Here is a 230686-nt window from a genome sequence, read left to right as displayed (position 1 = left end):
CATAAGATATCATCAGCCCCAGCACCATTGGCACCAGAACGCCCGAGGCGATGTGGAAGAACCACCCCAACATCAACGCCAGCATGACGCCCAGCGTGATGTTCAAGAGGGCCGGTGGTGCGGTGGTCGGCGTGGGCTGTGTCATGACGATCCCGAAGCTCTGTTCCTCTCGGGTTAGAAGGAACCGAAGGCTGTGCCAAGCACGATCACGGCCACAAGGGCAACAAGCGCGCTGACAATAGCCGCCATGACGATGTCCAGATAGCTTTCGCGATGCGTGCAGCCACAGACCGCAAGCATCGTGACCACCGCACCGTTGTGCGGCAAGCTGTCCAGAGTGCCTGAGGCGATCACGGCTACCCGGTGCATCAGCGCAGGGTCGAGGCCGGTGTCTGACGCGATCTGCATGAAGGTGGGCCCAAGGGCCTGCAGCGCAATGGTCATCCCGCCCGAAGCCGATCCGGTCAGCGCGGCAAGGATGTTCGTCGCAACCGCCAGTGACACAAGCGGCCCGCCTCCGATGCCCAGAACCCAGTCCCGCACCATCTCGAACGCAGGCAGGGCCGCCACGACCGCGCCGAAGCCCACAAGGCTTGCCACGCTCATGATCGGAAGCACCGCCGCCGTCGCGCCCGAGTCGATGCTTTCGCGCAGATTGCGAAAGCGGCGCCGGTTCATGGCAACCAGCACAATGCAGGCGACCAGAAGCGCAAGCGCCACCGACCAGACCCCGCCGACAGCCGACAGGGTGGTTTCGCCCCATGCGGGCTGCGAGAGGAAATCGAAATCCATGCCGGGCAGCACGAACTGCGTCAGGATCAGGTTGACCACGACAACCAGAACCAGCGGCAGAATGGCCAGGCCGATCGGCGGCCGACCGCCCCAGGATCCGGCGCGGCTGATCTCGGCCGGGTCAAACTCGCGTGCGGTGCTGGCCAGCTCGCGCGAGACGGCGGTGCCTTTTTCGGCCGCGCCATAGCCTTCGCCCCGTGCCTTGGCCTGACGTTCGCGGAAGGAAAGCCAGCCCAGGCCGATGGCCGCCATGATGATGCTGGCAATGATGCCAAGCCCCGGTGCGGCAAAGGGGGTGGTGCCGAAGAACGGCATCGGAATCGCGTTCTGGATTGCGGGCGTTCCCGGCATGGCCGACATGGTGAAGGTCGAGGTTCCAAGCGCGAGCGCCGCCGGAAGCAGCCTGCGCGGCACGCTTCCCGCCTTGAACAGCGCCTGCCCCATTGGCGCCAGCACGAAGAACGCCACAAAGAGGCTGACCCCGCCATAGGTGACCATCGCGCCCGCAGCCACCACGGCAAGGATCGCCCGCGAGGGGCCGAGCCGGCGTGTCATGTAATCGGCAATCGCCGAAACCGATCCGCTGTCATCCATAAGCTTGCCAAACAATGCGCCCAGCAGGAAAAGCGGGAAGAACTGCGCCACAAACCCCGCCGCCGCCGGCATGAAGGTCTGCGTCCAGTGCGCCAGCATCGGCTGGCCGGAAAAGAGCGCCGCCACCGCAGCAGCCAAAGGCGCCAGCAGCAGGATTGTCCAGCTGCGGAACGCAAGCACCATGATCAGGGCAAGGCCCAGCAGAATACCCAGCAGACCCAGCATGTCAGAGCTCATCCGCCAGCGCGTCGATGTCAAAGGTGGATCGCACCCCGATGTCCTGAATATGGGTGCGGCCGAAATCCTCGGCGGCGCGGCGTCCTTCGTCGAAGAGCATCTTCAGGAAGTCCCACTCGGCATTCAGCTTCGAGGAATGTCCAAGGTCCACCATGATGTCCGAGGTGATGCGATGCAGGCGCATCTCTTTCCAGTACCGCGCCTCACCGTTGCCGGGGTCGATGACACGGCGCAGCAGCGCCATCATCCGCAACTCTTTCAGTAGCTGGGCGTTGAACGAGATCTCGTTCAGGCGGCTTGCGATCTCGCGCGCGGTGCGCGGCGTCTCGCGCCGCTCGACCGGGTTGATCTGCACCAGAACGGTATCGAGGCTTTCACATTCACGCACGAGCGGCGTCATCGTCGGGTTGCCCGCATAGCCGCCGTCCCAATAGGGAACGCCGTCGATCTCGATGGCCTGGAACATCGATGGCAGGCAGGCCGAGGCGAGCAGCACATCGGCCGTCACCTCATGCTTGCGGAACACCCTGCCTTGCCCGGTGTGCACATTGGTTGCCGTGATGAACAGCTTGACCGGCCCGGTCGCCAGCGCGTCGAAATCGACCAGGTCTGTCAGGATGTCGCGCAGCGGGTTCCCTGCCGCCCCACCCAGCAAATAGGGCGAGATCAGCCGCGCCATCAGATCCATGGCGATGAAGGCGGGCGAGTTGTCCAGCGTCCATTTGCCCGTCAGGACCTCCAGCGGCCCGCGCTTGAACGGGCTGAAGCGCGCGGCATCGGCCGTCCGGCGCCAGAAGGCGGTCAGCATCTCACGCGCGGTCTGCCGCCCGCCGGTGGCCATGCCGGCCGCCAGGATTGCCGCGTTCATGGCGCCGGCCGAGGTGCCGGAAATGCCATCGATCTCGAACCAGTCTTCCTCGAGGATGCGGTCCAGAACGCCCCAGGTAAACGCCCCATGCGAACCGCCCCCCTGCAAGGCGAGGTCGATGGGAAGGGTTTTTCGCGTCTGCGATTTCGGGTTGCTGGCCATTTCGGCGCCTTTCAGTCAATTCATTGCAAGAAAATGGCGCCCGAAGCCGGGCGCCCTAGGGGATCAGGCGGCGGGCACCGCTTGCCCGCGAAGCCTCCACGCCATCGCACCAAGGGCCGCGCCAATGGCGATGAGGTCGAGCCCCAGCATCAGCCCGATCAGCCACAGCGCAGTGACCGGCATCGCGGCAAAAAGCACAAGCGACAGCACGACCGAGAGCACCCCGCTGGCAAAAACCCAAAGCCAGTTGGGCAAGGGACGGATCGTCAATGCGAAGACAACCTTCGACATCCCCTCGATCATGAAGAAGATGATCAGCAGAAGCGACAGCAGCAGCATCCCCTGCGCGATGTTGCGCAAGAGCAGAATGCCCAGCAACACACCAAGTATGGCCGAGATGATCTGCAGCCAGAAGTTCGGCGCATGGCGTGCGCTGATCAGGCCGATGGCCTGAATGATGCCGCTGGCGATCAGCAGCCAGCCGAACACCACGACGGCAGCAGCCGAAGAAAAGGCCGGGAAGACGATGGCGACGATCCCCGCGACGACCAGCAGCGCCGCCTGTACCAGGTGGAAGGTCGAATGGCGGCGCACCGCATCGCGCGCGGCTTCGCGGTAGGTCTGTGCAGCGGCGGCAAGACTGATCGGCATGGCATTGACTTCCTTGTTCAACAGGGTGCTTCCCGCCGGGCAGCGGGTGTTGCCTTCCCCGACCCGCAGGGCCGGATATGGATCAAAAATGGCACAGGACCGTGAAGCCCATGCCAGACAATCAATTTTCATCGCCATGATGCAGGTGCAGCATCGCAATGTCCATAGCTGAACGGATAGGAAATTCAACCGCATGAGGCCAAGTATGGCACGAGTTTTGGGCCTCGAAACACGTTCGGCCAAGGAAGGTTGAGCGCTCGCTTGCCGCTCAATGGCAAGAGCTTGGGAGGCAGTATGCATTTGGGCCTGGCGCGCGCGCAGCTGCTTCCCCGCAGCGATGGATACCGCCGCTTCACTGGGTCACCAATTGACGCGCTGGTCTACCTCGTCGGGTTGAGCTGCCAGATCCCAATCCGGCTCGCCTTGCGCACCATCATCCACCGGCGCGTCGCAGCCCTCCCACAGCGGTGGCCCGCGTGCCGGGGTGATGTGCGGGGGGGCAGACTCCACCCCGATGTGGTTCAGGATGTGGCGGATTTCGGCGCTGTGGGTGATGAAGGCAATGATGCGCATCTGCCCACCGCACATGGGGCACAGCAGCGGAAATGCCTCGTAGATGCGGGCAATCAGCACCGCCCACAAGTAATGCGCCGCTCGCTTCGGGCGTGCTTCAGGTTCGGGTGTGGGTGTGGCCGCGTTGCCCGGCGCCGCCACCCCAGGTACGCCCGCGCCAGGTTGTGCAGTCTCCACCGTGGCTGGTTGCGACGCAGCAGGCTGAGCCAGCGCCGTTACCGCCGCTCTCAGCGGCGAGTTTGGTGCCAGCACACCAAAGTAGCGGTGCCGGTGGGTGCGTGGCGGTGGCACCAGCGCGGCGATGCGGTCGATCAGTTCCAGCGGTGTGAGGTGCAGCTCATCTGCCTTGGCACCACGCTTGTCACTGGTGGGCTCGCTGCGCTGTTTGGCACAGCGGTACACCAGTTTGCTTCCCTCTTTGCGTAGGCGCTCCATGGAAAACGGTGGACGCGCGCAATAGCGCAATAGCGCAGCAGCCGCTCCAGCGCAGCGCGGTCGTGGGCTTCGATGCAGACACCGGCGTCCACCGAGAAGCCGCTGTGTTTGTAGCCCAGCATGTCTTTGGCGTCACAGTTCTCCAGCAGGCCCCGAGCAACGAAGGCGCGCAGGATGCGTTTTTGCAGTGTGGTCTGCACTGGGGCCACGGTAGCCGCATCGATGCCGGTGGCCGCGTGAAAGATGACACCCGGCGATGAGATTCGAGGGGTCGCATCAGCATCGCCCTCGCCCTCCACTTCCTCAAACACCCCGTCCACCACACAAACGTGGAAGTGGACGTGTTCATTGAGGCTGGAGCCGAATCGGTGAATGAAGGCGATGGCACCGATGTGCAGGCCTGCCTTGTCCATATGGGCCGCACCGGGGCTGTGGGTCTGCAGAGTTTGTGCGATCACCCGCAGAAAGATGCGCAGCACCATGCTCAGCACCGCTCCGTCGCGTTGCATGAAGTACCGCAACCTCTTGGGCACGGAGAGCACCCACTGGCGCACCGGAAGGCGGGGGAAGGCGTGGTCGCTCAGGTGTGCCGCCGTCTCCACCATCCGCCGCGTGGTGCACGAGGGGCAGACTCCACGGCCTTTGCAGGAGAAGGCTACAAAGTAGTCGTGCCCACAGTCGCCGCAGCGAGCGCGGGCGAAGCCATGGGCAAAGATGCCGCACTCCAGATATGTGGCAAACGCTTTGCGTACGAAGGGCTTGGGGGTGTGGTGGTCGCCCTGGCCGTCGAACTGACCCGCGCTGGCCAACTCTAGCCAGGTCTCGTAGTGCTCGGCTACCGTTTGGTAGAGCAGCGTGCGTTCGGGGTGGCGTGGGTTGTAGAGTTTGGGCTTGGAAGTGGCTGACATGAATACTGTACAAATGCAAGGGGTATCTATTTAGCTCCAGCAGCCCCATTGATACTGTGATTTCATCCAGCAATGGTATCCGATTGGCTCTCCCCGGTGTTCTTGCTCACGACATCCCCATACGTCACTGGCGGCGTAACCACCGCTTGCTGCAGCAAGCGGTAAAACAGCATCCCGCGTGAGCTGGATGTGCGCCGGTTGAAACGGAACACGAATTCATCGAGATAGGCGTCCAGGTGGTCTGGCTGTACAGAGCCATGATGTGTTCCCAGCACCCAGCGCTGTACCAGTGAGGCGACCCGGTGCACTCCCGCCATGGAGACATGGGCAGGTACGCCTGAGCCGAGCATGACGGTGCGCTGGTGGGTGTAACCCAGTTCTCCCAGAGCGCGGTATGCCGCCGAACCATCCGTGCGTACCTGGGCTCCAGGCTCGACCACCTCCTGCACAAAGGGGATTACGTGGGTGGCGGCGTCTCGGTCAATGCGGCGTAACCGGATGCGCCCAAACCCCTTGGGCTCCACGATCTCCACCGCCATGACCATCAACACTTTGGTGGTGCTGCTCTTGCGCCCTGCAGGGGTGGCGGGATTCTTGCGATCCGTGATGGACAGGTACGTTTCATCCACCTCCACAAGCCCCTTGAGCTTGTCCCGGCCCGGGCGGACCATGGCACGTCGAAACCGGTGCAGCATGGTCCAGGCGGTCTGGTAGCTCCCCAAACCCAATACGCGCTGCAGCCCCAGGGCGCTCACGCCTTGTTTCTGATTGGTCAGGTACCAAGCTGCAGCCAGCCAGACACGCAGCGGTGTGCGCGTCTTGTCAAAGATGGTTCCAGATGTCACTGTGCCTTGGTACTGGCATGAGCGGCACATCAGGCGGGTGCGGCTGGCGCGGTACACATCGCCAGCGTTGCCGCAACGCGGGCAGACGAAGCCTTGGGGCCACCGAAGCTTCTCCAGGAACGCCTGGCAAGCCTCTTCGGTGGCAAACCAGTCAAGAAATTCGTTCCAGGTGCGGGGGTAGTCCCGTCCAGGAGTTGGCGTTAGCATCTGGGTTTCCATCCAGCTATTCTCACGTCACTGGAGCTAAATAGATACCCCTTAAATTCATACAGTGAACTTGCAATCCAAACTCGCCATCCTGGCCGACGCGGCAAAGTACGACGCATCCTGCGCATCGAGCGGCGCTGCGCCGCGCAACTCGGTGGGCGGGCGCGGCATGGGGTCCACCGAAGGCATGGGCATATGCCACAGCTACGCGCCGGACGGCCGCTGCATCTCGCTGCTCAAGATCCTGCTCACCAACTTCTGCCAGTACGACTGCCTGTACTGCGTGAACCGCGTGACCAGCAACGTGCCCCGGGCGCGCTTCACGGTCGATGAGGTGGTGCAGCTCACGCTGGACTTTTACCGCCGCAATTGCATCGAGGGGCTGTTCCTCTCCAGCGGCATCATCCAGAGCCCCGACTACACCATGGAGCAGGTGGTGGAGGTGGCCCGCGTGCTGCGCGAGGAGCACGACTTTCGCAGCTACATCCACCTCAAGACCATTCCCGATGCATCGCCCGAGCTGATGGAGCGCGCGGGCCGCTATGCCGATCGCCTGTCCATCAACATCGAGCTGCCCACGGCCGAGAGCCTCACTGCCCTGGCGCCGGAGAAAAACAGCGCTGCCATCGACCGGTCCATGGCCCGCATGGCGGTGCACATTGGCGAATCGCGCGCAGCGCGCAAGGAGCAAGCCGCGCAGGCCATCGTGTCGATGCCGCAATCGCGCACCACGCGCCGGGCCAGCGCGCCGCTGTTTGCGCCCGGCGGGCAAAGCACGCAGATGATCGTGGGGGCCGATGCGACGGACGACCGCACCATCCTCGCCACCAGCGCACGGCTGTACGGCACGCACCGGCTGCGGCGGGTGTACTACTCGGCCTTCAGCCCCATCCCCGACGCCGCGCGCGCCCTGCCGCTGACCGCGCCGCCCACGGTGCGCGAGCACCGGCTGTACCAGGCCGACTGGCTGATGCGCTTTTATGGCTTCACGCACGACGAGATCGTGCCGCCCAACCAAGGCAACCAGGTCGGCATGCTGGCGCTGGACATGGACCCCAAGCTGGCCTGGGCGCTGGCGCACCGCGAGCGCTTCCCCGTCAACCTCAACACCGCCCCGCGCGAGCTGCTGCTGCGCGTGCCAGGCTTTGGTGTGCAGACGGTAGACCGCCTGCTGGCCGCCCGCCGGGTGCGACGCCTGCGGCATGCCGACCTGGCGCGGCTGCATGTGCCGCTCAAGAAGGTGCTGCCGTTTGTGGAGGCGGCCGACTACCGCCCCGGCCGGGCTTTGGAGGCTGCTGATTTGGCTGCGCACCTGGCGCCGCCGCCGGTGCAACGCAGCCTGTTTTGAACCGGAGCGGAACACATGCAGCGCAACACCATCACGCTGGAGCACCCCACCGACTGGCAAGGCTTTCGCACCGCCGCACGCGCCCTGGTGCAAGCCAATGTGCCCCCGCAGGCCGTGGACTGGCGCTGCCAGGCCGATGCCGCTGAAGATCTGTTTGCTCCAGAGGCCGCCAGGCACAACGCCCTGCCACCGCCAGCCCCCGATGCGCCCACGCTGCGCGTTCCCCCCGACTTTTTGCACCTGTGCGAGCAGCTCATCCTGCACCGCGACCCCGCCCGCTTTGCGCTGATGTACCGCCTGCTGTGGCGCATGGCGCAAGGCGGCGATATGGCAAGAGCAGCGCGGCACGACCCGCTGGACGCAGACCGCATGCAGGCCCACCACATGGTCCGCGCCGTGCGGCGCGACATGCACAAAATGCACGCCTTTGTGCGCTTTCGGCCCGTGGTGGAGCCGGATGGCAACACCCTGCACATGGCCTGGTTCGAGCCCGACCACTACATCACCGAGGCCAATGCAGGCTTCTTCATCCGCCGCTTCACGCAAATGCGCTGGGCCATCCTCACGCCCGACGCCAGCGTGCGCTGGGACGGCCAGCATCTGCACACCGGCCCCGGCGCCCAGCGCAGTGACGCGCCGCCGCCCGATGCCGGCGAGGCGCTGTGGCTCACCTACTACCGCCACATCTTCAACCCCGCGCGGCTCAAGCTCACCATGATGAAAAAGGAAATGCCCACGCGCTACTGGCACAACCTGCCCGAGGCCGCGCTCATCACCGAGCTGGCGCAGACGGCGCACGAGCGCAGCGCGAAGATGGTGGAGGCCGAAGCCACCGTGCCGCGCAGGCGCATTGCGGGCAAAGAAACACGGGCGTAAAAAGAGCCACCCGGCTGGTGCCCAACAAAGGGGCAGAGCGGGGTGGCGATGCGCTGGGTTCGCGTCAGCGACTCAGCCAGAAAACCCTGGCATCAATGCTGGTGGCCGTGCGCGCCATGCACATGGCGGTGGGCAATTTCTTCAGCGGTGGCTGCCCGCACGGCGGTGACCTTGCAGCTGAACTTCAGCGCCTGGCCCGCCAGGGGGTGGTTGCCGTCCAGATGCACTTCAGGGCCCTTGATCTTGACCACGTTGAACACGGCAGGTTGTCCGTCGTTGCCCACGCCTTGCAGCTGGCCGCCCACCTTCACGCCGGGCGGAAACTCGCTCTTGGGAATGGTGCGCACCAGGCTTTCGTCACGCGCGCCAAAGGCGTCTTCCACCGCCAGGTCCAGCGTGGTGGCAAAGCCCACGGCCTGGCCTTCCAGCGCGGCTTCCACCTTGGGGAAGATGTTTTCGTAGCCACCGTGCAGGTAGGCCAGGTTGCCCGAATCCAGGGGCTTGCCCTGGGGCGTGGTCACCTTGTAGGTCAGGGTGACGGCGGAGTCTTTGGTAATGTTCATGCGCCCGATTTTCCTCCAACTGCGTCCACTGGGCTGGGCACCTCGTCCTCCGTCTGGCCGGGGTAGCGTGCAAAGCGGCGCGGCGCGGGGCCGTGCACCGGGTCGCTTTCGGGCCAGGGCCAGCCACCAAACTGGGTGCGGCGGTAGTCCTGCATGGCCTGCATGATTTCCTGCTGGGTGTTCATCACAAAGGGGCCATACTGCGCCACGGGCTCGCCGATGGGGCGGCCTTGCAGCAGCAGGCATTCCACGGCGGTGGTGCCGGTGTTGACCAGTTCCCAGTCTTGCGAGGCAACTACTTCCAGCGCCGCGTGGCCCCGGATGGCCTGCGGGCCCACCGCAAGGCCGTTGCCCACAAAGTAGTACAGCATGCGGCGCGTGCCCTGGCCGGTGGCAGCGGGCAGCGTCCAGCGGGCACCGGGCTCCAGGTGCAGCGTCCAGATGGCCACGTCGGCTTCGGGTTGCGACGCCCAGGACTCGGGCGGCGGGCTTAGCGGTGCGTCCGCGCCGGGCAGCGCACCGGCCACCACGGTCACGGTGGTCAGGCGGCCTTCTGCATCGCGGTGCTGCAGGCGCGGAATGCGCTCGTTCCAGAGCATGGTGAAGTGCGGCTCCACCATCTTGTTGCGGGCAGGCAGGTTCAGCCAGATCTGGAAGAGTTCGAGCGGGTTGGGCTCGGTGGCGTTGAGCAGCGGAAACATTTCCGAGTGCTGGATGCCCTTGCCCGCCGTGACCCACTGCACATCGCCCCCGCCAAAGCGGGCGGCTGCGCCGAGTGAGTCGGCATGGTCGATGAGCCCCTTGCGCACCAGCGTCACGGTTTCAAAACCCCGGTGCGGGTGGCCGGGGAAACCGGGCACCGTGTCGCCGTGGTACATGCTCCAGCCGTCCTTGCCGCTGAAGTCGCTGCCGATCTGGCGGTCTTCAATGGGCACGGCCGGGCCAAACGCGGCATTGCCTGCGGGGTAGGCATCGTCGTGGTGGGCGCAGAAAAGAAACGGGTCGAGCGTGGGCCACTGCGGGCCGAGCAGTTGGGCGCGCACGATGGGCACCAGGGCAGTGGTGGCAGCAGGTGTGGACGACGACATACGGGGGCTCCTCATGTTGTGCACCGCCGCGATCGGGCGGAGTGCCTGTGGAATATGGCGCCAATGGCGCTGGAACGGAAGGGCGGCCCGTGGAACAGTGCGGTGCAGCGGGCGGGACAGTGGAGGGCTTTGCCGTCCGTGCTTTGCCAGAAAAATTGCGTCAGATTCGGCTCTAGCGCTTATCTGCGAAGCGCTGGCAGCTCTTGTTTTTATAGCGTTCTATCTGCACTGTCCCTGATCACAAGCGTGGTGCATCGCAGCCGATGCTCCCCGGAACCGCGCAGTCTGCCAGTAGTCGGCAGGCGGCCAGCGCGATGCCAACCGCTGCTCACGCCTTCACCTCGACCACAGGTTCGAAGCCGCCAAAGATCATGCGTTTGCCGTCGAAGGGCATGGGTGGGTTGCCGGGTTGGGACGGGTCCATGCGCGGGTCTTCCATCATCTTCTTCATGCCCGCGTCGCGCGTCGCTTTGTCGGGCCATTCGACCCACGAAAATGCCACCGTCTCCTCGGCCGTGGCCTGGACCGCGCGGCGGAAATCGGTGACTTTGCCGTCGGGGACGTCGTCGCCCCAACCTTCGATCACACGGATTGCGCCCAGCTCGATGAACAACGCGTCGAAATGGCGCGCGTGCTCAATGAACTTCTGCTTATTGGCGGTGGGGACGGCGATCACGAAACCATCGATGTAGGACATATCTTGACTCCTGTCAGGTTGACCATGGGATGCGCCCGCCTGTGGGCGCCAGGTATTCGTTCGGCGGACGCGGACCGGGGCCCGCCCCCATCACTTGCGCCGGTACGTCGCCTGCATCATCTGGGACCAGCTGCCATCCGGCTGCAGACTGAACGATGTCAAGGTGCGTTCGTTTGCGCTCACCAGCGTGATCACGTCGCGGTAGCGGGCGATCTTGCCGTCGTCCTTGAAGCTGGGGCCTTCGGTCTCAAGGGTCAGCACCTTCTGGTCGGCATCGAGCGTGCCTTCGTACACGAACATGTGGGTCATCATCGAGCCCACCCAGGTGCCGCGAAACACGCTTTTCTCGGGGTCGTAGCCCAGCGTCATCAGCATGTGGGCTTCGCCCCCGCCGGGCATGGTGCCCGTGCCTTCGCACAGCACCCACAGGTCGCCCAGAGCGCGCACATGCTCGGAGCCAGTGGATTGCTCTTGCGCGGGCGCGCCGGATTCGCCGGATTCGCCGGGTGGAGCGTCGCAGTTGGCGTCGCTGGTCCAGTCGCCCACCAGCTGCTGCAGCCAGCGGTGCATGGCGTGGGGTTCAGGGTTCATCATGTCGGTCTCCTTGGGGTCAAGAGGGAGGTGCGTCACGAGCCCGCGTCACGCGGGCGCCACCACCATCCACGGCACGCCAAAGCGGTCGGCCACCATGCCGAAGGCTTTTGAAAAGAACGTTTTGGCCAGCGGCATGTGGACCTGTCCACCCTCGGCCAGGGCGCGGAAAAGCCGCTGAGCCTCGGCTTCATCCGCCGGGCTCAGCGCCAGCGAAATGCCCTCGAATCGGGTGGTGCCCGAGCCCATGCCGTCCGACGCCATCAACGTCGTCGCGCCCACGGTGAATTCGGCGTGCATGACCATGTCGGGCGCGGGGCCCGGGCTGCTGCCGTCGCTGCAACCGGGCGCCCCTGCGGGCTCGGGGTTGTCCTTGAAACGCATGAGCGTGGTGACCTGGGCGCCCAGCGCGCTGCGGTAGAAGTCGAGGGCCTCTTCACAGCGGCCTTCAAACATCAGATAGGACTCGACTTTCATGGGTGCTTTCCTTGGGGATGGGTGGAGGGGGAAAACCGGAAGCGGCATTCCATTGTGAACACCGTCCACAAAAGATAGCAGAGATAATGAACAGTGTCCACATTTCCGGGTCCATGACTGCAACCATCCGCAACACGTACCGCCACGGTGACCTGCGCCGCGCCCTGCTCGACGCTGGCATCGAACTGGCCCGCGCCGGGGGCCCCGATGCCGTGGTGCTGCGCGAGGCCACCCGCCGCGCGGGCGTGGCGCCCAACGCGGCGTACCGCCACTTCGCCAACCGCGACGACCTGCTGGGCGCCGTGCGCGCGGCGGCCGTGGCTGCGGCGGCGCGATTCATGGAGGCGGAGCTGGAGCGCGCGCCGCTGCAGGGGAGCGCCACAGAGCAGGCACGCGCCAAGGTGCGCGCCGTGGGCGCGGGTTACATGCGGTTTGCGCGGGACGAGACCGGCCTGTTTCGCACAGCGTTCGGGGGCCAGTTCAGCGTGCAGCAGCAGCCCGACCCGGCCATGGGGGGCGCCACGGGCCGCAACCCGTTTGAACACCTCAGCGCGGCGCTGGACGATCTGGTGGCGGCGGGCGCCCTGCCCGCAGAGCGCCGGCCCGGGGCGGAATACCTGGCCTGGTCCACCGTGCACGGCATGGCGCTGCTGAGCCTGGATGGGCCGCTGCGCGGCACACCGCCCGCCCTGCTGCAGGCGCTGGGCCAGCGCCTGCTCGACATGGTGGAACGCGGGCTGTAGCACGGCCCGCCCGAGGAGCGCCCTGGGGGCGCCCGGGCCCGAATCTCAGTTGCCCTGGCCTCGAAGAAGGGTTTGCCCTGGATGGCCTCCAGGCCCAGCGTGAAGGTTTTCAGCGGCTCCAGGGGCTTGTCCTGACCTTTTTTCAAGGGCCGTGGCACGTTGCCCCGCCTACACTGCGCGCACCACCCACGGCCTATCGCCGCAAGGAGCCCCATGCGCAAACGTTCACTGTGGATCGCCCTGAGCCTGATGGCCTGCCTCGGCCCCGGCGCCGCGCTCGCCCAGCCCGCCGACCGCGCGTGGCCCACCACCGCCACACCCGCAGAGCAGGCCCTGGATGCCACGGCCTTCCAGGGCGCGGGTGAGGTGCTGGCACAGCAGCTCACCGATGTGGAGAGCGCCGTCGTGGTGTTGCGCGGCCGGGTGGTGTTCAGCTACTACCGCGATGGCGATGCCGAAAGGCTGCGCGACACGCAGTCGGCCTCCAAAAGCGCCCTGTCGGCGCTGGCGGGCACGGCCATCGCGCAGGGCCGCATCGCCAGCGTGGACCAGCGCGTGACCGAACTGGTGCCGGAGTGGGCGCCCCTGAACCCCGACCCGCGCGCCGCCACCATCACGCTGCGGCATCTACTGACCCTGACGGCCGGGTTCTCGCTGGCCGACACGCCCCGCACCCGCGCGGGGACCGCGGCGCCGCTGCCCCCGCATGACGCCTGGGCGCGGCCGCTGGCGGCGGAGCCCGGGCAGGTGTTCGCGTATGACAACTCCGTCACGCCGCTGCTGGTGGCCGTGCTGGAGAAAGCCACCGGCATGCCGCTGGCCGACTATACGCGCCAGCAGCTCGTGGGCCCGATGGACTTTGCCGAGCCGCGCTACCAGGGCAGCATCGCGCACCTGCGCACGCTGGACATGGCTAAGCTGGGCCAGCTGTACCTGCAACGCGGCGAGTGGGATGGCAAACCGCTGGTACCCGCAACGTATGTGGATGCCTCCGTGCAGGCCCAGAGCGCGGGCGGCCCACCCGTGGGCTTGCCCTATGGCCAGCTGTGGTGGGTGGTGCCGGGCAAGGCGCCGCGCCCCACGTTCATGGCCAGCGGCTGGGGCGGGCAGCTCATCTGGGTGTATCCGCCGCTGGACCTGGTGGCGGCCACCACGTCCACCGTGTCGGCGGCAAGTGGTCAGCGCGGGCAGGCCCTGCAGTGGATCCGCCAGCAGGCCTTTGCAGCCGCCCAGCGCCGCGTGGCGGCAGAGCCGAACTAGGCGCAGGAGAGGCCCTGCGCCCCGGCGTCATCCCGGTGCCTTGCCCACAAACGCCACCGTCAACCCCTCGGCCGTGACGGTGATCGGCCCGGGCTGCAGGCCCAAGCCGTCCAGCACGGCCGTGTCCTGCGGGCGCAGCCGGTGCAGGGTGACTTCGCGCAGTGACTGCTCGGCCAGCGCCGGGGCGTAGGTGTTGAGCAGCTGCACCACCGCCGGCTTCAGCGTGGGGAAGTCCAGCCGGCCCAGCCGGATCTGGTGCGCCCGCAGCGTGCGGTCGCTGGCCTCGTAGCGCAACGCGAACTCCACATCGAACAGGCCCGCATGGCTGCGGCGCAGGGCCGGGCCCGCCGCGTCCACCACCATGGTCGCGCCCAGGCGGTTCACCTCGGGCAGCAGGCGCAGCGCGGGCGCCTGCAGGGTCAGATCGAGCAGGCCCTGCACCGGCACACTGCGCGGAAACCGCTGCGCCGCCATGTCCTGCAGTTGGGCCAGCGGTACGGTGTAGCGGGGCTGGGCCCGTGCGCCACGCGCCGCCAGCAGCCACCACCCGGCCCCGCCCAGGGCCAGCGCACGGATGGCAGTGTTCAGAAATCGTCTGCGGTGCAGCATGCGGCGGTCTCCTTGAAGGCCCGTGGGACCCGTGCGGGATGAAAACGTGCGGCGCGCGTCACCACGGGTTACAACAGAAACGGCCTGCGCAGGCTCTGCCGCTGAACGGTCGACGCCCTAGCGCCCCACCACCGACCAGCCCGCCTTCTGGTTGTTCTTGTCGTTTTCGTATTCCCACGCCGTGCCGCAGCGGTCACACACGTAGCGGGTGAAGGTGACGGAGCCGCCCGGGCGGTCTTCCTTGCGGTTGCCGCGCTGCACCAGTTCGGGGTGGCCCGGCGCCTTGCGCCAGTTGCGCTGGATGCCCTGGCAGGGCTCGCACAGCGACATGGGTTGTAGTTCACGTTGGCGGGCCAGGTCTTTGGTCATTTGAAGTATCTTGAAGAAATCGGTGTCTGGCGCTTACTGGGCAAGCGCAACCAGCTATCAAAATTGAAGCAATCGGCACCACAAAAGCACTGGCGCACAAGCGCGCGGCGGGGGGCGTGATTGTGCCTGAAGGCTGCCAAGCCATGCACCTGGGGTTTGGCCGGGCAGCTGCTTCACCGTGGCACACGACAAAAGCACCGCGGGCACGGGCTCAAGCGTGGGCGGTGCGCCCCAGAGCTTGCGCCAGCCGCTGGTGCGCTTCGCCCTGCCAGTGCGGCGGCAGCTGGTGCTTGGCCTGCAGGTAGTGGTGGGTGAAGACGTCCAGGTAGGTCTGCAGCACCTGCGCGGCCTGCGGCTCGCCGGCCAGGTCCATGCACAGGCCGGCCACTTCGGCGGTGCAGAAATGGTCGTCCCGGCGCGAGCGGCGCAGCTGGTAGCGGGAGATCTGCTCGGGCTGCAGGCTCAGCACCGGAAAGCGGTCGAGGTACGGGCTTTTGCGGAACATCTTGCGCGCCTCGGGCCAGGTGGCGTCGAGCAGGATGAACAGCGGGCGCTTGCCCGCAGATGCACCAGCCGCAGCCACCTCGGTCACCACCCGCTCGGGCGCCACGAATTCGCCGGGGAACACGACGTAAGGCTGCCACTGCGGGTCGGCCAGCAGTTCGAGCAGGGCCGGATCCACTTCGGTACGGGCCCAGCCGAAGGCGAAGGTGTCGGGCACCACGTCGGCAATCAGCCAGCCGGTGTTGCTGGGCTTGAGGGGTTCGATATCGGCCATCAGCAGGCACACGCCCGCGCGGGTGGGCACCACGGGGTGCAGGCTGCACACGCAGTGGCTGGGCACCAGGCGGCAGCCGGGGCAACGCTCGCCGCGCGGGCCGCCACGGGCCAGAAAGGGCTTGGCGCTGCGGGCCAGCCGCGCGGTGCGCAGGCGGGCCACGGCGTGAGGAGCGCGAGGTACCTGAGGTACTGCGTTTTCAGCCACCCACATGCTCCAGCGCAAACATGGGCACCTCGGCCTGGCGGCTGAGCCACACGCCGCCGCCCAGCTCCACAAAGCCTTCGCGCAGGCCGCGCCGGTACAGCTCGGCGCGGTGGCGAAAGACGCGGTTGTCCGTCAAATCCTCGTCGATGATGTCCTGCTCGTAGTCCTCGCGCGAAACGGCCTCCACATACAGCGCGCCTTTGGAGAGGCGGCCCAGGTTGTGCAGCGCGGCTTTCAAATCGGCCGGGTTCAGGTAGGGCAGCACGCCCTGGCAGATCACCCAGTCAAACGGCTCGCTGGCGGCGTAATCGACCACCGAACCCTGCTGCCAGCCAAAGCGCTCGCACAGGTAGGGGCTGAACTCCACGCCCTGGTAGCTGGCGCCGGGAAAGTGCCGCTCCACAATGCCCTTCCACAGGCCAATGCCGCAGCCCACGTCCAGCACGCGCCGCACCGGCACGCGCAGGTACTTGAGGTAGCTGCACACAAACATGCCCAGGCGCTCCATGTGCTCCGGGTCCACCACGCTGGTCTTCTTGTCAAAGTAAAAGCGCTGGTAGTAGGCCTCGTCGAACAGGGTGGCACTGGCGGATTGCATGCAGGGGGTCTTCCTCAAAGAAGGGGTTTTGAATGAAAAGAGCTTCCAGCGCTCGTGGTTTGAGCGCTGGAAGCTCTTAAAAATATAGCAAATGAGGCGTTGGCTCAGGGCAATCGCATCTAAACGGCGATGCCCAAGAGGAGTTCCAAATAACCCAGACTCCACCCCGCCCGCTTGCGCTTGGCCTGCAAGCCGATCTTCACCGAGGTGTCATTCTTGAGCACCTGCAGCGCCATGCGTCTGAGCACCGTTTGGTTGTGCGGACTTTGATCCTTGTATGACTGCGCCGCATCCTCGCGCATCGCTACGTCCAAACTCCAGTGCAACTGGTTCTCCACGCTCCAGTGCGCACGGATGCTGTGCGCCAGCACCTTCGCGGGCGTGTGCGCTGGCAAGCTGCTCAGGTAATAGCTGACTTCTTCGCTGGCCTCGCTTCCCGCTTGCTGGCGCCTGCGCACGACCTGCACCACGCAGGCCAGCCCCGGCCAGTGGGCTGCTGCTCGCTGTAACGCCTCAGGCACAGGGCTGAGCCGGTAGCTGCGTAGTTCCTGGCGCCCGTGCCCGCTGCAGCTCTCGGTATAGGTGTTCTCCTCGAACCGCTCCTGGCTATCCTGCACTTCAAAGTGCTTTTGCACCACTTGGTGCATGTGTCGCTGGTTGCCCTTGAGACTCAGCACATAGTCCGCGCCATGCTCGTGCAGTTGCCCGGCGATGCTTTTTTGGCAGCCGATGGCATCGATGGTGACGATGCAGCCTTTGAGGTGCAGCAAGCGCAGCAGCTCGGGAATGGCAGTGATCTCGTTGCTCTTGCCATCGACCTTGCACTGGCCCAGCAGCAGTCCCATGTCTGCCGCCCAGGCGCTGACCATGTGCAGTGGCCTGCGAGCATCTGCTTTGCTGCTGCCGCGCACGCTTTTACCGTCAATGGCCACCGTGCCGTGTACCCTGCCTGCTACCTGGGCGAGCCATTGTTGGCAGGCCCGCTCCAACTCTTTGGCATCGAGCAGGCGAAACACCCGTGCAAAGGTATCGTGCGAGGCAATGCCCGAGGGCAGCGGCACCAAGCGCTCAAACCAGTCTTGGTGTTGCTGACCGAACTCGGCCATCTCTACGCAGTTGTCTGCGCCTGCGATGGTGGCGCACAGAGCAACCACCAAGATCGATTGCAGTTCGTGTCGGCGTGTGCGCTGCACGCGGGGATCGGGGATGTTTTGCAGGTATTGCAGCAGGCTCATCTCAACAGCGTTTGGCAAGTGACTCAAGCGCTGCAGTTTCGCCGGGTTTAAGGCGTACTTTTAGATGCGATTGCCCTGGGCGTTGGCTCAGGCCGCAGGGCGGTGCAGCACGCACAGCTTGTTGCCATCGGGGTCGCGCAGGTAGGCCAGGTACAGCTTGCCGCCGGGGCCTTCGCGCCAGCCGGGGGGGTCTTCGCAGGTCACGCCGCCGTTGGCCACGCCCGCTGCGTGGCAGGCATCGGCCTGCTCGGGCGACTGGGCCAGAAAGCCGATGGTGCTGCCGTTGCCATGGGTGGCGGGCTCACCGTTGATGGGGGTGGTGATGCCGAAGGTGCCGGTGGGGCTGCGGTAGAAGTAGCGGTTCTTGTTGGCAACGCCTGCGGGCACGCCCAGGGCGCCCAGCACGGCGTCGTAAAACTTCTTTGAAACATCCAGGTTGTTCACACCCAGAATCACATGGCTAAACATAGATTGTGTGTCCGGTAAGTGCCCATCAGCAGGCAACGGCCGAGGATAGTACCGGCTGGCACAACACGTTTCCCGCCGCGCCAATACACTGCGGTGACGCTCACCTTTGCACCCACCTATGCACGCACCCGCCCACTTCACCCCCGTGCCGCTCGACAAGGCCTACCGGCTGCTTAACCACGGGCCCACCGTGCTGGTGTCGGCCGCGCACGCTGGCCAGCCCAACGTGATGGCCGCCGCCTGGGCCTGCGCGCTGGACTTCAGCCCGCCCAAGGTGACGGTGGTGCTCGACAAAGCCACCCGCACGCGCGAGCTGGTCGAGGCCAGCGGCCACTTCGCCCTGCAACTGCCCACCGTGCCCCAGGCCGCACTCACCGAAGCCCTGGGCACTGAAAGCGCACACACCCACCCCGACAAGCTGCAGCGCCACCATGTGGAGTTGTTCGATGCGCCCGGCCTGAGCGACGTGCCCGCAGAACACCGCCCACCGCTGGTGCCCGGCTGCGCCGCCTGGCTGGTGTGCCGCGTCATCCCCGAGCCGCACAACCAGCAGACCTACGACCTTTTCATTGGCGAAGTGGTGGGCGCCTGGGCGGACGACCGCGTGTTCCGTGACGGGCACTGGGAATTCGACACCGCCCCCGACCACCTGCGCACCCTGCACTACGTGGCGGGCGGGCAGTTCTATGCCACGGGCCAGTCCATCAAGGTATAAAACTTAGAACCAGATTGGCATCTGGCGCTTATTGCAAAAGCGCCACCAGCTATCTTTTCAATAGCAAACCACCCCATCCATCCACCCACCGCTGCAGCCCGTGCTGCGCAGCCCCACCACTCCACACCACCTCATCCATGTCCAGCGGCATTCTGTACGGCCTGTCGGCCTATGTTCTGTGGGGGATGTTCCCCCTGTTCTTCAAGCAACTGCAGGCCGCCAGCGCGATAGAGGTGGTGCTGCACCGCATGGTGTGGTCGCTGGTGTTCGTGCTCATCGTGCTGGCCGTGCTGCGCCGCTGGCACTGGCTGGGCGACGTTCGCCGCAGCCCCGCCCTGCTGGGCAAATTTGCGGTGTCGGCCCTGCTGCTGGCGGGCAACTGGCTCAGCTACGTCTGGGCGGTGAACAACGGCCATGTGCTCGATGCCAGCCTGGGCTACTTCATCCTGCCCCTCATCAATGTGGCGCTGGGCTTCATCTTTTTGCACGAACGCCCACGCAAGGCGCAGTGGGTCGCCTTTGCCCTGGCCGCCACCGGTGTGCTGTGGATGGCAGTGCAATCGGGCCATGTGCCCTGGCTGGCGCTGCTGATTGCGATGACGTTTGGCTTTTATGGCCTGATGCGCAAGACGGCCACGCTGGGCGCGCTGGAAGGCATGTCGCTAGAAACCATGCTCCTCGCCCCGCTGGCTGTGGTGGCCCTGCTATGGCCCGGCCCCAGCGGCCCCGGCAGCCAGTGGCCCGCGCACGATGCGCACACCTGGCTGTTCTTCCTGCTCAGCGGCCCCGTCACTGCCATCCCGCTGCTGCTGTTCGCCGCAGGCGCCCGGCGCGTGCCGCTGTCCACCATGGGCTTTTTGCAATACATCACGCCCTCCATCCTGGCGCTGATGGGCGTGTTCCTCTACGGCGAAACCTTCGCCGGCCCCCGCGCCGTAGGCTTTGTGTTCATCTGGGTGGCGCTGGCGCTGTACACCGCCGAAGGGCTGTGGGCGGGGCGGCGCGCGGCTGCGGCACGGGCAGCGGCGGCAGCGTAAAGCCACGGGCAACGGTAACGCGGCGGCCTGCTGGCGCTGTCATGTGGCGGGCAGCACCCAGCCCACGGAGGGTTGATAGCCCAATCGCCCTCTAGCGCTTATTCAGAAAGCGCCAGCAGCTATCAAAACAGAAGCAAGACCAGCCACCGGGCAGGCGCTCACCACCCATCACCTGCCCCCATGCGGGCCAGCATCACTCCAGATCCGAGATCTGCGCCTGCTTCAGCTCCGCAAACTTGGCCGCCATCGTCGGGTTGCCGCGGGTCAGCTTCTTGATGGTGAGGTCTTCGGCCTTGTCGTTGGCCAGGCGCAAATTGTTCGCTGACTTGTGCAGCGCTTCCTTGGTCTTCTCCAGGTCCTTGATGGCCTCGTCAATGCGCTTGACGGCCTCCTCGAACCCGTCTGACGCCAGGCGCCAGTTGCGACCAAACGCGCCCTTGAACTCTTCCAGCTGCGATTCGAACTTGGTGATGTCCAGGTTCTGCGCCTTCACCAGCGCCAGCTCTGACTTGTATTGCAGCGACTTCATCGCCGCGTTGCGCAGCAGCGTGATGATGGGAATGAAAAACTGCGGCCGCACCACGTACATCTTGGGGTAGCGGTAGAACACATCCACGATGCCGGTGTTGTACAGCTCGCTCTCGGGCTCCAGCAGCGACACCAGCACCGCGTACTCGCAGCCCTTTTCATTGCGGTCCTTGTCCAGCTCTTTCAGGAAGTCTTCGTTGCGCTTCTTGGTGGCCGTCTCGTCGCTCTCGTTCTTCATCTCGAACATGATTGAGACGATCTCGTTGCCCGCCTCGTCCACGTCGCGAAAAATGAAGTCACCCTTGCTGCCGCTGCGCGCGTCGTTGTCCTTCTCGAAATACGCACGCGGAAACGCCGTGGCGCGAATGCGGTTGAACTCCGTCTCGCAGTGCTGCTCCAGCGTCTCGCCCACCATCTTGGTCGAGAGGCGCGCCTTCATGTCCCTGAGGCGCGCAATCTCGCCGTCGCGGTCGCGCAGTTGCAGGGCGTATTGCTCTTTGATGGCGTTTTCTTCCAGCTGCTTTTTCACCACCACCAGGTTCAGGTCGTTCTTCAGTTCATCGCGCTCGCGGGCCACCACCGTCACCGCCTCGGTCACCGCCAGCCTGCGCGCCACCTCAGCCGCCTCCAGTTGTGATTTGAGCTGCTGAATCTCCGCATCCTTCTTCGCGGCCACGCCCTGCAGCTCTTGCGCCTGCCGCGCTTGCGCCAACTGCTCCGCCGCCTGCTGCGCCTGCCGCGCACGCTCCAGCTCATTCGCCAACGCATCGCGCTGCTTCTCTACCGCGCTCAGCGCCTGTGCCACCGCCAGGTCGCGCTCCACACCGCCAGCATCCAGCTGCGCCTTCAGGGCTTGAATCTCGGCATCTTTGGCCGCAGCCGCCTTCTGCAACTCATTGGCCACCTGGGCCTGCGCCAGCGCCACCGCATTGCGCTTGTCCTGCTCGGCCAGCTCCAGCCGCTCATGCAACTGCGCGGCGAAGTCTGCATCGCGCACCTGCTTGAGGATGTCGGCATAGCCGGATTCGTCCACCTTGAAGGCTTTGTGGCAGTGGGGGCAGATGATGTCGTGCATGGCGGTGATCGTGGTCTTGTTTCGTTGGGTGGGGAGCATAGCGGGCACCAAGCAAAGCAATGGGGTGCGCTGCACGCGCGCTAGGGATGTCCTGACATGGACGTCTCCAGAAGAGCAAGATTCGGCAGCGACAGTTGTGCGGCGAAAAGCACGTTTATTCACCGCATATTTTGCGGCGAATAACCCGCATAATCACCGCATGCGTCCCCACCGCCCCACCCGCACGCCCCGCTACCTCTGGCAATTGCCCGATTGGCCGAACCTGACTTTTGATGCCGCAGCCCTGGCCGCGCCGCTGGCGCAGGTGCACCGCGCACAGGGCATGCTGGCCGGGCGCATGGCAGCGCTGGGGCTGGCACAGCGGGACCAAGCCACCCTGCAGGTGCTGACGCAAGAAGTCATCACCACCAGCGCCATTGAAGGCGAGCGGCTGGACCTGGACGCCGTGCGCTCCTCCGTGGCCCGCAAGCTGGGGCTCGATATTGGAGCCCTGGCACCCAGCGACCGGCATGTGGACGGCGTGGTGGACGTGGTGCTGGACGCCACCCGCAACTTTGACCAACCCCTGACCCCCGAGCGCCTGTTTGGCTGGCATGCCGCGCTGTTCCCTACCGGCTACAGCGGGCGCACACGCATCACCGTGGCCGCATGGCGTACCGATGCCAGCGGCCCCATGCAAGTGGTGTCCGGCCCTGTGGGAAGGGAGAAAGTGCACTTTGAAGCCCCACCCGCCGCCACCCTGCCCGCGCAAACCCAGGCCTTTTTTGACTGGTTTGAAGCCGCCCCGGAGGGCGACGCCCTCATCAAAGCCGGGCTGGCCCACCTTTGGCTGGTCACCTTGCACCCGTTTGACGACGGTAACGGCCGGCTGAGCCGCGCCGTGGGCGACATGGCTCTGGCCCGGGCAGAAGGAACGCATCAACGCTTTTACAGCTTCAGCGCCCAAATTCAGCGCGAGCGCAAAGACTATTACGACCAGCTAGAGGCCACCCAAAAAGGCCCGCTGGACGTGACCCCGTGGCTGCACTGGTTTCTGGGCTGCCTGCTGCGCGCCGTGCAGGGCTCAGACGCCACACTGGCGGGCGTGCTGGACAAAGCCCAGTTCTGGCAACGCTGGGGGGGCACGCTCATGAATGCCCGCCAAACGCTGGTGCTGAATCGCGTGCTGGACGGAATGGAAGGCAAGCTGACCAATGCCAAGTGGGCGGCGATGGCCAAATGCTCACCCGACACGGCGCTGCGCGACATCAACGACCTGTTGGCCCGGGGCGTGCTGGCGCGGCTGGAAGGTGGTGGGCGGAATACCGCCTACATCTTGGTCAAATAGGCTGCTAGCGCTTTATCAATAAGCGCCAGCAGCTATCAAATCAGAAGCAATTCACGGCCTGGCGGCGCAACAAATCCCCACCCCCCTACCCCTGCGCATACCGAGCCAGCCGCTGCGCCAGCGTGCCGGTGTGCAACTCAAACAAGTGGTTGTCAAAGTCGTAAAAGTACAGCGACTGCCCCTCACCCTCCACCCGTGGGCGGGGCGGTTTCACATCCACCCCTAGCGCCCGTAGCCGCGCCTCGCAGGCGGGCAAATCCTCGTCAGCCACAGCAAAGGCGACATGGCGGTAGGTGCGCTGTGCCGGTGGCTCCCCCTCCATGAACGCCAGCCACAGCCCGCCCAGCAGCACAAACTTTTCGCGCGAGAGGGAGAAGTTGCTGCCCTGGCTGTCGTACACCTCTTGCCCGCCCAGGCCTTCGCAGAACAGGTGGGCGGTGCGGTCTACATCGCGCACGATGAAGGTGAGGTGGCTGAGGCCGAGGATGGGGGAGGTTGCCGACATTAATTCATATCCGGGATTCCAAAACCAGCAAAACCAGAATAATCAGGATATATTGTTGAATGATTATATCCAAAAATATTCTCCAACTTTCTCCTTATCTCCAGCTTTAACGTTGATTTAATTCGAAATGTATAAACCGGATTAACTGGAGGCGCTCCAACATTTGGATCAAACTTGTGAGGCCTCAAGGCTAATGATGAGAATTTACGCAACTCATCAATCTTCCAGTGGCCATCCTTACTTAAATTAGTGCCTTTAGGGACCTGAAAACTATTATTACCAATTTTCTTCGTTGCAGGAACTCCTCCCATTAAAAACCCACCATTCTGTGCAAAAATTCTTTGATCTACGCTTGACGGCTTCCATGCAAAATAAGAAGTTTCCCACAGGTGAAGTTGCTTCGCCTCTATTTTAGGATTATTAATTTTCCAAGGCCTATGCAAATCATCTTCCCACTCACGCAGTAAGTTATCCTCATTAATTAACTTATCTGTAATATCAACGAGAAAAATCCGTCCATCGGCGTTAGAAAATTGCTCAACCCCATTATAAATCATTTTCTCCACAGCAAAAAATACGCCGACCCATGCATTGAAAGATATATCAACCAACCTAGTTGGTGCACCATAATGCTGCAACATAGCCAGCTGATTCAAAATAGAGAGCCGACCTCTGCCCATAGGAGAGTGCAATCCCCAACGATGCAAGTTGGCTAGTATTTCACCCTCCTTCCTCTGCATTTCCATTTCATCGGGAGCCTTGGATTTACCTGCCAAGAATTTTCTATAAAGTGAACTGTGCAATGGCCAATCTGCATTTACCTGGCCTCGCCAAGCAAATCGTCTCCCCTTTTTTTCTGAAGTGATTGCCACTTTGTTAATTAATTCGACGAGCTCATCAAACCCATCAATTGAATGTTCAAAAGGCTCCCAAAATTTCTGTGCACTCATTAAACGTTCTCCCAATAAAACTATTTAAACGCCCAACACCAACCTCTGCGTAGCCCTGGTCGCCGCCACATACAACACCCGGGCCGCCTCCCTGCGCGCCAGCACCTCGGCCTCTGACAGCGCCAGCGCACCCTCTCCCGGCTCGGTGACCTCTGCTCCCATTCGCTCCAGCCGCTCCACCCCCGGTATCGCCACCACCGGGAATTCCAGGCCCTTGCTCACCTTCATGGTCATGACCTTCACGCTGTTGGCCAGCGGGTCGTAGTCGCCCGGCCCCAAGCGGTTTTGCACGGGCACGCCGCGTTTCGCGAGTGTGCTGGCGCACAGGTCGCGCGCTTTGGCGTCGCGGCACAGAACGGCCATGTCGCCCCAGGCAAAACCGTCGGCATGCGCACCTTGCAGCAGCTCTGCGATCTTGGCGGCCTGTTCGGGCAGGGTGGGCAGGTTGATGACGATGGGCTCGGGGCCGTCGCGGCCGCAGCTCACGGGTTTGACGAGGGGGATGCCGTCGTCGTCGCGGTCTTCGGCGGTGAGCAGGTCGCCCGCGATGGCGTTGGCGGTTTGCAGAATCTGCCGCGTGTTGCGGTAGTTGATCTTGAGGATGGTGGTGCGGCCCTGCGCCTGGATACCCACGCTTTTGAAGCTGAAGTTCTTTTTGCGGCCGCGCTCATAAATGCTTTGCGCGTCGTCGTACAGCACCAGCAGGCTGTTGGTGGTGGGGTCCACCATTTGGGTGACGAGCTTGAGCCATTCGGGCGCAAAGTCGTGGCCTTCGTCGATGAGCACGGCGAGGTATTGCCCGGTGGGGATGTGGCCCCGGTCCACGCCGGTGATGACGCGCTGGACCATGTCGGCAAAGAAGGCGTCTTGCGACTGGTTGTTAGCGGGCAAGGCCTGCCCATAGGCCACCAGTTGAGCCCTGGCCCATTTGTGGAAGTGGACGCAGTGCACGCGATCGCTCAGGCCCTTGGCGGCCATGGTGGCGGCGAGCTTGACGGCCAGCGGCTCGTTGTAGCAGAGCACCAGCACGGGTTTGCCTGCGGCGTGGGCGCGGGCCAGGTATTCGGCGCGGTAGCCCAGCACCATGGTTTTGCCGGAGCCCGCCACGCCGTGGATGACGCGGTGGCCGTCGCCCAGGCTGCGGGCCAGTTGCTCTTGCTGCAAGTCCATCACGCGCAGCATGTCGGGCACTTCGGCCTGCATGGCGGCTTCGTCGAACAGGCTGGCCTGCTCGGGGATGCGCACTTGCGGAAAGAGAATCCAGCGCACGCGGTCAATCTGCGGCAGGGTGAGCGTGTGGTAGCGCTCGTAGGGGAACATCTCCCACAGGCGGCTTTGGAAAGTCTCGGGCTCCACGCTGTCGGTCATCTCGTCGCTGCAGATGACGCGGTGGGCGGCAATGGCCTGGCCCAGCTGCGCTTCGGTGAACTGCTTGCGGGTGATGTTGGGCAGCACCACGCCGTAGCTCCACGCAAACACCACTTCGCCCTGGCGGCGGCCATCGGGGTGCACCAGGCGCTTGTCGGCGCGCAGGGCGTCGAGCACGGTGTGGGCGTAATGGCGGGCCTGGGCAAAGGGGGACTGGATGGCTTTGGGCTCACCGCTGGCGGCGTCCAGAATCGTCCAGTCTTCCTTGTCGGCCTGCACAATGGTGCTCAGGCGGAAGTCTTTGACCTCGAGAATCAACAGCCCCCGGCTGGGGTGCAGGACGATGAAGTCGGGGTGCAGTTGCTGCGGGCCGACAGGTACGTCGTACCAAAGCAGGTAGTCGTCGTCGAGTTTGTCTTCCAGCCTCTCGGCCAGGCGCTTTTCTCCAGGTGTCATGCGCCGCAAGCACGCACCCAGTGCCGGTATCAATATCGCCATGCTGCTGGCGCCTCCTTTGAACTTGTGTGTAATTGTTAACACACTGTAGTTGCAGAGGGCGAAACGCGCAACCTGAAAAGCGCAAGCAAGCCGCACAGAGCGTGGCGGCGCCGAGGGCAATTCTTTATGAACCGAATTGGCCTCTAGCGCTTATTCAGAAAGCGCCAGCAGCTACCAAAAACATAGCAACTAATGTAAACCAGTGCGCTTGCAAATGTCACACGCGGCGCAGCGGCTGCGCCACGGTGGGGCGGTGAAACCGGTCAGCCTTTGACCAGCCCGCAGTCCACGATGAGGTTTTGCCCCGTGACCGCCCGCGCCCAGGGGGAGAGGAAGAACAGCACGGCATCGGCAAACTCTTGCGGGGTGGTGACGCGGCGCAGGGGGGTCATGCTGGCGATGAGGTCGAACACGGCTTCGGGGGTGGCGCTGCTGGCATCGGTGGTGCGCAGCAGGCCGCCGGACACCATGTTCACCGTGATGCCGTGCTGGCCCAGGTCGTTGGCCGCTGTGCGGGTGAACGAGAGCAGCGCGGCCTTGGCGGCGGTGTAGTCGTGGTAGGGCACCACGGGGTTCTGGAACAGGTTGGTGCCCACATTGACGATGCGGCCGAAGCCTTGTTCGCGCATGGCGGGCAGGGCGGCCTGGGTGGTGTTGAGGGCGCCTTTGACGGCGCCTTCGAGCTGCTGGGCAAAGCGCTGCCAGGTGATGTCGCCAATCTGCGGGCGGGCGTCGCCATCAAAGCGGAACTGGGCCAGGGCGTTGTTGACCACGGCGCTGATGGGCTGGCCAGTGCGTTCGCGCGCCTGGGCAAACAGGCGTTGCACGGCGGCGGCATCGGTCACATCGGCCTGCAGGGCCAGGGCGCGGGGGCCCAGTTCTTCGGCCAGGGCCTGGGCAGCAGCGTCGCTGTGCAGGTAGTTGATGACGACCCCAGCGCCTTCGCGCGCCAGCGCGCGGGTGATGGACTGGCCCAGCCCCCGGGCGCCGCCGGTGACCAGAACCCATTGTTCAGACAGTTGCATGGTGATCCTTGGGGAAGGTGGTGTGCGAATGTGGCAAAGCTGCGGACGGGCGCCACTGTGCCATCAGGCCGGAGCCTTGGCGGCCTGTGTGGATTCTGCATAGCCCAGTTGCGCCACAAACGCGCTGGGCCGCTGGCGGTGGGCCAGCAGGGTGAGCTGCTGGCGCGCGCGGGTCATGCCGACGTAGAGGGTGTTCTTCTCTTGCGCAAAAGGTGCCTGCGGGTCGGGGAAGGCGCCTTGCTCCAGGTAGGGGATGAGCACATGCTCAAACTCCAGCCCCTTCACATGGCCGATGTGGGCCAGCACCAGGCTGGCGGTGCTGCGCAGTTCGCGCTGGCGCTGCTCGGCGGCGTTGAGGTGCAGGAAGTAGTCGCGCGCGCTGCCAAAGGCCTGGGCGGCGTGGCTCAGGCCCGCCAGGTTGGCCAGGGCATCGGCCCGGCGCTGGCGCGAGACGAACACCTCGCGCACCACGGCTTCGATCTGCAGGGCTTCGAACAGGCGGGCCAGGGTGTCAGGGCCGTGCGCTTCTTTCGCCACCTTCAGGGCGCGCTGCAGGCGCCGCTGCATGGCGGGCTCGACGTTGGGCACGATCTGGTTGGTGAAGAAGCTTTCTAAGAACAGCGGGTTGTCCGTCACGCTGCGGATGGCGTCGGCCAGCAGGTCGTGCTGCGATTCGTGCTCGCGCCCCTTCACGACGATGCGGGCGCCGCAGAAGAAGACCAGGGCGCGCATGAGCTTTTCTCGGGTGCGGGGCTCGGTCACGCTGTCGAAGTTGTCGGTGGCCACGGCCAGCAGGCCGCGCACCAGCAGCACCTCGGGGCGCAGCAGGTAGCTTTCAAAACCGCTCACGGTGTAGGGCACGCCATCGGCCAGCAGGCGGTTTTCGATGGCGATGGACTGGCCCGGGTGGCGCAGCAGCACGGCCAGCCCGGCCATCTTGCCGCGCGTAGCGGTGCGCCAGTGCTGCACCTGGTGGGCGATCAGGTCCACGCATTCGGCCTCGTCGTCGTAGCCCAGCAGTTGAACGGCGGTGTCGTGCACGGCCAGCGAGCCGTAGGGCTTGTCGGCCAGCCGCCCCGCTTTGGTGGCCAGCTTGCGGCCAAAGCGGTGGCTGGGCGTGAGGGGCAGGCGCGCCACCGGGCGGCCGGTGTGCACAGTGATGGCGTCGCCCATGAACACGGCATCGGCCCCGTGCGCGCCGTAGATGACCTGGTCGCGGTCGCCCACGCCGCAGAACTGGCACTGGGTCGAATCGAGCAACTCGCGCAGCACGCGGAACGATGCCGCGTTCATGTCGTGCATCTCGTCCACCAGCACCATCTGCAGGTTGTGCGGCCAGGGGCGCAGGCTGGCGGCGGTGTCGCCCTCCAGCAGGCGGCGGGCCAGGTCGTAGGTGGCATCGTAGGAACCGCGAAACAGCGGCTCGTCGGCCAGCTCGCGGCGGCGGATGCGTTCGTAGGCACGGAACACCTTGAGCTGGGTGTAGCCAATGCCCAGGTCGCCCGCATAGTCGGGCGTGGCCGGGCCGTCGTCGCGCTCTAGGTCGTCTTTCAACGTGCCTTTGAGCCACAGGGCCATGGCCAGAAAGTCTTCGATAAAGCCCGCATCGCCCGCGCTGGGCAGTTGCAGCTCTTCGGGCCAGCGCTCAGACTCGTTGGCCTCGATGCGCTGCACGGCCTCCCACACGTAGGGGCGCAGGGCTTCCTGGGTGTCGATCTGCTCCACGGGCGGGGCGTAGGGCTCTTGCAGCATGGCGGCGCAAAAGGCGTCAAAGCTGGCGATGCGAAAGCGCGCCACCACGGGCGCGGGCAGGCCAATCTTGCGCAGCGCGGCCTGCAGGGCCCGGCAGGCGGTATCGGTGTAGGTGAGGGCCAGGCAGCGCTCGGGCGGCATGCCGGTGGTCCACGCCTGTGCCATGCGCAGTGCCAGCGTGGTGGTTTTGGCGGCGCCTGCGTTGGCCTCGATGATGAGCGTGCGCTCGGCCGACATCTGCACGGCGATTTGCTCGTCGGTGGGGGTGATGTGCTTGGGTTGGTACGGGTGAACGGTCGCCAACGGGAATCCTCAGGAGTGCAGGGGCTGGAAAGCGCTGCGGGGTGCAGCGCAGGGGCCGCAGGGGCCGAGCCAAGCCGCGCGGGCTTAGAGCGGCTAACAAAACTCAGCGAAGCGGTTCTGGCTAGGCACTGTGTCGTAGGCAGTACGAGCAGTACGACAAGACACAGCAACGACGCCAGAAGAGTTTTGTTAGCCGCTCTTAGCGCCGCCGACCCACGCCCAGGTCAATCTCGCCATAGACGGTGACACCGCTGCTGCCACCGCCCACGTCCGTCACAGCGTTGCCTTGGGGGCCACTGCTACGTTTGTACAAAGGGCCAGAGGCATCGCCCCCGGCCGGGGCCGTGCCCGCGCAGCCTGCGAGCAGGCCCAGCGCTGCGCACAGCGCCCAGGCCCGTGCGCAGGCCAGCGGCGTCATGCGTCGCCGCCCAGGTGGTTGCCCAGAATGCCCGCCAGCTCGAACATGCCCGCGCTGTCTTTGCCAAACACGGCGCGCAGCTTGTCGTCGGCGACGATGGTGCGCTTGTCCTTGGGGTCTTGCAGGTTGTTTGCCTTGATGTATTCCCACATCTTCTTGACGGCCTCGGGGCGCGCCACGGGCTCGTTGCCGATCACGGCGGCCAGGGCGGCGCTGGGCGCTTTGCCTGCGGCGGCCTTGCGCGGCGCTTTGGCAGCGGTGGACTTGGCTGCGGCCTTTTTGGCAGGGGCTTTTTTGGCCGCTGCGCCCGTCTTACTTGCCTTGGCAGCTACTGTTTTTGCAGCAGCACCGGGGCGTGGGGGGAACTTGCTGGGCGCAAATTCAAAGTTGACCTTGCCCGCCTCCTTGTCCCACGCCAGGTGGGCCTTGAAGTTGCGGCGCGTGCGCATGCTCACAAACTTGTCGAGCAGGTCCGTCTTGCCGGTCTCCAGCAGCTTGGTCATCTGCTCGCGCTCCACGGGCTGCTGCAGGATGATCTTGCCGCTCTTGAATGTGCAGCTGGGTGTGGGCTGCGCGGCGGTGGGTACGGCCTTGCTGCACACGTAGTTGCTGCCGTGCTCGTGCACGTCCGATCCGCAGATGGGGCAGGCACCCAGCGATGCGTCTTCAAACTCCACCAGCTCGCCCGATTCTTCGGCATTCTTGTCATCGCCAAAGTCGAATTCGAGCTTGTAGTTGTGCGCCTCGTCGTCGTACTTGAGGACGATCTCGGACGTGAACGGCCAGCCCGCCTTGGAGCGGAAGCCCTCCAGTGGGCCGATCTTCTTGTCGCGCAGCAGCTGTTCGGCCTCGGCCGTTTCAAAGGTGCGGCCGGCGGGCGACTTGCCGAAGCTGAAGCCGCAGCCTTCACCGCCCGCCTTGCCCACGCAGGCGTAGCGCCGGTAGTTCTCCTTCACCACACCGCCGCAGTTGGGGCAGGGCGACTGCAGCGTGGCGTAGTCGCCAGGGATGGTGTCGCGGTCGTATTCCTTGGCCTTCTTCACCATGCGCTCGGTCATGGCGGCAATCTCGGCCATGAAGGCTTCGCGGCTGAGCTGGCCCTTTTCCATTTGCGAGAGTTTGTATTCCCACTCGCCCGTGAGTTCGGCACGGCAGAGTTCTTCCACCTCCAGCCCGCGCAGCAGCGTCATCAGCTGGAAGGCCTTGGCCGTGGGGATGATCTCGCGGCCTTCGCGCAGCATGTACTTTTCAGTCAGCAAGCCTTCGATGATGGCGGCGCGGGTGGCTGGCGTGCCCAGGCCTTTTTCCTGCATGGCGCTGCGCAGCTCTTCGTCGTCAATCTGCTTGCCCGCGCTTTCCATGGCGCCCAGCAGCGTCGCTTCAGAGTAGCGTGCGGGCGGCTTGGTCTTGAGGCCCTTGGGATCGACCTGCAGGGTGTTGACCATTTCGCCGGGCTTCACTGGCACCAGGTTCTGGCCCTTGTCACCGTCCTTGCCGCCTTCCACTTCGTCGGCCGCTTCCTTGCCATAGATGGCCAGCCAGCCCGGCTTGACCAGCACCTTGCCTTCGGTCTTGAAGCTGTGGGGCGCTACCGTCGAAATGCGGGTTGTCACCGTGTATTCAGCGCTCGGGAAGAACACCGCCATGAAGCGGCGCACGACCAGGTCGTACAGCTTCTGCTCGGCCTCGCTCAGGCCCGATGGCGCTTGCGTGGTGGGGATGATGGCAAAGTGATCGCTGACCTTGCTGTTGTCGAAGATGCGCTTGGACGGGCGGATGTAGTTGTTGTTCAGCGCGGTGAGGGCGTGCGGCGCCAGGTGGCGCATGCCGCTGTCGGCCAGCATTTCAAACGTTTGCTTGGCCACGGGCAGGTAGTCCTCGGGCAGCGCGCGCGAATCGGTACGCGGGTAGGTCAGGGCCTTGTGGCGCTCGTACAGGCTTTGCGCCAGGGCCAGCGTGGTCTTGGCGGAAAAGCCGAACTTGCCATTGGCCTCGCGCTGCAGGCTGGTCAGGTCAAACAGCAGGGGCGATGCCTGGGTGGTGGGCTTGCTCTCTTCGGTGACGGTGGCCTGCTTGCCGCGCACGGCGTTGGCAATGGCCTGCGCTTCGGCGGCAGACCATACGCGGTCGGCTTTGGCCTCCGCATCTTCGCCCTTTTTCCACTTCGGGTCGAACCACTTGGCGGGGTATTCACCCGCCTGGGCGCCAAAAGTGGCGTGGATTTCCCAGTAGTCGCGGCTCACGAACTTGCGGATTTTTTCCTCGCGCTCCACCACCAGCGACAGCGTGGGCGTCTGCACCCGGCCCACGGTGGTCAGGAAGAAGCCACCATCGCGCGAGTTGAAAGCCGTCATGGCGCGCGTGCCGTTGATGCCGACCAGCCAGTCGGCCTCAGACCGGCTGCGCGCGGCGCTGGCCAGGCCCGCCATCTGCTGCTCGGAGCGCAGTGCGTTGAAGCCATCGCGAATGGCCTGTGGCGTCATGGACTGCAGCCACAGGCGCTTGACGGGTTTGCCCAGCGGCTTACCGCCCCCGGCGTACTGCTCGATCAGGCGGAAGATCAGTTCCCCCTCGCGGCCCGCGTCACAGGCGTTGATGAGTTCGGTCACGTCTTTGCGCTTGGCCAGCTTGACCACCGCGTTCAGGCGGCTCTTGGTCTTGTCCACGGGCTTGAGGTCAAAGTACGGCGGGATCACGGGCAGGTGGGCAAAGCTCCACTTGCCGCGCTTCACGTCAAACTGCTCGGGGGCCTGGATCTCTACCAGGTGGCCTACGGCGCTAGTGACCACATAGCGGTCGTTCTCGAAGTGGTCTTCGTGCTTTTCAAACTTGCCCGCCACGGGCGTCAGCGCGCGCACGATGTCCTGCGCCACTGAGGGTTTTTCTGCAATTACCAGGGTCTTGGTCATTTTCGGTTTCTCGCCAGTCGTTCTGGTTGCCCGCACTGCGGGCGCTTCTACAATTCGGTTCTCGCGCGCATGCACACGCACACACGCGCACGCACACACATGTGTGCACCATCAAGTTAACAGAGTTTTAGCCATGGCCCGCAATGCAACGCCTGCCGACCCCAACGCCCACACCGGCCGCCGCATCCAGACCCGGCGCTCGGGCGTGCACGGCAGGGGAGTTTTTGCCCTGCAGGACATCGCCGCTGGCGAAGTGCTGGTGGAATACACCGGCGAAATCATCACCTGGCAGGAAGCGCAAGACCGCCACCCCCATGACCCCAGCCAGCCCAACCACACGTTCTACTTCCATGTGGACGAAGACCGCGTGATCGACGCCAACTACGGTGGCAACTCGGCCCGCTGGATCAACCACAGCTGCGACCCCAATTGCTTTGCCGATGAGCGGGACGGCCGCATTTTCATCACCGCGCTGCGCAATATCAAGGCGGGCGAAGAGCTGAACTACGACTACGGCCTGATCATTGAAGAGCGCTACACCCCCAAGCTGAAGGCCGAATACCCCTGCTGGTGCGGCGCCGCCACCTGCCGCGGCACGCTGCTGGCCCCCAAGCGCGGCTGGCGCCCACCCATGCCCGACCTGCCTGCGCCAGAGCCCCGCACGGCCAAAGCCAAGGCACCAAAAACCGGCAAGGCCACTGAAGCCAAGAAGGGCCGCAAGGCATGACCGCCCCCATCCGCTGGCCTGCCGAGGCCGTCTGGGAGGCCGTGGCCCCGCTGCTGCCGGGCTTCACGGTGGAAGTGCTGCCCAGCATCGATTCGACCAACACCGAGCTGATGCGCCGCGCCCGTGCCGGGCAGACCGAGCCCACCCTGCTGGTGGCCGAGCAGCAAACCGCCGGGCGCGGCCGCCTGGGCCGCGTGTGGCAGAGCGATGTGGGGGCTTCCCTCATGCTGTCGCTGGGCCTGCCCATGGCGCCCAGGGACTGGTCGGGCCTGTCGCTGGCCGTGGGGGTGAGCGTGGCCGAGAGCCTGCAGCCCACCCTGCCCCCGCTGGAGCCGGGCCAGCCTCCGCGCATTGGCCTGAAATGGCCCAATGACCTGTGGCTGAGCGGCGACCGCAAGCTGGGCGGCATTCTGGTGGAGACCGCCAGCTTTGTGGCACCCCAGGCTGCGCAGCCAGCCACAACCCATGGCACCGCTGCCCGCTACGTGGTGGTGGGCATTGGCATCAATGTGCTGCCCCGCAGCGGCGAGGGCATGAGCATGCCCCCCGGCTGCCTGCAGGACGTGGAGCCCGGCCTGGACGCCCCCACCGCCCTGCTGCGCATCGTGCCCCCGCTGGTGGCCATGTTGCAGGGCTTTGAAGCCTGCGGCTTTGCGCCCGTGCAGCCCCGCTTTGCCGCACGCGATGTGCTGCAGGGCCGCCCCGTGACGCTGAGCGACGGCCAGACCGGCACCGCCCACGGCGTGGGCGAAGACGGCGCGCTGCTGGTGCACACCGCCCAGGGCATGCAGGCCGTGACCAGCGCTGAAATCAGCGTGCGCCCCGCCGTGCTCTCCACCCTCTGACACCCCTTCTGAAAAAGCCCTGCCCATGCTGCGCCTTGCCGTCATCGCCCTGCTGCTGGCCAATGCCGGTTACTACGCCTACACCCAGGGCTGGCTGCGCAGCGCAGGCCTGGTCACCCCCGAGCAGGCCGAGCCGCAGCGCCTGCAGCAGCAGATTCGCCCCGAAACGCTGAAAGTGCTGCGCGCGCAGGGTGCCACCAACAACCCCACGCCGCCGCCCGCACCGGCTGCCGCCCCGGCGGCAGACACCGCCGCATCGACCCCTGCCCCCACGGCAGCCGCCCCGGCCGATGCGGGCGAATGCCTGCAAGCGGGCGTTTTTGACGACAAGCAGGCCGCCGCCCTGCGCACCGCTGCTGCCGCGCTGCCCCCCGGCAGCTGGAGCCTGGAGCCCACGCCCATCACCGGGCGCTGGATGATCTACATGGGCCGCTTTGACGACCAGGACACGCTGGACAAGAAACGCGCCGAATTGCGCGCCCGCAAGGTGGACTTTGACCGCGCAGGCGGCACGCTGGAGCCGGGCCTGTCGCTGGGCCGCTTCTCGACCGAAGAAGCCGCGCAGCGCGGCCTCACGGCCCTGAACGCACAGGGCGTGCGCACGGCACGGGTGATTCAGGAGCGCCAGGCCGCCACCGGTTTCATCCTCAAGCTACCCGCAGTGACCGACGCCCAGCGCCAGCGGTGGCTGGCCACCCTGCGCCCTGCCATGGCAGGCAAAACGCTGGGCAGCTGCAGCTGAGACCCTGCCCCCGGTTTGCACAAGTTGACCATTGGCTCCGCAGGCCCATGGCCGCTTGCGGCACACTGCCCCCACGCACACGGTGCCACGGCCTGAACCGGCCCGCAGCCCGTGCCGCGCAGCGGTGGGCCAACCCGCCTGCCTTTTCAACGGTTTCACAGGGAGCAGCACCATGGGTTTATTCGATTCAGTCGTCGGCGCAGTCTTGAACAACGCTGGCCAGGCAGGGGGCAACGCCGCAGGCGGTGGCTTGGGCGGGCTGCTGGGCATGGCCGCCCAAAACCCGCAGCTGGTGCAGGCCGTGCTGTCCCTGTTGAGCAACGATGGCGCGCACGGCGGGCTGGCGGGGCTGGTAGAGCGCTTTCAGCAAGCGGGGCTGGGCAACGTGCTGCAGTCGTGGATTGGCACGGGTGCCAACCTGCCGATCTCGGGCGAGCAACTGGCCAGCGTGCTGGGCCAGGGCACGCTGTCGCAATTGGGCAGCCAGGTGGGCGCCGCCCCGGCCGATGTGGCCCAGCAGCTCAGCCAACTGCTGCCCGGCCTGGTGGACCGCCTCACGCCCCAAGGCCAGATGCCCCAGGGCGGCCTGGGCAACAGCAGCGACCTGATGGGCGTGCTGGGACAGTTTTTTCGCGCTTAGAGCGGCTAACAAAACTCTTCTGGCGTCGTTGCCGCGTCTTGTCGTACTACGCGTACTGCCTGCGACGCGGTGCCTAGCCAGAACCGCTACGCTGAGTTTTTTAGCCGCTCTAAAAGCGTGCAGCCCCGGGCTGGCCAAGCTCAGCCCAAGATTCATCAAGCCTGCAGATGCGGCGGGGCCGCCAGCTGCTCGGGCGTGGTGAAGTAGGCGGTGTGGCTGCCCAGGCCCGTGCGCGCCTGGGCCAGCACCTGCCGGGCCACGGTGCGCAGGTGCACCTCATCCGGCCCATCCATCAGGCGCAAAGCGCGGCCCCAGGTCCAGAACGCGGCCAGGGGCGTGTCGGGCGAGAGGCCCATGGCGCCAAAGATCTGCATGGCCCGGTCCACCACGCGCTGCTGCAGCCGCGCAGCCACCACTTTGATCGCAGCCACCTGCGCGCGCACCTGCCGTGGCTCGGCCGCCCCCCCCTGGTCCAGCAGCCAGGCGGCGTGCAGCACCATCCAGCGCGCCTGGTCGATCTCGATGCGCGAGTCGGCCAGCCACTCTTGCACATTGGCTTGTTCAGACAGCGGCTTGCCGAAGGCGTGGCGCTCCAGCGCGCGCTCGGCGGCCAGTTGCAGGGCCAGCTCGCACTGGCCAATGGTGCGCATGCAGTGGTGCACCCGCCCCGGCCCCAGGCGCGCCTGCGCCATGGCAAAGCCCTGCCCCCAATCACCGAGCAACGCAGTGGCGGGCACGCGCACGTTGTGCAGGCGAATCTCGCAGTGCCCCTCGGGCGCGTGGTGGTGCAGCACGCGGATGTTGCGCACCACCTCCACCCCCGGCGTGCCCACGGGCACCAGCACCATGCTGTGGCGGTGGTGGCTGTCGGGATCGGCACTCTCATCGGCATCGGCATTCCGGCACAGCACGATGAGCAACTGGCACTGCGGGTGCGCCGCGCCGGTGATGAACCACTTGCGGCCGTTGAGCACCAGGGTGTCGCCCTCTCGCCGCACCGTGGTCTGCAGGTTGGTGGGGTCGGACGAGGCCACGTCCGGCTCGCTCATCGCGAAGGCCGACCGGCACTGGCCGTGCAGCAGCGGCTGCAGCCACTGGGCGCGCTGCGCTGGCGTGGCGAAGCGGTGCAGCAGCTCGATGTTGCCGGTGTCAGGGGCGCTGCAGTTGAACACCTCTGCCGCCCAGGGCAGGCGGCCCATGGCTTCGGCCAGCGGCGCATAGTCCAGGTTCGACAGGCGCGTGCCGGGCTCGTCGTCGCCCAGCGTGGGCAGGAACAGGTTCCACAGCCCTTCTTCGCGCGCCAGGGCCTTGAGGTCTTCGAGGAACGGCGGCGGGTAGTCGCCCGCCTGCGCGGCGGCATGCCAGGCGGCGTTGTAGGGCAGCACGTAGCGGTCGATGAAGGCGTTGAGCCGATCGCACATCTGCTGCGCCAGGGGAGAGGGGTTGAAGTCCATGCGGCCATTGTGAAAACCGCGCCCGCCCGTGTCAGAACGCAGGCGACACCCGGCTTGACGCAAGTCACCACGGGGCGCCGCCGTGCATTGCCAGCGCCCAAAATGCTAGCTTTTTTATAGCTTATGGCGCTTATTGCACAAGCGCTGGATGGCATTTTCGTGCATCACCTTTGCCGAACAAGGTACGATCCACCCATGACCACCCAGTACGAAACCCTGCGCCACGAAGACACCTACCGCGAGGCTTTTGGCGTGGAGCCCCCCGCAGCGCTGGGCGAGCGGCTGCTGTGGCCGCGCAAGCCTGGCTGCTTCATCGTGCACCAGGCCGTGGCCACGGCGCTGCTGTCGCCCGAGCCCTCTGCTCCTGCATCGTCTGCACCGGCACCAGCCGCCCCGCTGGCGGCAGAGCCCGCTGAAGGCAACGCGGCGGATGACACCACCACCCCACCGCCAGCCGACCGCACCCGCGTGCTGGTACCCGCGCAATGGGGGCTGGTGCCGCACTGGGTCAAGTCAGCGTCTGACGCCAAACTGCGCGCACCCAAGCTGGTCACGGCCAAGTCGGATTTGGCGTCCACTGGCACGGCGTTTCGCGAAGCGTGGCTGCAGGGCCAGCGCTGCATCGTGCCTATGCAGTCGTTTTACGCCGACGACTACCGCAGCGGCAAAGCCGTGCCCACGCGCATTGCCCGGGTGGACGGCAAGCCCATGGGCGTGGCGGGCCTGTGGGCGCGTTGGCGGGGTGCGGATGGCGAAGTCATCATCAGCTACGCCCTGCTGACGGTGAACGCCAACAACCACGCGCTGCTCAACCGCTACCAGCAGCCGGGCAGCGAAAAAAGCATGCCCGCCATCCTGAACGAAGGCGCCTACGACGCCTGGCTGACGGCCCGCCAGGAAAAGGCCAAAGAGTTTCTGCGCCAGTACGCGCCCCAGTACCTCACGGCCAACCCGGTCGAGAACAAGGCCGACAAGGTGCCCAAGAAGGACTGGCTGGGCTGAGAGCCTGGTCAAAGGACTTTCAACGCCCCACCCGCACGCAAAAAAACACCCAGGGCCTGCATTGCAACCCTGGGTGTTTTTCTTTGAACAAGGTGCCTTGCGGCACCCTCAGCGCTGCACCGGCAGGCGGTCAACGCGCCTTGAGCAGCGCTTCGACCTGCAGCAGCACCAGCTCGTTGTCGTCGGCCTTGTTCGGGTCGCGGCTGGAGCTGAAGGGCAGGTTGTTGTCGTTGCCGACCACGATGTGCTTGTCGTCCACCACGTCCACGTTTTCAATGGTGAAGAAAGGGAAGGCGAGCACGCCGTTCGTCAAAGGCTTCTTGGCCAGGCGCTGGGGGTCCTGGATGTTCATGAGGTCGATGTAGCCGATCTTGCGGATCTCGCCGCCCACATTGGCATCGCTCATCTCGATCTTGTACACGCGCTTGAACTTGGCCAGGTCGTGGAAGCAGTCGGTGCGTTTTTGGTCTGCGGGGCAGGCCTTGTCGGCCGTGCCTTCGCCGTTGTCGCGCTCGATGATCAAACCGGTCGTGTTGTCGATCATGTTGAAGTCGCCAATCGCGTGGTGGTTGGCCTCCAGCACGTACTTCCAGTGGCGGCCCGTCCACTGCTCGGTCTTCACGTCGAATTCGAGCACGCGCAGGTACTGCTTGCCGCCCACGTTTTCGTAGGCCTTGGCCGCCTCGTTCCACAGCGCGCCTTCAAGCAGGGCGTAGAGCTTGCTGCCGTCCTTGCTGGAGGCCATGCCTTCAAAACCCTTGGAGCGCTTCACGTCAAACGCCGTGGGCTTGGCGTCGGGGGCACCGGGCATGAGCACGCCGGGCGCGTCGGGCGAGCGCACGACCTTGCCGTCCACCTTGGTGTCGAACACGGCCAGCACCTTGCCGTTCAGATCGGCCTTGATGAGGTAGGGACCAAACTCTTCCGCAATCCACAGCACGCCACCGGCGAACTGGAAGCTCTCGGGGTCGAAGTCCGCGCCCGTCAGGTAGCGCTTGTCGGTGCCTTCTTGCGTGATGCGGAAGGGCACTTTCTTGTCGGGGTCGTGCAGGAAGACGGTCTTTTGGCGGCTGAACTGGCCGCTCTGGAAGTCCACGGTGTAGTGGCTCAGGTGCAGCATGAAGTCGGGCGAGTTGGCCTTGGAGCCAGCGCCGTTGTCCGTCAGCAGCCAGTAGCTGCCGTCGGCCATGCGCTTGATGCCGGAGTGGCCCTGCACCGGCTGGCCATCAAAAGGCAGGCTGATGCCCGTGGGGCGGCCGGCAGACAAACCCATCACCGAACCCAGCTTTTCCACGCGCTGGGCGGTGGTGAACTTGCCAGCGTGGCGCAGGTCGGCCGGGGCGTCTGCGGGCGCGGGAATCACGGTGAGTGCAGGCATCACGGCGTGACCCGCCAGCGTGGCGGGGAAGGCTTGCTGCGCGTGAGCGGTGAAGGCTGGCGACAGGGCAACGCAAACCAGCGCAACGCTGGCAGCCAGGCGATTCAGAGAGAAGAAAGCAGACATGGTGGCAAGAGTGCACAAAATGAAAGGCGCCACCTTGCCGGGGGGATGTGACGCGGGTGTGACGCAGGTGTCAGCGACTCCCCTCACCGCCGTGCCATCCACAGTGCAGCCCCCACCACCAGCGCCCCGCCCAGCCAGCCTTGCGGCCCCAGGCTTTCGCCCAGCCAGGCCACGGCAAACAGCGCGCCCCAGGCGGGCTCGGTGCCGGTGAGCAGGCCCACGCGGCTGGGGCTGGTGTGTTTGAGGGCCCAGTTTTGCGCCACCAGGGCAAACACGGTACAGCCCAGCACCAGGTAGGCGGTGGCCCACCAGAAGGCGCTGGCGGCGGCCCAAGTGGGAAGCGGGGGCAGGCCTTGCGGCAGCAGCGCCCAGCCCATGGCCAGGGTGCCCACGCCCACCACGGCCGACTGCACGGTGGTGAGCAGCAGCACGGGCACGGGGGCCGCGCCCGGGGCCGCGCTGGGCGAGACGTGGCGGGCCGCCCGCGCCGTGGCGCAGGCCATGAGGGCGCGCAGCACGGCGGCGGCCAGCATGAGGGCGTCGCCCCCGCTCCAGCCGCCCTGCCAGCCCCCGGCCAGCAACAGCGCGCCGCACAGCGACACGGCCACGCACATCCACACGGCGCGGCTGGGGCGCTGGCCCATCAGCGCCCATTCGGCCACGGGAGTGAACACCACACACAGGCTGATGAGGAAGGCGGCGCGGCTGGCGGGCGTGTGGGCCACGCCATAGGTTTCGCACACAAAGATGGACAGCAACAAGGCCCCCAGCGGCAGCCCCTTGCGCAGCGCGCCCCACCGCTGCGCGGCCGTGGTGCCACGCAGGGCCACCGGCGCAAGCAAGGCCGTGGTGAGCAAAAAGCGCACGGCCAAAAAGCCAAGCACCGGGTAAAACGCCAGCGCCCCCTTGGCCACACCGTAACTGGTGCCCCAGACCATGGCGACCAGCAGCAGGGCCAGGTCGGCCCCGCGCAACAGGGGGGATGGGGAGGCGGGCAGAGAAGAAGCGGGTGACACCGCGGCAGAAGAAGTCATGCCGTCGATCGTAGATTTGCGCTGCCACGCTGATAATCAGGCATCTCAGAACAACATTTGTTCCCCATGAGCACGAATAAAGCCCTGGCCCCAGTAGCCCACCTGGCCCACCTGGCGGACATGGCCGTGTTTGCCCGGGTGGTGGAAGCAGGCAGCTTCTCGGGCGCGGCGCGGGTGCTGGGCACCACGCCATCGGCGGTGAGCAAGCAGGTGGCGCGGCTGGAAGGCTTGCTGCGCGTGCGCTTGCTGGAGCGCACCACCCGCAAGCTGCGGCTGACCGAAGCAGGCCACGCCGCCCATGGCCATTGCCAGGCACTCGAGGCCGCGGCACGCGATGTGATGCAGCTGGCCGACCAGCACACGCATGTGCCGCAGGGCCTGGTGCGCATGAGCGCGCCCAAGGCCTATGGGCGCCAGCGCATTCACCCGCTGGTGGCGCCGTTTCTGGCGGCGCACCCGCAGGTGGATGTGCAGCTGGTGGTGACCGACCGGGTGGTGGATCTGTTTGCCGAAGATGTGGACCTGGCCATCCGCATCACCGACACGCCACCGCCCGGGCTGGCGGGGCGCCCGCTGGAGGCGGTGGAGCACATCGTGTGCGCCAGCCCCGCCTATCTGGCACGGCGCGGCACACCGCAGCACCCGAGCGAGCTGACGGAGCACGATTGCATTTACCTGGGAGAAGACCCGAGCGACCGGCGCTGGCGCTTTACGCAGCGCGGGCAGGCGGAGTCGGTCACAGTGGCAGTGCGCGGGCGCTACGTGGTCAACCACAGTGAAATGCGCCGCGAAGGCGCGATAGCAGGCCTGGGCATTGCCAGCCTGCCGGGCTTTGCCGCACAGGGCGCGCTGGAGCGTGGGGAGCTGGTGCGGGTGCTGCAGGCATGGCAGCACGACACGGCCTACTCAGGCACGGCGTGGCTGCTGTACCCGCCGAATCGTTTTTTGCCCAGCCGCCTGCGGGCGTGGGTGGATTACTTGGCCAGCGCGATACCGCAGGGCTGAGCCACAGGCAGCGCCCAGGCGCGGGCCGTGACAGACAAAACCGCCAGCACGGTGCAGTTGCTGGCATGGGCCACGTTGGCGGCCAGACCGGCGACCAGGGAGGGCGCGGCGGACGCAGAGGACACGGTAGAGACAGCAGTGGCAGCAGTGACAGCAGACATGGGAAGACTCAAAAGATAGTGCTTTGAAAGTGCCGCCAGTTTGCCCGCCAGCCGTGACGGCGGTGTGACAGTGCGGCGCCCGTGTCACATGACAGTGGCCCAGACTGTCACCCCTCTACCCCTGCCAGAGCCCCGCCGCATGCCCCCGGGTGAAGGCTTCCTCAAACACCGAGTAACCCGACCAGTCGCTGTGCGCAAAGGCTAGCCGTGCAGTGGCCGGGGTGGGAAGGGCGCGCTGACGCTCTCCATTCAATAGCAGCTTGCGCTTACCGGGCGTGCCCTGCAGGCCAATTTGGCTTAAAAATGTTGGAACGCCCGGCACGGGGATGGACATGGCGTGCCCGTAGCGGGTGACCTGCACGCGGGTGGCGCGCTGCAGCACATCGGGGTGCGGGCCAGCCAGCGCGGCCAGGGCGGCGCGGCCCCAATGCTCGGCGCCCTGCGTGGCCAGTTGCTGGCGCGCATCGGCCACATCGCCCAGGGCCTGGTAGTACGTGAGCACGGTGGGGCCGGGGCGCGGGTCTAGCTTCTGGTGCGACGCATCCACATAGCCCAGGCCGCCGGGGTTGCTGTCGCCGTAGATGACGTTGTCCCACGCGGGGGCGGCGCCGGGGCGGTCGGCCAGCGGCGCGTTCAGGTGGATGTTGGTCACGGCCCAGGGTGCCCATTGCAGGCGCTGGGCGGCTTGCGCCAAGAATGCAGGCGGGTTTTGCACCACGCGCGCCGCGACAAATACCGGCAGCGCAACGATGCAACGCGGCGCCTGCCAGCGCTCCACATTGCCGCTGTGGTGGTTGAAGGCATCCACCTCCACGCCCCGGCGGTTTTCGGCAATGCGCAGCACGCTAGTGCCGGTTTGCAACTGGCCCTGCGCCTTGAGCGGGGCGGCCAGTTGCTGGGTGAGCCAGCCATTGCCCTCGGGCCAGGTCAGCACGCCTTCGCGGTCTTCGGCCACGGCTTCGCCCGGTGCATGAAAGCCGTGGCGGCTGGCAAAGTAATGCAGCCCGGCCCAGGCCGACACGCGGGCAATGCCAGCGCCGTAGTCGTCGCGGCAGCAGTAGTCCAGGTACCAGCGCAGGTGCGCGTCGTCCAGGCCCTGCTGCTGCAGCCACGCTTCAAAAGTCATAGCATCTAGCGCTTGATGGGCGGGCGCCAGGCCTGTTTTTGCATCCAAAGCGGCAAACTGCGGCATGGTGAAGCGGGCAGCACGACTGGCAGCGGCCACGGCCTGCGAGAAGCGGCGGTATTGCTCCAGCGTGGCTTCGCCCACGCCTTGTACGGGCAGCAGGCCTTCCTGCCACTCGCGCTCAAAAAACAGACGCTCTTGCGGGCTGTGGCACAGGTGGCGTTCGTCGTACTGCCAGCGCCCGGCCACGCGCTGGCGCAGGCCCAGTTCTTCCAGCAGGTCTTGCACCTCGGGCGCGTGGTCGCCCGGCACGGGCAGGTAGTGCGCGCCCAGCGGGCAGGCCACGCCATTCACCGCACCGGCCCGGCTGTTGCCGCCGGGGGTGTCTTCCAGCTCCAGCAGGGCAAAGTCGTGCACCCCGGCCAGGCGCAGGCTGCGCGCCGCCGCCAGCCCGGCCACGCCGCCGCCCGCGATGATGACCTGGGCGCGCCGCACCAGCGTGGGCGCGGGCAGCGGCCCCTGGGCCAGCAGGTCGCGCAGCGCGTGGCCGCGCTCCAGGTCGATGCCCGCAAAGGCGAATTCCAGCGCCGGGGGTGGTGGCTGGCAGCCAGCCAGCAATGCGGCAGCAGCGCTGCCCAGAAAGTGGCGCCGCTGCATCGTCACTCGGCCCACCGCGCGCGAACCTCCAGCAACTGCGGCAGCAATGGGGCGAACAGCGCCACCAGGGCGGGGTCGAAGTGTTTGCCCGCCTGGGCGGCAATGTGGTTCATCGCCTCTTGCACCGGCCAGGGCTCCTTGTAGGGGCGGCGGGTGGTGAGGGCATCAAACACATCGGCAATCGCCACGATGCGCGCCGACACCGGGATGGCCTCGCCTGCCAGGCCGCGCGGGTAGCCGCTGCCATCCCACTTTTCGTGGTGGGCCAGGGCAATTTCACGGGCCAGCTGCAGCACGCCCGAGGGGTGCTCGCCAATGATCTCGGCGCCAATCTCGGGGTGGCGGCGCATGGTGTCCCACTCGGCGGCGTCCAGCGGGCCGGGCTTGCGCAGCACGGCGTCGGGGATGCCGATCTTGCCCACGTCGTGCATGGGCGCGGCGTTGAGCAGGTCTTCGGCCCAGGCTGGGCTGCAGCCTGCGGCCAGCGCCAGCAGCTGGGCAAAGTGGCTCATGCGGATCACATGCATGCCGGTTTCATTGTCCTTGTACTCGGCCGCGCGGCCCAGGCGCTGCACGATCTGCAGGCGGGTTTCGCGCAGCTCGTCCATGCGCACCAGCGACAGGTGGGTGCGCACCCGCGCGCGCACCACGGGCGGGCTGACGGGCTTGGTGAGGTAGTCCACCCCGCCCACGTCAAACCCGGCGGTTTCGTCCTGGCTGTCGTTCAGGGCGGTGACGAAGATGACCGGAATGCCCGCCGTGGCCGGGTCGGCCTTGAGGGCACGGCAGACGGCGTAGCCGTCCATGCCCGGCATCATGATGTCCAGCAGGATCAGCTGGGGCAGCTGCTCACGCGCCACTTGCAGCGCACGCGCACCGTCGGTGGCAAACAGCAGGCGGTAGTCTGCCTGCAGCACATGGCGCAGCACCTGCAGGTTGGTGGGTTCGTCGTCCACCAGCAACAGGCGGGGGCGCTGGTCTGGGGCCTGGGTCATGAGGGGTTCTCCGTGGGCGCATCGATCCACTGCGTGCGCAGCTGCTGCAGCTGCTGCAGGGCCTGGTCGAAGTCAAAGGTGTCAATCGCTTCCTGCAAAGGCTCCATGGCCGCGGCAGGCAGCAGTTGGGCCAGCAGGTCCAGCGGCGGCTGGGCCAGTTCGGCATTTTCCAGGGCCTGCTGCAGCGCCTGCGCGGCGCTGCGGGCCCGGGTGCCCTGGGCATCGCTCAGCGGCGCATGGAGGCTGCCTTCTGCTGCGGCCCCTGCGGGCTGGCGAGCGTCTTGCGCCAAGGCATGGTGCACAGCTGCCAGCGAGGTGGGCAGCTGGTTCAGCAACAGCGGCAGCGCCGTGGCGTCCATCGAGGCAGCGGCTTCCTCAATGCGCTGGGTCAGGGTTTGCAGCGGCTTCAAGGCCAGGTTGCCCGCTGCACCGCGCAGGCGGTGGGCCAGGGCGCGCACGCCCGCCAGGTCGCGCTGGGCGGCCAGGGTCTGCAAGGCGGCAGGCGTGCCTTCATGTTCTTGCAGCAGGCGCGCCAGGGCATCGCGCAGCAGTGGCATCTGCCCCCACAGTTGCAGGCCCCGTTCCCAGTCAATGGCCGGGGGCAGGCCTGCCCCTGCGGCCAGAGCCCCCAGGCCCGAGGGGCGTGTGTTGGTGACCAGCGTGCCCCAGTCCATGGCGTCGCCGGTGGCGTGCAGGCTCAGCACCCGGGCGATTTCACGGAACAGGCGTGCGGGCTCCAGCGGCTTGCTGGCAAAGCCATCCATGCCGGCAGCGCGGGCGTTGCGCCGGTCTTGCTCCAGCACGCTGGCCGAGAGGGCAATGATGGGCACGGCCTTGCGGCGCTGCGCCTGCTCGAAGGCACGGATGCGGCGCGTGGCCTCCAGCCCGTCCATGCCGGGCATCTGCAAATCCATCAGCACCACATCAAACCGGGCATTGCAGAACGCCTCGACGGCCTCTTGCCCATCGCGGGCAATGGTGGTCTGGTGCCGCCCTCGGTCGAGGTGGATTTGCAGCAGCTCGATGTTGGCGGGCACATCGTCCACCGCCAGGATGCGCAGCGGGGGCAGGGCCACACCAGGCAGGGCCGTGGGCTGGGCGGGCGCGGGCTGCCCCTCGGGCAGCGGCAGGCGTACGGTGAACGTGGTGCCCACGCCCACGGTGCTGCGCACGCTGATCGTGCCGCCCATCAATTCGGTCAGCTGGCGGGTGATGGTAGTGCCCAGGCCGGTGCCGCCAAAGCGGCGCGTGGTGGACGCATCGGCCTGCGCGAAGGGGTCAAAAATGCGGCCCAGGTGCTGGCTGGCAATGCCGATGCCGGTGTCTTCCACCTCCAGCAACAGCCATCCTGTGCCCGTGCGCTCGTAGTCAATGCGCAGCTGTACCCGCCCGGCCTCGGTGAACTTGAGCGCATTGCCCAGCAGGTTCAGCAAGATCTGCTGCAGGCGCAGCGCATCGCCGTGCAGGTAGGCGGGCACCGAGGGCGCGACTTGCAGTTGCAGATCCAGCCCCTTTTTGGTCGCCTGGATGCGCAGCGAGGCCAGGATCTGCTCGCAGACTTCCTGCACCGACAAGTCGGCCAGTTCCAGCTCCACGGCCCCTTTTTCGAGCTTGGCGGTGTCCAGGATGTCGTTGAGCAGGCGCAGCATGGATCGCGCTGCCTGGTGCACGGTGGCCAGGTGGCGGCGCTGCCCGGCGTCCAAGGGGGTGTCGAGCAGCGTCTCGGTGAAGCCGATGATGGCGTTCATCGGCGTGCGGATTTCGTGGCTCATGTTGGCCAGGAAGGTGCTGCGCGCCGTGGCGGCCTGCTCGGCCCGGTCTTTGGCGGCACGCAGTTCCTGCTCCATGGCACGGCGCTGGGTGATGTCGGTGGCGAACTTGACCACCTTCAAAGGCTGGCCCTGCGCATCAAAAATGGGGTTGTAGGTAGCCTGGATCCAGATGCGCCGCCCGTCCTTGCCCAGGCGCAGGTATTCGCCGCCGTCCAGTTGGCCAGATCGCAGCTGTTCCCAGAACTGCACATACGCCTCGGTTTGCACGTAAGCGGGCTCGCAGAACATGCAGTGGTGCTGGCCCACGATCTCCTGGAGGTCATAGCCCATCAGATTGAGGAAATTGTCATTGGCATGGAGCACATGGCCCTGCATGTCGAACTCCACCACCGCCAGCGCGCGGTTGATGGCGCGCACGATGCTTTCGAACTCTGCGTTGCGTTCCTTGAAGGCGGTCATGTCCATGATGACGCCGTCAATCCACAGCACCTGGCCGTCGTCGCCCACCACGGGGCGGCCGCTCTCCGACACCCAGCGCAGTCGCCCGTCGCGGTCCCGAAGGCCAAACTCCACGAGGTAAGGTCGGTGCTCCTGGATGGCCGTGGAGACTTCCGCCCAAAGGCGGTCCACCTCTTCGGGCAGCGTGAGCTGGGTGAAGTTGACACGGCCTTCCAGAAAGTCCTGCGGCAACCAGCCCGTGAGTGCGGTCACCGCATCGCTGATGAACAGCATGGTCCAGTCGCCGTCGCAGCGGCAGCGGAAGGTGACGCCCGGGATGTTGGCCATGAGCGAGCGCAGGCGCTGCTCGCTGGCCTTCAGCTCCTGCTCCATGGCGCGGCGCTGGGTGAGGTCGTTGATGAAGCCCACAAACACCGGATCGCCGTCCAGCGGCACGCGGCCAATGGAAATGCGGATGGGCACCGTGCTGCCATCGGGCCGCAGGGCCAGCACCTCGCGGCCGTTGCCGCCGATCAGGCCACCACCCTGGCCCTGCAGGTAGCGCTGCAGGTAGGTGTCATGGCGAGAGCGATCAGGCTCGGGCATGAGCATGGACACGTTCTGGCCCACCACATCCTCAGGGCGCCACCCCAGGATGCGTTCGGCCGCCGCATTGAAGGACTGCACCCGGCCCTGCGCATCAATCATCACCATGCCATCCACGGCCGTGTCGGCAATCGCGCGCAGGCGGGACTCGCTCTGGCGCATCTGCAGGAACATTTGCCGGTAGCGCAGGCCAGCGTTGATGGCGATGACCAGTACACCAATAACCAGGGCCACGGCAGCCACCGCCAGGGCCATGGGAGTGCCCTCTGCAGCAGCCAACAGCTCCAACTCGTTTGGCGCCTCGATAAAGCGCAACGCCGCCATCCCGGTGTAGTGCATGCCCGCAATGGCCAGCCCCATGACCACGCCCGCTGCCAGGTTCAGCCAGCGGGCCCGCCAGCGAACCACCCGCTCCAGTCCAAATCGCACCCACAGGGCCACAATGGCCAGCAGCACGGCCACCAAGACGGAGGCCGCAAAGCCCCAAGGATCAAAGCGCATGAATGGAGCCCACTGGGACGCCTCCATACCGATGTAATGCATGGCGCCAATGCCAGCGCCGACGAGCACGCCGCCGACGACCAGGGCTGCACGGCTGATTTCGCGGCGCATCAGCAGCCCCAGCGCAACCCACGACGCAGCCACGCTCGGAAGCATAGACAGCGCTGTCATCCAGGGATCAAAACGCCCGCGCCCCAGCACGGTGAACGCCAGCATGCCGATAAAGTGCATCGACCAGATGCCCCCACCCAACGCCATCGCCCCCGACCCCCGCGCCATCTGGCGCATGAAACGGGTGTCTGCACGCCGGGCCAGGCCCGCCATTTGTAGCGCTAGCACAGACGCCAGCACCGCCATCGCTACAGACAGCGCCACCAGCCAACGATCATGCTGGGCCCAGAGCAGCGGATAGGGCTGTGCGTTATTAAGGAAAAAAAGGTCCAGCATCAGGGGCGCCTACGGCGATGAAGTCTTGGCAGCTTTGTAGCCGATTGTGACGTCCGTTACACCGGGCAGAACCCCTGCAAATTGCTCGGCGAATGCTGGCGGGGCACGGACCAAGGGCGGCTCAATGCGCCACCACCCTGCCCCATTCGCGCTCGTAGCTGTGTACCAGCGCCTGGTTGGACAGGCGGTTCACATCGGCCGGCACCCGCGCCATGTCCAGCGGAAAGTCGAACAGCAGCGGCAGCGACGGGGGGCTCAAAAACCGCAGCCCCGGCGGCAAGGCATCGGGCAGGCGCCAGGGTCTGCGGCTGGCAATGACATAGCCCCATTCACCAAAGCTGGGCACATGGGCGTGGTACGGCGCTGTCGAGAGGCCCACGGATTCGATGGTCTGCACCACCGTCCAGAAGCTCTGGCGCGCCACCAGCGGCGAGGTGGTCTGCACCACGGCGTAGCCACTGGCGGCCAGCCGCTTGTCCAGCAGCGCATAAAAGCTGTTGGTGTAGAGCTTGCCGATGGAGAAATTGGTGGGATCAGGGAAGTCCACCACGATCACATCGAAAGTGTCCTGCCCGTGCTGAAGCCACTGGAAGGCATCGGTGTTGACGATGTGCAGCTTCGGGCTTTGCAGGGCAGCGCCATTCAGCCGCGCCAGCATGGGGTTGGCCGTGAAGGCCTGGGTCATGGCCGGATCCAGCTCCACCAGGGTGACCGATTCGACCGAGGGGTACTTGAGAATCTCGCGCACCGCCATGCCGTCGCCCCCGCCCAGCACGGCCACGCGCTTGGGCGCACCGTGCGCTGCCATGGCCGGGTGCACCAGGGCCTCGTGGTAGCGGTACTCGTCACGCTCGGCAAATTGCAGGTTGCCATTGAGAAACAGCCGGTGCCCCGCCTTGCCCTGGGTGACCACGATGCGCTGGTAGGGCGATGCGGTGCTGAACACGATGCGGTCCTGGTAGAACTTGTCTTCGGCCAGGGTGGTGATGTGGTCTGCCCCCACAAAGCCTGCCAGCAGCGTGCCGAGCACCAGCACGCAGGCCACGGCATGGGCGCGCAGGCGGCGCAGCTCACCGCGAAACAGCCACACCGCCCACAGCGCCACGGCTGCGTTCATCAGGCCAAACAGCAGCCCGGTACGGATCAGCCCCAGCTGCGGCACCAGGAGCAGCGGAAACGCCAGCGACACTGCCAACGCGCCCAGGTAGTCGAACGTGAGTACCTGCGAAACCAGGTCCTTGAGCACGGTGTTGCGCTTCAAGATGCGCATGACCAGCGGAATCTCCAGCCCCACCAGCGTGCCCACCATCAGCACCATGCCGTATAGCAAGAACCGGAACGCCCCCGGCACATAGGCATTGGCCAGAAACAATGTGGCTGGTAGCGCGCCACCGATCAGAGCTACCAGCAGCTCAATGCGCAAAAAGTGCGCGGGCAGTTGCCGCTCAAAGTAGCGCGACAGCCACGACCCCACGCCCATGGCAAACAGGTACGTGCCGATGATGGTGGAGAACTGCAGCACCGAGTCGCCCAGCACATACGACGCCAGCGCCCCCGCCGCCAGCTCGTACAGCAGCCCGCAGGCCGCGACCACGAAGACGCTGATGAGCAAGGCGATGTCGATGGGGCGCGGCCCTGCGCCCGAGGCAAGGGGCGCAAGGGCTGGAGGTGGGGTGCTTTCAGCGAGAGGCATGGAGAAGGCGCAGAGGTGCGGCGCTAGCGGGTGCGGGCGTCATCAGCACAGGCACCGAAGGTCGAGACGCAGACATGAAAAGCAGCCCGCCGCAGCGGGCTGGGCGGCACTACAGGCCCCAACGCTCAATGGATGGCCGCCGCCACGATGATGCTGATGCCCAGGCACATCGCAGCCACGACCATGCCCAGGGCCTTGTTCTGCTTTTCCACAATCTCGCGCCACAGGTCGTAGGGCGTGATCTTGTCGATGATGATGAAAGCGACCCAGAAGATGATGATGCCCATCAGGGCATAGAGCAAGGTGCCGCCGATGGACAGGGGGTGAAGCCATTCAAATTTGGTCATGCGGTTCTCCGGTGAAATTCGGGTTGTTTCGATGTCATTGCGATGTCATTTATGGCCGCCGCCCGAGGAGTAGCCGCCGTACGAGCCACCCGAGCTGCGGTAGCTGGAACTGGACGAGCAGTTTTCCACCCGCGGGTCGCAGCTGGAGCAGCGGCTGAGGATGATGAGCAGGATGATGATGACCACCGCAATCAGGATGATGGTGCCGCAACCCATGCCCGACTTGGCCACGAAGGGGCCGGGGTCGTCGCGCTGCAGCACGTCTTTCTTGTCATCGAGCTTGAAGGCCTTGGCCACCGTGTCGCTGGCGATCTTGTCGCCGGCGGACCAGGTGACCTCATTGCGGCTTTGCTCCAGCGAGAGCACGCCCTTGCTGCTGGCAAAGTCGCGGTTGCTGGTCTTCTGCCCCCGGCTCACCTGCCAGTAGAACTCGCCCAGCACGTAGGTGGTTTCTGCCTCGTAGCTGTATTTGAGCTCGTACTTGGTGCCCATGTACGTGGCGGTGCGGCCGTTGGACGAGAGCTGGGGCGCGCCAGTGGTGGGGCGCACCATGCTCCAGCCTTCTTCGGAATCGACCAGGAAGGCAAAGCCGCGCTTTTGGTTGTAGAGCAGGTATTCGCTCCAGCCAAAGTGCTCGTCGTCGCCAGGCTCCACGCCCATGCGGTGCTGGAAGCCCACCACCTGCCAGAGCACACCCTGCAACTGGCCTTTGCTGCCAAGCGGGATGAGGGGCTGCACGGGCTCGTCTTGCACAGCGGCGCGCAACTCGCCGCCCACGCCGCTGTTCAGATCAATCAGGCTGTTGCACGAACCACAGGTCAGGCTCTTGGTGGTGGACAGCTGCACCTGCACCGGTGCGCCGCAATGCGGGCAGTTGAACTGCCGGCCTTTTTCTTCCTTGGCCGATTCGTCTTTGAGGCCCTGCAGCTTGAGGTCTTCCAGCAGCACCGAGCGCCCCCGCTCCACGCGGGGCGGGGTGTGGCCGTAGTCGATGCTGAGCACCTCGCCATCGGCGCTGCGCAGTTCCACCATGTCAAACGGCTGGCCCAGCGGCGGCAGTTGGGGCAGTTCGCCCTGGGCCGACACCAGCTGTGCACTGCCGCTGTAGGCCACGCTATAGCTCTTGCCGTTGATGGCGGTGGTGGCCCCCAGGCGAAAGCGGCTGGCTTCGGGCAGCTCGCGGCCGGGGTCGATCTTGCGGGTAAAGACGTAGGCGCCGTTGTCTTCCCCCAGGCTGGCGGTGCTGCCGTCTTCCAGGAAGGCCACCCACTCCGTCCACACGCCTGCATCGCTTTTGAACTGCAGGCGGCCGATCAGGGTGAAGGGCTGCTCCTTGCCATCGAGGGTGATGCGCCCGCTGGCAAAAAGCTGCAGCGGGCTGTGGTCGTCGAACAGCTCGGCCATCTTGCCCAGGCGCGTGAGCACGTCGCCGCTGCGCACCACGGTGCTTTGGCAGTAGCCGCACACGGCATGGGTGGACTGGGCGCTTTTGAATTCCACCGGCGCGCCACAGCCGGGGCAAGGGGCGCGATAGGCGCGCTGGGTGGGGTCTGTGGCCATGGGAAGGCAGTGGACAAGAAGGCTTCACTTGCGAACAAGGGCTGAAGGCAAAATATGCCTCCAGCCCTTATGCATCAAGCGCTAGTAGCTATTGATTCAATAGCAATCAAGATCCGGTCAGACCAGCTTCTTCAGCAGCTCTGCCTTCTTGGTGTCGAACTCTTCCTGGGTGAGGATGCCCTTGGCCTTGAGGTCGGCCAGCTTCTCCAGCGTGGCCATGACTTCGTCGGGCCGCACGCCCACCGGGGCCGCTGCAGCGGGGGCCGCCTGGGCAGCGCCGCCCTGCAGGCCTTGCTGCAGGTTTTGCGCCAGCACCTGGCCCAGCGCCACGCCGGCACCCAAGCCCATGGCATCACCCGCCACACCGCCGCCATTGCCCGCGCCTTCGGCAAACTTGGGGATCGCCTGCGCCGTCTGGTACTGCATGAACTTGCCCATGTCGTTGCCGACCATGCCCATGCCGATCTTCTGGTCGAGGATCTTTTGCAGCTCTTCAGGCAGCGAGACGTTTTGCACCGTCATGGCTTCGAGCTGCAGCCCGATCTTGGCAAAGGCCGGTTGCAGTTCTTGCGCCAGTGCGTTGGCAAAGGCGATCTGGTTGGCGGCCAGGTCCAGGAACGGCAGGCCGCTGCTGGCAATGGCGTTGCTGATGTTTTGCAGCACCAGGCCACGCAGCTGCCCATCCAGCTCGGCCACGGTGTAGGACTCGCGGGTGCCGGAGATTTCGGTATGGAACAGCTTGGGGTCGGCAATGCGGAAGGCGTAGTTGCCGAAGGCGCGCAGGCGCACCGCCCCAAAGTCCTTGTCGCGGATGGTGATGGGCTGAGGGGTGCCCCACTTCTGGTCGATCTGCTGGCGCGTGCTGAAGAAGTACACGTCGCTCTTGAAGGGGGACTCGAAGAGCTTGTCCCAGTTCTTCAGATAGGTGAGCACCGGCAGCGTCTGGGTGGTGAGCTTGTAGGTGCCGGGGCCGAACACGTCGGCCACCTTGCCCTCGTTCACGAACACGGCCATTTGCGACTCGCGCACCACCAACGTGCCGCCGTTCTGGATTTCCATGCCCGCCATGGGGAAGCGCCAGGCAAGCGTGCCGTCGCTGTCTTCCGTCCACTGGATGACGTCAATGAACTGCTTCTTGATGAAGTCCATCAGGGCCATGTCTTCTCCCTTGCGTGATCGCTGTTGTAAGGCCGACCATCATAGCAACAGGGGTGTTGCCTCCCAAGGGGGAACAGGGGCACATGGCAGGCGCAGGCCCACACGGCCGGACGCCCCATGCATAGCCTCTATCTGCAGGTTAGAACTTTTTGATTGGCTATTGCTATTGAGAATGCCTACCATTTGAACCCAAGCCGCTCACCCGGCACCACCACCGATTGAGGAGCCCGCCATGTCCCACATCCGCCGCATCGCCCATCAGAACAAAACCATGCTCTTGAAGACGGCCAGCTACTACGTCATCCACATCTGCGTGGCTGCCATGGTGGCTTACGCCGTCACGGGCAATTTGCTCGCGTCGCTCACCCTGAGCTTGCTGGAGCCCACGGTGCAGGCGGTGGCCTTCTTCTTCCATGAGAAGGCTTGGGCACGCAAACAGAACGCGCCGGTGGCGCAAGCCGACCCGGCGGTTGCCTGACCACAGCGGAGTACCACCATGACACGCACCCACTGGAATGACTTTGCAGGCTGGCTCACGCAGCGGCTGGCCGAGCAGGCGCATTGCAGCGCCTGACTACGTCTCTGCCTTAACGCGCCGCCGCCAGCGCCTGCGCCACCCACCCGTCAAAGGTCTTTTGGTGGGCTTTGATCCAGCCATTCACATGGCGCTCAATGTCTTGGGGCTTGTTCTCGCCATCGCGCATGCGCAGGTTCTGCGCGTTGACATCCGCCACCGGCAGTTGCATGACCTCAAAGAGCTTGGCGGCCGCGGGGTTCTTCTGCGCAAACGCCTTGTTGGCCACAATGCGCTGGGTGTTGACCGTGAAGCCAAAGTCCTTGCCGTCTGGCAGCTGGGTGCTGAGCTTGGCCTGCTCGCCCGGCAGCGATGAGTGCGGCACCTGCAGCCAGACCACATCCTTGCCAGGCTGCAGCACGCCGCTGACCCAGTAGGGCGTCCAGGTGTAGTACAGGATGGGCTTGCCTTGCTTGTAGCGCGCGATGGTGTCGGCAATCAGCGCGGCATAGCTGCCCTGGTTGTGCGTGACGGTGCCGCGCAACTTGTAGGCCGTGAGTTGGTGCTCGATGACCAGCTCACAGCCCCAGCCCGGGTTGCAACCGGTCAAGTCCGCCTTGCCGTCGCCATTGGTGTCAAACAGCTTGGCCAGGGCCGGGTCGGACAGTTGCGAGATGTGGGTGATCTTGTATTGGTCTGCCGTCTTCTTGTCGATCAAGTAGCCCTGCAAGGAATTGCGCACATAAGTGCCCTGCCGCCACAGCTTGTCGTCCCCGCCCGCATTGCGATAGAAGTCGGCATGCAGTGGGTCCCAATGGGTGGCCATGAAGGTGGCATCACCATTGGCCAGCGCCAGATGGCCGGTGGCGTACTCGGTCTCCTGGGGCGCTTTGACGGTGTAGCCCAGCTTCTCCAACGCCTTGGAGACCAGAATGGTCTGAAACGCTTCTTCCGCGATCGAGCTTTGAATGGGCTGAACGGTGGTGCCCTTGCCGGGCAAGGTCGCATCGGCCTGTACGGCGCTGGCAGCCACGAACGACAACGCGCCGATTGCCAGCGCCTTGGCGATGTGCTGGCGCGCCCGCAGAGAAACGCCTGAAATCAAATTTGGGTTGTGCATGAATGTGCTCCTTCACAGTGGTTTGAATGCAATAGACCTGCGCGCCCGCCGCCACAGCGGGTTCGCAACGATCAAAAGATGAGCGCGGGGAACGCGCAGGTGGGCGCGCAGGCGAATGCGCTCGCGTCAGACGGTCGCGTGGGCCGCGGGCAGCGGGACGCCGCCTGCGGTGTCTGCTGGCGCGTGTGCCACACGCTCGGCAGGCGCTGCGCGAAAGCGCGCCAGCAGCCCAACCACCAGGCCCACCGGGCCGGCTTGCCACCAGTGGCGCGTGCCACGGCGCGGCTGGCCCATGGCCTGGGTGACGCGGTCGAGGGTGATGGCCAGCAACACAATGCCCAGGCCACCCACCGTGGCCAGCCCCATGTCCAGGCGCCCGATTCCCCGCAGCACCATCTGGCCCAGGCCACCCACCGCGATCATGGAAGCGATGACCACCATGGACAACGACAGCATCAGCGACTGGTTGATGCCCGCCATGATGGAAGGCATGGCCAGCGGCAGCTGCACCTTGACCAGCATTTGCCAGGGCGAAGCGCCATAGGCGCGGGCCGCTTCAATCAGGTCCGGGCGCACCTGGCGAATACCCAGGTTGGTCAGCCGCACCAGCGGAGGCAGCGCGAACACGATGGTGACCACCACACCCGGCACATTGCCGATGCCAAACAGCATCACGACAGGGACCAGATAGACAAAGGCGGGCGTGGTTTGCATGGCGTCCAGGAACGGGCGCATCCAGCGTTGGGCCCGGTCGCTGCGCGCCAGCAGGATGCCCAGCGGCAAGCCGATGGCCAGACAAAACGCCAGCGAGGTCAGCACCAGCGAAAGCGTGACCATGGCCTCGGACCAGATGCCCAGCATGGCCACCAGCAGCAAGGACACTGCGGCACCGATGGCCACACCACGGCCCGCGCACTGCCAGGCCAGCAAACTCAAAATGGCCACCATCCACAGCGGCGGCACGCTTTGCAGCAAGCCCTCCATCTGGGTGAGTACGCCATCGATGGGCCCTCGCACCGCTTGGAAGAAAGGACGGAAATTCGTCACCACCCAGTCCAGCCCCTGGTTGATCCAGGACTCCACCGGCAAGCTGCCGTCCCACAGCTGGTGCAGCGCAAACCCAGGGTCGGCGCCCTCCCGGCCCGTGGTCGCGTCCAGGGGCGCGGTGGGGGCCGCCCCCATCCAGTCGCCCCCGGCATCCGGGGTGGCGACGGTGTCGCCCCAAGGGTTGTCAGGCGCGGCCGTGCTGGCGGCATCGGGGGTGGCCCACGGGTTGTCTGCCGCCTGTGCCGCCTGGTCGGGTTGCGGCGGCGCGGCGTCTGCGGTCATGGGTGCTTGGGAGGATGGCGCTTCGTAAGGATTCTTTTCAACGGTCAGATCGGACATGGTTCAGGGTCTTTCAAATTCTGGAATGGCAGGGCGGCTTGGGGCAGATCAGTGCATCTGCGCTGATGCCAAAGCGGGCTGCGAAGGTGGCACCGGCGGGGTGTCCCGGTCCAGAAACTTGAGCAAGGTGGTCTTGCTGATGGCGCCACCAAAGCGGCCGTCCGGCTGCACCACGGGCATCGCGAAGGGCGCACTGGCGACGCGGCCAAACAGCTCGCTGACGGGTTCGTCCGCCACGATGGGCTGCACCGCTGGCAGGTAGGCATGCGCCAGACCCAAGGGCCCCTGGTGCCCTGCCAAAGCCGAGCGCAAGGACTCTGCCGACACCACCCCCAAAAACTGCTGCGCGGGGCTGACCACATACGCGTACTCGCGGTCTTGGTCCTGCAGCATCTTCAACGCCGCGCGCGAGCCCCGGTCGGCATGCTCGGCCACCACGGTGAGGGGCTTTCGGGCGATGTCCGAGGCCTTGAACACGGCGGCAGCGTCCACACCACGGATGAAACTGCGCACATAGTCGTTGGCGGGGTTGCGCAGAATGTCGTCGGGCGTGCCCACTTGCACCACCTGCCCGTCTTTCATGATGGCGATGCGGTCGCCAATGCGCATGGCCTCGTCCAGGTCGTGCGAGATGAAGACGATGGTGCGCCGCCGCACCTTTTGCAGGCGCAGCAGCTCCGACTGCATTTCGGTGCGGATGATGGGGTCCAGCGCTGAAAACGCTTCATCCATCAGCAGGATCGAGGGGTCCGACGCCAGCGCCCTGGCCAGCCCCACGCGCTGTTGCATCCCGCCGGAGAGTTCGTCCGGGTAGCTGTCGCCCCACCCGGCCAGACCCACCTGCTCCAGCGCCTGGGCTGCCTGCGCCTGGCGCTGGGCGCGATCCACGCCCGCCAGCTCCAGGCCCAGTGCCGTGTTGTCCAGCACCGTCATGTGGGGCATCAGGGCAAACGACTGGAACACCATGCTGATGTCTTTGCGACGCAGCGCTCGCAGTTGCGCGTCGGGCAGCTGCGCGATGTCCACCCCGTCCACCAGGATGCGACCGGCGCTGGGCTCAATCAGCAAATTCAGCAGCCGCACCAGGGTGGATTTGCCAGAGCCCGACAGGCCCATGACCACAAAAATCTCGCCCGCCTCGATCGACAGGTGGGCGTCAAACACCCCGATGGACTGCCCCGTGCGGGCCAGGACCTCCTGCTTGCTCAGGCCTTGGCGAACCAGCGCCAGGGCCTCTTGTGGATCGTCTCCAAAGACCTTGAACACGTGGTCAATCACAATTTGTTTTGCCATGGACTTCCTCCTCCCGGTTGAACGACACAAGCCGCCCCGCACGAGCGCAGGGTTCGAGAGGGGCGACAAGCCCACGCTTTGGCGATGCAGCAGCCTGGCAGCGCCATGCGGCGCGCCCAACGGCACGAAAAACGTGGGATTTACAGAGACCGACCCGGATGGCACGCGGCAGGCGTGCGCAAGGGTCGAGTAGCGGACGGGCCGCTGCGCGAGACCAGCTCGCTCGACATGGTTGGAGCGGACGCATGCCCGCTCCGGGTGCTGCCATTGCCAATGCGTTGGCAATACAGAGTCGCAAGCACGACTCCCGGCGGCACTTCACTCAAGGGTTGAACACCTGCGTGGCAGGTAGTGAAACACGGGGAAAGTCTACGAATTCTTACCATCAAAGTCAAAACACAGGGTTTTGCAAAAATGGTATTCGCGCGCAATAAACGAAAAAGCCGCCCGAAGGCGGCTAGATGCACGCGGTAGCAAGCATCAATGACCGGCAAAGTCCACCAACGTAAACAGCGGCAAGCCAGACTCTTTCAGCCGGGCCGAGCCCCCCAGCTCGGGCAGATCGACAATCGCCGCGCCCTCGGTGACGGTGGCGCCCAGCTTTTCCAGCAGGCGGCGCCCGGCCATCATGGTGCCGCCGGTGGCGATCAGGTCGTCAATCAGCAGCACGCGGTCGCCGGGTTTCACGGCATCGGTGTGCAGCTCCACGGTGGCGCTGCCGTATTCCAGCTCGTAGGTCTCTTCCACGGTGGTGAAGGGCAGCTTGCCCTTTTTGCGGATGGGCACAAAGCCCACGTTCAGCTCATAGGCCACCACGGCGCCCAGAATGAAGCCACGCGCATCCAGCCCGGCCACCACGTCGGGGCGCAGGGCCTTGTCCATGTAGCGGTGCACAAAGGCGTCGATCAGCACGCGGAACACCTTGGGGTCCTGCAGCAGGGGCGTGATGTCTCGGAACTGCACACCGGGCGCGGGCCAGTCGGGCACGGTGCGGATGTGTTGACGAAGGTATTGGTTGACGCTGAACGACTGCATGGCATGAGGCCGCGCGCCTGAAGCAAGCGCATTGCGGCAAAAAAAACACCCCAAAGGGGCGAAGCCCCCACAGGGGGAAAAGCCCTGGGGGCGCGAAAACACGGGTTCCCAGGCGGCGCTGCCCCGCGCACACTGCACAGTAGAACAACGCCAAGCCCGATATTGTTCCAAATTGTGTGCGCCTTGGGCGACTTCTCTGCACAATGGCAAGCGAGCCACTCTGGTTCGCCCCCGCACGCACAGAACTGCAATGAAGCCAACGTACTTGTACCCCGGGCCCTGTCCCTGGCCCCCTTCGGTAACGGCTGCGGCATGCGGCCGGGTACGGCTCTTGCAATTGGGCCAGTAACCTTGCATCGCCATGCCTATCTGCGTCCTTCTCATTGACAACAATGCCTGCCACGCGCAGGTGGTGGTGTCGGCCTTGGCCGACCCCTGGCTGGGCTGGCAGGTGGATGTGGCCACCAGCGTGCAGGCGGGGCTGCAGCGTGTGCGCCAGGGCGGCGTGGACATCGTGATCTGCCGTCACCAGCTTCAAGACGGCACCGCCTTTGATGTGCTGGAGGTGCTGCAGGGCATTCCCGCCCTGGTGCTGGTGCGGCCGGGGCTGGAAGGCCATGCGGCACATGCCATGCGCCATGGGTTTGCCGACTTTGCGGTGCAAGACCCCGATTCCAACTACCTGCTGGCGCTGCCTGCGCAGATTGAGGCCGTGCTGGAACGCAGTACCAGCGCCCGCGCGCGGCGGTCCGCCGAGGCCATGCTCACCCGCCAGCACCGCTTGCTACAGGCCATCTCGCGGGCGCAGGCGGTGTTCATTGCCAGTGCCAAGCCCGAAGCTGCTTTCGATGCCCTGCTCGACGAGCTGATGGAGCTGACCCGCAGCAGCTTTGGCATGGTGGGCCACGTACAGCACACGCCCGGTGGCTCGCCCACGCTGCACTTGCACGCCATGACGGACATCCGCCGGGATGAGGCCACGCGCATGCAGACCGTGCGCCGCCTTCAGGAGGCACGGGTTTTTGACAACACCACCCCACTGGTCGGGCAGGTGCTGAAACACGAACAGCCCTTGATTCTGAAAGACGCCGACGCCAGTTGCCAGCCGCTGCCCGCCGGACTGCCGCCGCTGGGGGCTTGCATGGCGCTGCCCATTCATGCCGCGCAGGAGCTGGTGGCGGTGGTGGTGCTGGCCAACAGCCACAGCGGCTACGGCAGTGCGGACATCCAGTTCCTGCAGCCGCTGCTCAGCACCGTGGGCCAGCTGGAAATGGCGCGCCGGGCTGAAGAAGACCGGCGCCAGGTGGACGCCCAGCTGGTGCGCACCAGCGCGCTGCTGGGTGAAAAAACCAACGCCCTGGAAGCCACGCTGGCCAGCGTCCCGCAGGGCATCGTGAAGGTGGATGCCGACGGCAAGATCCGCGTGTTCAACCAGCGCTACCTGGAACTGCTGGAGCTGCCCCGCGAGTTCATGGCCACCGAGCCCACGCATGAAGACATCGTGCGCTTTCAAACCGAGCGTGGCGACTTTGGCCAGGGCTTTGAGCTGATAGAAGCCGGCGCGCGGGCCTACGTGCAAGCCGAATACGCGGTGAAAGGGCGCGGCCAGACGGTGCCCGACACCTATGTGCGCCGCACGCGCAAGGGGCGGTCCCTGGAAGTGCGCACCCGCACCATGCCCGATGGCGGCCTGGTACGCACGTTCACCGACGTGACCGATTACGTGAGCACCCTGGAGGCCCTGCGCCAAAGTGAAGCGCGCTGGCGCAGCCTGACTCACCTGTCCTCCGACTGGTATTGGGAGCAGGACGAGCAACTGCGCTTTGTGCGGCTGGACGGGCGCTCCAGCAACCAGGTGGGCATCCAGGACGACTCCTTCTACGGCCGCACCCTCTGGGAGCTGGACAACACCTTTGTGGATGACAAGCTGTGGCGGGAACACCGTGCCCAGCTGCAGGCCCATGAGGTGTTCCACAACTTTGAGATCCAGCGCCGCAAGCCCTCGGGCGAGTGGATGTGGGTGTCCGTCAGCGGAGAGCCCATCTTTGACAAGCAAGGCCAGTTTGCGGGCTACCGGGGCATCGGGCGCGACATCACGGCGCAAAAGCAGGCCGAAGCCGAGATCCAACGCCTGGCGTTCTACGACGAGCTTACCGGGCTGCCCAACCGGCGCCTGCTGATGGATCGCCTGGAGCGCGCCGTCACCCAAAGTGCCCGCAAAGGCACTCACGGGGCCTTGCTGTTTCTGGACCTGGACAACTTCAAGGGCATCAACGACACCCTGGGTCACGAATGGGGTGACCGGCTGCTGACCCTGGTGGCCCAGCGCATCACCGCCAGTGTGCGGGCCAGCGACACGGTGGCCCGCCTGGGCGGCGACGAATTTGTGCTGGTTCTGCAAGGGCTGCAGCCGGGGCCCGCCGAAGCGGCGGTAGAAGCCGAACTGGTCGCGCAAAAAGTGCTGCAGGAGCTGAGCCGGCCCTACACGCTGGAGGACGCCGTGCTGTACAGCACGCCCAGCATCGGCATCACGCTGTTTCGCAACCAGGAGCAGTCGGTGCATGAGTTGCTCAAGCGCGCAGATCTGGCCATGTACCAGGCCAAGGCCCAAGGCCGCAACACCTTGTGCTTTTTTGACCCGGCCATGCAGGCGGCGGCATCGGCACGTTCGGCCCTGGAAGGCGATATCCGCCTGGGCATTGAGCGCGACGAGTTCCTGCTGCACTACCAGCCCGTGGTGAACGCTGCCGGCCACCGCATGGGCGTGGAAGCCCTGGTGCGCTGGAACCACCCCCAGCGCGGCATGGTGTCGCCGGGCGAATTCATTCCGCTGGCCGAACAAACGGGCCTGATCCTGCCGCTGGGCCAGCAGGTGCTGCGCATGGCCTGCACCCAGCTGGCGCAGTGGAGCCAGCAGCCGGACACTTGCGACTGGACAGTGGCCGTAAACGTCAGCGCGCAGGAGTTTCGCCACCCCGATTTCGTGAAGCGGGTGTGGGACGCGCTGCGGGAAAGCGGCGCCAACGCGCACCAGCTCAAGCTTGAGCTGACGGAAAGCCTGCTGCTGCAGGACGTGGAGGACGGCATTGCCAAGATGCGCGCCCTGCGCGAGCAGGGCGTGGGCTTCTCACTGGACGACTTCGGCACCGGCTACTCGTCGCTGAGCTACCTCAAGCGGCTGCCGCTCGATCAACTCAAGATCGACCAGAGCTTTGTGCGCGACGTGCTTACCGACCCCAACGACGCCGCCATCGCCTGCACCATCGTCACCCTGGCCCAGAGCCTGGGGCTGGATGTGGTGGCCGAAGGGGTGGAGACGGAAGGCCAGCGCGAGTTTTTGCTGCGCAACGGCTGCCACAAGTTCCAGGGCTACCTGTTTGGCAGGCCCGTGCCAGCAGATCAGCTTTAAATGCTACTGAAATCATAGCTGCTTGCGCTTACTGCATAAGCGCTACAGGCCAATTTCATCCAAATCTCCGCTCCCCGCTGGAAGGCAGAGCCGGGGCGGGCGAGCCGTGCTAGCCGCGCAGCAGCTTGTCTTCGGCCAACGCCAAGGCAGTCGGGTGGCCCGACAGCACCAGGGTGTCGCCCTCTTGCAGCACAGCGTCGTCTGCTGCCGAAGCTTGGTGACCATTGGCGCGCCGCAGGTTGACCACGCGCACCCCCACCGCGTTCAGGGCCAGATCGCCCAGCGGGCTGCCCAAGGCCTTGGCTCCCGGAGGCAGGCTCACGGTGCTCATGCGCTCCTGGTCGCGCTCGTTCGGGGTGTCGTCATCCGCGCCGTGGAAGTACCCGCGCAGCATGTTGTAGCGGGCATCGCGCTGGTCCTGCACCACGCGCAGCACACGCCGCATGGGCACACCCACCAGCGCCAGCGCGTGGCTGGCCAGCATCAGGGATCCTTCAATGGCCTCGGGCACCACTTCGGTGGCGCCAGCGTCCTGCAGTTTGTCGAGGTGGGCGTCATCCTGCGTGCGCACCACCACGGGCACTTGCGGCGCGTGCGAACGGGTGTTGGCCAGCACCTTGAGGGCGGCGGGCACGTCGATGTAGGTCACCACCACGGCACTGGCGCGCACCAAGCCGGCAGCCATCAGGGCTTGCAGGCGGGTGGCGTCGCCATACACCACCGAGTCGCCGGCGGCAGCGGCCTGGCGCACCCGGTCGGGGTCTAGGTCTAGCGCCATGTAGGGAATGCCTTCGCGCTCCAGCATGCGCGCCAGGTTCTGGCCGCAGCGGCCGTAACCGCAGATGATGACGTGCTTGCTGGTGTTGATGGTCTTGCGCGCAATGGTGGTCATCTGCAGCGACTGTTGCATCCAGTCGCTGGCCACCAGCTTCATCACGATGCGGTTGCTGTACATGATGAGGAAGGGCGTGGCCAGCATCGACAGCACCATGGCCGCGAGGATGGGGTTCATCAGCGCCGGCTGCACCAGCCCATGGTCCTGCGTGAGCGACAGCAGCACAAAGCCAAACTCGCCCGCCTGCGCCAGGAACAGACCCGAGCGCAGCGCCACCCCTGTGGTGGCCCCCATCAGCCGCGCCAGCACCAGAATGATGACCGCCTTGACCAGCAGCGGCACCGCCAGCAGCGCCAGCACCAGCGCCCAGCGATCCACCAGAATGTGCCAGTCCAGCATCATGCCAATGGTGATGAAGAACAGCCCCAGCAGCACATCGTGGAAGGGACGAATGTCCGTGCCCACCTGGTGGCGGTATTCGGTTTCTGACACCAGCACGCCAGCAATGAACGCGCCCAGCGCCAGGCTCAGGCCCGCCAGTTCGGTCAGCCAGGCCAGACCCAGGGTGATGAGCAGCAGGTTCAGCATGAACAGCTCTTCGCTCTTGCGGCGGGCCACCAGGGTCAGCCACCAGCGCATGAAGCGCTGCCCGCCCGTGAGCAACAGCCCCACCAGAACCACGGCCTTGATGAGCGCCCAGCCCAGTGCGGGCAGCAACTGCTCCGACGCAGAGCCCAGGGCAGGAATCAAGATCAGCAGCGGCACCACGGCCAAATCCTGGAACAGCAGAATCCCCATCACGCGGCGGCCGTGCTCGCTTTCCAGCTCAGCGCGCTCGGCCATCAGCTTGACCACGATGGCGGTACTGCTCATGGCCAGCACGCCTGACAGCGCCAGCGCCGTCTGCCAGCCCATGTCCCAGATGCCGCCCACCCAATGCGACAACGCCACGCCACCCACCGTCACCACTGCCATGGTCAGCAACACCTGCATCAGCCCCAGCCCAAACACCTGCTTGCGCATGGCCAGCAGCTTGGGCAGGCTGAATTCGAGCCCGATGGCAAACATCAAAAACACCACCCCAAACTCGCCCAGGTGGCGCACCCCCTCAGAGTTTTGCGCCAGCGCCATGGCGTGGGGGCCAATCAGCACGCCCGCGGCCAGATAGCCCAGCATGGGCGGCAATTTGAGACTGCGACAGGTAACCACGCCCAGCACTGCGGCCAGCAAATAAAGCAAAGTCAGAGCAAGTGAGGACATACAGCGATGCTATCCGAGCGTTACAAGTTTGCGCACCTGCCGCTGCAGCAAATGGGCGCTGGGCAGTGCAGATCGCACCGGCGCTGCCAGCAAGACGGCCGAAAGGCCCGGCAACAGGCCGCCAGCGGCCCCGGTCGATAGAATCCTGCCATGACTGTCAGCCCCTTCACGCCCCTTCCTTTTGACACGGCGCAAGCCTTGCGCCTGGCGCGCGAGACCTTTGAAATCGAAGCCGCTGCGCTCACGGGCCTGGCGGCCCGGGTGGACGAGCGCTTTGCCCAGGCCGTGCAGATGGTGCTGGCCACCACTGGCCGCCTGGTGGTGATGGGCATGGGCAAGAGCGGCCATGTGGGCCGCAAGATCGCCGCCACCCTGGCGTCCACCGGAACCCCCGCATTCTTTGTGCACCCCGCAGAGGCCAGCCACGGCGATCTGGGCATGGTCACTGGCGCCGATGTGGTGCTGGCCATCTCCAACAGTGGCGAGAGCGGTGAACTCACCGCCATCCTGCCCGTGCTCAAGCGCCTGGGCGCACCCCTGATCGCGCTGACCGGCGGTCTGCAGTCCACCCTGGCCAAGCATGCCGACCTGGTGCTGGACTGCAGCGTGGAGCGCGAAGCCTGCCCGCTGAATCTGGCCCCCACCGCCAGCACCACCGCCCAACTGGCGATGGGCGACGCCCTGGCCGTGGCCCTGCTAGACGCCCGGGGCTTCCGCCCCGAAGACTTTGCCCGCTCGCACCCCGGCGGCTCGCTGGGCCGCAAACTGCTCACCCATGTGAGCGACGTGATGCGCAGTGGCGATCAGGTGCCCCGCGTGAGCCCCGAAGCCAGCTTCAGCGACCTGATGCGCGAGATGAGCGCCAAGGGCCTGGGCTGCTCCGCCATCGTGGACGCTGCGGGCCACATTCAAGGCATCTTTACCGACGGCGACCTGCGCCGGCGCATCGAAGCCGGGGCAGACCTGCGCGCCGCCACGGCCGCCCAGGTCATGCACCCCTCGCCCCGCCGCATCGCCCCCGACGCACTGGCCGTAGATGCCGCCGAACTGATGGAAGCCCACGGCATCACCAGCGTGCTGGTGGCCGATGCCGCAGGCGTGCTGACTGGCGTGGTCCACATTGGCGACCTGATGCGGGCAAAAGTCATATGACCCCCCTGAGTCTCTGCGCGCCTTCCCCCCAAGGGTGGACGCACCCGGTGGCCCGGCAAAGCCGGCTCCACGGGTGCGCTGGCCTGGCCCGTGCCTGTATCTCCATTGCGCCCTGACATGACCCAGCCTGTTCTGAATTTCGACCCTGAACTGCTCCTGCGTGCGCAGCCCGTGCGCGTGGCCTTTTTCGACGTGGACGGCGTGCTGACGGATGGCGGCCTGCTGTTCAGTGAAAGTGGCGAAACGCTCAAGCGCTTTAACACGCTGGACGGCCACGGCATCAAGCTGCTGCAAAAGGCTGGCATCACGCCCGCCGTGATCACGGGGCGCGATTCGGCTCCGCTGCGCGTGCGCCTGAAGGCACTGGGCGTGGAACATGCCGTGTTCGGCACCGAAGACAAACGCCCCGCCGCAGAGCAGGTGCTGGCCACGCTGGGCCTGAACTGGAGCCAGGCCGCCGCCATGGGCGACGACTGGCCCGACCTGCCAGTGATGCGCCGCAGCGCCCTGGCGTGCGCCCCGCACAACGCCCACATCGAAGTGCGCCACTGCGCGCACTACACCACCCAGGCGCGCGGCGGTGAAGGCGCAGCGCGCGAATTCTGCGATTTGCTGCTGGTGGCCACCGGGGCCTATGCAGGCCTGCTTTCAGGGTACGCCGCATGATGCGCTGGGCTCAACAAGGTTGGGAACGCCTGTCGCTGTACCTGCCTGTGCTGCTGATGGGCCTGCTCGCGCTGGGAACCTGGTGGCTGGTGCGCAACGCCCCCGCGCCACTGGCCGCGTCGCAGTCTGCGGCTGCACCCGACCAGCCCGACTATTCGATGAAAAACTTTGCGGTGAAGAGTTTTGACGCCACGGGCCGCCTGCAAAGCGAGGTGATGGGCGAAACCGCCCGCCATTACCCCGGCAACGACACGCTGGAGATTGATCAGGCCCGCATGCGCTCGGTGGCGCCCAACGGCCGCCTCACCGTCGCCCGCGCTGACCGCGCCTTGAGCAACGGCGATGGCTCCGAGGTTCAGCTTTTCGGCAACGCCGTGGTCACGCGCGAGCCCACACCAGCGGGTGGCAGTGCGTCTGCCCAGCCCCGGCTGGAGTTCCGGGGCGAATTCCTGCACGCCTTCACCCAGGAAGAAAAGGTGCGGTCCAACCGCCCCGTGCAACTCACGCGAGGCAACGACCGCTTCACCGCAGACACCATGGAATACGACAACCTAGACCAGGTGCTGCAACTCAATGGGCGTGTGCGCGGCGTGCTGATGCCTACACCCGCCAAATAACTGCTGCGCCCGCGCCCAGCCTTTGCCGCCATGACCCAGCCCCTCGTCTTCATCACTGGCGCTTCCAGCGGAATCGGGCAGGCATTGGCCCTGCGCTTTCACCAGGCAGGTTACCGGCTGGCACTGGCGGCCCGGCGCACCTCTGAAGTCAAATCATGGGCTGACGCCCACCAGATAAGCGCCAGCAGCTACGAAATTTATAGTGCAGACGTGGCTGTGGTAGACAGCATCGTGGCGGCAGGCGCCGAATGCATCGCGCGCCAGGGCCTGCCCGATGTGGTGATTGCCAACGCAGGCATCAGCGTAGGCATGGACACCGCCGTGCGGGAAGACCTGGACGTCATGGCCCGCACCTTCGCCACCAACAACCTGGGGCTGGCAGCCACCTTTCACCCCTTCGCGCAAGGCATGACCGAGCGCCGCAGCGGCACCCTGGTGGGCATCGCCAGCGTGGCAGGCATTCGCGGGCTGCCCGGCCACGGCGCCTATTGCGCCAGCAAGGCTGCGGTGATCAGCTACTGCGAAAGCCTGCGCGGTGAAATGCGCCCATTCGGCGTGCGTGTGGTCACCCTCTCGCCGGGCTACATCGACACGCCGCTGACCCGGTCCAACCGGTACAGCATGCCCTTCCTGATGCAACCCGAGGACTTCGCCGAGCGCGCTTACCAGGCAATTGCCGCTGGTGTCAGCTACCGCGTCATCCCCTGGCAAATGGGAGTCGTCGCCAAATTGCTGCGTGCGCTGCCCAATGCCCTCTTCGACAAACTGCTGGCCGGCAGGCCCCGCAAACGCCGACAGACCGAAGCCGGGCAGTGAACGACGCCTTCATTTGAGGGCTTGCCACCAGCTGCGGGCGAGGGCTCACACAGGTTCAGACAACAAAAAAGCCCCCGAAGGGGCTTGTTGCTTCAGCGCAGAAGCGCCGGGCGAGGATCAGTAGCCACCGCCGTTGCCACCACCGTAACCGCCGCCGCCATTGCGACCGCCGTTGCGTGGGCCGGAGCCGTAGGGGCTGCGGAAGCCACCGTCACCACGGCCACCGCCGTAGCCGCCATCGCCACGGCCGCCGCCACCGCCGTAACCCCCACCGCCGCCTTCGCGGCCACCACCGTAGCCGCCACCTTCACCACGGCCACCGCCGTAACCGCCACCGCCGTAACCGCCACCGCCTTCACGGCCACCACCGTAGCCGCCGCCACCGCTGCGGCCACCGCCAAAACCACCACCGCCGCCGCCGAAGCCGCCAGTGCGTGGGGGACGGGGTTCCATGGGACGGGCTTCGTTCACGACGATGCTGCGGCCGCCCAGGGGCTGACCATTCATGCCGTTGATGGCAGCTTGCGCTTCGGCATCGCTGGCCATTTCCACAAAGCCGAAGCCTTTGGAACGGCCGGTGTCGCGCTCCATCATGACCTTGGCGCTGGTCACGGCACCGAACTGGCCAAAAGCCTGTTCCAGATCGTTGTCGCGCACCGAGTAAGGCAGGTTGCCGACGTACAGTTTGTTGCCCATCGAGGGACTCCTCAAAAACACATAAATAAAGCGATGGAGTCCCGAAAACGCAGCCAGCTAATCTCAATGACGCTCTCAGCGCGAAACTGACGGATCACCGCAAACCTTGGACGAGAAAAACCCGCGCTGGCATTATGCGCCACAAATTTCAAAAAAAAGCAAGGAACTTCCCCGGAAAAAGCAAGTGTGGCGGCAAAGTCTCAGACAACAAAAAAGGAGCCCTGAGGCTCCTTTGATTGTGCGAAGGCAGACACTGTCTGCCTTGCATGCGAGTGCTTAGTAACCGCCGCGGCCGCCGCCGTAGCCGCCACCACCGCCGCCGTAGCCGCCGCCACCGCTGCGACCACCGCCGCCGTAGCCGCCACCACCGTTGCCGCCGCCGAAGCCACCGCTACGGGGAGGACGTGGTTCCATAGGACGGGCTTCGTTCACGACCAGATCACGGCCGCCGAAGTTTTGACCATGCACGCCTTGGATGGCAGCTTGTGCTTCGGCATCGCTGCCCATTTCGACAAAACCGAAACCCTTGGAGCGGCCGGTATCACGCTCCATCATGACCTTGGCGCTGCCAACCGAGCCGAACTGGCTGAAAGTCTGCTCCAGGTCTTGGTCGCGGAAGGAATAGGGCAGGTTGCCCACGTAAAGTTTGTTGCCCATGAGGGACTCCTGAAAAAACATGAAAACGCGATGGAGCCCGACGCAATCAACAAACCTGTGACGACTTCAAAGACGCGAAACTGACCAATCACCGCTTACTTCGGTGCCTTCGCGCGTTGCAATGCTCGGCTTAAAGGCGAATCCATTATCAATCACTTTATGGTGATTGGTGGTTTTTTATTTCTCAACCGTGTTTTTTAAGCTAGGGGTAAATAGGCATTGCGTGCGTTAAAATGCCGGGGTCTTTGGGGAGTAGCCCGCCGGTAGTGCAATGCGCCGGGGCATGCGTCAACACACTTGGGTTTCTTGAAAACCTATGGCGTATGCGGCTTGAATGCTGGGCGAGACCATTGACTGCATGCCGATCCAATGGCCGGAGTCGGGGTGCAGTCAATGCGCGTCTCAACCAATCCGGCCGGATTGAAAAACCCCACCATGGAAGCCTTTTTTGTTTCAACCGCCATCGTCGCTTTGGCCGAGATGGGCGATAAAACCCAGCTGCTCGCATTGGTATTGGCAGCCCGTTTCCGCAAACCCTGGCCGATTGTTCTGGGCATTTTGGTGGCCACGCTGGTCAACCATGGCCTGGCTGGCGCGGTGGGCGCCTGGGTCACGACCTTCATCGGCCCGCAGATGTTGCGCTGGATTCTGGGCGCCTCGTTCATCGCCATGGCGGCGTGGATGCTGATCCCCGACAAGCTCGACGAAGGCGATGCCGATGGCAAGCCCCGCTGGGGCGTGTTCGGCACCACGCTGGTGGCGTTCTTCCTGGCAGAGATGGGCGACAAGACACAGATTGCCACCGTCATGCTGGCCGCACAGTACAACGCCTACCTGTGGGTGGTGGCCGGCACCACGCTGGGCATGATGATTGCCAATGCACCAGTGGTGTGGCTGGGCGACAAGATCACGCGCAAGGTGCCCATTCGCGCGGTGCATCTGATCTCGGCAGTGATCTTCCTGGTGCTGGGCCTGCTGGCCATTTTTGCGCCCGCAACTTGATCCAGTCGGGGTGATGGCAGGCACGCAGGCCAGTCAAACCGGCGCGCTTTTGGTATATTTGCCGAACGCGCCGATTTGCCACAGCTTGCGGGCGCTTTATAAATCCTGCTAAAGACCCGTCCGACATACCCGCCCGGCCTCGTTTTTAGCGATGTCGGGTTTTTTTATGTCGTTCATTGCCACGCCCCAGTCCATGCACTTTCCGGAGGCCCTCACGCTGCAAAGCGGAGCGTCCATCCGCGACTACCACCTGGCCTTCGAGACCTACGGCACGCTCAATGCCGACAAGTCCAACGCCGTGCTGGTGTGCCATGCCCTCAACGCCTCGCACCACGTTGCGGGTGTGTACGAGGGCCAGCCCAAGAGCGAGGGCTGGTGGGACAACATGATCGGCCCCGGCAAACCTGTGGACACGAACCGCTTTTTCGTCATCGGCGTGAATAACCTCGGCTCGTGCTTCGGCTCCACCGGCCCCATGCACACGCACCCTGACACAGGCGAAATCTACGGCGCAGACTTTCCGGTGGTGACGGTGGAAGACTGGGTCAACGCCCAGGCCCGCCTGCTTGACCGCCTGGGCATACAGCAGCTCGCCGCCGTGCTGGGTGGCAGCCTCGGCGGCATGCAGGCACTTTCGTGGACGCTGCAGTACCCCGAGCGCATGCGCCACGCCGTGGTGGTGGCCAGTGCGCCCAACCTCACGGCCGAGAACATTGCCTTCAACGAGGTAGCCCGCCGCGCCATCGTCACGGACCCGGACTTCCACGGCGGCCACTTCTACCGCCACGGCGTGATCCCCAAGCGCGGGCTGCGCATTGCGCGGATGATCGGGCACATCACGTACCTGAGCGACGACGTGATGAACGAGAAGTTTGGCCGCCAGCTGCGCGAGGGCATGGACCTGAAATACAGCACGCAGGACATTGAATTTCAGATTGAAAGCTACCTGCGCTACCAGGGCGACAAGTTCAGCGAATACTTCGACGCCAACACCTACCTGCTGATCACCCGAGCGCTCGACTACTTCGACCCCGCCCGCGCGCACGCCAACAACCTCACCCTGGCGCTGGCGCGTGCACAGGCCAAGTTCCTGCTCGTGAGCTTCACCACCGACTGGCGCTTCTCGCCCCAGCGCAGCCGCGAGATCGTCAAGGCCCTGCTCGACAACCGCCGCCGCGTGAGCTACGCCGAGATCGACGCCCCCCACGGGCATGATGCCTTTTTGCTCGATGACGCCCGTTACATGAGCGTGATGCGCTCTTATTTCGATAGCATTGCAAAGGAGTTTGCATGAGCGAACAATCCACCATGGAAGCCCTGGCGCGCCTGGTGCCCCACGGCTCGCGCGTGCTGGACCTGGGCTGCGGCAACGGGGCCATGCTGTCTTACCTGCAGCGCGAGCGCGGCTGCACCGGCTATGGCGTGGAGATTGACGACGCCAACGTGCTGGCCTGCGTGCAGCGCGGGGTCGATGTGATCCAGCTCAACCTGGACGAAGGCCTGGCCATGTTTGGCGACAACAGTTTTGACGTGGTGCTGCAGATCGATACGCTGCAACACCTGCGCAACGCCGAAGTGATGCTGCGCGAGACCGCCCGTGTGGGCCGCAGCGGCGTGGTGGCCTTCCCCAACTTTGCGCACTGGCCCAACCGGCTGTCCATCCTGCAAGGGCGCATGCCCGTCACGCGCCGCCTGCCCTACCAGTGGTACGACACGCCCAATATCCGCGTGGGCACGTACAAGGATTTTGAAGTGCTGGCACACAAGAACCGCCTGCGCATCCTCGACTCGTTCGGGCTGCAGGACGGGCGCGAAGTGCGCTGGCTGCCCAATGCACGGGCGGGCACGGCCGTGTTCCTGTTTGAAAACGCCTGACAGCGCATCGCGCCGCGGCTCCATGGAGCGGTCTGCCACACTCCCATGGCTCCCCCGGTGCCCTGTAGGTTGTTCGTGCAACAGTGTCAGGCGCTATAAAAACAGTAGCTATTAGCGCAACTTCTTATTGCCCTACACGCTGATTTCGTGCCAGCATGTCTACGCTGGAATGCCCGGACAAGCCCGCACGCAGCGGGCTTGTCCGGGGCACCCCACTCTCCAACGCACATTCATTGATCTGCCCCTTCCATGGCCTTGGCTTTCGCACACGTTCCCACGATGCTGGCGATGATCATCCTGTCGTCCCTGACGACAGCCGGTGGTATGGCCGTGGTGGGCGCAGAGCGGCGCCACGATGGGTTGCAATGGTGGGCGCTGGGGCTGCTGTTCAATGCGGTGGCGCATTTGCTGTTTGCATTGCGCGGCACCATCCCTGACATCTTCTCCATCGTCCTGGGCAACACCTTGCTGATGGGGGTGTACCTGTCCCTGCTGGCGGCCGTGTTGCAGTTCCAGGGGCGCAGACTGCCGCGCACCGCCGCAGTGGCACTGCCTTTGCTGATGGCGGGCTGCATGGCCTTGCTGGCAGACAGTTACGCCGCGCGCGTGGTGGTGGCCGGGCTGCTGCTGAGCGCCATGAACCTGTGGCTGCTGAGCTGCCTGATCACCCGCTGGAAGACCATGGGCGGGCGCGGCGCATGGCTGGTGGTGGGAGCGCTCGGCTTTCAGACGCTAGTGTTTGCGCTGCGCATAGGCCTGGTCGGGATCAGTTCCTGGGTGGGCGCGGAGTTGATGCAATCCAGCGCCGTGCAAACCCTCACCTTCATGAGCACCTTTGCGGTGGTGCTGGTCGCTTCCATGGGGTTTGTTTTCATGGCGCGGGACCGGGCAGATGAAGACAACCGCCGCTTGGCCGCCGTGGATTCACTCACCGGCGTGGCCAACCGGCGCGCGGTGATCGCGGCGCTGGACCGCGATGTCGCCCGCTCTATCCGCACCCATGAACCCATGGCCTTGATGATGGTGGACATCGACCACTTCAAGAACGTGAACGACCGCTACGGCCACCCGGCGGGCGACAAGGTGCTGTGCAGCGTGGTGGAGGTGCTGCGCGAACGGGTGCGGTCACAAGATCTGGTGGGCCGCTACGGCGGCGAGGAATTCATGGTGCTGCTGCCCGACACCACGGCCAAGGGCGGCTACCTGCTGGCACAGCAATTGTGCGAAGCCGTGCAGGCACTGCACCTGGAGCACGAAGGCCAGCCCATTCCCGTGACAGTGAGCATTGGCGTATACGGCGGGCGACTGCAGCCCGGCGACCATTGGGACATGCTGATCTCTGCCGCCGACCGGGCTTTGTACGAAGCCAAAGACCGGGGACGCAACCGCGTGGAAGTGGTGGAGGCGTTGCGCCGCCCCGCATCGCTGGTCACCGCCAACTCGGGCCCCGAAACCCAGCCAGCGCTTTTCTGAGAACTGGTTTGGAACGGGGTCTTATTGATCCGGCGGGGATTATTCATGAGGCCGCATAGGCGACATGCTTGTCACCAAAGTACTTCTTGACCCGCTCTGGTGTGTTCTCCAACATCGTCACGTGTTCAGTCGCCGCTGCGCGCAGCTTGGCCTTGGTTCGCACCGGAACCTTGCTGCCAATCGCATGCTTCAAATCTGCGTTCAGCCGCTCCTCTGGGTTGAGCTCAGGGCTGTAGCTGGGCAGGTAGAACAATTCAATGTCCTGTTTGTGCTGTGTCGCCCACTCCTTGACTGGCTTGCTGTGGTGCACCCTCAGGTTGTCCAGAATCAGGAATATCTTCTTGCCCTGCGACTCCTTGATCAAGGCCTGCATGAACTCGATCAGCCTGTCTGAATTGAACGCCTCGTCAATGATCATCCAGCGCGTTTTGCCCTGGTTGGTGACGGTGGCAATCATGGAGAGCTTTTGCCGCGTTCCGCCGACTGCGCGCGTCACTGGTGTTTGGCCCGCAGGTGCGTAACTTCTGCCACGCACATCCGTGTTGACCAGCGCTGTTTCGTCACCCCAATGAATTTCTGCGCCTTCACGCTTGGCTCTGGCCTCAATGGTGGGGTATTCATCTTCGAGCCAGGCCTGGACGGCCTCGGGCCGCTGCTCGTAGGCTTTCTTGATCGGCTTTTGCGGTGTAAAACCCCAGCGTGCCAGATAGTCGCCCACCGCCCGCACAGACAGCTTGATCCCCAGGTCGCGTTCAATGAGTTCGCGCACTGCGGGCCGACTCCAAAGCGCGAACTCCATCTTGATCTGCTCTGGGCGTTTGTCGATGATGGTCATTCGAATCACGCGCTCTTGCTCAGTGCTCAGGCTGCGTCCACTACCTGGTTTCTTTCCCCTGGCGTGGGGCTTGAGTGCGGCCGCACCGCCTTGCTCGAACAGGCGCAGTGCAGTGTTAACCCCAGACCAACTGAGCCCGGTTTGCTCAACGATCTGCATCACGCCAACACCTTTTCGATGCAAGCGAATGACCTGCTTGCGCCGTTCATGCAGCACTTCCCGCGACTGCTTGCGTGCATCTTCTTTTTCCATGAACGTTCGACTCACGCAATCTACAAAAGTTCATGAATAAATCATGCCGAGTTTATAGAACCCTCGGCGCCTTCACGCACCCAGCCGGTGTGCCCCAAGGCGCCGTCGGAATAGCGCCCGCGCCTTGGCGGCCTGGGCCGGCTTGTGTTGGAATGGCGTTTTTGCAATGCCCACCGACAGGAGCCCGCCATGAATGCCCGCGTACCCCCCATCGCCCTTGAACCCGCACTGGCACTTGATCGGGTAAGCCAGGCGTGGGACAGCGAGATCGTGCGCCAGCTCACCGACTACATCGCCATCCCCGCCAAGTCGCCCATGTTCGCGGCCGACTGGGCAGAGCAAGGCCTGCTGGACACCGTGGTGCGCAACGCCGCCGCCTGGGTCGAGTCACAAAAAGTGGCAGGTCTTACGCTGGAAGTCGTGCGCCTGCCGGGCCGCACGCCGGTGCTGTTCTTCGAGATCGAAGCCACCCAGGCCCACGCACCGCAAACGGTGCTGATGTATGGCCACCTGGACAAGCAACCTGAATTCAGCGGCTGGCGCAGCGACCTGGGCCCGTGGACGCCCAAGTACGAGGACGGCAAGCTCTACGGCCGGGGCGGCGCGGACGACGGCTACGCGGTGTACGCCAGCATCGCCGCCGTGCAGGAATTGAAGCGCCAGAATGTGCCCCACCCCCGCATCGTCGGCCTGATCGAGACCTGCGAAGAAAGCGGCTCGCGCGACCTGATGCCCTACATCGACGCCCTGCGCCCCCGCCTGGGCGACGTGGGCCTGGTGATCTGCCTGGACAGCGGTGCCGGCAACTACGACCAGCTGTGGCTCACCACCAGCCTGCGCGGCATGGCCAGCGGCACGCTCAAGGTCGAGATCCTGACCGAAGGCATCCACTCGGGCGACGCCTCGGGCCTGGTGCCCTCGTCCTTCCGCATCATGCGCCAGGTGCTAGACCGGCTGGAAGACAGCAAGACTGGCCGCCTGCTGCCCCAGAGCTTCCATTGCCAGGTGCCTGCCGACCGGCTGGCCCAGGCGCAAGCCACCGCCGCCATCCTGGGTGAAGAGGTGTACCGCCGCTTTCCGTGGGCGCACTACGACTGCGGTGGCTCCACCACCTTTGCGCTGCCCACCACCACCGACCCATTGCAGGCCCTGCTCAAGCGCACCTGGGAACCCACGCTGAGCGTGACCGGTGCCGAGGGCTTTCCCACGCTGCAAGACGCAGGCAACGTGCTGCGCCCCTACACCGCCTTCAAGCTCAGCCTGCGGCTGCCCCCGCTGGTGGATGCGGCCCAGGCCGTGCAAGAGCTCAAAGCCCTGCTCGAAGACAACGCGCCCTACCAGGCCAAGGTCACCTTCGAGAGCCTGAGCGGCGCCACGGGCTGGAACGCCCCGGCCGCCACGCCCTGGTTTGAGCAAGCGCTCAACGAAGCCTCGCAGGCGCACTTTGGCGCGCCCTGCGGCTACATCGGCCAGGGCGGCACCATTCCGCTGATGAACATGCTCAGCGAAGGCTTCCCCACCGCGCAGATGATGGTGTGCGGCGTGCTGGGCCCCAAGAGCAACGCCCACGGCCCCAACGAGTTCCTGCACGTGCCCTACGCCAAGCGCCTCACCGCCTCGGTGGCGCATGTGATGGCCGCCATGGCCCAGGCACAGGCCGCACAGCAAGGCGCTGCGCCTGCCGCAGCCCCCTGATCGTCGTAACCCTATAGCTTCCAGCGCCGGTATGCCCCAACAGTTCGCATCCCCCGCCCTCAGCCCCTTCACCGCTGCCGATGGGGAAAACCTGGCACTGCACGAATGGCCCGTGGCCGCCGACACCCCCCTGCGCGGCCTGGTGGTGCTGGTGCACGGCCTGGGCGAGCACGCTGGCCGCTACGGCGCGGTGGCCGAGCAGCTCAACACCTGGGGCTTTGCCGTGCGCGGCTACGACCACTACGGCCACGGCGAATCCGCCGGGCCGCGCGGCGGCCTGAGCAGCGACACGCGCCTGCTGGACGACCTGGCCGACATGATCGAATGCACCCGCGCCCGCCTGCCGCCCGGCCTGCCGCTGGTGCTGCTGGGCCACAGCATGGGCGGCCTGGTGGCTGCGCGGCTGGTATCGCTGAACCTGTGCCCGGTGGATGCGCTGGTGCTGTCATCGCCCGCGCTGGATGCGGGCCTGAACCCGGTGCAAAAGCTGCTGGTGTCCACGCTGCCCAGCATTGCGCCCAACCTGCGCGTGGGCAACGGGCTCAATGCCAACTACCTCTCGCACGACGCGCAGGTGGTGGCCGACTACCAGGTCGACCCGCGCTGCCACGACCGCATCAGCGCCCGCCTGGCCCGCTTCATTGCCACCGCAGGCCCCGCCACCGTGGCCGCTGCGCCCACCTGGACTGTGCCCACCTTGCTGATGTGGGCGGGGGCCGACCGGCTGGTGAGCCCCGCAGGCAGCCAGGCCTTTACGCAGGCAGCACCGCCGGCCGTGGTGCAGTCGCACTGCTTTGAAAACGCCTTCCACGAGCTGTTCAACGAAACGCCCGAGTACGCCACCCCGGTGTTCGACACGCTGCGCGACTGGCTGCTGGCGCGCTTTGCCGTGCGGTATTGACGCAGGCATTTGCAATCAAATCAGCCTCTGGCGCTTTATCAGCAAGCGCAGGCAGCTATATTTTTCATAGCATCTTGCCATGAACAGCCTAGGTCAACGGGCACGGCACGCCCCTTGACCGCGCGGCGCAGGCGGGCCAGCCAGACCCGCCCAGGTCAAATCCCGATTAAATTTGTCTGACATTGTGCGCACCGGTTGATGAAGATCAGCGGCTGCGCGCGCAGGGCTCACTATGGTGGCGGCCAATGCCTTGGCACCATGCCGGTGCTGGCGATGAAACGCTTGCCATGGAACCCTTGACCCCTGCTGCAAACACCCCCACCGCAGCCCCTGCCCCTGAACTGGTCTGCCCTGCCGGCAGCCTGCCCGCCCTGAAGGCCGCCATCGACCACGGTGCCGACTGCGTGTACCTGGGCCTGCGCGATGCCACCAACGCCCGCAACTTTGCCGGTCTGAACTTTGACGAAGCCGCCATTGCCAGCGGCATTGCCTACGCCCACCAGCGCGGGCGCAAGGTGTTCATGGCGCTCAACACCTACCCGCAGGCCGCCAACCCCGGCCCCTGGCGCAGCGCGGTGGACAAGGCCGTGGACATGGGGCTGGACGCCGTCATCCTGGCCGACCCCGGCCTCATGCAATACGCCGCCCAACACCACCCGCAGCTGCGGCTGCACCTGTCGGTGCAAGGCTCGGCCACCAATTACGAGGCCATCAACTTCTACCGCGAGCAGTTTGGCGTGGTGCGCGCCGTGCTGCCGCGCGTGCTGTCGATGGAGCAGGTGCGCCAGGTGATCGAACGCACGCCGGTCGAGATCGAAGTCTTCGGCTTTGGCAGCCTGTGCGTGATGGTGGAAGGCCGCTGCGCCCTGTCGTCGTACGTGACGGGCGAATCGCCCAACACCCACGGCGTGTGCTCACCCCCCAAAGCCGTGCGCTGGCAGGAAACCCCGCAGGGCCTGGAATCGCGCCTGAACGGCGTGCTGATTGACCGCTACGCCCCCGGCGAAAACGCGGGCTACCCCACGCTGTGCAAGGGCCGCTTTGACGTGGGCGATGAAGAGAACTACTACGCCATCGAAGAACCCACCAGCCTGAACACGCTGGAGCTGCTGCCCCAGCTCGCCAAGATCGGCGTGCGCGCCATCAAGATCGAAGGCCGCCAGCGCAGCCCCGCCTATGTGGCCGACGTGACGCGCGTGTGGCGCGAGGCCATCGACCACTGCATGGCCCAGCCCCACCGCTACGCCCCCAAAACCCACTGGATGGCCCAGCTCGACCAGGTGGCCGAGGGCCAGCAGCACACGCTGGGCGCCTACCACCGCCCCTGGAAGTGAAATGGTTAGGCGACAACCCCCTGAGCCGCTGCGCGGCTTCCCCCTTCTCTCTACGCGCTTCGCGCTAGGGGAAGGGGGACGGCGCCAGCGCACGCCAGCGAAGCGCCGCATACGCGGCGGGGCGGCCCTTGCGCGGCACCCCCTGGCCTGGATCGCGCCAGACCGCAGGTCGGTGCGCCGCTTTGAATCTGAAATACCCCGATGAAACACCGGAGTCCCCCACCATGAAAATCACCCTGGGCCCCCTGCAGTACTACTGGCCACGCAACAGCGTCTTTGCGTTCTACGAAGCCATGGCCGACACGGCCGTGGACGAGATCTACCTGGGCGAAACAGTCTGCTCGCGCCGCCACGAACTGCGCCTGTCTGACTGGCTGGGCCTGGCCCGGCACCTGCAAGGCAAGGGCAAGCAGGTCGTCATGTCCAGCCAGGTGCTGCTCGAATCGGGGTCGGACGTGGCCTGGCTGCACAAGCTGGCGGCCAATGGCGAATTCACCGTCGAAGCCAACGACATGGGCGCCGTGCACTGCCTGGCAGGCAAACAGCCCTTTGTGGCCGGGCCGCACCTGAACCTCTACAACCCCCAGTCCGTGCAATGGATGGCCCAGCTCGGCGCCAGCCGCTGGGTGATGCCGCTGGAGATGCGCCACCAGGACCTGGCCGTGGTGCAGGCCGCGCGCCCCGCAGGCCTGCAGACCGAGGTGTTCGCCTACGGGCGGCTGCCGCTGGCGTACTCGGCCCGCTGCTTCACCGCGCGGCACTACAACCTGCCCAAGGACGACTGCCGCTTCAGCTGCATGGAACACCCCGACGGCCTGCCCATGCGCACGCGCGAGAAGGAAGGTTTTCTGGTGCTCAACGGCACGCAAACGCAGTCGGCCCGCGTCTACAACCTGCTCGAAGAACTGCCCCAGATGCAGGCCATGGGCGTGGACCTGGTGCGCCTGAGCCCCCAGCCCCAGCACATGGCGCAAGTGATTGCCTTGTTCGACGAAGTGCGCCGCCAGAGTGCCAACGCCGCGCACGCCCAACACCGCATCCTGCCGCTGATGCCCGACTGGCCGTGCAACGGCTTCTGGCACGGCCGCCCCGGCCTGGAGCAAGGCCGCAGCAACCTGCACACGGCACAGCACCACACCGAACGCTCCGCCGCCTGACGGCGCAGCCGCCCCACCCCTCACGTCTGGATTGCCATGCACCCACCCGCCCATTCCCCCACCCCCCGCCACGCCACCCAGGGCAGCGCTGGCGCCACCGCACCGCGCCAATTGCCCGCACCCGTGGGCGCCCTGCTCTCGCGCCTGCCCGCCTACCCCGGCTCGGTGCTGCTGGTCACCGCGCTGAACCTGGCGCTGGCGCGCCACCTGCCCGCCGACGTGCTGGCCCTGCTGCTGCGCCGCAAGCTGCGCATTGAGGTGCGCGATGCCCGCGTGGCGTTTGACTTTGCCTGGAACGGCCAGCGCTTTGCGCCCTGCAGCCCGCCCGGCGTGGGCAGCGCATCCGGCTCGCTCACCCCCCAGGCGCCCGACCTCACCATCAGCGCCAGCGCCCACGATTTCATGCTGCTGGCCCAGCGCAAGCAAGACCCCGACACCCTGTTCTTCAGCCGCCGCCTGTCCATGCAGGGCGACACCGAACTGGGCCTGGTGGTGAAGAACGCCCTGGACGCACTGGAGCTGCCCGTGCTCGACCCCGCCCAATGGACGCCCCGCGCCGTGCTCGCCCGCCTGTTGCCCAAGCCTTGAGGAGCCCCGCCATGAACACCGAACCCGGCGACCTGCGCCCCCCCGCGGCGGCCACAGCGCCCACCCACTGCACCGCCCCCGCGCCCATCGTGTATTCGTGCTCCGGCTGCTCCAGCGCCGCGCAGCTGGCCAACCATGTCGCCCTGCGGCTGGACCGCTGCGGCGCGGCCGAAATGTCGTGCATTGCGGGCGTGGGCGGTGATGTGCCCCACCTCATGAAGACTGCGCGCGCGGGCCGCCCCATCATTGCGCTGGATGGCTGCCCGCTGGTGTGCGTGAAAAGCACCCTGGCCCGCCACGGCATTGAGCCCGCGCGCCACTACCAGCTGCAGCAATACGGCGTGAAAAAACGCGCCCATGAAGACTTCGACCCCGCCCAGGCCGCTCTGGTGCTGGAACGCGTGCTGGACGACCTGCGCTACGAGCCCCTGACGGGCGCGTCCACCCCTTCACAACCCCGCCGCGAGACTGCCCATGGCTGATGCCGAGGCCGCCCCCAGCAGCGCCGTGGCCCGCACCTTGAACCGCATCGTCGTCGGCATCTCGGGCGCCAGCGGCGCCACCTACGGCTTGCGGCTGCTGCAGGCCCTGCACGGCCAGCCCGGCATCGAAGCGCATGCAGTGGTGTCAGACGCAGGCTGGCGCACGCTGCAACACGAATGCGGTGTGGACAGCCCCGCCGCGCTGCAGGCCCTGGCCCCCGGCCACCAGCTGCACGATGTACGCAACGTGGGCGCCACGCTGGCCAGCGGGTCCTTTCGCAGCCACGCCATGGTGGTCGCGCCCTGCTCCATGCGCACCCTGGCGGCCATTGCCCACGGGCTGAGCGACAACCTGCTCACCCGCGCGGCGGACGTCATGCTCAAAGAGCGCCGCAAGCTGGTGCTGATGGTGCGCGAAACCCCGCTGCACCTCGTGCACCTGCGCAACATGCTCACCGTGACGGAGATGGGCGCCATCTGCTGCCCGCCCCTGCCCGCCTTCTACCAGCACCCGCGCAGCGTGCAAGACGTGGTGGACGCCAGCGTGGCCCGCGTGCTCGACCTCATCGACGTGCCCCACACCCTGGCCACGCGCTGGGCCGGGCTGCCCGCCCCACTGGCCGCCGCCTCTTAACTATCAATTTCATAGCTGCTAGCGCTTATCCATCAAGCGCTAGAGGCCTTTTTTCTTCAAACCCATGTCGTACCAAGACCTGCGCGACTTCATGGCCCAGCTCGAAGCCACGGGCGAGCTGCACCGCGTGCACGAGCCCGTATCACCCCACCTGGAGATGACCGCGCTGAGCGACCGCGTGCTGCGCGCCAGCGGCCCGGCGCTGCTGTTCACCCAGCCCACCGGCCACCACATGCCCGTGCTGACCAACCTGTTTGGCACGCCCGCCCGCGTGGCCCGCGCCATGGGCGTGCCCGACCTGCACGGCGTGCGCGCCCTGGGCACCTTGCTCGCCACCCTCAAAGAGCCCGAGGCCCCCAAAGGCTTCAAAGACATGCTGGGCATGGGCCAGTTGCTCAAGACCCTGTGGAACATGGCGCCCCACACCGTGGGCCGCAACGCGCCTTGCCAGCAAGAGGTGTGGGAAGGGCCGGATGTTGACTTGGCCCGCCTGCCCGTGCAGCACTGCTGGCCCGGCGACGTGGCCCCGCTCATCACCTGGGGCCTCACCATCACGCGCGGGCCGCGCAAGGCCCGGCAGAACCTGGGCATCTACCGCCAGCAGGTGCTCTCGCGCAACCAGGTCATCGTGCGCTGGCTGGCCCACCGCGGCGGTGCGCTGGACTTTGCCGACCACTGCGCCCAGCACCCCGGCCAGCCCTACCCCGTGGCCGTGGCGCTGGGGGCCGACCCCGCCACGCTGCTGGGCGCCGTCACGCCCGTGCCTGACAGCTTGAGCGAATACCAGTTCGCCGGCCTGCTGCGCGGAGCCCGCACCGAAGTGACTGCTGCTTTGGGCGTGCCGCTGCAAGTGCCCGCCACCGCCGAGATCGTGCTCGAAGGCCACATCCAGCCCGACGCCCACCACGCCAGCGGCTGGCAGCACGCGCTCGAAGGGCCGTATGGCGACCACACCGGCTACTACAACGAATGCGCCGAATTCCCCGTGCTCACCGTGGACCGCATCACCATGCGCCGGGACCCGATCTACCACAGCACCTACACCGGCAAACCGCCCGACGAACCCGCGGTGCTGGGCCTGGCGATGAACGAGCTGTTCATCCCGCTCCTGCAAAAGCAGTTCCCCGAAATCGTGGACTTCTACCTGCCACCCGAAGGCTGCAGTTACCGCATGGCCGTGATGAGCATCCGCAAGGCCTACGCAGGCCACGCGCGGCGCGTGATGATGGGCGTGTGGAGCCACCTGCGCCAGTTCATGTACACCAAGTTCATCGTGGTGGTGGACGATGACGTGGACGTGCGCGACTGGAAGGAAGTGATCTGGGCCATCACCACCCGCATGGACCCGGCGCGCGACACCATGATGGTGGAACACACACCCATCGACTACCTGGACTTCGCCTCGCCCGTGAGCGGCCTGGGCAGCAAGATGGGGATGGACGCGACGAACAAATGGCCGGGGGAGACGCAGCGCGAATGGGGTCGGCCCATGCACATGACGCCGGAAGTGAGCGCGCGGGCTGAGGCGCTGATGCGGGGGCTGGAGCTGTAGGGGTGTGGCTTGGTTGAGAGACCGGTTTGGGCCGAATGCTGCGTCACGGTTAGCAGAGACCACGGCCCCTCGGATGGGCTGATTTGCGCGGGCAATAAAAATCAAAGGCAAGTTTGCTCAATACGATAGGATGGATCGAACCCTCGGCAAAAGGCCATTTCCTCATATCCTTTTGAACCCGCACGATCCCGATGGATCGCACACCACTGAGGTGTTTGCCTTCTCCATCCCCTTCACTCGACCTCCATGCCCGCTCTTGAAGTCCGCCCCCTGCAAACCGACGACCTGCCTGCCCTGATGGCCGTGCAACGCGGCGCCTATGGCGATGGGTTCATGGAAAGCACCGAGGTCTTTGCCCGCCGGCTGGCCAGCCCGGTGAACTGCTCGCTGGCCTTGCTGCTGGACGGTGCGCTGTGCGCCTACCTGGCCGCCTACCACTCGGTGCTGGGCAAGGTGACGCCGCTGCATGGCGACTTTGAGCCACCCGTGGGCACTGCGCCCGACACGCTGTACCTGCACGACATGGCCGTGCTGCCCCACTTGGCCGGACAGGGGCTGCCGCAGCGCCTGCTGCAGCCCTTGTGGGAGCAGGCCACGGCGCAGGGCCTGCGGCAAAGTGCGCTGGTGTCGGTGCAGGGATCGGAAGGTTACTGGCAGCGGCATGGCTATGTGGCGCAGCCACTGCACCAGCCTGAACAGCAGCAGCGCCTGGCCAGCTATGGCGAAGGGGCGGTGTACATGGCCCGCACACTGCAGGCCATTTGATGCGCGCGGCGGTGTCAGCCCCGTGACACGCCCTGTGGTCATAATGCCCGCCATGCCAAACCGCTGGAAACCCAACGTCACCGTGGCCGCCCTCATCGAACGGGAGGGGCGCTTTTTGCTGGTGGAAGAAGAGACCTCGGACGGTCTCAAGCTCAACAACCCCGCAGGCCACCTGGAGCCCGGCGAATCGCCCGAACAGGCCTGCGCCCGCGAAGTGCTGGAAGAAACCGCGCACGACTTTGTGCCCACGGCGCTGGTGGGGGTGTACCTCAACCGCTTCGTCAAGACGCGCACGGGCGACGACCTGACCTACCTGCGCTTTGCCTTTGCCGGCACGCTGGGCACGCACCACAGCTGGCGCACGCTGGACGCAGGCATCTTGCGCACCGTGTGGATGACGCCCGACGAAATCCGCGCCTGCCCTGAGCGCCACCGCAGCCCGCTGCTGCTGGCGTGCCTGGAGGACTACCTGGCGGGCCAGCGGCACCCGCTCACGCTGGTGCACACCGACCCTTCGGTGATGCAGGCACAGGCCAACCAGCGGCAAGTGGCCACCGGCCAGGCGCATGGGGCGGCGCACCAGCCATCCCCCGCGCCCGCCCACCTCCTCAATCAGCGGTAATCTTCCGCTCCTTGATGGTGGCGGCCCACTGGGCCGATTCCTTCTTCATGAACGCCGTCAGCTCGGCCCGCGTGGTGGGCTGGGGGCTGAGGCCGTGCTTGTTCAGCGCTTCTTTCACGCCGGGGTCGTTCAGCACCTTGACGATTTCCTGGTTCCAGCGCTCCAGCAGCGGCGCGGGGGTCTTGCCGGGGGCCACAAAGGCGTACCAGTTCAGCGCCTCAAAGCCAGGAAAGCCGGACTCTGCCACTGTGGGGATATTGGGCAGGTAAGCAGGGCGTGTAAGGCCGGTGGTGGCCAGCGGGATCAGCTTGCCCGCTTCGACATGCGGCATGGCCGTGGGGGGCGCGGCAAAGTACGAGGTCACGCGCTCGCCCAGCAAGTCCTGCAGCGCAGGCGCGCCGCCCTTGTAGGGGATGTGGGTCATGTCGATGCCCGCGCGCTGGTTGAACAACTCACCCGCCAGGTGCGATGCGGAGCCCGCGCCGGTGGAAGCAAACTCCACGCTGCCCGGCTTCTTCTTGGACAGTTGCACAAACTCGGCCAGCGTCTTCACGCCCGCGCCCTTGTGCACCACCAGCACGTTCGGAAAGTTCACGCCGCCCGACACCGGGGCGAGGTCCTTGAACGGGTCGTAGGGCAGCTTCATCAGGTGCGGCGCAATGGTGAGCGGCCCCACCGAGCCGAACAGCAGCACGGTGCCATCGGCCGCCGCATTGGCCACAAACTAGTGCGCGATGTTGCCGCCCGCGCCGCCCTTGTTGTCCACCACCACCGACTGGCCAATGTTCTCGCCCAGCTTTTTGGCAATCAGCCGCGCCGCTGCGTCGGCCGCGCCACCCGCAGCAAAACCCACCACCAGCGTCACTGGCTTGTTGGGCGGAAAGTCTTGCGCCGCAGCGCCGAAAGCCAGGGGCAAGGCTGCCAGCGCCAGGGCGCATTGCAGCAGGGTTTGCTTGTGGTTCATGGGGTCTCCTTCTCGTGGGTTGTGTGGGGGATGGGGTTGTGATCAGTCCGCGCCCAGGCCAATGGGATTGGGCTGGCGCTTTTCCACCGCGTGGCGCAGCAGCGAAGCGGTGCGGAAGATGCCGTGCGCAAACTTGCCGTAGGGCAGCGTGGCAAACAGCGCCATCACCGCGCCCAGGTGCAGGCACAGCAGCAGCGGCAGGCCAGCGGTGCCGCGCGCCGCCCACAGGGCCAGGCCGCTGGTGGCGGTAAGGAACAGCAGGGCGATGAAGGCGCGGTCCATGGGCTTTTGTGCGGCATCGCCATGCAGCGGGTGGCGGCGCAGATTCAGCCGCCACAGGCCAGCCGTGCCAATCGCCAGGCTCACGCCGCCAATGCCGCCCAGCAGTTTGGGCAGGCTGGGCAGGTCGTACGGGGCGGGCAGTCCCAGCAGGTAGTGGTACAGCGTGGCCACGCTGGTGGCGGCAAAACACAGCGTGAAGCCGTAGAACGTGAAGTGGTGCATGCGCCTGCGCGACAGGGTGTATGCGTCGTCTTCGTTGTGACAGCCGTCGCCGTGGCCGCCGTCCAGGTATTTGAGGCGCAGCACGGCGTCGGTGGCCTCGGCCGTGGCGGGCGCGCTCAGCGGTGCGCCGCTGGTGGCGGGCGTCACGTCGCGCCAGAAGCGGCGCACGCCCAGGCCCAGCGCCAGCACGGCAAACAGGAACACGGGCGCAAACAGGCCCACCAGCAGGTTGTGCGGAAAGATGCCGTAGAAGCCGCCCACGGGGGCCTGCCACAGTGCGGCAATGCCCTGGCCGTGCAGCGCCACGGCCAGCAGCAGGAACAGCGTGAGCCCTGCGACCAGCGCCAGCGCGAGGGTCAGGCCGTTGCGCTGGTAGAGCTGGCCCAGCGCGGGCGGCCAGGCGTAGTCGGCATAGGTTTGGCCGCGCACCTGGGCCATGGCCTGGGGCACGTTCACTGCAAACTCGTGCGGCGGCGCGTACTGGCAGGCGTGCAGGCAGGCGCCGCAGTTGTGGCACAGGTTGGCGATGAAATGGATGTCGGCCTTGCCGAACTCCAGCCGCCGCGTCATGGCGGGGAAGACGGCGCAAAAGCCTTCGCAGTAGCGGCAGGCGTTGCAGATCTGGAGCTGGCGGGCCACTTCGGCCTCGGGGGCGGAGAGCACGATTTCGCCATTGGCCAGCGCCTTGGCGTCGCGCGTCAGGGCTTCAAGCGCTTGCATTCGTTACTCCTGTTTTTGTAGCTGCTGGCGCTTTATGGATAAGCGCTACAGGCTGTTTTGGTTCTAAAGCGGCTTTGGCGGCATTGGTGCCCGCAATGCGGCCAAACGCGGTGCCAATGCTCATGCCCACACCCGCGGTGTAGCCCTTGCCCAGCACGTTGCCAGCCATCATTTCGCCCGCCACAAACAGGTTGGGGCTGGGCTGGTTGTTGAAGCGCACGGCAGCCGTGTCGTCGGTATGCAGGCCCAGGTAGGTGAAGGTGACACCAGGCTTGAGCGCGTAGCCGTAGAACGGGCCGGTGTCGATGGGCCGGGCCCAGTGGGTTTTGGCGGGCGTGACGCCTTCGGTGTGGCAGTCGTCCAGCGCGGTGTGGTCGAACGTGCCCACGCGGCAGGCGGCGTTATAGGCATCGAGCGTGCGGGTGAAGGTGTCCACCGGCAGGCCCAGCTTTTGCGCTAGCTCTGGCAGCGTGTCGGCCTTGACGCCGGGGAACACGGGCGGCATGAAGCGGCCAATGGCCTTGCTGTCGATGATCGAATAACCAATCTGCCCCGGCTGCTGCGCCACCAGGCGGCCCCAGATGGCGTAGCGCTTGGGCCAGAAGTCCTCGCCCTCGTCGTAGAAACGCTCACCGTTGCGGTTGACCACCACACCCAGCGACACGCAATCGATGCGCGTGCAGATACCGCCGTCGTACAGCGGCGCACGCGCATCAATGGCCACCATGTGGGCTTGCGTAGGGTCGCCGATGCGGTCGGCGCCGTGGTCGTCCAGCAGGTGCTTGAGCAGCACGCCCTTGTTGTAGGCCGTGCCGCGGATCAGAAAGTTGTCCGCAGGCCACTCGCCGCGCTCGTTCTGGCCCCAGGCTTCGCGCAGCCATTCGCGGTTCGATTCAAAGCCGCCTGCGGCCAGCACGCAGCTCTTGGCGGCAATGCGCTCGCCGCTCGCCAGGTGCGCGGCGATGAAGCGGCGGCCGTCCATCTCGATGCGCTGCACGGGTGCCTCGTAGCGGATCTGCACGCCCAGCTGCACCGCGCTGCGGTAGTACGCATTGACCAGCGCCTTGCCGCCACCCATGAAGAATGCGTTGGTGCGCGCCACATGCAGCGTGCCCGCCAGCGCGGGCTGGAAGTGCACGCCGTGGCTGCGCATCCAGTCGCGGCAGGTGCTCGATTCACGAATCACCAGGCGCGCCAGGTGTTCGTTGGTCAGCCCGCCCGTCACCTTGAGCAGGTCTTGCCAGAATTCTTCTTCGGGGTAGGCATCCACCAGCACGTCTTGCGGTGCATCGTGCATGCAGCGCAGGTTGCGCGTGTGGGCCGAGTTGCCGCCACGCCAGTCGCGGGGGGCCGATTCAAGCAGCAGCACGCTGGCACCGGCTTCGCGGGCCATCAGGGCGGCGCACAGGGCGGCATTGCCGCCACCGATGACCAGCACATCGACCACAGCATTGCCGCTCATGGCCGGTGGCTCCAGGCGGTGCGTTGCGCGCGTGGGTATGAAGAAGGGGGTGTGGGGCCCATGGGGTGTCTCCTGGCGCGGTCGCCGTGTCGTTCATCGGGGTGATGGCGACTGTAGGGAGACACAGGCCCGCCGTGCAGCGGGTTCAGGTCATGGGGGCATCACGGATCGTGATGGCTGCGGGGTGGCCGCTCAGGCGCTGGTGTCTTGCCCGCCGATCCATGTTGTGCCAAACCACTGGCCGCTCGTTACCAATTCGCGAACGCAATCCGTCAGCACCACACGCGCGGCCAGCGCGGCGGGCGAGAGTTCTTCGTCGGGCAGGCTGCACAGCAGGTTGACGCGGCGTGCGGGCGCGTCGGTGAGCCGCGCGCCCTGAAAGCGCTCCGCCGCATCGGGGTAGCGGCCCATGGCAGCCCAGGGCTGCACGGTGGAGCCCAGGCCCGCGTCCACGGCGGCCATCACCATGGCGAGCGAGTCCACCTCCAGCACCACGTGCGGCGCCACGCGGTCGCGGGCAAAGGCGGTGTCCAGCGTGCTGCGCAGGCCGTGTGGGCCGGTGGGCAGGATCAGCGGCTCTTGCACCAGCTCGGCGACGGTGATGGTTTCCGGCAGCTGCCGGCCACGGGGGTGGCCGGGGCCCTCCCCTCGGTCACGGGCACAGATGAGGAACAGGTCCTCCTCCAGCAGCGGCGCCATGTCCCAGCGGCGCGCGCCGGTGGCCTGCTGCGCCTGGTGCAGGCGGGTGTCGAACAGCACGGCCAGGTCCAGTTCGCGCGCATGCAGCATGGCCGTGAGGTGGCCCGACATGCTCTCCACCAAGTGCAGCCGCACGTCGGGGTAGCGTGTGCGCATGGCCTGCATCAGTGGCAGGCCCAGCACGCCCGAGGTGGTGGGAGCCAGCCCCACGCTGACAGTGCCCGACAGCCGCGCCTGCTGCGCCGCGCGCACGGCCTGCTCGGCATGGCGCAGGGTGAGCTGCGCCTCGCGAAAGAACGCCAGCCCTGCTTCGGTGGGCGTCACACCGCGCGGCGTGCGCTGCAGCAGGCGCGTGGCCAGCTCACTCTCCAGCCGGGTGATCTGCTGGCTGAGCGCGGACTGCACCACGTCCAGGTCCAGCGCGGCGCGGCTCATGGAGCCTTGCTCCACCACGCGCACGAAATAGCGCAGTTGTCTCAGTTCCATAGCGCCCTTTTGGTCATGCGGCACTGTACTCCGGCGTGTCCGTTGCTTCTGGCAGCCCATGCACACGGTGTGCCGCCACTCTCACCTGACCCGTTGGCGACTGCGTGCGGCGCACGCAACGCGGCACTTGCAGCAGGCTGACGCCGTTACTTCGGGTAAACACCCAGTCCGGGCATTGTTGCCCCGTCAATTCCCTATGGCGGCTGGGGACTTGAAATTATTTGAAACATTCGGTGACACATTTTCCTGAACGGGTCAGGCGCTTTCCAGAAGAATCCGGCGGCGAGCCTGGCACGGCCTGACGCTGCGCCAGCAATTTTCACTTCAACCCTTTCCGAACGGAGACAGGCCATGATCTGGCAACAAATCTACAACCCGGCGGGCAATATGGTCGTGTCCACCGCGCTGGCCGCGATCCCGGTGATCATCATGCTGGCCGCCCTGGGGTTCTTTCACATCAAGGCCCACATCGCTGCCGGCATGGGGCTCATCGCAGCGCTGGTGGTGGCCATATTCGCTTATGGCATGCCCGCCGAGATGGCGGGTCGCGCTGCCTTGTATGGCGGTTTTGTGGGGCTGCTGCCAATCGGCTGGATCGTGCTGAACATCATTTTTCTGCACCAGTTGACCGAGCAGAACGGTAGCTTCAAGGTGCTGCAGGACTCGCTGTCCAACATCACGGAAGACCGCCGCATCCAGCTGCTGCTGATCGCATTTTGCTTTGGCGCATTCTTTGAAGGGGCCGCCGGTTTTGGCACGCCCGTGGCAGTCACTGCCGCGATCCTGATCGGGCTGGGGTTCTCGCCACTCGCTGCCTCGGGGCTGTCGCTGATCGCCAATACCGCCCCCGTGGCGTTTGGTGCACTGGGCACGCCAGTGATCACGCTGGCCAAGGTGCACGGCTACGACCTGATGGAGGTGACGGCCATGATCGGCCGCCAGTTGCCCTTCTTCTCGGTGCTGGTGCCGTTCTGGCTGATCTGGGCGTTTGCCGGGCGCAAGGCGATGTGGGAAATCTGGCCCGCCATTCTGGTCGCCGGTGTGTCGTTTGCCATTCCGCAGTTCCTGGTCTCCAACTACATCGGCCCTGAGCTGGTGGACATCATTGCGGCCATCGTCTCCATGGCGAGCCTGATCGCGTTCCTGCGCGTGTGGCAGCCCAAGAAGATCTGGACCTCGCCGTCCATGCGGGGCCACGACCCGAGCGCTGCCGAAGCCAAGCCTGCACAGCCGGTCGTTCGCTACTCGCGCGCCCAGCTGATCAACGCCTGGATGCCTTGGCTGATTCTGTCGGTGTGTGTGTTTGTCTGGGGGCTGCCATCGGTCAAGGCAGCGCTCAACGGCATCTTCGCCCCGGCTTTCCCGATGGACGGGCTGCACAACCTCATTGAGAAGATGCCTCCCGTGGTGCCCAAGCCCACCAAGGAAGGCGCGGTCTACACGCTGAACCTGCTGTCGTCCACCGGCACGGGCATCTTGCTGTCCGCACTGATCAGTGCCCTGCTGATGCGCTACAGCCCTGTGGCCATCGTCGGCACGTTCTTCCGCACCGTCTGGCTGGTGCGCTATTCGCTGCTGACCATCGTGCTCATGCTGGCACTGGGCACGCTCACCCGCTACTCGGGCACGGACACCACCCTGGGCCTGGCGTTTGCCAACACCGGCGTGTTGTATCCCTTCTTTGGCACCCTCATGGGTTGGCTGGGGGTGGCGCTGACGGGGTCGGACACGGCCTCCAACGTGCTGTTCGGTGGCATGCAAAAGGTGGCGGCTGAGCAACTGGGCCTTTCGCCAAACCTCATGGGCGCCGCCAACAGCTCGGGTGGCGTGATGGGCAAGATGATCGATGCGCAGTCGATCGTCGTGGCCTCCACCGCCACCCGCTGGTTCAACCATGAAGGGGACATCCTGCGCTTCGTCTTCTTCCACTCTATTGCGCTGGCCTGCCTGGTCGGGCTGCTGGTGAGCCTGCAGGCCTACGTGTGGCCCTTCACCTCGATGGTGGTGCGGTAGCGGGTAGGTTGCCCCACCCGCCACCCTTCGGCGGGTGTTTTTCGTGCCGCAGGGTGGCTTTGGGGCGCAAGCCTCTGCCAACCCTGTGCCCAGCGCCCGCTGCGTTGTCGCGTCGCACTCAGAACGTGTGCACCACACCGGCCGAGATGCCGGTGGCTGTGGCCTTGTTGGCCGCGCCCTGGAAGCCGTTGCGCCAGCGGGTGTTGTCGAGCTCGGCGTACACCTTGGTGCGGCGTGAGAGCTTGTATTCGGCAAACGCCACCAGGCGGCCGTAGCCGTCGTCGGCAGCGCCGGTGCGCGAGCGGTCCACCTTGTAGTAGGCCGCCATCAGGTCCACCCACGGCGTGGCAGCCCAGGTGCTGCCGGCGGACAACATGCGCTGCACGGTGAAGCGGCCTGCGGCTGTCTCGGCCTTGTTGCGTCCAGCATTGGCAGCCAGGCGCACACTGCCCCACTGGTACGCGGCGCCCAGGGTGGTGCCGTCGAGTGATCGCTTGTTAGTGTCGTTGAAGCTCTGGTAGGCGCCGGACACCACCACGCCGTCCACAGCCCACGCCAGGCCCACACCGCGCGACGACAGGGCTGAGGCCTGCGATACGACCTCGCCAACGCCCCACATGGCCCGTGCGGTGAAGCCGCCGAAGCGGCCCGTGTACTTCAGTGAATTGTCCAGCCGGTACGAGCCCGAGTTGGCGCCTGCGCTGCCGTACTCGATGCCCAGGCCATGCTGGCTCAGCGCCGTCACGCCGATGTTGGGGTTGAAGCTGGCAAAGCGCATGGCCAGTGGGTCCACGGGCGAGATGGCGTCGGCCAGCGTGGTGGTCTGACGGCCCAGTGCCAGGGTGCCCCAGCCGCCTTGCAGGCCCACCCAGGAGGCGCGGTCGAAGTATTTGGTGGCGTTGGCTGGCGCGCCGGTGTCGGCGTTGAGGCCGCTCTCCAGGTTGAACAGCGCCTTGGCGCCGCCGCCCAGGTCTTCGCTGCCCCGCAGGCCCCAGCGGCTGGTGGTGTGGATGCCGCTGCCCAGGCTGTGGCTGGAGCCGGCCGTGGGCGCTTTCGGGTACGAACAGCGTCCCTTCCAGAATCTTTCGGGCGGTGCGTACCAGCGCGGCCTGCACCAGCTTGAACTGGGCGTCCACCTCGCTGAGCCCCACCTCCACCTGGATCCGGCCTGCGGGGTGTTGCACCTCCACGCGGCGCAGTCCGGCGGCGGGTGCATGCCGTTCGTCGGTGGCCACCGTGCCCGGCAGGACCGAGGCCGCCGCCACACCGATGGCGCCTGTTACCACATGCGATCGGTGGCATTTGTGCGGCGTGAAGTAGCGCGATACCACGCTGCCCGGCATAGTGCCCGGCGACACGATCACCGGCTTGGGCAGCACGCTGTGGGTCACATCGCCCATGCCCATGCGCTGACCGGCCTCAAGGCGCAGGGCTTCCAGGCGGGCGAGCACAGCGGTATTGGCGTCCAGCTCGGCCGGCGTCTCGTCGCCGCGCAGGCCCAGGTCGGCGGCGCGCACCAGCACCATCACCTGCGCGGCGTCGATGCAGGTGACTTGCAGACCCTGGATGCTGTCGATGCGCTGGCCGGTGGGAAAGATCTGCCCGGTGACTGCACCCCAGGCGTCCAGAAAGTTCATCAGCACCGGGGCGGCCGTGCCCTGCACGCCGTCGATGCGCACATCGCCGTCGTAGTGGACCTGGCCGCACGCCGTGCACACCTGCACGTCGATGCGGGAGCGGGTGTTGACGTTGTAGACCCGCACGGTGGTGGTCTGGCCTTCGCGGTCTGCGGGGACCAGCCCCTGCTCGATGGCGAAGGGCCCCACACCGGCCAGCATGTTGCCGCAGTTGGGACGGGTGTCCACGCGGGCCTCGCGTACGCTGACCTGGGCAAACAGGTAGTCCACATCGCAGTCAGGCTGCGTGGAGCGCGAGACGATGGCGACCTTGCTGGTCAGCGAGTTGCTACCACCCAGGCCGTCGATCTGCAGCTCGTGCGGCGATCCCAGGGCTGCAATCAGCGTGCGGTCGCGCGCCTCAGGGTCGCGCGGCAGCCAGTCGGCCAGGAAGAACGGCCCCCGGGAAGTGCCGCCACGCATCAGAACGCAAGGAATGTTGGTGCTCATGGGTCGGCATGGTGCGACGCCTTCGCTGATCTGTGAATTGCATTGTTGGCAACGATTGATGCATGCTGTGCAATAGGTTGTAGTGGCTTTTACATGCTCCAATCACGGCCGTGAATTGCAATGTTCTGATCGTTTGGTGCACGGCTTGCAACGCTGACAACACCCCGAAGCGCACTGGAAGGACGCCCGATGAACAACAAAGTCGACCTTGCCGACATCCAGGCCTTTGCGGCGGTGGCCGAACTGCAGAGCTTTCGTGCGGCCGCTGAGGTCATCCATCTGTCGCAGCCCGCATTCAGCCGCCGCATCGACAAGCTTGAAGAGGCGCTGGGCGTGCGTCTGCTTGACCGCACTACGCGCCGTGTCACGCTCACGGCCGTGGGGCGCGACTTTGCGAGCAAGACCCGCGTGTGGCTGGACGACCTGGACGGCATGCTCATGGGCCTGGGCGATGTGGTCGCGCGGCGCATGGGCGAGGTGACGATTGCCTGCGTGCCGTCGGCCGTGTATTACTTTCTGCCGCAGGTGGTCAAGCGCTACCACGAGCGGTTTCCGAATATCCGCGTGAAGGTGCACGATGCCAGTGCCAACGAGGTGTTAGTGGCCGTCGCGCAGAGCGACGCGGACTTTGGCCTGAACTTCATCGGCAGCCAGGAGGCCGCCGAGATCGAGTTCAAGCCCGTGCTGGCCGAGCGATTTGTGGCTGCCTGCCGGCGCGACCATGTGCTGGCGCGGCGCAAGAAGGTGAGCTGGGCCGAGCTGGGCCAGCACGACTTCATGTCGGTGGGCAAGACGTCGGGCAACCGGCTGCTCATGGACCTGGCGCTTGCCAATGTGCCCGACCGGCCCCAGTGCCTGTATGAGGCCAAGCACGTGACCACGCTGCTGGGCCTGGTGGAGGCGGGCTTGGGGGTGGCGGCCGTGCCCAGCCTGGCCATGCCGGGCAAGGACCACCCCACACTGGTGAGCATTCCGCTGGTGGAGCCCATCGTCTCGCGGCAGATGGGGCTCATCAAACGCCGGGGCCAAACCCTGTCGCCCGCCGCGCAGCAGCTGTATGACCTGCTGGTGGCTACGCGTTCTGCGCGCCCGCGCAGTGCACCTGCGGCATCAAAAATACAATCGGGGCAATGACTTCCCCTACCAAACAGCGCGTTGTCGTCGGCCTCTCCGGCGGCGTGGACTCGGCCGTGACCGCCTACCTGCTCAAAAAGCAAGGCCATGAGGTGGTCGGCATCTTCATGAAAAACTGGGAGGACGATGACGACAGCGAGTACTGCTCGTCCAACATCGACTTCGTGGACGCCGCCGCCGTGGCCGATGTGATTGGCATCGAGATTGAGCATGTGAACTTCGCGGCCGATTACAAAGACCGGGTGTTTGCCGAGTTTCTGCGCGAATACCAAGCCGGCCGCACGCCCAACCCCGATGTGCTGTGCAACGCCGAGATCAAGTTCAAGGCCTTTCTCGACCACGCCATGCGCCTGGGGGCCGAGAAGATTGCCACGGGGCACTACGCCCGCGTGCGCCACAACCCGGCCACCGGCCTGCACGAACTGCTCAAGGGCCTGGACCCGAGCAAGGACCAGAGCTACTTTTTGCACCGCCTGAACCAGGCGCAGTTGTCCAAGACGATGTTCCCCGTGGGTGAGCTGCACAAGACCGAGGTGCGCCGCATTGCCGAAGAAATTGGCCTGCCCAATGCCAAGAAGAAGGATTCCACCGGCATCTGCTTCATTGGCGAGCGACCCTTCCGCGAATTTTTGAACCGCTACATCAGCCACGCACCCGGCCCCATCCTGGACGACCGGGGGCGCAAGCTGGGCCAGCACGTGGGCCTGAGCTTCTACACACTGGGCCAGCGCCAGGGCCTAGGCATTGGCGGTGTGAAGGAAAAAGGCGCCGGGGCGAAAGCACCGTCTGGCCAGCCGGTGCGCGGCGGCGGCGACCATGAGCCCTGGTACGCGGCCCGCAAAGACCTGGAGAAAAACACGCTGCGTGTGGTGCAAGGGCACGACCACCCCTGGCTGCTGTCGCACCGCCTGGTGGCGCAAGACGTGAGCTGGTGCGCAGGCCACGCGCCCACAACCGGCAACTATGCCGCCAAGACCCGCTACCGCCAGCAGGACGCCGCCTGCACGCTGGAAGCTGCGCCCGAGGGCTTTGCCCTCAACTTCCCCGAAGCGCAGTGGGCCGTGACACCCGGCCAAAGCGCGGTGCTGTATGACGGGGACGTGTGCCTGGGCGGCGGGGTGATTGCAGCGGTAGACAGCACGCCCACCGCCTGAGGCCTGGTGGGGCATTTGTAATGCCGCTCAATTTTTACTATCAAAAAGATAGCTGCTAGCGCTTGTTCATCAAGCGCTGCAAGCCATTTTCTTCAAAATTGGTGGTTTGCCCTCGGGCGTGCGTGTAGCCCGGCCGCCCAAGAAAAAAGCCCCGTAGCGCCATGGCTGCGGGGCTTTTTTTCACGGTTCTCAACAAGTGCCGCGATCGATAACCTCAGAACGGAATGTCGTCGTCCATGTCGTCAAAGCCCGACGCAGCGCGCGGAGGCTGTGCCACGGGCGCTGGCGCTGGGCGGGGTGCGGGCGCGGCCATGGGGCGCGGTGGGGGGGCTGCGCGGCGGGGGGCCTGCTGCTCGTAGCCGCCTCCGCCCTGGTCGCCGTAGCCGCCGTCGTCATAGCCACCTTGCTGGCCGCCACCTTGGCCGCCCATGCCTTGGCGGCCACCGAGCATCTGCATCTGATCGGCGCGAATTTCGGTGCTGTACTTTTCAACGCCGGACTGGTCCGTCCACTTGCGGGTGCGCAGGCTGCCTTCCACGTACACCTGCGAGCCCTTGCGCAGGTACTGGCCCACGATTTCGGCGAGGCGGCCGTTGAAGACCACGCGGTGCCATTCGGTGGCTTCGCGCATTTCGCCAGTTTGCTTGTCTTTCCACTTGTCGGTGGTGGCAATCGTCACGTTGGCCACTTGATCGCCGCTGGGAAACGTGCGCATTTCGGGGTCGCGGCCCAGGTTACCGACGATGATGACTTTGTTGATGGATGCCATAGCTGTACCTTGCAATGAAAAAGCGCCGGATTTGAAGAAATTTCCGTGCGCCAGATGGAAGAAAGCCGCCATTGTGCCGCAAGCGGCCCGCTGGCGGCAGGCCCAGCGCAGCGCCCAGATGCTGTGTGGGTAACGCGACCTCAGGCGGGTTTTCAGTGCCCCGCGCCAGCCTCATTGCGCCCCAGGGGGCGCAGCTTCCAGGACGCGGCCAGCCACAGGGCCATGAGCGCAGTGGTGGCGGCAAACAAGCCCACGGGGCCCGACCATTTCACCAGCGCGCCCCCCAGTGCTCCGCCAGCAAACAGGCCCAGCGACTGCAGCGTGTTGTAGCTGCCCAGCGCCGCGCCGCGCACCTGGGGCGGCGCCATGCGCGACACCAGGCTGGGCTGGCTGGCCTCCAGCGCGTTGAATCCGCAAAAGAACACAAACAGCAGCGGCCCCAGCACCCACAGCGATGGCACGGCACCGCTGGCAGACAACGCCCCCAGCCCGGCCTGCACCACCAGCACCAGGCCGATGGCGCCCAGCAGGGCGGCGCGCAGACGGCCCCGGCGCTCCAGCGCAAACAGGCCCCCCATGGCCACGAACGACAGCACCACGGCCGGCAGGTACACCTGCCAGTGCTGGTCCTTGCCCAGCCCGGCCTGCACCAGCATGGCCGGCACGGCCACCCACATCGACAGCTGCACCGTGTGCAGCACAAACACGCCCAGGTTCAGGCGCAGCAAATCAGGGTGCGCCCACACATCGGCCAGGCGGCCACGGGGCGCATTCTTCAGTTCCGCAGGTTCAGGCGGTACCCACCACAGCACCACGGCCACGCCCGCCAGGGCCAGCGCACAGGTCAGACCAAACAGGCCCGACAAGCCCAGCGCCGCCGTCAGCACCGGCGCGGCCACCAGGGCCACGGCAAACATCAGCCCAATGCTGCCGCCCACCAGCGCCATGGCCTTGGTGCGCACGGCATCGCGTGTCTGGTCGGCCAGCAGCGCCGTCACGGCGGCCGACACTGCGCCTGCACCCTGCAGCGCGCGGCCTACCAGCAGACCGGTGAGCGAATCCGCCAGCGCCGCCAGCAAGCTGCCTGCGGCAAACACCAGCAGGCCCAGCACAATCACGCGCTTGCGGCCAAAGCGGTCAGACGCCATGCCCAGCGGCAACTGCAGCACCGCCTGCGTGAGGCCATAAATGCCCATGGCCAGCCCTACCAGCGCAGGGTCATCCCCACCGGGGTATTTGCGGGCCTCCAGCGCAAAAACGGGCAGCACCAGAAACAAGCCCAGCATGCGCAAGGCAAAAATCAGCGCCAGGCTCACGCTGGAGCGGCGCTCCAGCGCGGTCATGCGCTCTGCGGGGGGTGCGGGGCGGGTTGCAGCCGCGTGGGGCAGGGAGGAAGAAGAATCCGGCACGGTGTGCACTGTGGCCTAGTGATGCAAAGCAGGATTTTCACCGATTGGCACTAGCAGCGCCGAAAGCCCGCCAGAGACACCGGCCGACCCGACCCGCCCCGCCCCCAAAAGGCCCTGGCAGACACCCCCGCAGGGAAAAAGCGGCTGGCCTATCATGGTGGGTTTTCTTGCCCTCCGCGACTTGCCGCCCGTGACCGACTCTTCTGCCCCCACATCGCCCGCTGACGGCACCTACCTCGCCCGCGCCCTGCGCGAGCAGCGCATCAGCATCCGTGGCGCGCGCACGCACAACCTCAAGAACATCGACCTCGACATTCCGCGCAACCAGCTGGTGGTGATCACGGGGCTGTCCGGCTCGGGCAAATCCAGCCTGGCGTTTGACACGCTGTATGCCGAGGGCCAGCGGCGGTATGTGGAGAGCCTGTCGGCCTATGCGCGGCAGTTTCTGGGGCGGCTCGATAAGCCCGATGTGGACCTGATCGAGGGCCTGTCGCCCGCCATCAGCATCGAGCAGAAGGCGACCAGCCACAACCCGCGCTCCACCGTGGGCACGGTGACGGAGATTCACGACTACCTGCGCCTGCTCTATGCCCGCGCAGGCACGCCGTTTTGCCCCGACCACGGCCTGCCGCTGGCAGCGCAAACGGTGAGCCAAATGGTGGACGCCGTGCTGGCGCTGCCCGAGGACACCAAGCTCATGATCCTCGCCCCGGTGGCGCGGGAAAAGAAGGGCGAGTTCACCGAGCTGTTTGCGCAGATGCAGGCGCTGGGCTACATCCGCTTTCGGGTGGATGGCCAGATTTACGAACACGAGAACCTGCCGCAGCTCAAGAAGACCGAGAAGCACGACATTGACGTGGTGATTGACCGCGTGAAGGTGCGTGCCGACCTGCAGCAGCGCCTGGCCGAGAGCATTGAAGCAGCGCTGCGGGTGGGCGGCCACGACGGCAATGGCCGCGTGCTGGCGCTGGAGATGGACACGGGGCAGGAGCACCTGTTCAGCAGCAAGTTTGCCTGCCCGGTGTGCAGCTACTCGCTGGCCGAACTGGAGCCGCGCCTGTTCTCGTTCAACTCGCCCATGGGTGCGTGCCCCGCGTGCGACGGTATCGGGCAACGCGAGGTGTTTGACCCGGTGCGCGTGGTGGCCTTCCCGTCGCTCAGTCTGGCCAGCGGTGCCATCAAGGGCTGGGACCGGCGCAACGGCTACTACTTTGCGATGCTGGAGAGCCTGGCCAAGCACTACGCCTTTGACATCGAGGCGCCGTTTGAATCGCTGCCTGCGCCGGTGCAGCACGCCATCCTGCATGGCTCGGGCGAGGAGGAAATTGCTTTCAGCTACATCCTCGACAGTGGCGCGCAGAAGGGCAAAACCGTCACCAAGAAGCACCCCTTCGAAGGCATCATCCCCAACATGGCCCGCCGCTATCGCGAGACGGATTCGGTGGTGGTGCGCGAAGACCTGGCGCGCTTTCGCAGCACCCAGCCCTGCCCCGAATGCCACGGCGTGCGCCTGCGCCGTGAGGCCCGCCATGTGAAAGTGGGCGAAGGCGAGCAAGCCCGCGCCATCTACGAAGTGAGCCACGCCACGCTGAGCGATGCGCACGCGTGGTTCCAGGCCCTGCGCCTGACGGGGGCCAAGGCCGAGATTGCCGACAAGGTGGTGCGCGAGATCGCCACGCGATTGCAGTTTTTGAACGATGTGGGCCTGAGCTACCTGAGCCTGGACCGCAGCGCCGAAACGCTGAGCGGCGGCGAGGCGCAGCGCATTCGCCTGGCTTCGCAAATCGGCTCGGGCCTGACGGGTGTGATGTATGTGCTGGACGAGCCCAGCATCGGCCTGCACCAGCGCGACAACGACCGGCTGATTGCCACGCTGCAGCACCTGCGCGACATTGGCAACAGCGTGATCGTGGTGGAGCACGACGAAGACATGATGCGCGCCGCCGACCATGTAATTGACATGGGCCCCGGCGCGGGCGTGCACGGCGGGCGGGTGATGGCGCAGGGCACGTATGACGAAGTGCGTGCCAATGCGCAGTCGCTCACGGGCCAGTACCTTTCAGGCACGCGCACGATTGCCGTGCCCAAGCGCCGCACGCCCTGGCTGCCGGTGCTGGACCAGCCTGCGCCCGTCGTCGAGACCAAAGCCAAATCACGCTTTCCGCAGACTGAGGCCAGCAAGCGCCGCGCAGAGCAAAAAGCCGAGCGATTGGCCGAGCACCACGCCCGCCAGGGCGCTGTGCAGGCCCTGCGCGTGGTGGGCGCCACGGGCAACAATTTGAAGGGCGTGACGGTGGACTTCCCGGTGGGGCTGCTCACCTGCGTGACGGGCGTCTCGGGCTCGGGCAAGAGCACGCTGGTCAACGACACGCTGTATGCCGCCGTGGCGCGGCAGATTCACCGCGCACACGAAGAGCCGGCCGAGCACGAAGAGATCGTGGGCATCGAATACTTCGACAAGGTCATCAACGTAGACCAAAGCCCCATTGGCCGCACGCCGCGCAGCAACCCTGCGACCTATACCGGCCTGTTCACGCCCATCCGCGAGCTGATGGCCGAGACCAACACCGCCAAGGAACGCGGCTACGGCCCGGGGCGCTTCAGTTTCAACGTATCGCAATCGTCGGGCGGGGGCCGCTGCGAGGCCTGCCAGGGCGACGGGGTGGTGAAGGTGGAGATGCACTTCTTGCCCGACGTGTACGTGCCCTGCGACATCTGCCACGGCCAGCGCTACAACCGCGAGACGCTGGAAGTGCTGTGGAAGGGCAAGAACATCGCCCAGATTCTGGAGCTGACGGTGGAGGACGCTGCGGCCTTCTTCCAGGACGTACCCACCATCGCCCGCAAGCTGCAGACGCTGCTGGATGTGGGCCTGTCGTACATCCGCCTGGGCCAGGCGGCCACCACCCTCTCAGGTGGCGAGGCGCAGCGAGTGAAGCTGGCGCAGGAGCTGAGCAAACGCGACACGGGCCGCACGCTCTACATCCTGGACGAACCCACCACCGGCCTGCACTTTGCCGACATCGACCTGCTGCTCAAGGTGCTGCACCAGCTGCGCGATGCGGGCAACACCATCGTCATCATTGAGCACAACCTCGACGTGATCAAAACGGCTGACTGGCTCATCGACATGGGCCCCGAGGGCGGCGCGGGCGGTGGCACCGTGGTGGGTGTGGGTACGCCTGAGGAACTGGCCGCCAACCCGGCCAGCCACACGGGGCGGTATTTGGCGCCGTATCTCCGGTCAAAATTTGAATAAAAACAGCCGCTAGCGCTTGATCCACGAGCGCCAGCAGCTATATTTTCAATAGCAAATGGATTATCGAAGTCGGCGCGCGACTTCAGGGTCCAGCGAGCCCATGAACGCCTCCACGGCACGGGTATAGTCGCTGTCCAGCCCCAGCTGCGCGTTGATCTCGCCATGGGTCAGGTCCTGCGGCACAACCTCGGCCCGGCTACCCCGGCTTTGCACATGCAGCGCCATGCTCTCGGCCTGCACGCAGGGTTGGTCGGCCCGCTCGGTAGAGCACACCATCTGCATCGGCGGCGCGCCCACCGTCCATTGGTGGTAGGGCGACAAGGCCACCCAGTACGCGGGGTCGGCGCCAAACGCTTCGTCGTACAGCGCTGCGTGCGGCGCGCGCATCACGGCGGGCACGTTCATCACCGCGCTGTCGAGCGATACCGTTCCCAGCCACGGCCAGGCGCCCTCGCGCAGCACCTGCGGTGCACGGGCGTTCATCAACGCCACCAGGTGGGCACCGGCAGAGTGGCCCATCACAATGAATCGGCTGGGGTCGCCGCCGTAGCCCGACACCCGCTGCTGCGCCGCCAGCAGCGCGGCCTGCACATCGCGCTCTTGCACCGCCACCGGCGTGTCCGGCAGCATGCGGTAGTTGATGGAGACAAAGATGAAGCCCTTGGGCACCCAGCGGGCCACCTTTTCCGTCACCACACGGCCCACGGCTTTGTCGCCAATGCGCCATGCGCCGCCGTGCACCATGAAGATCACCGGCGCCCCCACCGTGCTCGCCACCACGCTGCTGGTGCCGGTGGACGGGGTGGTGGGCACGTAAAAGTCCATGCGCTGTGCGGGGTCCTGGCCATAAGGCACATCGGCAATGCGCTGCACGCCGGTGGGCAATGCCGCCTCGGTGGCGGCGGCCTGCTTTTGCGCGATGAGGGCGCGCAGGCGGCCACCGTTTTGGGGATTGGTTTGGGGGATGGTCTGGGCTTGCACGCTAGCGGTGGCAAGCGTGAGCGCGGCGAGGGCAGTCACGGTGAAAAGTTGGCGCAGGGACATGGCAAAGCTCCTGGGATGGGGACGGTGTGGATCAGCGGCTAAATGCGGTGACTTCAAGGCCGCGTGGGGCAGGCCATGGCCGCGCCGCTGGCGTCGTAGCAAGTGGCGCTGCGGCTCAGTCCACCATCCTTGCTGTAGCTGCTTTGCGTATGCACGCTGTTGCCGGTGGCTGTATTGGTGGCCGTAGAGGTGCGGGCCTGCGTCACGGTGCCGTCGGCATTGCGGGTGGCCCCGCCGCTGCTTTGCAAGCTGGCCTGGGCGTTCTGGGCCGACAGGCTGCCACTGTGGCTGGCGCTGCCGTCTGCGCTGCGCGATGTGCTGCCCTGGCGCACCGCCATGCCGCCCTGCGCACCGACAGCGGCGCCACGGCTGGTGACACTCGCGTTGCCCTGCCCGTCGGCCGTGGCAGTGCGGCCCCGCACCACCGCCCCGTTGGCCCCCGCCCGCGCCACGCCCGTGTGCGCCGTGGTGCTTCCGTCGGCACCATGTTCCACCACATGGCGTGCGCGGGCATGCGCCGTGGTGGGTGCGGCGAGCGTGAGCACGGCGCTCAGGGCGATGGCGCCCAGTGCTGAAAGCACAAACACACCAGCGGCCAGCGCGGGGCGTTGCAGCAGGTCTATGGCGTCGGGGCGAGTAGGCAAGGGCATGGTGGTCAACTCCTGGGTTGCGTATCGGTTGGAGGGAATGGGTGCACTGTGCCCGGCAGATGTGAGCCAGCCATGGCAAAAAACCGCCGATGTATGACAAACCATGACAAACGCCACCCGCTGTGTCATGCCTTGTCATGGCTGCAAGGACATTCCCCTCTGCTGCTCCTACCATTGGGGTCATTGCGCATTGTTTGAACACCCCATGACCGACACCCTGGCCAAAATCCTGGTCGCCGATGACGAGCCCGACCTGCGCGCCCTGTTGCAGCGCTACCTGAGCGACCAGGGCTACACGGTGCGCACCGTGGAGGGCGCGGGGCCGCTCGATGTGCTGCTGGCGCGCGAGCGCTTTGACGTGCTGGTGCTCGACGTGATGATGCCGGGCGAGGACGGCCTGTCCATCTGCCGCCGCCTGCGCGCGCAGGGCGAGACCATTCCCATCCTGATGCTCACCGCCCGGGGCGACCCGGTGGACCGCATCGTGGGCCTGGAGATGGGCGCGGACGACTACCTGCCCAAGCCGTTCAACCCGCGCGAGCTGCTGGCCCGCATCCAGGCCATGGTGCGCCGACAGCGCATGCTGGGGGCGCACACCGGGCCGCAGGGTGTGCACGAGCGCATCGCGATTGGCGACTTTGTGCTGCTGCCCGCTGAGCGGCGGCTGGAGAAGGCGGGCACAGACATCGCCCTCACCACCGGTGAATTCGCGTTGCTGCTGGCCCTGGCGCAAAACCCGCAGCGCCCGCTGGGCCGCGACCGGCTCATGGCGCTGGCCTACGGCCCCGACCACACGGCCACCGACCGCAGCATTGACGTGCAGATCATGCGGCTGCGCAAACTCATCGAAGCCGACCCGGCCCAGCCGCGCCACATCCGTACCGTGTGGGGCGTGGGCTATGTGTTTGTGCCCGACGGCGCAGTGCCTGCCAGCGAGGGCAAGCCATGAACGAGCCCGCCTCCGCCCCCCATTCCACCACGCATGCTCCGCGTGGCCTGTTGCCCCGCAGCCTGTTGGGCCGCAACCTGCTGCTGATGGCATTGCTCATTGTGCTGGGCCAGCTGTGCGCGGCGGTGCTGGTGCGGCAGATGATCTTCAAGCCCCGCGTGGTGCAGGTGGCCGATGGAGTGGCGCGCAACGTGGCCGCCATCCGCGCCGGGCTGCAGGTGCTGCCACCGGAGCAGCGGCAGCCGTTTGTGCAGGCCTTCAACGAGCAGGCCGCACGAACGCAAACCCATCCACTGGCGGCCGCACCGGGCACCTGGCGCGCCGTGCTCTCGCCGCTGGAGCGGCAGTTTGTGCGGGCCGTTACCCAGCAGCTGGATGCAGCAAAAGGCACACCGGCCTCGTCCGCAGATCCTTTGTGGCGGCGCGACAGCAGCGGCGTGCTGTCGCTGCGCGTGGTGCATGAAGGCACTGAATACTGGCTCAACCTGCCCAGCGTCTTCCCCACGCGCGAATTCACCGGCGCCTGGCTCATGGCCACGCTGGCCAGCATGGTGCTGGCGCTGGTGGGTGCCTGGTGGCTGCAGCGCCACCTCAACCAGCCGCTGCAGCGCGTGGTGCAGGCCGCGCAGCGCCTGGCCCGGGGCCAGCCGCCCGGGCCGCTGGCGGAGGACGGCCCCACCGAAATCGCCACCGTGGCCCGCAGCTTCAACCACATGGCCCAGAGCCTGGCCCAGGCCGACCAGGAGCGGGCGCTGATGCTGGCCGGGGTGTCGCACGACCTGCGCACGCCCCTGACCAAGCTGCGCCTGGGGGTAGAGATTGCCGGGCCGCAAATCGAGCCCGATCTGTCCACGCGCATGGTGCGCAGCATGGACGAGATGGACGCCATCCTCGGCCAGTTCTTGCACTTTGCGCGCATGCAAGAGGCAGAGCCCCTGCAGCCCGCCGCGCTGGACGACCTGGCCCAGGCCATCGCCCAGGCGCAGGCCGACCATGGCCGCAGCGTGGCGCTGGAGCTGGGCACCCCGCCGCCCACCCCCGTGCAGGCCCAGGCCCTGCGCCGCGCGGTGGACAACCTGGTCGAGAACGCCTGGCGCCACGGCGCTGCGCCTGTGGTGCTGCGCACAGGCAGGGCAGACAACGCAGGCCCCCAGAGCGATGGCGTGTGGATTGAAGTGCAAGACCACGGCCCCGGCGTGCCCAGAGCCGAGCTGGACCGCATCCGCCAGCCCTTTGCCCGCGGCGAGGCCGCCCGCAGCGGCCGCCCCGGTGCGGGCTTGGGCCTGGCCATTGCCGACCGCGTGGCCCGTGCGCACGGTGGGCGGCTGGAACTGCACAGCGCACCCGGCCAGGGCCTGCGGGCGCGGCTGGTGCTGCCTGCTCATTGAAAATTTTGAGCCAAATTGGCCTGTAGCGCTTATTTATAAAACGCTACCAGCTATTAAATCAATAGCAAATCAAGGATGTGCTGCGTCCTGGCGGGCCGCCAGCTTGCGGTACAGCGTTTGCCGGCTGATGCCCAGCGTGCGCGCCGCCTGCGACATGTTGCCGCCCGCGGCCTGCACCGCCTGGTCGATGGCGGTGCGGGAGAGTTGCTGCAGATTGAGGGGCGATACGGCACTCGCGCCAGCCCCCCCGGCGGCATGCAGCACCGCCACACCGGGCAACGTGGTGACGGGGCGGGCTGCGGGCAGTTCTGACCGCGCAGCCTCTTGGTGCCCATGCCCTGCAGAAGGTGCGATGGGCGCGGTCTGCGCCGCGTGCAACGCGTGCTGCAAATCGTCGGGCAGGTGGCTCCAGGTGATGGTGTCTTCGCCCTCGGCCAGCAGGGCGCAGGCGGTGCGCAGGGCGCTGGCGTATTGGCGCAGGTTGCCGGGCCAGGGGTAGGCGGCCAGCGGGGCGATCAGCTCGGGGGCCAGTTGCGCGGGCTGGGGCAAGGCCTGCTCGGAGGTCAGGTCGGCCAGCAGGCGCTCCGTGAGGGGTAAAAAGTCGCTGCGCTCGCGCAGGGCGGGCAATTGCACTGTGAGGCCGTTCAAGCGGTAGTACAGGTCTTGCCGAAACCGGCCCTGCTCTGCCGCCTGCATGAGCTGGCAGTGCGTGGCGCTGACCAGGGCAAAGTCCACCGGTACGGCCTGGCTGCCGCCCACGGGAGTCACGCTGCGCTCTTGCAGCACGCGCAGCAGGCGGGTTTGCAGGGCCAGGGGCATGTCGCCGATTTCGTCCAGAAACAGCGTGCCGCCGTGCGCCTCGCGCAGGCGGCCCGGGCTGCCCTGCTTGCGCGCGCCGGTAAAGGCCCCGGGCACGTAGCCAAACAGCTCTGCCTCGATCAAATTCTCAGGAATGGCGGCGCAGTTGATGGCCACAAAGGGGCCGCCCTGGCGCGGGCTGCTGGCGTGCAGGGCCCGCGCAAACACTTCCTTGCCCACGCCCGATTCGCCCTGGATGAGCACGGCAATGGGTTTGCCCGCCACGCGCCGGGCCTTGTCGGCGGCGGCGCGCCAGCGGGCGTCGCCGGTGTCCAGCTGCGCCAGGGCGTCGGCGGGGGGGGCTGATGCATCGGCCATGGCCTGGGCGGGCAAGCGCAGGGCGCCCGCAGAGTCCGCAGAACGCGCCCCAGGCCACAGCGCCGCGTCCACTTGCACCAGGGCAAACAGCAGGCTGCCGCCGCGCTCGCGCACGGGCAGGGGCTGCTGGGGACGGCGGCGGTGGTGCGAGAGCAGGTCGTCCAGCCGCGCATCCAGCACCTGGGCCAGCGGGGTGGCCCCCACATCGTCTCTGCGCAGGCCCAGCTGCGCCAGGGCGGCGCGGTTGGCGCCGACGATCCAGCCATCGGGCGAGACGGCGAGCACGCCCTCGGCCACGCTGCCGATGCCTTCGGGCTCGCGGTGCAGGTGCAACCGGATGTGGCGCTTGCAGGTGGCCACCAGCAGGCGGTTTTCGATCATGCGGGCCGCAGTGCTGACCAGGCCCAGGGTGTGGGAGTGGCCGTTGCGGTGGTCACCCGAGATGTCGAGGATGCCCAGCAGCTCGCCCGTGGCCGAGAGGATGGGCGAGGCCGCGCAGGTGAGAAAGCTGTTGCGCTCCAGAAAATGCTCGCCGCCGTGCACTTCCACCGCCGTGCCTTCGGCCAGTGCCGTGCCGATGGCGTTGGTGCCCCGGTGGGATTCGTGCCACGAGGCGCCGCAGGTCAGCGCCACGCGCTCGGCCTTATCCACAAAGCCGGGGCTGCCCAGCGTGTGCATGAGCATGCCGGCCCGGTCGGCCAGCACCACCACGCTGTGGCTGTGGCGCACCTGGTCGAACAGGTATTCCATGATAGGGCGCGAATGCGTGAGCAGGCTGTGGTTGCAGGCCATGGCTTCGCGCAGCTCGCCGGGGCTGGGCAAATCGGCCGCTGCGCGCCCGGCAGGGGCCAGGCCTGCGGCCATGCTGCGCCTCCAGGAACGGGCCAGGCGCTCATCCACCAGGCCCGTGGGGCAATGGCCGTGTTCCAGCAAATGTCGCCGGGCCTGTTGCAAGGCCAGCAGGGGGGATGGGGTGGTGCGCACGCTGTCTCCTGAACGGGCGTCATGGCACCCGCTTCGAAGGGGCCAGTATGGCGGTGCCGGGGGGGCAGGGCAATAGCGTTTGCGCAGGGGAACTGTCCAACTGTTCCATTTCGTGACAGGTGTTCTGTGTTGGAACGTAACGCATGGCGCCAACGCTTCACATCACCTTACTCATCCCGCGCCAAAACCCAAACAAATCAGCCACTTAGCGCGGAAGCAGCCCTTGGCCAGCAGGCACTCAAGGGCTGGCATGGGTCTTGTATAGGTGCTATCATCTGCCGCCGCAACACGCGCAGCAGATATCCAAAACATCGATAGGAGACACCGCATGACCGTTTACGCAGCCCCCGGCGCCGCTGGCGCCAAGATCGCCTACAAGGCGCAGTACAACAACTTCATCGGCGGCAAGTTCGTCGCCCCGGTCAAGGGCCAGTACTTTGATGTGATCTCGCCCGTCAACGGCAAGGTCTACACCCAGGCCGCCCGCTCCACCGCAGAAGACATCGAACTGGCACTGGACGCCGCCCACGCCGCGGCCGATGCCTGGGGCAAGACCGATGCCGCCACACGCGCCAACATCCTGCTGAAAATTGCCGACCGCATCGAGCAAAACCTGGAACTGCTGGCCTATGCCGAGACGGTGGACAACGGCAAGGCCATCCGCGAGACGCTGAACGCCGACATTCCGCTCACCGTGGACCACTTCCGCTACTTTGCAGGCTGCGTGCGGGCGCAAGAGGGCGGCATCAGCGAGATCGACGAAAACACCGTGGCGTACCACATCCAGGAGCCGCTGGGCGTGGTGGGCCAGATCATTCCGTGGAACTTCCCCATCCTGATGGCCGCATGGAAGCTGGCCCCCGCCCTGGGCGCGGGCAACTGCGTGGTGCTCAAGCCCGCAGAGTCCACCCCCATCTCCATCCTCATCCTGGCCGAGCTGATTGCCGACCTGCTGCCGCCCGGCGTGCTCAACATCGTCAACGGCTTTGGCCGTGAAGCCGGCATGCCGCTGGCGACTTCCAAGCGCATTGCCAAGATCGCGTTCACCGGCTCCACCAGCACCGGCCGCGTGATTGCGCAGGCAGCCGCCAACAACCTCATCCCCGCCACGCTGGAGCTGGGCGGCAAGAGCCCCAACATCTTCTTTGCCGATGTGATGGACAAGGACGATGCCTTCCTCGACAAGGCCGTTGAAGGTCTGGTGCTGTTTGCATTCAACCAGGGCGAGGTCTGCACCTGCCCATCGCGTGCGCTGATCCAGGAAAGCATCTATGACAAGTTCATGGAGCGTGTCTTGAAGCGCGTGGCTGCCATCAAGCACCAGAACCCGCTGGACACCGACAGCATGATGGGCGCGCAGGCATCGAAAGAGCAGCTCACCAAAATCCTCTCGTACCTGGAGCTGGGCAAGCAGGAAGGCGCTGAAGTGCTGGCCGGAGGCGGTCAGGCTCATCTGGGTGGCGACCTGGAAGGCGGCTACTACGTGCAGCCCACGCTGTTCAAGGGCCACAACAAGATGCGCATCTTCCAGGAAGAAATTTTCGGCCCCGTGCTGGCCGTGACCACCTTCAAGGACGAAGCCGAAGCGCTGGCCATTGCCAACGACACGCTGTACGGCCTGGGCGCCGGCGTGTGGAGCCGCAACGGCAACGTGGCCTACCGCATGGGCCGCGCCATCAAGGCCGGCCGTGTGTGGACCAACTGCTATCACCACTATCCGGCGCATGCGGCCTTTGGCGGCTACAAGGAATCGGGCATCGGCCGTGAGAACCACAAGATGATGCTGGACCATTACCAGCAGACCAAGAACCTGCTGGTGAGCTACAGCGAGAACAAGCTGGGCTTCTTTTGACGGACGTCAAGGGTTGAAGCGGCCTGGCCGCTTCGCCGCGCCCTCACGGGCGTACGATTTTTGGCGAAGCGGCCCGCTGCAGGCCCTGCAGCCCAGGCCGTCGTTTGATCCATCAAGGAGGTTCACGATGACCAGTACGTTCTTCATGCCCAGTGTCAACATCATGGGCGCAGGCTGTCTGCAGGAAGCCATGGTGGCCCTGAAAGGCCACGGCTTTCGCAAGGCACTGATCGTTACCGACGCCGTGCTCAGCAAGCTGGGCGTGGCAGCGCGCATTCAGGCCCAGTTGGCCGGGCAGCAGATTGCATCGGTGGTGTTTGATGGCACCCAGCCCAACCCCACGGTGGGCAATGTGCGCGCCGGGCTGGCGCAACTGAAGGCCGAGCAGTGCGACTTTGTGATCTCTTTGGGCGGCGGCTCGCCGCACGACTGCGCCAAGGGCATCGCCCTGTGCGCCACCAACGGTGGCGAGATTGCCGACTACGAGGGCGTGGACCGCTCTGCCAAGCCGCAACTGCCTCTGGTGGCCATCAACACCACGGCGGGCACCGCCAGCGAGATGACGCGCTTTTGCATCATCACCGACGAGACGCGCCACATCAAGATGGCCATCGTGGACCGCAACGTCACGCCCATCCTGTCCGTCAACGACCCCGAGCTGATGCTCGCCAAGCCCAAGGGCCTGACAGCCGCCACCGGCATGGATGCGCTGACCCACGCGGTGGAGGCCTATGTGTCCACCGCCGCCACGCCCATCACCGATGCCTGCGCATTGAAGGCGGTAGAGCTGATTGCCCGCCACCTGCGCACCGCCGTGAACCACGGCGACGACCTGAACGCCCGCGAGCAGATGGCCTATGCGCAGTTCCTGGCGGGCATGGCGTTCAACAACGCATCGCTGGGCTATGTGCATGCCATGGCGCACCAGCTGGGCGGCTTTTACGACCTGCCCCACGGCGTGTGCAACGCCTTGCTGCTGCCGCATGTGGAGGCGTTCAACGTGCCCACATCGGCCGCGCGCCTGCGCGACGTGGCCCATGCCATGGGCGTGAACGTGGCGGGGCTGGACGCCGAAGCGGGCGCACAAGCCTGCCTGGCCGCCATCCGCCAGCTGGCGCTGGATGTGGGCATTCCCAAGTGCCTGGCCGACCTGGGCGTGAAGGAAGCGGACATTCCGCTACTGGCCGCCTATGCATTGAAGGACGCCTGCGGCCTGACCAACCCGCGCACCGCCACGCAGGCGGACATTGAAGGCATCTTCCGCGGGGCCATGACGGCCTGACACCATGAAGGCCATGGACGCGGTGGATTCCACACACGCCAGCGGCACCCCACCACCCCCACGGGTGGTGGCCACGCCCGCCGCGCTGGAGCTGCTGGCCTTGCTGCAAGCCAAGCATGGGCAGGACCTGATGTTTCACCAAAGCGGGGGCTGCTGCGACAACAGCGCCGCCAACTGCTACCTGCCCGGCGAGATCACCATGGGTGCGGGCGATGTGTACCTGGGCGATATCGGCGGTTGCCGCTTCTACATGGGCAAGGCCCAGTACGAAACCTGGAAGCACACGCAGCTCATCATCGATGTGATCGACGGGCATGGCGGCGGCACCTTCTCGCTGGAGGGGCCCGAGGGCAAGGCCTTTCACACCCGTTCGCGGGTGTTCAGCCCCGAAGAACTGGTGGCCCTGGGCATCCAGCCGCCTGCGCCTTGATCTGTGGGATTGAGAAGGAATCGGCTTCCAGCGCTTATCCAGCAACCGCAATTAGCTATCAATACAATAGCAAACAAGCGCCGCCGTGCTGGCAAGCCTGCCAGTGCGGCGGGCTGCCTCGCCCCTACAAACGGTCACATTCAGGCGGGCAACGGTGGCCACCCTGTCGCGGCTCTCATGAATAATGGGTTGCATGAAGAACTTTTGCGGGCCAGCCTGGCCCCGCAGCAGCCCATGACCACCACCTCGACCATCTTGCGTTTTGTGGCAGATGCCTCTGCCGACAGCCCCGGCGGCCGCGTGGCCGCGGGCACCGTCATGAAGTGGATTGACGAAGCCGCTGCTGTGGTGGCCCACCAGTGGGCCAAGAGCCCCTGCGTGGCGGCCAGCTTTGGCAAGATCCGCTTCGCGCACCCCGTGGTGGCTGGTGCCCTGGTGGAGGTGGAAGCCCGCCTGGCCTACACGGGCACCACCAGCATGAACATCTTCATTGAAGTGCGCAGCGGCCCGCAGATCAGCGAGGCCTACCAGGAGGTGACGCACTGCGTGGCGGTGTTCGTCTCGCCCGACGACGCGGCCACGCCCCGCCCTGTGGACAAATGGACCCCCGAAACCCCCGGCGACATGGCGCTGGCGCAGCTGGTGCGCAACCAGATCGAGGCCGGGCGCCCCACGCACTGACGCTCACACTGACGCCCTCCCGGGCCGTGGACCAACGGCACCCAGGCCGGTTTACAGCAAGGTGCGCCGTGCGTAGCGCACCACCGTCACGCCGTTTTGCGCCTGCCGCGTGGACGGCATCACCAGCACGCAATCGTCATACGGAGTGAGCACAGGCTCACCATCGTTGTCGCCAATGACCGTGCCTTGCTTCTCAATGCACTCCAGCCCGGTGAAGGGCTCCACAAACCGGAATGCCGCACTGCGGGCCACCACGGGCTGGGTCACTTCCAGCGCCCATTGGCGGGGCGCATCGGGCAGGCGCCAGCCGGGCAGTTGCTGCGCCAGCGCTGCAGCAGAGATCACACCCGACTGTTCGATGAAGCGCACGCACTGGTCCTGGGCCACCTGCAGGCTGGCCGGGTCGCCATGGAAGCCGCACTCGATCAGCAGCGAACGGGTGTCGCCCGCCTGGTCATCCGGCAGACCGAAGCGGCCGTAGTCGCGCATGCGCACGCCGTCTTTGTGCCCGGCGTCCACCACGATGTGCTCGGGCGCGCGCATGGCCCGCGCCAGCGCCAGGTTGCGCGGCTGCACACCGGTGAGCAGCAACGGCGCCGAAGGCTCGTGCATGGAGTGGATGTCGAGCAGCCAGTCGGCACGCTGCACAAAAGGCCGCAGCGCGGCGGCGCGGCGGCGCTCAATGCTGTCGCCAGCGTCCATGCGCTCGTCCAGCCACTGGCGGTTCAGGTCCTGGTCCACAAAGCGCGAGGCGTCGTGGTGGGCCGCGTCAAAGCGGTCAAAGGCCGCCAGGTTGCAGAACGCCAGCGTCAGGCTGCCCTGTTCGGGCCGCACACCGGCCTCCAGCAGGCCCTTGAGCGCCCAGGCGCCGCACAGCTCGTTGCCGTGCACCAGCGCGCTGACCATGACGTTGCGGCCGGGCTTGCCGCTGTCAAAGTGCCACACGCCCTCCACGCCGGTGTTGCCGGCACGCCAGGCGCTGATGTCTGGCACCGGCAAAGCGAAGTGCAGCGGTGCGGGAGCGTTGTTCGGGGTCATGTTCATTCTTCAATCTTTGCGAATTGCACGATCTTGCGGTACTTGTCGATCTCGCTGGCGATGTACTTGTCTGTGTCCACGGTGGGCGAGGCCACCACCGAGCCCGTGGCTTCGAGCTTCTTGCGGAATTCGGGCGACTGCAGCGCATCGGTCAACGCCTTGCGCAGCTTGTCGTGAACGGGCTTGGGCAAGTTGGCAGGGGCCATCAGGGCAAACCACACACCAATGTCCACGTTCTTGAACTGGGGCGATTCAGCCAAGGCTGGAATGTCGGGCGTGATGGGCGAGCGCTTGGCTTCAGTGGTACCCAGGGCCATCACCTTGCCGCTCTTGATGTGCGGCAGGCCGCTGGAGAGCACGAACACGCCAAACTCCAGGTTGTTGCCCACCAGGTCGTTGGTGAGCGGCGCCACGCCACGGTAGGGGATGTGCGTCATGAACAGGTTGCCCTGGCTCTTGAGCATCTCGCCTGCCAGGTGCAGCGATGTGCCCACGCCGGAGCTTCCATAGCTGTACTTGCCAGGGTTCTTGCTGACGAGCTGAATGAAATCTGCCGCGTTCTTCACGCCCGAGGCGGGCGAGGCCACCAGCACCAGCGGCTGCGAAGCCACCAGGCCAATGGCGGTGAAGTCCTTGATGTCGTACTTGACTTTCTTGGTCACCAGCTTGTTGATGGCCAGCTCATTGCTCGCGCCCACCAGCAGCGTGTAGCCATCAGGCTGGGCGCTGGCCACCTTCTGCGCACCAATGGCACCGCCCGCGCCACCGATGTTCTCAATCACCACGGGCTGGCCCAGGCGGTTGGACAACTCGGTGCCCACCATGCGGCCCATCAAATCGGTGCTGCCGCCCGGGGGGTATCCCACCACAATGGTGATGGGCTTGCTGGGGTAGGCCGGGGCTTGCGCAAAGGCTGCAGGCGCCAGGGCCAGGCCAGCCAGTGCACCGACCGCCCAATGAAAAACGCGGCGACGCAGGGCCAATGGAACAGGACGCATGGTGATCTCCTCGATGGGAATGGAGCACCCATTGTGCGAAGCACGGTTGGGCACCGCGGTGCCAAAACGGCACCGAAACCAGCCTTTTCGGCACCCTGGCTGCACTGCGCCGGGCACCCTACGCCCCTTTAGCGACGCGCGATGGTGGACCAGAGGGATTCGGCCAGCGCGCTCAAACGGCGCTTGGGGCGGAACATGCGCACGTCAAACTTCACCTCCAGCCCCTTGCCACCGGCCGGGGCCAGTAGGCCCGATTTGACGTCGGAATGCACCACAGACAAGGGCAACCATGAAACGCCCAGCCCTTTGCGCACGTATTCGTAGTTGGCATCGGGCGAATCGCATTCCACCAGGCGCTTGAGGTGGGCGGCCAAGGGGTGGTGGGCCAGCAGGTCTTCCACCAGGCGCCCGAGCGCAAGGGTGCGGTCGTAGGCGATGTAGGGCACAGGCGCGCAGCCGGCTTCCAGCAGGTACATGGGGGCACCACTTGTATCGGTGCGCGAGACGGGCAGCAGCCGGTCGGTGGCCAGTGCAATGTGCTCGTACTCCCTGCCGTCCAGCGGCACCACCAGCGACGGGTGGTGGTACAGGATGGAAAAGTCGGCCAGGCCGTGTTGCAGGTCATGCACCGCATCCGCCAGCGAACGGGTGGAGATGCGCAACTCACCATCGGCCAGATAGGGCCGCAGCCGCACCAGCCAGTCGGCCACGATGGTGCGCGCCAGGGTGCGGCCGGTGCACAGCGTCACGGTGCGGCCCTGGCGGCCTGCAATGGCCATGAGTTCGTCGTGTGACTGCGCGAGGTGGCGCGTCATCTGCAGCGCGGTGTCCAGAAACGCCTCGCCCGCAGCCGTGAGCTTGACGGGGCCGGCCTCTCGCTCGATCAGCGGCGTGCCCGCCCAGGACTCCAGTGCGCGAATGCGGCGCCCAAAGGCCGGGTGGGTGACATGGCGCAGCTCGGCTGCGCGGGTGAAGCTGCGCTCCTGCGCCAGCGCCACGAAGTCCTCCAGCCATTTCAGTTGCATGGGCGAGGCTCCTGGGTGGAACGGGTGGGGCCGCAGGGGCAGGACGGCTTGGGGAGGGCGCTCAGGCGCTGCGCGCGGCCTCCAGCACCGCGCGGGTACGCAGGGCCTCGGCGCGGGCGGCCGCGCCAAAGTCATTACCCGAAGATGCGTACAGCACGGCACGCGACGAGTTCACGATGATGGGCCCGTCGCTGCGCAAGCCCGCGCGCACGGTGGCCACCGCATCGCCGCCCTGCGCGCCCACGCCGGGGATGAGCAGGGGCAGCGTGGGCGCAATGCTGCGCACGCGCTCAATCTCTTGCGGGTAGGTGGCACCCACCACCAGACCCAGCTGGCCGTTCAGGTTCCAGGGGCCCTGGGCCAGCTTGGCAATGTGTTCGTACATCAAAGGCTGGCCTTCAATGCTGGCCAGGCGCTGGTTTTGCAGGTCGTCGCCACCGGGGTTGGAGGTGCGACAGAGCAAGAAAGCACCCTTGCTGGGGTAGGCAGCCAGGTAGGGCTCGATGGAGTCAAAACCCATGAAAGGCGAGAGCGTGACCGCATCGGCGCCGTAGCGCTCGAATGCCTCTTTGGCGTACTGCTGTGCGGTGGAGCCGATGTCGCCGCGCTTGGCGTCCAGAATCACCGGCACCTGGGGCGCCGTGCGGCGCATGTGCTCCATCAGGCGTTCGAGCTGGTCTTCGGCCCGGTAGGCGGCAAAGTAGGCAATCTGCGGCTTGAACGAGCAGACCAGATCGGCCGTGGCATCGACGATGGCCGCGCAGAAGTCGTAAATCTTGCTGGCGTCGCCCTTCAGGTGGGCAGGGAAGCGGGAGGGCTCAGGGTCCAGACCCACGCACAGCATGGATTGGTTTTGCGTGGTGGCAGCGCGCAGGGTGTCGATGAAGGTCATGGGGGGTGATTTTAGTTGGGTGCCGCTGGACGAGCGTCGCTGGTCGGTCTGCCCATGAAAAAGGCCACCCCACAGGGTGGCCCTTTGAACCTGTTGACGAAGCGCGGAAGGAGCTTAGTTTCCGGCTGCGCGCTTTTCCAAAATCTCGAACGCGGGCAGGGTCTTGCCTTCCAGGACTTCCAGGAAAGCACCGCCGCCGGTGGAGATGTAGCCCACCTGCTTTTCGATGCCGTACTTGGCAATCGCAGCCAGGGTGTCGCCACCGCCCGCAATGCTGAAGGCGGACGATTCGGCAATCGCCTGGGCGATCTGCTTGGTGCCGTTTTCAAAGGCCGCAAACTCAAACACGCCCACAGGGCCGTTCCAGACGATGGTGCCTGCGGACTTGAGCTGGGCTGCAAGGCGGGCCGCAGTCTCGGGGCCGATGTCCAGAATCATGTCGTCTTCGGCCACATCGGTGGCGGCCTTCACGGTGGCGGGCGCATCGGCTGCAAAGGTCTTGGCGACCACCACATCGGTGGGGATTGGCACTTCGGCGCCACGGGCTTTCATCGCGGCCATCACGGCCTTGGCCGCGTCCAGCAGGTCGGGCTCGGCCAGGCTCTTGCCAATGGGCAGGCCCGCCGCCAGCATGAAGGTGTTGGCAATGCCACCGCCCACGATGAGCTGATCGACCTTGTCGGCCAGGCTTTGCAGGATGGTGAGCTTCGTAGACACCTTGGAGCCCGCCACGATGGCGGCCAGCGGGCGCTGGGGCTGGGCCAGGGCCTTGGTCAGGGCGTCAATCTCAGCCGACAGCAGTGGGCCTGCACACGCGATGGGGGCGAACTGCGCAATGCCGTAGGTGGTGCCTTCGGCGCGGTGGGCAGTGCCAAACGCGTCGTTCACGAAGATGTCGCACAGCGCGGCCATCTTGCGGGCCAGCTCTTCCTTGTTCTTTTTCTCGCCCACGTTCAGGCGGCAGTTTTCCAGCAGCACGACCTGGCCGGGGGCCACTTGCACGCCGTCCACCCAGTTGGCCACCAGAGGCACATCACGGCCCAGCAGTTCTGCCATGCGCTTGGCCACGGGGGCCAGGGAGTCTTCAGGCTTGAACTCGCCTTCGGTCGGGCGGCCCAGGTGGCTGGTCACCATGACGGCAGCGCCAGCGTCCAGCGCCATGCGGATGGCGGGGATGGAGGCGCGGATGCGGGTGTCTTCGGTGATGTTGCCGGCGTCGTCTTGCGGCACATTCAGGTCGGCACGGATGAAGACGCGCTGGTTGCGGGCCTTGCCCTGGGCGCACAGATCGGAAAAGCGAAGGATGTTCATAGCAGAGGTGTAAAGGGAAAGGAGGGCTCTCGCGGCGGCCATTTTAGTAACCGCAGCAGAGGGTGCCCCGCTGTCTGTGCCAGTGCACCCGTGGAACTGGCTTTGCCAGGCCACCGGGTGCGTCCCCCTCCCGCGAAGCGAGAGAGGGGGAAGGCGCCGAAGGCGACTCAGGGGGTGCTATCTCTACCAGCCCCAGCCGATGTGCAAAGGCAGGTACACCGCCATGCCCACCACGATGGTGCCGAGGATGCCGCGCCGCCAGAAGTAGTAACCGGTGGCACACAGCACGGCGGGCAGCCGGGCGTCTTGAAACGTGTTGATGAGCTGGCCCTGCGACATGAGGATCTCTGGCGCGATCACGGCCGTGAGCGCCGCCAGGGGCGCGTATTTGAGGCCCCGCTTGAGCCAGCTGGGCATGGACATCTCGCGCTCGGGGATCATGAAGAACGACCGCGACACCACGGTGATGACCGCCAACCCGAGGATGGCGATGACGGGTTCAACCCAGGACCAGTTCATGGATGACGCTCCTCGCGCACGGGCACGACGTCGCCGTCGCGCACATGCTGTTTTTCGTCCGCAGGCAGTTTTTCGTTGGCGGGCACCAGCAGCAGCTCGGGGTGGCGGCGGCGGTGCTCCACCGCTTCGATCATCAGCCCCACGGCCACGGCGGCGGCAATGGCCACCAGGATGTTGAGCTTGAGCGGCAGCGCAAAGGCGGCAATGGCCGCCGTGGCCGCCACGCCCGTGGCCAGCCAGGTGGCGCGGTCAAACAGCAGGGACAGCAGCACCCCCAATAGCGCCAGCACACCCGCAAACCCGAGGCCCCAGGACAGCGGCACCACGTTGGCCAGGGCGATGCCCACCAGCGAAGGCACCTGCCACGCCAGCCAGTTGGTGCAGGCCGCACCCCAGAAGTAGGGCACCTGGTCAGGCTCGGGCTTTTGCTCGGGAAAGCGCTTCATGAAGGCGACAAAGATCACGTCGCCGCTGAAATAGCCCGTGGCCAGCCGCCAGCGCAGCGGCAGGTGCGCAAAGTAGCTGCGCCACATGCTGCTGAAGATGACGAAGCGCAAGTTGACGCACGCGGCGGTGAGCCACACCACCCACAGGGGCGCACCCACCGTGAGCAGCGGGATGACGGCCAGCTGGGCGCTGCCTGCGTACACCACCAGCGACATGAACACCGCCATGGGCAGCGACATGCCACTCTTGATCATGGCCACGCCCGTGACCAGCCCCCAGGCACCAATGCCCACCGAGGTGCCCGCCATGTCTTTGCCCGCCAGCCGAAACGACGGGTGGCTCAGCATGGCCCGTGCACGGGCCCAGGGCGACGCGCTCACGCGGCCACCGTGCTGGCACCCAGCACCTGGCCCACAGGCAGCGGAAAGCCGCGCAGAAAGTCTGCCACCGGCAGGCGCTTGCCCCCGGCGCGCTGCAGGGTGGTCAGGCGCAGGGCGCCGCCCTCGCCGCAAGCCACCGTCACACCCTCTGGGCCTGATGCCAAAATCTGCCCGCAGCGCTCATTGGATAAGCGCGAGTAGCTATCAATTTCATAGCCCCACACCTTGATCGCCTCGCCTTGCAACGCGGTGCTGGCGCCAGGAAAGGGATCGAAGGCGCGAATGCGCTGGCCAATGACATGGGCTGGCAAAGACCAGTCGATCTCGCTCTCGGCCTTCTCGATCTTGTGCGCGTAGGTCACGCCCTCGGCAGGCTGGGGCACGGGCTGCAGGCCGCCACAGGCGGCCAGCTCCAGCGCCTCCACGATCATGCGGCCACCCAGCTCGGCCAGGCGGTCGTGCAGCACGGCCGTGGTGTCGGTGGTGGCAATGCGGGTTTTTTCGACCAGCAGCATGTCGCCCGTGTCCAGCCCGGCGTCCATCTGCATGATGGTGACACCCGTTTCGGCATCGCCCGCTTCGATGGCGCGGTGAATGGGCGCCGCGCCCCGCCACCGCGGCAGCACGCTGGCGTGGATGTTGAGACAACCTTTGGCGGGCAAATCCAGCACCCACTGCGGCAGGATCAGCCCGTAGGCGGCCACCACCATCACATCGGCCTGGGCGGCCAGCAGGGCCTCGCGCGCGGCGGCGGCGTCTTCAGGGTATTTGCCGTCCAGCCGCAGGCTGCGCGGCTGGGCCACGGCAATGCCGTGGTCCAGCGCGCATTGCTTGACGGGGGAGGCCTGCAGCTTCATGCCACGGCCAGCAGGGCGGTCGGGCTGCGTCAGCACCAATGGCACGGTGAATCCCGCCGCCAACAGGCGCGCCAGGGCCACGCGGGCAAATTCGGGGGTTCCGGCAAAAATCACTCTCATGGCAAATCTCTCGCAATACGGCTCAGCCGGGCAACGGCCCGCGCGGGCTGGTGGCACAAGGGGCGCTAAAAATGAGGCGCCGCGCCACCGTCATGGGCGGTCGTCGGGGGCGTTGGATACATCGTCCACAAACAGCACACGCTGCACCGTGCCCGATGGATCGATGTGGAGGTAGGCAAAGCGCGGGTCGGACAGCTGAAGGAACCGGTACGTCCAGACTTCGCCCTCAAACCGGGCCACACGGTCCACCCGCTGGGGCGCTCCCAACCAGTAGCGCACATCCGATACCGTCCACTGCCCGACGGGGATCTGCTCCAGCCAGGCCTGCGTCAGCGCTGGCGCATTGCGCACCAGGCGCCCCGTGGCGTCGAAATCCAGGTTGTAGACCTGAACGCCTGCGGGCAGTTCCGAGTATTGCCACCGCTCGCCGCCTTCGGGGCGGGGATACACGGCGGTGGGAGGCCCCAGGCGCACGGCCACGTCGGCCCGCGCGGAGCCCAGAGCCTCTTTGCCCGGCACTGCGCAGCCCACCATCACAGCGCACACCGCACCTGCACTGCACACCGCCAGCCAACGCAGCACCTGCGCCCAACGGGCGCGCGGAGCATGGTGGTGGGGTTGTGCAGCAGGTGCGGAGGTATTCACTCCCGATTACCTCGCTGCTGCTTGAGCATTTTGGTTTTGATGCGGTTGCGTTTGAGGGGCGACAGATATTCCACAAACACCTTGCCGAGCAGGTGGTCCATTTCGTGTTGAATACAAACCGCCAGCAAACCCTCGGCTTCCACAGTATGCGGCTGGCCCTTCTCGTTGAGCGCCTTCACATGAACGCGGGTGGAACGCTCCACGCCGTCGTATATGCCGGGCACGGAAAGGCAGCCCTCGTCGCCCACCTGCTTTTCGGGGCTGGCCCAGGTGATTTCCGGGTTGATGAGAACCAGAGGCTGGTCGCGCTCCTCAGATACGTCAATGACCACCACGCGTTCGTGCACGTCAATCTGGGTGGCCGCCAAGCCGATGCCGTGGGCGTCGTACATGGTGGCCAGCATGTCGGCCACCAGGGTCTGGATGCGTTCATCCACCGCAGCCACAGGCTTTGCCACCTTGTGCAGGCGCGGATCGGGGAAACAAAGAATAGGAAGAATTGCCATGAAACCAGGTAATAAGTGTCGCTATTTTCGCCACTTTTGAGCAAAGGCGCTGGCCCCCAAGCCAATATTCATTGCCCAATCAAGGGCTTGAGCAGAGAATCTGAGATGATTTGTAATGTATTTGCCAGCAGTTTCGTGGAAAAAAGGCTGCTGGCATCAGTGAGGGGGCGTATACCAATGCATCAAAAAAGGAAAAACAGGATGGCTTTCACCAGCGCACAGAAAACAGCCTTGGGAGCGCTGGCAGTCATTGCCGCTTTTACCTGCACACCTACTTTCGCCCAGAAATACCCCATTACCGATGCCCAGCGCAGCACCGCCCAGCAGGTGGCTGAAAAAGGTATTCCCGTGTCTGAATTGGCGCCCAACGCGCCAGACACCTATGTGGTCAAACGTGGCGATACGCTGTGGGATATTTCTCGCATGTACCTCAAGAGCCCCTGGCGCTGGCCAGAGCTATGGGGCATGAACCTCAAGGCGCTGCCCAATCCGCACCTGATCTTCCCAGGGCAGACGCTGTACCTGGACAAGAGCGATGGCTACGCGCGCCTGCGCACCCAGCCCACGGGCGGGTCCGACACAGTGCGCCTGTCACCCCGCACCCGCACGGACAGCCTTGCCAGCCTGGCGCTGCCCACGCTCAAGACCCACCTGATCGCGCCGTTCCTGGTGGAACCGCTGGTGACTGATGCCGCCACCATCGAGCAAGCCCCGCGCCTCGTCGCCACCACCGACCAGCGTGTGCTGATGGCCGCTGGCGACCGGGTGTACGCACGCGGCAACCCTGATGCACCGCTGAGCACCAAACCCGGCCAACCCCGCAGCTTCCGCGTCTTCCGGGAAGCCATTCCGCTCAAGGACCCCGTTACCGGGGAGGTGCTGGGTTATGAAGCCCGTTACCTGGGCAATGCCGAACTCGCGCGCAGCGAAACCACGGAAGAAATCAGCGACGGCAAAGGCAACCTCAAGCAAGAGCCCGTGCCCGCCACGGTAGACATCACATCCACCAAGGAAGAAATTCGCGCCGGTGACCGCATGCTGCCCGAGCCACCCCGCACCTTCAAAAACTACATTCCGCACGAGCCCCAGACCAGCGTGAATGCACGGGTGGTGTCCATCTACGGCTCCACCCCCGTCGCCGTAGCTGGGCAAAACCAGGTGATCGCCATCAACATGGGAACCGCCCAAGGCATGGAGCCAGGCCATGTGCTGACGCTGCTCACCCAGGGCGACCGCGTGAGGGACACGACGGCAGAGGGCAAGCCCACCATCAAGCTGCCCAGCGAGCACAATGGCCTGGCCATGGTGTTCCTGACGTTCGAGCGCGTTTCCTACGCACTGCTGCTGGACGTGCGCACCGGTGTGCGCGTGGGTGACCGTCTGGCCAACCCCCAGTAAACGTTGCGCCCACCAGCGTGACCCATCCAACGGGGCCTGCGGGCCCCGTTTTTACGTAGCCTCTCAATCTTTCTCTGAGCCCGCTTATGGACCGCGATGAACTAGGCGCATGGCTGCGGCTTGCCACCACACCAGGCATTGGCAACCAGACCGCGCGCAAATTGCTGGCCACCTTTGGGCTGCCCACAGCCCTCTTTGCACAAACCGAGGCAGCGCTGAGCCAGTGCGTCAGCGAGCGGCATGCACGCGCGCTGGTCACGGTGCCCCCATCGTGGCCTGAACTGCTGGAAAAGACCTGGCAATGGCTGCACGCCAGCGATTTGGCCGAAGGCACTGCGCGCGCCATCATCACCCTGGGGGATGGGCGCTATCCCAAGAAACTGCTCGACACCGAGGACCCGCCGCTCATGCTCTACGTGGTGGGCGCCCGCGCCGTGGTGCAAGGTCAGCCCTTCGCCGAAGGGCGCTGCCTGGCCGTGGTGGGTAGCCGAAACCCCACGGCGCAAGGCGCGGACAACGCCTACCAATTTGCGAAGGCATTGGGTGCCACAGGGCTCACGATCGTCTCGGGCCTCGCACTGGGCGTGGATGCGGCTGCCCATGAAGGCGCTCTGGCCCCTATCGCACCAGACCGTCCCTTGAAACAAGGCGACGCACCCGCGACCATCGCCGTGGTGGGAACAGGACTGGACCGCGTGTACCCCAGCCGCCATCTGGACTTGGCGCACCGCATTGCCCGGCATGGCTTGCTGGTGAGCGAGTACCCCCTGGGCACGCCCCCGTTGGCCCCCAACTTTCCCAAGCGCAACCGCATCATTTCAGGCCTGTCGCAAGGCACGCTGGTGGTAGAGGCGGCCCTGGCGTCTGGCTCGCTGATCACTGCCAGGCTGGCGACGGAACAAGGACGCGAGGTGTTTGCGATTCCGGGTTCGATCCACGCCCCGCAATCCCGGGGTTGTCACGCCCTCATCAAGCAAGGGGCCAAGCTCGTGGAGTCTGCACAAGACGTGCTGGAAGAATGCAGTTGGGCGCTACCGGCCGCCACCTCATTCACGGCTGGCGACACAGCCGTCGGCTCTGGCGAACCTGCTGCGATCGCCCCCCAGGAAAGTGCGCTGTTGCAAGCCATGGGCTACGACCCTGTCGGGCTGGATGCCTTGGTCAACCGCACAGGGATGGACGCCGCGAGCCTGCAGGTGCAATTACTGGAACTGGAGCTGGATGGGGTGGTCGCCCGTTTGCCAGGGGCACTGTTCCAACGGGTGGGGCGGGGCTGAACGTGAGATAGGCCCGGCTGGCGGTGCGCCGAACCGCAGAGATCGCTGCAGGGCTCAGTCGAGCAGGCGTTCCGGGTTAGCGTCCAGCTTGGCCAAGGCATCACGGGTGGCGCGCATGGTGAGGCCCTCTTCATCCTGTGCCACCAGAAGCCCGCTTTGGAGGTACGCCGCCAGTCGACGCAGCTGGATCAGGTAGCTGCTGCCATCCACGGCAGCAAACAAGTGCAATTGCTTGCGTTTGCTCTGCCACACGTACTGCACCTGGGCGGAAGAGCCGTTGTGGTCCAGCGTGTACCAGGTGCCGGGTTTGAGCTCTTGGGCCCAGGCCACCATCGCATCGTCCACAGGTGCGTCGTTGTCAGCGATGACAAAGATCGACGAGGCATCGATGCCCAGCATCATCTCGATGCTTTCGGAATTGAGCGGCATGTCGCCCAAGGTGGCATCGTTGATGAAGTCTTCCAGGTTGGCCAGGCGCTTGGACATCGCCTCGATGTGGGCTTGCGGAATGCTGGCGGTCTTGGAGAGGAAGGCTTCTGCCAGGGTATCCGTCAAGACCTTGATGGTGGCGTCCTGGTCTGCGCCAGTCACGCCGATCAGGGTCAGCCCCTGGCGCAAACGTTGCAGCAGCCCCGGCAGTTGCTGGATCACCAGCGCGCGATCGCTGCGATTGGGCTTGGCACTGGCCGCCCACACCAGGTCGGCCGCTGTTTGCTTGAACATGACGGTGTCGGCGTGCTGCGCGCCATCGCGCACGGCCGACAGTGCCAGCACCTCGGCCCAGGTCTTGAACAGGAACTCGCGGATCTCGTCGCGCACCGGCATGTCGCGAAGCATGGTGCGCAGCTCGATGGTGTACTGGATGGCCAGCGTCTCGCGCTGCTCTACCTGCTGGGCCACACTGACCAAGCGTGAAGTGGCCTGCTTTTCAGTGAGGAATTTGGAGAGGAATTTCTCAAACTCCTCGTGCACCAGCTGAAACACCCGCCGCCCCGTTTCCGGGTACTGCTCAATCACCTGCACGACCCGGCGAATTTCCGCCTCCAGTGCGCTGCCGTTGATGGCGGTGGCATCAAAGCCCATCACACAAGCGCCCATGCGGTCAATGAGCTGGCGTGCAGGGTGGTCCAGGTTGCTGAAAAACTCCGGCTCGGCCAGCGCCACACGCAGCACGGGCACCTGAAGGCGGGCGAACCACACGCGCACTGCGGGCGGAATGCGGTCTTCCGCCAAAATGCTCTGGAACATCAGCGCCACCACCTCGATGATGGCTTTCTCACCAGGGGTAACGGCTTTTTTCTTCAGCTCGGCGGAACGCTCGCGCACCGCCCCGGCCACCTGCACTACCGCCGCTGGGCTGTAATCCTCCGCGATGGTGACCATGTCGCTGTAATGCGTTTCCGCCTGCACGCGCTGGGCCGACAGTGCATGCGCCAGCGCCGCCGAGGCAGGCGGTGCCTGGGTCATGTCAAAGCCCGTTACAGGCTGGGACAACAGGCGGCGCAGTTGCCCCATCACGCCCTGCGCCCGTTGGCGGGCACGGATCAAGGGAGTCATGCCGGTGACGGCGCCCAAACCACCACCCGCCATGGCGGGGTACGACCCAGGCACCCGTGGCATGGAGCCACCCATGGGCCCCATAGGGGGACGCCGCAGGGGCTCACCACGGCCTGACGCAGGGCCAGCCACGCGATCAGATCTTTCAGCCCCCAAGGCCGCGGCGCCCGAAGCCCCTGCGGTGGTTCGGCGAACACGGTTGCGCATGTCCGTGGGCGCTGCCACGCCCTGTTCCACATAAAAAACGTTGACGGCCTGGTACTGCTTTTGCACCTGGTTGGCCAGCTCGCGCTGCAGCGGGTCAATCACCCGCAGCAAATCGGTGCGGGGCAAGCCTGCTTCCACCCACTGCTCGACCAGCTTCAGGCAGATGGTCTCCGCCCGCAAGATGTCAGTGCTGTCCATGTCTTGCCCCTCCAGCACCTGGGTGCGCTGGCGCAAGGAGTCGAACTGCTGGCTAACCTGCTCGGCCACCGTGAGGGCCATGCGAGAAGCGACGATCTTGTTTTCCACCACATCGTCGCTGAGCAGCTCGAAGGAGAGATTCACAGCGCGGCCGCCCGGGCCAGCGCTGGCAGCGGGTAGCACCGCGTCACGCCACGCCTTGGCGGTGCCGTCAAGCCATGCGGCCTGGTGCTGCTGGTACAGCAGCCAGGCATCGCGGCGGGTCTGCATTTCTCGCTGGGTGGCTGTCTGCGCCATCAGCGCCGACAGGAATTCACCCACTGTTTTGTGAAGGTCTGGCAGAGTGGCGCACAAACCCTCGACGAAACGCTGCCGCGCTTGGCGCGCCAGGCGGCGTTGCGCAACGAGCGTTTCTGGAGTCTGCATGCGCCAATATTACCGGGTCAAACCGCTGCTCCGGCGTTGGGATCGTTCGGATCACCACCTTCTTTGCGCGGTGCCGACACCAGGTCTTCCCGCTTGACGCCCAGCCACATGGCAATGGCGGCCGCCACAAACACCGAGGAATAGATACCGAACAAGATACCGATGGTCAGCGCCAACGCAAAGTAGTGCAGGCTGGGGCCGCCAAAGAACAGCATGGACAGCACCATGGCCTCGGTCGAGGCGTGGGTGATGATGGTGCGGCTCATGGTGCTGGTGATGGCGTGATCAATCACCTCTGAGGTGGTCATCTTGCGGTACTTGCGGAAGGCCTCGCGGATCCGGTCAAAAATCACGACCGACTCGTTGACCGAGTAGCCCAGCACGGCCAGCACAGCCGCCAGCACCGACAGCGAGAACTCCCACTGGAAGAAGGCAAAGAAGCCGAGAATGATCACCACGTCGTGCAGGTTGGCGATGATGGCCGCCACACCGAACTTCCATTCAAAGCGGAAGGCCAGGTAGATCACGATGCCCAGCACCACAAAGGCCAGCGCCATAAGGCCCCCGTGCACCAGCTCTTCCCCCACCTGAGGACCGACAAACTCGGTGCGGCGCAGAGTCACGTCCGCATCGTTCGCCTTGAGCGCCTGCAGCACCTGCTCGCTCTGCTGGGCGGATGTGACACCCTTTTGCACGGGCAGGCGGATCAGCACGTCACGGGGCGTGCCAAAGCTCTGCACCTGCACATCGGTGTAGCCCAAGCCAGACACCGTCTCGCGCACCTTGGCCAGCTCAGCGGGCTGGCTGTAGGCCACTTCCATCACCGTGCCACCGGTGAACTCCACCGACAGGTGCAACCCACGGGTGAGCAGGAAGAAGACTGCCAATGCAAAGGTGATGAAGGAGATCGCGTTGAAAATCAACGCGTGCTTCATGAAGGGAATGTCTTTTTTGATTCGGAAGAACTCCATGTCTTCCTCCTTTATTGCGACTTGGCCACGGCAGTGGCGTCCGACTCAGGCTTCCAGACCTGGCCGATGGAAACGCTCTTGAGCTTTTTCTGGCGCCCGTACCACAGGTTCACCAGACCACGCGAGAAGAACACGGCCGAGAACATGCTGGTCAAAATGCCAATGCAGTGCACCACCGCAAAGCCGCGCACGGGGCCCGAGCCAAACGCCAGCAGGGCCAGGCCCGCAATCAGTGTGGTCACGTTGGAGTCCAGAATCGTGGCCCAGGCACGGTCGTAGCCCGTGTGGATGGCCGCTTGCGGGGCCACGCCAGCGCGCAGCTCTTCGCGCACACGTTCATTGATCAGCACGTTCGAGTCGATGGCCACACCAATGGCCAGCGCCATCGCGGCAATACCGGGCAGCGTGAGCGTGGCCTGCAGCATGGACAAGATGGCCACCAGCAGCATCACGTTCACCGCCAGCGCGATGCTGGAGATCACGCCAAACAGCTGGTAGTACACGCACATGAACGCAGCGATGGCAGCCAAGCCCCACACCACGCTGTGGATACCACGCTCGATGTTGTCGGCACCGAGGCTGGGGCCGATGGTGTATTCCTCGATGATTTCCATGGGCGCGGCCAGCGAACCGGCGCGCAGCAGCAGCGCGATGTTGTTGGCCTCGGCCGTGGTCATGCGGCCCGAAATCTGCACGCGGCCACCACCGATTTCAGAGCGGATGACAGGCGCCGTCACCACTTCGCCCTTGCCCTTTTCAAACAGCACGATGGCCATGCGCTTGCCAATGTTCTCACGCGTGATGTCGCGGAAGATGCGCGAGCCCTTGGCGTCCAGCGTCAGGTTCACGGTGGGTTCTTGCGTCTGGCTGTCAAAGCCGGGCTGGGCGTCGGTCAGGTTTTCACCGGTCAGGATGACCTGCTTCTTCACGATCACCGACTGGCCGCTGCGCTCGGGGTAGCGCTCGGAGCCAAAGGGCACGGGGCCACGGCCTTGCTCGGCGGCGCGCGCCTCGGTGCTTTCGTCCACCATGCGCACTTCCAGCGTGGCCGTACGGCCCAGAATATCCTTGGCCTGGGCGGTGTCTTGCACGCCGGCCAGTTGCACCACGATGCGATCCAGGCCCTGCTGCTGGATCACGGGCTCGGTCACACCCAGTTCGTTGATCCGGTTGTGGAGCGTGACGATGTTCTGCTTGACAGCTTGCTCTTGCACCTTGCGAGCGGCCTCGGGCTTGATGCTGGCGCGCAGGCGCAGGCCGTCGCCATCGGGCTGGCTCACCACCTGCAAGTCGGCAAACTGGTCGGCAATGATGTTGCGCACCGTGTTCTGGGTGGCTTCGTCGGCCACCTTGATGTCGATGGTCTGGCCGTCGCGCGAGATACCGCTGTGGCGCACATTCTTCTCGCGCAGCGCGGTGCGGATGTCACCGGAATAAGCCTCGGCCTTCTTGGTGAGGGCCGCCTGCATGTCCACCTGCAGCATGAAGTGAACGCCGCCCCGCAGGTCCAGCCCCAGGAACATGGGGCGGGCATGGATGGCACTGAGCCACGCGGGGGTGCGTGAAATCTGGTTGAGCGCGACGACGAAGCTCGGGTCGTTCGCATCGGGCACCAGGGCCTTCTGGATCACGTCCTTCGCCTTGAGCTGGTTTTCCAGCGTGTCGAAGCGTGCGCGCACCGAAGTGCCTTCCACCGCCACCCGCTCGGCCGTCAGGCTGGCGGCGGCCAGGGCCTGCTCCACCCGCTGCGCCACAGCGTCGTCGATCTTGACGCCGCTCTTGACCGCAGAAACCTGCACCGCAGGCGTTTCACCAAAGAAATTGGGCAGGCTGTACAAGGCACCCACCAGCAGCACGATCACCAGGATCGCCCACTTCCAGACCGGATATCGGTTCATGATCGCGCTCTTACCTCACGGAAAGCTTGTGGGGCGGGCAGCACGGCGGCCCCTGCCCCTGACGAGGGCTGGCGACGACCACCGCTGCCACGCCCTGACTCTGGTTTGGTTACTTCACCGTGCCCTTGGGCAGCACTTGCACCACGGCGCTGCGCTGGATCTGCACTTCCACGTTGTTGGCGATTTCGATGTGCAGGAAGCCTTCCGACAGGCGCGTGACCTTGCCGATGATGCCGCCAGCGGTAGCGACTTCGTCGCCCTTGGCCAGCGCGTCAATCATGGCGCGGTGTTCCTTTTGGCGCTTCATCTGGGGGCGGATCATGACGAAGTACAGCACCACGAACATCAGCACCAGAGGCAGCATGCCGGTCAGCGAAGACATCAGGTCGCCACCACCTGCAGCGGCGGCAGGAGCGGTCTGAGCAAAAGCAGAAGAAATAAACACGTCAAGGACTCCCAGCAGAGGATCAAAAATTCGAAATTCCACACAGCCAGCGGAGGATGCCGAATGGGGAGTTCGCTGATGCAATAAAGAGGTCGAAATCGTCGCCAGGCAAGGCGCCAACCACAGCGATAGCCGTCGCTATCGCGAGGATTGGCAACGCGGCCTGGCGGCGATGCTCGGCGTCTTTATGCAACGAATTCCCAATTCAGGGCCCTCGGCGCCCGCCATGGGGTAACCGGACATTGTATGCGGCGCCTATGTCATCACCCAAGACCGGATGGGCCTGGGGGGGTTGGCTGACCGCAGAGGGTTTTCACATATCCATAAAAATAGCTTCTGGCGCTTATCCATCAAGCGCCAGAAGCTATCAAATTAATAGCAATTGATTTCACTGACACCGCCGCGCCACGGCAGTGCCAGTTCGCAAAGGCTCAGGCCGCCTGGCGCTGGGCAGGTGCGCCGGGGCTGCGCCACTGCGCCATCAGGCCATTCCACTTGGCACGCGCGGCCTTGAGGTGGCGCTCCTTGACATGGCCGTAGCCACGGATGTCTTCCGGAATGTGCGCAATCTCCACCGCCAGGGCCAGCTTGTCGGCGGTCAGGCCGGCCAGCAGTTCGTCGATGCAGGCGCGGTATTCCACGATCAGGGCGCGCTCGGTGCGGCGCTCTTCGGTCTTGCCAAAGATGTCGAAGGCCGTGCCACGCAGGCCTTTCATCTTGGCCAGCAGGCCGAAGGCGTTGCGCATCCAGGGGCCATAGGGCTTTTTCACCAGTTCACCCTTCTCGTTCTTGGCGGCCGACAGGGGCGGCGCCAGGTGGTGCACCAGTTTGAAGTCGCCCTCAAACTGCGCGGCGATCTTGTCCATGAACGCCTTGTCGGTGTGCAGACGGGCCACTTCGTACTCGTCCTTGTAAGCCATAAGCTTGAACAGGTAGCGGGCCACCGCCTCGGTCAGGCGGGTGGTGGTGCCCAGCTGGGCCTCGGCGACCTGCACCTTTTGCACAAAGGCCTGGTAGTCGGCAGCGTAGGCTGCGTTCTGGTAGCCGGTGAGGAAGTCCACGCGCTTGGCGATCATGTCGGCCAGGGCGGGTTTCTTCACGAACTGGATCACCTGTGCCGCCTGGAACAGTGCCTGCACAGCGGGCAGATCGTGGGCGCAGCGGCGGCCCCATTCAAAGGCGGCCTTGTTGTTTTCCACCTGCACGCCGTTGAGTTCCATGGCGCGCATCAGCGAGGCCAGGGTCAGCGGCACGCGGCCCTTTTGCCAGGCGTAGCCCAGCAGCAGCGGGTTGGTGTAGATGCTGTCGCCCAGCAGTTGCGTAGCCACCTGTTCGGCGTCAAAGCTGCCCACGCTGCCATCGCCCAGGGCGCTGGTGATGGCCGTGTCGCAATGCGCGTCGGGGAACTGCCAGTTGGGGTTGTTCACGAACGACGCGGTGGGCGTGCGGTGCGTGTTCAGCGCCACAAAGGTGCGGCCCGGTTGCAGCACGGCCAGCGTGGCCTTGTTGGCGGCCACGATGGCGTCGCAGCCAATCACCAGGTCGGCCTTGGCGGTATCGACCTTGGTGGTGTAGATGGCATCGGGCCGGCTGGCGATCTGGATGTGGCTCCAGGTGGCGCCGCCCTTCTGGGCCAGGCCTGCGGCGTCTTGCGTGATGACGCCCTTGCCCTCCAGGTGGGCCGCCATGCCCAGCAGCGAGCCAATGGTGATCACCCCGGTGCCGCCCACGCCCGCCACCACGATGCCCCAGGCCATATCGGCCACGGGCAGCACGGGTTCGGGAATGTTGGGCAGGGCCGAGAGGTCGCCCTTCTTGTCTTTCTTGGGCTTCTTGAGCTGGCCGCCTTCCACCGTGACGAAGCTGGGGCAGAAGCCCTTCACGCACGAGTAGTCCTTGTTGCAGGTGCTCTGGTTGATGCGGCGCTTACGGCCAAATTCGGTCTCCACCGGCTCCACCGACAGGCAGTTGGACTGCACCGAGCAGTCGCCACAGCCCTCGCACACCAGCTCATTGATGACCACCGTCTTGTCGGGCGTGGCCAGCTTGCCGCGCTTGCGGCGGCGGCGCTTTTCGGTGGCGCAGGTCTGGTCGTAGATGATGGCCGTGCAGCCCTTGATCTCGCGGAACTCGCGCTGGATGCGGTCCAGCTCGTCGCGGTGGTGCACCGTGACGCCCTGGGCCAAGGCCACGCCGTCGTACTTCTGCGGCTCGTCCGTCACGATGACCAGCTTGGCCACCCCCTCGGCCTTCAGGCTGTTCATGATCTGCAGCACCGTGTGGCCCTCGGGCCGTTCGCCCACCGCCTGCCCGCCGGTCATGGCCACGGCGTCGTTGTAGAGCACCTTGTAGGTGATGTTCACACCCGCCGCAATGCTCTGGCGGATGGCCAGCAGCCCGCTGTGGAAGTACGTGCCGTCGCCCAGGTTGGAGAAGATGTGCTCTTCGGTGGTGAACGGCTGCTGGCCCACCCAGGTCACGCCCTCGCCACCCATCTGCGTGAAGGTGCTGGTGCGGCGGTCGGGCATCCAGTTGACCATGTAGTGGCAGCCGATGCCGGCCACGGCGCGCGAGCCCTCGGGCACGCGGGTGCTGGTGTTGTGCGGGCAGCCGCTGCAGAACCAGGGCGTGCGGTCGCCAGAAGGGTCCACCTGGGTCTCTGCCAGCGCGCGTTCACGGGCTTCGATGATGGCCAGGCGGGCGTCCATGCGCTGCACTACGTGCTCGGGCACGCCCAGCTTTTTCAGGCGCTTGGCAATGGCCTTGGCGATGAGGGCGGGCGTCAGGTCGGCCTTGGGGCGCAGCAGCCAGTTCTGGCTGGGGTTGGGCATGCTCCACTCGCCGCCCGAGTTGTCGCCCGGCACTTCGTCGAACTTGCCCAGCACGTTGGGGCGCACATCGGCGCGCCAGTTGTACAGCTCTTCCTTGAGCTGGTATTCGATGACCTGGCGCTTTTCCTCCACCACCAGAATTTCTTGCAGGCCCTCGGCAAAGTCGCGGGTGATGGTGGCTTCGAGCGGCCACACCACGTTGACCTTGTGCACGCGAATGCCCAGGCTGCGGCAGGTGTCGTCATCGAGCCCCAGGTCCACCAGGGCCTGGCGCATGTCGTTGTAGGCCTTTCCGCTGGCAATGATGCCGAAGCGGTCTTGCTTGCCTTCGATGACGTTGTAGTTGAGCTTGTTGGCGCGGATGTACGCCAGGGCCGCGTACCACTTGTAGTCCATCAGGCGCGCTTCCTGCTCCAGCGGCGCGTCGGGCCAGCGGATGTGCAGGCCGCCGGGCGGCATGGCGAAGTCTTCGGGAAGGATGATCTTCACGCGGTCCGGGTCCACGCTGATGCTGCTGGACGACTCGACCACCTCCTGGATGGTCTTCATGCCCGACCACACGCCCGAGAAGCGGCTCATGGCAAAGGCGTGCAGGCCCATGTCCAGAATCTCTTGCACGCTGCTGGGGAAGAACACCGGCGTGCCGCAGGCCTTGAAGATGTGGTCGCTCTGGTGCGCGGCCGTGCTGCTCTTGCTGATGTGGTCGTCGCCCGCAATGGCGATCACGCCGCCGTGCTTGGACGTGCCCGCCATGTTGGCGTGCTTGAACACGTCCGCGCAGCGGTCTACGCCCGGGCCCTTGCCGTACCAGATGCCGAAGACGCCGTCGTATTTCTTCTTCTCGGGGTACAGGTCGAGCTGCTGCGTGCCCCACACGGCGGTGGCGCCCAGCTCTTCGTTCACGCCGGGCTGAAAAACGATGTGGTTTTCGGCCAGGTGTTTCTTGGCCGCCCACAGCGCCTGGTCGTAGGTGCCCAGCGGACTGCCGCGGTAGCCGCTGATGAAGCCCGCCGTATTCAGGCCCGCGGCCGCGTCGCGCTGGCGCTGCAGCATGGGCAGGCGCACCAGGGCCTGCACGCCGCTCATGAAGGCGCGGCCTTCGGGCAGGGTGTACTTGTCATCCAGCGATACCGTCTCGAGCGCTTTGCGGATGGACTCCGGTAGGGGGGCATTCATAGTGGCGTGTTCCTGTGGGGGTGGCGTGCCATCCAGGCCTTGTGGGCTTGAACGGCCGCGTGATGGATGGTTTTGGTCCAGTGTAGGCAGGGGGCCGCGATATGTGCTTTCGTTTTTATGCCGTGTTTACCCTCGATTCAGAAAGATTCTTTCTTGAAATAATGGAAAAATGAATAATTTGGACAAATACGACCTCGCCATCTTGCAAGAATTGCAGGCCGACGCCCGCCTGACGAATGCCGAACTGGCCCAGCGCGTGGGCCTGTCGGCCGCGCCGTGCTGGCGCCGGGTGCGCGCGCTGGAAGAAGCCGGCTTCATCAAAGGCTACCGCGCCGAAATCGACCGCCACAAGATCGGCCTGGGCGTGCTGGCCTTCGTGCGGCTCGATGCCGACCGCAGCACCGGCAACCTGACGCGGGCGATGGAGGAAGCCATCCGCCAGATTCCCGAGGTGGTGGCCTGCCACTACATCAGCGGCACGGGCACGTTCGAGTTGCAGGTGGTGGCACGCGACCTGGACAGCTTTTCGCAGTTTGCGCGCGACGTGCTGCTGAACCTGCCCAACGTGAAAGACATGCACACCAGTTTCTCGCTGGGCGAGGTCAAGGCCAGCGGGGCGCTGCCGCTGGCGCACCTCACGGCGCTGAAGTCGCGCTGAGTGGCTCATTTGCTCTTATTTCGATAGCTACTTGCGCTTGATGGACGAGCGCCAGAGCCTCTTTTTCCTATCAGAGCCCATGAAACAAACCGGGTCGCGCGCTGCGTTTCGGGCGGGACGAGGTCAGACATCGCACAATGGGGCCACATGCCACCCCAGCCCCACCACGACACCCCCCACCACATCGTGCCCCCTGAGGCGACCCCGCCCAGCGCGGCCGCCCCCGCCGCCAGCGTGAACACCGCCGCCGAACGCGCGGCCCTGGCCCAGGGCACCGAAGAATCGGCCCAGCACAGCCTGGAGCAAAGCGCCTCCACCGGGGCCGTGCATTCCGACACCTCCCTCTCGCCCTTCGCGCCCCTGTCCGTGCCCGTGTTCCGCATGCTGTGGCTGACCTGGGTGGCGGCCAACACCTGCATGTGGATGAACGACGTGGCCGCCGCGTGGCTGATGACCACGCTGACCACCTCGCCCGTGCTGGTGGCGCTGGTGCAGTCGGCCTCCACCCTGCCCGTGTTCTTGCTGGGCCTGCCCAGCGGCGCGCTGGCCGACATCCTGGACCGGCGCCGCTACTTCATGGCCACGCAGTTCTGGGTGGCTGCGGTGGCCGTGGTGCTGGCCTTTGCCATCGTCTCGGGCGGCATGACGGCGCCGCTGCTGCTGGCCCTCACCTTTGCCAATGGCATCGGGCTGGCCATGCGCTGGCCCGTGTTTGCCGCCATCGTGCCCGAGCTGGTCAGCCGCCCGCAGTTGCCTGCCGCGCTGGCGCTGAACGGCGTGGCCATGAATGCCTCGCGCATCGTGGGCCCGCTGCTGGCGGGCGCCATCATCGCCAGCGCGGGCAGCGCCTGGGTATTTGTGCTCAACGCCGTGCTGTCGGTGCTCTCGGGCCTGGTCATCATGCGCTGGAAGCGCGAGCATGTGCCCAGCCCGCTCGGGCGCGAGCGCCTGCCCAGCGCCATGCGCGTGGGCGTGCAGTTTGTGCGCCAGTCGCCGCGCATGCGCGCCGTGCTATGGCGCATCTCCGTCTTCTTCCTGCACGCCACCGCCCTCATGGCCCTGCTGCCGCTGGTGGCCAAGGGGCTGGAGGGCGGCGGCGCGGGCACCTTCACGCTGCTGCTGGCCAGCATGGGCGCGGGCGCCATCGTGGCCGCGCTGTTTTTGCCCCGCCTGCGCCAGGCCATGCCGCGCGATGCGCTGGTGCTGCGCGGCACGCTGGTGCAGGCCGCCGCCACCGGGGTGATGGCCTGGGCCCCCAACGTGTACGTGGCCGTGCCCGCCATGGTGCTGGCTGGCATGGCGTGGATCACCACCGCCAACACGCTCAGCGTATCGGCCCAGCTGGCGCTGCCCAACTGGGTGCGGGCACGGGGCATGTCCATCTACCAGATGAGCATCATGGGCGCCACCGCCGCAGGCGCGGCGCTGTGGGGCCAGGTGGCCTCGCTCACCAACGTGCACACCAGCTTGAGCCTGGCGGCCGTGAGTGGCGGCATCGTGATGGCCGTGGTGCAGCGCCTGGTTGCCGACCGCGCCATCGAGGAAGACCTGAGCCCCTCCAGCGCCTTCAAGGCCCCCACGGCCCCGACGCCGCCCGAGGCAGGGCGCGTGGTGGTCACCATCGAATACGTCATCCACCCCGCCCGCGCCAACGAGTTCCGCGCCGTGATGCAGGAAAGCCGCCGCAGCCGCCTGCGCCAGGGCGCACTGGACTGGCAACTGCTGCACGACATCAGCAACCCGACGCGCTATGTGGAGCGCATCGAAGACGAGTCGTGGACGGAACACCTGCGCCGCTTCGACCGCGTGACGGCATCGGACGTCGCGCTGCGCGAGCGCAAGCTGGCCTTCCACACCGGCGATGCGCCGCCAGTGGTGACGCGGTGGACGGTGGAGCGGTGAGGGGTTTGGGTGTTTTCGGCCTCTAGCGCTTATTGATAAAGCGCCAGCAGCTATCAATAGAATAGCAACGTTGCACACCGATCCGACAAAGCTGCAACGTTGCCCCGCCTGTTGAAAATCCCTGCCCATGATCCGAATCGCTCACACGCCCTGGCTGCTCGGCCTTCTCTGCACCGCCTCGTGGGCCCAAGCCGCTGCCCCGGACCCCGCACTGCTTGGCTGCTGGCGCGCCACCACCATCGTGCTGCACACGGCAGACGGTGCCAGGCTGGAAGACCGCTCGGGCCGCTGCACGCTGCGGTTCAAGGAAGAACAGCTCGAATCCACCTGCCGGACCACCCAGGGCTTGGCAACCACCATCTACCAGTACCAGATCGTGCGGCCCCAGGTGTACGCCACCACCCTGGCGGGCAGCACGGTCAGGACAGAAATGGCCCGCACGACGCGCGAGTACGCCTACCGCATCGAAGGCGAGCGACTGCACACTGCTAGCGTGGTCTCTGCGACGGCGCCAGATGCGTCAGCGACCGGCCCGCGCACGGAAACCGATGCGACCCAAGTGCCGTGCCCCTGAGCCTTCGCGGTTGCTTTGGGAAAAGGACCCACAGGCGCACTGCGCAAACGACGGAATCCGGGTGCCTCCCCTCAAAGAGAAGCGCCCTTGGCAAACGCCCTCGCCTTCAGACCACAGGCTCACCCCCCGGCACACTTACCAGCACGCGGGTGCCCTCGCCGGGTTGGGACGACAGCACCAGTTGCCCCCCCGCCAGCCGCGCGCGCTGCTGCATGCCGGCAATGCCGGTGCCGCTGCAGTGGGCCAGCTGCTGCACGTCCAGCCCACGGCCGTTGTCACACACCTCGGCCTGCCACAGGTCGGTCGCAGGCACGTAGCGCACGTTGATGTCGACTTTCGTGGCGCCAGAGTGCTGCAACACATTGCTCAGGGCCTCTTGCACCACGGACACCAGTTGCTCAGAACTGTGGGGGTTGGGCTCCCGGGGGTGCCCAGGCAGATCCATGTTCCACACCAGTTGCACGCCCCGGCGCTCCAGCACCGGCTGCAGTCGATGGCGCAGGCGGGCCAGGCGGGTGGTGACGGGCTCGCCCTGCGCGTCCATCGAATCCACCACGAAGCGCAGGTCCAGCATGCACTGCTCTAGCGCCGCCTGGGCCTCTCGGTCGGGCGGAGTGCGGCCGTGCAGCAGCGCCAGCGCGTTGATGAGCTGTGAGCCCAGCTTGTCGTGCAGGTCACGCGCAATGCGCTTGCGCTCGGCTTGCAGCTCGGCACTGGCACGTGGAGTGAGGCGGGGGCGCCAGCGCGCTGCACGGGGCAGCTGCGCCAGCAGCAGCGCGCCCAACACCAGGGTGGCGCCCGCCAGTGCTGCGCCACACCAGGCCAGCTGCACCCTGGTGAGCGTCCAAAGCCCCCACCATCTAGCGGCGATCGCGCCCATCAAGCCCAATTGCACCAGCCACAGCCCCGAGCAGACCGTGGCAAACAAGGCCGGGCGGGTTACCAACATGGGAAGGGCTTTATCTCAAAACAAGCCGCGCAGCGAAGCAAAGCGCACGGCCTGCGCGCGGGTGCGCACCTGCAGTTTGCGGTAGATGTTGCGCAGGTGGGTATTGACCGTCATGCCGCTGATGAACAGGCGCGCGCCAATTTCAGTGCTGGTGTAGCCGCTGGCCACCATGCGCAGGATTTCTTTCTCGCGGGCAGAGAGCTTGTCGGCATCGTCGGCCGCACGGCGCTTGGACTGCGGCGCATTGGCGCGGTCAAACCGCTGCAGCAGCCGCCGCGCAATGTGGGGCGTGATGGAGGCGCCACCGTTGGCCACCTGCAGCACGGTCTGCGCATAGTTGCCAAACCACGAGTTCTTGCCGACAAAGCCCGCAGCGCCCAGTTCAAACGCGCGCAGCACCTGCTCGTCGTTTTCCATCACCGAAATCACCACGGCCTGCGCCGTAGGCCGGTAGGACTTGAAGAATTCCAGCACCTCGAAGGCTTCGCCGTCGCCCAGGTTCAGATCGACCAGCAGCACATCGAACTCGTGCTGGCGAATAGCCCGGCGCCCCTCGCGCACGCTGCTCGCTTGCGCCACCAGCAGCGTTCGGGAATCGGACATCAGCTCCTGGGCAATCACCTGTCGGATGTGCGCATCGTCATCAATCAGCAGCACACGCACGGGGTTGTCCTCTTGCCCAATGAGAAAGGCCGGCCACACCGAAGGCGGGTTTTCGTAGGTTGCGAACTGCCCGGGCACCACGCCAGGGTGCGGCGCGGGCGCCTGAGGAAGATCCAAGGGTTCACCGTTATTCACGATCACTCACTCCTGCAAAGCCCCATTTGTGAAGTTTTGTGTCACTGGGCGTCGCCCGACGATGCAACAAATCCATCACTGCGCATACAGCATCGCACAAATTTTGCAAATCTCACAATTAGTTACTACCAAAGTATTTATTGGCCCGATCAGCTTCGAAAGAGCCTGAAGCGAGCAGTGGCGCGGTCTGCCGCCGCAATCGGTAGAAAAACTCTCCACAGTTATCGGTAGCGCATGCGATGTATTCGCCGCCGGGCGCTGGCCACAGACACTGCATCCAGACAGCAAGCCGCGGTGTTTTTCACAGCCCTCCAAGGCCACCAAAGCTGATGTCCCCACCCTGCCGTGAAGGCCCTGAGACCTGCGCGGCGGACCTGTGTTGATCCAACCTGTTGAAGGACTTGTCATGAAAACTCTTGCTTTCTTTGCTCTGAGCGTCGTCGCCTCTGCTGCCATGGCCACCGGCCCTTCCTCGTCCACACCAGACATCACGATCTCTGGCTCGTCGCTGCAGTCGGCAGCGCTCACATCCACCTCCATCAACAACAACTCGACCGGCTCCAAGAGCGAGGCCTTCCAGAACCTGGCGACCAACACCGGCAACGTGGAAATCCGTGGCACTTCCGTTCAGATGGTGACCGGCGCTGGTAGCAGCATCACCAACACCGCCAGCGGCAGCGATGCCTATGCCAGCCAGAACTTCTCCACCAACGTGGGCGAAGTCACGGTGGGTGGCACTTCGCTGCAAAGCACCATGCTGATGGGCTCCTTCGTGGCCAACCAGTCTTCGGGCAGCAACAGCAAGGCGGTTCAAAACGTTGCCACCAACAACGCCTGCTTCACCTGCCAGCCCACCAAGACCTCTGGCTGGCCTCGCTGATCCCTGCGTCACCGGGGCCCGCCGTCAGCAGCGCCTGTACCGCAGCCCCCCGGAGCCCCCTTGGCGGCGCCCCCGCGCCTAGCCAGGCGGGCTCCACTTTTTACCCACAGGAGACGTCCCCATGAACCCACACAGCGCATTGCATGGCCTGGTTGCCACGGCAGCCCTCGCAGCGGGCCTTGCGCACGGCCCCCTGGCCCACGCCCAGGCACCCGGTGAAGACCCCGTGGTGCTGACCAAGAAACTGACGGTGAACATGCAGCCCACCGGCGGGGTCGCAGCGCCCGGCCAGCTCGACAACAATGGCGCCATGCCGTCGTGGCTGCGGGCCCGCATCGCCCGCTACGAAGCCAAGGCCTTTGCCGGCGACAGCAGCGGCATCATCAGTGACAGCGACGTGGTAACCACCGCCAACGCCCAAGGCATGCAAAAAACCTGCGTGCAGGAAGTGGGCAGCAGCACGGTGTCGGCCACCAGTTCCAGCGGCTCCAAATACGGCCCCAACCAGACCGCCCAGGTGGTGGTGCTGCGCGGCGACCTGGTCAACATCTGCAGATAAGCCGCCGCCGGCTGCACTGCCATCGTCTTCGCGTTCGCTTTCTTTCTTCAGCATTTGCCCCGCACCCGCCGCGCAACTGCACAGCGCCGCCGTTTGGCACGGTCGTTGGCAGGGCCGCCCCGGGCCACACATCGCCCCCAAGGCATCTTCCTGGCAACCATGGCATTCCTTGCACCCCACCCCGCAGTTTGCTCACGGCTGGCTTCGCTGGCCCAGTGGGCACGCCCCGCCCATGGCTTCACGGGCAATAACGTGCCCAGGCCCCGCCTGTACATCACCGCATGGATGCTGGCCCTGGGCGCACTGCTGAGCGGCTGCAGCACACCCATGGACCCGCGCCGCGACCAGCCTTTCATGGAGCAGGCCTCTGTTACCGACCGGCCCAGCGTGCGCCCCACGCGTTCGTTCTCCAGCTTTTCGGATTCGCTGATGTGCATGGACCACATGCTGCGCGCGGCGCAGGTGCCCACCACGCTCGTCACCAGCAAGCAGATCCCCGACTACTCAGGCCGCGTGGCCGTGGGCAGCAAGGACATGGTCATCACCGCGCTGTCGCAGATGTCACGCCTGAGCAATGCCTTCCGCTACGTGGACTACGAGGTGGACATTGCCCGCCAGGACACGGTGCAGAACCTCACCACCATCTTGCTCAACAACAACCAGATCCAGCTGCAGCGGCCCGCGCTGTACATCTCGGGCGCCATCTCGTTCGTGGACCAGAACGTGACCAGCAACCGCTTTGACACCGGCGTGTCGGGCCCGCGTGTGGACCTGGGCTACAGCCAAAGCCGCAACGCCACCATCATTGGCATGGAAATGCACCTGGGCGACTTTCGCACGCGCACGCTGATCCCTGGGCTGGACTCGGCCAACGAAGTCATCGTGGGCACGGGTGGCCAGGGCGTGGACCTGGCGGGGCGCATCGGCACCTATGGCGTGCAGTTCAACGTGGGGCGCGACTACACCCAGGGCTCGGGCAGCGCCGTGCGTACGCTCATCGATCTGGCCACCATCGAACTGGTGGGCAAGTGGGCGCGCGTGCCCTACTGGCAATGCCTGACGCTGGAGCAAAACCACCCCGACTTTCAGCGCCAGCTGCGCGACTGGTTCAACGAAGGCTCGCCCGCCGTGCGCCTGCAGCTGGTGACGCGCTCGCTCATCAGCCGGGGCTACCTGCCTGCCAGCGCAGGGGCCGAGCCCATTCCTGCACACAGCGCAGAACTGCGCACCGCACTCTCACGCTTTCAGGCTGACAACGGCATGGTGGTCACGAGCGTGGTGGACTTTCCCACCTACGAGCGGGTGCTGCGCAACTTCGTGGGGCTCTCGCCCGACGGCACGCTGGCCCGCATTGGCTGGAACACCACCAGCGCAGAACCAGCCACCGTGCCCACCCCCGCTGAAGCCGTGCTGCCCCCCGTGGTAGCGACCAGCAGCCTGATGTATGGGGCCAGCCCCACCGAGCGCAGCATCGATTTGCAAATCGAAAACGTGATGCTGGACCGCACCGCCTTTGAGGTGGGCGAGCAGATCTTCCTGTCGGCCACCGTGTCGCGGGCGTCGTATCTGCAGTGCTACCTGGCCGACGCCACCGGCACTGTACTGAGGCTGCTGCCCAACCAGACCAACCGCACCGGCTGGGTGTCTGCCAACCAGGCACTGCGCATCCCCGACTGGATGAGTCCCAACCCCGGCTTTGTGATGGACGCCGCAAGCCCCGGACGCGAAGGCGTGGCCTGCTTTGCCACTGACGAAGACAGCACCGGCAAACTGCCCGAAGACCTGCGCGGGCCGCCGCTCAAACCCATTGCGGCCTACCGCTCGCTCGAGAAAATCAACGAGGCTTTTGCGGCCACCTGGGGAGCCGCTGGCTACACGGGCAACGCCGTCTACTGGAACGTGGTGCCCCGCCGGGCCGCGCCACAACCCGCCCCTGCGGCATCCAAACCACCCGCACGCCAATGAGCCATCCGCCTGTACGGCTCACCCGGCCCACCCGGCCCACCGTGACCGGCCGGTGGGTGCTGGCCCTGTGGGTGCTGGCAACTCTGGGGATATGCCCCCTGGCCCATGCAGGCGTTACCGCCGTGGCAGAACCAGCCAACGTCCCGCTGGAGCGTACCGCTCAGGAAGCCCCTACAGGCAGAGAGACAGGCAGCGACGCAGACTGGGCGCAGTTGCTGCGCGGGCTGCGCGCTGCCGCGCAGGCCGAGACGCCGCACCGCCTGCCCGCCGATGCACCGGCCGCCGCCAGCAAAAGCCACCGCAGCGCCCCTGCAGGTAAACCTGCGGTGCCGCCAGCGCCTGCTTCCAGTGCTGCCACGGCGGCGTGGCAGCTGGGATTGCTGGCGCTGCATGGCGTGGGCATGGCGCCCGACCCCGCCCAGGCCCGGCACTGGTTTGAACGCGCCCAGGCGCTGGGCCACCCCCTGGCACCCGCAGGCCTGGCGTGGTGCGAGATCAGTGGCTGCGTCACCAGCCCCGACCCAACTGCCGTCAGCCGCTGGACGGTGCCGCTGGCCCGCACCGCCCCGGGTCTGGCCAAATACCTGGACTGGTACGCGGCCCGGGCGCTGGCGCCGCTGGGCAAGACACTGGACCACCCCCTGGGTATGCCGGGGCCACAGAACCAACCCAACGCACCAGCCGCTGCTGAAGCCGACCCCCTGCTGCTACTGCAGGCCGCAGCCCAGGCGGGCAACGCACAGGCCATGAACGCGCTGGGGCTGGAATATGTGGCCGCAGGGCTGCCCGACCAGGCGCTGGCGCAGTTCCAGGCCGCCGCCGGCCGGTCGGCAGCAGCCGCAGCCAACGCCCGCCTGCTATCCAGCCAGATAGAGCCCCGCAACCGCCTGAAAAGCACTGCCACCGATGCGGCCGGGGGCAGCCCCTACTACGCCCAGGCCCAGCGCTACCACCGGGGCGACGGCGTGCCCGCCAATTACACCGAAGCCGTTCGCCTGTACCAGGCGGCGGCCAGCCAGGGCGATGCCCGCGCGCGCAAAATGCTGGAGCTGATCTTTTCACGCCCGGCACCTGATGGCACGCTGGACCCCGTGTGGATGCAGCAGCTGGCATCGCTGGCCATGCAGCCCCAGGGCCTGACCCGCACCGCACCCTTGCCCCTGAGCCCCCAGGGCTGGCAGCAAGACCCCAGCCCTCTTTACCACCTGATTCCACTGCCATGGCGGCAGGCGGCGCCTTGACGGCACATGCTTGAGCTGGCTTCAGGGCGAACCGGGAAGGGTTGGATGCGAGAAAATTGACTAAAAATAGCCTCCAGCGCAATCCAATCAAGTGCCAGCAGCTATCAAATCAATAGCAACCAATGAAGCAGGTGTGCAGAGGCTCGTGCGTGGACGCCCGGGTTGCGCTCAGCGCGGCCAGAGCACCCACAGCCGCAGGTTCTGCTTGAGCCGCCCGGCGATGTCGCCCGCCTCCTGGCCCCAGCCGGTGAAATAGTCGGCCCGCACGGCACCCAGGATGGCGCTGCCCGTGTCTTGCGCCAGCACCAGGCGGCTCAATTGCACCTGGGGGCCGCTGGAGGCCAGCCACACGGGCGTGCCGTAGGGAATGCTCTGGCGGTCCACGGCGATGGAACGGCCGGGGGTGAGGGGCACACCCTGCGCGCCCTTGGGGCCGAAGGCTGCGTCCATGCCGGCCAGGGGTTCTTCCTTGAAGAACACGTAGCGCGGGTTGGTCCACATCAGCTCGTTGGTGCGCTGGGGGTTGGCGGCCAGCCAAGCGCGGATGCCGGGCCAGGTGGCGTCGCGGGTGTAGCCCTGGTCCAGCAGCCAGCGGCCAATGCTGCCGTAGGGCTGGTCGTTGGTGCCGGCATAGGCCACGCGCACCAGGCTGGTGGAGCCGTCGGGCTCCATCACGCGCAGGCGGCCCGAGCCCTGGATGTGCAGCACCATCGATTCCACCGGGTCGCGCAGCCAGGCAATGGCGCGGCCTTGCAGCGCGGCCTGGGCTTCGGGCAGGGTCTCGATCTGCTGTCGGGTGTACCAGGGCTTGCGGGCGCCAAAGCCCGCTGGCGTGCGGTAAATGGGCACGTTGAAGCCGTTGCCGGGCTGGCGGGCGGCGTCCATCAGGGGTTCGTAGTAGGCGGTGAGCAGGCCGTCAGGGTTGCCGTCGGCAGCTTCCACGCGGTAGGGCTGCAGGCGCGCCATCATCCAGGCGCGCTGTTCGTCGCCGCTGGCAATGCTGAGCTGCCGTACTTCGCTGCACAGCGCGGTGAACGGCGCCACGGGCCGCTCGCAGCTTTTGATCCAGGCGTTCCAGGCCTCGTGCAGCGCGTCTTCGGTAAAGCCGGGCAGCTCGGCCCAGCGCACAGGCGTCCAACGGCTCTTGGGCTGCGACAGGGGCGGCGGCAGCGGACCTGTGTCGCCGGGCAGCGCCATGGGCGCCGTGGGGCGGGTGGCCGGCAAGTCCCCAGGGGCCGAAGGGGATGGTGCGGGCGGGGTGGAGCAGGCAACGAGCGTTCCTACAATCACCGCCGTTACGACCAGGCGCAGGAGTGTCAATTTCATGGGGCTGATTTTGCTTGAAGCGCTGCTGGCGCTGGTGGTGCTGATTGCCATTGTGTGGTGGACGATGTTCTCGGGCCGCAACGGCGGCGAGCTGGATCTGCCCGCACAGAACCCGAACCCCGAAGCCCCGGACGATCGCAAACCGCCAACGCCAGGCGGCTGAGGCACGCCGCGCCGTCTGCGTCAGCACATGCGGCGTTGTCCTACAACCCTTGCCTGCCTGTGCTGATGGCGCACGCGGCCCCTGTGCGAGATCATTGCAGGCAGCGAGGCGTACCGCGCACCCTGTGCCGATGCCACCCTTGCACACCGATATTTCAAGGAGCACACATATGCGCAAACACATTCTTCTGGGCGTCAGCGCCGCTGTCATTCTGGCCACGGGCTGCGCAAGCATGGACGACACGCAGCGCCGCACGGCCACAGGCGCGGGGGTGGGTGCCCTGGCGGGGGCGGTCATCGGCTCGGCCACCGGCGGCAATGCGGGCACGGGTGCCGTGGTGGGCGCAGGTGTGGGGGCCCTGGGCACCTACATCTGGTCGCAAAACATGGAGCGGCAAAAGCGCGAAATGGAACAGGCCACGCGCGGCACGGGCATTGCCGTGTCGCAGACGGCGGACAACCAGCTGATGCTGAACATCCCCAGCGACATCTCGTTTGCGGTGGGCCGCGCTGACATCCAGCCCAACTTTGCGCCGGTGCTGGACCAGTTTGCGATGGGCCTGCGCAACAACCCGTATTCGGACGTGCGCATCGTGGGCCACACCGACAGCACGGGCAGCGACGCGGTGAACAACCCCTTGTCGGTAGACCGCGCCGCCAGCACCCGCAACTACCTGGTGAACCGCGGGGTGGACGGCCGCCGCATTTCCATCGACGGCATGGGCGAGCGCTACCCGATTGCCAGCAACGACACCGCCGAAGGGCGCGCACGCAACCGACGCGTGGAAATTTTTGTGGGTGAGCGCGCCCGCTGAGGCGGTGCTGCGCTCAGGCGCAGTTCAGCGCTGTTTTGAACCAGTGCCCAATCCAGCGCTCAATCCAGCGCTTAGTGGCCGGTGCGCAGCAGGTTGGCCAGCTCGACAGCCGACTTGACGTGCATCTTGTCGAACACGCGTGAGCGGTGCACCTCCACCGTGCGCACGCTGATGTCGAGCTGATCGGCGATCAGCTTGTTGGGCAAGCCGGCCACCACCAGGTCCATCACATCGCGTTCGCGGTCGGTCAGCTCGCGCAGCCGCTCTTGCAGGCTGCTGCGCTCGCGCAACTCGGCCAGCCGCTCGCCCGATTGGGCCAGGGCCTGCTCGATGCGGTCCACCAAGGCATTGTCGGAAAACGGCTTTTCGCAAAAGTCGAAGGCGCCGCGTTTGACGGCATCGACCGCCGTGGGCACATCGGCATGGCCGGTGAGGAAGATGACGGGCATGGTGTGCAAGCTGCCCCGCGCCACCAGCAAGTCAAACAAGGCCAGGCCGCTCATGCCGGGCATGCGCACGTCCAGCAGCAGGCAGCAGGGCTGGCGCTGGGGCGGCCGGGTCTGCAGCATGGCCTCAAAGGCCTCGGCACTGTCAAACGATTCGCTGGGCAGGCGGCGCGAACGCAGCAGCCAGGCCAGCGCTTCGCGCACGCCAGCGTCGTCGTCAACGATGTACACAGTCGCGTTGGATACGGGTTCCATGGCAAATATCAGTTGGGAGGGTGTTGCGTTCGTTACGCCCACTCGAACGCCAGCGCAGCCCGCGCCGGGAATGTCATATTTTGACCGGCAGGGTGAAAGTGAATACCGTACCACGCGGCTCGTTTGGCGCGAACCCAAAGTACCCACCGTGCTGCTCCACCACCGTGCGGCACATGCTCAGCCCCAGGCCCATGCCCTCGGTGCGGGTGGTGAAGAACGGGGTGAACAGCTTCTTGGCCACCTCTTCCGGGATGCCGCTGCCGCCATCCGCCACCGAAAACTCCAGCCACCCGCTGTGCCCTTTGGACGCTGCACGCCGCACGCGGATGTCCAGCACGCGGCGGGTGATGGTGGGGTCGTCCATGGCCTGCATCGCGTTGCGCGCCAGGTTGAGCAGCACCTGCTCCACCATCGTGCGGTCGCACAGGGCCGGGGGCAGGTCGGGCTCGACCGAGGTGCGCACGCTCACGCCCAGCTTGCGGGCCTGCAGGTTCACCAGCGGCCAGATGGCCTCGATGAGCTGCTGCGCGGGCACGGCCTCGCGGGCCTGATCGCGGCGGCGCACAAAATCGTGCACGCTCTTGATGACTCGGCCCGCCCGCTCGGCCTGGCGCGCAATCTGGCGCATGGCCATGCGCACGTCTTCCAGGTCCTGGCTTGAGGGCACCGGCTGGTCGCCGGACACCGACTCCAGCAGGTTCAGCGAACCCGTGGCATAGCTGGAGATGGCCGCCAGCGGCTGGTTCAGCTCGTGACTGAGCAGCGAGGCCATCTCGCCCACCGTGGCCAGGCGGGCGGTGGCCTGCAGGCGCTCTTGCGAAGCGCGCGAAAGCTCTTCCACCCGGCGCTGTTCGCTGATGTCCAGAAACGCGCTCATCCAGCCGGTGTGCAGGCCCTGGGCGTTGATGAGTGGGGCCTCGATGATCAGCACCGGAAAGCGCGTTCCATCCTTGCGCATGAACTCGGACTCAAACCCCTCCCGTGGCGGCACGCTTCCGGCAAAGCGGTGGGCCTGGCGCTGGCGGTATTCCTCGACCCGCTCCGGGGGCCAGTAGGGTGCCGAGGCGGGGGCGGTGGTGCTGTAGCCCAGCAACTCTTGCGCCGTGAAGCCCACCATCTCGCAGAACGCGGGGTTGACGTAGGTGATGCGGCCTTGCAGGTCGCGCGCGCGCAGGCCGGTGACCAGCGAGTCTTCCATGGCCTTGCGAAACGCCAGCGCATCGCCCAGGTCGCGCTCGGCGCGCAGGCGGCGTCGGTTGTCGCGCACCAGCACGCCCACCACCGTGACCAGCGCGATCGACATGGCCGTGACCAGGGCCGTGAGCACATTCGGGAACACGCTGGGCGCGGTGTGCCAGGTGTCCAGGCGCAACACCAGCGTGGTGCCCGGCAGGTCCAGCAGCTGCTGCGCGGTGAACATGCGCGTACCCCGGCGCGAGGCGCCCAGCACGGCCAGCCGGGTGCCGTCTGGTTCGGTGAAAGAGGCTTCCTGGCTGCGCGTGAGGCTGGCACCCACCATGTCGGCCAGTACCGATTGCAGCGAATAGGTGGCAATCAAAAAGCCCGATGCACGCCCGTTGACGCTCAGGGGCAGGCACAGCTCCATGAGCTCGGAGCCGAGCCCGTCTGCGTGAGGCTGGTAATAGCTGCCGGAATACGCAGGGGCGCTCAGGCGCCGCGCGGTGCTGCACGCCTGGTTGGCTTCCGAATGGCTGTTCTCGCGCATGCCCCGGTCCCACATCAGGGCGCGGTAGGGCGTTTGCACATGGGTGCGCAGGCGCATGGCGTTGTCGCGCCATTCAAGGCGCACCAGTTCGCGCTGCAGGCGCAGCAGTTCGGCCGCCTCCACCTCCCACGCCAGCAGGCCGGGGTCAGACGCGTGCAGGGCCTGCAGGCTCTGCAGGTTCCGGTTCAGCGCCACGCGCACATCAGAGACAGCATCGGCCGTATCACGCTCCAGCCGCGTTTGCACCTGGCTGGCTTCATACCGGCCCGCGAGCCACACCATGGTGACCAGCATGGACACCACGAGGGCGATCAGGGCGGTCCACAGCGACCAGCGCCGCCATGCGCTGCGCCAACGGCGCCAGATGGCGCGCGAAATGGCGCTCATAAAACGCGGTGGGTGAGTGCCGGCAACTGCTGGCGCACGCTGCGCAGTCGCTCGGGATCCAGGTCAGCCAGCACCACGCCGGGGCCCTGGGCCTGCTGCGCCAGCACCTGGCCCCAGGGGTCGGCCACCAGGCTCTGGCCCCAGGTGTGGCGGCCGTTTTCGTGCACACCGCCCTGGGCGGGTGCCACCACGTAAGCCAGGTTCTCAATAGCGCGGGCGCGCAGCAGCACTTCCCAGTGCGCCTGGCCGGTGACATGGGTGAAGGCGCTGGGCACCAGCAACACATCCGCACCCGCGCGGGCATGGGCGCGGAACAGCTCGGGAAAGCGCAGGTCGTAGCACACCGACAAGCCCACGCACCAGCGGTGGCCGTCGCGCGCGGGCAGGTCAAACTGCACCGGAGCGTTGTCGCCCGCTTCGATCACGCGGCCTTCATGAAACTGCTCGCGCCCGTTGTCAAACCAGAAAAGGTGGATCTTGTCGTAGCGGGCCACGCAGCGGCCATCCGGCGCAAACACCAGCGTGGTGTTGCGCACGCGCTGGGGGTCGGTGGTGCGCAGGGGCAGGGTGCCGCCCACAATCCACAGCCCCAGTTCGCGCGCAGTGTGGGCCAGGAAGCTCTGGATGGGGCCCTCGCCCCAGGTCTCCTGGTAGGCGAGCTTGTCGGTATCGCGCAGGCCCATGGCGCAGAAGTACTCGGGCAGCACGGCCAGTTCAGCACCGGCCTGCGCAGCCTGTTCCAGCAGACCGCGGGCGGTGGCCAGGTTGTCTTCGGGCCGGGGGCCAGACACCATCTGGATCGCAGCGACTTTCATCATGAGGGGTCTCCGGTGCGAGGGAGCTCAGGCGTGGCATTTTGCGGCCCTGGCGCCGCAGGGCCGGCACCGCTGGCACCTTGCGCGGGTGCCGCGGCCTCGCGGCCGCGGCGGGGCACGCGCACCACGCGGGGGTCGGCCCAGCCGCCGTCAATATGGAACTCCTGCGTGGCGGCCTCGATCAGCGGGCCACGCAGGAACACCTGCGCCAGGAAGCTGCCCAGCCCTACCACCGGGTTGATGGCCGTGGCCACCAGCGATGCCGTCATGGCGTTGATCTCGGGCACCACCACCACGCGCAGGTCCTGGGTTTCTTTCTCGATGTCGGCTTTGCCTTCCATCAGCACGGCTGCGTTCACACCCTTCATCTGCAGGTTGTTGGTGGAGGCCACGCCCTGGTCGATCAGCATGTCGCCCCGCACAAAGTCAAACGCAAAGCCTTCGCTGAACACATCGCGGAAGTCGAGCGAAAGGCGGCGCGGCAGGGACTGCAAGCTGAGCACGCTCAGCAGCTTGGCCAGGCCCGGGTCGGCCTTCAAAAACTGCCCCGATTCGATGTTGATACTGATCTGCCCGGCCATGGTGCGAAAGTCGGGGCTGAACGGCGCGCCAATCCAGCCCACCTGCCCTTCCATGCGCCCTTTGCCTCGCCGCACTACGTTAACCATGCCAAACCGCGCCAGCAGGTCGCCCGAGTCGCGGATGTCGAGCTTGAAGTTCAGCGCCGTGCGCCGCTCGGCGCTGCGCGGCTCGGCCACACCCCGGGCACGGCTCAGCAAGGCCCAGTTGCCCGTGGCGGTCAGGCTGGCCTCGGGCGTGGTGATGTTGAACTTGTTCAGGCGCCACTCGCGCTGGACAGCGTCGCCCGCACGGTTTTGTGCCTCGATCTCGATGCGCCCGAGCTTGCGGCCGCGCAGTTCGAAGTCGTCCACCACCACGTCCACCGCGGGCAACGAGCCCGGTTGCTCGGCCAGCAGGTTTTCCACCTGCGTGGCTTCACTCTGCGGCATGCTCAGGCGCGACAGGCGCGCGAACAGGCGGCCATTGCCCATGTCGCCCGATGTGGGCTGGCGAAACTCCACGTAGCCGTTGAGTTCAGAGGCGTCCAGGTTGGCACGCCACAGGTTGCCTTCGCGCAGCCCACCGGCCACCAGGTTGTGCAGGGTGCGGCCTTGGGCCGACAGCTCGGTGGCGCGCAGGGCCACCACGTTGGGCAGGTAGTCCATGGCCGGAGACGGAGCCGGGCCGGGGCCCATCACGGCGGTGGCGCCGGGGCGTGCACCGCCAACAGCCCCACCTGCAGCACTGCCGGACGCGCTGGTGGATTGGGTAAACAGACGCGCCCACGCATCCACATCCACCCGGCCCAGCCGGATGTTGGCGGCCACGCCCTCGGCCACCACCGGCGCAGATTCACCGGCCGGCAGGCCCACGCCCATCGAGCCGCGCAGCACCCGGGGCTGGGCGCCTGCCAAATCGCGCAGGTAGGTGGCCGACCCGATGCTGCCCAGGTCCAGCGTCACCTGGTCGCGCAGCGGCGGCGGCGTGGCCCCGGCGGCAACGGGCACCAGGGATTCGCGCGCCACCATTTGTTCATAGCGCAGGGGCTGCTGGGCATCGGCCGTCTTGCCCAGGGGCGCGGGCAGGTCCAGTGCCATGCCCTGCAGGGTGGTGTTGACCTGCAGCTCGGGCACCCCCCGGCGGAACGACAGCGCCAGGCTGTAGGGCGCGCTGCCGGTGGCGTTTTGCGCGAGTTGCGACACAAACCCCAGCGAAGGGGTTTGCTGCAGACCCTGGGCTGTGGCCACGCCCTGCGCGCGCAGCTGGATGGCGGCCTCCGACGGCGGCGCCCCGGCGGGCAGGGCGCGCATACCGCCTTCCAGCCGCACATCGCCGCCCAGCGCGCGGGCTTGCACACCGCTCAGGGTGAAGCCGGTGTCCGAGAACTGCACCACGCCCCGCGCGCGGCTCAGGGCGGGCGTGTCAGGGGTGATGCGCACCTCGTTGCCCGCCAGCGTCACGCTGCCCTGCACCTTGGATTTGTCGATCTCGCTGATGGGCAGGCTCAGCCGCAGTTGCAGATCGGCATTGCCCGTGCCGCTGGCCTGGGCCAGGGCGTTGCCCGTCATGCGCGCCAGGGGCGAGGTGGCCATAAGGCCCAGCATTTCAGACAGCGGCCCCCGCGCCTCGGCGTTCACCCCCACCACGGTGCGATCCAGGTTGGGAATCTGCGCCTCCACCTTGGTCAGGCGCGTTTGCGGCAAGCCCATGAAGGTGCCTGTCGCCCCCTTCACCTGCATGGACGAGCGCTCAAAGATCAGCTCGCCCGCCAGCTGCGTGAGCGCCGGCCAGCGCAGCGCTTCGTTCGGCTGCAGGCTGGGCGGCACGTAGGCATAGGTCACGTCCTTCACCTTCGCGGCGATGCGGAAGTCGCCCCGCTTGGGGTCGTTGAAGGGCATGTCGTGCAGGTCGCCCCGGACCTTGAAATCCACATGGCTGGCCACCCCCGCCACCACCGCCTGCTCGACATAGCGGCGCGACTCGGCCGGAATGCTCAGCGGCAGGTAGCGGTGCACGCGCGTGCCATCGGCCCGGGTGAGCGCGCCCGACAAATCCAGCACCCCCGGAAAGCGCGAGCCGTGCGCCACGCGGGCAGGGTCGCTGGTGTGCCACGACACGCGGGCCTGGCCCTGGGCATCGGCATTGGCAAAGTGGATGTCGCTGGCCTGCACCGCAATGCGCTCGCCCTCCAGCTGCCAGCGCACATTGGCGCCGAATTCGTCCAGCGGCAGCACGGGGTCTTCAAACACGCCGGGCAGCACCAGGGCACCGGCCTCGATGGCCAGCGTGGCCTTGCCGCCGGCCTGGTTCAGGTCAAATTCCGCGTTGGCGTTGCGCAAGCCCAGCGTACGGTTCGCCTCTTTCGGGGCGGCCCCGGCCAGCGTGAGGCCCTGCACCTGCCCCCGCACCTGGTATTGCTGCAGGGCGTCGAGCGGCCCTTTCCAGGTGGCCTGGATTTCCTGCACCATGCCCTGGGGCGCGTAGGTGGCAATGGCATCGTGGGCTGCGGAAGACAGGGGCAGGCGGCTGGCAATCTGGGCCAGCGCGGCCAGGTCCAGCTTGTCGGCGCGGAACTCGCCTTGCGCAGGCGCCTTGCCCGAAGCCTCGGTGTATTGCAGCTTGAGGTTGCCACCCGGCCAGTGCAAGCCATCGTCAGCCACAAATTGCAGCCCCTGGGTAGAAAACTCAAAGCCCCCCTGCAGGCGGCGCCCCCCCAGGCGGCCTTCGATGGAGGGCAACTGCAGCGCCTGCAACCCCGCGCCCAGGGTGGCGTGCACGTCGGCCAGCGCCAGGTCGGCCGTGCCGCCCACGATCTGGCCGCGCTGCACATCGGCCCAGGCCCGCAGGGCACCCCGGCCGCGCGCCACGTCAATGCCCACATCGGCATGGTGGCGCAGGCGCGAGACATCCACCCGCGAGAAATGGGCAAACAGCTGCCCGTTCCAGTGCTGCCAATTGCTGTCACGCACCCGCAGCAGCGGCGCGCGGAACATGCCCACCAGCGTGAAGCGGTCGCCCCAGGCCTCGGGGGGCGTGGCGTCCACGCGCAGGCTGTGGCGCCAGTTGCCGTTGCGCAGCACCACATCCACCTTCTGCAGCGACAGCTCGGGCGCGCCGCGCATCTCGTCGTTCCAGCGCACGGTGCCCTCGCGGATCACCACCTCGCCTTGTGAAAACAGCCAGTCGGTGGCCGCACTGCTGTCGCCGGTGCCCTGCGAGATGGGCAGGCCGGCCACAAAAATCCGGCCATCAGCGGCGCGGCGAATGTCCAGATCGGGCGAGGCGATATACAGCTGCTCAAAACCCCAGTGCAGCAGCGAACGCGGCGACAGCGACACCACCACGCGGGGCAGGCGCAGCGCGGCCCGGTTTTCGCCGTCCAGCAGCGCCACATCCAGCAGCTCGATGGAGGGGATCAACCCCTCGGAACGGGCCGAGATTTCGCCGATGCGAACGGCCACCCCTAATGCCCGCGTGGCTTGCGCCTCGATCTGAGGGCGAAACTCGCCGATTCGCGGCACAATCCAGCCATGAAGGGCACCCCAGGCGATGGCCAGCAACAACCACAGGGCCAGCATCAATCCCAAAGACCAACGCGCAAACCCAGCCACGATTTTGAGCAAGCGGGTGGGGCGAGGGGTCGATTCGGTCATGTTGCGCGTGAAGGTGGCCGGAATTATGACCCGCCCCCAGGGGCTGGGTTCCGGAAGGTTCATGCCAGCGTGTTAGCCCCTGTTACGCCCGTACTGCCACCCCTGACCGGCACTTTGCGCCCCGCCTTCGGGCCTTGTTGAGCCTGACGCGTTCCTCTCCCCAGCCTCCTGCCTTCTTCGATCGCCGCGCCTGCCATGCAGAACCATTCCTCCGCCCCTTCCCCCTGCGCCACCATTCCTACCAGTGACGGGCAGGCCGAGCATTCGCGCTTTTTCCAGCGGCTGCACCGCCGCTATGGGCAGGACCTGGCCCTGCTGCCGCCGGGCGCACCCACCCGGGCCACGATGGAAGAGGCCATGGCCGCCCTGCGCGCGCGGGGTGTGGACATGGCCAGCGCCCTGCGCACGGTGCGGCAACTGGTCATGGAACGGCTCATCCGCCTGGACTGCGAAGCGCGTGCGCCCCTGGGCGATATCACCCGCGCTGTGACCGAGCTGGCCGAACTGGCCCTGGACCACGCCTGCCGCCACGCCCGTGAAGAGCTGGACAGCCGCCACGGCGCGCCCCAGGGCCCGCAAGGGCAGCCGGTGCAGTTGTGGATCATCGGCATGGGCAAGCTGGGCGCGCGCGAGCTGAACGTGTCGAGCGACATCGACCTGATCTATGTGTATGAGCACGACGGCGACACCGCAGGCATCGAGGGCGGCCGGGGCCGCATCTCCAACCACGAATACTTCGCCCGCGCCGTCAAGGCCATCTACAGCCTGGTGGGCGACACCACCGAGCACGGCTTTGTCTTCCGGGTGGACCTGGCCCTGCGGCCCAACGGCAATTCCGGCCCGGCGGCCATCTCGCTGTCGGCACTGGAAGAGTATTTGCAGGTGCAGGGCCGCGAGTGGGAGCGCTTTGCCTGGCTCAAGAGCCGCGTCGTGGCCCCCACCAGCTGCATTGGCAGCCCCGAGGTGCAGGCCCTGCGCGGCGTGGTGCTGCCGTTTGTCTTCCGCCGCTACCTGGACTACAGCGTGTTCGATGCGCTGCGCTCGCTGCACCGCCAGATCCGCGACCACGCCGCCAAGCGCAGCGCGGGCCACCCCGAGCGCGCCAACGACGTGAAGCTCTCGCGCGGCGGCATCCGCGAGATTGAATTCACGGTGCAGCTGCTGCAGGTGGTGCGCGGAGGCCAGTTCCCCGAGCTGCGCCGCCGCCCCACGCTGGAGGCCCTGCAGCGCCTGGCCCAGGCCGGGCTGATGCCACAGGAAACGGCCGACGCCATGGCCCGCGCCTACGTCTTCTTGCGCCAGGTGGAGCACCGCATCCAGTACCTGGACGACCAGCAGACCCATGTGCTGCCCACACGCGACGACGATCTGGCCTGGATTGCCAGCACCATGGGCTACCCCGACTGCTGCGCCTTTTTGCACGAGCTGGACGCCCACCGCGAGTTGGTGGCGCAAGAATTCGACACCCTGCTGGGCGGCAACGAGAAAAAGCAATGCAGCGGCGGCTGCGGCGGCCCCAAGGCATCGGCCCCGCCACCGCCCGAGCTGGAAAGCCTGCTGGAACAACTGCCCGAAGACTTTCGCGAACGCGTGGCCGAGTGGCGCAACAACCCGCGCGTGGCCAACCTGCGCGACGAGGCCCGCGCGCGGCTGTTCCGCATCGTGCAGCGCACCGCCCAGTGGCTGGGCGAAGGCCGCTGCAGCCTAGAAGCTGCCGGGCGCCTGACCAACTGGCTCGAACCCCTGATGCGCCGCGAAAGCTACCTGGCCCTGCTGCTGGAGCGCCCGCCCGTGCACCAGCAACTGCTGGCCCTGCTGGGCGCCGCCAAATGGCCCGCCCGCTACCTGCTGCAGCACCCCGGCGTGATCGACGAGCTGGTGGGCGACACGCTGATGGCCGAGCGCTTTGTGGTGGCCGACTTTGAACGCGAACTGGCGCAGCGGCTCAAGTCGCTGCAGTCCACCGGTGAAGACGACGACGAGACCCTGCTGAACCTGCTGCGCCGTGCCCAGCATGCCGAAACCTTCCGCACCCTGGCGCGCGACGTGGGCGGGCGCATCACCGTCGAGCAAGTGGCCGACGACCTGAGCGCCCTGGCCGACAGCGTGCTGCGCATCACCACCCAGTGGTGCTGGAACCGCCTGAAAAACCGCCACCGCGAGGTGCCGCAGTTCGGCATCATTGGCTACGGCAAGCTGGGCGGCAAAGAGCTGGGCTACGGCAGCGACCTGGACATCGTCTTTGTGTTCGACGACGACGACGAGCGCGCCCCCGAGGTGTATGCCGCCTTTGTGCGCAAGCTCATCAACTGGCTCACCGTCAAAACCGGCGAGGGCGACCTGTACGAGATCGACACCGCGCTGCGGCCCAACGGCAACTCGGGCCTGCTGGTGACCAGCTTTGATGCCTATGCCAACTACCAGCAGCAGCGCGGCAGCAACACCGCCTGGACCTGGGAACACCAGGCCATGACCCGTGCCCGCTTCGTGCTGGGCAGCCCCGAGCTGCAGGCCCGCTTTGATGCGGTGCGCGAAGCCGTCATCACCTCCGCCCGCGACGCCAGCGCGCTCAAGGAAGAGATCGTCACCATGCGCGAGCGCGTGCGCTCCGCCCACCCGGTGCCCAGCGGCATGTTTGAGGTCAAGCACAGCCCGGGCGGCATGGTCGATGCCGAATTTGCCGTGCAGTACCTGGTGCTGTCGCAATCTGGCGCCCACCCCGAGCTGCGCGGCAACCTGGGCAACATCGCCCTGCTGGAACGGGCCGAGCAAGTGGGCCTGCTGCCCGCAGGCGTGGGCCACGCCGCCGCCAACGCCTACCGCGAACTGCGCCGCGTGCAACACCGCGCACGGCTGGACGAAGCCCCCACCCAGGTCGAGCCCCCCGCCCTGCAAGCCGAGCGCGATGCCGTGCTGGCGCTGTGGCAGGCAGTGTTCGGGGCCGGGCACTGAGGCTGCTGCGTTTCAAGCCAAAATGGCTGCTGGCGCTTAATGGATAAGCGCCAGCAGCTACTTATTTGATAGCACACATCTCTGCGGCATCCAGTAGCAGCCGCAAGGCTGGCGGCAAGCCAGGCTGCCCCCGGCGGCGCCTGTGCCATGCCCCCAGCCCTACCCAGCCACGCGGCGGCGTCCTGCAAGCGCAGGGCTATCGGGCGTGCCCAATGCGCTGCAACACCACCGCAGCGTTCTGACACAAAAATTTAATTAATCAATTGATTAACTCGTGGTGTAATCCCGCACCATGGTTCCAGCCCCCCACCCTTCCCCTGCCACGCCCGATGCGGCCGACTCGCGCGCACGGCTGCTCAGCGCCGCGCTGCGGCTGTTTGCCGAAAACGGGTTCGCCAAGACCTCCATCCGCCAGATCGCCGAAGCGGCGGGGGCCAACACCGCCCTCATCAGCTACTACTTTGGCGACAAGAAAGGCCTGTACAACGCGGCCTATGCCGAGCCCCTGGGCGGGCCGCTGCAGGCCGATGCCGGGCCCGACGGCCATTCGCTGGACATTTTTCTGGAGCAGTTCCTCACCGGCTTCATGCGCCCGCTGGACATGGGCGACCAGGTGGAGCTGTGCATGCGCCTGCACTTTCGCGAGATGCTGGACCCCACCGGCCTGTGGCAGCAGGAGCTGGACAGCGAAATCAAGCCCCTGCACAGCACCCTCATCCGGCTGCTGTGCCAGGCCGTGGGCGCGCCCGCGCCCGACGACGACATCCACCGCCTGGCGCTGGCCATCTCGGCCCTGCCGCTGCAGTACTACGCCCACCGCGACCTGATCCAGCAGATGGCACCGCAACTGCTGAACGACCCCGAATGCCTGCAAGCCACCACCCGCAGGCTGATCGACTTTGCCCACCACCTGATTGCTGGCGAAACCCGCCGCCGCCAGGCCCCAGCCGGAGATGCCCCGTGACCGCACCCACCTCCCTCGCGCCCCGCAAGCGCCCTACCCCACTGCGCCGCCTGGGGTGGTTGCTGCCCCTGGCCGCCGCCCTGACGGCCTGCACCACCCTGCGCCCGCCCGCGCAGGTGGCACCCGCCACCCCCACCAGCTGGCAGGCCCCGCTGCCGCACGACGGGCAGTTGCAGCAACTCACCGACTGGTGGGCGCGCACCAATGACCCGGTGCTGGTGGCGCTGATCGAATCCGCCCAGCGCATCAGCCCGAACCTGGCGCAGGCACGCAGCCGGGTAGAGCAGGCCCGCGCCACGCAGACCACCGCCCGCGCTGCCCTGCTGCCCACGCTGGATGCGCAGGCCAGCGCCAGCCGAGGCGTAACGCCCCCTGTGACCACGCCCGCCACCACCGCCCAGGCCGGGCTGCAGGCGGGGTGGGAGATCGACCTGTTCGGTGCCAACCAGGCCACGCGCGATGCCGCCACCGAACGCCTGGCCGGTGCCCAGGCCCTGTGGCACGAGGCCCGTGTGAGCGTGGCCGCCGAGGTGGCGCTGCAGGTCAGCAGCCTGCGCACCTGCCTGCAGCAGCTGGATGTGGCCGAGCGCGATGCCCAGTCACGCGCGGCCACCGCGCGCCTCACACAAGACAGCCAGCGCGCAGGCTTCACCGCGCCCGCCACTGCGGCCCTGGCCAGCGCCAGCGCGGCCGAGGCCACGGCCCGCGCGGCCCAGCAGCGCATGCAGTGCGATGTGGAACTTCAAGACCCTGGTGGCGCTGACCGGCGAGCCCGAGCCCGCCCTGCGCAATCAGATCACCACCGCCCCCGTGCCTGGCTTTGACGAAGCCCGCTTCACCATCGCCACACTGCCCGTGCAGGTGGTGTCGCAGCGGCCCGATGTGTACAACGCCGAGCGCGAAGTGGCCGCCGCCAGTGCCGAGGTGGGCAGCGCCCAGGCGCAGCGCTGGCCACGCCTGTCGCTCACCGGCACCGTGGGCACCGCCTGGAGCCGTGCTGCGGGCACCACCACCGACCTCAGCACCTGGTCCTTCGGCCCGCTGGCACTGAGCCTGCCGCTGCTGGACGGTGGCCGCCGCACGGCGCAGGTGGATGCCGCCCGCGCCCATTACGACGAGGCCGTGGCCGTGTACCAGGGCCGCGTGCGCCAGGCCGTGAGTGAGGTCGAGCAAGCCCTGGTGCGCCTGCAAAGCACCGCCGAGCGCGCCGACAGCGCCCGCGCCGCCGTGCAGGGCTACCGCACCTCGTTCGACGCCACCGAGGCCCGCTGGCGCGGTGGCCTGGCCAGCCTGGTGGAGCTGGAAGACGCCCGCCGCACGCTGCTGGCCCTGCAGCACGAGCGCCAGTCGGCCTGGGTGGCGCTGTACCGCGCAGCCGGGGGCGGCTTTGATGCCGCCAACCCCACAGCCCCAAACACGCCAGCCGCCCCGGCGCTCTGAGCGCCCCAAACCCGAGCCCCCTTTTTGAAGAAACGGACGATGCACATGCCCGCATTCAAACTCTCTCCCGTCGCCCTGGCCCTGGTCGCCCTGTGCGTGCTGACCGGCAGCGCCGCGCTGCTGCACACCGGCGCCTCGCGCGCGGCCGACCAACCTGCCGCCGCGCAACCCCGCCCCGCCCTCACGGTGACCACCACCCAGCCCCAGCGCACCAGCGTGCCCCAGCGCCTGTCGGCCAACGGCAACGTGGCCGCCTGGCAGGAGGCCAGCGTGGGCGCTGAAAGCAACGGCCTGCGCCTGACGGCCGTGAACGTGAACGTGGGCGATGTGGTCAAGGCGGGCCAAGTGCTGGCCACCTTTGCCGCCGACACCGTGCAGGCCGACGTGGCCCAGGCCCGCGCCAGCGTGATGGAAGCCGAGGCCAACGCCGCCGAGGCCGCCGCCAACGCCGAGCGTGCGCGAGGCCTGCAAGCCTCGGGTGCCTTGAGCCAGCAACAGATCCAGCAATACACCACCGCCGAGCAGACCGCCAAGGCGCGCGTGGAGGCCGCCCGCGCGCAGCTCAACGCGCAGCAGCTGCGGCTGAAGTTCACCCAGGTGCTGGCGCCCGACAGCGGCGTGATCTCCGCCCGCACCGCCACCGTGGGTGCGGTGGTGGGCTCGGGCACCGAGCTGTTCCGCATGGTGCGCAAGGGCCGACTGGAGTGGCGCGCCGAAGTCACCCAGGCCGAGCTGGCGCGCATCCGCACAGGCGCCAAGGTGCAGGTCACGGCTGCCAGCGGCGCGGCGGTGGAAGGCACCGTGCGCATGGTGGCGCCCACCGTGGACACGCAAACACGCAACGCCCTGGTTTATGTGGACCTGCCCGCCCACGCCGATATCCGCGCCGGAATGTTTGCGCGCGGAGACTTTGCGCTGGGCGAGGGCCAGGCGCTCACCGTGCCGCAAGAGGCGGTGGTGGTGCGCGATGGCTTCTTCTACGTGTTTGTGGTGGACGGCCAGCAGCGCGTGCAGCAGCGCAAGGTGCAGCCGGGCCGCCGCGTGGCCGACCGGGTGGAGATCACCGCCGGGCTGGACGCGGGCGCCACCGTGGCCGTGCGCGGAGCGGGCTTTCTGAACGAAGGCGATCTGGTGCGCGTGGCCAACGACACCGCAGAATCCAAGCCAAAACAGGCTCCAGCGCCCGTCCCGCAATCGCAGGCAGCTAGCAAATAAGGAGCATTTGCATGAATGTCTCTACCTGGTCGATCAAGAATCCGATCCCGGCGCTGATGCTGTTTGTGCTGCTGACCTTCGGCGGCCTGATCGCATTCAACGCCATGAAGGTGCAGAACTTTCCGGACATGGACCTGCCCACCATCTCGGTGACGGTGAGCCTGCCCGGCGCCTCGCCCACCCAGCTCGAAAACGATGTGGCCCGCAAGGTCGAAAACAGCATCGCCACGCTGCAGGGCCTCAAGCACATCTACACCAAGGTGCAGGATGGCGGAGCCACCATCACCGCCGAGTTCCGCCTGGAAAAGCCCACGCAAGAAGCGCTGGACGACGTGCGCTCGGCCGTGGCGCGCGTGCGCGCTGACTTGCCCGGCGATGTGCGCGACCCCATCATCACCAAGATGGACCTGGCCGCGCAGCCGGTGCTGGCGTTCACCGTGGCCTCGCCGCGCATGGACGACGAGGGGCTGTCGTGGTTTGTGGACAACGACGTGGCCAAGAAGCTGCTCACCGTGCCCGGCGTGGGCGCCGTGAACCGCGTGGGCGGGGTGGATCGGCAGGTGCATGTGGCGCTCGATCCGCTCAAGCTGCAGGCGCTGGGCGCCACGGCGGCCGATGTATCGCGCCAACTGCGCCTGGTGCAAACCGAAAGCGCCGGTGGCCGCACCGACCTGGGCGGCAGCGAGCAACCCGTGCGCACGCTGGCCACGGTGCAGACCGCCCAAGAGCTGGCGGGCCTGACCCTGGCCCTTTCTGATGGCCGCCATCTGCGGCTGGACCAGGTGGCCACCGTGACCGACACCATTGCCGAGCCCCGCGCCCTGGCGCTGCTCAACGGCAAACCCGTGGTGGGCTTTGAAGTGGCCCGCAGCAAGGGCGCCAGCGAAGTGGAAGTGGGTGCCGCCGTGAAAGTGGCGCTGGCTGAACTGCGCGAAGCCCACCCCGGGCTGGAGGTGACCGAGGCCTTCAACTTTGTTCAGCCTGTGCAGGAGGAGTACGACGGGTCGATGCACCTGCTGTACGAAGGCGCACTGCTGGCCGTGGTGGTGGTGTGGCTGTTTTTGCGCGACTGGCGGGCCACGTTTGTGTCGGCGGTGGCGCTGCCGCTGTCGGTCATTCCGGCGTTCATCGGCATGCAGTGGCTGGGCTTTTCCATCAACGTGATCACGCTGCTGGCGCTGTCGCTGGTGGTGGGCATTCTGGTGGACGACGCCATCGTCGAGGTCGAGAACATCGTGCGCCACCTGCGCATGGGCAAGACGCCTTACCAGGCCGCGATGGAGGCGGCGGACGAAATCGGCCTGGCCGTGGTGGCCACCACCTTCACGCTGATTGCGGTGTTTTTGCCCACCGCATTCATGAGCGGCATTGCGGGCAAGTTCTTCAAACAGTTTGGCTGGACGGCGTCGCTCGCCGTGTTTGCCAGCCTGGTGGTGGCGCGGGTGCTCACGCCCATGATGGCGGCGTACATCTTGAAGCCCATCGTCACCGCCCACGACGAGCCGCGCTGGATGGGCGTGTACCTGCGCTGGGCTGCGTGGTGCATCAAGCACCGCTGGATCACCTTCGCCGCCACCATTGCGTTCTTTGTGGGCTCGCTCGCGCTCATCCCGCTGCTGCCCACGGGCTTCATCCCGCCGGACGACAACTCGCAAACCCAGGTGTACCTGGAGCTGCCCCCTGGCGCCACGCTGGCCCAGACCCGTGGCGTGGCGGAAGACGCGCGCCAGCGCGTGGCCGCAGTGGCGCATGTGAAGAGCGTGTACACCACCATCGGCGGCGGCTCGGCGGGGTCGGACCCGTTCGCGGGCGGCAGCAATGCCGAAACGCGCAAGGCCACGCTGACCATCACGCTGGATGCGCGCGGCGAGCGCCCGCGCAAGCAGGGCATCGAGGCCGACATCCGCACGGCGCTGGAAACCCTGCCCGGCGTGCGCACCAAGGTGGGCCTGGGCGGCTCGGGCGAGAAGTATGTGCTGGTGCTCACCGGCGACGACCCGCAGGCGCTGCAGACCGCCGCGCTGGCGGTAGAGAAAGACCTGCGCACCATCCCCGGCTTGGGCAGCATCTCGTCCACCGCCAGCCTGGTGCGCTCGGAAATCGCCGTGCGCCCCGACTTTGCCCGCGCCGCCGACCTGGGCGTGACCAGCAGCGCCATTGCCGAGACCCTGCGCATTGCCACCGTGGGCGACTACGACACGGCCCTGCCCAAGCTGAACCTGGCCTCGCGCCAGGTGCCCATCGTCGTCAAGCTGCAAGACGATGCGCGCAAGGACCTCTCGGTGCTCGAGCGCCTGCCCGTGCCCGGCGCCAAGGGCCCGGTGCTGCTGGGGCAGGTGGCCACGCTGGAGTTCAGCGGCGGCCCCGCCGTGGTGGACCGCTACGACCGCGCGCGCAACGTGAACTTCGAGATCGAGCTGTCGGGCCAGCCGCTGGGCGACGTGACGCAGGCCGTGGCCGCGCTGCCCTCCATCACCAACCTGCCGCCCGGCGTGCGCCAGATCACCATTGGCGATGCCGAAATGATGGAGGAGCTGTTCACCAGCTTTGGCCTGGCCATGCTCACCGGCGTGCTGTGCATCTACATCGTGCTGGTGCTGCTGTTCAAGGACTTTTTGCACCCGGCCACCATCCTGGTGGCGCTGCCGCTGTCTTTGGGCGGAGCGTTTGTGGGGCTGCTGATTGCGCAAAAGAGCTTCTCGATGCCCTCGCTCATCGGGCTCATCATGCTGATGGGCATTGCCACCAAGAACTCCATCCTGCTGGTGGAATACGCCATCCTGGCGCGGCGCGAGCAGGGCATGACGCGCTTTGAAGCGCTGATGGACGCCTGCCACAAGCGCGCGCGCCCCATCATCATGACCACCTTGGCCATGGGCGCGGGCATGATGCCCATTGCCCTGGGGCTGGGCGCGGCGGACGGAAGCTTTCGCTCGCCCATGGCGGTGGCGGTGATTGGCGGGCTGATCACCTCCACCTTCCTGAGCCTGCTGGTCATTCCCGCCGTGTTCACCGGGGTGGACGACCTGGGGCTGAAGTTCGGAAAGCTCTGGCGGCGCGTGACGGGAGGGTCGGCCAACACCCCTGAAGCCCGTTGAAGGCCCGAACTACGGGGCAAGCCCGGGGGTTTGCAAGCTTTTGACAGTTGCAGTTCTCGGGATAATGGCTTCCGCCTATGAACCTCGTCCCCATCAATTCCGAGTCGGTGCCCCTCGGCCAACCCCTGCCTTTTGCGCTGCGTTCCGCCAATGGCGCGTTGCTGGCCCAAAAAGGCTTTGTGGTGAGTGATGCCAAAGCATTGAGCGACATCACGGGCATGGGCATTCAACTGTGCGTGGATGTGGACGAATCCGGCGACAGCTACCGCGCCTACGTGGGCCGCTTGCAGCAAATGCTGATGGCAGAAACCTCGCTGGGCGAGCTGGCCTCTGTGAAGATGAGCGCCCCCGCCCCGGCGCCTGCCCCTGCCCGCAACCGCGAAGAGCGCGGGCCCCTGGACTGGTCCGAGCTGCAACTGCGCGTGATGCAGGTGCTGCGGGCGCCCAAGGCGGTGGATTTTCGGGAGCGCCTGCAGGCCCTGCACGAAGACCTGGCCCGCCGCTGCGAGCAGGCGCCAGACGCCACCTTGCTGGCACTGATCTTCCTGTCGGCCCAGGAAACCCGCCTGTACAGCGGCACTCACGCCATGCTGGTCAGCTGCGTCTGCATGGTGGTGGCCCGCGAAATGCTGCGGTGGTCGCCCGCCCAGGTGCGCCGCCTGGGCGCTGCGGGCCTGACCATGAACATTGCCATGACCGAGCTGCAAGACCAGCTCGCACAGCAAACCCAGCCCCTGACCGCCCGCCAGATTGCCGCCGTGGAAGACCACGCCGCCCGCTCGGCCGCGATGCTGGCCGAGCTGGGGGTGACCGACGCGGTGTGGCTGGAGGCCGTGCGCCACCACCACCACCGCAAGCCCGGCCCCTTCGCCGAAAAGACCGAAGGCGAGCAAATGGCACGCCTGATCCAGCGCGCTGACGTGTTTGGCGCGCGCATCTCACCCCGCGCCTCGCGCTGGCCCATGCCCGTGACTGCGGCCATGAAGGCCAGCTATTACGACGAGGAAAACAAGGTGGACGAAGCTGGCGCCGCCCTCGTCAAAGGCCTGGGCGTGTACCCGCCCGGCGCCTTCGTGCGCCTGGCCAGCGAGGAAGTGGGCGTGGTGCTGCGCCGCGGCATCAGCGCCACCACCCCGCGCGTGGCCATCGTCACCAACCGCCTGGGCATGCCCACGGGCGAGTTCATCCCCCGCGACACATCGCAGCCGCAATGGAAGATCACCGGCGTGGTCGCCCACAAGGACGTGCGCGTCAAGATCGCGCTGGACCGGCTGCTCCCGCTGGTCTGACCCCCTGCGGCGGCCGCAAGCCCCCGCACCCCTCTCGCAACCCCCTACCCGGCGCCTGGCTTTGGCGGGAGGGCGTTCGCGTCGCCAGCAGGCGCTGGGCCCAGGTATCTCTGCGCCTGCGCAGTCCAATAGCTATTAAAAACATAGCTGCTTGCGCTTATCTGGCGGGCTTTACACCCATTTCTTGCTTGAAAACCGATGCTCCCTGGCCCGCCAGGTGGTCAGGCACGCGTGCTGAATCCAAACGCGCAGGTCAACCGTATACCAATCAGTACAAATAAAAACTCACTTGGACAAAAAATGATTCAGCGGTTAAATTGCTTACCCATCACTTCAGAGAAGACCATGCGCGCCGCACTGACCCATCGTTACATCGTCGTCCAACTGGCCATAGTGGGGCTATGGGGGTTTGCCAACCCGGCCGCCCACGCGGCCGATGCGCCTGCCGCCGCCAGCGCTGCAGCTTGCCCGGCCACGCTGCAGCACACCTATCTGCGCCTGCAGGACGAAAAGCCCCAGTCGCTGTGCCAATACGCGGGCAAGGTGGTGCTGGTGGTGAACACGGCCAGTTACTGCGGCTTCACCGGCCAGTACAAGGGGCTGGAAGAGCTGTACAGCCGCTACAAGGACAAGGGGCTGGTGGTGCTGGGCTTCCCGTCCAACGATTTCGCACAGGAAAAGAGCAGCAACAAGGAAATTGCTGACTTTTGCGAAAACACCTTCGGGGTGAAGTTCCCCATGTTTGCCAAGACCGCCGTGCGCGGGGCCGACGCGTCGCCCCTGTACAAGCAGCTGGCCCAGCTCTCGGGCACGGCGCCCAAGTGGAACTTCCACAAATACCTGCTGGGCCGCGATGGCCGGCTGGTGGACAACTATTCCAGCATGACCGCCCCCGACAGCAAGAGCCTGGTGCGGGCCATTGAGCAGCAGCTCGCGGTGGCGGCGCCCCGCTGAGCGGCAACCCTTCTTTACTTTTCTTTAAAAAAAATGCGCGATCAGCTCTGGAACTTCTGCAAAGGGGCCCCACTCTATCCCCTGCAAGAGCGCGGTACGTGCTCTCCCGGTTTAACGTTGCGAAGCCTTTCGGTGCCTCGGGTTCCGACTGCCCTCCTGGAGCGCTTCTCCTCCCTCCCTCTCTTATTCGTTTCGGGGTGCTTCGCAACCTTTTTATTCGCTGAGTCGGCCAGAGGGGGCCGGCCATGAAAGTCGCCATCATCGGCTCCGGCATCTCCGGGCTCTCGGTGGCGCACCAGTTGCGCAGCCAGGCGCAAGTCACCTTGTTTGAATCCGGCAGCTACTTTGGCGGCCACACCCACACGGTGGATGTGACCCTGCCCAACGCGGCGGGCAAAGCCGTCACCCACGGGGTGGACACGGGCTTTCTGGTCTTCAACGAACGCACCTATCCGAATCTGATCGCCCTGCTGGCCGAGCTGGGCGTGGCCACGGCCAAGTCCGACATGTCGTTCTCGGTGCAGGTGCCCGGTGCGCGCGGCGGCAAGGCACTGGAGTGGAGCGGCACCAACCTCTCGACCGTGTTCGCCCAGCGCAGCAACCTGGTCAACCCCCGTTTCTGGGGCATGCTGACCGACCTGCTGCGCTTCAACCAGCTGTGCACCCGCATTGCCCGGGCCCATGCCGAGCAGGCGCTGATGCAGCCGCTGGGCGACTTCCTCAAAGAACACCGCTTTGGCGACGCCTTCCGCGACTGGTACTTCCTGCCCATGCTGGGCTGCATCTGGAGCTGCCCGACGGACCAGATGCTGAAGTTCCCGGTGGCAACGATGATCCGCTTCTGCCACAACCACGGCCTGATCCAGGTGGCGAACCGGCCCCAGTGGTGGACGGTGACCGGCGGCGCCCGCAACTACGTCGAAAAAATCCTGGCCGGCGTGCCCGACAAGCGCCTGAACACCCCCGTGCGCCGCATCGAGCGCGACGCCGCCGGCGTGCGCGTGTCCACCGACCAGGGCACCGAGCATTTCGACCATGTGGTGCTGGCCACGCATTCCGACCAATCCCTGGCGCTGCTGGCGCAACCCACAGCGCAGGAGCGTGAGGTGCTGGGCGCCATCCGCTACCAGCCCAACCGCGCCGTGCTGCACACCGACACCACCGTGCTGCCGCAGCGCCGCGCTGCCTGGGCCGCCTGGAACTACGAGCGCGCCCAGCAAACCGACCGCGAGAGCGCACGCGAAAGCACCAGTGTGTGCCTGCACTACCTGCTCAACCAGCTGCAGCCCTTGCCGTTTGCCCAGCCGGTGGTGGTGTCGCTCAACCCGGTGCGCAACATCAACCCGCGCCAGATCATTGGCGAGTACGAATACGCCCACCCCGTGTTCGATTTGGGCGCCATTGCGGCGCAGCAGCAGGTGCCTGCGCTGCAAGGCCAGCACAACACCTGGTTCTGCGGTGCCTGGACGGGCTACGGCTTCCACGAAGACGGGCTCAAATCCGGCCTGTCCGTGGCGCGCCAACTGGTGCCGCTGTTGCAAGCACCGCAAAGGCTGGCCGCATGAACACCGAGCCCCGCGCTCCCATCGCCACCGCGCAGCCGCTGCTGGGCTTTGGCCAAGTGCGCCACACGCGGCTGCGGCCTGCCCGCCATGCGTTTGCCTACGCCACGTTTTTCGCCATGCTGCCCATGCGCACGCTGGCCCAGGGCGGTAGCCCCGGCGCGCTGGCCGTGAACCGGCGCGGGGCCATCAGCTTCCACGACGTGGACCATGGTGATGGCCGCAGCGCCGAGCAAGGCGGCGCCCTGGCGTGGCTGGACGGCCTGCTGCAGGCCGAAGGCATTGACGACGCCACGGGCGAGGTGTGGCTGCACACCTACCCGCGCGTGCTGGGCTACACCTTCAAGCCGGTGAGCTTCTGGTACTGCCACCGCGCCGATGGCAGCCTGCGCGCCATCCTGGTCGAGGTGAACAACACCTTTGGCGAGCGCCATTGCTATTTGCTCGACGCCCCGCAGTACGGCGTGGAGCAGCAGGCGCGCAAGGTGTTCCATGTGTCGCCGTTTTGCGAAGTGACGGGCGGCTACCGCTTCCGCTTCATGCGCACAGCCCCCGGCCCGCAGGATGCCGGCCGCACCGTGGTGCGCATTGATTACGACGACGCCAATGGCCCCCTCATCCAGACCAGCGTGAGCGGCACCCTGCAACCCGCTACGGCCCGCACCCTGCGCCAGGCGCTGTGGGGCTACCCGGCCATGACGCTGGCCATCATCGCCCGCATCCACTGGCACGCGCTGCAGCTGTGGCTCAAGCGCGTTCGTTTTCATCGCAAGCCCGAGGCCCCGGCCTCGATCGTGACCCGTTGACATGCACGACCCGTATTCCGCACCCACCTGCGAGACCACTGCCATGAACTCCACCACCGCACCCCGTTCTGCCCTGGCCTTGCCCGCTGGCACGCCCGCTGCCGCGCGCACCGCTCTGCAACTGCTGCAGCGCCTGCAGCACGGCCACCTCACGGTGCAGCTGCCCGACGGCACGCAGCGGCACTTTGGCCCCGGTGGCGGCCCCTCGGCGGCCATTGCCTTCAAGAACTGGAACGTGTGCAGTGCCGCCCTCAAGTCGGGCGACATCGGCTTTGCCGAGAGCTACATCGCTGGCGACTGGACCACACCGCACCTGACCGACCTGCTCAAGCTCTTCATCGCCAACCGCCAGCAGGTGGAAGGCGTGATCTACGGCACCTGGGCCGGGCGTCTGCTGTACCGCATCAAGCACCTGCTCAACCGCAACACCAAGGCCAACAGCCAGAAAAACATCCACGCGCATTACGACCTGGGCAATGCGTTTTACGAGCTGTGGCTGGACGACACGATGAACTACTCGTCCGCCTGGTTCGAGGGCGATGCGGGTGGCGACATGCGCACCGCCCAGCTCGCCAAGGTGCGCCGGGCGCTGCGCATGGCCGGTGTGCAGCCGGGCGACCGGGTGCTGGAGATTGGCTGCGGCTGGGGCGCGCTGGCCGAAATGGCCACCACCGAATTCGGCGCCACGCTCACCGGCGTGACGCTGTCCACCGAACAGCTCGCGTTTGCCCGCAAGCGCATGGCGCAGCACGGCGTGGCGGGCCAGGCCGACCTGCGGCTGCAGGACTACCGTGACATCAGCGACGGCCCGTACGACGCCATCTGCTCCATTGAAATGGTGGAGGCCGTGGGGCGCGAATACTGGCCCACGTACTTTGCTTCCATCAAGCGCCTGCTCAAGCCCGGCGGCAAGGCCTGCATTCAGAGCATCGTGATCGACGACGGGCTGTTCAAGCGCTACATCAGCTCCACCGATTTCATCCAGCAGTACATCTTCCCCGGCGGCTGCCTGCCCTGCCCGCGCGAGTTCCGCCGCGAAGCCGAGGCCGCAGGCCTTCGCGTGGTGGACGAGTTCGCCTTTGGGCAGGACTACGCCGAAACCCTCAAACGCTGGCGCGAGCGCTTCCTGGCGCAGCGCGCTGAGATTTTGAAGCTGGGCTTTGACGAGCGCTTCATGCACATCTGGGAGTTCTACCTCGCCTACTGCGAAGCCGCGTTTGCCATGCAGAACATCGACCTCGTGCAGTACACGCTGGTGAACGACAGCGCCGCTGCCTGACCACCTCCTTCCACCGCCGGGCCATTTACTATGAAAACGATAGCTGCTTGCGCTTTATTGGCGTGCGTTACAGCCACTTTTTTATCAAACCCCGCACAGGGCAGCGAAACCACGCCCCTGCCCGGCACGGTGCTGGCTGGCCAAGGCACGATGCGCTTTTTTGGGCTGGAGGTGTACCAGGCACGCCTGTGGGTGAGCCCCGGCTTTGCCCCTGAGCGCTACGGCGACCAGCCCCTGGCGCTGGCTCTGACCTACCAGCGCAACTTCACCGCGCAGGCCATCGCCAAACGCTCCATCGAAGAAATGCGGCGCGTGGCCCCGTTCAGCGCCGAACAGGCCGAACGCTGGCAAGCCGCGTTGCAAGCCGCCTTGCCCGATGTGAAGCCGGGCGACACCCTCACCGGCATTTACCGCCCAGGCGGCGGTGCCGTCTTTCGCATGGGCGACAAGGTGGTGGGCAAGGTGGCCGACCCTGAATTTGCGCGCCTGTTCTTTGGCATCTGGCTCTCGCCCAACACGTCAGAGCCCGCGCTGCGCCAGGCGCTGCTGGCCAGCCGCAGCACGGCAGGATCGCCATGACCGCACCTGGCGCACCCGGCACGCTGCCTGCACGCCAAGGCCTGGCCTATGGCCTGCTGGGCCTGTCCCTGGCCTTTGTGGCGCTGCCGCTGTACGTGCTGCTGCCCAACCACTACGCGCGCGCCTACGGCATGCCGCTGGCCACGCTGGGGGCCGTGCTGCTGGCGGCCCGCCTGTTCGATGCCGCCACCGACCCGCTGCTGGGCCGGCTGAGCGACCGGCTGTTTGGCCGCTCCACCCGCACCGTGCTGGGCGCGGGGGCCGGGTCGGCCGTGGTGCTGGCGCTGGGCATGTGGGCGCTGTTCTTCCCGCCCGTGCAGGGCCAGCAGGCCCTGGCCTGGTGGGCGCTGCTGTGCCTGCTGGCCACCTACCTGGCCTACAGCCAGCTCAGCATTGCGCACCAGTCGTGGGGCGCCCGCCTGGGCGGTGATGAGGCACTGCGCAGCCGCATCGTGGCCTGGCGCGAAGGCGCGGCCCTGGTGGGCGTGGTCCTGGCATCGTTGCTGCCCAGCTTGCTGGGCCTGCCTGCCATGCTGGGCGTGTTTGCCGCCACGCTGGTGCTGGGCTGGTGGGCCTGGGCCTGCGCGCCCCGGCCTGCGGCGCAGGGTGCCGACATGCATGGCGTGTACCACCCCGCCCAGCACGCCAGCCTGTGGCGGCCCTGGGGGCGTCCGGCCTTCCGCCGCCTGCTGGTGGTGTTCATGCTCAACGGCATTGCCAGCGCCATCCCGGCCACGCTGGTGCTGTTCTTTGTGCAAGACCGGTTACAGGCGCCATCCACGCAGGAACCGCTGTTCCTGGGCGCCTACTTCGTCTGCGCCGCCCTGTCGATCCCGCTGTGGCTGCGCGCCGTGGGCCGCTTTGGCCTGGCCCGCACCTGGCTCATGGGCATGCTGCTGGCCGTGGCCGTGTTTGCCTGGACGGCAGCCTTGGGCACTGGCGATGCCATCGCGTTTGCCGTGGTGTGCGCCCTCTCGGGCGTGGCGCTGGGCACCGACCTGGCCCTGCCCAGCGCCCTGCTGGCCGGCGTGATTGCCTACGAAGGCGACAGCGGCCAGCACGAAGGCGCGTACTTTGGCTGGTGGAACTTTGCCACCAAGCTCAACCTGGCCCTGGCCGCCGGGCTGGCGCTGCCACTGCTGGCCCTGCTGGGCTACACCCCCGGCACCCGCAGCGAAGCCGGCCTGCAAACCTTGAGCCTGGCGTATGCCGTGCTGCCCTGCCTGCTCAAGCTGGCGGCGGCTGCCGCGCTGTACCTGCTGGTGGTGCGGCGCACGCCCGGCAGCGCTGCGTTCCAGGCCCCGTGATTTTTCTCAATGCAACCCTGCACCTCACCCACCACCAAGGCCTTCCCATGATCCAACGCCGAACCCTTCTGGGCGCCACCGCCGTGGCGCCGCTTGCGGCCCTGACCGGGTGCGCCAGCCAGAACCTGGCCGGATACGCCAGCGAAAAGCCCGTGCTGGACCTGACCCAGTACTTCAATGGCACGGTAGATGCCCACGGCATCTTCCAGGGCCGCAGCGGCCAGATCGCCCGCCGCTTCACGGTGGTGATGGAGTGCAGCTGGAAGGACAACGAAGGCGTGCTGGACGAAGCCTTCACCTATTCCGACGGCCCCACCCAGCGCCGCATCTGGCGGCTGACCAAGCTGCCCGGTGGCCACTACACCGGCACCGCCGACGACGTAGTGGGCCAGGCCAAGGGGCAGACGCAGGGCAACGCCTTTCGCTGGACCTACACGCTGGCGTTGCCGGTGGATGGCAAGGTCTACCACGTGGACTTTGACGACTGGATGTACCTGATCGACGAGCGCGTGATGCTCAACCGCGCCACGATGAGCAAGTTTGGCGTGCGGCTGGGTGAGATCACCCTGTCGTTCACCAAGCGCACCTGAGCCACGCCATGAGTCTCAATCCCCGCATCCATTACTGGCAGGGCCGACGCGTGTGGCTGGTGGGCGCCTCCAGCGGCATTGGCCGAGCCACAGCGGCGCTGCTGCATGCGCGGGGGGCGCAGGTCATTGTGTCGGCCCGCAACGCGCAAGCCCTGCAAGCGTTTGTAGATGAGCACCCCGGCAGCGTGGCCGTGCCGCTGGACACGGCCCACACCGCCCAGGTCAAGGCCGCTGCGCAGCAGGTGCTGGCGGGCGGCCCGCTGGACCTGGTGTGCTACTGCGCGGGCCACTACCGCGACATGCGCGCCACCGACTTCGACCTGACCGAAGCCCTGCGCCACGAAGACGTGAACTACACCGGCACCTTGCGCGTGCTGGCCAGCGTGCTGCCGGCCATGCTCGCATCGGCCAAGATGGGGCGGCCAGGGCATGTGAGCCTGGTCAGCAGCGTGGCGGGCTTTCGCGGCCTGCCCAAGAGCCTGGCCTACGGCCCCACCAAGGCGGCCCTCATCAACCTGGCCGAGGCGCTGTACCTGGATCTGCACGCACTGGGCATGGGCGTGAGCGTGGTGAACCCGGGCTTCGTGGCCACGCCGCTGACGGCGCGCAACGACTTCACCATGCCCGCGCTCATCACGCCCGAAGCAGCGGCTGCAGCCATCGTGCGCGGCTGGGAAGACGGCGAGTTCGACATCCACTTCCCCAAACGCTTCACCCGCTGGATGAAATGGCTGCGGTTGCTGCCCTACCGGTGGTACTTTCCGGCAGTGCGCCGCTTTACCGGCCTGTAAAACCCTCGCCATGGAACACCCCCTGAGCCCCCCAGCAGCCTTGACGGAAGAAGCCGTCAGCCGCGTCATCGTCTTTTTTGAAACGCTGTCGCCCGCAGGTGTGGCGCAACTGGGCGAGCTTTACGCGGCAGAGGCGCGCTTCAAAGACCCGTTCAACGAGGTGCAGGGCGTGCCCGCCATCCAGGGCATCTTTTCCCATATGTTCGAGGCGCTGGAACAGCCGCGCTTCATCGTCACCGGCCGGGTGGTGCAAGGCCAGCAGTGCTTTCTGACCTGGGATTTCCTGTTCGCCTTCCAGAACTTTCACAAGGGCGTGACGCAGACAGTGCGCGGCGCCTCGCACCTGGTGCTCGACGAGCAAGGCCTGGTCACACTGCACCGCGACTATTGGGACGCCGCCGAGGAGCTGTACGAAAAGCTGCCCGTGGTGGGCGGGCTGATGCGCTGGCTCAAGCGCCGCGCGAACAGTTAGCGGACCGAGGCGCCCGCCGCGTTCATGCCGCCTTGGCCAGCTTGCGCACCAGGTAGTGCAGCGCCATTTCATAGCCCTGGATGCCCAGGCCTGCAATCACGCCATCGGCAATGCCCGAGATGTAGGAGTGGTGGCGAAACTCTTCGCGCTTGTGCACGTTGCTGATGTGCACTTCCACCACCGGCAGGGCCACGCCCGCCAGCGCATCGCGCAGCGCCACGCTGGTGTGGGTGAGGCCCCCGGGGTTGATGACGATGCCGCGCGTACCGTCCAGGCGCGCAGCGTGGATGCGGTCAATCAGGTGGCCTTCGTGGTTGCTCTGGAAGCAGGCGGCCGTGGTGCCCAGCCGCTCCGCCTCGGCGGCAAAGTGGCGCTCCACATCGGCCAGGGTGTCGGCACCGTAGATGTGGGGTTCGCGCGTGCCCAGCAGGTTCAGGTTGGGGCCGTTCAGAAGAAGAATGCTCATGGCGGTGGAATCAGCGTAACGAGGGAAATACGGCATTGTCTGCCCAATGGCCGCCACCGGCCCGGCAGCGATACCAACGCCCGCACCCGAGGTGCTTGCTCAGGTGCGTGTTTAAGGCCAGCGCTTATTTGGCAGCGCGCAGCTTGGCCAGGGTGTCGTACACCTCTTTCACCGTGTCGACGCCCACCTTTTCGCTGTGCTTTTCAATCACAGGCTTCATCTTGGCGCGCAGCTTGTCCAGCTCGGCGGCAGGGAATTCGGTCACCTGCATGCCTGCCTTCTTGAGCTGGTCGAGCGCCACGTCCGACTGCACGCGCGAGACGCCGCGCTGGAACGTGGTGGCTTCGGCCATGGCGTCGTTGATCCACTTTTGCTCGGCGGGCGAGAGGCCGTCCCAGAACTTCTTGCTGACGATGACGGCCTGCGGGTTGTACATGTGGCGCGTGATGGCCAGGTGCTTTTGCACTTCGTTGAATTTGGACGAGAGGATGGTGGTGACCGGGTTCTCCTGCCCGTCCACGGCCTTTTGCTCCAGCGCGGTGTACAGCTCGGGGAAGGGCATGGGCACGGCGTTGGCGCCCAGGGCGTTGAACATGTCGATATAGATGGGCGACTGGATCACGCGGATCTTCAGGCCCGCCAGGTCTTCAGCCTTGGTGATGGGCTTTTTGCTGTTGGTGACGTTGCGAAAGCCCAGCTCCCAGTAGGCCAGGCCCACCAAGTTCTTGGCCTTGAGCTTGTCGAGCAGCTTCTTGCCGAAGGGGCCGTCGGTCACGGCATCGGCCTCTTGCGGCGAGGCAAACAGGAACGGGAAGTCGTAAATGCCGAATTCCTTGGTCTGTGCCGACAGGATGCCCGCGTTCAGCACCGTCATCTCCACCGTGCCGCCTTGCAGGGCCGACACGGTCTGCAAATCGCCGCCCAGCGTGCCGCCGGGGAACAGCTTGACCTGGATCTTGCCGCCACTCTTGGCCGCCACCAGGTCGGCAAACTTTTGCGCGCCCTGCGCCTGGGGGTGATCCTTCTGGTTCTGGAACGCGAACTTGATGGTGCGGTCTTGGGCGTGCGCGCCCGACACCAGCGAGGCAGCCACCAGCGCCGTGGCCAGCAGGGTTTTCAAGAGGGTCATGGAAGGCTCCTTGGTAGGGATGGATGAAGCAAGGCCGTAAGAGGAAAAGGGCGGCGAGGGCGTTCAGCCGCCCAGCCAGCGCAGCGGCACCATCACGATGGATGGGAAGGCCACCAGCAGGAACATCACGATGAACTGCGCCAGCATGAAGGGCATGACACCGCGCGTCACATCCGACATGGAAATGCGTCCCACCCCTGCCACCACGTTGAGCACCGTGCCCACGGGCGGGGTGATGAGGCCGATGGCATTGTTGATGATGAACAGCACGCCGAAGTAGACGGGATCGATGCCAGCGGCCTTCACCACGGGCATGAGCACAGGCGTCAGGATGAGGATGGTGGGGGTCATGTCCATGGCCGTGCCCACAATCATCACCAGCAGCATGATGGCGACCAGCAGCAGCGTCTGGTTGTCCATGAAGGGCTCCAGCATGCCAATGATCTTGCTGGGCAGGTCGGCCACCGTGATGAGCCAGGCCGACACCATGGCCGCAGCCACCAGGAACATCACCACGGCGCTGGTGCGTGCGGCGGCTTGAAAGATTTCTGCCAACTGCCCAAAGCTCAGTTCGCGGTACACCACCATGGCGACGAACAGGGCGTACACGGCGGCCACCACGGCCGCTTCGGTCGGCGTGAACACGCCCATGCGCAGGCCCACCAGAATGATGACGGGCAAGCCCAGGGCCCACACCGATTCGCGCAGGGCCTTGAGCACTTCCGCGCGGCTGGCGCGGGCGGGTGGCGCCACTTTTTCACGGCGCACCAGCCACCACCAGGTGATGGCCAGCGCGATGCCCAGCAGCACCCCGGGCACGATGCCCGCGAGGAACAGCTTGCTGATGGACACATTGGCCGCCACACCAAAAATCACGAAACCGATGGACGGCGGAATGACCGGGGCGATGATGCCCGCCGAGGCAATCAGGCCCGCAGAGCGCGCCTTGTCGTGCCCGGCCGCCACCATCATGGGCAGCAGCAGCGAAGCCAGTGCCGCTGCATCGGCCACCGCAGAGCCCGATACCGCCGCAAGAATCACCGCCGCCATGATGGCCACGTAGCCCAGGCCACCGGGCACATGGCCCACCACAGCCAGTGCCAGCTTGACGATGCGTTTGGACAGCCCGCCCACGTTCATGATTTCGCCCGCCAGCATGAAGAACGGCACCGCCAGCAGCGGGAACGAGTCTGCGCCGTTGATGACGTTCTGCGCCAGGATCTGGGCGTCGAACAGATCGAGGTGCCACATCAGCGCAATGCCGCTGAGGAGCAGCGAGTAGGCGATGGGAATGCCAATCGCCATGGCGATCAGCAGAGAGCCGAGGAAGATGGCGACGGTCATGGGCGGCGGTGCTCAGGAAAGAGGGGGCGGTGGGCGCGGGCCATCAAGGCTTGCGCGCAGGCGGCGAATCGTCTTTGGCCACGATGGGCCCGTGCGAAAAATGGGGCGCCACATCGCCCAGGTTGCGCTGCTCCAGCGCGGCCACTTCTTCGCTTTCCTGCACCATCACCAGTTCCTGGTCGCTCGGGTGGGTGAGCAGCGTGCGCAGCAAGTCGCGCAGCAAGATGGCCATGGAGGAAATGCCCAGCATCACGCCGCTGGCGTAGAAGATGCCCACCGACGCGCCGGTGACGGGCGCTTCGGTGTCCCAGTTGATCTCTGCCTGCACCCAGCTGCCTTTGAGCAGCAACCAGGACACATACAGCATGGACACCTGGGCCAGCACCAGGCAGATCTTCTTGCCCGTGCGGGGCAGGCGCGACACCAGGGCATCGGTGCCCAGGTGCCCGTGTTCGCGCAGGGCCACCACAGCGCCCATGAAGGTCAGCCACACAAACAGCCAGCGCGAGACTTCTTCGGACATGGTCAGGCCCGAGTTGAAGGCGTAGCGCAGCACCACGTTGCCGAAGACCAGCACCACCATGAGGGCGAGGAACAAGCCCCCCAGCATGTCCAGCGCTCGTGTGTAGCCCCGCAAAACGCGGTCCACCAAATCGAACATGGTTGTCTCCAGTCAAAACGTTATCGGCTGCTGGAATTATTTTGTACGAACTGGTTAGTTTTAATGATTCGGGCAAACCCTTGGTGAATGGCAGGCCCAGAATTCACGCGCACATCTGCCCTCAAGCCCGCCAGCGGCCATCCAGGGCCAGCAGGGCCACAGCAGCAGAGGCATCAAAGAAGCGGTCAGGCACGCACGAAGCGCACCACCATGTCGATGATGGAATCGCGCCGCTGGGCCAGGGCCTCGGGTTCGTCGAGTGAGCGCTTGAAGATCGCGCTGAAGGTGTGGCGGTTGGCCACATTGAAGAAGCACAGGGCCGAGATGGACATGTGTAGGTCAATCGGGTCCATGTGCGGGCGAAACACCCCGCTGGCCACGCCGCGTTCGTACACCGCCTGCACGGCGTTGATGGCGGGCACGTTCAGCTCCTGGATGGTGGCGGAGCGGCGAATGAACTCGCCCCGGTGCATGTTCTCGTTCATCACCAGGCGGATGAAATCGGGGTTGTCCAGCTGGTAGTCGAAGGTGAAGCCCACCAGGGTGCGCAGCGCGGCCTCGGGCTCCATGTCTTCCAGGCGCAGGCTCGTCTCGATCTGGCGAATGCGCCGGTAAGCCTCTTCGAGCACCGCCAGGTACAAGCCCTCTTTGCTACCAAAATAGTAGTAAATCATGCGCTTGCTGGTGTGGGTCAGCGCGGCGATCTCGTCGATACGCGCGCCCGCCAGCCCCTTGTCGGCAAACTCGGCCGTGGCCACTTCCAGGATGTTGGCCATGGTGCGGTCCGGGTCGTTCACCCGGCCACGTTCCGGCGCCGCTGCGGAAGCTTTGCGTGCAGTACGGCGGGGGGCAGGCTCGCCCACCAAAGGAGTTCTAACCAGTTCGTTCATAGCCAGCCGAGCATAAGCGAACCACAGCCCGCTTTGCCCCCCAAGATACCCGCGCCGCCCGCAGCGGGGAGCCCGCGCCAGCTTGCGCCGGGGTGGTGGGCAAGGCCCTGGGGCCCAGGGCGTCAGGCGCCCGGTTTGGTGTCCGCAAAGCTGGGGCGCTGCATCAGCTTGTCCATCAGCTTGCCCAGGTTCGGGTATTCGGTGCGCCAGGCCAGTTCGGGGTAGCGGAACTCCAGCCAACCCAGGGCGCAGCCCACGGCAATGTCCGACAGGCTCAGGTGGATGCCGCTGCAATAAGGCTTGTCGCCCAGCCCCTGGCTCATGGCCTTGAGGGCCGCGTTCACCTTGCCCATTTGCCGGTCGATCCAGGCCTGGCAGCGCTGTTCATCAGAGCGGTGCACCCAGGTGGCTTCCATGCGGGCCAGAATGCCGGCGTCCATGGCGCCATCGGCCAGGGCTTCCCAGGTCTTCACCTCGGCGCGCTCGCGGCCCGAGGAGGGAATCAGCTTGCCCACGGGCGAGAGGGTGTCGAGGTATTCCACGATCACGCGCGAATCAAACACGGCCTCGGCGCCTTCCATCAGCAGGCAGGGCACCTTGCCCAGCGGGTTGGAGGCGGTCACCGTGGTGTCATCCCCCCAGACGTTGTCCTGCACGAACTGGTAGTCGAGCTTTTTCTCGGCCAGCACAATGCGCACTTTGCGCACGTACGGGCTGGTGGTGGATCCGATCAGTTTCATGGGTCAGCAGGAAGTGAATGCCCGCACGCAAACGGCGCACGCTGGCTGGGCAGGCGATTCTATCGGCACCCGATCACTCCTACCTGACGAGTACTGGCGCAGGTACAACAGTACGTGCCCGCCCACTGCCCGCCTACAATTGCGCGCCATGAGCCTGTCCACCATCACCGCCCTCTCGCCGCTTGACGGCCGTTACGCCCCCAAACTTGCCGCGCTGCGCCCCATCATGAGCGAGCACGGCTACATGCACCGCCGGGTGCAGGTCGAGGTGGCGTGGTTCATCGCCCTGTCTGATGCAGGTTTTGCAGAATTCAAGCCCCTCACTACCGGAGCACGCGCTTACTTGCTGAGCCTGGTGAAAAACTTCTCCGAGGCCGATTCCGCCGCCATCAAGGAAATCGAGAAGACCACCAACCACGACGTGAAGGCCGTGGAATACTGGATCAAGAGCAAGTTTGAAGCCCGCCCCGAGCTGGAAAAGGCCGCCGAATTTGTGCACTTTGCCTGCACCAGCGAAGACATCAACAACACCAGCCACGCGCTGCAACTGCGCTCGGGCCGCGACCAGGTCATTCTGCCGGGCCTGGACCGCATCGTGCTCAAGCTGCGCGAAATGTCGCACGCCTTTGCCGACGTGCCCATGCTCAGCCGCACCCACGGCCAGACGGCCAGCCCCACCACCGTGGGCAAGGAAATGGCCAACGTGGTGATGCGCCTGCAAACGGCCTGCGACAAGATCGCCGCCGTCAAGATCATGGGCAAGATGAACGGTGCCGTGGGCAACTACAACGCCCACCTGTCCGCCTGGCCCGAGTTTGACTGGGAAGCCTTCAGCAAGAAGGTCATCGAAACGCCCGAGCCCCTGGGCCTGGGCCTGACCTTCCAGCCCTACTCGATCCAGATCGAGCCGCACGACTACATGGCCGAGCTGTTCGACGCCGTGGCACGCGCCAACACCATCCTGATCGACCTCTCGCGCGACATCTGGGGCTATGTGAGCCTGGGCTACTTCAAGCAGCGCCTGAAGGCCGGCGAAATTGGCTCGTCCACCATGCCGCACAAGGTCAACCCCATCGACTTTGAAAACGCCGAAGGCAACCTGGGCCTGGCCAACGCGCTGCTCAAGCACCTGGCCGAGAAGCTGCCCATCAGCCGCTGGCAGCGTGACCTGACCGACAGCACCGTGCTGCGCAACATCGGCGTGGCCCTGGGCTACGCCGCGCTGGCCTACACCTCGCTGCTCACCGGCCTGAACAAGCTCGAAATCAACGAAGAAGCCCTGGCCGCCGACCTGGACGCCTCGTGGGAAGTGCTGGCCGAGCCCATCCAGACGGTGATGCGCCGCTTTGGTGTGCAAGGCGCGTACGAAAAGCTCAAGGAAGTCACCCGCGGCAAGACCGTGACGGCCGAGGCGCTGCACGCGCTGATCCAGTCGCTCGAAATTCCGCAAGCCGAAAAAGACCGCCTGCTGGCCATGACGCCCGGTAGCTACACCGGCAAGGCCGCCGAGCTGGCCCGAAGGGTGTGACCCCCTGAGGCGCTGCGCGCCTTCCACCAAGGGGGGCGCAACCCGTGGCCCGGCAAAGCCGGCTCCACGGTTGCACTGACCAGGGCACCGCCTGTGGCGAACACTTGCGGGCTTTCAATACTTTTTGCCTCTAGCGCTTTCCTGATAAGCGCTGGCAGCTATCAAATTAATAGTGAGGCTGCATGGCCATCAAATCCACCATCTTCAAGGCGAACCTGCAAATCGCCGACATCGACCACGGCTACTACGCCGACCATGCCCTCACCCTGGCGCGCCACCCCAGCGAGACGGATGAACGCATGATGGTGCGGCTGGCCGCGCTGGCCCTGCAGGCGCACCAGCTGCAAACCTTGTGCAACGGCGACGCCACCTTGGCTTTTGGTGCCGGTTTGTCCGACCCCGATGACCCGGACGCCTCGCTCACCGACTTCACCGGTCGCAAGCGCGTGTGGATCGAAGTGGGCCAGCCCGAAGACAAGCCGCTGACCAAGGCCTGCAGCAAGGCCGACTCGGTGCTGGTGTACTGCTTCAACCACGCGTCGGAAGTGTGGTGGAAGGGCATTGAATCCAAGCTGACGCGCCTGGAAAAGCTCCAGGTCTGGCGCATTCCCACCGAAGCCTCGCAGGCCATGGCGGCCATGGCCGAGCGCAGCATGCAGCTGCAGGCCACGGTGCAGGAAGGCGCGCTGACCTTGAGCAGCAACCTGGGCAGCGTGCACCTGGAGCCCGTGCGCTGGAAGTGACGGGGATATCAGCAAAAAGCCTTCTAGCGCCCTACGGATAAGCGCCAGCAGCTACTGAAACAATAGCAATGCTCAGTCGCGTGGCATCAGCGCGCCACATTGCCAGCACTGCTCAAACCCGCCCTCGACGATCTCCCCGCACCGGCATGCCCAGCGGCGCTGCGGCAAATCCTGAAGCTCCTGCAGCAGCGCGCGTGCGCGGGGGGCGTGTTCGTCGTAATCCAGCCAGATTTCGGGCAGGCACTGGTCCGGCGGCAGGTGCCCGACCGCAGCCCCCAGGTATTGCCGCTGCACCGACGCCGTCATGCCCGCTTCGCACAGCAAGTCGGCCCACAGGGTGGCGATGGCGATATTAGGGGCTTGGGTCAGGCGCAGCATAGGGGCCACCATAGCGGTTTGGTCGCCTCGCGTACAGCCCCTGGAACCCCGGCAGAGGGGCGGCGGGCTACACCGCAGGCGGTTTGGAAGCGCCTTCCGCCGCCCGCTCGGCATAGCGGGTGAACCGCCAGGCCGTGTGCTCCAGCGTGATGCGCCGCCACACCTGGCGCTTGGCGGCTGGGCCCATGGCAGGCCAGTGCTGCACCTCATCGAACGTGCGGCCACAGCCCTTGCACAGATCGTCGCCCTGGCTGGTGGAGCAGATGGCAATGCAGGGCGTGTCGGGCGTGGTGTCGTACCAGCCCAGCCAGGCATCCAGGGCCTCCAGCGGCAGGTCGCCTTCTTCCACCGTATCTTCGTGGCGGTACACCATCAGCGCATACACCTCGGCCAGCGCCTGCACCTGTGGCGCCAGGGCCATGCCCGCGCTGGAAGGCAAGCGCTGGCGCCAGTGGTTGATGGCGGCTTCTATGTCGGTGATGTGGATGGCAGTCATGAAGATGGGGGCGCAGCGCAAGAGCCCCTGGGCAGGCAGACGCTGGCGGGGGCTGGATGATAGCGACCCCAGGTCGCCAAACAGCGGTGCAGGGGTATCCGCCAACCCACTGGTAAACCCTGATACCCCTTCAGGGCGTACGCAATACCCACAACCCCCGCGCCCTTGCACCGGCCGCCCGACGGTGTTCCAATCACCCCCTTCGAAGGGGAGTAGTTCCCGCCCAGGCCATGCACGCGCCTCCCAGCACGCGCAGCAGCATCCGGGCAGCGTACCGTCGTCAGTACGAAGCGTCTCGCTTCCGGCGGTCCGGGTCAGTGCAGCCACCGTGGCCACACCGACTGAGCAAGACCTTTGATGGCCCCGCAGCGGGGTGATCAAGGCCGTCCCTCGCTCCTGCGCACCAGCGCGCGGGCAGGTTCCAGGTCCTCCGCCGCAGGCCTGACTCGCCAGGACAGACCCTTTGCCATCACAGCAGCGGGAAACTCCTTTTGCCTTAGGACACCGAGGACTTCATGGACTTTTTGACTTCACCCGAATTCTGGCTAGCACTGGGCCAGATCATCATCATCGACATCTTGCTGGGCGGAGACAACGCCGTCGTGATCGCGCTGGCCTGCCGCAAGCTGCCCCCTGCGCAACGCGCCAAGGGCATCATCTGGGGCACCGCCGGTGCCATCGTCTTGCGGGTGGTGCTGATCGCCTTCGCCATGACCCTGCTGTCGCTGCCGTTCCTCAAGTTCGTCGGTGCGCTGCTGCTGGTGTGGATCGGCGTGAAGCTGCTCGCTCCTGATGAAGACGGCCACGGCGACGTGCAAGGCAGCGACAAGCTGCTGGCCGCCATCAAGACCATCATCGTGGCCGACCTGGTGATGAGCGTGGACAACGTGATCGCCATCGCCGGTGCCGCACAGAACGCAGGCGAGCACTCGTTCTTGCTGGTCGTGCTGGGCCTGCTGATCTCGATCCCGATCATCGTCTGGGGTAGCCAGCTCGTCATCAAGCTGATGGAGCGTTTCCCGTTCATCATCACCTTCGGCGGCATGCTGCTGGGCTGGATTGCTGGCGGCATGCTGGTCACCGACCCCGCGTTCGTGAACCCCGCCGTGATGGACTGGATGCCCAAGTGGGGCAGCGTGGATGAAAAGGGCCTGGCGGTCATCTCCGACACCCTGTACTGGGCATCGCACATCGTGGGCGCCTTGCTGGTGCTGGCAGTGGGCAAGTTCATCGTGTCCCGCCGCGCTGGCGACGGCGGCGAAGGTGGCGCAGCCCACGGCTGACCCCCGCTTCTGCACAGCGGCTCCCGCCGTTCGCAGCCTGCATGCAGGCTGCGGCCCCCAGGGGCGTTGACCTCCGCCCGCCGCACGGGCAGGGCAACGCCCTTTTTGCTTTCTGTTTCACCCCGTTCACCCACCCACAGGGCCTGCGACATGGACAAAATCATTGTGTACGTGGACGACGCTGACCATGCGCAGCAGCTGCTTGCGCCCCTGGCAGCCAAGGAGCCCGCCAGCCAGCGCCACTGGGTGCTGGTGGCCTGTGCGCCGCGCATGACGCACCGCGTCAGCAAATGGGTGAGCCACAGCGCCCGCGAAAGCTGGCGCAACAAATGGGCTGACAAGCTGTTTGCACAGATCATCCCTGGCGCTGGGCTGCAGCCTTCTCAGGTGACAACCGTGCTGGCCAAAATCCCCTTGGCGGAGTTGACCGAGCAACTGCAATCGCAAACCCAACAGGCCTGCGGCCGCCCTGCCCAGGTGCTGGATGCGCGCAAACCCCGCATGGGCACCGAGGCGCAAATCGGCGTCAACTCCTCCGCTGAGCGCCCATCACCACCATCCTCCTGGCCCGGCGTGCTGGGCAGCGTGCTCACCGGCTGCAGCACTTTGTGGGCCTTGGCGCTGGACTGAGCGCCCGCCCGCTGCGGCACGTGCCCTGCCTCAAGGCCGGTGCTATTCTTCGGCCATGAAACTCCTCCTGAAATGGCTGCTCAGCGCCGCGGCGCTGCTCTTTGTGGCTTATGTTTATGGCGGCGTGCAGGTGCAGAGCTTTAGCTCGGCGCTGATTGCCGCGTTTGTCATTGGCCTTTTCAACGCCGTGCTGCGCCCGGTGCTGGTGATCCTGACCCTGCCTGTCACCGTGGTCACCGTGGGCCTGTTCCTGTTCGTCATCAACGCGCTCATGTTCTGGGCAGCGGCGGGCGTGCTGGACGGCTTTCACGTCAACGGGTTCATGGCGGCCTTGCTCGGCTCGCTCATCTACTCGGCCCTGGGCCTGGTGATCGAGTCAGCGCTCGGCGGCCTGTTCACGAAGCAGTGAATGCACGGCGCGCAGCCGGGTGTCGATGATCGACGCCTCGAAGTGGTCGTCGGCCGAGGTGCTGCGCCGTGCCAGATCCTGCCCGGCCTTGAAGCGGTCCACCGCCGCTGCGTAGTCGTAGCGCGCCGCATGCACTTCCGCCTCTGCCCGCACTGCACGCAGTGGCTGGCCCTGCGCATTCCAGACCGCCGCCATGGCCTGCCACGCCGACGCATCGCGCGGGTGGGTCGCCAGCCAGGTCTGCAGCGGCCCCGTCACCTCTTTCGACTGGCCGGTGCGCAGCAAAATTTGCGTGCGCAGCAGCATCTCGGGCCGGCGTGAATCCCCCGGTGGCATGGCCGCCAGCGCAGCGGGGGCATCGTCTGTTGCCAGTTCCAGCTCCGCCCTCAGCAGTTTTGCCAGCCGGGTGGCCGCAGCATCGTTCTTGACCAGTTGCTGCAACTGCCCCGCCCAGCGCCGGGCCCCTGCGGCATCACGCAGCTGGCTGGAGCCCAACGCCGCCGCATACAGCACGCCCGCCTTCCGCGCAGGCGGCAGCGCGGCAAATCCGGTGCCTTGCGGCTCCGCCACCCACTGGCGCAGCACATCCACACCGGGTTTGGACAACACCCGCGCCCGCGCGGTGACCATGGCATGCTCGGCCAGCAAAACAGAAGGGCTGCTCGCCGTCAACCCGCCCGAGGGCAAGCGCGACTGCATGTCGGCTATGCGCTGCGTGGTCAACGGGTGGCTGCGCAGGTACGGCCAGCTGCCGTTGTCGTTGATGCGGTTGGCTTGCTGCAGCTTGTCGAACATGCCCACAAAACCCTCGGGGGCGAAGCCCGCTGGCTCCATCAGTCCCATGCCCACACGGTCGGCCTCGCGCTCCATGTCGCGCGAAAAATTGAGCTGGTTTTGCATGGCCAGCGCCTGCCCGCCCACCACCAGCGCCTGCGTGGCGCCCGGGTTCTTGCTGGCCGCCAGCGCGCCCAGCACCATCGCGCCCAGCAGCAGCGGCGTCTGCCGGCTTTGCTGCGTGAGCAAACGTGAAATGTGCCGCTGCGTCACGTGGCTCAGCTCGTGCGCCATCACCGAGGCCAGCTCGTCGCGCGTGCCCACCACCCCGATCAAGCCCAGTTGCAGCCCCAGGTAGCCACCCGGCAGGGCAAAGGCATTCACGGTGCGGTCACGCCCCAGCAGCACCTCCCACGCAAAGCGCTCGTCCAGCTCGGGCGACAACTCGCCCCGCGCCCGCGCCGCCGCCATCAACGGCTGCCAGATGCCCTGCACATATTCGCCAATCACCGGGTCATCGATGTAGTCCGGGTCGCGGTACAGCTCGCGAATGATGCGATCACCCAGCCGCCGCTCCTCGCTGCTGGTCAGGTCGCTGCCATCCCCCAGGGTCGGAAGCCCCCCCTGTGCGTGAGCAGGCAAGGGGCTTGCCACGCCAATCGCTATCAAAAGAGAAGCTGCCAGCGCTTGACTGGCGTGCGCTAGATGCCTTTTTTTACCCAATATCAACACTCATGGTCTCCCTGGCGCCATTGGTGGCGACAGCGCCAACTGCGGCGCACTGCACCGTATGATGCCCCCGACCCGCGAATTGTTTCGCACGTGGTTGCTACCAAGTGCACCGAGAGCCCTCGACCATGACATCCAAAACCCCAGAAGCCACCGCCACCAGCCCCCTCACACACTTCGACGCCCAAGGCCAGGCCCACATGGTGGACGTCGGCGCCAAAGCCGCCACGCACCGCATCGCCGTGGCCACCGGCCGCATCGAAATGCAGCCCGAAACCCTCGCGCTGATCGAATCGGGCACCGCCAAGAAAGGCGATGTGCTGGGCATCGCCCGCATCGCCGGCATCATGGCCGCCAAGAAAACCAGCGATTTGATCCCACTGTGTCACCCCCTGGCCCTGACGCGGGTTGCTATCGAATTTGAAGCTGCCAGCGCACGTACGGAGGGCGCTTGCGGCATATTTTGCTCAGCCACCGTGGAAACGGTGGGGCAAACCGGGGTGGAGATGGAAGCACTGACCGCAGTGCAGATCGCCCTGCTGACGATTTATGACATGTGCAAGGCGGTGGACCGGGGGATGGTGATAAGCGATATCCACGTTACTGAAAAGCATGGAGGCAAATCAGGAAGTTTTTGGCAGGAACGAAGAAGTTGATGTGAACAAGGTTGGGGGGGTAATTATGGTAATTCTGGGCGGATTCAAAACTGAAGTGCAACACCCTGGGTTTCAATGAATGAGGGTGGAGTGCTGCGGGCTGTTCAGGATTAGTTCCCGATAGACCGCCAGCGGTGATCGTACCCCGAGGCCCTTTCGGGGGCGGTTGTTGATCTCGTCGGCAATCGCATCAAGCTGCTTCTGGGTGTAGACGGACAGGTCGGTGCCCTTGGCAAGGTACTGTCGCACCAGCCCGTTGATGTTCTCGTTGGAGCCGCGCTGCCAGGGGCTGTGCGGATCACAGAAGTACACCTTCATGCCTGTGTTCTGAGTGAGTCTGGCGTGCTCGGCCATCTCGCGGCCTCGGTCGTAGGTCAGGCTCTGGCGCATCGGGCTGGCAATTGCATTGAGCTTGTCGCTGAATGCCTTGAGCAAATGTGCGGCCGTAGCCGGGTTGGGGTGTGGCAGCTTGACCAGCACCACTAACAGGCTGCTGAAATACCCCACACCGTCGTTTCCCGGTTGACGTCTTGCCAGGACAATCAAGGCACACCACCGGCAAGATAGAAGTGCAAGACATGCGCGGAGCCGACACCTTCACCGAGAGCCTGTTCACCATGCGCCATCTCGATGACTTCGTGCCCGCAGATCACCCCTTGCGAGTGATCCGCGTGATGGTCAACAAGGCGCTGGCAAACATGGATGGGCTGTTTGCCCAGATGTACGCAGCCGACATCAAAGGTGGACGCCCCAGCATAGCCCCCGAGAAACTGCTGCGCGCCATGCTCATTCAGGTGCTCTACAGCGTACGCTCAGAACGCCAGCTCATGGAGCAAACCCAGTACAACCTGCTGTTTCGCTGGTTCATCGGCCTGGCCATGGACAATGCGGTCTGGGTGCCCACTGTCTTCAGCAAGAACCGCGAACGCCTGATCGAGCACGATGCGGTCATCGAGCTCTTCAACCAGATCGTGCAGCAAGCCCAAGAGCAGGAATTGTTATCGGGCGAACACTTCAGCGTGGACGGCACTCTGATCCAGGCCTGGGCGGGCCACAAGAGCTTTGTGCGCAAAGACCGCCAGGGCGACGACGATACCGACGCGGGCAACTTCAAAGACCAAAAGCGCAGCAACGACACCCATGAATCCACCACGGACGGGGACGCAAGGCTGTACCGAAAAGGCAGGACGGCCAGCGAGTTGCGCTTCATGGGCCACACACTCACCGACAACCGCCACGGGCTGGTGGTCAGCGCCGTGGTCACACAGGCCGACGGATATGCAGAGCGCGAAGCGGCCAAGGCCATGATCAACGATGCGCGACAGGCACTGCCCGGCGATGACCCCATCACGATCACGCTGGGCGCAGACAAGGGTTACGACGCCAGGGAGTTCATCGACGCGCTGCAAGAGATGAACGTGCTGCCCCATGTGGCGCAGAACAAATCAGGGCGTCAATCGGCGGTGCCTGACAGGATCGCGGGCAGCGAAGGCTACGTCATCTCCCAGCAAAAGAGAAAGCTGATCGAACAAGGCTTTGGCTGGGCCAAGACGGTGGGTCACATGCGCCAGGTGCTGGTGCGCGGGATCAAGAAGGTTGATCAGCTGTTTGTGCTGACGATGGCGGGCTACAACCTCACGCGCATGCGCAGCTTGGGGCAAATCCGTCTGCGAGGGCTGGCGTGAGGACAAAAGGGCGAGAAAACGGGCCGGGGGAGGCGGAAAACGCGCGTATTCCAAGTTGAGTTTCAAAACGCGGAAAGCTGACGCGAGAAATGCGCGAGGTGCTGGGAAGGTGCCCGTGGGTGGGAGAGTATTTCAGCAGCCTGCTAGGCCAATACTTACAACGTTAGCATCTAGTGAATCATTCAACAGAACTAACATCTGTCTCGGATTTTTTGCTAGTCGCAAAAATTAAAAACCGTCCACTGGGGCATATCCGATGATATTGGCCTGTGCATCTAGCAATGCTACCCACTGGTCTAAAGACTTTTTGCTAACCAATGGGAGATAGTGAATTTGATTGATGGGAAGGCCTGTTTTTTTTACTGCAGCATCAATCGCGGACTGCGCCTCCGGCACTTGCACGGTTCGTAAGACTGACAATGCTTTCATGCGTTGCCGGACTGCTGGCCGACTCTCATCATAGCTTTGCCACCAATCTGGGCGAGCACTGGGTTCCAAGCCACGCAACGACAATTCAATACTCTTCAGGGTTTCCTGGCCGTCCCTGGCTCTGCGTGCACCCAACAAAACAGGGCCACTCCATGAAAGCGACTGCCATGGAGGCAATGCTTGGGGAAGATTAGCAGTATCGACCTGTGCTGCGGTCACTGCGACAAAACGATCAGATTCGAAAACCAATACTACTGGCCGTGCCTGGCCGATGCTGTAAATACCGTAAATCAGCGCTGCCAATTGAATGATAACAACTAACGCGAGATCCATGATCAACTCACGCCGCGGTTTCGCGGGATTATATAACAATCCCGTCAAAAAAGGGCCACACACCACATCCACACCAATCAAAATCCAGAATAAATCTATTCCACCAGCCAAATAGCGCAACGGGTGAGGAAACCATATTCCCAGCACTAAAAAAGCCATGAGCGCAGCGACGGCCAAGCTCAAAATTAAATGAATGCTAAAGGCGTGGAATGCAGCGCGAATTCTAGGTCGACTGATCATTGTTAAAAACGCCAAACAAATACGCAATCTGTCGAAAACCACGAATACTCAACAAAAACTTTGCGCGCCCCACTAACGGCACTCACCCGGTGCATATTTGCTAGGCATGGTTCCTGCCAGACCAAAACCCAGTGCCCCTAAAGCCTTGCAACGCCATTTAATTGCTGATACCGGCGTTGGAATAGGGGTACCGGCCACTGACGTTGCCAATGCCGCGCCCCCGGTACCAAACACATCGGTACCACCGGTATACGGCGAAACCACCAAGGTGCCATTGCCGGCGGATGCTGATGTGGTGGCCACAATCACCCCAGTTGTACCGGAAATTTGGACATCGACCACATTTCGGCTATTCACTGTAAGGATACCGTCGGCAACGCCAACAGCGGGACTTGTTCCGTAGGCTTCAGCATATCCCATGGCAGCGTGGTTGGCATTGTTGTGAACAGCCATTTTTGCCTCGGCAATAAACCCCATGGCTTCTGAGACGCGCGCGCGAACGGTGTAATCTTGGTAGGCGGGCAAAGCCACTGCGGCCAGAATACCAATGATCGCAACTACGATCATCAACTCGATCAGGGTAAAACCTGTTTGGAAAGCACGCACAGCGAACTCCTGCCAAGATTGATGCGAACTGAGTGCCTACCCGTTTCACCGCCCCAATGAAAAGAGGATTCCAGCTTGTGGAATCCTCTTGATCTCTGCTAAGTGTGAAGTGCCAATTGAATGGCAACAACATGCCGACAGATTAACGGCACTCGCCCGGTGCGTACTTGTTCAGCAGCGTGCCTGCGGTACCAAAACCCACTGCACCAGCCGCCTTGCAACGCCACTTGATTTGTGATGCCGGTGTGGGGAGTGGCGTGCCAGCCACAGCCGTTACCAGAGCAGTACCGCCAGTACCCACCACATCGGTACCGCCGGTGTAGGGCGACACGATCAACGTACCATTACCAGCGGCTGCCGTGGTGGTGGCGGTAATCACGCCAGTGGTACCACTCAACACCACATTCGTCACGTTCTTGCTATTCACAGTCGTGGTGCCATTGTTGACACCAGTGGCAGGGGTTGTGCCATAACCTTCAGCGTAGCCAACCGCACCACTGGTGGCGTTGGTATTAGCAGCCAGCTTGGCATCGGCAATGAAACCCATAGCTTCAGCGACACGTGCACGCACGGTGTAGTCTTGATACGCAGGCAGTGCCACAGCAGCCAAGATACCGATGATCGCGACAACGATCATCAGTTCGATCAGGGTAAAACCTTTTTGCAGGGAACGCTTCATACATCTCTCCTCGGGTTAAGTTGCAATTCATACCTGTGGATCGCCCCACAGGCTGGTTCACATAAAGCAGATAGCGTGCCAGCTTCACCCTACGCATCAGTAGTCATGAGGGTCGCGGGGATACGGCTTGCGTACGGAGCTAACAGGGGTGCTTGCGGGCGATTCACCTCAAATTCAGACTCGCCCTGACATTTTTGTTCAACCATGAATGTCAGCTAACGCGTTCCGGTTACACCTCAAACACCTGACCTACCTGCAACCAGCCAATCTCCGTATGCCCGTCAAGATCTAGCCGGTTGATTTCTCGGAGGATGAGTTCGGTTTCGGATGGCTTGGTGTGGGTGATGTAGATCGGATAGCTGGCCGTGGGTACTCTCAAAGCCAGTTCGGCAGCCAGTGTGGTGGGCGACAGGTGCTGGCTGCGGCGCGCGAGGTCGCTTTCGCGGTTGCTGAAGGCGGTTTCGATGACCAGCGCAGCGACGGGAAGTTGGGGCAGCGGGGCCTCGGCAAGCTGCTCCAACGCGCTCCACAACGCCGGGTTGCGTTCGGTATCTCCGCTGAAGGCCCACCAGCCGTGCTGGCCTCTTAAAGCGTAGCCCACAGCCGGCACGCTGTGCACGGCTGGCAGCACCCGCACCACCAGCCCTCCAGCAGTGACGGTCTCACCAGCGGCCAGGGGTACGTACCGCAGAAACGGCGACTGAGCGGAGGGAACACAACTGAAATCAGGCCAAACGATGTTGTTGAAGACATGCGCCTGCAGCGCGGCAATGGTGGCTGCCAGTGCATGCACCTGCACAGGCTGGCTGCGCAGCGATGAGACGGCATCGAGCATCAGCGGCAATGCGGCGATGTGATCGAGGTGGGAGTGCGTGAGGAAGACGTGGTCAATCTGGCGCATTTCTTCCAGCGTCAAATCCCCCACGCCAGTGCCTGCATCGATCAGGATGTTGTGATTGACCAGAAAAGACGTGGTTCGGCAATCGCGGGCGATGGCGCCTGAGCAGCCGAGAACGCGGACTTTCACGGAAGTGTTCCTCTCATGGGCACGCTGAGAACTTTTCCATCCATCATTTGGTATCGAAATGGGTGGCACCCTCCCAATCCGAAGGAGGAGGGCGGGACATCATCTCTTCCAGGCGGGACGCATACAGTGCATAGAGCACAGATTGGGGCGCCTGGTGCCGTAAAGCGGCCAAGCTTTGGCCGCATTGTGCCCAGTCTTGGGCCCGGTAGTGTGCAAGCACTTGCTGCCAGCAGGCCAATTCATCAGCATTCAGCGCAGACGCTTGGCTCTGGTCGGCCAAGGGGGTGTGGATGTTCACACTCTGGGCTTTGCCTTTGACGCGCACACGGTCCAGTTCTTGCCATACAAAGCCTGGTGCCATGCTTCGGGTAAATTCACTGGCGATGATGGCAACGCCGTAGGTCTTGCACAGCCCTTCAAGGCGCGAACCCAGGTTGACCGCATCGCCGATGACGGTGTAGCTCAGACGAATGTTGGAGCCCATGTCACCAACGCACATGAGCCCCGTGTTCAGACCAATGCCAACGCCAATTTCCGGCAAGCCTTGCGCGCGATGTTCCTGGTTGAGTTGCTCGACTGCCCGGGCCATGCCCAGAGCCGCGCGCACAGCGCAGGCAGCGTGGTCTTGTGCAGGCACAGGAGCGCCCCAGAAGGCCATCACGCAGTCGCCCATGTATTTATCGATGGTGCCCCGCTCACCCTGGATGACTTCGGTCAGCCGCGTGAACACCCGGTTCAAAAGCGCTTGCAGTTGCAGCGGGGGCATGCATTCAGACAGGGCCGTGAAGCCTCGCATGTCGCAGAACATCACCGTGAGTTCCCGACTGTCTGCTTGCATGCTGTAGTGCTCGGGATGCTTGAGCATCTCATCCACCAGTGGGGGCGGAACGTAAGAGCGAAAACGCGAAGCCAGAGCGCGTTTGGCCCGGCTTTCAAACAAGTAGCCATGGGCGATGTTGACCGCTGTGGCTGTGAATACCAGCGCAAGGGCGGTTGCCAACGGCATTGCCAGCCCGTGCGTCCGAAACAACCAGAAATTGAGCAGGGTCAGAGCGAGGAACACCGCTGCGCTCAGCAACAACGCGGGGCCAGCCGGCAGCACTGACAGCCCAAACGCAAGAACCAGCCCCACCATCAAAAGCTGAAGAACATCGAAACCGCGTGCGTAATCTGGGATAGCGATAGTGCTGCCGTCCATCAGTGCCGTCAGCATGCTGGCATGGGCTTCTACGCCGGGATACACCGGGCCTACCGGGGTCGTACGCACATCTTGCAGCCCCGGGGCCGAGGTGCCGATCAAGACGGCTTTGTCCGCCAGGGTACCTTCCGCTATTTTTCCTTCCAGCAAGTCGCTGGCAGAAATGTAGGCATAGGAACCGCCCTCGGGGCCGCCGGGGCCGCGGAAAGGGATGAGCATGGCCAGCCGTTCATCCACGGGCAAAGCCATGCGGCGCGTGCCGTCTACCAAGACCACGCTTTCCAGTGTGTCATGGGTGCCGAGAGAAGCCGTCGCCGGAAAGCCGGGCTCCACGGTGGGCCCGCCCATCATGGCGCGAAACATGGCCAGAGCCAACGACTCGTAATACTGGCCCTGGTATTCGGCCAGCAGTGGCAAGCTGCGAACGACCCCATCGCTGTCGCTGATGGTGTTGAAGAACCCAGCCTGAGCGGCAGCCTGATTCAATTCGCTGAGATTGGCTCCGTAACCATTCCAGGTGGTGGCTGCCAACGGCCTGCCGCGCAGCTGGGCGCCAGTCACCACCGGCAGAGGGAGCGCACCTTGGGTATGCCCCTGCCGATCACTGGTGAAGTAGTAGCCCAGCACCGCCGCATGACCATGAAGGCTGCGAGCAAACAAGGCATCGTGGTCGAGGGAAGGGGCCAAACGAGCCAGTTGCTCGGCAAAGCCAGGAGTTTTGGCCAAGGGCCCTCGCTCCAAGGCGCGCAGGGATGCCAGCCCGGAGCTGTTGTCGCGCTCGGCAAACACCACATCAAAGCCCACCACAGACACACGCTGGCGTGCGAACAATTCTTGGGTCAGGTCTGCGAGTTTGTCTCGGCCCCAGGGCCAGCGCCCGATGCGATCGATGCTTTTTTCATCGATGTCCACAATAACGATGCGCTCGTCAAGGGTTCGCGACATCCCCAGGCGCAGGCGGGCGTCGTAGATGAACTGGTCCAGCCGCTCCAGCAGCGGCAGGGGCATGGCGGCCGAAACATGCAAAAGCGCCAGTGCCAGCGGAATCAACGTGAGCAGCACGCGGCGCCAGCGGCGAAACAACAGGGAGCTGCGCATGGGCTCAACTGACCAAGCCCGGGCAAGGAGCCAGAGGCCAGGCCGTCACATCGGTCAGGTTTGCTCGAACTGCATTTCGGTGCCCGCGAGTTCCAGCTTGTCGCCGCTCTTGAGCGGGACAGGGGTGGAGCCAATCGCCACGCCATTGAGCAGAGGCATGTCCGGGCCTTCCACATGGGCCAGCACGAAGCCCTGAATGCGCTTGGTGATGGACGCCACGGCAACACCGGGTTTGCCGATGGTGGTAACCACCTTGTGCAAGGCGACTTCACGGCCAGCCGCTGCGCCCGAGAGCACCCGGATGACGGCATTCATAGGGGCAGGAGGCGCGACCACACCACCGGGCCTTGCCGCCGCATTCAGCGCCGGAGCCATTCCCGGCTTAAACACCATGGTCTTCTCGAAGTTCTGGGCGTCTGCATCTTGCAAGAAGCGAATCTTGTATTTGCCCACCTCGATGGTATCGCCGTTGCGCAGTTCCTGGCGCTTGACTGCCTTGGCGTTGACGTAGGTGCCGTTCGTGCTCCCCAGGTCTTCAATCTCGACACCATCAGGCATCATGTGGATGGCCGCGTGTTCGCCGCTCACCGCCAGGTTGTCGATCACGATGTCGTTGTACGGGCGGCGGCCCAGCGTGGTGCGCTCTTTGGTGAGTTGCACTTCTTTGATGACGACGCCGTCGATCGAAACGATCATTCTGGGCATGATGATCTACTCCTGATTTGATGATTTGTTATGTTGCTGTCCGTCAGGCAGAGCCCAAAAGACGGGACATGAGGCTGCGTTTTTTTCCTCCGGCAGCAGCCTGCACCAGCAATACACTGACGTTATCACGACCGCCGTGGGCGTTGGCCGTGTCAATGAGCAGCCCTGCTTTTTCTTCCAGAGAGCCAGGCGTGCGCAGCAAATCTGCCAGCTCTTCGTCGTTGACCATGTCGGTCAAACCGTCAGAGCACATCACAAACAGGTCGCTGGGCGCCACTTGAAATTCGTTCACTTCCATTTGCACATGCGGCTCTACGCCCAACGCGCGGGTGACCAAATTGCGGTTGGACGACGCAGCTGCCTGCTCCCGGGTCAATATGCCTGCATCGACCTGTTCCTGCAACCAGGAATGGTCTCGCGTGATTTGCTGCAAAACCCCTGCGCGCAAGCGGTAGCAGCGTGAATCCCCGATATGGCCGAGGATGAGGCGATCGCACTGAAAAACGCCCACCACCAACGTGGTACCCATGCCGGAGTACTGCGGGTTGGACAGCGAAGCGCCCAAAATGGCATGGTTGGCGTTTTCCACACACAACTCCAGCGCCCGCCGCACATCCGTGGCGGGGGGCGTAGTCCCGGCCTGGGCCAGCCAGCGACCCATTTCCGTGCCAATGTAGGTAATGGCCATTCCGCTGGCAATTTCGCCCGCGTTGTAGCCGCCCATGCCGTCAGCCAAGACGGCCACCTGGGCTTCCCGATCGACAGCCACTGCGTCTTCATTGTTGGCGCGCACGCGCCCCCGGTCGGTTTGGGCGAAAAATTCGTATGTCATGGATTGGGAAGCGCGTCATCCCACAGGGGCAGCCACAGGCCTGGATGCTGGGCTTTGTTGCTGTGGGTGCTCCAGCACCGTGGTTTTTGTCAGCAACATGTTTTGCTCTGCAGGGGGGCGGTCTGGATCATAGACGACTGCCGCAGTTACTTCGCCAATACTTTGTTGCAGAGCGTTGTCCATGGCGTGCGTAAGCGCTTGCGCCAGCTGCGCACCTGTCTGGTAACGGTCCTCGGGCCGCTTGTTCAACGCCTTGGCCACCAGTGCTGCTACGGCCTCGGGCAAGTCGGGGCGCAGCGTGCGAACATCTGGCGCTGGCACATGGACGATCTTGTGCATGAGCTCTGGCATCGACTCGGCTCGCAGCGGCAATGCGCCCGTGAGCAGCTGGAACAAGGTCACACCCAACGCGTACAGATCTGTTCGCCCATCCACCTTGGCCCCACACAGCTGTTCAGGCGACATGAAGCTGGGCGTGCCCAGCACGATGCCCGTGCGCGTCTTGCTCGCATCGGTAATACGGGCTACTCCAAAATCCATCACCTTCACCGTGTCGGTGGCAGGGTCCCACATGATGTTCGCGGGTTTGACATCGCGATGCACGACATGGTGTGCATGGGCATAGTCCAAGGCACTTGCTACCCGAGCGCCAATGGCCAACACCTGCGCCACCGGCAATAGGTGGGGGGTTTGAGTGAAAGCGGTCAGGTCCGTGCCGGCCACGAACTCCATCGCGATGTAGGCGAGCCCCTGCGCTTCCCCAGAGCCATCAATGGTCACGATGTTCGGGTGCTCCAACCGCCCTGCGGCTTCCGCCTCTTTGAAAAAACGTTCGCGTGCATCCACCAGCGCAGCCCCCTCAAACTCCTGGTGCAGGGCCAAGGTTTTGATCGCCACCATTCGGCCTGAGCGCAAGTCTCGCCCCTGGTAGACGACCCCCATCGCGCCCTTGCCCAACTCGTGCTTGAGCTCATAGTGCGCAAATGCACCGGAGGCCTTTTGGCGCGGCAGCGTTTCTTGCACGGCGGCAGGCAGCGACGAAGCACCTTCGCCAAAGCTACTGCCAGCGCCATGGCCTGGCGAAATGCCTGCCTGGGCCAGCAAGTGGGTCTTGGCATGGCGGTAGCGTGCGCGCGCATCTTTGTATTCGGCATCGCGATGCACCAGATGCTTGAACACCTTCTTGGCCAGAGCAAAGTCTTTTTTGCGCTCAAAGTCCTTGCCCAGGTGGTAGAGGTTTTCCTTCAATGCGTCGCTGGTCGGCAATAACTTGAAGCGCTCAAAGGCCTGCAGCAACTCACCACGACCATGCAGGGCCAGCGCCATCATGCGCTCGGCATCGGCTGAGCCTTGCGGCACTTCACCCGGCGTTCGTTTTGGTAATGCAGCCCAAATACTGCACAGCAACTGCCCCCACAGCACCACTGCGGCGGCGGCCACAAGAGGCACCATATGCAAGGCGCGTTGCAACCACCACCATTGCATGGCCAGCAGCAACGTGGCCAGCCCCAGTGCAACGCCCCAAGCCGCTCTTGTGCGCAAACCGGGCAGCGCCACAACCACCAAAGCCATGGCGACCACCGCACCCCATGCCAGGGTGTGGGCCCAGTTCGGAGCCGTCACGGAGCGGGCCACACGCAATCCGACCAAGGTCTGGGCCACCACATCGGATGTGTGCAAAGACGAGCCACCCGGTACGGTCCACACAGCAGCTTGCGGCCCTGCCGTCATTCCTACCACCACGGTCTTGTCGCGCAGGGCTGCGGGTGGCACTTTGTTAGCCACCACATCGGCTGCCGCCAACCGAGGCAGGGCTGCGCCGAATACAGGGCGCATCACCGCACCCGCATCCACCCCCACCGCCAAGCTGCCCAGCAGCAGACCAGGGCTGGAACTGCCGCCTCTCCAAGAAATATCTTCGGCGCTGAGATGCAACACACGCTGGGCGGCCAGCAGCGCAAGCGCAGGCACTCCCACGTTATCGTGGCTTAGTACCAGAGGCACCTGCCGGAGAATGCCATCGCTGTCAGCCCTCCATTGCAAATGCCCCACCCCTGCAGCAGCCTCCGCAAAAGGCCCCATCTGCACAGGCACCATGGCTGGCCCACGACCGCCAAGGGCTGCCAATGTACTGCGATAAAAAGCCGGTGGCAGTGAAGCGGCTGGCCCTTTGTCCGCAAATACCGCTGGCCAGATCACATTTTGGGCCTGGGCAATGCTGCTCACCAGCGCTTGTGCATCGGTCGGCGTGGCAGGCGGGTCCAATGGCACGGCATACACCACGGTGCTGGCGCCAACCTGGGCCAAGCGGTCAATCAATGCGGCATGGTTGTCATAGGTCCAGTTACCACCAGCGGCTGCCAAGCTACGGGCATCAATGTCCACCAGCACCGCCTCGCTCATCGCGCCGGGCGAAGCGTGGGCCACAGCAGTGTCGTACAAGATCTGCTGGGCCTGAGGCAACACTCCCGCAAGCCACAAGCCTCCCGTCAAAGCCAGGGCCGTGGCGGCGCTGATCCATCCTGTCCACCGCCTTGGTTCTGCCCTGCGCTCCGGTAATTTTCTGGCCACTGCAATCTACGTTCAACTCTGTGAGTGGATGTAAAAAGCAAAAATTAAGCCCATTCGCCGCACGGCGGATAGATGCTCCCCCACCAGCTTTGCCAGGGCGCCCGACACTCTGGCGGTGCCGCTCTTTGTCGCCTGCCACCCTCGTAGCGACAAATTTGTCACACCAATCTCTCAAGCTTGTCCGAGTATCGAGGTCTGCCTGAACAGCAAAAAAAAGCACCCGCGACCAAACGGTGGCGGGTGCGATCAACGGTACTTGGCAGGCCAACCCATGGGCTGGCCTGGAACCGCTGGATTACTTCAGCTGGGCCTTGAGCAATTTGCCCAGTTCCGAAGGGTTGCGGGTGATGACGAAACCCGACTCTTCCATGATGGCCAGCTTGGCGTCAGCCGTGTCGGCACCGCCAGAGATCAGCGCGCCAGCGTGGCCCATGCGCTTGCCGGGAGGGGCTGTGACGCCTGCGATGAAGCCCACAACAGGCTTCTTCATGTTGGCCTTGCACCACTGGGCAGCTTCGGCTTCGTCTGGACCGCCGATTTCGCCGATCATGATCACAGCGTCGGTGTCGGGGTCGTCGTTGAAGGCCTTCATCACGTCGATGTGCTTGAGCCCGTTGATCGGGTCGCCACCAATGCCCACGGCGGTGGACTGGCCCAGGCCCACTTCCGTCAGCATGGCCACGGCTTCGTACGTCAGCGTGCCCGAACGGGACACCACGCCGATACGGCCCTTGCGGTGGATGTGGCCGGGCATGATGCCGATCTTGATTTCGTCAGGCGTGATCAGGCCGGGGCAGTTGGGGCCCAGCAGCAGGGTCTTCTTACCGCCAGCAGCTTCCTTGGCCTTCATCTTGTTGCGCACCATCAGCATGTCCTTGACTGGAATGCCTTCGGTAATGCAAATGGCCATGTCCAGGTCGGCTTCCACAGCTTCCCAGATGGCGTCAGCAGCACCTGCTGGAGGCACGTAGATCACCGACACGGTGGCGCCGGTTTGCTGCGCAGCTTCCTTCACGGAGGCGTAGATCGGGATGTTGAAGATCGACTCGCCAGCCTTCTTGGGGTTCACGCCAGCGACAAAGCAGTTCTTGCCGTTTGCGTATTCCTGGCACTTTTCAGTGTGGAACTGGCCAGTCTTGCCCGTGATACCCTGGGTGATGACCTTGGTGTCTTTGTTGATGTAGATCGACATGTATGTTCTCCGGGCTTACTTGACGGCAGCAACGATCTTGGTCGCGGCTTCGGCCATGGTGTCTGCAGCGATGATGGGCAGGCCGGACTCGGCCAGCATCTTCTTGCCCAGCTCTTCATTCGTGCCCTTCATGCGCACGACCAGCGGCACGTTCAGGTTCACGGCCTTGCAAGCGGTGATCACGCCGGTGGCGATGGTGTCGCACTTCATGATGCCGCCGAAGATGTTGACCAGAATGCCCTTGACCTTGGGGTTCTTCAGCATGATCTTGAAGGCTTCGGTGACCTTCTCGGGGGTAGCACCGCCGCCCACGTCCAGGAAGTTGGCGGGCTCGCCGCCGAACAGCTTGATGGTGTCCATGGTGGCCATGGCCAGGCCGGCGCCGTTCACCAGGCAGCCGATGTTGCCGTCCAGGCTGATGTAGGCCAGGTCGAACTTGGAGGCTTCCACTTCGGCCGGATCTTCTTCGTCCAGGTCGCGCAGGGCCACGATTTCGGGGTGGCGGAAGAGGGCGTTGGCGTCGAAATTGAACTTGGCGTCCAGGGCCATCAGATTGCCCTTGGAGTCACAGTTCAGCGGGTTGATTTCCACCAGCGACGCGTCGGTGTCCATGTAGCACTTGTAGAGCTTGGCGAAGATGTCCACGGCCTGGTCGATGGAAGCGCCGGTCAGGCCGATGGCGGCGGCGACCTTGCGGCTCTGCGCTTCGGTGATGCCAACCAGAGGATCGATCATTTCGGTAACGATCTTCTCGGGCGTGGAGTGAGCCACTTCTTCGATGTCCATGCCGCCTTCGCTCGAAGCGATCAGGGCCACCTTCTGCGTGGCGCGGTCGGTCACCAGCGAAACGTACAGTTCGTTCTTGATGTCGGCGCCGTCTTCGATGTACAGGCGGCGGACCTTCTGGCCTTCAGGGCCGGTCTGGTGCGTGACCAGCTGCATGCCCAGGATTTGTTCAGCCAGCTTCTTGACGTCATCGATGGTCTTGGCAACCTTCACGCCGCCGCCCTTGCCACGGCCACCGGCGTGGATCTGGGCCTTGACCACCCACACGGGGCCGCCGAGCTTTTGTGCAGCTTCCACGGCTTCTTGCACCGTGAAAGCGGGAATGCCGCGCGGAACGGGCACACCAAATTGACGCAAGATTTCCTTGCCTTGGTATTCGTGAATCTTCATGAGGTCTCTCTCAGGGAAGGATGGTAGTTACCCGTTTGCCATGAACAGATTGTCTGGCCGCGGGCTTGGGACATGGCAACCTGCGACTGTATCATGCTGCAACGCACCATCCTTGTGGGAAACTTACGGCCCCCACGCACCCGGGCAAGTCATACAGGGCAGGCGCCTGTCGCAGCCCCCTCTCTTTTTCGCAGGAGCACACCCCCATGTCCAAAGTCTTTATCGATGGCGAAGCCGGCACCACGGGCCTGCAGATCCGTGAACGCCTGCAAGCCATGCCGCAAATCGAGCTGGTAAGCATTGCCCCCGAACTGCGCAAAGACCCCGCCGCCAAGCGCGACCTGATTGCGGACGTGAACCTGGTGGTGCTGTGCCTGCACGACGACGCAGCCCGCGAGACCGTGGCCATGGTCGATGAGATCGAGCGCAGCACGGGCCGCACGGTGAAAGTGATTGATGCCAGCACCGCGCACCGCACGGCCGATGGCTGGGTGTACGGCTTTCCAGAACTGGCCGCCGCGCAAGCCCAGGCCGTGCGCGGAGCCTCGCGCGTTTCCAACCCTGGCTGCTATGCCACGGGCGCCATCGCACTGCTGCGCCCCTTGGTGGATGCGGGCCTGATTCCTGCCGACTACCCCTTGAGCCTGCCCTCGGTGTCGGGTTACTCGGGTGGCGGCCGCACCATGATCGAAGCCTATGAGGCAGGCACGGCCGCGCCGTACGAAGCCTATGCCCTGGGCCTGGCCCACAAGCACATTCCAGAGATCCTGCGCTACACCGGCCTCACACGCCGCCCGGTGTTCATCCCGGCGGTGGGCAACTTCCGCCAGGGCATGCTGGTGCAACTGCCGCTGCATTTGGACTTGCTGCCCGGCGCGCCCAAGGCCAGCGACCTGCACGACGCGCTCGCCAGCCACTACCGCCGCACCAACACACCCGAACAGTGGGTGAGCGTGCTGCCGCCCACCGATGACTTGAAGCTGGCCGCCGACACGCTGGCTGACACCAACAAGCTGGAGTTGCGCGTGTTTGCCAACGAGCAGTACCGCCAGGCCGTGGCCGTGGCGCGCCTGGACAACCTGGGCAAAGGCGCCAGCGGCGCTGCCGTGCAAAACCTGCAATTGATGTTGGGCGTTTAAAACGCCCCTTGGCGCCGGGCGTGGATGCATTGCGCATCCACGGACTCAATCCTCGTCGCCATCCTCAGTGCCCTGCACCGCACGGCGCACCACGTCGCCAGAAAACCCCCGGGCCAGCAAAAACCGCATGTGCTTGGCTCGGGTTTGCGGGTCTGCTGCAGGCTCGCCAAACTTGCGGCGCCACACCTCGCGGGCACGTTCCAGCTCAGTATCTTGCAGCCGGGCCACGGCTTGCTGCACCGCCTCTGCACCCAAGCCCTTGGCCTGCAGCTCTTGCCGGATGCGCGCCGAGCCCAAGCGGCTGGCGCGCCGGTTCAACACCGATTCGACCACCCGCTCCTCGCTGATGAAGCCCTTGGCCTGCAGGCCATCGAGCACCGCATTCAAATCCTCGCCCTCTTGCACATGGGGGCCGAGCTTGCGCTGCAACTCGGCCCGTGAATGCTCCCGCTGGCTCAGCAAGCGCAGCGCGCGACCCGTGAGCGATAGCGTGGTGAAACCCATGGCAGATGGAATGCTTCGGTTTTGATAGCTGCCAGCGCTTGATTGGCAAGCGCTGGCAGGCTATTTGAATCAAAAACTCAGGCGCAGCCGCTCACTCACCAGCAGCAGCAGGAGCCTGCAGCGCGCCGGGCAACAGGGCAATGCCCAAGCCTTCGCGCACCTTGTTCTAGTGAAACTGCGGTCCACTCGGCTTACGCCTCGTCCGCAGCACTGGCTGCCGCCAATGCCGCAGGCAACAGGGCGATGCCCAGTTGCTCACGGACCTTGTTTTAGTGAAACTGCGGTCCACTCGGCTTACGCCTCGTCTGCAGCACTGGCTGCCGCCAATGCCGCAGGCAACAGGGCGATGCCCAGTTGCTCACGGACCTTGTTTTCAATCTCATGCGCCAGGTCGGGGTTCTCGCGCAGAAACTCGCGGGCGTTGTCGCGGCCCTGGCCGATTTTTTCGCCGTTGTAGGCATACCAGGCACCGCTCTTTTCGATGATCTTGGCGCTCACGCCCATGTCGATGATCTCGCCCTCGCGGCTGATGCCCTCGCCAAACAGGATGTCGAACTCCGCCGTCTTGAAGGGGGGGCTGACCTTGTTCTTGACCACCTTCACCTTGGTTTCGTTGCCGATGGCTTCGTCGCCCTTCTTGATGGTGCCGGTGCGGCGAATGTCCAGACGCACCGAGGCGTAGAACTTCAGCGCATTGCCGCCCGTGGTGGTTTCGGGGCTGCCGAACATCACACCGATCTTCATGCGGATCTGGTTGATGAAGATGACCGTGCAGTTGGTCTTCTTGATCGTGGCAGTGAGCTTGCGCAGCGCCTGGCTCATCAGGCGGGCCTGCAGGCCGGGCAGGGCGTCGCCCATTTCGCCTTCGATTTCGGCCTTGGGGGTGAGCGCAGCCACCGAGTCCACCACGATCAAATCGACAGCGCCCGAGCGCACCAGGCTGTCCACAATCTCCAGCGCCTGCTCGCCGGTGTCGGGCTGGCTGATGAGCAGGTCAGACAGTTGCACGCCCAGCTTCTGGGCGTATTGCACATCCAGCGCATGTTCGGCATCCACAAACGCGCAGGTGCCGCCCTGCTTTTGCATCTCGGCAATCACCTGCAGCGTCAGGGTGGTCTTGCCCGACGACTCAGGGCCATAGATTTCGATCACACGGCCACGGGGCAGGCCACCCACGCCCAGCGCAATGTCCAGGCCCAGCGAGCCAGTGGAAACCACCTGGATGTCCTCAATGGCCTCGCCTTCACCCAGGCGCATGATGGTGCCCTTGCCAAACTGCTTCTCAATCTGCGCCAGCGCTGCGGCCAAGGCCTTGGCCTTTTCGGTGTTCACGGGCAGGGCGGGGTTGGTACCTTTGACGTCCATGGAAGGGCTCCTGAATAAAACGAAGTGATCGGTGGGCCAGTGATCAAAATACTGTTATTAACAACAGCACTGGCTGCTTGACCAGTAATGTAGATGCGCAAAATGACCAAGTAAACAATTTTTTAGTCAGTTTGCCTTACCATCTACCAACCCCCTCCAGATACCGACTGGCAGCCCACCATGCACCCCACGCCCCCCGGCACCACCCCGCCTGACGATGCCTGGCGCCAGACCCACCTGGGCCGGCTGCTGGGCCACGCCATGCGGCGCTTTGATGCACGGGTGCTGCAGCTCATGGCGCGCAATGTGGAAGTGCCCCTGGCCCTGTCCAACCTGGCCGCACGCGACCAGGTGGGCGCCGCGCACATCCACCTCACGCGGCACTTGTCCCTGGGGGGCGACCGGCTGACCGACCTGGCCCAGCGAGCGGGCATGACCAAGCAATCCATGGCGCAGCTGGTAGACCAGTGCGAGGCCTGGGGCCTGGTCACCCGCGGGCCCGACCCGCACGATGCCCGGGCGCGCCGCGTGCTGTTCACCCCCACCGGACTGGCGTGGCTGCAAGGGTTTCGGGATGCGGTAACGCAGGCCGAAGCAGAGTTCCGCGCCGAAGTGGGCAACGACGTTGCCACCGTGGTGGCGATTGGACTGGAGGCCTATGCGGGGGGCAGCGACTGACCCATGCCCCCCAACTAACCCCATCACCCCCCCTGGCCACAAACCGGCATACTGGGCAACACAGTCCATGCCCCAATGCCGGTCCGGGCGGCCCGGCCAGCCACCCCCACCCACACAGCCTTGCCTATGCATGCAGCCTTCCCATTGATGCACCCACCCCTCCAGCAAGCCCAGCCCGGTGCCACCGGCACGCCTGGGCAGCCCGCCATGGTCAGCACCGTACCCGGCACCACGCCCCTGGTGTTTGACTCGCCCCACAGCGGCACCCATTACCCGGCCGACTTCCGCTCCGCCTGCAGCCTGCCCACCCTGCGCCGCGCCGAAGACACGCACGTCGAAAAAATCTACGCCTTCGCCCCCGCCCTGGGCGTGGCCTGGGTCGAGGCCCACTTCCCCCGCATCTACCTGGACGCCAACCGCGACACCCTGGAGCTGGACACCACCCTGCTCGACGCCCCCTGGCCCGACGCAGTCGCAACAGACCCCGCCGTGCTGAACAAAGTGCGCCTGGGCAAGGGCCTGATCTGGAAGTTCACCGACGAAGGCGAAGCCATCTACGACCGCCTGCTCAGCGTAGACGAGGTGCGCGCCCGCATCGACCGCTGCTGGCGTCCTTACCACGCCGCCGTGGCCCAGGCCATAGACGCCGCCCACGCGCGCCACGGCTACAGCATCCACATCAACTGCCACTCCATGCCCGCCATCTCGGCCAGCCACGCCACCGACTTTCCGGGCCTGGTGCACGCCGACTTTGTGGTGGGCGACCGCGACGGCACCACCGCCAGCCCCGCCCTGTCGGCCCTGGTGTGCGACCACTTGCGAGAGCGCGGCTACAGCGTGGAATACAACCACCCCTACAAAGGCGTGGAACTGGTGCGCCGCTACAGCGCCCCCGCCCAGCACCGCCACAGCATCCAGCTGGAGATCAACCGCAAGCTGTACATGGACGAAGGCACGCTGGCGATCCACCCGGAGGGCATGGCGCGGCTGCAGGCGGATTTAAAGGCGTTGACGGAGAAGTTGTTGGCGACGGATCCGCGCGGGGGTTAAGGCGGCTCAAATGCCCAGTTGGAGCACGTCAAAGGACGAAAGAAGAATTCATTTAACCGTCGCCTTGTGCTTCTTGTGATCGCCACGAACCATCTTTCCCTCTTGCACGAGAAGACCAAGTAGGCTCCATGACAGGTAGTCTTTCGAGCCACCTAAGTAGTTGCTCTGCAATCCCAGGGTTTTCGCCGTGTCGGAATTCGTGATGCCATCGGGGTTGGCTTGAGCGAGCTCTAAAACAGCAGACTTGAGTAGTTCGAGTGCGACTTGCGCCTTTTCGACGGACCCAAATGGCACGACAGCCGCGAGAACATCTCAATCATGCAAGATATTCAAGACATTGAAGTCTTGCCAGAAAACTCTTGATGTGCGAAGCACAACCGAATGGTTGTAGCGAACTAACCGGCCCCCAATAGCTCCACGTTCGCCGCCCTAAAATCCACAAAACTATGCAGCCTGCGAAGTCTGAGCAGCGCTGTCCACGCCCCAGGAGACACCCCATGCGCATCCTTATCGCCGAAGACGACCAAGTGCTGGCCGATGGCCTGCTGCGCACGCTGCGGGCTTCGGGGGCGGTGGTGGACCATGTGGCCAGTGGCAGTGAGGCCGATGCGGCGCTCCTGACCAACAACGAGTTTGACCTGCTGATTCTGGACCTGGGCCTGCCCAAGATGCATGGGCTGGAAGTGCTCAAGAAGCTGCGTGGCCGGGGCTCGGCGTTGCCGGTGCTGATCCTCACGGCGGCCGACAGCGTGGAAGAGCGGGTGAAGGGGCTGGACTATGGCGCGGACGACTACATGGCCAAGCCGTTCAGCCTGCAGGAGCTGGAAGCGCGGGTGCGTGCCCTCACGCGCCGGGGCATGGGCGGGGCGAGCAGTGCCATCAAGCACGGGCCGCTGGTGTACGACCAGGCCGGTCGCGTAGCCACCATTGACGGCAAGATGGTGGAGCTGTCGGCCCGCGAGCTGGGCCTGCTGGAGGTGCTGCTGCAGCGCGCCGGCCGCCTGGTGAGCAAGGAGCAGCTGGTGGAGCGCCTGTGCGAGTGGGGCGAAGAGGTGAGCAACAACGCGATTGAGGTTTACATCCACCGCCTGCGCAAGAAGATCGAGAAGGGCCCGATTCGCATTGCCACGGTGCGCGGGCTGGGCTACTGCCTGGAAAAGATCCCTGGATAGGAGGCCCCCCTGAGTCGCTTTGCGCCTTCCCCCCAAGGGGACGCACCCGGTGGCCTGGCAAAGCCAGCTCCACGGGTGCGCTGGCCTGGGCCGCGCCAGTGTCAGCGGCAACGGCGGTACGTAGCCCAGAAGCCCATTGCATCAAAAATGATAGCTGCCAGCGCTTTGCAGACAAGCGCCAAAGGCTAAAAGGCTTTAAATCTTGAAAATCTTCCAGCGCGAGCAGCGCTCCCTCTTCGGCGAAATCCTGGACTGGATGCTGACGCCGCTGCTGCTGCTGTGGCCGGTGAGCCTGGCGCTGACGTGGCTGGTGGCGCAGGGCCTGGCCAACAAGCCGTTTGACCGCGCGCTGGAATACAACGCACACGCCCTGGCCCAGCTGGTGGGCGTGCCCGCAGACGGCGGCAAGGGCGGGGTGCAGTTCAACCTGCCGCAGCCGGCCAGCGAGATCTTGCGCGCAGATGATTCCGACATCGTTTACTACCAGGTGATGGGGCCGGGGGGTGAATTCCTCTCGGGCGAGCGCGAGTTGCCCGAGCCCCCCGCCGAAGAAACCCCCTTGCCCGGCGAAGTGCGCCTGCGCGATGCGGAGCTGCGCGGGGTGGACATTCGCGTGGCCTACATCTGGGTGCGGCTGCCGCTGCAGGGCGGGCCGCTGGCGCTGGTGCAGGTGGCCGAGACGCGCGAAAAGCGCAGCGTGCTGGCCACGGAAATCATCAAGGGCGTGATGCTGCCGCAGTTCGTCATCCTGCCGCTGGCGGTGCTGCTGGTGTGGCTGGCGCTGGCGCGGGGCATTCAGCCGCTGAACCAGCTGGAACAGCGCATTCGCGCGCGCAGCCCCGACGACCTCTCGCCCCTGGACGACCGCACCGTGCCGCTGGAGGTGGCGCCACTGGTGTCGTCGGTGAATGACCTGCTCACGCGGCTGAACGAGTCGCTGGCCACGCAAAAACGCTTTCTGGCCGACGCGGCCCACCAGCTGAAAACGCCGCTGGCGGGGCTGCGCATGCAGGCCGACCTGGCACAGCGCGAGGGCACGAGCACGGAAGAACTCAAGCGCTCGCTGCAGCACATCGGGCGCTCCAGCATCCGCGCCACGCACACCGTGAACCAGTTGCTGGCGCTGGCGCGGGCCGAGGGCAGCGGCGCAGGCATTGCCCGCCAGCCGTGTGATCTGGCCGAACTGACGATCGAGGTGGTGCGCGATTCCGTGCCCCGCGCGATGGACAAGCACATCGACCTGGGCTACGACGGTGCCGAGCCCGGCTCGCCCGGTGTGCAGCTCAGCGGCAACCCCACGCTGCTCAAGGAGCTGGTGCGCAACCTGGTGGACAACGCGATCAACTACACCCCGTCCACCGCCGAAAAGCCGGGCGTGGTCACGGCCCGCGTGCTGGCCGACACCTTTGGCCAGGTGCTGATGCTGCAGGTGGAAGACTCGGGCCCCGGCGTGCCCGAGGCCGAGCGCGAGCTGGTCTTCCAGCCCTTTTACCGGGCTCTGGGCAGCGAGGCCGATGGCTCGGGCCTGGGCCTGCCCATCGTGATGGAGATTGCGGCCAAGCACCATGCCGAGGTGCTGCTGGAAGACGCCCACCCCGGCCAGAACCCACCAGGGGCGCGCTTCAGTGTGCGGTTTCCGGCAGACGCGGAAGAGGCGGGCTGACCCGCCCGCCTACGCAGCGCTGCGGATGCCCATGATGGCCATGAACAGGTAGCCGTTGTCGGTGGGCGCGCGGTACACGCCCTGGGCCTCGAGCACATAGGCGGCCACGCCCGCCAGCTCCCAGGCATCGACCACATCGGCCTTCCACTGCGGCACCACCAGCGGGGCAAAGTGGTGTTCCCGCCCGTATTCGCGCACGGCGCTGATGCGCCCCACCACGTTGGGGTGCAGGTGGAAGTTGGCCCACGACCAGCGCCAGGTGCCGCTGGTGTTCGAGATGGAGCCGATGAACTCCACATCGGCCACCACCGCTGGCACGCCCGCGTTGGAGAAGGTGAGCGTGGCGCTTTCCTGGTCGTAATCCCAGCGCTCGTGGGTGGCCAGCTTGTGTGTGGCGGAGAGCAGCGCCTGGCGTTCGGAGAGCCGTTCATGGCAGGCGGTGACGGCATCCACCCACAGGGCCTGGGTTTCGGAGGACATGGCCTTCACGCTGGCGGCGCGGGCATCTTCGTAGCAGTGGTGGCACACGGCGCGGATGTCGAGCCCGCCTTCATTGCGCTCGTTCCATTCACCCTCTTGCTGGAACAGCCGTTCGCACGCGGCGCACCAGGCATCGGGGTGGGGCTTGTCGGCAGAAGGTGGGTCGCAATACCAGGTCTGCACCGGCTGCTCCAGCAGGTGGGCGCACAGGTAGGTGGCCTCGGCAGGGCCGTGGGTGTCGCACTGGAATTCAGACGGAGAGGTGCTTTCGGTCATGGGAGCGAAGGTGAAAACGGCCAGGGGATAGGTGAGGCGCTGCGAGGCGGCATTGTGGCCCAGCGCCACAGGGGCCCACGCTACCGCATGCCGATGACAGGCATCAACGCAGGCAAGGTGCAGGCACCACGCGGTTGCGCCCCCCCGGCCTTGGCAGCGTAGAGCGCCTGGTCGGCACGCTCCAGGGTGCCCGCCAAGGGATGGGCAGGGGTGTGCCGCGCCAGGCCAATGGACACCGTCACGGTGATGGGCCCATCGCCCTGCGGCACTGGCACCTGCATGGCCTGCACGGCTTGGCGCAAGCGCTCCATCAGGTCCACGGCGTCTGCGGCGGGGGTGTCGCACAGCAGCAGCACAAACTCTTCGCCACCCCAGCGGGCCAGCACATCGGTGTCGCGCACATTGCGGCGCACGGTGTCGGCAAAGCTCTGCAGCACCAGGTCGCCAGCGGCGTGCCCGTGGGTGTCGTTGACGGCCTTGAAGTGGTCAATGTCCAGCTGGGCAATCAGCAGCGGCGAGCTGCTGCGCAGGCTGCGGCGCTGCTCGAGCTGCATGCGATCGAGCATGGCGCGGCGGTTGAGCACGCCGGTCAGGTCGTCGTGCGTGGCCAGCTGGCGGATTTGCTCCAGCGCCCGCGCCAGCTCGGCCTTCTGGCGGCGCAGGTGCTGGCGGGTGGATTGCACGCGGGTGGTGAGGAAGGTGCTGCTGAGCAGCACCACGACCACCATGCCCACGTAGGCTGCAGCGACCACGGTGGGGTAATCAGGCTCGTCGCGCGCGGCCACCACGCCCGATGCCACGCCAAACGCCACCAGGCTGTAGACCAGCACGCCCAGCATCTGCCGGGTGGTGAGCCCGAAGATGCCGAACATGAGGATGATGGCCAGGATGGGCAAGGTGACGCCCCGCGCAGGCCCGGCGATCACAAACGCCGCCGCACAGCAGGTGACGGCTTAGAGGATCTGCGCCAGGGTAAGGGCCGGGTCTTTGAAGCGGCGCGACCAGCCGCTGCGAATGGCTGCGTACACCGCAATCAGCCCCAGCACCGAGCAGGCCGTCCACACGCGCACCTCGAACGTGGAGGCCAGGCCGGCAGCGGCCACAGAGTTCATCACCACCAGGCAGCACACCATCAGCAACGCCGCGAGCCCCGACATGGCCAGGCGGATGCGCTGGCGCTTGTCGGTGGTCAGCATCCAGTCGGCCCAACGGCGGAAATAGGGGCGCAGCTGCAAAGGGGTGTCTCCGTCGCGTGGTCGATAGCGGCACGGCGCTTGGCTGTGCGCGGCGCGCTGCAGCCCTAGGGATGTCCGCATAACTCCCTGCGGTCTGTGATAGCGCGGCCTCGGGCAGTCCACTGCGTTGCTTTTCTTGCCAATAGCCCGGCTATTGGCTGCAAAAAGATGCCTTGTGGCCCATCCCGATCCGCACTATCACCGACTCGCGAGGGTTATGCAGGACATCCCTGGCGGTGCTTGCTACAAATTCTACGGAGCACGGCCCCTAGGGCAAGCAGGGCTTACACCCTGGCGCAACGCCATTCCATGACCGCCTGCGCCGCTGCAAGCGCCAGGTCGATGGACGAATCAGGCCAGCGTGAGGGCCGCGAGGGCGGCCAGCGGTGCGGTTTCGGCCCGCAGAACGCGGGGGCCCAGCGTGGTGGGCGCAAAGCCGTGCTGCACGGCCAGGGCTTCTTCAGCGGCACTCAGGCCGCCTTCAGGGCCCGAGAGGAACCACACCGGGCCCGCCCCGGCCGCGGCCTGCAGCAGGGGGCGCGTGCCTTCGCGCAGCGACAGCAGCAGGCGCAGGGGGGCTGCAGGGTCTGCAGGCGGCTGCGGGTGGGCGCGCACCCAGCCCGCCAAATCCACCGCATCGTGCACCACGGGCACGCGGTTGCGCCCGCATTGTTCGCACGCGGCCACGGCCACGGCCTGCCAGTGGGCGAGCTTCTTGTCGGCCCGTTCACCTTTGAGCTTGAGCACGCTGCGCTCGGCCACCAGCGGGGTGATGCTGGCCACGCCCAGTTCGGTGGCTTTTTCGACCAGCCAGTCCATGCGCTCGTTGGCGGTGATGCCCGCCACCAGGTGGATGGCGCGGGGTGCCTCGCGTTCGATGGCGTGGTGGGCGCCCACCTGCACCCGCACGTCGCTGCGGCCCATGCGCAGCACGGTGGCCTCGAATTCACCGCCAGGGCCGTCGGCCCCACCGTGAAAGAGGGTGATGCCATCGCCCGGCTGTAGGCGCAGCACCTGCACATGGCGCGCAGCGCCGGGGGGCAGGTCGATTTCGGCACCGGGGGCCAGGTTAGCGGGGCAGTGGAAGCGGGGCATCTACTATTACTTTCATAGCTGCCACCGCTTGCTCAATAAGCGCTGGAGGCCAATTTGACTCAAAACCAGAAGGACAGCCTCACATACGGCCGTACGCGAAACCGGTGACGGGCGTGGTGCCTTCGATCTCGTCCACCAATTGCAGCAGCGGGCCCAGCTGGCGGTAGCGGTTGGCGGTGGAGCGGATGTAATGCAAAAAGCGCGGGGCGTCGGCCAGGTACTTGGGCTTGTCGTCGCGCAGGGTCAGGCGGGCGAAGATGCCGGCCACCTTCAAGTGGCGCTGCAGGCCCATCCATTCGACCGCGCGGTAGAACTCGCCAAAGTCCGCACCCCAGCCGCTGGCGCTGTTGGCCCCCAGCAGCCCGGCCTTGCGGGCTTTTTCCCAGTAACGCACGGTAACGTCGATGACGAATTCCTCTTCCCAGCTGATGAAGGCGTCGCGCAGCAGGCTGGCGATGTCATAGGTGATGGGGCCGTAGACGGCGTCCTGGAAGTCGAGCACACCCAGGGGGCCGCCTTCTTGCAGCGGCACCATCAAGTTTCGGGTCATGAAATCGCGGTGCACGAACACGCTGGGCGCGGCCAGGTTGTGCGCCACGATGAGGTTGAAGGCGTTGTCCAGCGTGGCCTGCTGCTTGTCGGTCAGCGTCACACCGCGGTGACGGGCCAGGTACCAGTCTGGGAACAGCGACAGCTCGCGGCGCAGCAAGGGCTCGTCGTACGCAGGCAGCACGCCGGGGCGCGAGGCCTTTTGCCAGTCCAGCAGCACATCGGTGGCTTGCAGATACCACTGGAGTGCGGCCTGGGGGTTCTCGGGCTGCAGCAGCTCGATCAGGGTCTGCTTGCCCAGGTCGGTCAGCAGCATGAAGCCCGCGGCTTCGTCCCAGGCCAGGATCTGCGGCACGTTCAGCCCGGCCTCGGCCATCAGGGCCTGCACCTGCACGAAGGGTCGGCAGTTCTCCTTGTCGGGCGGGGCGTCCATGACGATGCAGCTGGCGCCCTGGGCCGTGTCGATGCGCAGGTAGCGACGAAAGCTCGCGTCGGCCGAGGCGGGGCGCAGCGTGGCCGGCAGCAGCTGGTGGCTGGCCACCAGCGGGGCCAGCCAGGCCTCAAAAGCCGCACGGCGGGCAGGGTCGGCCCAGACCACCGGGGCAGGCGCAGCAGCGCTGCCAGCGGCGGAAGAATCAGGGCGGGAAGGAGAAAGGGGGGAAGAGGGGTGGCTCATGGATAATCGGATTTTAAAACCCGCCCCGTGGCCACTGCGGCCGGCGCGGGTGATTCCATCTGCCCTCGCCCCCAACGCCCACGTGCCACGCAGCCAGCCCATCACCGCGCAGACCTCCCCCCCCCGGACCCGGCCCGCTGCGGCAGCCGCTTTGCGGTTGCGCCCGCCCGTTCCCCGGGCCCTGGCGTATTGCATTGCGCTGGCCTGGTGCGGGCTGCCGCTGGCCGCGCAGGCGCAGGCCGCCGCCCCCAGCGCCTGGGACGAGCCGCTGACGCTGCGCAAGTCGCCCGCGCTGCAGGAAACCATTCCCGAATCAGTGCGCACGCAACTGCCGGTGTTCGTCACCGGTGACCGCATCAGCGGCCAGACGGATCTGAACGCCACCATCGAAGGCAACGCCGAACTGCGCCGGGGCGATACCGTCATCCGCGCCGACCGGCTCGACTACAACGTGCCTGAAGACTTGGCCAAGGCGCGCGGCAACGTGCGCATCAACCGCGCAGGCAACAGCTACGAAGGCTCGGCCCTGGATTTGCGGGTGGATGCGTTTGAAGGCTTCTTCACCGACGCCCGCTACCGCCTGCTGGCCACCCAGGCCCACGGCGAGGCGAACCGAGTCGATTTCATTGACCGCGACCGCGCGCTGGTGCACAGCGCCACCTACACCACCTGCCAGCGCGATAACGAAGCCAGCTGGAGCCCGGCCTGGGTGCTGCGCGCTGACAAGATCCGCATCGACAACGAGGAAGAGGTGGGCACGGCCGAGGGCGCGGTGCTGGAGTTCCAGGGCGTGCCGGTGCTGCCCATTCCGTACATCACCTTCCCGCTGTCGGACAAACGCAAGTCCGGCCTGCTGCCGCCCACCATCGGGCTGGACAGCCGCGACGGGCTGGACTACACACAGCCCTATTACTGGAACATTGCCCCCAACCGCGACGCCACGCTGCGCGCGGCGCTCATGTCCAAGCGCGGCGCCAACCTGGGCGGCGAGTTCCGCTACCTGGAGCCCACGTACCAGGGCGAAATCAACGCCGACGTGATGCCCAGCGACCGCCTGCGCGACCGCGAACGCTGGGGCATCACCGCCAAGCACCAGGGCGTGATTGATTCGAGCATCGGCGGGCTGGGTTTGAACCTGAACCTCAACCGCGTGAGCGACGACAACTACTGGCGCGACTTTGGCCGCGCCTCAGAGCCGCTGCGCCAGCGCCTGCTGCCCAACGACGCCATGCTGAGCTGGGGCTCGGGCGATTTCTCGGCCCAGGTGCGCACCCTGAAGTGGCAAACCCTGCAGGATGTCACCTCGCCCATCGTCCCGCCGTATGACCGCATGCCGCAGCTGAGCTGGCGCTACACGCCATCCGCCCTGCCCGGCGGGCTGGACGCCAGTGTGGAGCTGGACACCACGCGCTTTGAAGCGGCACGCGCGCTGACCGGCCAGCCCAATGCCGACCGCTCGTACGCACTGGCCCAGATCAGCCGCCCCTTCTTGTCGCCCGGCGGCTTCGTCACGCCCAAGCTGCAGCTGCACACCACGCAGTACCAGTTCGACAGTGCCCTGTCCAACGGCTCGCGCTCGGCCAGCCGCACCCTGCCTACGTTCAGTGTGGACAGCGGGCTGGTGTTTGAGCGCGACGCGAATTTCTTCGGCCGCTCGTTCCTGCAGACGCTGGAGCCCCGGGCCTTCTACACCTACACGCCCTTCAGCGACCAGAGCCGCCTGCCGGTGTATGACACCGCCGCCAACGACTTCAACTTCGCCACGGTCTACACCGAGAACGCTTATGGCGGCAATGACCGCATCGCCGACAACAACCTGCTGACGCTGGGCGTGACCACCCGCCTGCTTGACCCGGACACCGGGGCCGAGAACGTGCGCTTTGGCGTGGCCCAGCGCCTGCGCTTTTCCGACCAGGACGTGACCCTGCCGGGCATGGCACCGGTGAGCGAGCGCCTGTCGGACGTGCTGGTGGGCGCGGGCATCAACTGGACGCAAAAGTGGGCGTTTGACTCGCTGGTGCAGTACAACCCCAAGACGCAGCGCTCCATCCGCTCTACCCTCAGCGCCCGCTACAGCCCCAGCAATTACCGCACCGTCAGCGCCGCCTACCGCTTCCAGCGCGGCACCAGCGAGCAGATCGACATCGGCTGGCAATGGCCGCTGAACGACCTGTGGGGCGACAAGGGCCAGGACCTGGGTGCCGGGCGCGGGCAAGGTGGCGGCCGCTGGTACAGCGTGGCGCGCCTGAACTACAGCATGCAGGACCGCAAGCTGGTGGACACCGTGGTGGGCCTGGAGTACGACAGCTGCTGCTGGATTGGCCGCGTGGTGCTCGAACGCCTGCAAAACAGCACCTCCACCTCCAACACCCGGCTGCTCTTCCAGATCGAATTTGTGGGCTTCTCGCGCCTGAGCCTTGGCTCCAGCCCGCTGGAAACCTTCAAGCAACACGTGCCGCGCTACCAGTACCTGCGAGACCAGGTCAGTGCGCCCAGCCGTTTCAGCAACTACGACTAAACCAACAAAGCCATGAACCACCGCGTGATGACCTTGGCCCTGGCGGCCAGCCTGGCCTGCCTCGCATCCCAAAGCGCCTTGGCGCAGGGGCTGCGCCCCTCCAGTGGCGCCAGCAAGGGCCTGGCGCAAACCCCGGGCGCCGCCGCACCAGCCGGCAAGGCGCCCCTGGCACTGCCCACCCCTTCTGCGGCAGACACCGGCCCCCGCTCGGCCGACTTCATCGTGGCCATCGTCAACTCCGAGCCCGTCACCAACTACGAAGTGCGTTCGCGCGTGGCCCGCATCGAGCAGCAACTGGCACAGCAGGGTGGCAACGCCCCCCGCCCCTCACGGGAGCTGATCGCCCGCGAGGTGCTGGAACGCATCATTCAGGAAAAGGCCCAGCTGCAACTGGCCCGCGAAATGAACCTCAAGGTGGACGACTACGCCGTCAACCAGGCCGAGGCGGCCGTGGCCCAGCAAAACGGCCTGACGGTGAGCGAGCTGCAACGCCGCCTGGTCAGCGAAGGCCTGAACCGCGACCGTTTCCGTGAAGAGCTGCGCAACCAGCTGCTGCTTCAGCGCGTGCGTGAGCGCGAGGTGGATGCCAAGGTCCGCGTGAGCGACCTCGACATTGACCAGTTCATCCGTGAACAGCAGGGCAGCGAAGTCAGCGCGGCAGAAATCAACCTGGCCCATGTGCTGGTGCGGGTGCCCGAAGACGCCAGCCCCGACGTGGTGGCCGAGCGGCAGGCCCGCGCCCAGCAGGCGGCCGACAAGGTGCGCGCGGGCGAAGACTTTGCCAAGGTGGCCCGGGAGTATTCCGACGCCCCCGAAGGCCGACGCGATGGCGGCCTGCTGGGCCTGCGGCCGACCGACCGCTACCCCGAGCTGTTCGTCACCTCCACCCAGAACCTGCCCGTGGGCGGCGTGGTGGGCCCCGTGCGCTCGCCCGCCGGGTTCCACATCCTCAAGGTGGTGGAACGCTCCGCTGCAGGCTCCGGGCCTACGGTCGTGCAGACCAACGCCCGCCACATCCTGCTGCGCACCGGCCCCCAGCTCTCCGAAGCCGCGGCTGCAGAGCGCCTGAACGAATACCGCCGCCGCATCCAGGCGGGTCAGGCCGACTTTGCGACGCTGGCACGCGAACATTCGCAAGACGGCAGCGCCAAGCAGGGCGGCGATCTGGGCTGGGCCAACCCCGGCCGCTACGTGCCTGAGTTTGAACAGGCCCTGAGCACCCTGCGCCCCGGCGAAATCAGCGAGCCCCTGGTATCGCGCTTTGGCGTGCACCTGATCCAGCTGGTGGACCGCCGCGAGGCCAAGCTGAACCAGCGCGAGCAGCGCGACATGATGCGCGACGCCGTGCGCGAGAAAAAGCTGGAAGAAGCCTACGCCACCTGGGCGCAGGAACTGCGTGGCCGGGCCTACGTGGAATACCGCGAGCCCCCGCAATGAAGGGCATGAAACACATCCCACGCAAGCGCTTCGGGCAGCACTTCCTGTCCGACCAGGGCATCATCGACGGCATCGTTCAGGAGATTGCCCCCCAGCCGGGCGACCCCATGGTCGAGATCGGCCCCGGTCTCGCCGCCCTCACGCAGCCCCTGGTGGAACGCCTTGGCCGCCTCACGGTGATCGAGCTGGACCGGGATCTGGCTGCGCGGCTGCGTTCGCACGGGCAGTTGGATGTGATCGAGTCGGACGTGCTCAAGGTGGACTTCACCGCACTCGCTCAGACGTTCCGTGAGCGCCTGAACCAGCCCACCCTGCGCCTGCGTGTGGTGGGCAACCTGCCGTACAACATCTCCACGCCCATCCTGTTCCACTTGCTGGAACATGTGGACGCCATCCAGGACCAGCACTTCATGCTGCAAAAGGAAGTGATCGACCGCATGGTGGCCAGCCCCGCCACGGGCGACTACGGCCGGCTGTCGGTGATGCTGCAGTGGCGCTACGCCATGGAAAACGTGCTGTTCGTGCCGCCCGAGAGCTTCGACCCGCCCCCCCGCGTGGACAGCGCCGTGGTGCGCATGGTGCCGCGCGAGGCACCCGCGCCGGTGAACGTCGCGCTGCTGGAAGAGCTGGTGCAAGTCGCCTTCAGCCAGCGCCGCAAGCTGCTGCGCCACACCCTGGGCCGCTGGCTGGAAGAGCGCCAGTTCACCGGAACCTTCGACACGCAACGCCGCGCCGAAGAAGTGCCCGTGGACGAATACGTGGCACTGGCGCAGCAGGTGTAAATTTGCTCTTAAATTGATAGCTGCTAGCGCTTGTGGGACAAGCGGTAGCGACCAATTTGATCAGTATTGGGAAAGTCTAGGGGCTCAGGCTGGTCGCGCAGCAGATGAGCCCACCAACATCGCACCGGTCTTGATGCGATGCCAAATCCGTCAGTCGAGCATCAATGGGTGTGAACGAAACAGGCTGGGAGCAGATCCCGGGCTTCAGTCGCTCGCGCCAATGTTGTCACTCACCTTCGCAACTGGCGCGGCCAAGGCGAGAGACACCGCGCAAGGGCCGCCCCGCCGCGCTGGTGTCGTCCCCATTCCCGGAGCGCGAAGCGCGCAGAGAGAAGGGGGAAGGCGCATAGCGCCTCAGGGGGATGAACCGAGCTATGCTGCGCTGAGCCAATACCCCGCATTGAACGGGCTGCTCATGCGCAATGCCAGGGGCGACACGTCGACCAGTTTGTCGGTAGGCATCTTCTCTTCGGGCTCTGCTGCAATTTCAATCCGTTGGACTTTGGGTGCTTCACTAGCCTCGTTCGCCCGTTCTGCCTGGCTGTTGGATGCAGAACGGGCTACAGAAAAGAATAGAAACACCGGAAGGGAATTTTCCGGTCGCTCCAGTAGTCCGCCGCGTCGCGGAAGATGTCCAGCAGCTGCTCGCGCGCTTCCTTGTCGAACTTGGCGGTCGTAGGAATCTGTTCCAGCACCACGATGAAACCAGGCTGTGGGCCCGATTTGTGCAAGGGGTCTGTCATGCAGTCATACAACGCATCAAAGTTCTTGCCAAAGTGCGCTGGAAAGGTGAACTGCGTGGCAATCAGATCCAGCACATCCTGCTTGGTCTGTGCATGAGCCAAATTGGCATACAGAAAATGGTGACCGATGGAAGTGGCGGCATCCTGCAGGTCTTGCACGCGAAAGGCGCGAATGGACTGCACGATGTTGGGTCGCACGCCACGAAGGGGCGTTTCCAGGTCTTTACGAAGTGGCGTTTGCATCTCCGCTACTCTTTCTTAATAAAGTCCACAAACTTCTGGCATTCCGCAAGGTCGTGCAGGCACCTGGCGGTCGGGGGAAATCAAAGGTCACGCCGCGCACCGCCAAAAACTGGCTGGCACACACCGCTGCGGGGGAAAGTCAATTGACGATCACGCGGAAACTGGCGTAGTGGTCGCTGGTGTAGTAGCAGGCGTCCGGCATCCGGGGCTGCTGGCCTCCACACACTATGCGGCGTGCACCCCGGTTACGCGCACCTGGCGTTTTGACGGTGTACTCGCGGTAATAACCGCGCTTTTGTGCCGGCAAGATGCGTTCGCGGTTACCAAACACTGTGCCGTCTTTCTCGTAGGGAAAGGGCCCACCCTCGTGAATAAGGGCATAGGTGGCCCGCCCTTGTGCAGGCAGATCGGCCAACGCCATGGAGGAGAGCGAACCAGCATCCGACGGATTTTGGCGGGCCTGACCCGCCACCGGAGCCAACACAAACGCAGCACCAAGAACCCACAAAACTCCAGCCTTGCGAACCCGTGCGGCAATAGCCTTCAGCATCAACGACACCTTTCAGAAACCACGGGTAAACCCCGAAATTTCGAGGCCATAGTGTGACGCAATACCCCCCAAAAAGCAAGCGCCTGCCCAAATATTGGGCAGGCGCTGCAGGGGGCAAGACCAAACAAAGTTGGTCTTTACTATCTTTTAATGCCTTATCGCGACGCGTTGGCGTCAGCAACGGTCAAAGCCGTCATATTCACGATCCGGCGCACCGTGGTGCTGGCGGTGAGAATGTGCACGGGCTGTGCGGCACCCAGCAGCACGGGGCCAATGGCGATGTTGCCGCCCGCGGCGGTCTTGAGCAGGTTGTAGGAGATGTTGGCCGCGTCGATGTTGGGCAGCACCAGCAGGTTGGCATCGCCAATCAGGTCACTGTTGGGCATGAGCGCCGCGCGGGCCTTGCTGTCCAGCGCCACGTCGCCGTGCATCTCGCCATCCACTTCCAGCCAGGGGGCCTGCACACGCAGCAGTTCCAGCGTCTGGCGCATCTTGACGGCGCTTGGCTGGTTGCTGGAGCCGAAGTTGGAGTGCGACAGCAGCGCCGCCTTAGGCTTGATACCGAAGCGCATCATTTCCTCGGCTGCCATCACGGTGATTTCGGCCAGCTGCTCGGCGGTGGGGTCATAGTTGACGTGCGTATCGACCAGGAAGACCTGGCGGTCAGGCAGCATCAGGCCGTTCATGCAGGCGTAGGTGGTCACGCCTGCGCGCTTGCCAATCACCTGATCGATGTAGTTCAAATGCAGGCTGGTGTGGCCCCAGGTACCGGCGATCAGGCCATCGACCTCGCCCTTGTGCAGCAGCATGGCACCGATCAGTGACAGGCGGCGGCGCATCTCGATCTTGGCGATCGGCACCGTGACGCCCTTGCGTTCGGTCATGCGGTGGTAGGTTTGCCAGAAGTCGCGGTAGCGGTGGTCGTTCTCGACGTTGACCACGTCGTAGTCGCGCCCTTCCTGCAGGCGCAGGCCAAATTTTTCGACGCGCTCGGCGATCACCTTGGGACGGCCAATCAGCGTGGGGCGGGCGATTTTTTCGTCCACCACGATTTGCGCGGCGCGCAGCACGCGCTCTTCCTCGCCCTCGGCATAGGCCACACGCTTTTTGGCGGCGCTCTTGGCGGCGGTGAAGATGGGCTTCATCGTGGTGCCGGAGGCATACACGAAGGTCTGCAGATGGTCGCGGTAGGCGTCCATGTCGGCGATGGGGCGCAGCGCCACACCGCTGTCGGCAGCCGCCTGGGCCACGGCCGGGGCAATCATCATCATCAGGCGCGGGTCAAACGGCTTGGGGATGAGGTATTCGGGGCCAAACGCCAGGGGCTCGCCCACGTAGGCGGCTGCCACCACTTCGCTTTGCTCGGCCTGGGCCAGCTCGGCGATGGCGTGCACGGCAGCAATTTCCATCTCCAGCGTGATGGTGGTGGCGCCGCTGTCGAGCGCGCCACGAAAGATGTACGGAAAGCACAGGACGTTGTTGACCTGGTTGGGGTAGTCCGTGCGGCCCGTGGCGATGATGGCGTCGTCGCGCACGGCTTTCACGTCTTCGGGCTGGATTTCTGGATTCGGGTTGGCCAGCGCGAAGATCAGGGGGCGCGTGGCCATTTTCTTGACCATGTCCTGCTTGAGCACGCCACCCGCAGACAGGCCGAGGAACACGTCGGCACCGTCGATCACTTCACTCAGGGTGCGCAGGTCGGTCTTTTGCGCAAACTGGCGCTTGTCCTCGTCCATCAGCTCGGTGCGGCCTTCGTACACCACACCCGCCAGGTCGGTCACCCAGATGTTTTCACGCGGGATGCCCAGCTTGACCAGCAAGCCCAGGCAGGCCAGGGCGGCGGCGCCGGCGCCCGAAGTGACCAGTTTCACTTTCTTGGGGTCTTTGCCCGCAACCTTCAGGCCGTTGAGGATGGCCGCGCCCACCACGATGGCGGTACCGTGCTGGTCGTCGTGGAAGACCGGAATCTTCATGCGCTCGCGCAGCTTGCGTTCGATGTAGAAGCAGTCGGGCGCCTTGATGTCTTCGAGGTTGATGCCGCCGAACGTGGGCTCCAGACTGGCGATGATTTCGACCAGCTTTTCGGGGTCCTTCTCGTTGATTTCGATGTCGAACACATCGATACCCGAGAACTTCTTGAACAGAACGCCCTTGCCCTCCATCACTGGCTTGCCGGCCAGCGGGCCAATGTCGCCCAGCCCCAGCACGGCAGTGCCATTGGTGACCACGCCCACCAGGTTGCCGCGGCTGGTGTACCTGAAGGCGGCGTTGGGGTCCTTGACGATTTCTTCACACGGCGCTGCGACACCCGGCGAGTAGGCCAGTGCCAGATCGTGCTGGTTCACCATCTGCTTGGTGGCAGCGATGGCGATCTTGCCGGGCTTGGGGAACTCGTGGTATTCGAGTGCCGCGCGGCGCAGCTGGGCACGTTTGTCTGGGTTGTTGTTCTGGGCCGTGGTGTTCTCGGGCATGCAGTGTCTCCAGCTTGGGGGTAAGGCGCAGCAACCACCGGACACATGCCCGGCGAAGGCTGTCAGCTCTGTAAGGGTCTGCGATTGTAGGCGTCGTTACGTAAAAACCCTAGTAAGCGTATCTGCTTACGAGGTTAGCGCCAGCTCAAAGGGCAGGGCACGCATTGTGCTCCTGTGCAGGCGGGTTTTCGGGCAGGGCCGATGCATAAAAGCTATGGACTGCCGCCGCCAACGCATAGGGTCCAAGCGCCCCCACTGATAAGCCATGAAAAAACGGCCCGCGAGGGGCCGTTCGTGCGAGCGACTGGCGAGCTCAGCGGCTGCTGGGGAAGCTGAACACCGCCCCCTCGCGCACCCCCGCCGACGGCCAGCGCTGGGTGATCGTCTTGCGCTTGGTGTAGAAGCGCACGGCGTCCGGGCCGTAGGCGTGCAGGTCGCCGAACAGGCTGCGCTTCCAGCCGCCGAACGAGTGGTAGGCCACGGGCACGGGCAGGGGCACGTTCACGCCCACCATACCGACCTGGATGTGGTCGGTGAAGTAGCGGGCGGCCTCGCCGTCGCGCGTGAAAATGCAGGTACCGTTGCCGTATTCGTGGTCGTTGATGAGCTGCATGGCTTCTTGCAGCGTCTTCACGCGCACCACGCCGAGCACGGGGCCGAAGATTTCTTCCTGGTAGATCTTCATGCCGGGCTTGACGTTGTCGAACAGGCAGGCGCCCAGGAAGTAGCCTTCTTCATGACCGGCGACCTTCACCGAGCGGCCGTCCACCACCAGCGTGGCGCCTTCGGCCACGCCGCTATCCACATACGCTTTCACCTTTTCAAAATGCGGCTTGGTCACCAGCGGGCCCATGTCGTTGCTGTTGTCGGTGCCGGGGCCGACCTTCATCTTGGCGATCTCGGTCTTGAGGCCTGCAATCACGGCGTCACCCACTGCGTCGCCCACCGCCACCAGCAGCGGGATGGCCATGCAGCGCTCGCCGCACGATCCGTAGGCCGCGCCCATCAGGGCACTCACGGCGTTGTCCACGTCGGCGTCGGGCATCAGCACGGCGTGGTTCTTGGCGCCACCCAGGGCCTGCACGCGCTTGCCGTGCTTGCAGCCTTCGGCGTAGATGTATTCGGCAATCGGCGTGGAGCCGACAAAGCTCACCGCCTTGACGCGCGCGTCGCGCAGCAGCGTGTCCACGGCGGTCTTGTCGCCGTTGACCACGTTCAGCACGCCGGGCGGCAGGCCTGCCTCCAGCGCCAGTTGGGCGATGAACAGCGTGCTGCTGGGGTCGCGCTCGGACGGCTTGAGCACGAAGGTGTTGCCGCAGGCCACGGCCATGGGCCACATCCACAGCGGCACCATGGCCGGGAAGTTGAACGGCGTGATGCCTGCCGTCACCCCCAGCGCCTGGAATTCGCTCCACGAGTCGATGCTCGGGCCCACATTGCGGCTGTGCTCGCCCTTGAGCAACTCGGGCGCGTAGCTCGCGTACTCCACGTTCTCAATACCGCGCTGCAGCTCGCCGTGCGCATCGGCCAGCACCTTGCCGTGCTCGGCGGTGATCAGGGCGGCGATCTTGTCGGCGTTCTCTTCGAGCAGCACCTTCAGCTTGCTCATCACCCGCGCACGCTTGAGCGGCGGCGTGTTGCGCCAGGCGGGGAAGGCGGCCTCGGCGGAGGCAATGGCGGCTTCCACTGTGGCCTTGCTCGCCAGCGCTACGCTGGTGGTCGATTGGCCGGTGGCGGGGTTGAACACGGGCTGCGTGCGCTCGTTGTCTGCAACGATCTTGCCGTCGATCAGGTGGCCGATGGTGGTGGTGACGTTCTTGTCGTGGTTCATAAAAATTTCAAATCAAAAGTGCCTCCAGCGCTTATCTATCATGCGCCAGCAGCTATCAAATCAGGAGTTCAGGCAGTTTCGTGCAGGGCATCACCCAGGGCGCTGATCAGGCGGTCAATCTCAGCCTCGGTGCTGATGAACGGTGGCGCGAGTTGGATGGTGTCGCCACCGTATCGCACGTAAAAGCCCTTTTCCCAGCACTTCATCGCAATCTCGTAAGGGCGCTTGGCAGGCTCGCCGGGCACGGCGGCAATGGTGAAGCCGGCAGCCAGGCCAAAGTTGCGGATGTCGGCCACATGCTTGGCGCCCTTCAGGCTGTGCACGGCCTGCTCAAAGTACGGGGCCAGCGCGTTCACGCGGCCGATCATGTCTTCCTTTTGCAGGATGTCGAGAGCCGCAATGCCCGCTGCGCAGGCCACCGGGTGGGCCGAGTAGGTGTAGCCGTGCGGGAATTCGAGCATGTACTCGGGGCCGCCTGCCGCCATGAAGGTGTCGTAGATCTCCTTGCTGGCAATCACGCCACCCAGGGGCTGCGCGCCGTTGGTGACCTGCTTGGCAAAGTTCAGGATGTCAGGCGTCACGCCAAAAGCCTCAGCCCCGGTGAACGCACCCGAGCGGCCAAAACCGCTGATCACCTCGTCAAAAATCAGCAAGATGTTGTTTTGCGTGCAGATCTCGCGCAGGCGCTGCAAGTAACCCACGGGCGGGATCACCACACCGGCCGAGCCGGAGAACGGCTCTACGATGACGGCGGCGATGTTGCTGGCATCGTGCAGCGCAATCACATCGAGCAGGCGGTCGGCCAGTTCCTTGCCCGTGGGCGGCATGCCCTTGTGGAACGATCCTGCGGGCGGCTGGGTGTGGGGCAGGTGGTCGGCCTCCACGCCCTGGCCAAACAGCTTGCGGTTGGCCACGATGCCGCCCACCGAGATGCCGCCGAAGTTCACGCCGTGGTAGCCCTTTTCGCGGCCGATCAGGCGCGTCTTGGTGCCCTGGCCCTTGGCGCGCCAGTAGGCGCGGGCCATCTTCAGAGACGTGTCGGCCGACTCGGAGCCTGAGCCGGTGAAGAACACATAGTCCAGCCCTGCGGGTGTCAGCTCTTTGACGCGGTTGGCCAGTTCGAACGACAGCGGGTGACCGAACTGGAAGGCGGGCGCGTAATCGAGCTTCATCGCCTGCTTGCCAATGGCTTCGGCGATCTCGCGGCGGCCATGGCCCAGGCCCGCGCACCACAGGCCCGAGAGGCCGTCAAAAATCTTGCGGCCTTCGGAGTCGGTGTAGTAGGCGCCGCTGCCCTCCACGATCATGCGCGGGTTGGCCTTGAACTGGCGGTTGCCGGTGTAGGGCATCCAGTGGGCGTCGAGCCAGGCGGCGTCGGTGCGCACGGGGGCTGTGGGGGTAGGGTCGGTGACGGCGAAGCTCATGGCTCTCTCCTGGCAATATCCTGGCAATAGAAACGGTCGGACACGGTGATCACGAAGCGCCATTGTTGGGGGCGGTGTTAATCTCTCAAATGAAGCAATATCCATGTTTACTTGAGGATTTATGCAAGTAAAAGCCCCCGCCGCGCTGCCCGTGGCAGCCCCCGCCAAACACCGCGCCGTGCTGGGTCAGCTCAGCGACATGGATCTGCGCCTGCTGCAGGTCTTCAAAAGCGTGGCCGAGTGCGGCGGCATGGCCGCGGCCGAGCTGGAATTGAACATTGGCACCAGCACCGTAAGCCGCCACATGAAAGACCTGGAAACGCGGCTAGGCCTGACGCTGTGCCGGCGCGGGCGCGCGGGGTTTGCCCTGACGGCCGAAGGCCAGCGGGTGTACGACGAGACCCTGCGCCTGCTCAGCGCGGTGGACGCGTTTCGCAGCAGCATCGACGACATCCATTCGCGCATGGGGGGGCAACTGGCGGTGGCAGTGTTTGACAAAACCGCCAGCAACCCGGCCGCGCGCATCAGTGAAGCGATTGCGGCCTTTGCCGAGCAGGCACCGGGGGTCAACCTGCAATTGCATGTGGGCTCCATCAACACCATTGAGCGCGGCGTGATGGATGGCAGCTACCACGTGGGCATCATCCCGGCCCACCGCAGCTCCCAAAGCCTGATCTACACCGACCTGTTCACCGAAACCATGCTGCTGTATTGCGGTGCGGGCCACCCCCTGTATGGCGCGCAGCACCCAGCCCTGGATTGGGACAGCCTGCGCAGCTATCCGTTTGCGGGGCTGGGCTACCACTCGCCCAACATGGAGCTGAGCCACCGCGCAGAACTGACCCGCACCGCCACCGGGTTTGACCAGGAGTCGATTGCCACGCTGATCCTGTCGGGCCGTTTTCTGGGCTTTCTGCCAGACCATTACGCCGAGGCATTTGAACGCACCGGCCGCATGCAGGCCGTGCAGCCCGACCAGTTCCACTACGAGTGCAAGTTCGTGAGCATGGTGCGGCGCTCTCCCACCCCCTCGCGGGCCACGCAAGCATTTCAGGATTGCCTGGCCCGAGCCCATGCCGCTCAGCGCTAGTACGCCAGCCGCTTGCCAGCGCCCGTGAGAGGGCGGACAATCGGGATCCACTCCACCCTTTGCGAGTCGCACCGTGGCAAGTCTTTCATCGATTGGCAATTCTGGCCTGCAGGCAGCACAGTTGCGGCTGGATACGTCCGCGCACAACGTCGCCAACCTGAACACGCCCGGCTTTCGCCGCCAGGTGGTTGAGCAAACCGAAAGCCCTGGCGGCGCTGGCGTGCGAGCCAGCGTGCAGCGGTCGCCGCAGGAAGGCTCAGCCCTTGAACAGGAAGCGGTTGAGCAGATGGCCGCTACTTATGCCTTCAAGGCCAATGTGCAAGTGCTCAAGACCAATGACCGGATGATGGGCGCGCTGCTCGACACCAAGGCTTGAGCACCTCGCCACATCACTGAAGCACGACTAATAAAAAAGGGAGCCCGTGGGCTCCCTTTTTTACTGGCACAGCAGGCAAGGAACGCAACCGTTCAGTTCAACTCGCCGTACTGGGTGGTGCTCAGCGCGGTACTCTGCCCATCCGATCCTGGCATTTCCGTGTCTGCAAAATCAGTGGAATGGGACGGAGGCAGCAAGGGGCCTGAGCGTACGGCCACACCAGGGCGCGCAGCGGCCGCAGGCGCTACAGGCGCACGGCCCGCAGCCTCGGCCAGTGCTCGCTTGAAGGCGGCCACCTCGTCAGCCTCGATCGGCTCAAACCGCGCTGGCGCACTGGCGGGCACCAAAGGAGCAGGACCGGTGTTGGACGCGGGCAGCTGCGGGGCGGGCGCAGTGGTGCCCGAGGGCGTACGGCCAAGCGCCGTGGGCGTGGTGAGGAAACGGGCAGCGGGCTCGGCCGGAAACAGCAGCGACGATGCTGGCGCGGCCACCGGTGCGGGTGCTGCTGGGACGGGCGCTGGCACCGGCTTGCGGACGACGCCTTGTGGCGCGGCAGCAGACGGCACCGGCGTGGGGGTGATGCCCTTTTGCGGCAGGCCCACGGCCACATGGTCATTGATGCGCCAATAGACCGCGGTGACCAGAATGTCATAGCGGGTCTTGGCAGTCTGGGCAATCAGCGCCTCGATCTCGCTCAAACGGGCGGTCTCACCGCCGTACTCGCGGGCCAAATCCATCATCACCAGAAACTGGCGACCCCGCTGATCCAGCGACAAGACCTTGAACTTATAGCTGGCCGAAAGCACGCCTGCACGCACCATGGCATCGCGCACCACGGTGTAGAGCAATTCACGCCGCTCCATGCGCTCGTTCTTGCGGTTAGCCGCATGTTCTGGCGGGACGGGCTGCAGCAGCGGCTGCCCTGGCCGCCCCGGAGCCAGAGGCACGGTGGCATCGGCATTCAACAAACCGGATGGTTCAGCCCCCGCACTGCGAGGTTTGGCCTTGGGTGGTGCAGGTTTGCGACTGAACCAACTGAACAGAGACATGGCTTGCTTTCTTCGAAGGGACGCTCGCAATCAATCCGGTGCGAGTGTAACTGGGGGTACAGACAGCTTGGTTACTTTGCCTCGGCAGCAACGCCATCAGCGTCGCTAAAGTCAGGTGGCTGCAACGCGGCGCTTGCGGTTGCCCAAGCGTTTGGCCAATACAGACCCCACCGCCATTGTCAAAGCCAAAGCAACGGCCGGCTGGCGGTTGGCCAGCTCGGTGAAGCGCATGGCGTGCAGCGCCCACAGCTTGCACGGCGCGCTGGTCTGCACGGTGGCAGAGCGTGGGCGGTGCGAGAAGAATGCGCCCTCGCCCACCACCGAGCCAGGGCCCACCACGGCCAAGCGCAAACGTTCTTTTTCGTCCTGGTAGTGCACGCTCAAGGTGCCGCTTTCCACCAGATACAGGGTGCGGTCTTGCGCTCCCTGGCTGAATACGGTGTGGCTCGCCGGGAACACCGTGGGCTGCAGGTAAGGTGCAACCACCTCCCACTGCGCAGGCGACAAAGGGTTGGTCATGGCATCGTCTGCGCTGGCTTGGGCGATGGCATCAATCAGGCCGCGCAGATCAACGCGAGGGGATGTAGACATTAGGGCATTCATAGTGGGTCTGAAAGTACCTGCGTTACAGAGTAGACACAAGCACCGCTTACGTCCCTTTACAAAGAAGCTGCCCGGTGGAGAGCGCTACTTGCCAATGCAAAAGCTGGAGAAGATCACGCCCAGCAGATCGTCGGAGGAGAACTCTCCGGTGATCGCACCCAAGGCGTTCTGGGCCAGCCGCAACTCTTCTGCCAGCAAATCCAGGGCAGGCGAGGAAATGAGTAACTGGGCTGACGCTTGCGCCAGATGGGCGTCCACCTGCGCCAGCGCCTGCACGTGGCGCGCGCGCGCGATGTAGACCCCCTCAGGCGCCGACTGCCAGCCAGCGACTTCCAGAAGTATGCGCCGCAGGGCTTCCAAACCATCGCCCGTACGCGCAGAAATTCGAACCGAACGTCGATTCACAACCCCAGAGCCAGCCGCATCCGCCACGGCGGCACTGGTGCAATCGGTCTTGTTCCACACATCGATCACCGGGACGGAAGCAGGAATCTTTTGCTGCATGGAAGCCGCCACGGCCGCATCTGCAGCCAAATAGTCAGGCTGGTTCGTGCGCGACAAATCATGCAAGAAGAGAACGGCGTCTGCCCCCTCAATCTCTGACCATGCCCTCGCAATGCCGATGCGCTCCACCTCGTCGTCGCTGTCGCGCAGGCCAGCTGTGTCAATCACATGCAGCGGCACGCCTTCGATCTGGATGGTCTGCTGCACCTTGTCGCGGGTCGTGCCCGCAATGGGGGTGACGATGGCGAGCTCTGCCCCCGCCAGCGCATTCAGCAGCGAACTCTTGCCCGCGTTTGGCTGGCCGGCAATGACCACCTTGATTCCTTCGCGCAGCAAAGCGCCCTGCTGCGCACGCTGGCGCACCTGGGCCAGGGTGGCCTGCAGGCGCTCCAGCTGGCCTCGGGCGTCGGCTTTCTCCAGGAAATCAATGTCTTCTTCCGGGAAGTCCAGCGTGGCCTCCACCAGCATGCGCAGGTGGATCAGTGCATCGCGCAGTGCGTGAATCTCGTGCGAAAACGCGCCAGTCAAAGACCGGCTGGCGCTGCGCGCTGCAGCCTCGGTGCTGGCGTCGATCAAGTCAGCAATTGCCTCGGCCTGGGCCAGGTCGATCTTGTCGTTCAAAAATGCCCGCTCTGTGAACTCGCCTGGCTGCGCCACGCGCAGCCCCGGCAGCACCGGGCTTGCGCTTGCGGTGCCTTGCGCTGCTTCCAGGCAGCGCGCGAGCAGCAACTGGAGCACCACCGGCCCGCCATGGGCCTGCAACTCCAGCACATCCTCGCCCGTGTAGGAGTGGGGGGCGGGAAAGAAGAGTGCCAACCCTTGGTCAATGGCCTGACCCTGGGCATCACGAAACGGCAGGTAGGTGGCCTCGCGCGGGCGCAGTTCTCGGCCACACAGGCTCTGCACCAGGGCCGCCAAGCCTTTCCCAGAAACTCGGACGATACCCACAGCCCCCCGGCCGGGAGCGGTGGCGATGGCAACGATGGGATCAACGTGACGGGCAAGCATGGCAGGCACTTTACACAAGGCAGGCCCTTGCCATCGCGGTACGGCAGGCCCTTCGGGAATGAAAAAGGCCGCTTGCGCGGCCTTGGAGGTTCTGAGAACGCATTCTCGCGATCAACAAAGGATCACTTGAACTTGGGCAGGTTGAACTGCGGTGGCACGCCCATGCGGGTGTTGATGATCCACTGCTGGGCAATCGACAGGATGTTGTTCGTGAGCCAGTACAGCACCAGGCCGGCGGGGAAGAAGAAGAACATCACGCTGAAGATCAGCGGCATGAACCACATCATCTTGGCCTGCATCGGGTCCGGCGGCGCAGGGTTCAGGGCGGTCTGCAGCAGCGACGACAGCGTCATCAGCAAAGGCAGGATGAAGAATGGATCGGGAGCCGACAGGTCGTGGATCCAGCCAATCCACGGAGCGTTGCGCATTTCCACGCTGGACAGCAGCACCCAGTACAGCGCGATGAACACAGGGATCTGGATCATGATGGGGAAGCAGCCGCCCATGGGGTTGACCTTTTCCTCACGGTAGATGCGCATCATCTCTTGCTGCATCTGCTGCGGCTTGTCCTTCAGGCGTTCACGCAACTCCATGATCTTGGGGTTGATGGCCTTCATCTTGGCCATGCTGGCGTAAGCCTTGGCATTGAGCCAGTAGAACGCAATCTTGAGCAACAGCACCAGGGCCACGATGGACCAGCCCCAGTTGCCCAGCAGCTTGTGCAGCTGGTCGAGCAGCCAGTACAGCGGCTTGGACAGAATGGCCAGCCAGCCATAGTCCTTGACCAGATCCAGGCCTGTGGAGAGTTTCTCCAGCATGGTTTCGACCTGGGGGCCTGCGAACAGGCGGGCATCCACCGCCTTGGTCGTGCCGGGGTCGATGTTGCCCAGTGGCGTGATCATGCCGACCGAGTACAGGTTATCGCTCACCTTGCGGGTGAACAGCTCACGTTGCACGCCATCAGCCAGCAGCCAGGCGCTGGCGAAGTAATGCTGCACCATGGCTACGTAACCGTTGGGGGACTCCTTGGGAATGTCCACCTTGCCGTTTTCGATGTCCTTGAACTCGATCTTCTGGTACTTCTTGGCATCGGTGTACACCGCAGGGCCTGTGAAGGTGGAGTAGAACGAAGACTCTCCTGGCGGCTTGTTGCCATCGCGCACCAGTTGCAGATACAGCTGGGGCGAAACTGCGGTGCTGCCCACGTTCACCACTTCATGCTTGACGGCGATGTCGTAAGCGCCACGCTTGAGCGTCCAGGTCTTGACCAGCTTGACGCCGCCTTGCTCAGGCGATTCAAAGCGAATGGTCAGCTCGTTTTCACCGTCCTTGAGAGCACGGGGGCCAGGCAAGGCAGTCATCACCGTTTTGTGGGTGGGGAAGCTGCCACCGATCAGGCCCGTTTGTGCGACGTAGACGCGCTGTGTGCTCTCGTCAAACAGCACAAAGTTCTTCGCCTTGTCGGTCATGTCCGCGTGCTTCAACAACTCAGCGTGCGTGAGCGAGCCGCCTTCGCCGTCAAACGTCAAGCGGTAGACGTCGGTGGTGACTTCGATTTTTTCACGCGCTGCAGGAGCTGCTGGCGCAGGCGTTCCGGGAACGGCCGAGGCGCCGATGGACGCGACTGCAGGCGCGGTGGAAGCTGGCACGCTGGCTGCACCGGCCAGCGGCGCCGAGGCTCCGGCTGCCGGGGCTGCGGCTCCCACCGCGGCAGGCGACGGGAAGAATGTGGCCTTGTTGCCGTTGTGCAATTGCCATTTGTCCCACAGCAAAACCATGGAAAAGCCAAAAATCACCCACAAGATGGTGCGGCGAATGTCGTTCATGAAGACTTCTTTGGTGAAGATGGTTGGGTGTTGGAAGGGTTCAGCCGCGAAAACAATCGCATGCCACGCGGTAATTCCGCAGGCACGGGATCGCAGCCGCCGTCACACCAGGGGTGGCAGCGTACCAGCCTGCGCAGCGTGAGGTAACTGCCAGCGGCAGCGCCATGCTGCTGCAAGGCTTGCAAAGAATACGCTGAGCAGGTGGGCTCAAACCGGCAGGCAGATCCCAGCCAGGGGCTGAGTATCAGCCGATAGCCTTTGACCACACCGATCAGCAGGGCTCGCATCATGGCGCAGTCTCTGCCGTGGTGTCCCGCTGTGCACTGCTGCCAGCAACCGGCGGACGCTTGGCTGCCTGACCAAACAATTGCAAAAGTTCAGCGCGCACAGCCTGCTTGAGCTGGTCGGAGCTGGCGCTGACGAATTGCTTGCGATCAAACGCCGTGCGCAGGCGCACCACATGGGCGGCCTGCGGCAAACGGGCTTCGAATGAAGCACCCACCGCGTAAATCTGCCGCTTGATGGTGTTGCGCGTGACGGCACGCCGGGCCCAACGCTTGGGCACCATAGCGCCCAGCCAAACGCCAGAAACGCCAAACAGGGCCTGCGGCCCTTGCTCTAGAAGCAAAGAACCGGGCCCTGAAGGTGGCGCGGAAACCACTGGCAAGTCGCTGGCAGTGAGTGCCAGGCGGTGCAACGCAAAATGCGCTGTACGGGAGACAGTGCCCCCCGCCATGGCTGCCTGGAACTGCGGACGGGTTTTCAGCCGTTGCATGCGAGCACCCCGTTCAGGACCTGACGGTACAAACCGGGGAGCAGGCCGGTGGGTGGTTTGGCCTTAGACAGCCAGGCGCTTGCGGCCCTTGGCGCGGCGTGCGTTGATCACAGCGCGGCCACCGCGGGTCTTCATGCGAACGAGGAAGCCGTGGGTGCGGGCGCGACGGGTCTTGGAAGGCTGGTAAGTACGTTTCATGTTGCTATTCCTTGAGGTTCAGTTCCGGACTGCTGCTCTTGAACCCCCTCAAGCCCATGCCCGGCAGCTGCGATTGCAGTGCGGTGTGCACAGACCTCTGGGGCAGAAATAACGGCGCGCCGGGTCAAATCACCCTGAACACATTCAGGGAAACCCAAAATTATCGCAGCCTCTTTGGGTTCTGGCAATGCCCCTGGCAATTTTCCTTCCCTCCAGCCATAGGGGGTCAGTGGAATTTCCATTCGATTCCCGCACCTGCTGGCCGTCGCATGAAGGCCCTTCGCGGACTCAACATGGCCCACAAAGCCCCGCAACACAGCCCCCAAGTCACCGCCCGGCAAATTGTGGATAACTCCTTGACAAGCTACAATCGCACCCCTCTTCCCGTTCCTCCTATCCACAATAAAAACACTTCTTGCAATGACCGAGGAACCTCACCGCAATCCCAACGCACCCTCAGGCTCAGATGCCGGACAAGGCCTGTGGCAGGCGTGCGTGGAACAGCTGGCCCAAGACCTTCCTGAGCAGCAATTCAACACCTGGATCAAGCCGCTGGTGGCCCAGGTGGCGGAAGATTTTTCCAAGGTCACCTTGCTGGTGGCCAACCGTTTCAAACTCGACTGGATCCGTGCCCAGTACGCAGGCCGCATCGCCGCATTGCTCGAAGGCTTGTATGGCCAGCCAGTCACGCTGGAGCTGGCCATTGCCCAGCGCGAAGCCGTCACCCGCACCTACGTGCGCCCGGCATCGCAGCCCCAAGACCAGCGCGCAGCACCATCCTCCAGCCAAGCCTCTGACACCACCCACGGACAAGGCGGGCAAAGCACGCCCGGGGCCAACAATGGAGGCGGCGATGACAGCAGCGCAGGCGCTTTCCGCAACCGGCTGAACCCCGCACTCACGTTTGAAACCCTGGTGGAAGGCACGGCCAACCGCATGGCGCGCTCTGCAGCAATGCACGTCGCAGGCATGCCTGGGCACCTGTACAACCCCCTGTTCATCTACGGCGGTGTGGGCCTGGGCAAGACCCACTTGGTGCACGCTGTGGGCAACCGCCTGCTGCAAGACAAGCCCGACGCCAAGATCCTCTACATCCACGCCGAACAGTTCGTGTCCGACGTGGTCAAGGCCTACCAGCGCCGCACCTTTGACGAGTTCAAAGAGCGTTACCACTCGCTCGATCTGCTGCTGATCGACGACGTGCAGTTCTTTGCCAACAAGGATCGCACGCAGGAAGAGTTCTTCAACGCCTTTGAAGCCCTGCTGGCCAAAAAGAGCCACATCGTGATGACTTCGGATACGTATCCGAAGGGCTTGGCCAACATTCACGAGCGGCTGGTGTCGCGCTTTGATTCGGGCCTGACGGTGGCGATTGAGCCGCCCGAGCTGGAAATGCGCGTGGCCATCCTGATCAACAAGGCGCGCGTTGAAGGCACGGAGATGCCCGAGGAAGTCGCCTTCTTCGTGGCCAAGAACGTGCGCTCCAACGTGCGCGAACTGGAAGGTGCGCTGCGCAAAATCCTGGCGTATTCGCGCTTCAACCAGAAGGAAATTTCGATCCAGCTGGCGCGCGAAGCGCTCAGAGATCTGCTGTCCATTCAGAACCGGCAAATTTCTGTGGAAAACATTCAAAAAACGGTGGCCGACTACTACAAGATCAAGGTCGCCGACATGTACAGCAAGAAGCGCCCGGCCAGCATTGCGCGGCCACGCCAGATTGCGATGTACCTGGCCAAGGAGCTGACGCAAAAAAGCCTTCCAGAAATTGGAGAATTGTTCGGCGGGCGCGACCACACCACCGTGTTGCATGCGGTTCGCAAGATTTCTGCGGAGCGCCAGCAGCTGACAGAGCTGAACCAGCAGCTGCATGTGCTGGAGCAGACGCTCAAAGGCTGA

At 65.4% G+C, this 230686-nt stretch carries 198 protein-coding genes, 6 pseudogenes and 1 riboswitch (1 of these 205 cut by a window edge); of the genes and pseudogenes, 87 read left to right on the top strand and 117 right to left on the bottom strand.

Translation table 11 applies throughout. The features are described 5' to 3' along the window. The 6 genes and pseudogenes from PQV96_RS01020 to PQV96_RS00995 all read right to left on the bottom strand — a co-directional run. A protein-coding gene (locus PQV96_RS01020; RefSeq protein ID WP_273624289.1) for an AI-2E family transporter crosses the window boundary here: on the bottom strand, window positions 1-106 show its 5' end (the start). The gene continues 941 nt to the left of window position 1, outside the view; 106 of the gene's 1047 nt are visible here — the first part of the coding sequence; its start codon is at window positions 104-106; the stop codon falls past the left edge of the window. 68 nt (window positions 107-174) lie between these two features. Further along, on the bottom strand, window positions 175-1611 hold the full coding sequence (locus tag PQV96_RS01015; RefSeq protein WP_273624288.1) for a GntP family permease: 1437 nt from the start codon (window positions 1609-1611) through the stop codon (window positions 175-177). A gap of 1 nt (window position 1612) precedes the next feature. Further along, a complete protein-coding gene (locus PQV96_RS01010; protein WP_273624287.1) occupies window positions 1613-2653 on the bottom strand; it encodes a patatin-like phospholipase family protein in 1041 nt (346 codons plus the stop codon). A 63-nt stretch (window positions 2654-2716) separates the two neighbouring features. Continuing rightward, a complete protein-coding gene (locus tag PQV96_RS01005; protein ID WP_273624286.1) occupies window positions 2717-3442 on the bottom strand; it encodes an HdeD family acid-resistance protein in 726 nt (241 codons plus the stop codon). Between the two features lie 222 nt (window positions 3443-3664). Then, window positions 3665-5220: pseudogene (locus PQV96_RS01000) on the bottom strand (IS91-like element ISCR8/ISPps1 family transposase). A gap of 62 nt (window positions 5221-5282) precedes the next feature. Further along, window positions 5283-6284, bottom strand: a complete 1002-nt coding sequence (locus PQV96_RS00995; RefSeq protein ID WP_011805960.1) for an IS1595-like element ISCsp2 family transposase — start codon at window positions 6282-6284, stop codon at window positions 5283-5285. A 52-nt stretch (window positions 6285-6336) separates the two neighbouring features. On the opposite strand from PQV96_RS00995, the gene PQV96_RS00990 reads away from it, so the two are divergent. Beyond that, entirely contained in the window at window positions 6337-7620 is a 1284-nt protein-coding gene (locus PQV96_RS00990) for a putative DNA modification/repair radical SAM protein (RefSeq protein WP_273624282.1), read from the top strand. Between the two features lie 15 nt (window positions 7621-7635). After that, on the top strand, window positions 7636-8496 hold the full coding sequence (locus PQV96_RS00985; protein WP_273624280.1) for a TIGR03915 family putative DNA repair protein: 861 nt from the start codon (window positions 7636-7638) through the stop codon (window positions 8494-8496). A 92-nt stretch (window positions 8497-8588) separates the two neighbouring features. Here the strand turns inward: PQV96_RS00985 and PQV96_RS00980 are convergent, their stop codons facing one another. The 5 genes from PQV96_RS00980 to PQV96_RS00960 form a co-directional block, all read right to left on the bottom strand. Further along, window positions 8589-9059 carry an FKBP-type peptidyl-prolyl cis-trans isomerase gene (locus PQV96_RS00980; protein WP_044397661.1) on the bottom strand — a complete coding sequence of 157 codons (471 nt, stop codon included), beginning with the start codon at window positions 9057-9059 and terminating at the stop codon, window positions 8589-8591. Then, window positions 9056-10147, bottom strand: coding sequence for a pirin family protein (locus PQV96_RS00975; protein ID WP_273624279.1), 1092 nt, complete (start codon window positions 10145-10147; stop codon window positions 9056-9058). The genes PQV96_RS00980 and PQV96_RS00975 overlap by 4 nt, the downstream gene beginning before the upstream one ends. Window positions 10148-10475: 328 nt before the next feature. Further along, complete coding sequence (locus PQV96_RS00970) at window positions 10476-10844, bottom strand: DUF1428 domain-containing protein (protein WP_207375441.1); 369 nt, start codon at window positions 10842-10844, stop codon at window positions 10476-10478. Window positions 10845-10934: 90 nt separating this feature from the next. After that, window positions 10935-11438 carry a DUF1579 domain-containing protein gene (locus tag PQV96_RS00965; protein ID WP_207375440.1) on the bottom strand — a complete coding sequence of 168 codons (504 nt, stop codon included), beginning with the start codon at window positions 11436-11438 and terminating at the stop codon, window positions 10935-10937. A 45-nt stretch (window positions 11439-11483) separates the two neighbouring features. Next, window positions 11484-11912, bottom strand: a complete 429-nt coding sequence (locus PQV96_RS00960) for a VOC family protein (RefSeq protein ID WP_207375439.1) — start codon at window positions 11910-11912, stop codon at window positions 11484-11486. An 86-nt stretch (window positions 11913-11998) separates the two neighbouring features. On the opposite strand from PQV96_RS00960, the gene PQV96_RS00955 reads away from it, so the two are divergent. After that, window positions 11999-12655: a TetR/AcrR family transcriptional regulator gene (locus tag PQV96_RS00955; protein ID WP_207375438.1), complete on the top strand. Its 657-nt coding sequence runs from the start codon at window positions 11999-12001 to the stop codon at window positions 12653-12655. A gap of 213 nt (window positions 12656-12868) precedes the next feature. Continuing rightward, window positions 12869-13915, top strand: coding sequence for a serine hydrolase domain-containing protein (locus PQV96_RS00950; protein WP_273624278.1), 1047 nt, complete (start codon window positions 12869-12871; stop codon window positions 13913-13915). Between the two features lie 27 nt (window positions 13916-13942). Here PQV96_RS00950 and PQV96_RS00945 read toward each other — a convergent pair whose 3' ends face one another. From PQV96_RS00945 to PQV96_RS00920, 6 genes are all read right to left on the bottom strand, one after another. Further along, window positions 13943-14524 carry a DUF1439 domain-containing protein gene (locus PQV96_RS00945; protein WP_273624277.1) on the bottom strand — a complete coding sequence of 194 codons (582 nt, stop codon included), beginning with the start codon at window positions 14522-14524 and terminating at the stop codon, window positions 13943-13945. Between the two features lie 117 nt (window positions 14525-14641). Then, window positions 14642-14893 (bottom strand): hypothetical protein, encoded by a 252-nt coding sequence (locus PQV96_RS00940; RefSeq protein ID WP_044400742.1) that lies wholly within the window; start codon window positions 14891-14893, stop codon window positions 14642-14644. A gap of 211 nt (window positions 14894-15104) precedes the next feature. Next, complete coding sequence (locus tag PQV96_RS00935; RefSeq protein WP_420482176.1) at window positions 15105-15884, bottom strand: tRNA-uridine aminocarboxypropyltransferase; 780 nt, start codon at window positions 15882-15884, stop codon at window positions 15105-15107. Continuing rightward, window positions 15871-16476 (bottom strand): class I SAM-dependent methyltransferase, encoded by a 606-nt coding sequence (locus PQV96_RS00930; protein ID WP_273624275.1) that lies wholly within the window; start codon window positions 16474-16476, stop codon window positions 15871-15873. The genes PQV96_RS00935 and PQV96_RS00930 overlap by 14 nt, the downstream gene beginning before the upstream one ends. 119 nt (window positions 16477-16595) lie before the next feature. Beyond that, a complete protein-coding gene (locus PQV96_RS00925) occupies window positions 16596-17711 on the bottom strand; it encodes an ISAs1 family transposase (RefSeq protein ID WP_273624273.1) in 1116 nt (371 codons plus the stop codon). 87 nt (window positions 17712-17798) lie between these two features. Further along, the gene (locus tag PQV96_RS00920; RefSeq protein ID WP_044400750.1) at window positions 17799-18179 is read right to left on the bottom strand and encodes a VOC family protein; all 381 of its coding nucleotides are present in this window, start codon (window positions 18177-18179) and stop codon (window positions 17799-17801) included. A gap of 118 nt (window positions 18180-18297) precedes the next feature. Here PQV96_RS00920 and PQV96_RS00915 point away from each other — a divergent pair, with 118 nt between their 5' ends. Both PQV96_RS00915 and rarD read left to right on the top strand, forming a co-directional pair. Then, on the top strand, window positions 18298-18894 hold the full coding sequence (locus PQV96_RS00915; RefSeq protein WP_273624271.1) for a flavin reductase family protein: 597 nt from the start codon (window positions 18298-18300) through the stop codon (window positions 18892-18894). Window positions 18895-19031: 137 nt separating this feature from the next. Continuing rightward, window positions 19032-19931: an EamA family transporter RarD gene (gene rarD, locus PQV96_RS00910; protein ID WP_273624269.1), complete on the top strand. Its 900-nt coding sequence runs from the start codon at window positions 19032-19034 to the stop codon at window positions 19929-19931. Window positions 19932-20124: 193 nt separating this feature from the next. Here the strand turns inward: rarD and PQV96_RS00905 are convergent, their stop codons facing one another. Next, window positions 20125-21534, bottom strand: a complete 1410-nt coding sequence (locus PQV96_RS00905; protein ID WP_273625212.1) for a DUF2130 domain-containing protein — start codon at window positions 21532-21534, stop codon at window positions 20125-20127. Between the two features lie 199 nt (window positions 21535-21733). Here PQV96_RS00905 and PQV96_RS00900 point away from each other — a divergent pair, with 199 nt between their 5' ends. After that, entirely contained in the window at window positions 21734-22861 is a 1128-nt protein-coding gene (locus PQV96_RS00900) for a Fic family protein (RefSeq protein ID WP_207374408.1), read from the top strand. 85 nt (window positions 22862-22946) lie between these two features. Here the strand turns inward: PQV96_RS00900 and fosX are convergent, their stop codons facing one another. From fosX to PQV96_RS00865, 7 genes are all read right to left on the bottom strand, one after another. Beyond that, window positions 22947-23366, bottom strand: a complete 420-nt coding sequence (gene fosX / locus PQV96_RS00895; RefSeq protein ID WP_242638192.1) for a FosX/FosE/FosI family fosfomycin resistance hydrolase — start codon at window positions 23364-23366, stop codon at window positions 22947-22949. Continuing rightward, window positions 23366-24316 (bottom strand): FRG domain-containing protein, encoded by a 951-nt coding sequence (locus PQV96_RS00890; protein ID WP_198846992.1) that lies wholly within the window; start codon window positions 24314-24316, stop codon window positions 23366-23368. The genes fosX and PQV96_RS00890 overlap by 1 nt, the downstream gene beginning before the upstream one ends. 24 nt (window positions 24317-24340) lie before the next feature. After that, on the bottom strand, window positions 24341-26182 hold the full coding sequence (locus PQV96_RS00885) for a DEAD/DEAH box helicase (RefSeq protein ID WP_207374407.1): 1842 nt from the start codon (window positions 26180-26182) through the stop codon (window positions 24341-24343). 263 nt (window positions 26183-26445) lie between these two features. Continuing rightward, window positions 26446-27207: a 3-oxoacyl-ACP reductase gene (locus PQV96_RS00880; RefSeq protein WP_066696604.1), complete on the bottom strand. Its 762-nt coding sequence runs from the start codon at window positions 27205-27207 to the stop codon at window positions 26446-26448. 63 nt (window positions 27208-27270) lie between these two features. Beyond that, window positions 27271-29262: a UvrD-helicase domain-containing protein gene (locus PQV96_RS00875; protein WP_273624266.1), complete on the bottom strand. Its 1992-nt coding sequence runs from the start codon at window positions 29260-29262 to the stop codon at window positions 27271-27273. Between the two features lie 199 nt (window positions 29263-29461). Further along, a complete protein-coding gene (locus PQV96_RS00870; RefSeq protein ID WP_273624264.1) occupies window positions 29462-29680 on the bottom strand; it encodes a hypothetical protein in 219 nt (72 codons plus the stop codon). After that, window positions 29677-32589: a DNA topoisomerase III gene (locus PQV96_RS00865; RefSeq protein ID WP_273624263.1), complete on the bottom strand. Its 2913-nt coding sequence runs from the start codon at window positions 32587-32589 to the stop codon at window positions 29677-29679. Before PQV96_RS00865 ends, PQV96_RS00870 begins: the two co-directional genes overlap by 4 nt. 133 nt (window positions 32590-32722) lie before the next feature. On the opposite strand from PQV96_RS00865, the gene PQV96_RS00860 reads away from it, so the two are divergent. The 4 genes from PQV96_RS00860 (at window position 32723) to PQV96_RS00845 (ending at window position 35543) form a co-directional block, all read left to right on the top strand. Next, window positions 32723-33316 carry an SET domain-containing protein gene (locus PQV96_RS00860; RefSeq protein WP_198846989.1) on the top strand — a complete coding sequence of 198 codons (594 nt, stop codon included), beginning with the start codon at window positions 32723-32725 and terminating at the stop codon, window positions 33314-33316. Beyond that, window positions 33313-34161, top strand: a complete 849-nt coding sequence (locus PQV96_RS00855) for a biotin--[acetyl-CoA-carboxylase] ligase (protein ID WP_273624261.1) — start codon at window positions 33313-33315, stop codon at window positions 34159-34161. Before PQV96_RS00860 ends, PQV96_RS00855 begins: the two co-directional genes overlap by 4 nt. 25 nt (window positions 34162-34186) lie before the next feature. Next, on the top strand, window positions 34187-34903 hold the full coding sequence (locus PQV96_RS00850; RefSeq protein WP_198846987.1) for an SPOR domain-containing protein: 717 nt from the start codon (window positions 34187-34189) through the stop codon (window positions 34901-34903). 172 nt (window positions 34904-35075) lie between these two features. Then, a complete protein-coding gene (locus PQV96_RS00845; protein ID WP_207374402.1) occupies window positions 35076-35543 on the top strand; it encodes a YidB family protein in 468 nt (155 codons plus the stop codon). Window positions 35544-35698: 155 nt separating this feature from the next. Here the strand turns inward: PQV96_RS00845 and PQV96_RS00840 are convergent, their stop codons facing one another. Continuing rightward, entirely contained in the window at window positions 35699-36997 is a 1299-nt protein-coding gene (locus tag PQV96_RS00840; protein ID WP_273624260.1) for an acyl-CoA dehydrogenase family protein, read from the bottom strand. Window positions 36998-37192: 195 nt separating this feature from the next. On the opposite strand from PQV96_RS00840, the gene PQV96_RS00835 reads away from it, so the two are divergent. Next, window positions 37193-37999, top strand: coding sequence for an SOS response-associated peptidase (locus tag PQV96_RS00835; protein WP_044396201.1), 807 nt, complete (start codon window positions 37193-37195; stop codon window positions 37997-37999). Window positions 38000-38129: 130 nt separating this feature from the next. Here the strand turns inward: PQV96_RS00835 and PQV96_RS00830 are convergent, their stop codons facing one another. Further along, entirely contained in the window at window positions 38130-39503 is a 1374-nt protein-coding gene (locus tag PQV96_RS00830) for an esterase-like activity of phytase family protein (protein WP_273624259.1), read from the bottom strand. An 83-nt stretch (window positions 39504-39586) separates the two neighbouring features. Beyond that, window positions 39587-40537, bottom strand: coding sequence for a DMT family transporter (locus PQV96_RS00825; RefSeq protein WP_273624258.1), 951 nt, complete (start codon window positions 40535-40537; stop codon window positions 39587-39589). A gap of 66 nt (window positions 40538-40603) precedes the next feature. On the opposite strand from PQV96_RS00825, the gene PQV96_RS00820 reads away from it, so the two are divergent. Further along, window positions 40604-41542, top strand: a complete 939-nt coding sequence (locus PQV96_RS00820) for a LysR family transcriptional regulator (RefSeq protein ID WP_207374397.1) — start codon at window positions 40604-40606, stop codon at window positions 41540-41542. Here PQV96_RS00820 and PQV96_RS00815 read toward each other — a convergent pair. The 8 genes from PQV96_RS00815 to PQV96_RS00780 all read right to left on the bottom strand — a co-directional run bounded on the left by PQV96_RS00815 (window position 41512) and on the right by PQV96_RS00780 (window position 53003). After that, window positions 41512-41703 (bottom strand): hypothetical protein, encoded by a 192-nt coding sequence (locus PQV96_RS00815; RefSeq protein ID WP_273624257.1) that lies wholly within the window; start codon window positions 41701-41703, stop codon window positions 41512-41514. The two genes, PQV96_RS00820 and PQV96_RS00815, sit on opposite strands and share 31 nt — an antisense overlap. A 115-nt stretch (window positions 41704-41818) precedes the next feature. Continuing rightward, window positions 41819-43486 (bottom strand): FAD-dependent oxidoreductase, encoded by a 1668-nt coding sequence (locus PQV96_RS00810; RefSeq protein ID WP_207374395.1) that lies wholly within the window; start codon window positions 43484-43486, stop codon window positions 41819-41821. Window positions 43487-43488: 2 nt separating this feature from the next. Continuing rightward, the gene (locus PQV96_RS00805) at window positions 43489-44481 is read right to left on the bottom strand and encodes a response regulator (protein WP_273624256.1); all 993 of its coding nucleotides are present in this window, start codon (window positions 44479-44481) and stop codon (window positions 43489-43491) included. Then, a complete protein-coding gene (locus PQV96_RS00800) occupies window positions 44478-48245 on the bottom strand; it encodes a PAS domain S-box protein (RefSeq protein ID WP_273624255.1) in 3768 nt (1255 codons plus the stop codon). The genes PQV96_RS00805 and PQV96_RS00800 overlap by 4 nt, the downstream gene beginning before the upstream one ends. Window positions 48246-48366: 121 nt before the next feature. Beyond that, window positions 48367-49938: a polyamine aminopropyltransferase gene (locus PQV96_RS00795; RefSeq protein ID WP_273624254.1), complete on the bottom strand. Its 1572-nt coding sequence runs from the start codon at window positions 49936-49938 to the stop codon at window positions 48367-48369. Window positions 49939-50063: 125 nt separating this feature from the next. Continuing rightward, window positions 50064-50285 (bottom strand): DUF350 domain-containing protein, encoded by a 222-nt coding sequence (locus tag PQV96_RS00790; protein ID WP_066789207.1) that lies wholly within the window; start codon window positions 50283-50285, stop codon window positions 50064-50066. A 45-nt stretch (window positions 50286-50330) separates the two neighbouring features. After that, complete coding sequence (locus PQV96_RS00785) at window positions 50331-51845, bottom strand: DUF4178 domain-containing protein (protein ID WP_273624253.1); 1515 nt, start codon at window positions 51843-51845, stop codon at window positions 50331-50333. A 117-nt stretch (window positions 51846-51962) separates the two neighbouring features. Then, window positions 51963-53003 carry an SPFH domain-containing protein gene (locus PQV96_RS00780; protein ID WP_273624252.1) on the bottom strand — a complete coding sequence of 347 codons (1041 nt, stop codon included), beginning with the start codon at window positions 53001-53003 and terminating at the stop codon, window positions 51963-51965. 232 nt (window positions 53004-53235) lie between these two features. Here PQV96_RS00780 and PQV96_RS00775 point away from each other — a divergent pair, with 232 nt between their 5' ends. Continuing rightward, window positions 53236-53481, top strand: coding sequence for a DUF2061 domain-containing protein (locus PQV96_RS00775; protein ID WP_066789198.1), 246 nt, complete (start codon window positions 53236-53238; stop codon window positions 53479-53481). Window positions 53482-53590: 109 nt separating this feature from the next. Here the strand turns inward: PQV96_RS00775 and proX are convergent, their stop codons facing one another. The 4 genes from proX to PQV96_RS00755 form a co-directional block, all read right to left on the bottom strand. Next, window positions 53591-54637 carry a glycine betaine/L-proline ABC transporter substrate-binding protein ProX gene (gene proX / locus PQV96_RS00770; RefSeq protein ID WP_082759303.1) on the bottom strand — a complete coding sequence of 349 codons (1047 nt, stop codon included), beginning with the start codon at window positions 54635-54637 and terminating at the stop codon, window positions 53591-53593. A gap of 126 nt (window positions 54638-54763) precedes the next feature. Continuing rightward, entirely contained in the window at window positions 54764-56023 is a 1260-nt protein-coding gene (gene proW, locus PQV96_RS00765) for a glycine betaine/L-proline ABC transporter permease ProW (protein WP_273624251.1), read from the bottom strand. Window positions 56024-56071: 48 nt separating this feature from the next. After that, window positions 56072-57316 carry a glycine betaine/L-proline ABC transporter ATP-binding protein ProV gene (gene proV / locus PQV96_RS00760; protein WP_044396171.1) on the bottom strand — a complete coding sequence of 415 codons (1245 nt, stop codon included), beginning with the start codon at window positions 57314-57316 and terminating at the stop codon, window positions 56072-56074. Window positions 57317-57796: 480 nt separating this feature from the next. Continuing rightward, window positions 57797-58351, bottom strand: a complete 555-nt coding sequence (locus PQV96_RS00755) for an adenine phosphoribosyltransferase (protein ID WP_066694640.1) — start codon at window positions 58349-58351, stop codon at window positions 57797-57799. A 361-nt stretch (window positions 58352-58712) separates the two neighbouring features. On the opposite strand from PQV96_RS00755, the gene PQV96_RS00750 reads away from it, so the two are divergent. Further along, a complete protein-coding gene (locus PQV96_RS00750) occupies window positions 58713-61760 on the top strand; it encodes an EAL domain-containing protein (protein WP_273624250.1) in 3048 nt (1015 codons plus the stop codon). A gap of 109 nt (window positions 61761-61869) precedes the next feature. Here the strand turns inward: PQV96_RS00750 and PQV96_RS00745 are convergent, their stop codons facing one another. Continuing rightward, entirely contained in the window at window positions 61870-63855 is a 1986-nt protein-coding gene (locus PQV96_RS00745) for a monovalent cation:proton antiporter family protein (RefSeq protein WP_273624249.1), read from the bottom strand. Window positions 63856-64005: 150 nt separating this feature from the next. On the opposite strand from PQV96_RS00745, the gene PQV96_RS00740 reads away from it, so the two are divergent. From PQV96_RS00740 to PQV96_RS00725, 4 genes are all read left to right on the top strand, one after another. Beyond that, on the top strand, window positions 64006-65007 hold the full coding sequence (locus PQV96_RS00740; RefSeq protein ID WP_198846972.1) for a KpsF/GutQ family sugar-phosphate isomerase: 1002 nt from the start codon (window positions 64006-64008) through the stop codon (window positions 65005-65007). A gap of 117 nt (window positions 65008-65124) precedes the next feature. Continuing rightward, the gene (locus tag PQV96_RS00735) at window positions 65125-65673 is read left to right on the top strand and encodes a KdsC family phosphatase (protein ID WP_066785961.1); all 549 of its coding nucleotides are present in this window, start codon (window positions 65125-65127) and stop codon (window positions 65671-65673) included. Continuing rightward, window positions 65670-66290, top strand: coding sequence for an LPS export ABC transporter periplasmic protein LptC (lptC, locus tag PQV96_RS00730; RefSeq protein WP_066694649.1), 621 nt, complete (start codon window positions 65670-65672; stop codon window positions 66288-66290). Before PQV96_RS00735 ends, lptC begins: the two co-directional genes overlap by 4 nt. Before the next feature lie 30 nt (window positions 66291-66320). After that, on the top strand, window positions 66321-67106 hold the full coding sequence (locus tag PQV96_RS00725; protein ID WP_066694650.1) for an SDR family oxidoreductase: 786 nt from the start codon (window positions 66321-66323) through the stop codon (window positions 67104-67106). 117 nt (window positions 67107-67223) lie between these two features. Here the strand turns inward: PQV96_RS00725 and PQV96_RS00720 are convergent, their stop codons facing one another. Both PQV96_RS00720 and PQV96_RS00715 read right to left on the bottom strand, forming a co-directional pair. Then, on the bottom strand, window positions 67224-67802 hold the full coding sequence (locus PQV96_RS00720; RefSeq protein ID WP_273624247.1) for an RNA recognition motif domain-containing protein: 579 nt from the start codon (window positions 67800-67802) through the stop codon (window positions 67224-67226). Window positions 67803-68078: 276 nt separating this feature from the next. Then, window positions 68079-68459 carry an RNA recognition motif domain-containing protein gene (locus PQV96_RS00715; protein WP_066783774.1) on the bottom strand — a complete coding sequence of 127 codons (381 nt, stop codon included), beginning with the start codon at window positions 68457-68459 and terminating at the stop codon, window positions 68079-68081. A gap of 235 nt (window positions 68460-68694) precedes the next feature. After that, a riboswitch (yybP-ykoY riboswitch) is annotated at window positions 68695-68876 on the top strand. Window positions 68877-68894: 18 nt separating this feature from the next. On the opposite strand from PQV96_RS00715, the gene PQV96_RS00710 reads away from it, so the two are divergent. The 4 genes from PQV96_RS00710 to PQV96_RS00695 all read left to right on the top strand — a co-directional run bounded on the left by PQV96_RS00710 (window position 68895) and on the right by PQV96_RS00695 (window position 72809). Continuing rightward, window positions 68895-69461: a TMEM165/GDT1 family protein gene (locus PQV96_RS00710; RefSeq protein WP_044396152.1), complete on the top strand. Its 567-nt coding sequence runs from the start codon at window positions 68895-68897 to the stop codon at window positions 69459-69461. 166 nt (window positions 69462-69627) lie between these two features. After that, window positions 69628-70755 (top strand): homoserine O-succinyltransferase MetX, encoded by a 1128-nt coding sequence (gene metX, locus PQV96_RS00705; protein ID WP_066694254.1) that lies wholly within the window; start codon window positions 69628-69630, stop codon window positions 70753-70755. Further along, window positions 70752-71336, top strand: a complete 585-nt coding sequence (gene metW / locus PQV96_RS00700; RefSeq protein ID WP_273624245.1) for a methionine biosynthesis protein MetW — start codon at window positions 70752-70754, stop codon at window positions 71334-71336. Before metX ends, metW begins: the two co-directional genes overlap by 4 nt. 249 nt (window positions 71337-71585) lie before the next feature. Beyond that, the gene (locus PQV96_RS00695; protein WP_273624244.1) at window positions 71586-72809 is read left to right on the top strand and encodes a GGDEF domain-containing protein; all 1224 of its coding nucleotides are present in this window, start codon (window positions 71586-71588) and stop codon (window positions 72807-72809) included. Window positions 72810-72852: 43 nt separating this feature from the next. Here PQV96_RS00695 and PQV96_RS00690 read toward each other — a convergent pair whose 3' ends face one another. Next, on the bottom strand, window positions 72853-73896 hold the full coding sequence (locus PQV96_RS00690) for an IS630-like element ISStma10 family transposase (protein WP_273622816.1): 1044 nt from the start codon (window positions 73894-73896) through the stop codon (window positions 72853-72855). Between the two features lie 189 nt (window positions 73897-74085). Here PQV96_RS00690 and PQV96_RS00685 point away from each other — a divergent pair, with 189 nt between their 5' ends. From PQV96_RS00685 to PQV96_RS00640, 10 genes are all read left to right on the top strand, one after another. Further along, the gene (locus PQV96_RS00685) at window positions 74086-75591 is read left to right on the top strand and encodes a M20 family metallopeptidase (protein WP_273624243.1); all 1506 of its coding nucleotides are present in this window, start codon (window positions 74086-74088) and stop codon (window positions 75589-75591) included. Window positions 75592-75622: 31 nt separating this feature from the next. Beyond that, window positions 75623-76492 carry an alpha/beta hydrolase gene (locus PQV96_RS00680; protein ID WP_273624242.1) on the top strand — a complete coding sequence of 290 codons (870 nt, stop codon included), beginning with the start codon at window positions 75623-75625 and terminating at the stop codon, window positions 76490-76492. A gap of 287 nt (window positions 76493-76779) precedes the next feature. Then, complete coding sequence (gene ubiU, locus PQV96_RS00675; protein ID WP_142082824.1) at window positions 76780-77826, top strand: ubiquinone anaerobic biosynthesis protein UbiU; 1047 nt, start codon at window positions 76780-76782, stop codon at window positions 77824-77826. Window positions 77827-78050: 224 nt separating this feature from the next. Further along, on the top strand, window positions 78051-78983 hold the full coding sequence (locus PQV96_RS00670) for a U32 family peptidase (protein ID WP_273624241.1): 933 nt from the start codon (window positions 78051-78053) through the stop codon (window positions 78981-78983). A gap of 36 nt (window positions 78984-79019) precedes the next feature. Continuing rightward, a complete protein-coding gene (gene ubiT / locus PQV96_RS00665) occupies window positions 79020-79571 on the top strand; it encodes a ubiquinone anaerobic biosynthesis accessory factor UbiT (RefSeq protein WP_273624240.1) in 552 nt (183 codons plus the stop codon). An 11-nt stretch (window positions 79572-79582) separates the two neighbouring features. Next, a complete protein-coding gene (locus PQV96_RS00660; RefSeq protein WP_142082819.1) occupies window positions 79583-80053 on the top strand; it encodes a putative zinc-binding protein in 471 nt (156 codons plus the stop codon). Further along, a complete protein-coding gene (locus PQV96_RS00655; protein ID WP_170207389.1) occupies window positions 80046-80687 on the top strand; it encodes a UbiX family flavin prenyltransferase in 642 nt (213 codons plus the stop codon). Before PQV96_RS00660 ends, PQV96_RS00655 begins: the two co-directional genes overlap by 8 nt. A 64-nt stretch (window positions 80688-80751) precedes the next feature. Continuing rightward, window positions 80752-82239, top strand: coding sequence for a 4-hydroxy-3-polyprenylbenzoate decarboxylase (gene ubiD, locus PQV96_RS00650; RefSeq protein WP_142082817.1), 1488 nt, complete (start codon window positions 80752-80754; stop codon window positions 82237-82239). Window positions 82240-82485: 246 nt separating this feature from the next. After that, a complete protein-coding gene (locus PQV96_RS00645; RefSeq protein ID WP_142082815.1) occupies window positions 82486-83004 on the top strand; it encodes a GNAT family N-acetyltransferase in 519 nt (172 codons plus the stop codon). 52 nt (window positions 83005-83056) lie between these two features. Continuing rightward, on the top strand, window positions 83057-83626 hold the full coding sequence (locus PQV96_RS00640; RefSeq protein WP_142082814.1) for an NUDIX hydrolase: 570 nt from the start codon (window positions 83057-83059) through the stop codon (window positions 83624-83626). Here PQV96_RS00640 and PQV96_RS00635 read toward each other — a convergent pair. The 4 genes and pseudogenes from PQV96_RS00635 to PQV96_RS00620 form a co-directional block, all read right to left on the bottom strand. Then, window positions 83613-84590: pseudogene (locus PQV96_RS00635) on the bottom strand (Bug family tripartite tricarboxylate transporter substrate binding protein). The gene PQV96_RS00640 and the pseudogene PQV96_RS00635 overlap by 14 nt on opposite strands. A 42-nt stretch (window positions 84591-84632) precedes the next feature. Next, window positions 84633-85814, bottom strand: coding sequence for a tricarballylate utilization 4Fe-4S protein TcuB (gene tcuB / locus PQV96_RS00630; protein ID WP_142082812.1), 1182 nt, complete (start codon window positions 85812-85814; stop codon window positions 84633-84635). Continuing rightward, window positions 85801-87276 carry an FAD-dependent tricarballylate dehydrogenase TcuA gene (tcuA, locus tag PQV96_RS00625; protein ID WP_207375388.1) on the bottom strand — a complete coding sequence of 492 codons (1476 nt, stop codon included), beginning with the start codon at window positions 87274-87276 and terminating at the stop codon, window positions 85801-85803. Before tcuA ends, tcuB begins: the two co-directional genes overlap by 14 nt. A 192-nt stretch (window positions 87277-87468) precedes the next feature. Then, window positions 87469-88461, bottom strand: coding sequence for a LysR family transcriptional regulator (locus tag PQV96_RS00620; protein ID WP_207375389.1), 993 nt, complete (start codon window positions 88459-88461; stop codon window positions 87469-87471). Between the two features lie 351 nt (window positions 88462-88812). On the opposite strand from PQV96_RS00620, the gene PQV96_RS00615 reads away from it, so the two are divergent. Beyond that, window positions 88813-90474 carry an L-lactate permease gene (locus tag PQV96_RS00615; RefSeq protein ID WP_207375390.1) on the top strand — a complete coding sequence of 554 codons (1662 nt, stop codon included), beginning with the start codon at window positions 88813-88815 and terminating at the stop codon, window positions 90472-90474. 118 nt (window positions 90475-90592) lie between these two features. Here the strand turns inward: PQV96_RS00615 and PQV96_RS00610 are convergent. Both PQV96_RS00610 and PQV96_RS00605 read right to left on the bottom strand, forming a co-directional pair. Next, window positions 90593-91525 (bottom strand): annotated as a pseudogene (locus PQV96_RS00610) (porin); the annotation flags it as partial. Next, window positions 91521-92600, bottom strand: a pseudogene (locus PQV96_RS00605) (4-oxalomesaconate tautomerase); the annotation flags it as partial. The pseudogenes PQV96_RS00610 and PQV96_RS00605, both read right to left, overlap by 5 nt. A 189-nt stretch (window positions 92601-92789) precedes the next feature. Between PQV96_RS00605 and PQV96_RS00600 the strand changes: the two are divergent. Next, window positions 92790-93734 (top strand): LysR family transcriptional regulator, encoded by a 945-nt coding sequence (locus PQV96_RS00600; protein WP_207375391.1) that lies wholly within the window; start codon window positions 92790-92792, stop codon window positions 93732-93734. Then, entirely contained in the window at window positions 93731-94888 is a 1158-nt protein-coding gene (mnmA, locus tag PQV96_RS00595) for a tRNA 2-thiouridine(34) synthase MnmA (RefSeq protein ID WP_207375392.1), read from the top strand. Before PQV96_RS00600 ends, mnmA begins: the two co-directional genes overlap by 4 nt. Window positions 94889-95102: 214 nt before the next feature. On the opposite strand, the gene ssb is transcribed toward mnmA, so the two are convergent. After that, a complete protein-coding gene (ssb, locus tag PQV96_RS00590; protein WP_273624238.1) occupies window positions 95103-95657 on the bottom strand; it encodes a single-stranded DNA-binding protein in 555 nt (184 codons plus the stop codon). A gap of 152 nt (window positions 95658-95809) precedes the next feature. Further along, window positions 95810-97000 carry an MFS transporter gene (locus PQV96_RS00585; RefSeq protein ID WP_066786495.1) on the bottom strand — a complete coding sequence of 397 codons (1191 nt, stop codon included), beginning with the start codon at window positions 96998-97000 and terminating at the stop codon, window positions 95810-95812. A gap of 220 nt (window positions 97001-97220) precedes the next feature. Between PQV96_RS00585 and uvrA the strand changes: the two genes are divergently transcribed. Beyond that, complete coding sequence (gene uvrA / locus PQV96_RS00580) at window positions 97221-100325, top strand: excinuclease ABC subunit UvrA (RefSeq protein WP_066782375.1); 3105 nt, start codon at window positions 97221-97223, stop codon at window positions 100323-100325. Window positions 100326-100385: 60 nt separating this feature from the next. Here the strand turns inward: uvrA and PQV96_RS00575 are convergent, their stop codons facing one another. Further along, complete coding sequence (locus PQV96_RS00575) at window positions 100386-101369, bottom strand: alpha/beta hydrolase (protein ID WP_066782373.1); 984 nt, start codon at window positions 101367-101369, stop codon at window positions 100386-100388. A gap of 53 nt (window positions 101370-101422) precedes the next feature. Further along, a complete protein-coding gene (locus PQV96_RS00570) occupies window positions 101423-102019 on the bottom strand; it encodes a hypothetical protein (RefSeq protein ID WP_207374274.1) in 597 nt (198 codons plus the stop codon). Between the two features lie 205 nt (window positions 102020-102224). Between PQV96_RS00570 and ompR the strand changes: the two genes are divergently transcribed. Both ompR and PQV96_RS00560 read left to right on the top strand, forming a co-directional pair. After that, a complete protein-coding gene (gene ompR, locus PQV96_RS00565) occupies window positions 102225-102968 on the top strand; it encodes an osmolarity response regulator transcription factor OmpR (RefSeq protein WP_066785751.1) in 744 nt (247 codons plus the stop codon). Next, window positions 102965-104356: an ATP-binding protein gene (locus PQV96_RS00560; protein ID WP_066785749.1), complete on the top strand. Its 1392-nt coding sequence runs from the start codon at window positions 102965-102967 to the stop codon at window positions 104354-104356. Before ompR ends, PQV96_RS00560 begins: the two co-directional genes overlap by 4 nt. 69 nt (window positions 104357-104425) lie before the next feature. Here PQV96_RS00560 and PQV96_RS00555 read toward each other — a convergent pair whose 3' ends face one another. After that, complete coding sequence (locus PQV96_RS00555; RefSeq protein WP_066785745.1) at window positions 104426-106516, bottom strand: sigma-54-dependent Fis family transcriptional regulator; 2091 nt, start codon at window positions 106514-106516, stop codon at window positions 104426-104428. Window positions 106517-106844: 328 nt separating this feature from the next. Between PQV96_RS00555 and exaC the strand changes: the two genes are divergently transcribed. The 4 genes from exaC to PQV96_RS00535 all read left to right on the top strand — a co-directional run bounded on the left by exaC (window position 106845) and on the right by PQV96_RS00535 (window position 110761). Next, a complete protein-coding gene (gene exaC / locus PQV96_RS00550; protein ID WP_066785743.1) occupies window positions 106845-108368 on the top strand; it encodes an acetaldehyde dehydrogenase ExaC in 1524 nt (507 codons plus the stop codon). A gap of 127 nt (window positions 108369-108495) precedes the next feature. After that, window positions 108496-109650 carry an L-threonine dehydrogenase gene (yiaY, locus tag PQV96_RS00545; RefSeq protein ID WP_273624237.1) on the top strand — a complete coding sequence of 385 codons (1155 nt, stop codon included), beginning with the start codon at window positions 108496-108498 and terminating at the stop codon, window positions 109648-109650. 4 nt (window positions 109651-109654) lie between these two features. Continuing rightward, entirely contained in the window at window positions 109655-110080 is a 426-nt protein-coding gene (locus PQV96_RS00540) for a DUF779 domain-containing protein (protein WP_273624236.1), read from the top strand. Between the two features lie 234 nt (window positions 110081-110314). Beyond that, complete coding sequence (locus PQV96_RS00535) at window positions 110315-110761, top strand: acyl-CoA thioesterase (RefSeq protein ID WP_273624235.1); 447 nt, start codon at window positions 110315-110317, stop codon at window positions 110759-110761. A gap of 51 nt (window positions 110762-110812) precedes the next feature. Here PQV96_RS00535 and PQV96_RS00530 read toward each other — a convergent pair whose 3' ends face one another. The 10 genes from PQV96_RS00530 to def form a co-directional block, all read right to left on the bottom strand. Further along, window positions 110813-111805, bottom strand: a complete 993-nt coding sequence (locus PQV96_RS00530; protein ID WP_207374271.1) for a M14 family metallopeptidase — start codon at window positions 111803-111805, stop codon at window positions 110813-110815. Further along, window positions 111802-112797 carry a Bug family tripartite tricarboxylate transporter substrate binding protein gene (locus tag PQV96_RS00525; protein ID WP_207374270.1) on the bottom strand — a complete coding sequence of 332 codons (996 nt, stop codon included), beginning with the start codon at window positions 112795-112797 and terminating at the stop codon, window positions 111802-111804. The genes PQV96_RS00530 and PQV96_RS00525 overlap by 4 nt, the downstream gene beginning before the upstream one ends. 128 nt (window positions 112798-112925) lie before the next feature. Continuing rightward, window positions 112926-113822, bottom strand: a complete 897-nt coding sequence (locus PQV96_RS00520; protein WP_207374269.1) for a LysR family transcriptional regulator — start codon at window positions 113820-113822, stop codon at window positions 112926-112928. A gap of 61 nt (window positions 113823-113883) precedes the next feature. Next, window positions 113884-114714: an orotidine-5'-phosphate decarboxylase gene (gene pyrF, locus PQV96_RS00515; RefSeq protein ID WP_207374268.1), complete on the bottom strand. Its 831-nt coding sequence runs from the start codon at window positions 114712-114714 to the stop codon at window positions 113884-113886. A gap of 114 nt (window positions 114715-114828) precedes the next feature. Further along, window positions 114829-116025, bottom strand: coding sequence for a phosphoglycerate kinase (locus tag PQV96_RS00510; RefSeq protein WP_207374267.1), 1197 nt, complete (start codon window positions 116023-116025; stop codon window positions 114829-114831). Window positions 116026-116208: 183 nt separating this feature from the next. Then, complete coding sequence (locus PQV96_RS00505; protein WP_198846130.1) at window positions 116209-116544, bottom strand: AzlD domain-containing protein; 336 nt, start codon at window positions 116542-116544, stop codon at window positions 116209-116211. Next, complete coding sequence (locus PQV96_RS00500; protein WP_207374282.1) at window positions 116541-117338, bottom strand: AzlC family ABC transporter permease; 798 nt, start codon at window positions 117336-117338, stop codon at window positions 116541-116543. The genes PQV96_RS00505 and PQV96_RS00500 overlap by 4 nt, the downstream gene beginning before the upstream one ends. A gap of 29 nt (window positions 117339-117367) precedes the next feature. Then, on the bottom strand, window positions 117368-118348 hold the full coding sequence (gene fmt, locus PQV96_RS00495; protein ID WP_207374266.1) for a methionyl-tRNA formyltransferase: 981 nt from the start codon (window positions 118346-118348) through the stop codon (window positions 117368-117370). Window positions 118349-118438: 90 nt separating this feature from the next. Continuing rightward, complete coding sequence (locus PQV96_RS00490) at window positions 118439-118993, bottom strand: hypothetical protein (RefSeq protein ID WP_273624234.1); 555 nt, start codon at window positions 118991-118993, stop codon at window positions 118439-118441. After that, window positions 118990-119499, bottom strand: coding sequence for a peptide deformylase (gene def, locus PQV96_RS00485; RefSeq protein ID WP_044394985.1), 510 nt, complete (start codon window positions 119497-119499; stop codon window positions 118990-118992). The genes PQV96_RS00490 and def overlap by 4 nt, the downstream gene beginning before the upstream one ends. A 177-nt stretch (window positions 119500-119676) precedes the next feature. On the opposite strand from def, the gene PQV96_RS00480 reads away from it, so the two are divergent. Both PQV96_RS00480 and dprA read left to right on the top strand, forming a co-directional pair. Next, window positions 119677-120897, top strand: a complete 1221-nt coding sequence (locus tag PQV96_RS00480; protein ID WP_420482175.1) for a LysM peptidoglycan-binding domain-containing protein — start codon at window positions 119677-119679, stop codon at window positions 120895-120897. 86 nt (window positions 120898-120983) lie between these two features. Further along, the gene (gene dprA / locus PQV96_RS00475) at window positions 120984-122174 is read left to right on the top strand and encodes a DNA-processing protein DprA (protein ID WP_273624231.1); all 1191 of its coding nucleotides are present in this window, start codon (window positions 120984-120986) and stop codon (window positions 122172-122174) included. A gap of 54 nt (window positions 122175-122228) precedes the next feature. On the opposite strand, the gene PQV96_RS00470 is transcribed toward dprA, so the two are convergent. The 5 genes from PQV96_RS00470 to PQV96_RS00450 form a co-directional block, all read right to left on the bottom strand. Next, the gene (locus tag PQV96_RS00470; protein ID WP_207374263.1) at window positions 122229-124562 is read right to left on the bottom strand and encodes a DUF1631 domain-containing protein; all 2334 of its coding nucleotides are present in this window, start codon (window positions 124560-124562) and stop codon (window positions 122229-122231) included. Window positions 124563-124579: 17 nt separating this feature from the next. Continuing rightward, a complete protein-coding gene (secF, locus tag PQV96_RS00465) occupies window positions 124580-125533 on the bottom strand; it encodes a protein translocase subunit SecF (RefSeq protein ID WP_207374262.1) in 954 nt (317 codons plus the stop codon). A gap of 11 nt (window positions 125534-125544) precedes the next feature. Continuing rightward, complete coding sequence (secD, locus tag PQV96_RS00460) at window positions 125545-127431, bottom strand: protein translocase subunit SecD (RefSeq protein ID WP_207374261.1); 1887 nt, start codon at window positions 127429-127431, stop codon at window positions 125545-125547. A 109-nt stretch (window positions 127432-127540) separates the two neighbouring features. Further along, the gene (gene yajC / locus PQV96_RS00455; protein WP_207374260.1) at window positions 127541-127876 is read right to left on the bottom strand and encodes a preprotein translocase subunit YajC; all 336 of its coding nucleotides are present in this window, start codon (window positions 127874-127876) and stop codon (window positions 127541-127543) included. A gap of 431 nt (window positions 127877-128307) precedes the next feature. Continuing rightward, window positions 128308-131883: an indolepyruvate ferredoxin oxidoreductase family protein gene (locus PQV96_RS00450; RefSeq protein ID WP_273624230.1), complete on the bottom strand. Its 3576-nt coding sequence runs from the start codon at window positions 131881-131883 to the stop codon at window positions 128308-128310. Between the two features lie 169 nt (window positions 131884-132052). Between PQV96_RS00450 and PQV96_RS00445 the strand changes: the two genes are divergently transcribed. The 3 genes from PQV96_RS00445 (at window position 132053) to PQV96_RS00435 (ending at window position 135017) form a co-directional block, all read left to right on the top strand. Further along, window positions 132053-132541, top strand: coding sequence for an Lrp/AsnC family transcriptional regulator (locus PQV96_RS00445; RefSeq protein WP_207374258.1), 489 nt, complete (start codon window positions 132053-132055; stop codon window positions 132539-132541). Window positions 132542-132688: 147 nt separating this feature from the next. Further along, a complete protein-coding gene (locus PQV96_RS00440) occupies window positions 132689-134443 on the top strand; it encodes an MFS transporter (protein ID WP_273624229.1) in 1755 nt (584 codons plus the stop codon). Between the two features lie 127 nt (window positions 134444-134570). Continuing rightward, the gene (locus PQV96_RS00435; RefSeq protein ID WP_207374256.1) at window positions 134571-135017 is read left to right on the top strand and encodes a hypothetical protein; all 447 of its coding nucleotides are present in this window, start codon (window positions 134571-134573) and stop codon (window positions 135015-135017) included. A 106-nt stretch (window positions 135018-135123) separates the two neighbouring features. Here the strand turns inward: PQV96_RS00435 and PQV96_RS00430 are convergent, their stop codons facing one another. Together PQV96_RS00430 and PQV96_RS00425 are read right to left on the bottom strand one after the other, a co-directional pair. After that, entirely contained in the window at window positions 135124-135966 is an 843-nt protein-coding gene (locus PQV96_RS00430) for a sensor histidine kinase (RefSeq protein WP_273624228.1), read from the bottom strand. 15 nt (window positions 135967-135981) lie between these two features. Beyond that, entirely contained in the window at window positions 135982-136710 is a 729-nt protein-coding gene (locus PQV96_RS00425) for a LuxR C-terminal-related transcriptional regulator (RefSeq protein ID WP_273625298.1), read from the bottom strand. A 460-nt stretch (window positions 136711-137170) separates the two neighbouring features. Here PQV96_RS00425 and PQV96_RS00420 point away from each other — a divergent pair, with 460 nt between their 5' ends. The 4 genes from PQV96_RS00420 to PQV96_RS00405 all read left to right on the top strand — a co-directional run bounded on the left by PQV96_RS00420 (window position 137171) and on the right by PQV96_RS00405 (window position 141409). Then, on the top strand, window positions 137171-137644 hold the full coding sequence (locus tag PQV96_RS00420) for a hypothetical protein (RefSeq protein ID WP_273624227.1): 474 nt from the start codon (window positions 137171-137173) through the stop codon (window positions 137642-137644). A 121-nt stretch (window positions 137645-137765) separates the two neighbouring features. Continuing rightward, complete coding sequence (locus tag PQV96_RS00415; RefSeq protein ID WP_242638171.1) at window positions 137766-138203, top strand: hypothetical protein; 438 nt, start codon at window positions 137766-137768, stop codon at window positions 138201-138203. A 285-nt stretch (window positions 138204-138488) separates the two neighbouring features. Then, on the top strand, window positions 138489-140168 hold the full coding sequence (locus PQV96_RS00410; protein ID WP_207374278.1) for a DUF4384 domain-containing protein: 1680 nt from the start codon (window positions 138489-138491) through the stop codon (window positions 140166-140168). Beyond that, window positions 140165-141409: an SEL1-like repeat protein gene (locus PQV96_RS00405; protein WP_067512406.1), complete on the top strand. Its 1245-nt coding sequence runs from the start codon at window positions 140165-140167 to the stop codon at window positions 141407-141409. Before PQV96_RS00410 ends, PQV96_RS00405 begins: the two co-directional genes overlap by 4 nt. 168 nt (window positions 141410-141577) lie before the next feature. Here the strand turns inward: PQV96_RS00405 and mltA are convergent, their stop codons facing one another. Beyond that, window positions 141578-142786 (bottom strand): murein transglycosylase A, encoded by a 1209-nt coding sequence (mltA, locus tag PQV96_RS00400; protein ID WP_207374253.1) that lies wholly within the window; start codon window positions 142784-142786, stop codon window positions 141578-141580. Here mltA and PQV96_RS00395 point away from each other — a divergent pair. Continuing rightward, window positions 142734-142898: a hypothetical protein gene (locus PQV96_RS00395; protein WP_207374252.1), complete on the top strand. Its 165-nt coding sequence runs from the start codon at window positions 142734-142736 to the stop codon at window positions 142896-142898. The genes mltA and PQV96_RS00395 overlap by 53 nt on opposite strands. 169 nt (window positions 142899-143067) lie before the next feature. Beyond that, on the top strand, window positions 143068-143712 hold the full coding sequence (locus PQV96_RS00390) for a YiaD family glycine zipper/OmpA-like lipoprotein (protein WP_207374251.1): 645 nt from the start codon (window positions 143068-143070) through the stop codon (window positions 143710-143712). A 71-nt stretch (window positions 143713-143783) separates the two neighbouring features. Here PQV96_RS00390 and PQV96_RS00385 read toward each other — a convergent pair whose 3' ends face one another. The 4 genes from PQV96_RS00385 to PQV96_RS00370 all read right to left on the bottom strand — a co-directional run bounded on the left by PQV96_RS00385 (window position 143784) and on the right by PQV96_RS00370 (window position 151555). After that, on the bottom strand, window positions 143784-144413 hold the full coding sequence (locus tag PQV96_RS00385) for a response regulator transcription factor (protein WP_066696142.1): 630 nt from the start codon (window positions 144411-144413) through the stop codon (window positions 143784-143786). 73 nt (window positions 144414-144486) lie between these two features. Beyond that, complete coding sequence (locus tag PQV96_RS00380; protein ID WP_207374250.1) at window positions 144487-146526, bottom strand: two-component system sensor histidine kinase NtrB; 2040 nt, start codon at window positions 146524-146526, stop codon at window positions 144487-144489. Then, on the bottom strand, window positions 146523-147341 hold the full coding sequence (locus PQV96_RS00375) for a carbon-nitrogen hydrolase family protein (protein WP_207374277.1): 819 nt from the start codon (window positions 147339-147341) through the stop codon (window positions 146523-146525). Before PQV96_RS00375 ends, PQV96_RS00380 begins: the two co-directional genes overlap by 4 nt. Then, window positions 147341-151555 (bottom strand): YhdP family protein, encoded by a 4215-nt coding sequence (locus tag PQV96_RS00370; protein WP_273625297.1) that lies wholly within the window; start codon window positions 151553-151555, stop codon window positions 147341-147343. Before PQV96_RS00370 ends, PQV96_RS00375 begins: the two co-directional genes overlap by 1 nt. A 195-nt stretch (window positions 151556-151750) precedes the next feature. Between PQV96_RS00370 and glnE the strand changes: the two genes are divergently transcribed. From glnE to PQV96_RS00295, 15 genes and pseudogenes are all read left to right on the top strand, one after another. Beyond that, a complete protein-coding gene (glnE, locus tag PQV96_RS00365) occupies window positions 151751-154507 on the top strand; it encodes a bifunctional [glutamate--ammonia ligase]-adenylyl-L-tyrosine phosphorylase/[glutamate--ammonia-ligase] adenylyltransferase (protein WP_273624225.1) in 2757 nt (918 codons plus the stop codon). Between the two features lie 292 nt (window positions 154508-154799). After that, window positions 154800-155471, top strand: a complete 672-nt coding sequence (locus tag PQV96_RS00360; RefSeq protein WP_142082762.1) for a CerR family C-terminal domain-containing protein — start codon at window positions 154800-154802, stop codon at window positions 155469-155471. Between the two features lie 41 nt (window positions 155472-155512). After that, window positions 155513-156911, top strand: a pseudogene (locus PQV96_RS00355) (efflux transporter outer membrane subunit). Between the two features lie 45 nt (window positions 156912-156956). Next, window positions 156957-158126, top strand: coding sequence for an efflux RND transporter periplasmic adaptor subunit (locus PQV96_RS00350; RefSeq protein ID WP_207373595.1), 1170 nt, complete (start codon window positions 156957-156959; stop codon window positions 158124-158126). Between the two features lie 11 nt (window positions 158127-158137). Continuing rightward, window positions 158138-161224: an efflux RND transporter permease subunit gene (locus PQV96_RS00345; protein ID WP_207373594.1), complete on the top strand. Its 3087-nt coding sequence runs from the start codon at window positions 158138-158140 to the stop codon at window positions 161222-161224. 77 nt (window positions 161225-161301) lie between these two features. Continuing rightward, window positions 161302-162513, top strand: a complete 1212-nt coding sequence (locus tag PQV96_RS00340) for an HD-GYP domain-containing protein (RefSeq protein ID WP_207373593.1) — start codon at window positions 161302-161304, stop codon at window positions 162511-162513. Between the two features lie 345 nt (window positions 162514-162858). After that, the gene (locus PQV96_RS00335; protein ID WP_198846108.1) at window positions 162859-163467 is read left to right on the top strand and encodes a glutathione peroxidase; all 609 of its coding nucleotides are present in this window, start codon (window positions 162859-162861) and stop codon (window positions 163465-163467) included. Between the two features lie 245 nt (window positions 163468-163712). Beyond that, entirely contained in the window at window positions 163713-165032 is a 1320-nt protein-coding gene (locus PQV96_RS00330; RefSeq protein ID WP_273624223.1) for an NAD(P)/FAD-dependent oxidoreductase, read from the top strand. Then, a complete protein-coding gene (locus PQV96_RS00325) occupies window positions 165029-165835 on the top strand; it encodes a DUF1365 domain-containing protein (RefSeq protein WP_273624222.1) in 807 nt (268 codons plus the stop codon). Before PQV96_RS00330 ends, PQV96_RS00325 begins: the two co-directional genes overlap by 4 nt. 43 nt (window positions 165836-165878) lie before the next feature. Beyond that, complete coding sequence (locus PQV96_RS00320) at window positions 165879-167114, top strand: SAM-dependent methyltransferase (RefSeq protein ID WP_207373590.1); 1236 nt, start codon at window positions 165879-165881, stop codon at window positions 167112-167114. A 30-nt stretch (window positions 167115-167144) separates the two neighbouring features. Further along, window positions 167145-167693 (top strand): chalcone isomerase family protein, encoded by a 549-nt coding sequence (locus PQV96_RS00315; RefSeq protein ID WP_207373589.1) that lies wholly within the window; start codon window positions 167145-167147, stop codon window positions 167691-167693. Further along, window positions 167690-169000: an MFS transporter gene (locus PQV96_RS00310; protein ID WP_273624221.1), complete on the top strand. Its 1311-nt coding sequence runs from the start codon at window positions 167690-167692 to the stop codon at window positions 168998-169000. The genes PQV96_RS00315 and PQV96_RS00310 overlap by 4 nt, the downstream gene beginning before the upstream one ends. 47 nt (window positions 169001-169047) lie before the next feature. Then, entirely contained in the window at window positions 169048-169590 is a 543-nt protein-coding gene (locus PQV96_RS00305; RefSeq protein WP_273624220.1) for a DUF3833 domain-containing protein, read from the top strand. 8 nt (window positions 169591-169598) lie between these two features. Further along, window positions 169599-170381 carry an SDR family NAD(P)-dependent oxidoreductase gene (locus PQV96_RS00300; RefSeq protein ID WP_273624218.1) on the top strand — a complete coding sequence of 261 codons (783 nt, stop codon included), beginning with the start codon at window positions 169599-169601 and terminating at the stop codon, window positions 170379-170381. Window positions 170382-170391: 10 nt separating this feature from the next. Next, window positions 170392-170853 (top strand): nuclear transport factor 2 family protein, encoded by a 462-nt coding sequence (locus PQV96_RS00295; RefSeq protein ID WP_273624216.1) that lies wholly within the window; start codon window positions 170392-170394, stop codon window positions 170851-170853. A 22-nt stretch (window positions 170854-170875) separates the two neighbouring features. Here the strand turns inward: PQV96_RS00295 and aroQ are convergent, their stop codons facing one another. The 6 genes from aroQ to PQV96_RS00265 form a co-directional block, all read right to left on the bottom strand. Continuing rightward, the gene (aroQ, locus tag PQV96_RS00290; RefSeq protein ID WP_273624215.1) at window positions 170876-171355 is read right to left on the bottom strand and encodes a type II 3-dehydroquinate dehydratase; all 480 of its coding nucleotides are present in this window, start codon (window positions 171353-171355) and stop codon (window positions 170876-170878) included. An 88-nt stretch (window positions 171356-171443) separates the two neighbouring features. Further along, window positions 171444-172448, bottom strand: a complete 1005-nt coding sequence (locus PQV96_RS00285; RefSeq protein ID WP_273624214.1) for a TRAP transporter substrate-binding protein — start codon at window positions 172446-172448, stop codon at window positions 171444-171446. Window positions 172449-172511: 63 nt separating this feature from the next. Further along, window positions 172512-173792, bottom strand: coding sequence for a TRAP transporter large permease subunit (locus tag PQV96_RS00280; protein ID WP_273624212.1), 1281 nt, complete (start codon window positions 173790-173792; stop codon window positions 172512-172514). 43 nt (window positions 173793-173835) lie between these two features. Beyond that, entirely contained in the window at window positions 173836-174453 is a 618-nt protein-coding gene (locus PQV96_RS00275) for a TRAP transporter small permease (RefSeq protein ID WP_273624210.1), read from the bottom strand. A 185-nt stretch (window positions 174454-174638) separates the two neighbouring features. Continuing rightward, a complete protein-coding gene (locus PQV96_RS00270) occupies window positions 174639-175343 on the bottom strand; it encodes a TetR/AcrR family transcriptional regulator (protein ID WP_044395041.1) in 705 nt (234 codons plus the stop codon). A 122-nt stretch (window positions 175344-175465) separates the two neighbouring features. Further along, a complete protein-coding gene (locus PQV96_RS00265) occupies window positions 175466-176083 on the bottom strand; it encodes a glutathione S-transferase N-terminal domain-containing protein (protein WP_273624209.1) in 618 nt (205 codons plus the stop codon). 148 nt (window positions 176084-176231) lie between these two features. Between PQV96_RS00265 and purB the strand changes: the two genes are divergently transcribed. Both purB and PQV96_RS00255 read left to right on the top strand, forming a co-directional pair. Then, window positions 176232-177611 (top strand): adenylosuccinate lyase, encoded by a 1380-nt coding sequence (purB, locus tag PQV96_RS00260; RefSeq protein ID WP_273624207.1) that lies wholly within the window; start codon window positions 176232-176234, stop codon window positions 177609-177611. A gap of 182 nt (window positions 177612-177793) precedes the next feature. Beyond that, complete coding sequence (locus PQV96_RS00255) at window positions 177794-178354, top strand: YaeQ family protein (RefSeq protein WP_066697922.1); 561 nt, start codon at window positions 177794-177796, stop codon at window positions 178352-178354. A 72-nt stretch (window positions 178355-178426) separates the two neighbouring features. Here PQV96_RS00255 and PQV96_RS00250 read toward each other — a convergent pair whose 3' ends face one another. Both PQV96_RS00250 and PQV96_RS00245 read right to left on the bottom strand, forming a co-directional pair. Continuing rightward, window positions 178427-178732, bottom strand: a complete 306-nt coding sequence (locus PQV96_RS00250) for a putative signal transducing protein (protein WP_207373581.1) — start codon at window positions 178730-178732, stop codon at window positions 178427-178429. A 67-nt stretch (window positions 178733-178799) separates the two neighbouring features. Then, window positions 178800-179228, bottom strand: coding sequence for a DUF3717 domain-containing protein (locus PQV96_RS00245; protein WP_207373580.1), 429 nt, complete (start codon window positions 179226-179228; stop codon window positions 178800-178802). 515 nt (window positions 179229-179743) lie between these two features. Between PQV96_RS00245 and PQV96_RS00240 the strand changes: the two genes are divergently transcribed. From PQV96_RS00240 to PQV96_RS00230, 3 genes are all read left to right on the top strand, one after another. Then, window positions 179744-180511 carry a TerC family protein gene (locus PQV96_RS00240; protein ID WP_142082714.1) on the top strand — a complete coding sequence of 256 codons (768 nt, stop codon included), beginning with the start codon at window positions 179744-179746 and terminating at the stop codon, window positions 180509-180511. Between the two features lie 150 nt (window positions 180512-180661). Next, entirely contained in the window at window positions 180662-181141 is a 480-nt protein-coding gene (locus tag PQV96_RS00235; protein ID WP_273624205.1) for a hypothetical protein, read from the top strand. A gap of 55 nt (window positions 181142-181196) precedes the next feature. Next, window positions 181197-181550, top strand: a complete 354-nt coding sequence (locus PQV96_RS00230) for a phage holin family protein (RefSeq protein ID WP_198846094.1) — start codon at window positions 181197-181199, stop codon at window positions 181548-181550. On the opposite strand, the gene PQV96_RS00225 is transcribed toward PQV96_RS00230, so the two are convergent. After that, the gene (locus PQV96_RS00225; RefSeq protein WP_337931944.1) at window positions 181518-183008 is read right to left on the bottom strand and encodes a M48 family metalloprotease; all 1491 of its coding nucleotides are present in this window, start codon (window positions 183006-183008) and stop codon (window positions 181518-181520) included. The two genes, PQV96_RS00230 and PQV96_RS00225, sit on opposite strands and share 33 nt — an antisense overlap. Window positions 183009-183181: 173 nt before the next feature. On the opposite strand from PQV96_RS00225, the gene moaC reads away from it, so the two are divergent. Then, window positions 183182-183709 carry a cyclic pyranopterin monophosphate synthase MoaC gene (gene moaC, locus PQV96_RS00220; RefSeq protein WP_142082708.1) on the top strand — a complete coding sequence of 176 codons (528 nt, stop codon included), beginning with the start codon at window positions 183182-183184 and terminating at the stop codon, window positions 183707-183709. A gap of 72 nt (window positions 183710-183781) precedes the next feature. Here the strand turns inward: moaC and PQV96_RS00215 are convergent. Further along, a pseudogene (locus tag PQV96_RS00215) lies at window positions 183782-184192 on the bottom strand (IS30 family transposase); the annotation flags it as partial. Window positions 184193-184287: 95 nt separating this feature from the next. On the opposite strand from PQV96_RS00215, the gene PQV96_RS00210 reads away from it, so the two are divergent. Then, the gene (locus tag PQV96_RS00210; RefSeq protein ID WP_273624199.1) at window positions 184288-185394 is read left to right on the top strand and encodes an IS5 family transposase; all 1107 of its coding nucleotides are present in this window, start codon (window positions 184288-184290) and stop codon (window positions 185392-185394) included. A 228-nt stretch (window positions 185395-185622) separates the two neighbouring features. On the opposite strand, the gene tfpZ is transcribed toward PQV96_RS00210, so the two are convergent. The 10 genes from tfpZ to sucC form a co-directional block, all read right to left on the bottom strand. Continuing rightward, complete coding sequence (gene tfpZ, locus PQV96_RS00205) at window positions 185623-186438, bottom strand: TfpX/TfpZ family type IV pilin accessory protein (RefSeq protein ID WP_244939044.1); 816 nt, start codon at window positions 186436-186438, stop codon at window positions 185623-185625. A gap of 30 nt (window positions 186439-186468) precedes the next feature. Next, window positions 186469-187002, bottom strand: a complete 534-nt coding sequence (locus PQV96_RS00200; RefSeq protein WP_142082704.1) for a pilin — start codon at window positions 187000-187002, stop codon at window positions 186469-186471. A 142-nt stretch (window positions 187003-187144) separates the two neighbouring features. After that, on the bottom strand, window positions 187145-187681 hold the full coding sequence (locus PQV96_RS00195; protein ID WP_142082702.1) for a pilin: 537 nt from the start codon (window positions 187679-187681) through the stop codon (window positions 187145-187147). Window positions 187682-187910: 229 nt separating this feature from the next. After that, entirely contained in the window at window positions 187911-188708 is a 798-nt protein-coding gene (locus PQV96_RS00190; RefSeq protein ID WP_273624198.1) for an MBL fold metallo-hydrolase, read from the bottom strand. 43 nt (window positions 188709-188751) lie between these two features. Further along, on the bottom strand, window positions 188752-191004 hold the full coding sequence (locus PQV96_RS00185; protein WP_273624197.1) for a CHASE2 domain-containing protein: 2253 nt from the start codon (window positions 191002-191004) through the stop codon (window positions 188752-188754). 54 nt (window positions 191005-191058) lie between these two features. Then, on the bottom strand, window positions 191059-191709 hold the full coding sequence (locus PQV96_RS00180) for an FHA domain-containing protein (RefSeq protein WP_207373571.1): 651 nt from the start codon (window positions 191707-191709) through the stop codon (window positions 191059-191061). Window positions 191710-191752: 43 nt separating this feature from the next. Continuing rightward, window positions 191753-192541 carry a Stp1/IreP family PP2C-type Ser/Thr phosphatase gene (locus tag PQV96_RS00175; RefSeq protein ID WP_273624196.1) on the bottom strand — a complete coding sequence of 263 codons (789 nt, stop codon included), beginning with the start codon at window positions 192539-192541 and terminating at the stop codon, window positions 191753-191755. Window positions 192542-192556: 15 nt separating this feature from the next. Next, window positions 192557-195112, bottom strand: a complete 2556-nt coding sequence (locus PQV96_RS00170) for a CHASE2 domain-containing serine/threonine-protein kinase (protein WP_273624195.1) — start codon at window positions 195110-195112, stop codon at window positions 192557-192559. A 295-nt stretch (window positions 195113-195407) separates the two neighbouring features. Beyond that, a complete protein-coding gene (gene sucD / locus PQV96_RS00165; protein WP_207373569.1) occupies window positions 195408-196304 on the bottom strand; it encodes a succinate--CoA ligase subunit alpha in 897 nt (298 codons plus the stop codon). A gap of 15 nt (window positions 196305-196319) precedes the next feature. Then, entirely contained in the window at window positions 196320-197480 is a 1161-nt protein-coding gene (gene sucC, locus PQV96_RS00160; RefSeq protein ID WP_207373568.1) for an ADP-forming succinate--CoA ligase subunit beta, read from the bottom strand. A 206-nt stretch (window positions 197481-197686) separates the two neighbouring features. On the opposite strand from sucC, the gene argC reads away from it, so the two are divergent. Continuing rightward, on the top strand, window positions 197687-198619 hold the full coding sequence (argC, locus tag PQV96_RS00155; RefSeq protein WP_273624194.1) for an N-acetyl-gamma-glutamyl-phosphate reductase: 933 nt from the start codon (window positions 197687-197689) through the stop codon (window positions 198617-198619). A 45-nt stretch (window positions 198620-198664) separates the two neighbouring features. Here the strand turns inward: argC and recX are convergent, their stop codons facing one another. Both recX and recA read right to left on the bottom strand, forming a co-directional pair. Then, complete coding sequence (recX, locus tag PQV96_RS00150; protein ID WP_273624193.1) at window positions 198665-199123, bottom strand: recombination regulator RecX; 459 nt, start codon at window positions 199121-199123, stop codon at window positions 198665-198667. 294 nt (window positions 199124-199417) lie between these two features. Continuing rightward, complete coding sequence (gene recA, locus PQV96_RS00145; RefSeq protein WP_044395078.1) at window positions 199418-200488, bottom strand: recombinase RecA; 1071 nt, start codon at window positions 200486-200488, stop codon at window positions 199418-199420. A 180-nt stretch (window positions 200489-200668) separates the two neighbouring features. Here recA and PQV96_RS00140 point away from each other — a divergent pair, with 180 nt between their 5' ends. Continuing rightward, the gene (locus tag PQV96_RS00140) at window positions 200669-201166 is read left to right on the top strand and encodes a MarR family winged helix-turn-helix transcriptional regulator (protein WP_044395080.1); all 498 of its coding nucleotides are present in this window, start codon (window positions 200669-200671) and stop codon (window positions 201164-201166) included. 126 nt (window positions 201167-201292) lie between these two features. Next, window positions 201293-202216, top strand: a complete 924-nt coding sequence (locus PQV96_RS00135) for an N-formylglutamate amidohydrolase (RefSeq protein WP_420482174.1) — start codon at window positions 201293-201295, stop codon at window positions 202214-202216. A gap of 48 nt (window positions 202217-202264) precedes the next feature. Here PQV96_RS00135 and PQV96_RS00130 read toward each other — a convergent pair whose 3' ends face one another. After that, window positions 202265-202510 carry a hypothetical protein gene (locus PQV96_RS00130; RefSeq protein ID WP_207373564.1) on the bottom strand — a complete coding sequence of 82 codons (246 nt, stop codon included), beginning with the start codon at window positions 202508-202510 and terminating at the stop codon, window positions 202265-202267. Window positions 202511-202713: 203 nt separating this feature from the next. Between PQV96_RS00130 and PQV96_RS00125 the strand changes: the two genes are divergently transcribed. Then, window positions 202714-203388: a response regulator gene (locus tag PQV96_RS00125; RefSeq protein WP_044395087.1), complete on the top strand. Its 675-nt coding sequence runs from the start codon at window positions 202714-202716 to the stop codon at window positions 203386-203388. Window positions 203389-203590: 202 nt separating this feature from the next. Next, window positions 203591-205051, top strand: coding sequence for a sensor histidine kinase (locus PQV96_RS00120; RefSeq protein ID WP_142082680.1), 1461 nt, complete (start codon window positions 203591-203593; stop codon window positions 205049-205051). A gap of 9 nt (window positions 205052-205060) precedes the next feature. On the opposite strand, the gene PQV96_RS00115 is transcribed toward PQV96_RS00120, so the two are convergent. The 5 genes from PQV96_RS00115 to PQV96_RS00095 all read right to left on the bottom strand — a co-directional run bounded on the left by PQV96_RS00115 (window position 205061) and on the right by PQV96_RS00095 (window position 209362). Beyond that, on the bottom strand, window positions 205061-205807 hold the full coding sequence (locus PQV96_RS00115) for a DUF6882 domain-containing protein (protein WP_273624191.1): 747 nt from the start codon (window positions 205805-205807) through the stop codon (window positions 205061-205063). 80 nt (window positions 205808-205887) lie between these two features. Further along, complete coding sequence (locus tag PQV96_RS00110; protein ID WP_273624190.1) at window positions 205888-206733, bottom strand: GGDEF domain-containing protein; 846 nt, start codon at window positions 206731-206733, stop codon at window positions 205888-205890. Window positions 206734-206760: 27 nt separating this feature from the next. Continuing rightward, window positions 206761-207123, bottom strand: a complete 363-nt coding sequence (locus PQV96_RS00105; RefSeq protein WP_273624188.1) for a hypothetical protein — start codon at window positions 207121-207123, stop codon at window positions 206761-206763. A gap of 270 nt (window positions 207124-207393) precedes the next feature. Next, window positions 207394-208137, bottom strand: coding sequence for a 16S rRNA (uracil(1498)-N(3))-methyltransferase (locus tag PQV96_RS00100; protein WP_273624187.1), 744 nt, complete (start codon window positions 208135-208137; stop codon window positions 207394-207396). Window positions 208138-208216: 79 nt separating this feature from the next. Beyond that, window positions 208217-209362: an aminoglycoside phosphotransferase family protein gene (locus tag PQV96_RS00095; RefSeq protein WP_273624186.1), complete on the bottom strand. Its 1146-nt coding sequence runs from the start codon at window positions 209360-209362 to the stop codon at window positions 208217-208219. Here PQV96_RS00095 and PQV96_RS00090 point away from each other — a divergent pair. The 3 genes from PQV96_RS00090 to rsmA are packed head-to-tail and all read left to right on the top strand — an operon-like array spanning window position 209361 to window position 214099. Further along, the gene (locus PQV96_RS00090; protein ID WP_420482173.1) at window positions 209361-211880 is read left to right on the top strand and encodes an LPS-assembly protein LptD; all 2520 of its coding nucleotides are present in this window, start codon (window positions 209361-209363) and stop codon (window positions 211878-211880) included. The two genes, PQV96_RS00095 and PQV96_RS00090, sit on opposite strands and share 2 nt — an antisense overlap. Before the next feature lie 12 nt (window positions 211881-211892). Next, window positions 211893-213317: a peptidylprolyl isomerase gene (locus PQV96_RS00085; RefSeq protein WP_207373560.1), complete on the top strand. Its 1425-nt coding sequence runs from the start codon at window positions 211893-211895 to the stop codon at window positions 213315-213317. Between the two features lie 5 nt (window positions 213318-213322). Next, window positions 213323-214099 carry a 16S rRNA (adenine(1518)-N(6)/adenine(1519)-N(6))-dimethyltransferase RsmA gene (gene rsmA / locus PQV96_RS00080; RefSeq protein WP_207373559.1) on the top strand — a complete coding sequence of 259 codons (777 nt, stop codon included), beginning with the start codon at window positions 213323-213325 and terminating at the stop codon, window positions 214097-214099. Between the two features lie 560 nt (window positions 214100-214659). On the opposite strand, the gene PQV96_RS00075 is transcribed toward rsmA, so the two are convergent. From PQV96_RS00075 to aptA, 5 genes are all read right to left on the bottom strand, one after another. Further along, the gene (locus PQV96_RS00075; RefSeq protein ID WP_044395098.1) at window positions 214660-215085 is read right to left on the bottom strand and encodes a barstar family protein; all 426 of its coding nucleotides are present in this window, start codon (window positions 215083-215085) and stop codon (window positions 214660-214662) included. Between the two features lie 139 nt (window positions 215086-215224). Next, a complete protein-coding gene (locus PQV96_RS00070; RefSeq protein ID WP_207373558.1) occupies window positions 215225-215635 on the bottom strand; it encodes a guanyl-specific ribonuclease in 411 nt (136 codons plus the stop codon). 155 nt (window positions 215636-215790) lie between these two features. Continuing rightward, a complete protein-coding gene (locus tag PQV96_RS00065) occupies window positions 215791-218106 on the bottom strand; it encodes an NADP-dependent malic enzyme (protein WP_207373557.1) in 2316 nt (771 codons plus the stop codon). Window positions 218107-218419: 313 nt separating this feature from the next. Continuing rightward, complete coding sequence (locus PQV96_RS00060) at window positions 218420-219937, bottom strand: CoA-acylating methylmalonate-semialdehyde dehydrogenase (RefSeq protein WP_207373556.1); 1518 nt, start codon at window positions 219935-219937, stop codon at window positions 218420-218422. Window positions 219938-220005: 68 nt separating this feature from the next. Further along, window positions 220006-221361, bottom strand: coding sequence for an omega-aminotransferase AptA (gene aptA, locus PQV96_RS00055; RefSeq protein ID WP_207373555.1), 1356 nt, complete (start codon window positions 221359-221361; stop codon window positions 220006-220008). Between the two features lie 121 nt (window positions 221362-221482). Here aptA and PQV96_RS00050 point away from each other — a divergent pair, with 121 nt between their 5' ends. Together PQV96_RS00050 and PQV96_RS00045 are read left to right on the top strand one after the other, a co-directional pair. Continuing rightward, on the top strand, window positions 221483-222451 hold the full coding sequence (locus PQV96_RS00050) for a LysR family transcriptional regulator (protein ID WP_066695374.1): 969 nt from the start codon (window positions 221483-221485) through the stop codon (window positions 222449-222451). A gap of 73 nt (window positions 222452-222524) precedes the next feature. Then, the gene (locus PQV96_RS00045) at window positions 222525-222827 is read left to right on the top strand and encodes a flagellar basal body protein (RefSeq protein ID WP_066695372.1); all 303 of its coding nucleotides are present in this window, start codon (window positions 222525-222527) and stop codon (window positions 222825-222827) included. A 92-nt stretch (window positions 222828-222919) separates the two neighbouring features. Here the strand turns inward: PQV96_RS00045 and PQV96_RS00040 are convergent, their stop codons facing one another. The 7 genes from PQV96_RS00040 to rpmH all read right to left on the bottom strand — a co-directional run bounded on the left by PQV96_RS00040 (window position 222920) and on the right by rpmH (window position 228790). Continuing rightward, window positions 222920-223876: a hypothetical protein gene (locus PQV96_RS00040; protein WP_273624185.1), complete on the bottom strand. Its 957-nt coding sequence runs from the start codon at window positions 223874-223876 to the stop codon at window positions 222920-222922. A 111-nt stretch (window positions 223877-223987) separates the two neighbouring features. After that, window positions 223988-224479, bottom strand: coding sequence for a Crp/Fnr family transcriptional regulator (locus tag PQV96_RS00035; RefSeq protein WP_207373553.1), 492 nt, complete (start codon window positions 224477-224479; stop codon window positions 223988-223990). Between the two features lie 84 nt (window positions 224480-224563). Next, a complete protein-coding gene (gene mnmE, locus PQV96_RS00030; RefSeq protein WP_207373552.1) occupies window positions 224564-225991 on the bottom strand; it encodes a tRNA uridine-5-carboxymethylaminomethyl(34) synthesis GTPase MnmE in 1428 nt (475 codons plus the stop codon). A gap of 122 nt (window positions 225992-226113) precedes the next feature. Next, window positions 226114-227817: a membrane protein insertase YidC gene (yidC, locus tag PQV96_RS00025; RefSeq protein ID WP_273624184.1), complete on the bottom strand. Its 1704-nt coding sequence runs from the start codon at window positions 227815-227817 to the stop codon at window positions 226114-226116. Beyond that, window positions 227814-228107, bottom strand: a complete 294-nt coding sequence (gene yidD / locus PQV96_RS00020; RefSeq protein WP_084601360.1) for a membrane protein insertion efficiency factor YidD — start codon at window positions 228105-228107, stop codon at window positions 227814-227816. Before yidD ends, yidC begins: the two co-directional genes overlap by 4 nt. Next, the gene (locus PQV96_RS00015; protein ID WP_273624183.1) at window positions 228104-228592 is read right to left on the bottom strand and encodes a ribonuclease P protein component; all 489 of its coding nucleotides are present in this window, start codon (window positions 228590-228592) and stop codon (window positions 228104-228106) included. Before PQV96_RS00015 ends, yidD begins: the two co-directional genes overlap by 4 nt. 63 nt (window positions 228593-228655) lie before the next feature. Continuing rightward, window positions 228656-228790: a 50S ribosomal protein L34 gene (gene rpmH, locus PQV96_RS00010; protein ID WP_005798102.1), complete on the bottom strand. Its 135-nt coding sequence runs from the start codon at window positions 228788-228790 to the stop codon at window positions 228656-228658. A gap of 420 nt (window positions 228791-229210) precedes the next feature. On the opposite strand from rpmH, the gene dnaA reads away from it, so the two are divergent. After that, the gene (dnaA, locus tag PQV96_RS00005) at window positions 229211-230686 is read left to right on the top strand and encodes a chromosomal replication initiator protein DnaA (RefSeq protein ID WP_142082661.1); all 1476 of its coding nucleotides are present in this window, start codon (window positions 229211-229213) and stop codon (window positions 230684-230686) included.

The organism is Acidovorax temperans, from assembly GCF_028596105.1.
GTDB classification, from domain to species: Bacteria; Pseudomonadota; Gammaproteobacteria; order Burkholderiales; family Burkholderiaceae_C; genus Acidovorax; species Acidovorax temperans.
This window is presented reverse-complemented; position numbering and strand designations above follow the sequence as displayed.

Coding starts and splice junctions, on each gene's coding strand:
- PQV96_RS01015 (WP_273624288.1), bottom strand. CDS start 1,611: ATGCTGGGTCTGCTGGGTATTCTGCTGGGCCTTGCCCTGATCATGGTG.
- PQV96_RS01010 (WP_273624287.1), bottom strand. CDS start 2,653: ATGGCCAGCAACCCGAAATCGCAGACGCGAAAAACCCTTCCCATCGAC.
- PQV96_RS01005 (WP_273624286.1), bottom strand. CDS start 3,442: ATGGCGATGAAAATTGATTGTCTGGCATGGGCTTCACGGTCCTGTGCC.
- PQV96_RS00995 (WP_011805960.1), bottom strand. CDS start 6,284: ATGGAAACCCAGATGCTAACGCCAACTCCTGGACGGGACTACCCCCGC.
- PQV96_RS00985 (WP_273624280.1), top strand. CDS start 7,636: ATGCAGCGCAACACCATCACGCTGGAGCACCCCACCGACTGGCAAGGC.
- PQV96_RS00980 (WP_044397661.1), bottom strand. CDS start 9,059: ATGAACATTACCAAAGACTCCGCCGTCACCCTGACCTACAAGGTGACC.
- PQV96_RS00975 (WP_273624279.1), bottom strand. CDS start 10,147: ATGTCGTCGTCCACACCTGCTGCCACCACTGCCCTGGTGCCCATCGTG.
- PQV96_RS00970 (WP_207375441.1), bottom strand. CDS start 10,844: ATGTCCTACATCGATGGTTTCGTGATCGCCGTCCCCACCGCCAATAAG.
- PQV96_RS00965 (WP_207375440.1), bottom strand. CDS start 11,438: ATGATGAACCCTGAACCCCACGCCATGCACCGCTGGCTGCAGCAGCTG.
- PQV96_RS00960 (WP_207375439.1), bottom strand. CDS start 11,912: ATGAAAGTCGAGTCCTATCTGATGTTTGAAGGCCGCTGTGAAGAGGCC.
- PQV96_RS00955 (WP_207375438.1), top strand. CDS start 11,999: ATGAACAGTGTCCACATTTCCGGGTCCATGACTGCAACCATCCGCAAC.
- PQV96_RS00950 (WP_273624278.1), top strand. CDS start 12,869: ATGCGCAAACGTTCACTGTGGATCGCCCTGAGCCTGATGGCCTGCCTC.
- PQV96_RS00945 (WP_273624277.1), bottom strand. CDS start 14,524: ATGCTGCACCGCAGACGATTTCTGAACACTGCCATCCGTGCGCTGGCC.
- PQV96_RS00940 (WP_044400742.1), bottom strand. CDS start 14,893: ATGACCAAAGACCTGGCCCGCCAACGTGAACTACAACCCATGTCGCTG.
- PQV96_RS00935 (WP_420482176.1), bottom strand. CDS start 15,884: ATGTGGGTGGCTGAAAACGCAGTACCTCAGGTACCTCGCGCTCCTCAC.
- PQV96_RS00930 (WP_273624275.1), bottom strand. CDS start 16,476: ATGCAATCCGCCAGTGCCACCCTGTTCGACGAGGCCTACTACCAGCGC.
- PQV96_RS00925 (WP_273624273.1), bottom strand. CDS start 17,711: ATGAGCCTGCTGCAATACCTGCAAAACATCCCCGATCCCCGCGTGCAG.
- PQV96_RS00920 (WP_044400750.1), bottom strand. CDS start 18,179: ATGTTTAGCCATGTGATTCTGGGTGTGAACAACCTGGATGTTTCAAAG.
- PQV96_RS00915 (WP_273624271.1), top strand. CDS start 18,298: ATGCACGCACCCGCCCACTTCACCCCCGTGCCGCTCGACAAGGCCTAC.
- rarD (WP_273624269.1), top strand. CDS start 19,032: ATGTCCAGCGGCATTCTGTACGGCCTGTCGGCCTATGTTCTGTGGGGG.
- PQV96_RS00905 (WP_273625212.1), bottom strand. CDS start 21,534: ATGCACGACATCATCTGCCCCCACTGCCACAAAGCCTTCAAGGTGGAC.
- PQV96_RS00900 (WP_207374408.1), top strand. CDS start 21,734: ATGCGTCCCCACCGCCCCACCCGCACGCCCCGCTACCTCTGGCAATTG.
- fosX (WP_242638192.1), bottom strand. CDS start 23,366: ATGTCGGCAACCTCCCCCATCCTCGGCCTCAGCCACCTCACCTTCATC.
- PQV96_RS00890 (WP_198846992.1), bottom strand. CDS start 24,316: ATGAGTGCACAGAAATTTTGGGAGCCTTTTGAACATTCAATTGATGGG.
- PQV96_RS00885 (WP_207374407.1), bottom strand. CDS start 26,182: ATGGCGATATTGATACCGGCACTGGGTGCGTGCTTGCGGCGCATGACA.
- PQV96_RS00880 (WP_066696604.1), bottom strand. CDS start 27,207: ATGCAACTGTCTGAACAATGGGTTCTGGTCACCGGCGGCGCCCGGGGG.
- PQV96_RS00870 (WP_273624264.1), bottom strand. CDS start 29,680: ATGACGCCGCTGGCCTGCGCACGGGCCTGGGCGCTGTGCGCAGCGCTG.
- PQV96_RS00865 (WP_273624263.1), bottom strand. CDS start 32,589: ATGACCAAGACCCTGGTAATTGCAGAAAAACCCTCAGTGGCGCAGGAC.
- PQV96_RS00860 (WP_198846989.1), top strand. CDS start 32,723: ATGGCCCGCAATGCAACGCCTGCCGACCCCAACGCCCACACCGGCCGC.
- PQV96_RS00855 (WP_273624261.1), top strand. CDS start 33,313: ATGACCGCCCCCATCCGCTGGCCTGCCGAGGCCGTCTGGGAGGCCGTG.
- PQV96_RS00850 (WP_198846987.1), top strand. CDS start 34,187: ATGCTGCGCCTTGCCGTCATCGCCCTGCTGCTGGCCAATGCCGGTTAC.
- PQV96_RS00845 (WP_207374402.1), top strand. CDS start 35,076: ATGGGTTTATTCGATTCAGTCGTCGGCGCAGTCTTGAACAACGCTGGC.
- PQV96_RS00840 (WP_273624260.1), bottom strand. CDS start 36,997: ATGGACTTCAACCCCTCTCCCCTGGCGCAGCAGATGTGCGATCGGCTC.
- PQV96_RS00835 (WP_044396201.1), top strand. CDS start 37,193: ATGACCACCCAGTACGAAACCCTGCGCCACGAAGACACCTACCGCGAG.
- PQV96_RS00830 (WP_273624259.1), bottom strand. CDS start 39,503: ATGTCTGCTTTCTTCTCTCTGAATCGCCTGGCTGCCAGCGTTGCGCTG.
- PQV96_RS00825 (WP_273624258.1), bottom strand. CDS start 40,537: ATGACTTCTTCTGCCGCGGTGTCACCCGCTTCTTCTCTGCCCGCCTCC.
- PQV96_RS00820 (WP_207374397.1), top strand. CDS start 40,604: ATGAGCACGAATAAAGCCCTGGCCCCAGTAGCCCACCTGGCCCACCTG.
- PQV96_RS00815 (WP_273624257.1), bottom strand. CDS start 41,703: ATGTCTGCTGTCACTGCTGCCACTGCTGTCTCTACCGTGTCCTCTGCG.
- PQV96_RS00810 (WP_207374395.1), bottom strand. CDS start 43,486: ATGCAGCGGCGCCACTTTCTGGGCAGCGCTGCTGCCGCATTGCTGGCT.
- PQV96_RS00805 (WP_273624256.1), bottom strand. CDS start 44,481: ATGACCCAGGCCCCAGACCAGCGCCCCCGCCTGTTGCTGGTGGACGAC.
- PQV96_RS00800 (WP_273624255.1), bottom strand. CDS start 48,245: ATGCTGGACCTTTTTTTCCTTAATAACGCACAGCCCTATCCGCTGCTC.
- PQV96_RS00795 (WP_273624254.1), bottom strand. CDS start 49,938: ATGCCTCTCGCTGAAAGCACCCCACCTCCAGCCCTTGCGCCCCTTGCC.
- PQV96_RS00790 (WP_066789207.1), bottom strand. CDS start 50,285: ATGACCAAATTTGAATGGCTTCACCCCCTGTCCATCGGCGGCACCTTG.
- PQV96_RS00785 (WP_273624253.1), bottom strand. CDS start 51,845: ATGGCCACAGACCCCACCCAGCGCGCCTATCGCGCCCCTTGCCCCGGC.
- PQV96_RS00780 (WP_273624252.1), bottom strand. CDS start 53,003: ATGGCCCTGATGGACTTCATCAAGAAGCAGTTCATTGACGTCATCCAG.
- PQV96_RS00775 (WP_066789198.1), top strand. CDS start 53,236: ATGTCCCACATCCGCCGCATCGCCCATCAGAACAAAACCATGCTCTTG.
- proX (WP_082759303.1), bottom strand. CDS start 54,637: ATGCACAACCCAAATTTGATTTCAGGCGTTTCTCTGCGGGCGCGCCAG.
- proW (WP_273624251.1), bottom strand. CDS start 56,023: ATGTCCGATCTGACCGTTGAAAAGAATCCTTACGAAGCGCCATCCTCC.
- proV (WP_044396171.1), bottom strand. CDS start 57,316: ATGGCAAAACAAATTGTGATTGACCACGTGTTCAAGGTCTTTGGAGAC.
- PQV96_RS00755 (WP_066694640.1), bottom strand. CDS start 58,351: ATGCAGTCGTTCAGCGTCAACCAATACCTTCGTCAACACATCCGCACC.
- PQV96_RS00750 (WP_273624250.1), top strand. CDS start 58,713: ATGCCTATCTGCGTCCTTCTCATTGACAACAATGCCTGCCACGCGCAG.
- PQV96_RS00745 (WP_273624249.1), bottom strand. CDS start 63,855: ATGTCCTCACTTGCTCTGACTTTGCTTTATTTGCTGGCCGCAGTGCTG.
- PQV96_RS00740 (WP_198846972.1), top strand. CDS start 64,006: ATGACTGTCAGCCCCTTCACGCCCCTTCCTTTTGACACGGCGCAAGCC.
- PQV96_RS00735 (WP_066785961.1), top strand. CDS start 65,125: ATGACCCAGCCTGTTCTGAATTTCGACCCTGAACTGCTCCTGCGTGCG.
- lptC (WP_066694649.1), top strand. CDS start 65,670: ATGATGCGCTGGGCTCAACAAGGTTGGGAACGCCTGTCGCTGTACCTG.
- PQV96_RS00725 (WP_066694650.1), top strand. CDS start 66,321: ATGACCCAGCCCCTCGTCTTCATCACTGGCGCTTCCAGCGGAATCGGG.
- PQV96_RS00720 (WP_273624247.1), bottom strand. CDS start 67,802: ATGGGCAACAAACTGTACGTCGGCAACCTGCCTTACTCGGTGCGCGAC.
- PQV96_RS00715 (WP_066783774.1), bottom strand. CDS start 68,459: ATGGGCAACAAACTTTACGTGGGCAACCTGCCCTATTCCTTCCGCGAC.
- PQV96_RS00710 (WP_044396152.1), top strand. CDS start 68,895: ATGGAAGCCTTTTTTGTTTCAACCGCCATCGTCGCTTTGGCCGAGATG.
- metX (WP_066694254.1), top strand. CDS start 69,628: ATGTCGTTCATTGCCACGCCCCAGTCCATGCACTTTCCGGAGGCCCTC.
- metW (WP_273624245.1), top strand. CDS start 70,752: ATGAGCGAACAATCCACCATGGAAGCCCTGGCGCGCCTGGTGCCCCAC.
- PQV96_RS00695 (WP_273624244.1), top strand. CDS start 71,586: ATGGCCTTGGCTTTCGCACACGTTCCCACGATGCTGGCGATGATCATC.
- PQV96_RS00690 (WP_273622816.1), bottom strand. CDS start 73,896: ATGGAAAAAGAAGATGCACGCAAGCAGTCGCGGGAAGTGCTGCATGAA.
- PQV96_RS00685 (WP_273624243.1), top strand. CDS start 74,086: ATGAATGCCCGCGTACCCCCCATCGCCCTTGAACCCGCACTGGCACTT.
- PQV96_RS00680 (WP_273624242.1), top strand. CDS start 75,623: ATGCCCCAACAGTTCGCATCCCCCGCCCTCAGCCCCTTCACCGCTGCC.
- ubiU (WP_142082824.1), top strand. CDS start 76,780: ATGGAACCCTTGACCCCTGCTGCAAACACCCCCACCGCAGCCCCTGCC.
- PQV96_RS00670 (WP_273624241.1), top strand. CDS start 78,051: ATGAAAATCACCCTGGGCCCCCTGCAGTACTACTGGCCACGCAACAGC.
- ubiT (WP_273624240.1), top strand. CDS start 79,020: ATGCACCCACCCGCCCATTCCCCCACCCCCCGCCACGCCACCCAGGGC.
- PQV96_RS00660 (WP_142082819.1), top strand. CDS start 79,583: ATGAACACCGAACCCGGCGACCTGCGCCCCCCCGCGGCGGCCACAGCG.
- PQV96_RS00655 (WP_170207389.1), top strand. CDS start 80,046: ATGGCTGATGCCGAGGCCGCCCCCAGCAGCGCCGTGGCCCGCACCTTG.
- ubiD (WP_142082817.1), top strand. CDS start 80,752: ATGTCGTACCAAGACCTGCGCGACTTCATGGCCCAGCTCGAAGCCACG.
- PQV96_RS00645 (WP_142082815.1), top strand. CDS start 82,486: ATGCCCGCTCTTGAAGTCCGCCCCCTGCAAACCGACGACCTGCCTGCC.
- PQV96_RS00640 (WP_142082814.1), top strand. CDS start 83,057: ATGCCAAACCGCTGGAAACCCAACGTCACCGTGGCCGCCCTCATCGAA.
- tcuB (WP_142082812.1), bottom strand. CDS start 85,814: ATGCAAGCGCTTGAAGCCCTGACGCGCGACGCCAAGGCGCTGGCCAAT.
- tcuA (WP_207375388.1), bottom strand. CDS start 87,276: ATGAGCGGCAATGCTGTGGTCGATGTGCTGGTCATCGGTGGCGGCAAT.
- PQV96_RS00620 (WP_207375389.1), bottom strand. CDS start 88,461: ATGGAACTGAGACAACTGCGCTATTTCGTGCGCGTGGTGGAGCAAGGC.
- PQV96_RS00615 (WP_207375390.1), top strand. CDS start 88,813: ATGATCTGGCAACAAATCTACAACCCGGCGGGCAATATGGTCGTGTCC.
- PQV96_RS00600 (WP_207375391.1), top strand. CDS start 92,790: ATGAACAACAAAGTCGACCTTGCCGACATCCAGGCCTTTGCGGCGGTG.
- mnmA (WP_207375392.1), top strand. CDS start 93,731: ATGACTTCCCCTACCAAACAGCGCGTTGTCGTCGGCCTCTCCGGCGGC.
- ssb (WP_273624238.1), bottom strand. CDS start 95,657: ATGGCATCCATCAACAAAGTCATCATCGTCGGTAACCTGGGCCGCGAC.
- PQV96_RS00585 (WP_066786495.1), bottom strand. CDS start 97,000: ATGACCGCGCTGGAGCGCCGCTCCAGCGTGAGCCTGGCGCTGATTTTT.
- uvrA (WP_066782375.1), top strand. CDS start 97,221: ATGGTGGGTTTTCTTGCCCTCCGCGACTTGCCGCCCGTGACCGACTCT.
- PQV96_RS00575 (WP_066782373.1), bottom strand. CDS start 101,369: ATGTCCCTGCGCCAACTTTTCACCGTGACTGCCCTCGCCGCGCTCACG.
- PQV96_RS00570 (WP_207374274.1), bottom strand. CDS start 102,019: ATGCCCTTGCCTACTCGCCCCGACGCCATAGACCTGCTGCAACGCCCC.
- ompR (WP_066785751.1), top strand. CDS start 102,225: ATGACCGACACCCTGGCCAAAATCCTGGTCGCCGATGACGAGCCCGAC.
- PQV96_RS00560 (WP_066785749.1), top strand. CDS start 102,965: ATGAACGAGCCCGCCTCCGCCCCCCATTCCACCACGCATGCTCCGCGT.
- exaC (WP_066785743.1), top strand. CDS start 106,845: ATGACCGTTTACGCAGCCCCCGGCGCCGCTGGCGCCAAGATCGCCTAC.
- yiaY (WP_273624237.1), top strand. CDS start 108,496: ATGACCAGTACGTTCTTCATGCCCAGTGTCAACATCATGGGCGCAGGC.
- PQV96_RS00540 (WP_273624236.1), top strand. CDS start 109,655: ATGAAGGCCATGGACGCGGTGGATTCCACACACGCCAGCGGCACCCCA.
- PQV96_RS00535 (WP_273624235.1), top strand. CDS start 110,315: ATGACCACCACCTCGACCATCTTGCGTTTTGTGGCAGATGCCTCTGCC.
- PQV96_RS00530 (WP_207374271.1), bottom strand. CDS start 111,805: ATGAACATGACCCCGAACAACGCTCCCGCACCGCTGCACTTCGCTTTG.
- PQV96_RS00525 (WP_207374270.1), bottom strand. CDS start 112,797: ATGCGTCCTGTTCCATTGGCCCTGCGTCGCCGCGTTTTTCATTGGGCG.
- PQV96_RS00520 (WP_207374269.1), bottom strand. CDS start 113,822: ATGCAACTGAAATGGCTGGAGGACTTCGTGGCGCTGGCGCAGGAGCGC.
- pyrF (WP_207374268.1), bottom strand. CDS start 114,714: ATGACCTTCATCGACACCCTGCGCGCTGCCACCACGCAAAACCAATCC.
- PQV96_RS00510 (WP_207374267.1), bottom strand. CDS start 116,025: ATGAACATCCTTCGCTTTTCCGATCTGTGCGCCCAGGGCAAGGCCCGC.
- PQV96_RS00505 (WP_198846130.1), bottom strand. CDS start 116,544: ATGAACTGGTCCTGGGTTGAACCCGTCATCGCCATCCTCGGGTTGGCG.
- PQV96_RS00500 (WP_207374282.1), bottom strand. CDS start 117,338: ATGCTGAGCCACCCGTCGTTTCGGCTGGCGGGCAAAGACATGGCGGGC.
- fmt (WP_207374266.1), bottom strand. CDS start 118,348: ATGAGAGTGATTTTTGCCGGAACCCCCGAATTTGCCCGCGTGGCCCTG.
- def (WP_044394985.1), bottom strand. CDS start 119,499: ATGGCAATTCTTCCTATTCTTTGTTTCCCCGATCCGCGCCTGCACAAG.
- PQV96_RS00480 (WP_420482175.1), top strand. CDS start 119,677: ATGCATCAAAAAAGGAAAAACAGGATGGCTTTCACCAGCGCACAGAAA.
- dprA (WP_273624231.1), top strand. CDS start 120,984: ATGGACCGCGATGAACTAGGCGCATGGCTGCGGCTTGCCACCACACCA.
- PQV96_RS00470 (WP_207374263.1), bottom strand. CDS start 124,562: ATGCAGACTCCAGAAACGCTCGTTGCGCAACGCCGCCTGGCGCGCCAA.
- secF (WP_207374262.1), bottom strand. CDS start 125,533: ATGGAGTTCTTCCGAATCAAAAAAGACATTCCCTTCATGAAGCACGCG.
- secD (WP_207374261.1), bottom strand. CDS start 127,431: ATGAACCGATATCCGGTCTGGAAGTGGGCGATCCTGGTGATCGTGCTG.
- PQV96_RS00450 (WP_273624230.1), bottom strand. CDS start 131,883: ATGAATGCCCCCCTACCGGAGTCCATCCGCAAAGCGCTCGAGACGGTA.
- PQV96_RS00445 (WP_207374258.1), top strand. CDS start 132,053: ATGAATAATTTGGACAAATACGACCTCGCCATCTTGCAAGAATTGCAG.
- PQV96_RS00440 (WP_273624229.1), top strand. CDS start 132,689: ATGCCACCCCAGCCCCACCACGACACCCCCCACCACATCGTGCCCCCT.
- PQV96_RS00435 (WP_207374256.1), top strand. CDS start 134,571: ATGATCCGAATCGCTCACACGCCCTGGCTGCTCGGCCTTCTCTGCACC.
- PQV96_RS00430 (WP_273624228.1), bottom strand. CDS start 135,966: ATGTTGGTAACCCGCCCGGCCTTGTTTGCCACGGTCTGCTCGGGGCTG.
- PQV96_RS00420 (WP_273624227.1), top strand. CDS start 137,171: ATGAAAACTCTTGCTTTCTTTGCTCTGAGCGTCGTCGCCTCTGCTGCC.
- PQV96_RS00415 (WP_242638171.1), top strand. CDS start 137,766: ATGAACCCACACAGCGCATTGCATGGCCTGGTTGCCACGGCAGCCCTC.
- PQV96_RS00410 (WP_207374278.1), top strand. CDS start 138,489: ATGCTGGCCCTGGGCGCACTGCTGAGCGGCTGCAGCACACCCATGGAC.
- PQV96_RS00405 (WP_067512406.1), top strand. CDS start 140,165: ATGAGCCATCCGCCTGTACGGCTCACCCGGCCCACCCGGCCCACCGTG.
- PQV96_RS00395 (WP_207374252.1), top strand. CDS start 142,734: ATGGGGCTGATTTTGCTTGAAGCGCTGCTGGCGCTGGTGGTGCTGATT.
- mltA (WP_207374253.1), bottom strand. CDS start 142,786: ATGGCAATCAGCACCACCAGCGCCAGCAGCGCTTCAAGCAAAATCAGC.
- PQV96_RS00390 (WP_207374251.1), top strand. CDS start 143,068: ATGCGCAAACACATTCTTCTGGGCGTCAGCGCCGCTGTCATTCTGGCC.
- PQV96_RS00385 (WP_066696142.1), bottom strand. CDS start 144,413: ATGGAACCCGTATCCAACGCGACTGTGTACATCGTTGACGACGACGCT.
- PQV96_RS00380 (WP_207374250.1), bottom strand. CDS start 146,526: ATGAGCGCCATTTCGCGCGCCATCTGGCGCCGTTGGCGCAGCGCATGG.
- PQV96_RS00375 (WP_207374277.1), bottom strand. CDS start 147,341: ATGAAAGTCGCTGCGATCCAGATGGTGTCTGGCCCCCGGCCCGAAGAC.
- PQV96_RS00370 (WP_273625297.1), bottom strand. CDS start 151,555: ATGACCGAATCGACCCCTCGCCCCACCCGCTTGCTCAAAATCGTGGCT.
- glnE (WP_273624225.1), top strand. CDS start 151,751: ATGCAGAACCATTCCTCCGCCCCTTCCCCCTGCGCCACCATTCCTACC.
- PQV96_RS00360 (WP_142082762.1), top strand. CDS start 154,800: ATGGTTCCAGCCCCCCACCCTTCCCCTGCCACGCCCGATGCGGCCGAC.
- PQV96_RS00350 (WP_207373595.1), top strand. CDS start 156,957: ATGCCCGCATTCAAACTCTCTCCCGTCGCCCTGGCCCTGGTCGCCCTG.
- PQV96_RS00345 (WP_207373594.1), top strand. CDS start 158,138: ATGAATGTCTCTACCTGGTCGATCAAGAATCCGATCCCGGCGCTGATG.
- PQV96_RS00340 (WP_207373593.1), top strand. CDS start 161,302: ATGAACCTCGTCCCCATCAATTCCGAGTCGGTGCCCCTCGGCCAACCC.
- PQV96_RS00335 (WP_198846108.1), top strand. CDS start 162,859: ATGCGCGCCGCACTGACCCATCGTTACATCGTCGTCCAACTGGCCATA.
- PQV96_RS00330 (WP_273624223.1), top strand. CDS start 163,713: ATGAAAGTCGCCATCATCGGCTCCGGCATCTCCGGGCTCTCGGTGGCG.
- PQV96_RS00325 (WP_273624222.1), top strand. CDS start 165,029: ATGAACACCGAGCCCCGCGCTCCCATCGCCACCGCGCAGCCGCTGCTG.
- PQV96_RS00320 (WP_207373590.1), top strand. CDS start 165,879: ATGAACTCCACCACCGCACCCCGTTCTGCCCTGGCCTTGCCCGCTGGC.
- PQV96_RS00315 (WP_207373589.1), top strand. CDS start 167,145: ATGAAAACGATAGCTGCTTGCGCTTTATTGGCGTGCGTTACAGCCACT.
- PQV96_RS00310 (WP_273624221.1), top strand. CDS start 167,690: ATGACCGCACCTGGCGCACCCGGCACGCTGCCTGCACGCCAAGGCCTG.
- PQV96_RS00305 (WP_273624220.1), top strand. CDS start 169,048: ATGATCCAACGCCGAACCCTTCTGGGCGCCACCGCCGTGGCGCCGCTT.
- PQV96_RS00300 (WP_273624218.1), top strand. CDS start 169,599: ATGAGTCTCAATCCCCGCATCCATTACTGGCAGGGCCGACGCGTGTGG.
- PQV96_RS00295 (WP_273624216.1), top strand. CDS start 170,392: ATGGAACACCCCCTGAGCCCCCCAGCAGCCTTGACGGAAGAAGCCGTC.
- aroQ (WP_273624215.1), bottom strand. CDS start 171,355: ATGCCGTATTTCCCTCGTTACGCTGATTCCACCGCCATGAGCATTCTT.
- PQV96_RS00285 (WP_273624214.1), bottom strand. CDS start 172,448: ATGACCCTCTTGAAAACCCTGCTGGCCACGGCGCTGGTGGCTGCCTCG.
- PQV96_RS00280 (WP_273624212.1), bottom strand. CDS start 173,792: ATGACCGTCGCCATCTTCCTCGGCTCTCTGCTGATCGCCATGGCGATT.
- PQV96_RS00275 (WP_273624210.1), bottom strand. CDS start 174,453: ATGTTCGATTTGGTGGACCGCGTTTTGCGGGGCTACACACGAGCGCTG.
- PQV96_RS00270 (WP_044395041.1), bottom strand. CDS start 175,343: ATGAACGAACTGGTTAGAACTCCTTTGGTGGGCGAGCCTGCCCCCCGC.
- PQV96_RS00265 (WP_273624209.1), bottom strand. CDS start 176,083: ATGAAACTGATCGGATCCACCACCAGCCCGTACGTGCGCAAAGTGCGC.
- purB (WP_273624207.1), top strand. CDS start 176,232: ATGAGCCTGTCCACCATCACCGCCCTCTCGCCGCTTGACGGCCGTTAC.
- PQV96_RS00255 (WP_066697922.1), top strand. CDS start 177,794: ATGGCCATCAAATCCACCATCTTCAAGGCGAACCTGCAAATCGCCGAC.
- PQV96_RS00250 (WP_207373581.1), bottom strand. CDS start 178,732: ATGCTGCGCCTGACCCAAGCCCCTAATATCGCCATCGCCACCCTGTGG.
- PQV96_RS00245 (WP_207373580.1), bottom strand. CDS start 179,228: ATGACTGCCATCCACATCACCGACATAGAAGCCGCCATCAACCACTGG.
- PQV96_RS00240 (WP_142082714.1), top strand. CDS start 179,744: ATGGACTTTTTGACTTCACCCGAATTCTGGCTAGCACTGGGCCAGATC.
- PQV96_RS00235 (WP_273624205.1), top strand. CDS start 180,662: ATGGACAAAATCATTGTGTACGTGGACGACGCTGACCATGCGCAGCAG.
- PQV96_RS00230 (WP_198846094.1), top strand. CDS start 181,197: ATGAAACTCCTCCTGAAATGGCTGCTCAGCGCCGCGGCGCTGCTCTTT.
- moaC (WP_142082708.1), top strand. CDS start 183,182: ATGACATCCAAAACCCCAGAAGCCACCGCCACCAGCCCCCTCACACAC.
- PQV96_RS00210 (WP_273624199.1), top strand. CDS start 184,288: ATGCGCGGAGCCGACACCTTCACCGAGAGCCTGTTCACCATGCGCCAT.
- PQV96_RS00195 (WP_142082702.1), bottom strand. CDS start 187,681: ATGAAGCGTTCCCTGCAAAAAGGTTTTACCCTGATCGAACTGATGATC.
- PQV96_RS00185 (WP_273624197.1), bottom strand. CDS start 191,004: ATGCGCAGCTCCCTGTTGTTTCGCCGCTGGCGCCGCGTGCTGCTCACG.
- PQV96_RS00180 (WP_207373571.1), bottom strand. CDS start 191,709: ATGCCCAGAATGATCGTTTCGATCGACGGCGTCGTCATCAAAGAAGTG.
- PQV96_RS00175 (WP_273624196.1), bottom strand. CDS start 192,541: ATGACATACGAATTTTTCGCCCAAACCGACCGGGGGCGCGTGCGCGCC.
- sucD (WP_207373569.1), bottom strand. CDS start 196,304: ATGTCGATCTACATCAACAAAGACACCAAGGTCATCACCCAGGGTATC.
- sucC (WP_207373568.1), bottom strand. CDS start 197,480: ATGAAGATTCACGAATACCAAGGCAAGGAAATCTTGCGTCAATTTGGT.
- argC (WP_273624194.1), top strand. CDS start 197,687: ATGTCCAAAGTCTTTATCGATGGCGAAGCCGGCACCACGGGCCTGCAG.
- recX (WP_273624193.1), bottom strand. CDS start 199,123: ATGGGTTTCACCACGCTATCGCTCACGGGTCGCGCGCTGCGCTTGCTG.
- recA (WP_044395078.1), bottom strand. CDS start 200,488: ATGGACGTCAAAGGTACCAACCCCGCCCTGCCCGTGAACACCGAAAAG.
- PQV96_RS00140 (WP_044395080.1), top strand. CDS start 200,669: ATGCACCCCACGCCCCCCGGCACCACCCCGCCTGACGATGCCTGGCGC.
- PQV96_RS00135 (WP_420482174.1), top strand. CDS start 201,293: ATGCATGCAGCCTTCCCATTGATGCACCCACCCCTCCAGCAAGCCCAG.
- PQV96_RS00125 (WP_044395087.1), top strand. CDS start 202,714: ATGCGCATCCTTATCGCCGAAGACGACCAAGTGCTGGCCGATGGCCTG.
- PQV96_RS00115 (WP_273624191.1), bottom strand. CDS start 205,807: ATGACCGAAAGCACCTCTCCGTCTGAATTCCAGTGCGACACCCACGGC.
- PQV96_RS00105 (WP_273624188.1), bottom strand. CDS start 207,123: ATGCGGACATCCCTAGGGCTGCAGCGCGCCGCGCACAGCCAAGCGCCG.
- PQV96_RS00100 (WP_273624187.1), bottom strand. CDS start 208,137: ATGCCCCGCTTCCACTGCCCCGCTAACCTGGCCCCCGGTGCCGAAATC.
- PQV96_RS00090 (WP_420482173.1), top strand. CDS start 209,361: ATGGATAATCGGATTTTAAAACCCGCCCCGTGGCCACTGCGGCCGGCG.
- PQV96_RS00095 (WP_273624186.1), bottom strand. CDS start 209,362: ATGAGCCACCCCTCTTCCCCCCTTTCTCCTTCCCGCCCTGATTCTTCC.
- PQV96_RS00085 (WP_207373560.1), top strand. CDS start 211,893: ATGAACCACCGCGTGATGACCTTGGCCCTGGCGGCCAGCCTGGCCTGC.
- rsmA (WP_207373559.1), top strand. CDS start 213,323: ATGAAACACATCCCACGCAAGCGCTTCGGGCAGCACTTCCTGTCCGAC.
- PQV96_RS00075 (WP_044395098.1), bottom strand. CDS start 215,085: ATGCAAACGCCACTTCGTAAAGACCTGGAAACGCCCCTTCGTGGCGTG.
- PQV96_RS00070 (WP_207373558.1), bottom strand. CDS start 215,635: ATGCTGAAGGCTATTGCCGCACGGGTTCGCAAGGCTGGAGTTTTGTGG.
- PQV96_RS00065 (WP_207373557.1), bottom strand. CDS start 218,106: ATGCCCGAGAACACCACGGCCCAGAACAACAACCCAGACAAACGTGCC.
- PQV96_RS00060 (WP_207373556.1), bottom strand. CDS start 219,937: ATGAACCACGACAAGAACGTCACCACCACCATCGGCCACCTGATCGAC.
- aptA (WP_207373555.1), bottom strand. CDS start 221,361: ATGAGCTTCGCCGTCACCGACCCTACCCCCACAGCCCCCGTGCGCACC.
- PQV96_RS00050 (WP_066695374.1), top strand. CDS start 221,483: ATGCAAGTAAAAGCCCCCGCCGCGCTGCCCGTGGCAGCCCCCGCCAAA.
- PQV96_RS00040 (WP_273624185.1), bottom strand. CDS start 223,876: ATGTCTCTGTTCAGTTGGTTCAGTCGCAAACCTGCACCACCCAAGGCC.
- PQV96_RS00035 (WP_207373553.1), bottom strand. CDS start 224,479: ATGAATGCCCTAATGTCTACATCCCCTCGCGTTGATCTGCGCGGCCTG.
- mnmE (WP_207373552.1), bottom strand. CDS start 225,991: ATGCTTGCCCGTCACGTTGATCCCATCGTTGCCATCGCCACCGCTCCC.
- yidC (WP_273624184.1), bottom strand. CDS start 227,817: ATGAACGACATTCGCCGCACCATCTTGTGGGTGATTTTTGGCTTTTCC.
- yidD (WP_084601360.1), bottom strand. CDS start 228,107: ATGATGCGAGCCCTGCTGATCGGTGTGGTCAAAGGCTATCGGCTGATA.
- PQV96_RS00015 (WP_273624183.1), bottom strand. CDS start 228,592: ATGCAACGGCTGAAAACCCGTCCGCAGTTCCAGGCAGCCATGGCGGGG.
- rpmH (WP_005798102.1), bottom strand. CDS start 228,790: ATGAAACGTACTTACCAGCCTTCCAAGACCCGTCGCGCCCGCACCCAC.
- dnaA (WP_142082661.1), top strand. CDS start 229,211: ATGACCGAGGAACCTCACCGCAATCCCAACGCACCCTCAGGCTCAGAT.